This window comes from Emticicia sp. 17c (genome assembly GCF_037153985.1).
Lineage (GTDB): Bacteria > Bacteroidota > Bacteroidia > Cytophagales > Spirosomataceae > Emticicia.
Window position 1 is genome coordinate 115,344 of sequence record NZ_JBBAYI010000007.1, and the last position, 188,528, is coordinate 303,871.

Annotated in this window: 184 protein-coding genes, 1 tRNA gene and 1 pseudogene (1 of these 186 only partly in view); 105 read left to right on the plus strand and 81 right to left on the minus strand. The window is 38.5% G+C overall.

Annotated elements, in window-relative coordinates:
* Positions 1-302, minus strand: the 5' portion of a protein-coding gene (locus WAA15_RS14585; protein WP_337043524.1) for a patatin-like phospholipase family protein. Its footprint begins 457 nt before the window's first position; only the first 302 of its 759 coding nucleotides appear in the window; its start codon is at positions 300-302; the stop codon falls past the left edge of the window.
* 65 nt (positions 303-367) lie between these two features.
* Entirely contained in the window at positions 368-1,249 is an 882-nt protein-coding gene (locus tag WAA15_RS14590) for an MBL fold metallo-hydrolase (protein ID WP_337043525.1), read from the minus strand.
* 44 nt (positions 1,250-1,293) lie between these two features.
* On the opposite strand from WAA15_RS14590, the gene WAA15_RS14595 reads away from it, so the two are divergent.
* The 4 genes from WAA15_RS14595 to WAA15_RS14610 all read left to right on the plus strand — a co-directional run bounded on the left by WAA15_RS14595 (position 1,294) and on the right by WAA15_RS14610 (position 8,165).
* The gene (locus WAA15_RS14595; protein WP_337043526.1) at positions 1,294-2,670 is read left to right on the plus strand and encodes a HAMP domain-containing sensor histidine kinase; all 1,377 of its coding nucleotides are present in this window, start codon (positions 1,294-1,296) and stop codon (positions 2,668-2,670) included.
* Positions 2,671-2,727: 57 nt separating this feature from the next.
* Entirely contained in the window at positions 2,728-6,255 is a 3,528-nt protein-coding gene (locus WAA15_RS14600) for a DUF7948 domain-containing protein (RefSeq protein ID WP_337043527.1), read from the plus strand.
* Between the two features lie 30 nt (positions 6,256-6,285).
* Positions 6,286-6,741: a DUF4920 domain-containing protein gene (locus WAA15_RS14605; protein ID WP_337043528.1), complete on the plus strand. Its 456-nt coding sequence runs from the start codon at positions 6,286-6,288 to the stop codon at positions 6,739-6,741.
* Between the two features lie 143 nt (positions 6,742-6,884).
* Positions 6,885-8,165, plus strand: coding sequence for an amidohydrolase family protein (locus WAA15_RS14610; RefSeq protein ID WP_337043529.1), 1,281 nt, complete (start codon positions 6,885-6,887; stop codon positions 8,163-8,165).
* A gap of 101 nt (positions 8,166-8,266) precedes the next feature.
* Here the strand turns inward: WAA15_RS14610 and WAA15_RS14615 are convergent, their stop codons facing one another.
* The 10 genes from WAA15_RS14615 to WAA15_RS14660 form a co-directional block, all read right to left on the minus strand.
* Positions 8,267-8,989, minus strand: a complete 723-nt coding sequence (locus tag WAA15_RS14615) for an SDR family oxidoreductase (protein ID WP_337043530.1) — start codon at positions 8,987-8,989, stop codon at positions 8,267-8,269.
* Between the two features lie 151 nt (positions 8,990-9,140).
* The gene (locus tag WAA15_RS14620) at positions 9,141-9,368 is read right to left on the minus strand and encodes a DUF3820 family protein (protein ID WP_337043531.1); all 228 of its coding nucleotides are present in this window, start codon (positions 9,366-9,368) and stop codon (positions 9,141-9,143) included.
* 103 nt (positions 9,369-9,471) lie between these two features.
* Entirely contained in the window at positions 9,472-10,848 is a 1,377-nt protein-coding gene (locus WAA15_RS14625; protein WP_337043532.1) for a Gfo/Idh/MocA family protein, read from the minus strand.
* Positions 10,849-11,019: 171 nt separating this feature from the next.
* Entirely contained in the window at positions 11,020-11,403 is a 384-nt protein-coding gene (locus WAA15_RS14630; protein ID WP_337043533.1) for a DUF3037 domain-containing protein, read from the minus strand.
* Positions 11,381-12,178, minus strand: coding sequence for a HipA family kinase (locus tag WAA15_RS14635; RefSeq protein ID WP_337043534.1), 798 nt, complete (start codon positions 12,176-12,178; stop codon positions 11,381-11,383). Before WAA15_RS14635 ends, WAA15_RS14630 begins: the two co-directional genes overlap by 23 nt.
* A gap of 182 nt (positions 12,179-12,360) precedes the next feature.
* Positions 12,361-14,757, minus strand: coding sequence for a TonB-dependent receptor domain-containing protein (locus WAA15_RS14640; RefSeq protein ID WP_337043535.1), 2,397 nt, complete (start codon positions 14,755-14,757; stop codon positions 12,361-12,363).
* A gap of 117 nt (positions 14,758-14,874) precedes the next feature.
* Positions 14,875-15,777 (minus strand): LLM class flavin-dependent oxidoreductase, encoded by a 903-nt coding sequence (locus WAA15_RS14645; RefSeq protein WP_337043536.1) that lies wholly within the window; start codon positions 15,775-15,777, stop codon positions 14,875-14,877.
* 27 nt (positions 15,778-15,804) lie between these two features.
* Positions 15,805-16,722, minus strand: a complete 918-nt coding sequence (locus tag WAA15_RS14650; RefSeq protein ID WP_337043537.1) for an LLM class flavin-dependent oxidoreductase — start codon at positions 16,720-16,722, stop codon at positions 15,805-15,807.
* 33 nt (positions 16,723-16,755) lie between these two features.
* Positions 16,756-17,985, minus strand: a complete 1,230-nt coding sequence (locus WAA15_RS14655; protein ID WP_337043538.1) for a lanthionine synthetase LanC family protein — start codon at positions 17,983-17,985, stop codon at positions 16,756-16,758.
* Between the two features lie 12 nt (positions 17,986-17,997).
* On the minus strand, positions 17,998-19,203 hold the full coding sequence (locus WAA15_RS14660; protein WP_337043539.1) for a lanthionine synthetase LanC family protein: 1,206 nt from the start codon (positions 19,201-19,203) through the stop codon (positions 17,998-18,000).
* 326 nt (positions 19,204-19,529) lie between these two features.
* On the opposite strand from WAA15_RS14660, the gene WAA15_RS14665 reads away from it, so the two are divergent.
* From WAA15_RS14665 to WAA15_RS14730, 14 genes are all read left to right on the plus strand, one after another.
* Positions 19,530-19,712: a class I lanthipeptide gene (locus WAA15_RS14665; protein WP_337043540.1), complete on the plus strand. Its 183-nt coding sequence runs from the start codon at positions 19,530-19,532 to the stop codon at positions 19,710-19,712.
* A gap of 66 nt (positions 19,713-19,778) precedes the next feature.
* A complete protein-coding gene (locus tag WAA15_RS14670) occupies positions 19,779-19,955 on the plus strand; it encodes a class I lanthipeptide (protein WP_337043541.1) in 177 nt (58 codons plus the stop codon).
* 187 nt (positions 19,956-20,142) lie between these two features.
* Positions 20,143-20,316 carry a class I lanthipeptide gene (locus WAA15_RS14675; RefSeq protein ID WP_337043542.1) on the plus strand — a complete coding sequence of 58 codons (174 nt, stop codon included), beginning with the start codon at positions 20,143-20,145 and terminating at the stop codon, positions 20,314-20,316.
* Between the two features lie 179 nt (positions 20,317-20,495).
* Positions 20,496-20,678, plus strand: coding sequence for a class I lanthipeptide (locus WAA15_RS14680; RefSeq protein ID WP_337043543.1), 183 nt, complete (start codon positions 20,496-20,498; stop codon positions 20,676-20,678).
* A 231-nt stretch (positions 20,679-20,909) separates the two neighbouring features.
* Complete coding sequence (locus tag WAA15_RS14685; protein WP_337043544.1) at positions 20,910-24,047, plus strand: lantibiotic dehydratase; 3,138 nt, start codon at positions 20,910-20,912, stop codon at positions 24,045-24,047.
* Between the two features lie 127 nt (positions 24,048-24,174).
* On the plus strand, positions 24,175-24,996 hold the full coding sequence (locus WAA15_RS14690; protein ID WP_337043545.1) for a LytR/AlgR family response regulator transcription factor: 822 nt from the start codon (positions 24,175-24,177) through the stop codon (positions 24,994-24,996).
* Between the two features lie 2 nt (positions 24,997-24,998).
* Positions 24,999-26,213, plus strand: a complete 1,215-nt coding sequence (locus WAA15_RS14695; protein WP_337043546.1) for a sensor histidine kinase — start codon at positions 24,999-25,001, stop codon at positions 26,211-26,213.
* A gap of 80 nt (positions 26,214-26,293) precedes the next feature.
* On the plus strand, positions 26,294-26,425 hold the full coding sequence (locus tag WAA15_RS14700; protein WP_337043547.1) for a hypothetical protein: 132 nt from the start codon (positions 26,294-26,296) through the stop codon (positions 26,423-26,425).
* Positions 26,426-26,632: 207 nt separating this feature from the next.
* Positions 26,633-26,839, plus strand: coding sequence for a hypothetical protein (locus tag WAA15_RS14705; RefSeq protein WP_337043548.1), 207 nt, complete (start codon positions 26,633-26,635; stop codon positions 26,837-26,839).
* A gap of 27 nt (positions 26,840-26,866) precedes the next feature.
* Positions 26,867-27,061, plus strand: coding sequence for a hypothetical protein (locus WAA15_RS14710; protein WP_337043549.1), 195 nt, complete (start codon positions 26,867-26,869; stop codon positions 27,059-27,061).
* 9 nt (positions 27,062-27,070) lie between these two features.
* Positions 27,071-28,294, plus strand: a complete 1,224-nt coding sequence (locus WAA15_RS14715) for a radical SAM protein (protein ID WP_337043550.1) — start codon at positions 27,071-27,073, stop codon at positions 28,292-28,294.
* Between the two features lie 11 nt (positions 28,295-28,305).
* Positions 28,306-30,609 carry a peptidase domain-containing ABC transporter gene (locus WAA15_RS14720; protein ID WP_337043552.1) on the plus strand — a complete coding sequence of 768 codons (2,304 nt, stop codon included), beginning with the start codon at positions 28,306-28,308 and terminating at the stop codon, positions 30,607-30,609.
* A gap of 12 nt (positions 30,610-30,621) precedes the next feature.
* Complete coding sequence (locus WAA15_RS14725) at positions 30,622-31,341, plus strand: hypothetical protein (RefSeq protein WP_337043553.1); 720 nt, start codon at positions 30,622-30,624, stop codon at positions 31,339-31,341.
* A gap of 52 nt (positions 31,342-31,393) precedes the next feature.
* Positions 31,394-32,548, plus strand: a complete 1,155-nt coding sequence (locus WAA15_RS14730; RefSeq protein ID WP_337043554.1) for a DUF6625 family protein — start codon at positions 31,394-31,396, stop codon at positions 32,546-32,548.
* A 16-nt stretch (positions 32,549-32,564) separates the two neighbouring features.
* Here WAA15_RS14730 and WAA15_RS14735 read toward each other — a convergent pair whose 3' ends face one another.
* The 4 genes from WAA15_RS14735 to WAA15_RS14750 form a co-directional block, all read right to left on the minus strand.
* The gene (locus tag WAA15_RS14735; protein WP_337043555.1) at positions 32,565-34,070 is read right to left on the minus strand and encodes a DUF6734 family protein; all 1,506 of its coding nucleotides are present in this window, start codon (positions 34,068-34,070) and stop codon (positions 32,565-32,567) included.
* A 97-nt stretch (positions 34,071-34,167) separates the two neighbouring features.
* Entirely contained in the window at positions 34,168-34,848 is a 681-nt protein-coding gene (locus WAA15_RS14740; protein WP_337043556.1) for a hypothetical protein, read from the minus strand.
* Positions 34,849-34,909: 61 nt separating this feature from the next.
* Positions 34,910-35,419 carry an RNA polymerase sigma factor gene (locus WAA15_RS14745; protein WP_337043557.1) on the minus strand — a complete coding sequence of 170 codons (510 nt, stop codon included), beginning with the start codon at positions 35,417-35,419 and terminating at the stop codon, positions 34,910-34,912.
* A gap of 14 nt (positions 35,420-35,433) precedes the next feature.
* Positions 35,434-35,595, minus strand: a complete 162-nt coding sequence (locus WAA15_RS14750; protein WP_337043558.1) for a hypothetical protein — start codon at positions 35,593-35,595, stop codon at positions 35,434-35,436.
* 353 nt (positions 35,596-35,948) lie between these two features.
* On the opposite strand from WAA15_RS14750, the gene WAA15_RS14755 reads away from it, so the two are divergent.
* The 5 genes from WAA15_RS14755 to WAA15_RS14775 all read left to right on the plus strand — a co-directional run bounded on the left by WAA15_RS14755 (position 35,949) and on the right by WAA15_RS14775 (position 42,725).
* Complete coding sequence (locus tag WAA15_RS14755; RefSeq protein WP_337043559.1) at positions 35,949-37,049, plus strand: PQQ-dependent sugar dehydrogenase; 1,101 nt, start codon at positions 35,949-35,951, stop codon at positions 37,047-37,049.
* A 69-nt stretch (positions 37,050-37,118) separates the two neighbouring features.
* A complete protein-coding gene (locus WAA15_RS14760; protein WP_337043560.1) occupies positions 37,119-37,757 on the plus strand; it encodes a 3-keto-disaccharide hydrolase in 639 nt (212 codons plus the stop codon).
* A gap of 161 nt (positions 37,758-37,918) precedes the next feature.
* Positions 37,919-40,771: a PVC-type heme-binding CxxCH protein gene (locus WAA15_RS14765; protein ID WP_337043708.1), complete on the plus strand. Its 2,853-nt coding sequence runs from the start codon at positions 37,919-37,921 to the stop codon at positions 40,769-40,771.
* A 36-nt stretch (positions 40,772-40,807) separates the two neighbouring features.
* Entirely contained in the window at positions 40,808-41,995 is a 1,188-nt protein-coding gene (locus WAA15_RS14770) for an FG-GAP repeat domain-containing protein (RefSeq protein ID WP_337043561.1), read from the plus strand.
* A 40-nt stretch (positions 41,996-42,035) separates the two neighbouring features.
* On the plus strand, positions 42,036-42,725 hold the full coding sequence (locus WAA15_RS14775) for a 3-keto-disaccharide hydrolase (RefSeq protein WP_337043562.1): 690 nt from the start codon (positions 42,036-42,038) through the stop codon (positions 42,723-42,725).
* An 89-nt stretch (positions 42,726-42,814) separates the two neighbouring features.
* Here the strand turns inward: WAA15_RS14775 and WAA15_RS14780 are convergent, their stop codons facing one another.
* The 3 genes from WAA15_RS14780 to mnmE all read right to left on the minus strand — a co-directional run bounded on the left by WAA15_RS14780 (position 42,815) and on the right by mnmE (position 47,994).
* A complete protein-coding gene (locus tag WAA15_RS14780; RefSeq protein WP_337043564.1) occupies positions 42,815-45,373 on the minus strand; it encodes a TonB-dependent receptor in 2,559 nt (852 codons plus the stop codon).
* A gap of 501 nt (positions 45,374-45,874) precedes the next feature.
* Positions 45,875-46,303, minus strand: a complete 429-nt coding sequence (locus tag WAA15_RS14785; RefSeq protein ID WP_337043565.1) for a hypothetical protein — start codon at positions 46,301-46,303, stop codon at positions 45,875-45,877.
* 320 nt (positions 46,304-46,623) lie between these two features.
* Positions 46,624-47,994 (minus strand): tRNA uridine-5-carboxymethylaminomethyl(34) synthesis GTPase MnmE, encoded by a 1,371-nt coding sequence (mnmE, locus tag WAA15_RS14790; protein WP_337043566.1) that lies wholly within the window; start codon positions 47,992-47,994, stop codon positions 46,624-46,626.
* Positions 47,995-48,165: 171 nt separating this feature from the next.
* Here mnmE and WAA15_RS14795 point away from each other — a divergent pair, with 171 nt between their 5' ends.
* On the plus strand, positions 48,166-50,883 hold the full coding sequence (locus WAA15_RS14795) for a hypothetical protein (RefSeq protein WP_337043567.1): 2,718 nt from the start codon (positions 48,166-48,168) through the stop codon (positions 50,881-50,883).
* A 153-nt stretch (positions 50,884-51,036) separates the two neighbouring features.
* On the opposite strand, the gene WAA15_RS14800 is transcribed toward WAA15_RS14795, so the two are convergent.
* Positions 51,037-51,699: a response regulator transcription factor gene (locus WAA15_RS14800; RefSeq protein WP_337043568.1), complete on the minus strand. Its 663-nt coding sequence runs from the start codon at positions 51,697-51,699 to the stop codon at positions 51,037-51,039.
* A 35-nt stretch (positions 51,700-51,734) separates the two neighbouring features.
* On the minus strand, positions 51,735-53,573 hold the full coding sequence (locus tag WAA15_RS14805) for a sensor histidine kinase (protein WP_337043569.1): 1,839 nt from the start codon (positions 53,571-53,573) through the stop codon (positions 51,735-51,737).
* A 282-nt stretch (positions 53,574-53,855) separates the two neighbouring features.
* Here WAA15_RS14805 and WAA15_RS14810 point away from each other — a divergent pair, with 282 nt between their 5' ends.
* The 33 genes and pseudogenes from WAA15_RS14810 (at position 53,856) to WAA15_RS14970 (ending at position 76,980) form a co-directional block, all read left to right on the plus strand.
* The gene (locus WAA15_RS14810; protein ID WP_337043570.1) at positions 53,856-54,689 is read left to right on the plus strand and encodes an RHS repeat domain-containing protein; all 834 of its coding nucleotides are present in this window, start codon (positions 53,856-53,858) and stop codon (positions 54,687-54,689) included.
* Positions 54,690-54,707: 18 nt separating this feature from the next.
* Entirely contained in the window at positions 54,708-54,854 is a 147-nt protein-coding gene (locus WAA15_RS14815; RefSeq protein ID WP_337043572.1) for a hypothetical protein, read from the plus strand.
* A gap of 985 nt (positions 54,855-55,839) precedes the next feature.
* On the plus strand, positions 55,840-56,460 hold the full coding sequence (gene rplC / locus WAA15_RS14820) for a 50S ribosomal protein L3 (protein ID WP_337043573.1): 621 nt from the start codon (positions 55,840-55,842) through the stop codon (positions 56,458-56,460).
* Between the two features lie 100 nt (positions 56,461-56,560).
* Positions 56,561-57,187 carry a 50S ribosomal protein L4 gene (rplD, locus tag WAA15_RS14825; RefSeq protein WP_337043574.1) on the plus strand — a complete coding sequence of 209 codons (627 nt, stop codon included), beginning with the start codon at positions 56,561-56,563 and terminating at the stop codon, positions 57,185-57,187.
* Between the two features lie 33 nt (positions 57,188-57,220).
* Positions 57,221-57,508 (plus strand): 50S ribosomal protein L23, encoded by a 288-nt coding sequence (rplW, locus tag WAA15_RS14830; RefSeq protein ID WP_337043575.1) that lies wholly within the window; start codon positions 57,221-57,223, stop codon positions 57,506-57,508.
* Positions 57,509-57,584: 76 nt separating this feature from the next.
* Positions 57,585-58,409, plus strand: a complete 825-nt coding sequence (gene rplB / locus WAA15_RS14835; RefSeq protein ID WP_337043576.1) for a 50S ribosomal protein L2 — start codon at positions 57,585-57,587, stop codon at positions 58,407-58,409.
* Between the two features lie 28 nt (positions 58,410-58,437).
* Positions 58,438-58,716, plus strand: a complete 279-nt coding sequence (rpsS, locus tag WAA15_RS14840) for a 30S ribosomal protein S19 (RefSeq protein ID WP_116982338.1) — start codon at positions 58,438-58,440, stop codon at positions 58,714-58,716.
* Between the two features lie 20 nt (positions 58,717-58,736).
* Complete coding sequence (rplV, locus tag WAA15_RS14845) at positions 58,737-59,081, plus strand: 50S ribosomal protein L22 (protein WP_337043577.1); 345 nt, start codon at positions 58,737-58,739, stop codon at positions 59,079-59,081.
* A gap of 84 nt (positions 59,082-59,165) precedes the next feature.
* Positions 59,166-60,023: a 30S ribosomal protein S3 gene (rpsC, locus tag WAA15_RS14850; protein WP_337043578.1), complete on the plus strand. Its 858-nt coding sequence runs from the start codon at positions 59,166-59,168 to the stop codon at positions 60,021-60,023.
* 111 nt (positions 60,024-60,134) lie between these two features.
* On the plus strand, positions 60,135-60,563 hold the full coding sequence (gene rplP / locus WAA15_RS14855; RefSeq protein WP_337043579.1) for a 50S ribosomal protein L16: 429 nt from the start codon (positions 60,135-60,137) through the stop codon (positions 60,561-60,563).
* 76 nt (positions 60,564-60,639) lie between these two features.
* Complete coding sequence (gene rpmC, locus WAA15_RS14860; RefSeq protein ID WP_337043580.1) at positions 60,640-60,822, plus strand: 50S ribosomal protein L29; 183 nt, start codon at positions 60,640-60,642, stop codon at positions 60,820-60,822.
* Positions 60,823-60,862: 40 nt separating this feature from the next.
* Positions 60,863-61,117 carry a 30S ribosomal protein S17 gene (rpsQ, locus tag WAA15_RS14865; RefSeq protein ID WP_015027363.1) on the plus strand — a complete coding sequence of 85 codons (255 nt, stop codon included), beginning with the start codon at positions 60,863-60,865 and terminating at the stop codon, positions 61,115-61,117.
* Positions 61,118-61,169: 52 nt separating this feature from the next.
* On the plus strand, positions 61,170-61,538 hold the full coding sequence (rplN, locus tag WAA15_RS14870) for a 50S ribosomal protein L14 (protein WP_116982343.1): 369 nt from the start codon (positions 61,170-61,172) through the stop codon (positions 61,536-61,538).
* Positions 61,539-61,643: 105 nt separating this feature from the next.
* Positions 61,644-61,982, plus strand: a complete 339-nt coding sequence (rplX, locus tag WAA15_RS14875; protein ID WP_337043582.1) for a 50S ribosomal protein L24 — start codon at positions 61,644-61,646, stop codon at positions 61,980-61,982.
* Positions 61,983-62,055: 73 nt separating this feature from the next.
* A complete protein-coding gene (gene rplE / locus WAA15_RS14880) occupies positions 62,056-62,607 on the plus strand; it encodes a 50S ribosomal protein L5 (RefSeq protein WP_337043583.1) in 552 nt (183 codons plus the stop codon).
* A 47-nt stretch (positions 62,608-62,654) separates the two neighbouring features.
* Positions 62,655-62,924, plus strand: a complete 270-nt coding sequence (gene rpsN / locus WAA15_RS14885; RefSeq protein ID WP_337043584.1) for a 30S ribosomal protein S14 — start codon at positions 62,655-62,657, stop codon at positions 62,922-62,924.
* A gap of 194 nt (positions 62,925-63,118) precedes the next feature.
* Entirely contained in the window at positions 63,119-63,520 is a 402-nt protein-coding gene (rpsH, locus tag WAA15_RS14890; protein ID WP_337043585.1) for a 30S ribosomal protein S8, read from the plus strand.
* Positions 63,521-63,654: 134 nt separating this feature from the next.
* Positions 63,655-64,215, plus strand: a complete 561-nt coding sequence (gene rplF / locus WAA15_RS14895; RefSeq protein ID WP_337043586.1) for a 50S ribosomal protein L6 — start codon at positions 63,655-63,657, stop codon at positions 64,213-64,215.
* A gap of 55 nt (positions 64,216-64,270) precedes the next feature.
* Positions 64,271-64,618 (plus strand): 50S ribosomal protein L18, encoded by a 348-nt coding sequence (gene rplR / locus WAA15_RS14900; RefSeq protein WP_337043587.1) that lies wholly within the window; start codon positions 64,271-64,273, stop codon positions 64,616-64,618.
* Positions 64,619-64,636: 18 nt separating this feature from the next.
* Positions 64,637-65,140: a 30S ribosomal protein S5 gene (gene rpsE, locus WAA15_RS14905; RefSeq protein WP_101727426.1), complete on the plus strand. Its 504-nt coding sequence runs from the start codon at positions 64,637-64,639 to the stop codon at positions 65,138-65,140.
* Positions 65,141-65,224: 84 nt separating this feature from the next.
* A complete protein-coding gene (gene rpmD / locus WAA15_RS14910; RefSeq protein WP_337043588.1) occupies positions 65,225-65,404 on the plus strand; it encodes a 50S ribosomal protein L30 in 180 nt (59 codons plus the stop codon).
* Positions 65,405-65,502: 98 nt separating this feature from the next.
* Positions 65,503-65,940 (plus strand): annotated as a pseudogene (gene rplO / locus WAA15_RS14915) (50S ribosomal protein L15); the annotation flags it as partial.
* 401 nt (positions 65,941-66,341) lie between these two features.
* On the plus strand, positions 66,342-67,676 hold the full coding sequence (gene secY, locus WAA15_RS14920; RefSeq protein WP_337043589.1) for a preprotein translocase subunit SecY: 1,335 nt from the start codon (positions 66,342-66,344) through the stop codon (positions 67,674-67,676).
* A gap of 15 nt (positions 67,677-67,691) precedes the next feature.
* Complete coding sequence (map, locus tag WAA15_RS14925) at positions 67,692-68,513, plus strand: type I methionyl aminopeptidase (RefSeq protein WP_337043590.1); 822 nt, start codon at positions 67,692-67,694, stop codon at positions 68,511-68,513.
* 52 nt (positions 68,514-68,565) lie between these two features.
* A complete protein-coding gene (gene infA / locus WAA15_RS14930) occupies positions 68,566-68,784 on the plus strand; it encodes a translation initiation factor IF-1 (protein WP_181841307.1) in 219 nt (72 codons plus the stop codon).
* A gap of 146 nt (positions 68,785-68,930) precedes the next feature.
* Positions 68,931-69,047, plus strand: coding sequence for a 50S ribosomal protein L36 (gene rpmJ, locus WAA15_RS14935; protein WP_015027349.1), 117 nt, complete (start codon positions 68,931-68,933; stop codon positions 69,045-69,047).
* A gap of 6 nt (positions 69,048-69,053) precedes the next feature.
* On the plus strand, positions 69,054-69,428 hold the full coding sequence (gene rpsM / locus WAA15_RS14940) for a 30S ribosomal protein S13 (RefSeq protein WP_337043591.1): 375 nt from the start codon (positions 69,054-69,056) through the stop codon (positions 69,426-69,428).
* Between the two features lie 125 nt (positions 69,429-69,553).
* Positions 69,554-69,949, plus strand: a complete 396-nt coding sequence (gene rpsK / locus WAA15_RS14945; RefSeq protein WP_337043592.1) for a 30S ribosomal protein S11 — start codon at positions 69,554-69,556, stop codon at positions 69,947-69,949.
* Between the two features lie 227 nt (positions 69,950-70,176).
* Positions 70,177-70,782 carry a 30S ribosomal protein S4 gene (gene rpsD, locus WAA15_RS14950; RefSeq protein WP_337043593.1) on the plus strand — a complete coding sequence of 202 codons (606 nt, stop codon included), beginning with the start codon at positions 70,177-70,179 and terminating at the stop codon, positions 70,780-70,782.
* A 118-nt stretch (positions 70,783-70,900) separates the two neighbouring features.
* Complete coding sequence (locus tag WAA15_RS14955; protein WP_337043594.1) at positions 70,901-71,890, plus strand: DNA-directed RNA polymerase subunit alpha; 990 nt, start codon at positions 70,901-70,903, stop codon at positions 71,888-71,890.
* A 160-nt stretch (positions 71,891-72,050) separates the two neighbouring features.
* Positions 72,051-72,620 (plus strand): 50S ribosomal protein L17, encoded by a 570-nt coding sequence (gene rplQ / locus WAA15_RS14960; RefSeq protein ID WP_337043595.1) that lies wholly within the window; start codon positions 72,051-72,053, stop codon positions 72,618-72,620.
* Positions 72,621-72,789: 169 nt separating this feature from the next.
* A complete protein-coding gene (locus WAA15_RS14965) occupies positions 72,790-75,951 on the plus strand; it encodes a T9SS type A sorting domain-containing protein (protein ID WP_337043596.1) in 3,162 nt (1,053 codons plus the stop codon).
* 99 nt (positions 75,952-76,050) lie between these two features.
* The gene (locus WAA15_RS14970; protein ID WP_337043597.1) at positions 76,051-76,980 is read left to right on the plus strand and encodes a glycosyltransferase family 2 protein; all 930 of its coding nucleotides are present in this window, start codon (positions 76,051-76,053) and stop codon (positions 76,978-76,980) included.
* Here WAA15_RS14970 and WAA15_RS14975 read toward each other — a convergent pair.
* A complete protein-coding gene (locus WAA15_RS14975; protein WP_337043598.1) occupies positions 76,971-78,227 on the minus strand; it encodes a hypothetical protein in 1,257 nt (418 codons plus the stop codon). The two genes, WAA15_RS14970 and WAA15_RS14975, sit on opposite strands and share 10 nt — an antisense overlap.
* A 52-nt stretch (positions 78,228-78,279) precedes the next feature.
* Here WAA15_RS14975 and WAA15_RS14980 point away from each other — a divergent pair, with 52 nt between their 5' ends.
* From WAA15_RS14980 to WAA15_RS14995, 4 genes are all read left to right on the plus strand, one after another.
* Entirely contained in the window at positions 78,280-78,417 is a 138-nt protein-coding gene (locus tag WAA15_RS14980) for a hypothetical protein (protein WP_337043599.1), read from the plus strand.
* 64 nt (positions 78,418-78,481) lie between these two features.
* Positions 78,482-79,429: an Ig-like domain-containing protein gene (locus WAA15_RS14985; protein ID WP_337043600.1), complete on the plus strand. Its 948-nt coding sequence runs from the start codon at positions 78,482-78,484 to the stop codon at positions 79,427-79,429.
* Positions 79,430-79,564: 135 nt separating this feature from the next.
* Entirely contained in the window at positions 79,565-80,113 is a 549-nt protein-coding gene (locus WAA15_RS14990) for an RNA polymerase sigma factor (protein WP_337043601.1), read from the plus strand.
* A gap of 10 nt (positions 80,114-80,123) precedes the next feature.
* Positions 80,124-81,581 carry a hypothetical protein gene (locus WAA15_RS14995; RefSeq protein WP_337043602.1) on the plus strand — a complete coding sequence of 486 codons (1,458 nt, stop codon included), beginning with the start codon at positions 80,124-80,126 and terminating at the stop codon, positions 81,579-81,581.
* Between the two features lie 127 nt (positions 81,582-81,708).
* Here WAA15_RS14995 and WAA15_RS15000 read toward each other — a convergent pair whose 3' ends face one another.
* Entirely contained in the window at positions 81,709-83,058 is a 1,350-nt protein-coding gene (locus WAA15_RS15000) for a C1 family peptidase (protein WP_337043603.1), read from the minus strand.
* 283 nt (positions 83,059-83,341) lie between these two features.
* Positions 83,342-83,767, minus strand: a complete 426-nt coding sequence (locus WAA15_RS15005; protein ID WP_337043605.1) for a hypothetical protein — start codon at positions 83,765-83,767, stop codon at positions 83,342-83,344.
* Positions 83,768-84,014: 247 nt separating this feature from the next.
* Between WAA15_RS15005 and WAA15_RS15010 the strand changes: the two genes are divergently transcribed.
* Positions 84,015-84,959 (plus strand): 3-keto-disaccharide hydrolase, encoded by a 945-nt coding sequence (locus tag WAA15_RS15010; protein ID WP_337043606.1) that lies wholly within the window; start codon positions 84,015-84,017, stop codon positions 84,957-84,959.
* 146 nt (positions 84,960-85,105) lie between these two features.
* Here WAA15_RS15010 and WAA15_RS15015 read toward each other — a convergent pair whose 3' ends face one another.
* From WAA15_RS15015 to WAA15_RS15035, 5 genes are all read right to left on the minus strand, one after another.
* The gene (locus WAA15_RS15015; RefSeq protein ID WP_337043607.1) at positions 85,106-85,600 is read right to left on the minus strand and encodes an SRPBCC family protein; all 495 of its coding nucleotides are present in this window, start codon (positions 85,598-85,600) and stop codon (positions 85,106-85,108) included.
* 11 nt (positions 85,601-85,611) lie between these two features.
* Entirely contained in the window at positions 85,612-85,917 is a 306-nt protein-coding gene (locus tag WAA15_RS15020; protein WP_337043608.1) for an ArsR/SmtB family transcription factor, read from the minus strand.
* Positions 85,918-86,167: 250 nt separating this feature from the next.
* Positions 86,168-88,735 (minus strand): outer membrane beta-barrel protein, encoded by a 2,568-nt coding sequence (locus WAA15_RS15025; protein ID WP_337043609.1) that lies wholly within the window; start codon positions 88,733-88,735, stop codon positions 86,168-86,170.
* Positions 88,736-89,174: 439 nt separating this feature from the next.
* Positions 89,175-89,387, minus strand: coding sequence for a helix-turn-helix domain-containing protein (locus WAA15_RS15030; RefSeq protein WP_337043610.1), 213 nt, complete (start codon positions 89,385-89,387; stop codon positions 89,175-89,177).
* A 29-nt stretch (positions 89,388-89,416) separates the two neighbouring features.
* Positions 89,417-89,941 (minus strand): DUF2975 domain-containing protein, encoded by a 525-nt coding sequence (locus WAA15_RS15035; RefSeq protein WP_337043611.1) that lies wholly within the window; start codon positions 89,939-89,941, stop codon positions 89,417-89,419.
* Between the two features lie 229 nt (positions 89,942-90,170).
* On the opposite strand from WAA15_RS15035, the gene nadE reads away from it, so the two are divergent.
* A complete protein-coding gene (gene nadE, locus WAA15_RS15040) occupies positions 90,171-92,198 on the plus strand; it encodes an NAD(+) synthase (protein ID WP_337043612.1) in 2,028 nt (675 codons plus the stop codon).
* An 88-nt stretch (positions 92,199-92,286) separates the two neighbouring features.
* Here the strand turns inward: nadE and WAA15_RS15045 are convergent, their stop codons facing one another.
* The 4 genes from WAA15_RS15045 to WAA15_RS15060 form a co-directional block, all read right to left on the minus strand.
* A complete protein-coding gene (locus tag WAA15_RS15045) occupies positions 92,287-92,637 on the minus strand; it encodes a LytR/AlgR family response regulator transcription factor (RefSeq protein WP_337043613.1) in 351 nt (116 codons plus the stop codon).
* A 135-nt stretch (positions 92,638-92,772) separates the two neighbouring features.
* A complete protein-coding gene (locus tag WAA15_RS15050) occupies positions 92,773-94,707 on the minus strand; it encodes a histidine kinase (RefSeq protein ID WP_337043614.1) in 1,935 nt (644 codons plus the stop codon).
* 6 nt (positions 94,708-94,713) lie between these two features.
* Positions 94,714-96,588 (minus strand): histidine kinase, encoded by a 1,875-nt coding sequence (locus tag WAA15_RS15055; RefSeq protein ID WP_337043615.1) that lies wholly within the window; start codon positions 96,586-96,588, stop codon positions 94,714-94,716.
* An 87-nt stretch (positions 96,589-96,675) separates the two neighbouring features.
* Positions 96,676-97,419: a LytR/AlgR family response regulator transcription factor gene (locus WAA15_RS15060; RefSeq protein WP_337043616.1), complete on the minus strand. Its 744-nt coding sequence runs from the start codon at positions 97,417-97,419 to the stop codon at positions 96,676-96,678.
* Between the two features lie 281 nt (positions 97,420-97,700).
* Between WAA15_RS15060 and WAA15_RS15065 the strand changes: the two genes are divergently transcribed.
* The 3 genes from WAA15_RS15065 (at position 97,701) to WAA15_RS15075 (ending at position 100,657) form a co-directional block, all read left to right on the plus strand.
* A complete protein-coding gene (locus WAA15_RS15065; protein ID WP_337043617.1) occupies positions 97,701-98,984 on the plus strand; it encodes a citrate synthase in 1,284 nt (427 codons plus the stop codon).
* Between the two features lie 253 nt (positions 98,985-99,237).
* Entirely contained in the window at positions 99,238-99,786 is a 549-nt protein-coding gene (locus tag WAA15_RS15070; protein ID WP_337043618.1) for a cupin domain-containing protein, read from the plus strand.
* Positions 99,787-99,826: 40 nt separating this feature from the next.
* The gene (locus tag WAA15_RS15075; RefSeq protein WP_337043619.1) at positions 99,827-100,657 is read left to right on the plus strand and encodes a helix-turn-helix domain-containing protein; all 831 of its coding nucleotides are present in this window, start codon (positions 99,827-99,829) and stop codon (positions 100,655-100,657) included.
* A 200-nt stretch (positions 100,658-100,857) separates the two neighbouring features.
* Here the strand turns inward: WAA15_RS15075 and WAA15_RS15080 are convergent, their stop codons facing one another.
* Positions 100,858-101,490, minus strand: coding sequence for a riboflavin synthase (locus tag WAA15_RS15080; RefSeq protein WP_337043620.1), 633 nt, complete (start codon positions 101,488-101,490; stop codon positions 100,858-100,860).
* 113 nt (positions 101,491-101,603) lie between these two features.
* On the opposite strand from WAA15_RS15080, the gene WAA15_RS15085 reads away from it, so the two are divergent.
* Both WAA15_RS15085 and WAA15_RS15090 read left to right on the plus strand, forming a co-directional pair.
* The gene (locus WAA15_RS15085) at positions 101,604-102,194 is read left to right on the plus strand and encodes a DUF1684 domain-containing protein (protein ID WP_337043621.1); all 591 of its coding nucleotides are present in this window, start codon (positions 101,604-101,606) and stop codon (positions 102,192-102,194) included.
* A 75-nt stretch (positions 102,195-102,269) separates the two neighbouring features.
* Positions 102,270-104,744, plus strand: coding sequence for a zinc-dependent metalloprotease (locus WAA15_RS15090; RefSeq protein ID WP_337043623.1), 2,475 nt, complete (start codon positions 102,270-102,272; stop codon positions 104,742-104,744).
* Between the two features lie 102 nt (positions 104,745-104,846).
* Here WAA15_RS15090 and WAA15_RS15095 read toward each other — a convergent pair whose 3' ends face one another.
* The 9 genes from WAA15_RS15095 to WAA15_RS15135 all read right to left on the minus strand — a co-directional run bounded on the left by WAA15_RS15095 (position 104,847) and on the right by WAA15_RS15135 (position 116,052).
* The gene (locus WAA15_RS15095; RefSeq protein ID WP_337043624.1) at positions 104,847-106,172 is read right to left on the minus strand and encodes an alpha-L-fucosidase; all 1,326 of its coding nucleotides are present in this window, start codon (positions 106,170-106,172) and stop codon (positions 104,847-104,849) included.
* A gap of 163 nt (positions 106,173-106,335) precedes the next feature.
* Entirely contained in the window at positions 106,336-107,649 is a 1,314-nt protein-coding gene (locus WAA15_RS15100; protein WP_337043625.1) for a sensor histidine kinase, read from the minus strand.
* Positions 107,633-109,006: a sigma-54-dependent transcriptional regulator gene (locus WAA15_RS15105; protein WP_337043627.1), complete on the minus strand. Its 1,374-nt coding sequence runs from the start codon at positions 109,004-109,006 to the stop codon at positions 107,633-107,635. The genes WAA15_RS15100 and WAA15_RS15105 overlap by 17 nt, the downstream gene beginning before the upstream one ends.
* A gap of 102 nt (positions 109,007-109,108) precedes the next feature.
* Positions 109,109-110,266, minus strand: coding sequence for an ABC transporter permease (locus tag WAA15_RS15110; protein ID WP_337043628.1), 1,158 nt, complete (start codon positions 110,264-110,266; stop codon positions 109,109-109,111).
* A gap of 37 nt (positions 110,267-110,303) precedes the next feature.
* Positions 110,304-111,557 (minus strand): ABC transporter permease, encoded by a 1,254-nt coding sequence (locus tag WAA15_RS15115; RefSeq protein WP_337043629.1) that lies wholly within the window; start codon positions 111,555-111,557, stop codon positions 110,304-110,306.
* 62 nt (positions 111,558-111,619) lie between these two features.
* Entirely contained in the window at positions 111,620-112,285 is a 666-nt protein-coding gene (locus tag WAA15_RS15120) for an ABC transporter ATP-binding protein (protein ID WP_337043630.1), read from the minus strand.
* Positions 112,286-112,334: 49 nt separating this feature from the next.
* Positions 112,335-113,789: a TolC family protein gene (locus WAA15_RS15125; protein WP_337043631.1), complete on the minus strand. Its 1,455-nt coding sequence runs from the start codon at positions 113,787-113,789 to the stop codon at positions 112,335-112,337.
* A 33-nt stretch (positions 113,790-113,822) separates the two neighbouring features.
* A complete protein-coding gene (locus WAA15_RS15130; protein WP_337043632.1) occupies positions 113,823-115,070 on the minus strand; it encodes an efflux RND transporter periplasmic adaptor subunit in 1,248 nt (415 codons plus the stop codon).
* A gap of 208 nt (positions 115,071-115,278) precedes the next feature.
* A complete protein-coding gene (locus tag WAA15_RS15135; RefSeq protein WP_337043633.1) occupies positions 115,279-116,052 on the minus strand; it encodes an AMP nucleosidase in 774 nt (257 codons plus the stop codon).
* Positions 116,053-116,140: 88 nt separating this feature from the next.
* Here WAA15_RS15135 and WAA15_RS15140 point away from each other — a divergent pair, with 88 nt between their 5' ends.
* From WAA15_RS15140 to WAA15_RS15165, 6 genes are all read left to right on the plus strand, one after another.
* On the plus strand, positions 116,141-116,587 hold the full coding sequence (locus WAA15_RS15140; RefSeq protein WP_337043634.1) for a type I restriction enzyme HsdR N-terminal domain-containing protein: 447 nt from the start codon (positions 116,141-116,143) through the stop codon (positions 116,585-116,587).
* A 144-nt stretch (positions 116,588-116,731) separates the two neighbouring features.
* Positions 116,732-117,136, plus strand: coding sequence for a 30S ribosomal protein S6 (gene rpsF, locus WAA15_RS15145; RefSeq protein ID WP_337043635.1), 405 nt, complete (start codon positions 116,732-116,734; stop codon positions 117,134-117,136).
* 17 nt (positions 117,137-117,153) lie between these two features.
* Positions 117,154-117,408: a 30S ribosomal protein S18 gene (gene rpsR / locus WAA15_RS15150; protein WP_337043709.1), complete on the plus strand. Its 255-nt coding sequence runs from the start codon at positions 117,154-117,156 to the stop codon at positions 117,406-117,408.
* Positions 117,409-117,536: 128 nt separating this feature from the next.
* Positions 117,537-117,980: a 50S ribosomal protein L9 gene (rplI, locus tag WAA15_RS15155; RefSeq protein WP_337043636.1), complete on the plus strand. Its 444-nt coding sequence runs from the start codon at positions 117,537-117,539 to the stop codon at positions 117,978-117,980.
* A gap of 261 nt (positions 117,981-118,241) precedes the next feature.
* Positions 118,242-118,961, plus strand: coding sequence for an RNA ligase family protein (locus WAA15_RS15160; protein WP_337043637.1), 720 nt, complete (start codon positions 118,242-118,244; stop codon positions 118,959-118,961).
* On the plus strand, positions 118,939-120,051 hold the full coding sequence (locus WAA15_RS15165) for an AAA family ATPase (RefSeq protein WP_337043638.1): 1,113 nt from the start codon (positions 118,939-118,941) through the stop codon (positions 120,049-120,051). The genes WAA15_RS15160 and WAA15_RS15165 overlap by 23 nt, the downstream gene beginning before the upstream one ends.
* Positions 120,052-120,078: 27 nt before the next feature.
* Here WAA15_RS15165 and nspC read toward each other — a convergent pair whose 3' ends face one another.
* The 5 genes from nspC to WAA15_RS15190 form a co-directional block, all read right to left on the minus strand.
* A complete protein-coding gene (nspC, locus tag WAA15_RS15170) occupies positions 120,079-121,215 on the minus strand; it encodes a carboxynorspermidine decarboxylase (RefSeq protein WP_337043639.1) in 1,137 nt (378 codons plus the stop codon).
* A 247-nt stretch (positions 121,216-121,462) separates the two neighbouring features.
* The gene (locus WAA15_RS15175) at positions 121,463-122,281 is read right to left on the minus strand and encodes an energy transducer TonB (RefSeq protein WP_337043640.1); all 819 of its coding nucleotides are present in this window, start codon (positions 122,279-122,281) and stop codon (positions 121,463-121,465) included.
* Between the two features lie 307 nt (positions 122,282-122,588).
* Positions 122,589-123,326 (minus strand): hypothetical protein, encoded by a 738-nt coding sequence (locus tag WAA15_RS15180; protein ID WP_337043641.1) that lies wholly within the window; start codon positions 123,324-123,326, stop codon positions 122,589-122,591.
* 91 nt (positions 123,327-123,417) lie between these two features.
* Positions 123,418-124,629 (minus strand): saccharopine dehydrogenase family protein, encoded by a 1,212-nt coding sequence (locus tag WAA15_RS15185; RefSeq protein ID WP_337043642.1) that lies wholly within the window; start codon positions 124,627-124,629, stop codon positions 123,418-123,420.
* A 416-nt stretch (positions 124,630-125,045) separates the two neighbouring features.
* Positions 125,046-126,233 carry a phosphoglycerate kinase gene (locus WAA15_RS15190; protein WP_337043643.1) on the minus strand — a complete coding sequence of 396 codons (1,188 nt, stop codon included), beginning with the start codon at positions 126,231-126,233 and terminating at the stop codon, positions 125,046-125,048.
* 337 nt (positions 126,234-126,570) lie between these two features.
* Between WAA15_RS15190 and WAA15_RS15195 the strand changes: the two genes are divergently transcribed.
* On the plus strand, positions 126,571-127,422 hold the full coding sequence (locus WAA15_RS15195) for a hypothetical protein (RefSeq protein ID WP_337043644.1): 852 nt from the start codon (positions 126,571-126,573) through the stop codon (positions 127,420-127,422).
* Between the two features lie 77 nt (positions 127,423-127,499).
* Entirely contained in the window at positions 127,500-128,654 is a 1,155-nt protein-coding gene (locus WAA15_RS15200) for a hypothetical protein (RefSeq protein WP_337043645.1), read from the plus strand.
* Here the strand turns inward: WAA15_RS15200 and WAA15_RS15205 are convergent.
* On the minus strand, positions 128,651-129,928 hold the full coding sequence (locus WAA15_RS15205; protein WP_337043646.1) for a glycosyltransferase family 4 protein: 1,278 nt from the start codon (positions 129,926-129,928) through the stop codon (positions 128,651-128,653). The genes WAA15_RS15200 and WAA15_RS15205 overlap by 4 nt on opposite strands.
* Positions 129,929-130,084: 156 nt before the next feature.
* Here WAA15_RS15205 and WAA15_RS15210 point away from each other — a divergent pair, with 156 nt between their 5' ends.
* The 3 genes from WAA15_RS15210 to WAA15_RS15220 all read left to right on the plus strand — a co-directional run bounded on the left by WAA15_RS15210 (position 130,085) and on the right by WAA15_RS15220 (position 132,536).
* On the plus strand, positions 130,085-130,576 hold the full coding sequence (locus WAA15_RS15210) for an RNA polymerase sigma factor (RefSeq protein ID WP_337043647.1): 492 nt from the start codon (positions 130,085-130,087) through the stop codon (positions 130,574-130,576).
* Entirely contained in the window at positions 130,573-131,211 is a 639-nt protein-coding gene (locus WAA15_RS15215; RefSeq protein WP_337043648.1) for a hypothetical protein, read from the plus strand. Before WAA15_RS15210 ends, WAA15_RS15215 begins: the two co-directional genes overlap by 4 nt.
* 119 nt (positions 131,212-131,330) lie before the next feature.
* Positions 131,331-132,536, plus strand: coding sequence for a PQQ-dependent sugar dehydrogenase (locus WAA15_RS15220; RefSeq protein ID WP_337043649.1), 1,206 nt, complete (start codon positions 131,331-131,333; stop codon positions 132,534-132,536).
* A gap of 42 nt (positions 132,537-132,578) precedes the next feature.
* Here the strand turns inward: WAA15_RS15220 and WAA15_RS15225 are convergent, their stop codons facing one another.
* Both WAA15_RS15225 and WAA15_RS15230 read right to left on the minus strand, forming a co-directional pair.
* Positions 132,579-134,078, minus strand: a complete 1,500-nt coding sequence (locus tag WAA15_RS15225; protein ID WP_337043650.1) for a lipopolysaccharide biosynthesis protein — start codon at positions 134,076-134,078, stop codon at positions 132,579-132,581.
* 3 nt (positions 134,079-134,081) lie between these two features.
* Positions 134,082-135,638, minus strand: coding sequence for a glycoside hydrolase family 10 protein (locus WAA15_RS15230; RefSeq protein ID WP_337043651.1), 1,557 nt, complete (start codon positions 135,636-135,638; stop codon positions 134,082-134,084).
* 178 nt (positions 135,639-135,816) lie between these two features.
* Between WAA15_RS15230 and WAA15_RS15235 the strand changes: the two genes are divergently transcribed.
* From WAA15_RS15235 to WAA15_RS15255, 5 genes are all read left to right on the plus strand, one after another.
* On the plus strand, positions 135,817-136,515 hold the full coding sequence (locus tag WAA15_RS15235) for a DUF4290 domain-containing protein (protein ID WP_337043652.1): 699 nt from the start codon (positions 135,817-135,819) through the stop codon (positions 136,513-136,515).
* Positions 136,516-136,561: 46 nt separating this feature from the next.
* Positions 136,562-137,866 (plus strand): UDP-N-acetylglucosamine 1-carboxyvinyltransferase, encoded by a 1,305-nt coding sequence (gene murA, locus WAA15_RS15240; protein WP_337043653.1) that lies wholly within the window; start codon positions 136,562-136,564, stop codon positions 137,864-137,866.
* A gap of 84 nt (positions 137,867-137,950) precedes the next feature.
* Positions 137,951-138,034 (plus strand) — tRNA-Leu (locus tag WAA15_RS15245).
* A 194-nt stretch (positions 138,035-138,228) separates the two neighbouring features.
* Entirely contained in the window at positions 138,229-139,428 is a 1,200-nt protein-coding gene (locus WAA15_RS15250; RefSeq protein ID WP_337043654.1) for a tyrosine-type recombinase/integrase, read from the plus strand.
* 140 nt (positions 139,429-139,568) lie between these two features.
* A complete protein-coding gene (locus WAA15_RS15255) occupies positions 139,569-140,744 on the plus strand; it encodes a hypothetical protein (protein ID WP_337043655.1) in 1,176 nt (391 codons plus the stop codon).
* Between the two features lie 282 nt (positions 140,745-141,026).
* On the opposite strand, the gene WAA15_RS15260 is transcribed toward WAA15_RS15255, so the two are convergent.
* The 4 genes from WAA15_RS15260 to WAA15_RS15275 all read right to left on the minus strand — a co-directional run bounded on the left by WAA15_RS15260 (position 141,027) and on the right by WAA15_RS15275 (position 142,906).
* Positions 141,027-141,332, minus strand: a complete 306-nt coding sequence (locus tag WAA15_RS15260; protein ID WP_337043656.1) for a hypothetical protein — start codon at positions 141,330-141,332, stop codon at positions 141,027-141,029.
* Between the two features lie 128 nt (positions 141,333-141,460).
* Positions 141,461-141,889 carry a protein-export chaperone SecB gene (locus tag WAA15_RS15265; RefSeq protein ID WP_337043657.1) on the minus strand — a complete coding sequence of 143 codons (429 nt, stop codon included), beginning with the start codon at positions 141,887-141,889 and terminating at the stop codon, positions 141,461-141,463.
* Positions 141,890-141,902: 13 nt separating this feature from the next.
* Positions 141,903-142,493 carry a hypothetical protein gene (locus tag WAA15_RS15270; protein ID WP_337043658.1) on the minus strand — a complete coding sequence of 197 codons (591 nt, stop codon included), beginning with the start codon at positions 142,491-142,493 and terminating at the stop codon, positions 141,903-141,905.
* Positions 142,490-142,906 (minus strand): hypothetical protein, encoded by a 417-nt coding sequence (locus WAA15_RS15275; RefSeq protein ID WP_337043659.1) that lies wholly within the window; start codon positions 142,904-142,906, stop codon positions 142,490-142,492. Before WAA15_RS15275 ends, WAA15_RS15270 begins: the two co-directional genes overlap by 4 nt.
* Positions 142,907-143,402: 496 nt before the next feature.
* Between WAA15_RS15275 and WAA15_RS15280 the strand changes: the two genes are divergently transcribed.
* Entirely contained in the window at positions 143,403-144,122 is a 720-nt protein-coding gene (locus WAA15_RS15280; protein WP_337043660.1) for a hypothetical protein, read from the plus strand.
* 71 nt (positions 144,123-144,193) lie between these two features.
* Here the strand turns inward: WAA15_RS15280 and WAA15_RS15285 are convergent, their stop codons facing one another.
* Complete coding sequence (locus tag WAA15_RS15285) at positions 144,194-145,378, minus strand: PQQ-binding-like beta-propeller repeat protein (RefSeq protein WP_337043661.1); 1,185 nt, start codon at positions 145,376-145,378, stop codon at positions 144,194-144,196.
* Positions 145,379-145,671: 293 nt separating this feature from the next.
* Between WAA15_RS15285 and WAA15_RS15290 the strand changes: the two genes are divergently transcribed.
* Positions 145,672-145,941: a hypothetical protein gene (locus tag WAA15_RS15290; protein WP_337043662.1), complete on the plus strand. Its 270-nt coding sequence runs from the start codon at positions 145,672-145,674 to the stop codon at positions 145,939-145,941.
* 69 nt (positions 145,942-146,010) lie between these two features.
* On the opposite strand, the gene WAA15_RS15295 is transcribed toward WAA15_RS15290, so the two are convergent.
* The 9 genes from WAA15_RS15295 to WAA15_RS15335 form a co-directional block, all read right to left on the minus strand.
* Positions 146,011-146,448 carry a hypothetical protein gene (locus WAA15_RS15295; protein ID WP_337043663.1) on the minus strand — a complete coding sequence of 146 codons (438 nt, stop codon included), beginning with the start codon at positions 146,446-146,448 and terminating at the stop codon, positions 146,011-146,013.
* 71 nt (positions 146,449-146,519) lie between these two features.
* A complete protein-coding gene (locus WAA15_RS15300) occupies positions 146,520-147,485 on the minus strand; it encodes a toprim domain-containing protein (protein ID WP_337043664.1) in 966 nt (321 codons plus the stop codon).
* A gap of 247 nt (positions 147,486-147,732) precedes the next feature.
* Positions 147,733-149,001, minus strand: a complete 1,269-nt coding sequence (locus WAA15_RS15305; protein WP_337043665.1) for a primase-helicase family protein — start codon at positions 148,999-149,001, stop codon at positions 147,733-147,735.
* Between the two features lie 111 nt (positions 149,002-149,112).
* Entirely contained in the window at positions 149,113-149,343 is a 231-nt protein-coding gene (locus WAA15_RS15310) for a hypothetical protein (protein ID WP_337043666.1), read from the minus strand.
* The gene (locus WAA15_RS15315) at positions 149,340-149,516 is read right to left on the minus strand and encodes a hypothetical protein (RefSeq protein WP_337043667.1); all 177 of its coding nucleotides are present in this window, start codon (positions 149,514-149,516) and stop codon (positions 149,340-149,342) included. Before WAA15_RS15315 ends, WAA15_RS15310 begins: the two co-directional genes overlap by 4 nt.
* Positions 149,517-149,527: 11 nt before the next feature.
* Positions 149,528-149,779 (minus strand): hypothetical protein, encoded by a 252-nt coding sequence (locus WAA15_RS15320; protein ID WP_337043668.1) that lies wholly within the window; start codon positions 149,777-149,779, stop codon positions 149,528-149,530.
* Positions 149,776-150,039 carry a hypothetical protein gene (locus WAA15_RS15325; protein WP_337043669.1) on the minus strand — a complete coding sequence of 88 codons (264 nt, stop codon included), beginning with the start codon at positions 150,037-150,039 and terminating at the stop codon, positions 149,776-149,778. The genes WAA15_RS15320 and WAA15_RS15325 overlap by 4 nt, the downstream gene beginning before the upstream one ends.
* A gap of 352 nt (positions 150,040-150,391) precedes the next feature.
* Positions 150,392-150,568 carry a hypothetical protein gene (locus tag WAA15_RS15330; RefSeq protein ID WP_337043670.1) on the minus strand — a complete coding sequence of 59 codons (177 nt, stop codon included), beginning with the start codon at positions 150,566-150,568 and terminating at the stop codon, positions 150,392-150,394.
* Entirely contained in the window at positions 150,565-150,834 is a 270-nt protein-coding gene (locus WAA15_RS15335; protein ID WP_337043671.1) for a hypothetical protein, read from the minus strand. The genes WAA15_RS15330 and WAA15_RS15335 overlap by 4 nt, the downstream gene beginning before the upstream one ends.
* Before the next feature lie 139 nt (positions 150,835-150,973).
* On the opposite strand from WAA15_RS15335, the gene WAA15_RS15340 reads away from it, so the two are divergent.
* Entirely contained in the window at positions 150,974-151,309 is a 336-nt protein-coding gene (locus WAA15_RS15340) for a helix-turn-helix domain-containing protein (protein ID WP_337043672.1), read from the plus strand.
* Between the two features lie 271 nt (positions 151,310-151,580).
* Here WAA15_RS15340 and WAA15_RS15345 read toward each other — a convergent pair whose 3' ends face one another.
* From WAA15_RS15345 to WAA15_RS15365, 5 genes are all read right to left on the minus strand, one after another.
* Positions 151,581-152,840, minus strand: coding sequence for a Shedu immune nuclease family protein (locus tag WAA15_RS15345; protein ID WP_337043673.1), 1,260 nt, complete (start codon positions 152,838-152,840; stop codon positions 151,581-151,583).
* 83 nt (positions 152,841-152,923) lie between these two features.
* Positions 152,924-154,855 carry a DUF3732 domain-containing protein gene (locus tag WAA15_RS15350; RefSeq protein WP_337043674.1) on the minus strand — a complete coding sequence of 644 codons (1,932 nt, stop codon included), beginning with the start codon at positions 154,853-154,855 and terminating at the stop codon, positions 152,924-152,926.
* A gap of 2 nt (positions 154,856-154,857) precedes the next feature.
* On the minus strand, positions 154,858-155,352 hold the full coding sequence (locus WAA15_RS15355; RefSeq protein WP_337043675.1) for a three component ABC system middle component: 495 nt from the start codon (positions 155,350-155,352) through the stop codon (positions 154,858-154,860).
* Entirely contained in the window at positions 155,349-156,539 is a 1,191-nt protein-coding gene (locus WAA15_RS15360; RefSeq protein WP_337043677.1) for an ABC-three component system protein, read from the minus strand. The genes WAA15_RS15355 and WAA15_RS15360 overlap by 4 nt, the downstream gene beginning before the upstream one ends.
* A gap of 406 nt (positions 156,540-156,945) precedes the next feature.
* On the minus strand, positions 156,946-158,091 hold the full coding sequence (locus tag WAA15_RS15365; RefSeq protein ID WP_337043678.1) for a tyrosine-type recombinase/integrase: 1,146 nt from the start codon (positions 158,089-158,091) through the stop codon (positions 156,946-156,948).
* A gap of 275 nt (positions 158,092-158,366) precedes the next feature.
* Here WAA15_RS15365 and WAA15_RS15370 point away from each other — a divergent pair, with 275 nt between their 5' ends.
* The 4 genes from WAA15_RS15370 to WAA15_RS15385 all read left to right on the plus strand — a co-directional run bounded on the left by WAA15_RS15370 (position 158,367) and on the right by WAA15_RS15385 (position 160,803).
* Positions 158,367-159,098 carry an SDR family oxidoreductase gene (locus tag WAA15_RS15370; RefSeq protein ID WP_337043679.1) on the plus strand — a complete coding sequence of 244 codons (732 nt, stop codon included), beginning with the start codon at positions 158,367-158,369 and terminating at the stop codon, positions 159,096-159,098.
* Between the two features lie 29 nt (positions 159,099-159,127).
* Positions 159,128-159,481: a hypothetical protein gene (locus tag WAA15_RS15375; protein WP_337043680.1), complete on the plus strand. Its 354-nt coding sequence runs from the start codon at positions 159,128-159,130 to the stop codon at positions 159,479-159,481.
* 5 nt (positions 159,482-159,486) lie between these two features.
* Positions 159,487-160,404, plus strand: a complete 918-nt coding sequence (locus tag WAA15_RS15380; RefSeq protein ID WP_337043681.1) for a helix-turn-helix domain-containing protein — start codon at positions 159,487-159,489, stop codon at positions 160,402-160,404.
* Between the two features lie 135 nt (positions 160,405-160,539).
* Positions 160,540-160,803: a hypothetical protein gene (locus WAA15_RS15385; protein WP_337043682.1), complete on the plus strand. Its 264-nt coding sequence runs from the start codon at positions 160,540-160,542 to the stop codon at positions 160,801-160,803.
* A 60-nt stretch (positions 160,804-160,863) separates the two neighbouring features.
* On the opposite strand, the gene WAA15_RS15390 is transcribed toward WAA15_RS15385, so the two are convergent.
* Positions 160,864-161,019 carry a hypothetical protein gene (locus WAA15_RS15390; RefSeq protein ID WP_337043683.1) on the minus strand — a complete coding sequence of 52 codons (156 nt, stop codon included), beginning with the start codon at positions 161,017-161,019 and terminating at the stop codon, positions 160,864-160,866.
* Between the two features lie 222 nt (positions 161,020-161,241).
* Here WAA15_RS15390 and WAA15_RS15395 point away from each other — a divergent pair, with 222 nt between their 5' ends.
* On the plus strand, positions 161,242-162,111 hold the full coding sequence (locus WAA15_RS15395) for a sugar phosphate isomerase/epimerase family protein (RefSeq protein ID WP_337043684.1): 870 nt from the start codon (positions 161,242-161,244) through the stop codon (positions 162,109-162,111).
* Positions 162,112-162,291: 180 nt separating this feature from the next.
* On the opposite strand, the gene WAA15_RS15400 is transcribed toward WAA15_RS15395, so the two are convergent.
* Positions 162,292-162,834: a DinB family protein gene (locus WAA15_RS15400; RefSeq protein WP_337043685.1), complete on the minus strand. Its 543-nt coding sequence runs from the start codon at positions 162,832-162,834 to the stop codon at positions 162,292-162,294.
* 295 nt (positions 162,835-163,129) lie between these two features.
* On the opposite strand from WAA15_RS15400, the gene WAA15_RS15405 reads away from it, so the two are divergent.
* Positions 163,130-165,142, plus strand: a complete 2,013-nt coding sequence (locus tag WAA15_RS15405) for a M13 family metallopeptidase (RefSeq protein WP_337043686.1) — start codon at positions 163,130-163,132, stop codon at positions 165,140-165,142.
* A 192-nt stretch (positions 165,143-165,334) separates the two neighbouring features.
* Here the strand turns inward: WAA15_RS15405 and WAA15_RS15410 are convergent, their stop codons facing one another.
* Positions 165,335-165,970, minus strand: a complete 636-nt coding sequence (locus WAA15_RS15410; protein ID WP_337043687.1) for a M23 family metallopeptidase — start codon at positions 165,968-165,970, stop codon at positions 165,335-165,337.
* Between the two features lie 225 nt (positions 165,971-166,195).
* Here WAA15_RS15410 and WAA15_RS15415 point away from each other — a divergent pair, with 225 nt between their 5' ends.
* Positions 166,196-166,558 (plus strand): DUF4180 domain-containing protein, encoded by a 363-nt coding sequence (locus WAA15_RS15415; protein WP_337043688.1) that lies wholly within the window; start codon positions 166,196-166,198, stop codon positions 166,556-166,558.
* A gap of 5 nt (positions 166,559-166,563) precedes the next feature.
* Here WAA15_RS15415 and WAA15_RS15420 read toward each other — a convergent pair whose 3' ends face one another.
* The 4 genes from WAA15_RS15420 to WAA15_RS15435 all read right to left on the minus strand — a co-directional run bounded on the left by WAA15_RS15420 (position 166,564) and on the right by WAA15_RS15435 (position 170,703).
* Positions 166,564-167,319, minus strand: coding sequence for a hypothetical protein (locus WAA15_RS15420; RefSeq protein WP_337043689.1), 756 nt, complete (start codon positions 167,317-167,319; stop codon positions 166,564-166,566).
* Between the two features lie 121 nt (positions 167,320-167,440).
* Positions 167,441-168,145, minus strand: a complete 705-nt coding sequence (locus WAA15_RS15425) for a 3-keto-disaccharide hydrolase (protein ID WP_337043690.1) — start codon at positions 168,143-168,145, stop codon at positions 167,441-167,443.
* 141 nt (positions 168,146-168,286) lie between these two features.
* The gene (locus WAA15_RS15430; RefSeq protein ID WP_337043691.1) at positions 168,287-169,339 is read right to left on the minus strand and encodes a sugar phosphate isomerase/epimerase family protein; all 1,053 of its coding nucleotides are present in this window, start codon (positions 169,337-169,339) and stop codon (positions 168,287-168,289) included.
* A gap of 215 nt (positions 169,340-169,554) precedes the next feature.
* Positions 169,555-170,703, minus strand: coding sequence for a Gfo/Idh/MocA family protein (locus WAA15_RS15435; RefSeq protein WP_337043692.1), 1,149 nt, complete (start codon positions 170,701-170,703; stop codon positions 169,555-169,557).
* A gap of 702 nt (positions 170,704-171,405) precedes the next feature.
* On the opposite strand from WAA15_RS15435, the gene WAA15_RS15440 reads away from it, so the two are divergent.
* The 10 genes from WAA15_RS15440 (at position 171,406) to WAA15_RS15485 (ending at position 182,234) form a co-directional block, all read left to right on the plus strand.
* Positions 171,406-172,770 carry an MFS transporter gene (locus tag WAA15_RS15440; protein WP_337043693.1) on the plus strand — a complete coding sequence of 455 codons (1,365 nt, stop codon included), beginning with the start codon at positions 171,406-171,408 and terminating at the stop codon, positions 172,768-172,770.
* A gap of 99 nt (positions 172,771-172,869) precedes the next feature.
* Complete coding sequence (locus WAA15_RS15445; protein ID WP_337043694.1) at positions 172,870-173,937, plus strand: GHMP family kinase ATP-binding protein; 1,068 nt, start codon at positions 172,870-172,872, stop codon at positions 173,935-173,937.
* 220 nt (positions 173,938-174,157) lie between these two features.
* Complete coding sequence (locus WAA15_RS15450; protein ID WP_337043695.1) at positions 174,158-175,297, plus strand: FIST signal transduction protein; 1,140 nt, start codon at positions 174,158-174,160, stop codon at positions 175,295-175,297.
* 4 nt (positions 175,298-175,301) lie between these two features.
* A complete protein-coding gene (locus tag WAA15_RS15455) occupies positions 175,302-176,825 on the plus strand; it encodes an ATP-binding protein (RefSeq protein ID WP_337043696.1) in 1,524 nt (507 codons plus the stop codon).
* Positions 176,826-176,993: 168 nt separating this feature from the next.
* Entirely contained in the window at positions 176,994-178,268 is a 1,275-nt protein-coding gene (locus tag WAA15_RS15460; RefSeq protein WP_337043697.1) for an McrC family protein, read from the plus strand.
* A gap of 69 nt (positions 178,269-178,337) precedes the next feature.
* Entirely contained in the window at positions 178,338-179,711 is a 1,374-nt protein-coding gene (locus WAA15_RS15465; RefSeq protein ID WP_337043698.1) for a gluconate:H+ symporter, read from the plus strand.
* 16 nt (positions 179,712-179,727) lie between these two features.
* Complete coding sequence (locus WAA15_RS15470) at positions 179,728-180,198, plus strand: RidA family protein (protein ID WP_337043699.1); 471 nt, start codon at positions 179,728-179,730, stop codon at positions 180,196-180,198.
* A gap of 2 nt (positions 180,199-180,200) precedes the next feature.
* Positions 180,201-180,590, plus strand: coding sequence for an SMU1112c/YaeR family gloxylase I-like metalloprotein (gene gloA2, locus WAA15_RS15475; protein ID WP_337043700.1), 390 nt, complete (start codon positions 180,201-180,203; stop codon positions 180,588-180,590).
* A 41-nt stretch (positions 180,591-180,631) separates the two neighbouring features.
* Positions 180,632-181,738 carry a D-TA family PLP-dependent enzyme gene (locus WAA15_RS15480; RefSeq protein ID WP_337043701.1) on the plus strand — a complete coding sequence of 369 codons (1,107 nt, stop codon included), beginning with the start codon at positions 180,632-180,634 and terminating at the stop codon, positions 181,736-181,738.
* A 157-nt stretch (positions 181,739-181,895) separates the two neighbouring features.
* On the plus strand, positions 181,896-182,234 hold the full coding sequence (locus tag WAA15_RS15485; protein WP_337043702.1) for a DUF2853 family protein: 339 nt from the start codon (positions 181,896-181,898) through the stop codon (positions 182,232-182,234).
* A gap of 85 nt (positions 182,235-182,319) precedes the next feature.
* Here the strand turns inward: WAA15_RS15485 and metF are convergent, their stop codons facing one another.
* Positions 182,320-183,279 (minus strand): methylenetetrahydrofolate reductase [NAD(P)H], encoded by a 960-nt coding sequence (gene metF / locus WAA15_RS15490; RefSeq protein ID WP_337043703.1) that lies wholly within the window; start codon positions 183,277-183,279, stop codon positions 182,320-182,322.
* A 256-nt stretch (positions 183,280-183,535) separates the two neighbouring features.
* On the opposite strand from metF, the gene WAA15_RS15495 reads away from it, so the two are divergent.
* Entirely contained in the window at positions 183,536-183,901 is a 366-nt protein-coding gene (locus tag WAA15_RS15495) for a hypothetical protein (RefSeq protein WP_337043704.1), read from the plus strand.
* A gap of 82 nt (positions 183,902-183,983) precedes the next feature.
* On the opposite strand, the gene WAA15_RS15500 is transcribed toward WAA15_RS15495, so the two are convergent.
* The 3 genes from WAA15_RS15500 to WAA15_RS15510 form a co-directional block, all read right to left on the minus strand.
* Positions 183,984-185,066: an alkaline phosphatase gene (locus WAA15_RS15500; protein ID WP_337043705.1), complete on the minus strand. Its 1,083-nt coding sequence runs from the start codon at positions 185,064-185,066 to the stop codon at positions 183,984-183,986.
* A 240-nt stretch (positions 185,067-185,306) separates the two neighbouring features.
* Positions 185,307-185,618 (minus strand): LytR/AlgR family response regulator transcription factor, encoded by a 312-nt coding sequence (locus tag WAA15_RS15505; protein ID WP_337043706.1) that lies wholly within the window; start codon positions 185,616-185,618, stop codon positions 185,307-185,309.
* 81 nt (positions 185,619-185,699) lie between these two features.
* Positions 185,700-188,444, minus strand: a complete 2,745-nt coding sequence (locus tag WAA15_RS15510) for a CHAT domain-containing protein (RefSeq protein WP_337043707.1) — start codon at positions 188,442-188,444, stop codon at positions 185,700-185,702.
* Positions 188,445-188,528: the final 84 nt, after the last annotated feature.

The window sequence follows — 188,528 nt, forward strand, 5'->3', positions numbered from 1 at the left end:
TTCAGCTGCTCGAATGAATTATGAGGAAGATATTTGTAAAACAACTCTTCGGCTCTTTCCAGTTTAAATAAACCAAAGCGGTTAAACGCGAATTTCAGATGGCTGAAAATATCGAGCGAGGCAATGGTATCAAAAACATAGTCGGGCGTGTAGCCGGCACCTATCATTGCACCCACAATTGAACCTGCGCTGGTTCCGGTAATCATGGTAGGTTTAAGGCCATATTCGTCAAGGGCTTTAATCACACCCAGATGTGCAAACCCTCTGCTTCCACCGCCCGAAAGAGCTAATCCTATTTTCATACTACTTTACTTTACAAAACTTGAATAATGTGGTATATAACTATTCTGTTGTTGAGGCCAGAAACTTACAAATTAAATAACTCGGATACCCGATACCCCTTCTCGGTCAGATGAATGCGCGCAGCGTCATACATAGGGTCATGGTCAAATATGATTGTCCAGTTGTTATCAGCCACCATTTTTAATAGTTGTTCTTTTTCCTGCATGGTTTCCAGCGGACGAACATCATACCCCATTATATACGGAACAGGCACATGAGCGTGAGACGGAATAGTGTCGGCAATATATAAATACGTATTTTCTCCGTGTTTTATTTTAGGCATAATCATTTTTTCGGTATGCCCGTTTGCATATAATAACTCAATCGAATCGTCAAAAGTTTTTATTTCTTTGTCAGTAAAATGCAATGCACCAGTTTCTTGCATCGGTAAGATATTTTCTTTCAGAAAAGTAGCTCTTTCTCTCGGATTCGGCTTCATGGCTGACTCCCAATGCGCCGAGTGAGTCCAGTATCTGGCATTCGGGAACGTCAATTCCAGTCGGTCTTTGGTTGAGTTCCATTTTACACTTCCGCCGCAATGGTCAAAATGCAGATGCGTACAAAGCACATCTGTAATTTCATTGGGCGAGTAACCCGCTTTTTTTATCGATTCAATCAAATCTCCCTCACCATGCCTGTAATAATAAGCCTGCCACTTAGCCTCTTGTTTGTTGCCCATACCACTGTCAATCAAAATCAGTTGCTTACCCGTATTAACCAGAAGGCAACGCATTTTCCAGCTACATAAATTATTGTCATCGGCAGGTATTTGTTTTTGCCAGATGGTCTTGGGTACTACGCCAAACATAGCTCCACCATCCAACTTGAAATACCCAGCATCTATTACATGAATTTGCATAAATTTTAAATATTGTTTATTAAATTTCGGATAGATTTCATGTGTCATAAGATTGTCAGGCTTATGGCAATACCCTAAATAATAACCCAAATATGCAAATACGTACCAAGATAGCAATACAATTTACGATAATAATCGCCTTTATCTTGATGATTTTCTCGCTGGCTGTGTATTATACCTCTGAAAATTTCAGAAAGAAAGAGTTTTATAATCGCCTGCACGATAGAGGAATACTGACTGCACAATTACTGAAAGAACTTAAAGTGACCGAGAAAGATAAAAAGAAACTACGCGATGCTAACAAGACGATTCTCAGTAAATTGAATGTAGAAAAAGTATTAATGTTTAATGATAAAGACGAACTCGTATATGCCAGCTACGAGGCAGAATCTTTTTTGTATAGTCCGGCTTTTCTTAAACAGGTGCGTCAGAATAAATACGTAGAAACCAGCGACTGGGATAACCAGTTAACAGGCTCTGTTTATACCGACGAAAACAATAAATCGTATGTAGTAATTGCCGAAGCAACCGACATCTACGGAAAAGAAAAGCTACAAAATATTCGGAATACCCTTATCACGAGCTTTATAATAGGCATTACGCTAACCATTATTCTGGGAATTATTTTTGCAGGGCAATCGCTGAAACCTATTACCGAAATTAATAAAGAAATTACAAATATTACGGCATATAACCTGAAACAAAAACTCACAGTAGGAGATAATAAAGACGAAATAGCACAACTGGCCAATAATTTTAATCAGATGCTTGAGCGGCTGGAAACCTCGTTCGAACTCCAGAAAAGTTTTGTGTCTAATGCCTCACATGAACTTCGCACACCTTTGGCGGCCATTAAATCAGAAATACAGATTGCGCTGGAAAACGAACGAACCAACTCAGAGTATAAGTCAACGCTGAAATCTTTACTGACCGATACCCAAAGACTGATACAACTTACCAATGGGTTGCTGCAACTGGCAAAATCAGAAAACCGTGAAAACAGTATGGCTATGAAGCCAACCCGTATTGACGAACTGCTTTTTAAAGCACAGGAGGAAGTGCAAAGCCTGAATAATGATTATAAAGTAACGGTTGACTTTGACGAAATACCTGACGACGATGAGTGGGTAACTGTTAACGGAAACGAAACCTTGTTGCTTACGGTATTTACTAACCTGATTGATAACGCCTGTAAATACTCGCCAGAACACCAAGCCGATGTAAAAATACGTTTTAACCAAAAGCAATGTATTGTAGCTGTAAAAGATAACGGTATCGGGATTCCCGAGAGTGAATTAAGCAAGATTTTTGAGCCTTTTTACCGTACACAAAATGCCTCGACCTACCGCGGGCATGGAATAGGGTTATCGGTTTGTCGTAGAATAGTTGATATGCACCAGGGCAAAATTGAAGCGCAAAGCGAAGAAGGGAAAGGAAGTATGTTTGAGGTTACATTGCCTCATTTATAGGCAATGGTTTATAAAGGTGTTTAGCATAACTTATCCAATTTCTTAAAGAGAACAGGAATGAAATATTTATACTTTTTTTGTTTCATTGTTTTTACATTTTTTGAATCAAATGCTGCCCCAAACCCGTCAGTCAGATTTATACGTAATGAAGGCCAGTGGGAAACGTCCGTGCTTTTCCGTGCCGAAATTCCGGGGGGGTATCTGTTAGTTAAACGCACAGGCATACAGTATGTTTTTTTTGATACAAAAGCATTAGCAACTTTGCATGGGGGCAGAGTAGGGGCCGATAGTTCAGCCAGAAAACAGATAAGCCCTATTAAAGGCCATGCTTTTGAAATGACTTTTCAGGAGGCCAATACATCGCCTGTTGTCGAAACCTCAGCCCGTAGCACAGCCACATATAATTATTTTATCGGAAACGACCCCACCCGATGGCGTGCAAATGTAGCGGCTTATGACGAAGTTTATCTGAAAGATATTTACCCCAATGTAGATTTTAAATTATATAGTTTCGACCAGTCACTCAAGTATGAGTACATTGTAAAAGCAAAAGCCGATGTTTCAGCAATCAGGATGAAATATACAGGTCTTGAAAACCTGAGTATCAATGAAAAAAAACTGAACTACAAAACCTCTGTTAATACTATCACCGAATTTCAACCGTATTCTTTTCAGGTAATAGGTGGTAAAACAGTCGATGTAAAGTCGAATTTCAGGTTGCAGAATAACGAAGTCCGGTTTGAATTCCCCGAACAATATAATGCTTCAGAGTCGCTTATTATTGACCCTGAACTGGTTTTTTCAACCTATTCTGGTTCAAGGTCTGACAACTGGGCGCAAACGGCTACTTATGATTCAGAAGGGAATTTATATGCCGGAGGCTCGGTTTTTGGTGGTGATTTTCCGGTTACTAACGGGGCGTTTCAGGTAACAGCCGATAAAAACAACACAACCAGTACCATACTTACCTATGCTATTACCGACGTGGTTATTATGAAGTTCAGTGCCGATGGCTCCAAACTCTTGTATGCCACTTATCTGGGGGGCGATGCTTCCGAAGTACCGCATAGTTTAATCAGTAACTCAAAAGGCGAGCTGGTAGTTTTTGGTACTACATCTTCTAGCAATTTTCCAACAAATTCGTCCTCTTTTCAGAAAAAACACGCTGGTGGGAGCCTCTTTGGTACGTTTGATACAGACCCCAATTTTACGGGCATAGGTTTTGGTCGTGGTAGCGACATCTTTCTGGCAGTACTCAGTGCCGATGGGAAAAAGCTCGTAGGAAGTACCTATCTGGGAGGCAAAGGCAACGACGGCTTTAACGATACCCGCGGTTTGAATATTAAAAATTATGGAGATGAGTTCAGAGGCGAAGTCATGGTTGATAAAAATGATAACATTTACTTTGCTTCGGTGTCAGAATCGGCCGATTTTCCCCTTATGAACCCTTTTCAGAAAACAAAGAGCGAAGGCTACGATGCTGTGGTTGGCAAATTGGCACCCGATTGCTCAAAACTTTTATGGAGTACCTATCTGGGCGGAAACAAGTTTGATAGTGCCTATGGCATAAAGGTCGACGACGCAGGCAATGTGTATGTTTGTGGGCAAACGTTTAGTTCTAATCTGCCCACAACCACAGGTGCATACAAACAGAGTTATCTGGGCAATGGAGATGGCTTTATTGCCAGATTTGAGGCTGACGGCAGCATACAGAAATTAACTTATACAGGTACCGACGAGGCCGATATTAATTTCTTTCTGGAGCTTGACAACGAAAATAAGGTATATGTTTTTGGCCTTACTAAAGGAGACTATCCCGTTTCGAGCGGGGTATACCGCAACGAAAACAGCGGGCAGTTTATTCATTGTTTCGATAACGATTTAAGCAAAACTGTTTTTTCGACCATTATTGGCACAGGTCGGAGAAGAGGGCGAATAGATATTGTACCTACTGCTTTTTTAGTGAACGATTGTGGTAATATTTATCTGGCTGGTTGGGGGGGTATTGTAAATTCAACGCCCGATAAAGACCTTAACAGGTTTAGTACAACTACGGGGCTGCCCGTAACTTCAGACGCTTATCAGCCTACCACTACCGGAAGTAATTTTTATTTCATGATTTTAGAGAAAGATGCCAAATCGCTTCTTTATGCTACTTTCTTTGGGTCTTCTCCACCGCCTAGAGGCGCAACAGAGGTAGGAGACCACCTTGACGGCGGAACCTGCCGTTTCGATAAACACGGCTACATTTACCATACGGCCTGTGCGTGTTTACCCCGCGAACTTAACACAACCCATCCACCTACTTTTCCGATAAAGAATGCGTATCAGCCCAATCACATGAGCGATAACTGTAATATGGCTGCCTTTAAGTTTGCTATTGATGTATTAAAGGCCGACTTTGAGTTGAAAGACGAGGCAAATCGCCCTGTGAAAGAAGTATGTGCGCCTGCTAAAATTAACTTTTCAAACCTGAGTGTAGGGGCTAAAACCTACGAATGGGAAGTGAATGGCACGGTAGTAACCCGAACAAAAGATGTTGCATATAATTTCACTACGGCAGGGGAGTATACCATTAAACTCAGAATTTTTAATAAAATTACTTGTCGCACTACCGATTCGACGGTTAAGATACTGCTTGTAAAAAGTTTTGAAGCCAAAGTAAGTGGCGACACACTGGTTTGCCCTGAGTCAGCTGTTCAATTACTAGCGCAAGGGGGTGAAAAATATACGTGGTCTCCGGCTGAGAATTTAACAAGTGCATCTTTACCAAACCCTGTGGCAAAGCCAAAAACTACCACTAAATATACAGTGACTATCGAGAAAGGGGGCTGTACGGTAAAAAAAGAAGTAACGGTAAAAGTAGATAACTCGAAAACCGATTTTGTTACCAGCAATGATCTTGAAATCTGTAAAGGGCAAAATACTACCCTAACCGCCAGTGGCAAAGCCATTAAATTTGTGTGGTCAGGGCCTGATATACAGAATACAGAAAGCCCCGATATTACAGTTGAACCCACTAAAACAAGCGTTTATACCGTTAAAGGTATGTATGCCGATGGTTGTAGCCCTTCAAAGAGTATAACTGTTAAAATTGATGAGTCGTTTAAACCAGATTTTGAGTATCAGCTCATTCAGAACTGTGATAAACCCTATCAATTGATTTTTACCAACAATACTGCTAACGCTGCCAGTTACAAATGGAGCATGGGCAATGCCGATACCTTAAAAAGTTTAGTTCCAGACAATTACCGATATGCGAAAGGTGGTGTTTTCAGCGTTACGCTCAAAGCCTACAATAAAATTGGCTGTGAACAAGAAATAACTAAAAATATCGAAATTCCTGAAAATGATGGTAAAGTTCCTAATGTAATAACACCAAATAATGATGGAAAAAATGATACCTTTGTAACAGGATTTAAAAACGCTTCCATTGAAATTTATAACCGATATGGAAAACTGATTTTTGAATCGAAAGATTACCAGAACGACTGGGGAAAAGATGTTCCGTCAAGTACTTATTATTATATTTTTACTGTGCCGGCGGGGTCTACCTGCAAAGGTTGGGTAACAGTCGTAGATTAACTTTATAATTACATTTTAACATAATCAACAATGAAAAAACTAGTTTCAATTCTCGCACTTTTAATGGTTGTAAATTTCGCTTTTGCTCAGAAATTTGATAGCTTCGGAGATAAAATTAATGCCGATGGAGCTATTGCAGCCACAGAATTAAATAAAAAAGCACAAGAAACTCCAAGTTTCGACGCTAAAGTAACAGGTACGGTAGAGTCGGTATGTCAGGTGAAAGGATGCTGGATGAAAGTGAAATTAAGCGACGGACAAACCATGCGTGTTACGTTCAAAGATTATGGCTTTTTTGTTCCGAAAGATATTTCAGGTAAAACCGTAGTATTTGAGGGCAACGCCAAAACCAAAACTACTTCTGTTGACGAGCTTCGCCATTACGCAGAGGATGCAGGTAAAAGTAAAGAAGAAGTAGCCAAAATTACAGAGCCTAAAAAAGAGCTTACTTTTGTAGCAAATGGCGTTTTAGTTTCTAAAAACTAAGCGCGCCTACTCACAGGTATTGTTATTTATATTAATGTTTTCATGGGCTTTATCCTGATTATCCAAAGCAGGGTATAGCTCATGAAATTGTTTGATACAGTTCCTGTGGTTTTCATCTAAACATCTCTAAACTATACTCCTCAATGAAAAAACACTACCTGTTGGCCCTTTCTCTGGGGTTATCTGTTGCATCATTTGCTCAACGTACACTTATTCATTGCGGCACCCTTATTGATGGGGTTAGCAATACGCCCAAGTCGCAAGTAACTATCATTGTAGAAAAAAATCGTATTTCAGACGTACAAAACGGCTATGCGGCGGCGCAGGCTTCGGATAAAGTTGTTGACCTGAAAAACAAAACCGTTATGCCCGGTTGGATAGATATGCACGTGCATATTGAAAGCGAAACCAGTAAAGACCAATACCTGAAACGAATGAGCAGTAATATGGCTGATATAGCCTTTGAAGCTCAGAAATATGCAGCTACTACTTTAATGGCTGGCTTTACAACTGTAAGAGACCTCGGCGGCACAGGAGTGAATATTTCTATTCGTAATGCTATTAACAAAGGCTTGTTAATAGGACCAAGAATTTTTACAGCAGGCCGTACTATTGCAACCACAGGTGGCCACGGTGACCCCACCAATGGTATCAGCAATATGTATTCGGTACCTGACTACGTAACCAATGGCGTAGTCGACAGCCCGGAAGCAGGGCGGCAGGCCGTACGCCAACGTTATAAAGATGGCTCTGACTGTATCAAGATTACAGCTACCGGAGGAGTACTGAGTATTGCCAAAAATGGAAAAGGACCACAGTTTACCGAGGATGAAATCTCGGCTATTGTATCAACTGCCAAAGATTACGGTTTTCATGTAGCTGCTCATGCGCATGGTGCCGAAGGAATGAAACGGGCTATTAGGGCAGGGGTAACAACTATTGAGCATGCTACCTTTATGGACGATGAAGCCATTGAGCTATTTAAAAAATATGGTGCTTATTATGTGCCAACAATTATTGCCGGAAAAACCGTAGGCGACTCCGCAAAAGTACCGGGCTATTATCATCCACTAGTGGTTCCTAAGGCCGTAGAAACCTCAAAGCAAATAGCCGAAACCTTTGCTAAAGCCTATAAAGCAGGAGTAAAAGTGGCATTCGGAACCGATGCAGGTGTTTTTCCGCACGGTTATAACGCTAAAGAATTTATGTACATGGTTGAAGGAGGAATGCCTATGATGGAAGCCATTAAATCGGCTACTATTGTAAATGCCGAGATTCTAGGAATGAAAACAGAATTAGGGTCGGTAGAAAAAGGTAAACTGGCCGATATCGTAGCCGTAGAAGGTGACCCTCTGAAAGATGCCAAAGTTATGATGAACGTAGCTTTTGTTATGAAAGAAGGAAAAATCTACAAACAAAAATAAACCTATACATCACTAGATTACACTATTGAACAACACAAACTAAAACCTCAAAAACCCGACCGACAGTCGGGTTTTTGTTTGATAGCTTTACGTTTATCATCTTATTTGCCCGGAATAGAAGGGCGCACTTCAATCTTACTTGGGAGTGTTCGGGCTGGCATTTTAATCAGGTCTGAAACAATCTGACCGATGTCTTCAGGCTGAATTTTCCAAGCATCTTTTTCACTAGGCTGATGGTTGTTAAAATACGTAGCTACCGAACCCGGCATAATAGTAGAAACCTTAATGCCTTCATTGCGGAGGTCAAGCATAAGAGCTTGCGTAAAACCCACCAAGCCAAACTTGCTGGCATTATAGGCTGTTCCTTTTTCAAAGAAATTGGCACCTGCAAGGCTGGCAATGGTTATAAAATACCCTTTAGAAGTTTTTAGTGCATCAAGCGCGGCTTTAGCTCCATAAAATACGCCTGTGAGGTTAGTATCGATGGTTTCGTGCCACTGCTCAAGACTTAAATCCTGAAACGGAACCAGATGCCCCACGCCCGCATTGGCTATGAAATAATCGAGCCTGCCCCATGTTTGTAGCACTTGTGCTACTGCTTGTTGTTGTGAGTCAAAATCTCTTACATCTGAAACAATAGCAAGCGCATAGCCGTCTTTAATTTTATTCAGTTCCTGAACGGCCTGTTGGGCTGCTTCTTCTGAACGGCTTGTAATAGCTACCCTGATACCTTCTTTAATTAATACTGTGGCTACACCATAGCCAATTCCTTTTGAACCACCTGTAATCAAGGCGGTTCTGATAATTGTTGTGTTTGCTGACATACCGGAGTAATAAATTTTATGAACTGTAATTATTGCCTGAAAATACTACTGAATGAAAGGGTGATTTTGGCCAGATAAGCAACCTTTCATTGAGGAGTTTCTTTTCTTTAACAGCCTGTAAGTGAAGATAGTTTTAAGAATAGCCGAGATTTTATCTCTTTCTTTCCCTGAGTGGTTTTAGCAGATACTCTAATCCGTTGAGTTTAATCTCATACATAGTAGCCAACAAAACCCCAATTTTCCCTTCTGGAAAGCCTTGTTTATGAAACCAAACCAGATAAGGCTCGGGTAAATCACAAATGAGGGTATCTTTATATTTGCCAAAAGGCATTCTGAATGTAACCAGTTCTTTAATTATTGTGGCGTTCGCTTCGTTCATTTTTTATGTTGTAATTAAATAAGCAAATGGTGAAACAATGTAAAACGGCATTATTGGCCGCCTTTTGTTTATTTCACCATTTACATATTTTGGGCGTAAGCTATCAGGCTTTTTTCTTCAATTTCATCTCGATAGGGTCCCAATAAACAATTTTGTTTTCAAAATAGCTCAGATTACAAGCCAACGCCGGAGCCGCCGCACGGAAACCAAAAACTGGGTCTTCGATAGTTTGCTGGCTGTTAGCACGCATATTATCAAAGAAATTCTTGAAGTGTTTGGCGTGTGCATCGTCCGTTTTAGGCGTGTCGAATTTCGTTTCCATTACAGGTGGTGCGGTTCTGTCGGCTTCTGCGTATTTTGCATTATATTCTTTCAAAAACTCCTGTTGAGTAGCTTCTGTGAAAGTCGGGAAACTTTCGCCATTGCCATAACCCGGAGCTTTAGGTAGTTTTCTTTTAGTAAGTGTAAGCCCGCTGGCATTCCATGTAATTTCGCCTTCGGTTCCTACAATACGAGTTACATTCTTGATAGCGCCTGCATTAGCAAAGTTTACGCGTAAAACTGCCTGAAACTTCGTATGTTTTTCGGTAGCAGGGTAGTCGAGTACGGTAACCATTACATCGGGTACGTCGCGGCCATCTTTCCAGAAACTTAATTCTCCTGACGAGAAAATTCTGGTTGGTCCTATGGCGCCAGTTGCATAGTGCATACCTGTAATAAGATGCACAAATAAATCGCCGGCTACGCCTGTGCCGTAGTCACGGTAGTTTCTCCAACGAAAAAAGCGTGTTGCGTCAAAAGGGCGTTTAGGGGCATCGCCCAAGAATTTATCCCAATCAATTGTTTGTGGAGAAGCATCTGGCGGAATAGAGTACGTCCAAGCACCCAAAGCACTAAAGCGGTCGTAGGTGGCTTCAATAAAATTCAGTTCGCCAATTTCGCCTGCTTGTAACAGTCGTTGAGCTTCGGCGTAGGCTGCTCCACTAATAGGCTGGCTACCTACTTGCATGGTTTTGCCGGTTTTTCTCCACGTTTCAATTACTTCTCTACCTTCTTCAATATGTTGCACCATTGGTTTTTCGCAGTAAACGGCTTTTCCGGCTTTCAGGGCAGCAATTGAAATGTGGTCGTGCCAGTGGTCTGGTGTAGCAATAATAACGGCATCAATGTCTTTGCGGGCTAATATCTCGCGGTAATCGCGTGTAGTGAAAAGGTCTTTATTATATACCTCTTTGCCTCTTGCCAGACGGCCATCGTATAGGTCGGCAGCTGCTACAAACTCAGCTTCGGGGTTTCTGAGGGCCGCTTTGGTATCGGAGTTTCCCTGAATACCAAGCCCGATAGTTGCGATACGGATTTTGTCGTTCGGACTTACTTTCAGGCTTTTAATAATATTGAAAGGTTTAGCAAATGATTCGGTTGCCATCAGAACCGAGGCTGCACCCATGCCTTTGATAAACTTCCTGCGTGAAGGAGTCATAATAGATGATGTTGGGGTTAAATACGTGAAGCTATAAATTTAGTTGTATCTGTGTTTCGATGCAAGTAAATAGGGTTGCGATAGCAACCAAAACCGAAAAAATATGTATTGTGTAAAAACAATCATGAGTATTTGGAGTAAAAGCAACTGATGAGAATTTAGTTTCAGGTACTAAAGTACAAGTTGCGTGTAAAGACGCATAAGGGTCTGGTAGGGGTCAGTACAAAAACCAGGGTGTATACGTGAAGTTTGAATGATAGTACTGCGCGTTGCTGTGAGCCACCTAAAGCGCGAAGCAATAGGTAAACCTCCGATGGGGCCACCGTTTTTGCCACCTTTGCAGATGCGCTCGAGTGTATGTAAATACTGTTCCAGTTGTGTTACTTCCAGATTGCACGAAAAGGCTTTCAGGCGGGTAGGGTCCAGACAATATTTTACATCCAGAAATCCTTTTTGTGGGCAATAAAGAATAACACCCACATTCAGGAATTCTTCGCGTTCAACTCTCGGAACAATCCGAATAACGGCATACTCATATAAGTAGTTTTCTTGCATTCTGTGCTTCTTTTACAAAAATGTCTGAGTTTTGAACTCTTGTTGTTAAAAATTGTGCATATACTTCTCTTCGTTCCTCGGCCGACTCCGTTAGCGAAGGGTCTTGTAGCCATTCATCGGGTACTAGCCCTACTATTGAACCGATTAACTCCGGTGTTAGTAGTTGGCTAAAGGTTTCGTTCACGGCTTCAAGCTCGGTTGCATAAGGTAGCAATACGTGTTCTTTTACCTGTACAAATGGTCTTTGTGCCTGCTCTTTCCAGTTATCCCACGAATGATGGAAATACAAAGAAGCTCCGTGGTCGATGAGCCATAGTTCTTTGTGCCACATAAGCATATTAGTGTTGCGTGCTGTGCGGTCTACATTGGTCAAGAGGCAGTCGAGCCAAACAATCTGCGAAGCCAGCAAAGGGTTTACAACGTTCAGCACGGGGTCAAATGTAATAGCGCCTGACAAATAATGTACGGCCAGATTCAACCCTACACTTGCCTGTAACAAATCCTGAATTTCTTCGTCGGGTTCGGTTCTGCCAAAAGCGGCATCAAGATTCGCAAATACAATTTCTGGTATGCGTAAACCTAGTTTTCGGGCTATTTCTCCACCTATTAATTCGGCTATCAGGGCTTTTACTCCCTGCCCAGCTCCACGGAATTTCAGCACATACAAGAAATCGTCGTCGGCTTCAACTATGGCCGGCAACGACCCGCCTTCCCGCAGGGGAGTAACGTAGCGGCTTATATTTACGGTTCTTAGTTGAGCTTGTTGCTGATTCATGTTTTTTCTGTTTGAAGTGAACACCCTCCGAAACCATCGGGGTATCGTGCGGCAAAAATAAGCAAAATACTGATTGTGTTTCGCGTTAAATGTATTTTCGTGGCTTGGATACAAAAGAAAAACCGACAGAGATAACCCCGCCGGTATTCATTGTTTACGTAAACCCACTTTTTACAGCAATATTATTTTCCGCCGCCTATCCGGCCTTTTTCGGTTTCGTTTCCGAGGGCCTTGTATCGGGCCTGTTTAACTGTTCTTTTCCCAAAGCCATACGAAAACGATACTTTAAAACGCTGTGTATCATTATATCCGCGGCTTGTGAGGTCAATTACACCATAAGAAACATAGAGGCGGTTAATTTGTGAGCGGAAGATGTCTTCGGCTGAAATTCTGATATTACCATATTTGAAAATGTCTCGGGTTACACTGGCCGATACCCAGTAAATTGAGCGCATTCGCCAGATGGTCCAGCGGTTAGGTGAATTATAACTGAGCGATAGCTCACCTCTCCACGATTTCGGAAGCGTAAAGATGTTTGTGCTACTAACCATTGCACCAAGCCCGTTAAATTTCAGGTCAGATACATCGGCAATAGGGCTTTTGGTGTAAGTACCTGATACCGACAGGTTTGAGTTGGTTTGCCACCATTTAGTAAGGTTATGTGACCAGTTCAGACCGATGTAAGCGTCATGAACGTTTTTCAGGTTACCCGTAAATTGCGTGTAAATTTTGGTTTCAGCATCGCCTCTTAGCAGGTCGGTGATATAATCTTGTGTATATGTATAATTAGCAAAAAGTGTAATGCTACCTTTATTAAAATAAGTGTCAAACGAATGCGAAAACTGCGGTTTGAGGCCCGGATTACCTTCCATAATTGAGTAAGGGTCAACAATCATACGGTAAGGAACCAGACTGTTCAGCCCGGGGCGAGATACTTTCCGGCTGAAAGATATCCCCAAGCCTGCTCCGTTTTTTAGTTCTTTACTTAGGTTTAGGCTAGGAAAAAGACCGAAATAGTCTCGTTTGATATTGGTGTTGGTTAATTCCTGACTGGTTTTCTCGGCACGTAGCCCTAACTGCATATTCCAGCTTTTCATGATTTTACCCCCATAGTTAACATAAGCAGCATAGGTGTTTTCGCGGTAAAAGCCTGAGTTGCTAAACTGTGGGTCTAGCTGGTAATTACCATTAAAGAGGTCTTCCTGACGCAGAACATTGTCATTGCCAATGTAAAAATATTTAGCACCTAAATCCCAGCGGGCTTTTGAAGTCGGAATGGCGTAGTCAATCTGAGCAATAAAGTTTTTCTGATTGCTCGGATTCAATATTCTGATGGTTCTTGGCGGGCCTGATGGCTCGTTGTTAAGCCCGAAACGATAATAAACAATATCTTGTCGGGAATCTTTGCTATAAAGCGTTTGGGTAACATTAATGTTTAGTTCTTTGCCTGTACTATCTAGCTTACCTGTATAACTCAGGTTAATATCATAGGTTTCATTCGTGTTTCTGCCCAGATTTCGCGTGTTTAAAAGAGAATCCAGCGTATTGCTGTTTATTCTCTTAAAAGGCGTTTGGGTGTCGGTTTCGTTGTTTACTCTATTCAGGCTACTATTTAGCCTTAACCCAAAAGTATGATTCTTGTTAGGGCTAAAATCGGCACCCGTAAACAATGAAAGATACTTGTAGGAGTCGACCGATGTAAAATAGTTGCCTATGGTAGTTTCAGGAAAGAAACGGTCTATTTTCTGGTCAACGTAGTAGTCGGCCACGCCACCGCTGGCATTTCCGAAAATATTCCATTTTGCTGTGCGGTAGTTTAACGATAGGTCGGGCGTAAAGCGGCCGTACTGGCCTTGTGAATGTGCCACCGAGAAACGCCCGTTCAACCCAAGTTCAAGGCTTTTTCTGGTAACAATATTAATAACAGCCCCAAAACTGGCATCATATTTTGCCGGAGGGTTAGTAATTACCTCTACTCTCAGGATTTCTTCGGCAGAATAATTTTTAAGAAAGTTATCCAGCGAAGCCGCCCCTGTTTGTTTGCCATCGACCAGAATCAGCACACTACTTTTGTTGGCTACTTTAATGCTGCCATCGCCTCGTACTTGTACCATTGGCGTGTATTTTAGCAAATCGTTAACTTTGTTTCCTTTGGCAATGACACTATTCTCAACGTTCAGAATCATTCTGTCGGCTTTCTGTTCAATCAGTTTTCGTTGCGTTTTCACAGTAACTTCATCCAGTACCTTGCTATCTTCCACCAATTGAATAAGCGGGAGTTCCAGAGAGGGCTGGGCTGCATTCAGCGTAAGAACGGCCGAGTTATATTTCTGAAAACCAATGTAGGATACAGAAACAAAATAACTGCCGGTATCAATGCTGGCAATTTCAAATTCACCATTCTCATTAGCAAGAGCACCTTTTACAACAGAAGAGTCTTTCGACAAATGCAAAGAGACTGTCGAAAACGAGGCGGCTTGTGTGTTTTTTTCCACAACCTTTCCCTTAATGCTAAACTGAGCCATCAATGTATCTGTAAGAAACATGAATATGGCAACGGATACAACTAGCTTATTCATAGTACACATGATTTGTTTTGATGAATCGAAATAATAAAGGGAGCGATAAAACACGAAAAATATTAGACTAAGCCTCTGATAATTTCGGCAGAAAACATTTGGCGTTCTATTGGAGATTTAAGCAATATTGAGCTTGTAGCATAGTTGTTCAATCCCTTTCAGCCTTTCTTTGGGGTTCAGAATGGTATTGAAAAACATAAAATCATCAACCTGAAAGAAATCCTGATATTTCAGAATAAAGTCATGATATTTGCTGACACTGCCGTAAGGAACTTTGTCTTCATCGTTTTGTTGAATAGTGATTTCTTTAGCCTTTTTAGCTGACGGATGACAAACCCCTACTACCACGGCCCTGATTTTAGGCATACGTTGGTGTACGTCATAGTATTTCTGCCGGAAGGTATCGAGCGTTTCTTTATCGGCCGGATTAAAATAGTAATTAGTCCAGATACACAGATTAGTGCCTAACTTTATTGCACGATTCATACTGCTTTCTGAATTGCCGAGGGTCCATAGTTCAGGAATTTTTCCTTTAAACGGTGGTAAAATAATACCGTCTGAATGATAATATTCATCTTCGTCTTTCAGCAACGAAACGGTGTAGGTTACTTTGGCATCAAATTCTTTGATAGCTACTTCGTTGGGCTTGCCTGTGGCCTGCATTGATACCCCATTATAGGGCATACCATTGGCAAAACCCAATTCGATTCGGCCAGTATATATATTATTGTAAAACTTAAACGACGAAGCAATATGGTAGGGGTTATGAATACACATAAGTGTTCCGGCTGTTCCGATACTCATTTTTCTGGTGTGTGAGGCCAGAATCGGAACAAGGTTAGCGGGGTTATTCCATGTGAGCGACCGCTTGGGCATGTGATGCTCGCCCAGCCAGAATTTATCAAACCCCATTTCTTCACCCACCACGCAGTAATTAATAACATCTTCTAGCTTCAAGAGGCTGTTCAGGTTATCAGACCGATACCCGAAATCTATTAAACCAATACGAATGGGTTTCATGGTTTCAGAATTTTAAAAATGAGAGAATTAAAGGTTAAATTCTTTGCTTATCAGGCGCATCGACAAGGCACGCTCTTGTGTATTTACCGAGTAGTTATATAAAATAAACTCGTCTACACCGTAGCTTTCGCGTAGTTCAAATATCTTTTCTTTGAAATAACTAGGGCAGCCAACTATATTCAGGTAGTCGCCGGCAGCCTTGTAATTTTCGGCCATTTGTTGCGCCTTTTTCATGGTTTTATGGCAAATAATACCTACCACCAGATTCACCTTCGGGTAAACACCATGCTTTTGGCGGTAGTCTTCTTTTAGTTTTTGTAGTTTTTCTTTGGCGAAATCTTTTTCTGACATTTCGTGGCAGATAGAACGAGACAAATTTAACTGGAGGTTTATTACCCGCTCGGCGGTGCGGTAGGCCGATGTGGAGAGTGTCCAGACCTCGGGGGCATAACCTTTATAGGGTGGTACTACTACTCCCTTGCCTTCTTCGTAGAGGTCGTCATCGTCGCGCAGGTAATGAATTAGTTTTGAGAACTTATCTTCAAAACTTTCTTTCATATCGGCTTTGTCATACTCCATGGCATAACTTACCGCCCTGCTGCTAGGCGAGCCATTGGCAATGCCGAGGTCGATGCGTCGTTGAAAAACGTTGTTCAGCATCTTGAAAAACGTAGCCACATGATACGGCGAATACATACCTAACAAAACACCTGCAACGCCTATCTTTATACGATTGGTTGACGAAGCCAGAATGGGAACTACTGCCTGTGGATTTGACCACGCCAGACTTTTCTGCGAAAAATGGTGTTCGCTTATCCAATACCTTGAATAACCCAGATGTTCGGCATCAATAGCCGACTTCACTACGTCATCTAGTTTCATCAGGCTGTTTAGCCCTTGCTGGCGCATCCCAAAGTCTAATATTCCGAATGATAATTTTTCCATAGTAGTTTACGGTTAATGGTTTACAGCAATGTGTCAGGCTAACAGCCAGACTTTCTCCCAATAAGGTTCGTCGTCTGTCAGAGACTCCATCAAAACCAGACTTGACCCCACAAAACCTTCCAGAAAATAGCCTGATATTTCAGTAAAGAGCGATTGCTCCACTTCTTCATCAAACAAGCTGAAAGCAAGGTTAAGCCAATAATGATAGGCTTCCATGTAGAACTGTTGTCCTGAAATTCTGGCCAGATATTTATAATAATACGCAATGCCTGTGGCCCCGTGACAAAACAATGAGCCATGGCAGTGTGCTTGCTTAATATCGCGCACGGGTAAGGTTGATACGCCGATTTCATCGGCTAGTAGTTTAAAATAAGGCTGATTTAAGGCAATACCCGCTTTGTAGAGTAAGTGCATGATGTTCATGTCGCCATAGCACCACCTTAAACCACCGCTATAATTTTTGAGGTTATCAGGGCTATATTGGTGTTGATTCAGAATAATTGAGTTTGGGAAATTGTAATATTCGCCTGTTTCAAAATGCTCGGTATTTCTGAAACTCAGCATAAAAGTTATTCCTTTATTGATGAGTTGCTCGGCTTTTTGTGGAGAAATGCCCGCTTCGTAAAAATTAATGAGCATGAGTAATGTTGAGACCATGCCATGCGATAAGCCAAGATTCACCTCCGACTCCCGACTTAAATCTTTCATATAAATATTCGGGAAATATATTCCTTCGCCCCACGGAACGGCAATTTCTTCTAGTGCTTCAACAAAGGTTTCCAGATAAGCTTTTATTGCAGGATTTTTATCAATCCGGTAATACAGGTAATGAAAAGCTCCGCCACCTCCATGTAGGTAGTCGATATTGCCCTTCCGAATTTTTGTAATAGCATTTTCAAAGACATACTTGTCAATATTGTACAGGAAATCTTGCAGGTCATCTTCAATAAAACCTTCATTTACCAGAATTTCAATGGTTAACCCCAAGCCAGCTAATCCATTCGAGAGCGACGAGTTAAATAACTGGTTATTTTTTTTATGGATAACAATATCCAGAATTGTGCTTAAAAGATTACCTCCCTTTGCCAGAAACTCTTCTCTTTTTTCTGGAATACTTCTGGACGCATAGAAATAGTAAAGAATCTTCCCGATTTCGCCGCGGGTCAGGTTCAGATACTCTGTCGGGTTATTTTCAATATAAGCCGATAACGCTAGTATTGTATCGACTGTCTTGTTTGCTGTTTGTACTTCATGGAGTATCATAGCCTAGTTGGTTTATAAAAGCCATACAAAATCATCGATGTTAATCAGGTGTGGCCTGATGTACATCATGTAAGCAATACCAATTCCGATAATTCCTTCTGAAAAACATACATTCGTGTGGGCGTTCCATGGGTTATAAGCAGCTTTAAAGCCTGCGTAGGGAGTTTCCTGTTTTTCGCCATATTCTACGCTTCGGGCCAGCCAGTAGTTAGTGGCCTCTTGAAAAATAGCCAGATTGGTTAACCGATAAACCTTATGGAAAATAAGCATAAGCCCTGTTGCACCAAACAGAATACTGGCATCTTCAACACGATTAGTTTCCTGTGTTTTGCGTTGTATGGCATGAGTGAGAATATCAATTCCTTTCTGATACCATGCTTTTGTATCAAATACTTGTCCGGCGCGTAGTAGCATATAGCCCACGCCCATGTCGCCATAGCATAAGGCCAGTCGGCTTGGTTCAGGTTTATCAAGTTGGTCTGCAAAAAGGAAGTGTCTGTCTTTTACTTCCTGGCTCAGAATTTTAGTAATTCCCTGTTTAACTAATGGGAGCGTTTGTGTTTTAAAACTTTCATCTATTTCAGAAAGACGTGTAAGAAGCAGAATAACTGCCGCTGACCCATGCGGTAAAGTCAGATAGACACGGCCATCCTCACGGAATTTGGTAGGCCAGTGTATACCCTCAGGCGTTTCAATAGCCTGTTGGGTAAGCTCGTTCACGAGTTTCTGCATAATTGGCTTAAACTTGCTTACGTTGGTAGTGTAACGTCTCAGAAAATAAAGTGCCATCGAAATAGCTCCATTCACAAAACCACCAATGTCGCCGTCGGCCAGATACTCGTTCATTTTTTCTTCCAACGTGTTATCTATATCCTCCAGAAATTCGTTTGGATCAATTTCCAATGAGCCTTTTCTTGAGTAATAGTCTGCCAGCATACCGAGTTCAGAAATATCCAGATAAAAACTCGGGAACGCCTTTTTTCCGATGCTGTCGCAGGCTTCCTCAAAGGCTTCTTTGGCTTTCTTATGATACTCCGAGAGCCCATAATAAAGGCCATAAGCATGATATAGAAAAGATAAACCCAGCGCACCTCTCGACAGCCCGAAGGTGTGCAAATCATGCTGGTGCTTAGGAGCAACTTCCACTATATCCTCTATCTTATAAGCAGCCGTTGTGATATATTGATCGATTGTATATTTTTCGCTCTCCTCTATCATTTGAGTATAGATGATTTTTTGTGTCCAAAATTGGCTATTGCCTGTGTCAACAAAAAAAAAATTATAGAGAGCTATAATTATTATCGACCAAACGAAGTCTTTTTTATATCAAGCAATGTGTGGTACATACGGATTCTGATTTATAGACCACTTTCATGACACTTACCCTAAACTTATTTTCATCTAAACTTTCAGTTATTCTGTATAAAAATCTTTCTTCATTTTATTAAATATCAAAATTTTGTATCGCTTGTTTATCAAGTTTGTGCACAGGCTGGGTAAGCGAGTTATGTTTTGTATGGTTTAACATTAATCTTTATTAAAAAATGAAAAAGAAAACAAATGCTTCGAAATTGTCTTTGGACAAAGAAACAATTGCTCGCCTTAACGAGGAACAACTAAACGCCGACCAAACACAACAAGTAGAAGGTGGTGCTACTGCCTTTACTGCTGGTGGTTCGTGTTGTGGTATTGGTAACACAGGTACTTATACCTCATGCGGCAAATAATCACTGAATAGGGGTTAATCGCCGCTTTTGTTTTTTTAGTTTATTAACTTTTAAAGTTTATTAATCATGAAAAAGAAAAAAGTATCTACCAAGCTGTCGCTCGATAAAGAGACAATCGCTCGTTTGAACGAAGACCAATTATCGGCAGATCAAACTCAACAAGTTGAGGGCGGAGCAACAGTGTTTACCGCAGGTGCCTCTTGTTGTGGTGTTACCAAAACAGGAACTTACACTTCATGCTAATAGATGCCTGAAAGGGCGGCTTTATATAAGTAGCCCTTTTAATAAGCGGCGGCCGTTGGAGCCGTTTCAGAAACCCTTCAGACGGCCGCCTGCTTAGCAATGAAGTAACAAACAACAACACAATGCCACCCGAAAGCTGGTGCATGCAGAATTTCACTCATTTTTTAACTTTTTACTATTAAGAATCATGAAAAAGAAAATCACTTCGAATAGATTAACTCTTGACAAAGAAACTATTGCACAATTGAATGCAGAACAACTTTCGGCAGAACAAGGACAGGAAGTAGTAGGTGGGGCTACCAAATTTACAGGTGGTGCTTCGTGCTGTGGCCCAGATACTTACACCTCTTGCTCAAGATAATCAGGCAGATTTCTGGAAATATGAAAAGGGACATTTACTGAGCGATTGTAGCAAAACAGAATACAATCGCTCGTTTAAATCCCGAAAATTTCCTCAGAAACTATCTTAATCAACTTTTGCAATAACCATTTACTCCAAAAAATATATTTAACTATTAATTAACTTAATCTCGTAAAATCATGAAAAAGAAAAATAACGACGGAAGATTATCTTTAGACAAAGAAACTATTGCACGCCTTAATGCAGAGCAATTATCTGACGAACAAGCCGACCAAGTAGTGGGTGGTGCAACAGGTTTTACGGCTGGGCCATCTTGCTGCAGCGACCAACCTACCGGAACTTACACTTCGTGTGGTAAATAAAATAAACTCCGAAATAACGGATACGCTACCAGAATCTACACCTCATTATCTATAAGAAACATAAGCCGTGGGAATCCCTCGGCTTAGTTTTCCAAACCAATGTGTATGGTTTAACATTGTTTTAGACAATCAAAATTATAAATTTTTCTGGATAACAACAACTACCTGTGCTATTTATACGGTACTGGCAGGTTGGCAATCATGATAATTGTCTTTAACACTTTTAAAACCATGAACTTTAAATCTCAGAATTTCTTCCTTCTTCGTCGCTCAGCATTCCCTGTCAATACATTACTTGACTTGCAAAATAAAGCAGGTAACGACCCCACCACGTTTGAAAAACAACTGATTGAGTTCTTCGTACAGCCTCAGATGTTAGAAGTACTCTATGTGGCTTCGCCAGAGTTATACGAAGCCTTCATCGGAGTACTGGCGGGTACGTATCAGACGGGTATTGATAAACTACTACGGACACTGCATAAATACCTAATCCGAATGACCACCCGCAGCACGCCTTATGGGCTTTTTGCTGGCTGTACTATGGGCAGCCAGGGCTCAGAAACTCGGATAGTTTTTAACGAGCAGAATCCGTGTCGGTTTCATTCACGGCTTGATATGAACTACGTTGCCGAAATGACAACCGATATTATCAGTAACGAAACCATAAAAAAACAACTGAAATTCTTCCCTAATACAAGTTTATACCTGATAGGTGAGGGGTATCGTTACATTGAAAGTACTGTTAAAAATAAAAAACGCAATTATTTACTGGCTTCGGTAGAAAACAGCCCGTATCTGCAAAAAATACTGACAAAAGCCGCACAAGGCAGCACCTTTCAGGAACTCGTAGAAGAACTAATTTCAGATGAATTCAGTCTGGAAGAAATTGAAAACTACGTTAATTCAATTATTGATTCGCAAATACTCGTAAGCGAACTTGAACCTACCACCACCGGAGACGAATTTTTTGATGTACTGATTGAACGTTTGAAAAAACTACAACATACCGACGAAATCAATCAGAATCTGCTGAAAATTAAAGAGCTGCTCCGAACCAACGACAGAGGCATTAAAAAATATCAGGAAATACAGGAGATTATCAGCAAAAACTTTACAACCACTAACAGTAAAGACCTAGTACAGACCGATATGTTCTTTGAGACGGAAGCCTGCTCATTGAGCGACGCTTTCGTGAATACATTAAGTAAAGACCTGAAAAATATTATGCCTTTGGGTTTATCATATTATAATGCCGACATGGCAACTTTCAAAACTAAGTTTTATGAACGATACGAAGAGCAGGAGATGCCTTTACTCTCGGTTATCGACAATGAAACGGGTATCGGCTATGGCAATGTTACTTCAAACAAGGCTGATAACCTGCCTATGCTCGAAAATCTGGCTCTGCCAGCTAATTTCAGGGCAGATAGCACCGAGTGGACAGCCCTTGCCAGATTAAAATATAAGCTATATCAGGAGGCCATCGCGAAAGGCCAGTCGGTTATTCAACTTACCGACCAGCTTATAAACTCTTTTAAAGAAAGCAATGCCATAGAGCCTTCACTAACTAAGGGCTTTTATATATTCGGTAGCCTGATTGCTTCTTCTGTGGAAGAGGTCGATAAAGGCAATTTTAAGTTTAACCTTTATACCATGACGGGCTCGTCGGGTATAAAACTACTGGGTCGGTTTGGGCATGGGAATCAGGAACTAACCGAGAAAATGAGAGAAGCCGCCAAACTGGAAGACAGCCAGTACTCCGACACCATTTATGCAGAAATAGCCCACCTACCCGAAGCTCGTGTGGGTAATATTCTGATGCGCCCGCATTTACGCCCTTATGAAATACCTTATCTGGCTGGATCGGATGTACCGCAAGAATACCAGATTACTCCCGATGACTTGATGGTTTCAATTCGTGGAGAAGAAGTAGTTTTGCGGTCGAAACGCCTGAACAAACGCGTTTTTCCGCGCAGAAGCAATGCCCATAACACAGTTAATGGGTTGCCTGTTTATAAATTTCTATGTGATTTGGAAAATCAGGAGCTTCAGCATTTGTATGGGTGGTCGTGGGGTTTTCTGAACGACCACCCTTTTCTGCCCAGAGTTGAATACCGCCACCTCATTCTTGGCAGAGCAACATGGAATATCAAAAAAGATAATTATCCGGCCCTTCAACAAAAAAACTGCGACTTAAAAGAAGAACTAAGGAAAATCAGAGAACAACTACAACTGCCACGTTATGTACAATTATCAGAAGGAGATAACGAGCTATTGATTGACTTTGAGTGTGATTTTTCGGTACAGATTCTGGCCGATGCCCTCAAAAAATATGATAGAATCAAACTCGTCGAATTTATTGGGCTGGAAGATGAATGTTTTGTGAAAACCTCGGAAGGTTATTTTACTAACGAAATCCTGATTCCGATGCTAAAAGAAACCGAAGCTACCAGTAAGGCTGTGCCATTGGCCCCCAAACCAAGCCCCGTTAAACGGAATTTTATTACCGGTAGCGAGTGGCTATATATTAAGATTTATACCGGTACCAAAACAGCCGATAAAATTCTTACCGGTGTAATTAAACCTTTTGCCGAAGAAATGTTACAGAAGGGTATTATTGAGCAATGGTTTTTTATCAGATACGGCGACCCCGACGAGCATATTCGTGTCAGGTTTAACCATAATACAAAGCCTGATTTCTGGTATATTGTGCTTCAGGAGTTAAATACTCTAATGCAACCTTATATTGATAAAGGCATTGTAACAAAATTCCAGACAGATACCTATAAACGCGAAATTGAACGTTACGGAGACTCTACCATCGAGTTGGTTGAGCGCGTATTTTGTGCTGATAGTAAAGCTATTGTAGGGTTTCTTGATTTGCTCGAAGGGGATGAAGGCGAGCGGTATCGCTGGCTTGTGGCACTTCGTGGCGTAGATATGCTATTGAATGATTTTGGCTACAACCTTGCCGACAAGAAAAACATCATGGAATTAATGCGCGAAAACTTCTTTAAAGAATTTAACGGAAACACCAGCCTGAATAAACAACTTAACGATAAGTATCGCACGCATACGGCCGATATTGAAAGTTTCCTGAAACCGGAAGATGACGAGAAAAATCAACTTTCGGAAACCATCGCGCTATTTGAAGAGAGGTCGGTGCTGATAGGCCAAATAAAAGACGAAATATTAGCCAGACTCCAAGTTGATAAAAACAGGCTTCTGAGTAGCCTTGTACACATGTTTCTGAACAGAATGTTCATTTCAAAGCAACGCGTACATGAATTAGTAGTATATCATTATCTGAAAAAATACTATGAATCTGCATTGGCAAGGGCAAAAAATACAAATAAAATGCCTGTCTGAGAGGGTCTTAATTGTAGCCGCTTGTTAATATTTACAGGTAAAAATACCTGTTCTGATACTATTTTTAACAGATAAAATTGTTTAAACAACTAAGTTTATCGAATATTACTATTCAAAAAAAACAGCTATGAAAAATAAGCTAACATGCTTTATTGTTGATGACGAAAAACCCGCTCATGTTGTTCTGGAAACGCTGATAGCTAAAATTCCGTGGCTTGAACTAACCGGAAAATTTTTTAATGCCATTGATGCCATGGAGGCGTTCGAACGCCAGCAACCCGGCCTTATATTTCTGGATATAAATATGCCTGAACTTACAGGTACCGAATTGCTCGATATTCTGAAATTAAATAAAACACAGGTAATCATGACTACCGCGTATCCACAATACGCGGTAGATGGTTTCAAGTTCGATGTTACGGGCTTTTTATTAAAGCCTATTGGGTTTGATAAGTTCCTGAAAGCTACCTCTAAAGTAAAAATGTTGGCCGAAGCACTCGAAAAACGCCATAATAAACCCGAAGTAGCCGAAGTAGAAATTGACGACCTGCCCTCGTTGTCTGACGAACCCATCAAAGCAGTCATTGAAACCAATCCGCCCGAAGGCATGGGTGGGGGTATCAACGATGATTTCTTATGGGTAAGGGCCGACAGAAAACTTTTCAGGGTGTTTTATAATGAAATTTTTCATGTTGAAGGCCTAAAAGACTACGTAAAGGTATATCATAAAGACGGAATGCTCATTATGCACGGGTCGGTGTCTACAATGGAGGCACAATTACCTCCCAAACAATTTATTCGTGTGCATCGGTCATATATTGTCAACAGAATGATGATAAAAATCATTGATGGCAATACACTTGTGCTGGAAAACAACGAAAAAATACCCATGACAGCCAATAACCGTGATGAACTCATTGGAAAAATAACCGGAGGCAAATTTAGGTAACCATGGATTTACTCACCTATTACAAAAAGCATTATTTGGATGCACCTGCCCATAAAAGGCAAAAAGTCAGAATCGCCTACCATTTGGCTTTCTGGTTGTTTTTTATTGTAAATAACCTTACTTATATTTTTATCTCGACCGATGTGCTATCGAGGGTATCTGACCCCCGCGCTACCATTATATTGACTTTTGTATATTATTTCAGATATGTGCTTATCTATTACCTCATTATAGCAACACACAATTTCTTTAATGATAAACTGCAACTGGCAAGGCTTATTGTGCTAGATATTTTTGCTTCGATGTTTTATTTCCATACCATTACTTACCTGATGTATTATATTTTCGATATAGAAATCGGGATTCAGGGTATTCCGGGTGGATATAAAGTTCTGGGGCTTTTATATTTATCGATAAACACGGCAAATTTCACCTTTCAGGATTTAATAGCCATTATTTTCACAGGCTTTAAAGAGTTCGATTATATGCTCATAGCCATTGTGTTGAAACTGGTTAAGACAATTTTTGAAAAAGAACTGCTGCTTAATAAACTTCAGGTAAATTCGCTCAAAATGGAATTAAGAGTACTTCGGGCGCAGATTAATCCTCATTTTGTGTTTAATGTAATTAATGCGGCTTACGCAAAAATTTTGCCTGTTGACGAAAAATCGTCGGAATACCTCCTCAAAACCAGTGATATTCTGCGTTTTACTTTATACGAAACCGAAGAAGATTTCATTGAGCTTCAGAAAGAACTTGACTGTATTGAAAAATACATTGAACTCGAACACATCAGGCATGAAGAAAGGCTCAAACTGCATTTCAATATCAAAGGAAGCCCCAAAGAAGGGCAACAAATACCCACCTTACTGCTGTTAACACTTGTTGAAAATGCTTTTAAGCATGGCACTCATAGTTCACGGCAGGAGTCATGGATTGATATTCAGATTAAAATTACCGATAATAAGCTATCCATTAATATAAAAAACAGTAAACCGCCACATCCCAAGTTTAAAAACAAAAAAGACACAAACGAAGGAGGTTTGGGGTTAGTAAATCTGCGTAAGCGGCTGGAAGTCTTTTATAAAAAGAACCATCAGTTTATAATAGAAGAAAAAGATAGAGAATTTGCCGTTTTCGTCGAAATTCCGCTCTCTGAAATTAAAGAAAGAAAACCTAAAAGCATATTCATCGAAGAACTAGACAGATTAGTATAATACCTTTGGTTCCCGTTCAAAAGTGTATGAAATTTGAATCAAATATTAATAATCTAAACTATAAATAACCGTTATTCGCTATGAAAAAGAACTTTAACAATCGCCCTCTTGCAATTAAAAAAACAACTATCAGCGAGTTTTCAAACAATAAAAGTCTGGCGGATGTTTTCACGAATGTTACCAGCCGCGTTTGTTCACTGCAAAATCTTTAATTTATCTGATTAATATACGAAGCCCGAGGGAATGCCCCTCGGGCTTCGTGCTTTTTTAACGCTGTTAACACTTCCGTTAAGCCTATTTTTTTATATACTTGCGCAACTGCGTTTTAATCTAAATTCTGCTGCCTCCTGTCTAAATAATTTCATAAACAAGCCTTTCGGGGCTTACTTCGGTACATCAAACTTAAATCGCAGAAACAAATGAGAAAAAGTGTTGACCAGCTTTTGCACGAAACATTCGATGAAGAGCAAAACTCCCCTAAAAGTGGTTGGTTAGAGATACTCTCAACCGACGGCGGCGAAGAAATCAGAGGCGGTGACCGCCCCTATGAGCCTATCATTTATGAAAGCCATACAAGGCGTTCACGGTTTAAATCGTTGATTTTTCTTGAAAAACTCGGACTATAACTATTACATAATTAACCCTTAAAAACTATGGCAAAGAAACGATTCTCGATTAGCCTTTTCGACAAGAAAAACGCGCGTAAATCGCTTGATTCGCTAATGAACGAAGAAGAAACCAAAGTCATTGGCGACGACATCAACGGTGGGTGGAACCAATACAAAGAACCTCCTTACGACGATGAAGAAAAAAAGAAAATGTTGAGAAATAAACCCAGTAAATCTTAAACCTGCTACATGAAAAAAAAGGCGAATATAAAAGGTTTGGTTCTTAAAATCGCCAGCAGGTGCAATCTGAACTGTTCTTATTGCTATATGTACAATCTGGGTGACACCTCTTATCTCAACCAGCCCAAGCATATGCAAAACGAAGTTGTAGATGCCATCATTAATCAGGTTAAAACATATAGTAAGCAGTATAAGGTCGAAGCCTTTGAGTTTATTTTTCATGGTGGCGAGCCATTACTTGCCCCCAAAGCGTTCTTCCGGGGTTTTGTAGCCAAAGCACGTAAAGAATTAGCAGGGATAAGTTTAAGTTTTGGAGTACAAACAAACGGAACACTTCTGGATGCCCATTGGTGTAAATTATTTAAAGAACTCGAAATAGGTATAGGCATTAGCCTTGATGGCCCCGAATCAATAAACGATATATATCGGCTCAATAAAAACGGTAAAGGGTCTTACGAAACAGTACTAAAAGGTATTGAAATTGCCCGAATGCATCAGGTGAATTTCGGCATCCTGTCGGTGGTTAATCCTGAAACAGAAGCAGCACAGCTCTATGATTTTTTTAAATCGTTGCAGATAAAAGCCATTGATTTTCTGTTTCCTGACCACCATTATGACTTCCTTCCGAAGGTATATCGGCAAAAAAATATGTCGCCTCAATATACGCCTTTCGGCGACTGGTGGATAAAACTGTTCGACCGTTGGTTTACAGATACGGAAGATAAACCGGGTATCAGGTTTCTGAGCCAGATTATACTGATGATTATCGGGATAGATAATGGGTTTGAAACCATAGGCCAACAGGAAAACAATTATCTGATTATTGAAACTGACGGAAGCATTGAGGCATCTGACTATCTGAAGGCTTGTGGCGACGGATTTACAAAAGAAGGTAAAAATGTGCTTTTTGATGGATTCGACAAGGCCATTTATGCCAACCTGATAGCACTTCACAGGCAAAGCCATAAGCAATTACCAAAGCGGTGCAGCCAATGCTTTATTAAAAAAGTTTGTGGAGGCGGGCATCTGGCACACAGGTTCAGTCGTTTGCAGGGCTTTGACAACCCATCGGTTTACTGTTTCGACCTCATGAAACTTATTACGCATATTCAGAATGTCATCGTGAAGCGGTTACCCACCGACATCATCAATGCCACCGGCTTATCTCCGATTACTTACGCCGAGGCACTCAAGGCATTGCCGCTTACAAAAGTAGAAACTCATACGCTATAAAAATTAAGGTTATGTTAGGCAATAAATACAAATTTTTCAGCCAGTTAGATTTCATGGATTGTGGGCCAACCTGTCTAAGAATGATTAGCTCGTATTTTGGCAAAGATTACACCATCGATTTTTTACGTGCCAATGCCTACATCTCGCGTTCAGGAGCAAGCATGGTTAACCTGAGTCTGGCTGCCGAGAAAGTCGGCTTCCGAACGCTCATGGTTAAAATAAATTACGATAAACTCACACAGGAAGCTCCGCTGCCGTGTATTCTGCACTGGAATCAGGAACACTACGTGGTTTTATATGATTACGTACGGAAATTTTCATGGTCAAGGTTAAAATTCGAGGAAAGACTCATTGTGGCAGACCCCGGTCATGGTCTGGTATCGCTCGACAAAGAAGTATTTCTCAAATGCTGGACAGCCGATAACCCACAGCAAACAGGCGTGGCACTACTCATGGAGCCTTCGCCAGAATTTTATCAGATAGATGCCGAAGAAAAAGAAAAAAAGACCAACGGGTTTAAATTCTTGCTCCAATACCTGATGCCGTATAAGAAATATCTCTTTCAGATTTTTCTGGGAATGCTCTTTGGGAGCCTTGTAAGCCTTATTTTCCCGTTTCTTACGCAGTCTCTGGTTGACTACGGTATCCACCAACACAACCTCGGCCTCATACACCTTATTTTAATTGCACAACTATTGCTGTTTCTGGGCGGGGTAGGGGTTGATGTTATCCGAAACTGGATATTGCTGCATATCAATACCCGTATTAGTGTGAGTATTATTTCAAACTTTCTGATTAAACTCATGAAGTTGCCTATCAGTTTTTTCGAGAGCAAAAACGTAGGCGATATTACCCAGCGTATCAACGACCACCACCGTATAGAAGAATTCCTGACAGGGCATACCATTAATACCCTCTTTTCAATTCTGAATATCATTATTTTCTCGGCAGTGTTAGGCGTATACAGCGGAAAACTACTACTGGTTTTTGTAATAGGTAGTATTTTGTCACTCTCGTGGGTGTTTTTGTTTCTGAAACAACGCAAAAACCTTGATTATAAACGCTTTCAGCGTATGCGCGAAAACCAGAGTAGCATTTTTGAGCTTATTACCGGAATGCAGGAAATAAAACTCAATAACTGCGAAAGAGCCAGACGCTGGGAGTGGGAACGCATTCAGGCCAAACTCTTTAAAGTAAATATAAAGGGGCTAAGTCTTGAGCAATATCAGGAAGTAGGCTCTACATTCTTTACGCAATCGAAAAATATTATTGTTACCTACATAGCTGCCACGCAGGTAATCAACAACGAAATATCGTTGGGTGTGATGCTTAGTATTTCGTACATCATTGGGCAGTTGAATGGCCCTCTTGGGCAAATCATCGAATTTATTAAAAGTGTGCAGGATTCAAAAATGAGCCTTGATAGGCTAAGTGAAATCCATAATAAATCAGATGAAGAACTGAACGAAGAATTTATTATGAATAAACGAGGCAGCATTGAAAGTTATAGCGAAGCAAACCTCGACGATGCCAGTAGTTCGTTGCGTTACAATAATTTGTTGCTTGATACCGAAAAAGGTATTCAGATTAACAACTTGTCTTTCCGGTATGGCGGGCCACATTCTCCATTGGTACTCAAGAACCTTAACTTATATATTCCGAAAGGAAAAATTACAGCCATTGTGGGGTCGAGCGGGAGTGGTAAAACTACCTTGTTAAAGCTATTGCTAAAGTTTTATCCACCACAAGAGGGCGAAATCAAGATTGATGGCATTGACATGAGCGATTTATCGGCCAGTAACTGGCGGGGTGTCTGTGGCACTGTAATGCAGGACGGCTACATTTTTTCAGATACCATTGTTAAAAATATTGCCGTTGATGGCCAGAAAGTAAATGAAAAACGACTAATGGATGCCGTGCATACGGCCAATATTCAGGATTACATCAAGAAATTGCCCTTGGGTTTTTCAACTAAAATTGGCAGTTCGGGAGCCGGATTAAGTGGTGGGCAACGCCAACGAATCTTTATTGCCCGTGCTGTATATAAAAATCCGCAATATATATTCTTTGATGAAGCCACCAGTGCCCTTGATGCCAATAATGAAACCGTTATTATGGAAAACCTCGAGCGTTTCTTTAAGGGGCGTACGGTTGTAATTATTGCCCACCGTTTAAGCACCGTAAAAAATGCCGACCAGATTATTGTGATGGACAACGGAGAAATCAAAGAAATAGGTAGCCACAAGCAGCTATCAAAACAGAAAGGTTACTATTACCAGTTGGTTAAAAATCAGTTAGAACTCGACGCCGCATAAACCCTTATAGCCATGCCTACTCAGATACCTAATCATGTTGACCGCACTGACGAAATTCAGGAGATTATCGGGCAGGTTCCCGGCTGGATAACCCGTTGGGGTATTACAGTGCTATTTCTTATGCTGTTGCTGGTTGTTTTTATTTCGCGTTATCTTACTTTGCCCGTTACCATACAGGCCGAAGTAAATTTTCATGCCAAAGAACAGCCGTTCAGGTTTGTCTGGATGAAAACCGAAACCAACGTTGATTATACCCCCGTAGTAAAAGACGGGCAGTTTGTTAGCAAAGAAGACACCGTAGTTCTGGAAATAAACCGCAGTACCGGAGCCAAAACCTATCATACAACAAGTATTGGCGGTAAAGTAATGTTTTTCAGAGGAACCGAAGAAATGCCGCGGGCTTCGGGTCTGATTGTAACGCCCCAGTTTACTAACTACGATATAGAAATAAAAGTGCCTATTGATGGCTCAGGGCAAATAAGAAAAGGACAAAAAACCCTTATCAGGCTTGATGAGTTTCCTGAACATAAATATGGATTCCTGATAGGCGAAGTAGCAGAGTTATCTTATGTGCCTATCGACCGGTTTTATCGTGGGCGTTTGTACCTTTCAAACGGTATGCTTACAAATGTGCATCAGAATATACCGCTGATGGCAAACCTGCACGGAAAAGCACAGATAATTACCGAAAATATCTCGGTTTTTGATAAAATCTTCGGAGGACTATTCTAATACCTAACTTATAGAAGTAAAAATAATCAGCACCTAATTTCACAGAACAACAATGAAGAAAATCTGTTTAATTATACCTTATTTCGGAAAAAAATTCCCTTCTTATTTTCCGTATTTCATTAAGTCGGCCGCTTGGAACGATACCATCGATTTCGTTTTTTTTACAGATATTCGTTTTCCGCATTATAGTCAGTCATATAAAAATATAAAGTTTATTAACTTTAATCTGGATGATTTTAATGCCCTTGCTTCTGAAAAAATAGGAATCCCGATTGAGGTAAAAGAACCCTACAAACTTTGTGATTTCAAGCCGTCTTACGGTAACATATTTGAAGATTATCTGAAAGAATATGATTTCTGGGGGCATTGTGATATTGATGTGATTTTTGGGAATATCCGAAATTTCATCACAGACGAAATCCTGACCGAATACGACATCGTCTCTGTCAGAAAAGAATACCTTTCGGGCTTTTTTACGCTTTACAAAAACAATTATACCATAACTAGGCTCTATAAACGAAGCAAAGACTGGCAGAAAATATATTCTACCAACAAACATTTTGCTTTCGATGAGATGAATTTTCTGGTGATAGAACGCTTCAGAGGTTTCAGAATGGACGAGCTGTCGCCTGAAATAGAGTGTATGACAGCCATTGTCGAAAAAAACACAGATAATGTTAAAGTACGCTTTGAAACCGTTTGTCATGAGTTTCTGTACTCAATTATCGATGAAACAGGTGAAGAACGCCGCGATAGCCTGATAATATCTAAAGCTGGAGCTTTTAGCCCTAAACGAGATAAAGAGTTCTGTCTGGTGCATCTGATTAATCTCAAGTCGAACAGTTATTTTAAAATATCAAAAATTAACTGGAATGTGTCAGAAATTCTCATCGACCGTACAGGTATTTACCTTTCAGAATCAGGCAAGAAAAAAGAGGTGCATCGTACCTTAAAACGCCCGTTGACATTGAACCCTACCTTAGTGATAGAGCCTAATCATACCTTGATTCTGCCCAATTCGGGGCATCGGATAAATATGATTAACTGGTTGCTTTTTCTGCCTTATTTCAGGGGTAAAGTTGTTTCAGGGAAAGATATTATGCACGCTTGCCTGCATAATAACGTAACCATGAAAGACCTCAGAGAAAATGTTATTGACCTTGTTACGGATGGCGTTGACCAGAATTTACTCATTGAGGCCCGCTAAGGTTTTAGCAAACAGCTTAGTAACCTTGTATGGCCTCAGCAATATCAGCGCAACTGGCAGGAACTTCGTTATGCGTATAATGAAGTAAACCTGCCATATAAAGCTCTTTTATTTTAATATCAAATCTTTGCAGAAGTTCGTCGGGTTGTTGATTAGTTTTTTGTTGTAGCAATGCTAGTAGATGTTCGAGAGGTTGGGGTTCTTCCGAACAATTATATAAAATAAACATCGCGAAGGTATCCCATATTTTATCATCATAGTGTGCTTGCCCATACCCGAAATCATATATCAGACTTGAAAAAATACTCTTGCCGTCATCCCAGATTCTTTCAGAAACCCTCATGCTACTATCATAGCTAATAGTGTCGTTCAGCCGTTGGCCAATAGGTAATTTTTCAAGGTATTCATACAGAAACCGTATTCTTGCCTGTTCTGATTCCTGAAAACCAGCCAGCTTGTTTTTTACTTTTCTGAAATCTTTATTGCGTTGGTGTTCAAATACAATCGCATGGCTGAGGGTTTCGTCATTAGCCCATGTTTGTAACATGGTCTTTACATTTTTTGGAGTTACTACCTCATTACTGCCTTTTTGTTGTATCCGGTAATTACTTTCGGCATAATAATCTACTTTTTGCGGCACTTGTATAAAAAACTCTGAGATAAAGGCCGTAATATGTTTATATACAGCCGGAAAATGAAACTTTAAAGCCTGCTCTACCTGCTTGCAATAGAACAAGTCAAGTTTGTTTTCTCCAATTAAATGATGATACCCATATTTTTTATCAAGTAAATTGGCGATTTTGGTGTATCGGCTGTCGAGTTTATCTTCAATTAGTACGTGTATAGGTTTGTTGTAGTACAACTCAACAAAATGTACAAAAAAACATTCTTCTAACAACGTATTTACAAAACCTAACGATAGTTGGGTTTTGTTAGCTTGGATTTTCGGCAGATGAAGCCCAACAAACGATTCAAGAAACTGGTAGTACTCTTTAAAAAGAGCTTTGTCCTGACCGCCAATAATGCCCATGTTAACCGCATTGTGGGTGGTTTCGCTGGCAAGTATAGATGGCATTTGTATGCCAATATCGGCTAGTTCTTTTCGGGCAATATTATAGCAACTAAAATCTTTCTGGTAATTCTGAGCAAAAATAGTGCTGTTATAAAAAGTATCTGGTAGAGGTTTCCACAAAAAGGCATCGCTATCGATATGCACAAAAGGCTCCTCAAGTTGTTGGTAACTATTAATTTTTCGCATTACCCATACTTCTCTCGGATATTTCAATTCCAAGCCAGTTTGTGAGAGTATTACTTCATCGTAAGGTAATTGCAGGGTATCAACCAACAGTTTTTTTCCGAAGGTATCAGTACAGAGAATAACTTTACTGAAATGCTTTTTTAGTAACGATACACTTAAAGCCCAACTCATCAGATGGAAGCGGGCATCAAGCCAGCCCCCGTTTAATTCTCCTGCTGCACGCAGCGTTGTTTTATCAGACCAGAAAGTTTGGATAGCTACCATGTTTGGCTAATTTTAAAATATACAAATCTTTGAAGGATTCAGTAAATTTCATTTTTTTTTATACCATGATAGCTATTTTTTATACATAAGACCTTATTCAAAACTCAGACTCATGTCCTGCTACCTGAGTAGAAGAGGTCTTATACCCTTCTATCTGATTAAGTAAGGCTATCGACTGCATCACAGGTTCCCATTCTATGCCATTAAAAATCAGTTTAAACCATTTTTTATCGCGGTGTTCATACCTGATATTAAAAAATAACCAGATAGCCGCATAAACAAAAGCACCTGTAACCGGTAGTTGAATGGCATAAAACAACCAGCCGTTTTGCGTTATCATGGCTGATGTCCAGTAAAATGTTGTCCAGACGGGTAATTGCAGAAACAGCAGCCGTGCTACCCAGATAGTTGACGATTTCAGTCTGGCTATTTTCTCCTGAGTAACCAATACTGCATCATTGATATTAGCCTGATGAATCAACACCAGTTGATAAACATACACACCAATGGCTAACTTGGTAAGCACGGTTTGAACAAGGGCAGAACCAAATAAGAAATAATTTCCGGCCTGATACGAAGCCAATACCACCATATCGATAAAACCTACCCACACAATACCAATAATAATGGCAAAAATTTTAATTGGCTGCATAGATTTCAGAAACGACCTCACCTTTATTTGTGTAATGTCTTCGGCATTTTTTCTGTTAAGCCGTAGGTTCTCGCCCAGTTTTTTATCGTAATTTTTCCAGAGGGCTATTAATTCTGTATCTTCCATTATAGTAATTTTTAAGTCTGATAATTAATTGAATAATGTACTTTGTTTGCTGATAGCAACATTAATTGCTGGCAGAAGAAAACTTTTGTTTAAGTATTAGTTTAATTCTGCTGATACGGGTAGCTACATTTGTTTCGGTCATACCCATAATTCCGGCTATTTCTTTATAGCTTTTTTCTTCCAGATACAACAGCATAAGAGCTTTGTCGAGGTCTTTTAACTCGGCAATAAACTGTTGTAGTGCCTGTATGCGTTCTTCTGTTTCATGATTGTTATAAGTTTCTGTATAATTCAAAAGACCTTCATGAATAGGGTTTGCTATGTGTTTTCTGCGGGTTTCTTTGTGGTAGAACGAAATAGCTACATTCAGAGAAATCCGATAAATCCAAGTCGAATGTTTATAGGTATCATCATAATTATCGAAAGATTTCCATAGCTGAATCATGATTTCCTGAATTAAATCATTCCGGTCGTCGGGGTCTTTGCAATAGGCCAGTGCAACTTTATAGATAATACCTTTATGCGTATTAACCAGATTGACAAACGAAGTCGATTTTTCATCTGATGCCATAAATGTTTTTAGTTTTATCTCTCAAAAGCTATACTGGTTTCCTGTTTTTGTAACTCGTGGGTAGCAGGGTTATAATAATAATTTCGGGTAATGGTAATATTGAACCCTCCAGTAATAATGATGATAACCAGCAAAACAGCCATCAATAACTTTAATTGTTTATAAATTTTTCGCATAAATGATTATGTTTTATTTGCTCAATTATTCGGGCGGCATGCTATAAAATCACAGTAATATGTTAATTTTTTTATTCTGAATTTTATAGCCTTTTAAAACAGTCGGCACAGCACTCAAAAAAAACCTGTTTTTTAGCTAAATAAACGGGTGCTTTGGTATTCTTATAAGGTTCGGGTTCGTGCCATGTGGCTGTTTTTGAGCCGATTACAGTCAATAAATTCTTAGAAAAATAAAAATTTTGTACTGAAAATTCATAGAAGAATTAATAACTTTGGGAGAACGGAGTATTGATAACCCTGCTTCGTACTAATTTTTAATACTTAAACCAATCTCCCTTATTGATTCATTTACAATGAAAAAAAAATCTTTATTAATTCTTTCCTTTTTTCTTACAATTGCAAGTTTCTCGTTTGCACAAAATAGTAGCGAAAACTTTACCACAGAGAAACTGTATGATGGCTTGGTGAATCCGTGGGGTATGGCATGGCTGCCTGACGGCCGATTGTTGGTTACTGAACGTGCCGGACAAATACTTGTTTTCAAGAACGATAAGTTTACAGGCGAAAAACTGTCAGGTGTACCCGAAGTATTTAACCGTGGGCAAGGTGGCTTGCTTGATATTCAGCTTGACCCCGACTATAAAAAGAACGGCTGGATTTACATTTCGTATGCCAAACCAATGGAAGGAGGAGCCTCAACAGCGGTAACCCGTTTTAAACTGAAAGGTAACCAGCTAATTGAAAAAAAGGATATATTTGTTGCTATGCCAGCATTAAAGGCTGATTTCCACTTCGGAAGCCGTATTGCATTTGATAAAGCAGGCTATATGTATATCAGCGTTGGTGAAAGAGGTACACAACCTAAAGTGCAGGAGTTAGACAACGACCACGGTAAAATTCACCGTATTTACCCCGATGGACGTATTCCGAAAGATAATCCTTTTGTGAATCAGGCGGGTGCGCATGGGTCTATCTGGACCTACGGCCACCGCAACCCGCAAGGAATGGTATACGATGCGGCTCATGACCGCGTTTGGGCAGTAGAACATGGCCCTAAAGGTGGCGATGAATTAAACCTGATTCAGAAAGGTAAAAACTATGGCTGGCCTAAAACTTCTTACGGAATCAATTATGATGGCACAATTCTGACAGAGTTTAAGGAAATGGAAGGAGTAGAGAATCCGGTGCGTTACTGGGTGCCATCTATCGGGCCATGCGGAATGACCATCGTTACCAGCAGCCGTTATCCTGAATGGAAAGGAAACCTGATGGTAGGAGCATTGGCGTTTCGTCATCTGGCACGTGTTGAACTGGCCGATGCTACCTATGTAAAAGAAGAAAAACTATTGCAAGATATTGGCCGTGTACGTTATGTAGCACAAAGCCCTGAAGGCTATTTATATGTAGTTACCGAAAGCCCCGGCTTATTGCTTAAGTTAGTTCCTAAAAAATAATATAGGATACATTCAATCGGGGAGCCTCTTCTTGCAGGAGGTTTCCCGATTGATTAAAACAGGATTCTCATGAAATCTCTTTTCTTCTTTGCTATGCTCATCGGTCTTATTATGATGAGTTTTGTTCCCCAGTCTCCCCCTGACACAGTTCGGCTTTTTGATGGAAAAACTTTTAAAGGGTGGGAGGGCGACACCCTTCATACGTGGCGTATTGCAAACGGTATGCTCATTGGTGGCTCAACCGAGAAAGTAGTGCCTCATAATGATTTCCTTTGTACTACACGAACTTATGCCAATTTTATTATGAAACTGAAAGTTAAACTAACCGGAACCGAGGGATTCATTAATTCGGGTATTCAGTTTCGTAGTAAACGCCTTGTAAATCCGCCTTATGAGATGGAGGGCTATCAGGCCGACTGGGGCGAAGGCTTCTGGGGTGGCCTTTATGATGAATCGCGGCGTAATAAAACACTTATTCGCCCCGATTCAATACAGGTATTAAGCTGGATTAAAAAGAATGACTGGAACGATTATGAAATCAGAGCCGAAAAACGGCATATCCGCTTGTATGTAAACGGCAAACAAACCGTTGATTACACCGAACCTGACACAAGTATTCCGCAGGTTGGCTTAATTGGTTTTCAGATTCATGGCGGCGGAGCCGCACAAGTAGCGTTCAAAGACGTTACCTTACAGGAACTCCCCTGAAAACTTTCGCCACCTTGTTTTACCCTTTCCTGACAAATACGCAATACCCTAAAAAACTGCTTCTGACTAAACCGTAAACTGTAACTCTTTATTCAACTATATTCAACCTATTACCTATGAAAAAATCCCATGTAAGTCTGGTTTTACTCTTTTTTACGTTTATGGTGTCTGATACCTTCGGGAAGTTCAGAACCAAGCCTTTGCAGGATACTACCAAAATAGACCATGAATATGTACTTGAAACAAGTATGCTAGGCTATTTTGCCAAAGACGGTACCCGAAACCCAACATTGAAAGCAACCCGTGGCAGCCGTGTACGTATAACCATCGTTAATACGGAATTAATGACCCACGACATTGCCCTTGAGAAAGCTGGTATTAAAAGTAAAGCAGTAGCCGAAAAAGGCATGACTGCCAGCATTATTTTTAAAGCCGAAAAAAGTGATACCTATTATTGTACTGTGCCCGGGCATAGAGCAGCCGGAATGGTTGGCAAGTTTGAGGTAGTTGACGGGCCGATTTCAGAAGTAACAGTGGCCGGAAAACTGCCCGTAAAAGATGGACAGCCGCTTAATCTGGACTTTGAAACGGGTACTTTAAAAGACTGGACAGCCACAGGCAATGCTTTTGCTAACCCGATTTTTAGGTCAGACCCATCGCCGGTGCATGAAAAAGATATGCGCATTGGCTTTGACGGCAAGCATTTTCTGAGTAGTGGTGGCACAAGTAATTATCAGTTAATTGGTACTTTAACCTCAGCTTCGTTTAAAGTAACCCAACCGTATGCAGCCTTTAAAGTATCGGGCGGAGCCTTACAGGATACCCGCGTAGAAATTGTATTGGCCGATACCAAAAAAGTAATATTTCATTCAACAGGGCAGGGGCGAGCTACCCTTCAGCCAGTTGTGGTCGATTTAAGACCTTATCTGAACAAAAACATTTTTATTCGTATTGTTGATAACGAAACAGGTATTTCGCAAATACCTTATATTCCGAACGATAAATGGGCGCACATTAACTTTGATGATTTCAGGTTTTACCCAACTCGCCCTAATTTCCCGAACGAACTCAAACAAAAAGATATTATTATTCTGCCACCGCTCGACCCCGTGCTTAATGCCGGGCTATCGGGCATTGAGGCAGCCAAAGCCATGACAGTACCTAAAGGCTTTAAAATAACTTTGGCTGCTGCTGAACCTGACATCGTTCGCCCCATTTGCTTTACTATCGACTGGCGTGGCAGGCTATGGGTAGTTGAGGGGCATACGTATCCTGTGCCTGCACCCGAAGGGCAGGGCCGTGACCGTATCCTGATTTTTGAAGATACCAATGGCGATGGTACACTCGACAGCCGAAAAGTATTTATGGAGGGGCTGAATCTGGTGAGTGGAATTGAACTAGGCATGGGGGGAGTCTGGATTGGCGCAGCACCTTATTTTATGTATATCCCGCTGGATGCTGCCAACGATAAACCCGCTGGCCCACCACAAATATTGCTCGATGGCTGGGGAACACAAGATACCCACGAGGTACTGAATAGTTTCCGTTGGGGCCCTGACGGCTGGCTTTATGGTACGCATGGGGTATTTACGCATTCAAAAGTAGGTAAACCCGGTACTCCTGACGACCAACGCATTAAACTCAATGCGGGTGTGTGGAGGTATCACCCTACAACACATGAGTTTGAAGTATTTGCCGAAGGGTCAAGTAACCCGTGGGGGCTCGATTTTAATGATTACGGGCATCCTTTCATTACGGCCTGTGTAATTCCACACATGTATCATATCATTCAGGGAGCGCGTTATTTTCGTCAGGCGGGCAAACATTTTAACCCTTACATCTATGACGACATCACAACCATTGCCGACCACCGCCATTGGCTGGGCGACAGAGGCCCCCACGCAGGTAATTTCAGGTCTGGTGCAGCAGGTGGGGGGCACGCGCATGCCGGTGCTATGTTGTATCTGGGCGGTAGCTGGCCTGCCGAATACCGCAATAAAATATTCATGAACAATATCAACGGAGCAAGGATGAACGTCGACCAACTGACGCGCTCAGGCTCGGGTTATGTGGCTTCTCATAATAAGGATTTTATTATCATGAACGATTCGTGGTCGCAATGGCTCAACTTCCGGTATGACCCTAGCGGTTCGGTATTTGCTATTGACTGGTACGACAAAAACCAGTGCCATAGCTCTAACCCCGATGTGCATGATAAAACTATGGGGCGTATTTTTAAAATCAGTCATGAAAATGATAAATGGGTGCAGGTAGATTTATCGAAAGCTACCAACGCCGAACTGGTAAATTATCAGCTAAACTCAAACGAATGGTATGTGCGGCAAGCAAGAAATATCTTGCAAGAACGTGGGCCGAATCAGCAGGTGCATGAAGCATTAAAAGAAATTCTTTACAAAAATCCTGATGTAACCCGAAAACTAAGGGCTTTGTGGGCGCTTCATGTTACAAAAGGCTTAACCGAGAAAGAACTGGTAGCATTGCTGGCGAATCCTAATGAGTATGTAAGAAGCTGGAGTATTCAGTTATTGGCCGAGAACAAAATGGTTTCGTCCGAAACCATGAAGCAATTCGGCATAATGGCTAAAACCGATAACTCGGCTTTGGTAAGGTTATATCTGGCTTCGGCCATGCAGCGTCTTGCCCCATCTCAAAGATGGGAAGTTGTAGAGGCCTTAACTCAGAAAGCCATTGATAAAACAGACCATAATCTGCCATTAATTGTATGGTATGCGGCCGAACCTCTGGCAACAATTGATGCGAAGCGTTTTTTGCAGATGGCAGAAAAATCAAAACTACCTAAGTTCTTGAATTATGCAATTCAGCGTACAGGTTCGTTGAATACCTCGGAGGCTAAAGGTTTATTAAAAGATTTGGACGGCCGTCTGGGCAAGGTAAAGTCAGCGCAGAATCATGAAAGTCAGATGCTTATCAGTAAGATACTTGAGCCTGGCCACGACCACAATATGCATAATAACGAGGAAGCCAGCCATTAATTCAGGAAATTATCAGGAACCGAAAACAAGAAAGAAATGAATAAAATACTTAATAAAAAGCAGCGGAGGATAGCCTCAACCATATTGCTGAGTTGCGGTCTTGCCAGTGTTGCTTTCAGTCAGACTTCATCGGATTTCAAGAAAACGAAAATTACAGGTGATTTTATTTCGGAAGGGGTAGCCGTAGCCGATTTAAACAAAGATGGCAAACTGGATATTGTGGCAGGTTACTATTGGTTTGAAGCCCCTACATGGAAACGCCACGAAATGTCTCCCTCGCGTTCGTTTGACCCACGTAAAGAATATAGCGAATCTTTTCTGAATCTGGGTATGGATGTTAATTTGGATGGGTGGGACGACGTAGTGATTATCGATTTTCCGGGAAAAGCAGGTTTCTGGTTCGAAAACCCTAAAAACAAGCCTGGTTACTGGGCTAAGCATATTATTGCAGACTCGGTAGGGATTTCAAACGAATCGCCGGGGTTTATTGATATTGATAATGACGGCAGGCTAGATATTCTTTGCGGAGATAAGGCAAAAAAACAGATTATATGGCTACAAGCACCAACCAAAAAAGGTGAAACCGAATGGAAACGCCACGCGCTTAGTGAGGAGAATGTGCCGGGTACCGAGATTTTTTCGCATGGCATAGGCTATGGCGATATTGATAAAGACGGCATTAAAGATGTGGTTGTGCGTGAAGGCTGGTTTAAAGGCACCAAAAATAACAAGGCGGGTAACTGGGTGTTTCATCCGGCTAATATAAGCGAGCCTTGTTCTCACATGCAGATTCTGGATGTAAACGGTGATGGTAAAAACGATGTTGTAAGTGCTTCAGCACATGCGTTGGGTATCTGGTTTCATGAGCAGGTAGAAAAAGACGGTAAAATAGATTTCGTTACACACGTAATGAGTAATACGACTGCGCAAACGCATTCATCTATCATGGCTGATTTAAACGGCGATGGTAAAAAAGAGTACATCACCGGAAAAAGATTTCTGGCGCATCATGGCCGTGACCCCGGCGATGCCGATGCCCCTTATCTACTATATTTTGAGTTTACACCCGGTAAAGCCCCTTACTGGAAAGAATATGTAATTGATAACGATTCGGGTGCAGGGCTTAATATAGTAGCACAGGATATGAACAAAGATAAAAAAATCGACATTGTTGTTTCAAATAAAAATGGCGTATTTCTGTTTGAAAACATAATGAAAAGATAAAAAACTCTAATCTAAAATGATGATCTTGAATAGCAGTTCAATGAAAAAAATTATTCTTTTAATGGTGGTGCTGTGTTACGGCATGGTATCTTTTGCACAGACCCCTAGTAAATGGATAAGCCTTTTTGATGGTAAAAATGCAGATGGTCTGAGGGGGTATAAAATGGATAAATTTCCCGAGGGAATCTGGATTATAAAAGATGGTAGTCTGCAAACAGTAACAAAAACACAAAATGTTGACCTTGTTACGAAAGAACAGTTCGGGAATTTTGAGCTAGAACTGGAATGGGCTGTTGACACAGCGGCAAACTCTGGTATATTTTTCCATTTACAAGAAGATAAAGCCATGGTTTCTAATCATGGTAACAGCCCTAACTGGCTTGATAACTTTGAGATTCAGATACTGGATGATAAATATTTTAATGATACGGCTGCCGTACGTTCAGCGGGGTCATTATATGACCTGATAAGGCCTATGAACAAAAAACTGATGCCTATCGGGCAATTTAATAAAGCCAGATTGATTCATAAGAATGGTCATGTAGAACATTGGCTGAATGGAATTAAAGTACTTGATTTTGAAATAGGAAGTCAGGCGGTAAAAGAGTTAATTATCAGAAGTAAATATGGCAAAAACCCACGTTTTCAGGCATATAAAGAAGGGCATATTATGTTGCAACATCACGGACAAAAAGTTTATTTTCGTAATGTAAGAGTAAGGAGGCTTTAAAAATCTTTAGCCATTAGCAATAAACACCTGAAACATAACAAGAGCCAGAGACAACTCCGGCTCTTGTTTATTTTAAATGTGAGTGTGTATTAATAAGTATATCTTAGGGTTACACCGTAAGTACGGGGGTCACCCAGAATACCCGCATAATTACCCGCACTACCCGGAGCCGCTAACAATTGTTCAAAATAGTTTTTATTAAATAGGTTTCTGCCCCATACAAAGAATGTAATACCATTTGAGGCCCTGAAACCAAGACGTGCATTGAACAGGGCGTAACCATCAATGTTCAGGTATTTAGATGGAGATGGGCTTGACGAAAATTTAGAACGGAAGAAGCCGTCAACACCTAAAAAGTAATTTCCTTTTAAGCCTATAAACTCACCTTTGGTAGTTAGTTCGCCACCTAACGAACCAGCCCATTTCGAAATACCCGGTAACGCTCCGCCCGAAACGTCTTTGAAGGCTTGCGCACCACCTACTTCTTCTAACGGTACGGGTGCATTTTTGAATGATACATATTTGCCATCGGTATAAGCAAGGGCGGCATTAAGTGTCAGGTGATTGTTTAATCGGATGTTTCCATCTAACTCAACCCCAATTACTCTTACTTTTTCAGCATTGGCCAGATAACCTCTGTTTACACCCGGTTCAGGTGTCTGTACCTGAGTCTGATAATCTTTAATATCTGTATTATGGAACGTAATATTCAGGATAGAATTAGCCGAGGGCTTGGTTTTAATCCCGATTTCTTTATGAGTAACAAACTCTGGTTTTACTTTAGCCAAATCGATCAATACCTGTCCGCTAGCAGTTGGTAATCCACCAATGTTTACCCCAACAGGCTTGTAGCTAACCGAGTAAGTGGCAAAGGCATTTAGTTTGTCATTGGCTTTATACTGTAAAGTTAACTGGCCCGAAAAGTTACCTTCCGATACAGTAGTGTTAAAGGCCTGATTGGTATAAACGCCGTTTTTAAGGGCAATCAGGGCAGGGTCTGTTGTTTGTAAGCCTCCGTATGTTTCACGTTTATAGTCGGCTATTTTTTTATCGTAATTATATCTGATACCCGGTAGCAAATGTATTTTGTCAGAAACTGCCCAGTCAATCTGGCTAAATAAGGCTAGCCCAGTACTCTGGATACGATTGGTTGTTCTGATACCGAAATTATCAAACAAACCCGGGGTTTTCCATAAAGCACTGGTTGAACTTTGTGCAAAACGCCATTGGGCTGAACCTGCCTCTTCTGTCTGTACAGGGTCAGATTTCAGGTCTTGCCAAAGACCGAATGCTCCAATAACACCGCTGACTTTTGATGAAATATTGCCGGAATATCTGATTTCCTGCGACCATTGCTCGTGTACTGAATTACCCGACGAAATTGTAAAGATTGGTAAGCCGGTATAATCACGGTCATTTAGAGGAACCCATCTCCAAAAACGGTAAGCAGTGGTTGAAGTGAGTGTTCCGTTACCAATTTTAATATCTGCATTAGCCGAAAGACCACTAAAATAGTTATCTGCTTTAGATTGAGTATCTAAATCAACTTTTCTTTCAAAAGGGTCTGAATAAGGTAGTTTATAGTTCAGGTCTGCTATTATTGCATTAAACTGGCGGTAAGCAGCCCGTTGAGTTGTAACAACACCAGCTACTGGCCATCCATATCCATTAGGTTTCTGGTCTGTTACATCGCCTATAAAAGTAATCTTGATTTTGTCGGTTGGAGTATATAAAAGTTGTCCTCTTAAACCTAAATTGTTTATATCATTGATATATTGCTGGGTGTGTACATTAAATAGCAGCCCATTACGTTGCGTACCTGTAAAAGAAATACGGGCAGCCAGTTTTTTACTCAAAGGCCCTGTTAATGAGCCTTTAGCCTGAATATACCCATAATTTCCATAGCTCAACTCAAAACTTGCACTCGGTGTAAAACTCGCCTGACGAGTAGTAATATTGAAAGCTCCGGCAGTAGTGTTCTTTCCGAAGAGCGTTCCTTGTGGCCCTCTTAAAACTTCAACTTGGTCAATATCAATAAAATCAAGGGCCGTAGCTGCCGGACGTGCATAATAAACACCATCTACATAAAAACCAACACCCGGGTCGATACCGTCGTTAGTTAAACCAAATGTAGAGCCTAAACCACGAATATTCAGGGTAGTATTTCTGGCATTTGAAGCATACAATTGTACAGTAGGTATTAATTCTTTCAGGCGGTTTACATTAAATGCCCCTGCATCTTCTACGGTAACTCCTCTGATGATAGAAATAGGAATGGGTACGTTCTGGGCAGATTCCTGACGGCGACGAGACGTAATAACTACATCAGAAAGCTGATTCTGCGAAGGCTCAAGTTTAATTTCAACAGTAGCTTCATTAATGATAACTTCTTTTTTCTGATAACCAATATAGCTCACTACAAGGGTAAATGGTAGTTTCTGGCCTGTGATGAGTTTAAACTCACCGTTGGCATCGGTCTGTGCGCCATTGGTAGTTCCTTTGATCGAAACAGTAGCGCCTATCAGATTTTCGTTAGTAATAGCATCCACAACTTTACCCGAAATGGTAGCGTTAATAGTGGGTTTGTCTTGGGCAATTATTTGAGACGAATAAATAATTGCGAGGATAAATAATAAAGTTTTCTGCATAATAGAATTGTTATTTTGTTATAACGGATGCTTATTTATTGATTCTAAGGTTTGCAAATATAAAATAATCATATTTAATCTACCAAATAAGTAGACTAATAAATAGATATTTTATTGATATAATTATATAGATTATTTAAATAAGAATATTAAATATATAGATATACTAGTTTATAAGAAAAAAAATGTGCCTATGAAGCCAAAAAGTTTTTAGTTATCAAGTTGGTAAAAGGCTAAATTATCGCCCTATCGCAATAATTTAATCATAATAACTGCCTTATTGAGTGATGGTAATTTATTAAGGTAACCCGTTGGGTATTACCTTAAGACAGAAGCCAGTTTTGCCTTAACTGCTCTGAAAACTCAAATAATTGACTCTCCTTTGTGGGGCGGTTTCTTGATAATCAACATAGTTGATTATTAATAAATTATAAAGTTGAGGTACAAATAAGGTACAATTAATATGAAGATTTAAGTTTCATGCCTGTTTTTAAGAAAACATTATGGTCTAACTTTATTTTGAACCTGTTCTGTTTGCTTTTCTAGCGAGTCTAGTTTTACTTGTTGCTTATTATTAGATATGTAATTGGCAATGCTTAGTAGTAGGCTTAATAAGCTTAAAATTATGGGTACTAACTTGAATGCATCTGTTTTGAAATTCTCCCAACCTTGATTCAAATAATATTCTTGAAAATATGCGTTAGCACCTTCTGGCGCGCACAAAATGCGAGGTGGATTTGTATAAGTTTGTACATGAACATGCCCGTTTGATTGTAGTTCATGCCCTATCATTAAAATGATCTTCTCATCAGTTTTTAGAAGAATTTTTAATTCATCAATTGTTGGGAAACTGTTGTTATCTTTAGAATTATAACAACGAGCTAATAATTGGTGTTTTGCTTTATATTTCTTTGATACAAATAATCTCATAGTTAATGTTTATTATCGAGAATTCATGCCTAGTTTTTGATATACATCTTTTTCAAAATTTGAACAGCATGGGTGAAATTTTCAGTCAACGCTTCCAGAACTAGCATAGCCAGTATGTTGATGAAAAGTAAATTCTAAATCTCCACCGCTTCTAATCAATTAGTGAGAAGATTATATTAGAAAATAAAGTAAATGAAGTTTTTTTAGTATGAATCAAATAAAGTTATTTTATGGTACTTAATTATATTTTATTTTGTAAATACATCAATAATAGAGTTAAAATAGAAACAATACAAAGTAAGCTATTTAATAAAACGTAATTACTTTCCAATACAAAACTTGCTAAAAATATTTGCTAGTAAGTCGTCTGTTGTGATTTGTCCGGTAATTTCGCCTAAATGGTAGAGAGATAAGCGAATATCCTGTGCAAGAAAATCTCCGGTGATACCTATACTTAAACCTTTTAATACTTCTGCAAGCGCATCATGGGCTTTTACGAGGTGTTCATAATGGCGCAGATTGGTAAGCATGGTGTCCGATTGTTTCTTTATCTTGGCTTTAGCTACTAAAACCTGCTCCAACTCTTCGATACCAATATTATTTTTGGCTGAAATATGAATGGTGCCAATGGGGGTGGCGGCAGTTTCTGATGAATTGAAAGCACCTGCCAAATCAATCTTATTCCTTACCCAGATTACTTCTTTTTGTTGAATTGTCTCGGCAAAGCTATTAGATAAAAATTGCTGATCGATAGCATTTTCAAATAGCAAAATAATAATTTCTGCCTTTTCCATTGCTTGTTTTGAGCGTTCAATGCCAATGGTTTCTACCACATCTCTGGTTTCGCGGATACCTGCCGTATCAATGATACGGAATTTGATGCCACCAATAAAAAGAACATCCTCAATTACATCACGTGTAGTTCCGGCAATATCTGTTACAATGGCTTTGTCTTCATTGAGCAAGATGTTGAGCAGCGTAGATTTTCCGGCATTGGGTGGGCCAATAATGGCTACCGGAATACCTTCTTTTATTACATTTCCTGCATCAAAAGAGTTGATTAATTTTTTCAGAAAATTCTGAATTTTCAATATTAATTGCTTTAAATCGTCGCGTCCAGCAAATTCGACATCTTCTTCGCCAAAGTCCAGTTCGAGTTCTACTAGTGAGGCAAAATGTACTAATTCTTCCCGCAAGGCTTTTAGTTGTGTCGAGAATCCTCCGCGCATTTGGTTTAATGCTGTTTTATGTGCAGCCTCCGAGTCGGCCGCAATCAGGTCGGCAACAGCTTCGGCTTGTACAAGGTCGAATTGTCCGTTCAGGAATGCCCTTTGGGTAAACTCGCCAGGCTTTGCCATCCGGCAACCATTCTGAATAAGGAGTTTCAGAATGTACTTTATAATATAGTCGCTGCCATGGCACGATATTTCGATTACATCTTCTTTAGTAAAACTGCGTGGAGTTTTAAAAACCGACAGCAATACTTCATCAATGACCTTGCCTTTGGGGTCATCAGTGTAGTCTCTGATAGTGCCAAAATGAATCGTATGTGATTCAACATTGGTTAAATCTTTTCCTTTGAAAATCTTGTTGACAATTTCCAGCGTACGTTCGCCCGAAATCCTGATTACTCCTATAGCCCCAACACCTTGTGGTGTGGCCAAGGCACATATAGTATCTAACTGAACCATTATTTCTGATTGAAAACAGGCCTTTTAATCATTAAAATCTTACGAATTGGGCTGATTTCAAGGAATTTTGATGAAAATTTGTTTACTTTTGCAAATCTACTTCTAAACTTTTGGTCTTAAAAGTAGTTCAAGCTGTTGACGCCGTCTATAACTGAATTACGTTGCTTTCTTATGATAAAATCTAGGTACCTATGGTATATCAATGCTCTGTTAGCACTGGTAGCGCTATACATAGCTTATCGCATCTGGTTTGCTCCCCGTAAAGATGCCTGGAATTACATTCCAGATAACGCCTTTTTAGTGGTTGAAAGTTCGCAGATTCAACACTCACTATTTAATAAAAAAGGCATAGATTCAACACAACTGGCCGACATACCGTTTTTTTATGATGCCCTCCAGCCACTTAAAATCGTTGCGCAAAGCATTGATAATGACGAAACTGCTAAAAAATTTCTTGAGAAAAAACTTATTACTTATTCATTACACAGGGAAACTAAAAAAAATCTTGAATATATTCTTTACATTCCGGCAGGAGCTTTTGGCGATAGTGATTTCCTGAATCGTTTATCTAAACCTGACCCCGAAAAAAGAAAAGCCTATGTACGTACTTACAAGGGCTTTAGAATTGAAGAATTGTATACCGTTAATAACCAATTGCTGTTTAACTTTTTTTTGCATGACGACTTCCTGATTTGTAGTGGCTCAAAAGTCCTGATTGAAGAAGTAGCGAACCGCATTAAGTCGGGGGTTTCTATCGAGAGTGTTCCTTTTAAGCAAAGCCGAAGAGGTACTGCCCATATTTACTTTAAAAGCCGTAACCTGCAAGATGTGGCTGATATTCTGCCGTCGCAACTTTCACCCAATCTCATCGAATTTTTTGGTAATATTACCCCCAGAAACCCTGATATTGTTTTTGAAAAACAAAAGATTCCAAATACGGTTTCGGCTTATATTTATTCACAGGGAACAAGCACAATTCCGTTTCTTGGTATTTTTAGTCAACAGGTACCACAGCCTTTCACTTGTACTAATCTGATACCCGAAAATACAGCCATTACGTTTCGTATCAGTTTCAGAAACAAAAATAAACTTATTCAGGGCTTTAATAATTACTTCAAAGGAAATGAACAGGCTTTGCTGGCTGAACGAGATAGCCTGAACCGCTTTTTAAATGTTAACCTCACAGACCTTTATTCAATTTTGAAAAACGAAGTGGTGTTGTGCGAAATGGAAACAACAGCCGACGAGCCTTCTAAAAAAATATTACTCATTAAAACCGAAGACCCCGCCGAGGCCCTGAACTCATTTGATGACTTGGCCGATAATGCCGAAAAACTATCGTCTTACTTTAAGCCTGTGCCTTTTAGTTATCTCAACAACTACGTTCGGAAAATACAAATAAGCCAGTTGCCAGCCTTATTGTTCGGTTCTGTTTTCAGGGGGTTTGCTGATTGTTATTATACCCAGATTGGTGACTACATGATTCTGGCTAGTGACGATGACGCCATGAGGGAATACCTTAATAACCTGAATTTTGGGCAAACGTGGGCTAAGTCAAATATCTATACCGATTTTATCAAGAAATTACGCCCACAGGCACAAGTTACAGCTATTATTAGCCCGCAAAGAATCTGGAATAATATTTATTACTCACTGCCTCAGAAGTGGCAGAACACTACCATTAAACATGAACAACGAGCAAAGGCTTTACGGTTTGTGGCTGTCGAAAACTTTGTGGTGAATAATACTTTCGGGACGAAGTTCCTGATTGAAAAAATACCCCAGACTCAAAAAGAAGTCTTAATTAACCGTTTCTTTCTGCAAGATAGCCTTAGTATAAGCTCGGCGTTTGTGGGTAAACCTTTTATTATAAAAAATGCTTACAATACATCTGAAGAAATTTTGTTGCAAAATACAGATACTCAGGCCGTATTGTTGAGCAATGGCGCGAAAGAAATCAATAAAATACCTCTGGGGCAGCCACTTACCAGTGCGTACCTCTTACCGACAGATTATTTTCAGAATGGTACGCTGCATTATCTGGCTACAACTGCCGACAAACTTCTGTTTTTTACAAGAGAAAACAAAACAGGGCTGATAGCCAATTATGCTGATATTGATTTTAATGGTTCAATAAAAGCCGTAGCCGCTAGCGAAACCAAGATATACGTAGCAGATGCCGGTGGTAACATTTATATGATAAACGAAGAAACCCAGAAAATTAATCGTATAAAAACACCTGTAAGTTTTGCTGATATTATGCGTATTCATCCGGTTAAGTTTAAGAATAATACTTATCTGGCCATCTTACAAAAAGATGGTACGCTAAACGTAATTTATGAGCAGGGGCCTTTTCTGCATGGTTTTCCGAAGGTTCCGCTAAATACTAGGCCCTCTGAGATGGTTATTGAAGAAGGGCAGGGCAAAAACTCAATTATTACGCTTATATCGGAAACCGGCGAAATAAAGAAAGTAGATATGAACGGAAATTCGCTGGAAAATGCCAGTATTCAGCTTGAACGACCTGATAAAGCTACCATTTTTGAAGTGATTTTCGACCAAAACCACAAAGATTGGCTAATTGTTCGTCGTACACCTACTTCGCTCATTATCATGAACAAACAAGGGAATTCTATTCTGGAAATAGGCAGTACCAATTTTATGAAATCACAGTTGCGCTATTTTGATTTAGGTAACGATTTGCGTTTTGTTGGCATTTTTGATGGAAAAAACAACACTTTGTTCGACCTGAAGGGTAGAATGCTAGGCGACAAGCCTCTTCCTGCTACGGCTTTGCCTGCGCTCTCGTACTCTGAGGCTTTTAACAAGTTATTTATCTATAACACTAACAAGACCCGATTTGAGGTATGGTCGGTAAAATTGAAATAGAAAATATTACTTGCCAAGTGCTTCTTTAATCTGTTGAATCAAGAGAACCCTATCCATAAAACGTTCCGTCTTTGAAGGCTAGTTGGTCTAAGTGATATTTCGTGGTATTTTAATTGAATGGGTTGTGCCGACACATGGATTTGACAAGCCGAATTATATCCATTTATTTTTCTGAGCCATTTGTATGGCTTCTAGTTTGGAATGTACGTGTAGTTTACGATAGATATTTTCTGTGTGCTTACGGGTAGTTCTGGCCGAGATAAAAAGACGGTCGGCTATTTGCGTGTAGCTTAAACCACTGGCAATTTTTTCCAGAATTTCAATTTCTCTTTTAGATAAATTAAACGATTGTGGCGATAAATACTGAGCTTCTGTTTCCTTAATGGCATCTTGTTTACGGAGTATATCAAGCATCTTGGCTGCTATAATCGGCGACATCGGTGCGCCACCGTCCATTAGTTCTTCAATACTTTTTAGAATTTTACTTGGCTTTTCGTCTTTCAGTAAATACCCCGAAGCTCCAGCTTTAATGGCTTCAAAAATTTTGTCGTCACGGTCAAGCACCGTAAGCATTATTATTTTCTGTAACGGGTTCTTGTGCTTTATTTCGCGGGTTGCCTCAATGCCATCCATTACAGGCATTTCAATATCCATCAGAATAACATCGGGCTGATATACCATGAGTTTATCCAGTGCATCGCGGCCGTTTATAGCCTTAAAGTCAATGTGCAACTCTTCAAAAACCGAAAGGTTTTCGCTGATATTATTTAATAATACAGGGTTGTCGTCTACAAGACCGATGCTGATAATATTCATACGAATAATATTTTTACAAATTAATGCCTTATTTGCTAGTTGTTCAATACGGCATTTGTCGTATAAATGGGCAATTCTATGCTAATAGTAGTACCACAACCTGCTGCTGATTGTATACTTAGTTGGCCGCCAATTTCTTGTATCCGGTTACGCATATTCCTTATTCCGTAAGATTCGTTCGATTGGGTTTGAGTTTCAGACATACCTATGCCATTATCCTGAATAGCTAGACTTATTTTTCCTTCGGTTTGTTGGCAATTAATAGTAAGCTGTGTGGCTTGTGCGTGTTTCAATACATTTTGGATAGCCTCCTGAATAACCCTGAAAAGGTTAATGGCTTGCATTGAGCTAATGGTGGTGTTGGGGGAGTCTAATGAAAAACGAATGGCTGTGTCAAGCCTGTCATCAATGGCATTTAATACATAATTACGTAAGCGTTTGTCGAAATCATCCAGACTAATAGCCGACTGGTGCGTTGCCCAGATAGTGTCACGTAGACTCTGTACCGCCATACGTACATTTTCATTGATTTTTTCGAGTTTCTGAGGCTCCAGTTTTTGTTTATGCGCCAGATAAGTAGCTGTGTCGAGGCTGGTGGCAACAATCGTAAGCTGAGACCCTACACTATCGTGGAGGTCACGGCTGATACGTTCTTTTTCGTATTGCAGCGTTAATTCATTTTCAAGAGCGCGTCGGGCTTGTTGTTCTTTTTCTTCCCGCAGTGTTTTGTAACGAATACTTAAGCCAAACATCAACACAACAATGTCAAACACCACACAAGCTACCTGTACTTTCTGGTCGAGCAGCCAGCTATGTTCAATAAATTCAAACGTACGGAAGTAGGATAAAACACCAAAAGCAAAGAAAGGTGTAATACCAATGAGGTAATTTTTGGCTAGCAAGGTGTTAATCTTTCGGACATAGCTATACACAACAAAATAAAAACTAAACACGATGGTAAGTAAAAAACAACATATCATAACAACCAGCAAGGCGTAGGGCTGGCTACCAGTGGTTTCCTGAAAATAGGTAAGGGCTGCTCTTTGCGGAATCAGTAGAAGTAATAAGCCAAGTGTTATTCGCCAGATGATGCGATTGGTTCGGCTGAATGTATGCCCACCCATGACATAATTTTTAATAAAAAGTACCAGAAACACTAGCGAGAACCAAAGCATCCAGTTGCGGAGTTCAGCACCTGAAATAAATCCGATACCCTGCTGATAAAAAGGCAGGAAAAAACCCGCCCCTGTAAGTGTATAACCCAGCCCGAACAGGATGTATAGTGCATAATACAGATAAACCCTGTCTTTGTTTGTAAAGAAGATAACTATCGAAAACAAAAAAACAATGCCCACAATGCCTGTAAAGAAACTATAATAGCTGGTGTCAAAAATATTATACGCAAAAAAATCGGCTTCGTTTCTTACGCTCACCTCACCTTTTATGAGCATCCTTTTTTTGTAAAATCGGGCATAAACGGTGGTATCGGTATATGGCTTTAGTAGAACAGGCAGGATGAAATTCCGGTGCGGATACAGCCTTTCAGTAAAAGGTGTCTGCCAGTTAAGGGCTTTTATAAGTGTTAAATCCTGCTTGTAGAAAAACACAGAGTCGAACCACACAAAGCCAATTTCTATATAGTATTTTTTGTAGGTATTACTATGGTTGCTGATAGATACCCTCAGCCAATGATTAGCACTGTCTTGTCCGAAATTAATAAGATTATCGGGTAATGACCCGAACGCCTGCTTTGCAATGGCTTGGCCCGATAACGCTTTGCTTTCATCTCTGAAATAATCAATACGATGCTGAGCTAAAGCACTACACGAAAAAAACACACTATATATAAACAAATAAAGTAAGGGTAGCTTCATTTATGGCTATTTATAGATTAAAAATAGGGCAATTGCCTTATTGAACGGGGTAGTATTTCTTTAGAATTTTGTCCCATTCAATTTTGAAGTTTTCTGAAAGGCTGGCATAGCTCAGAATTCAGCGGAAATTAATACATCTGGGTGAATTTTCTGAAAAAAAACTAAAAAATTGATACCATAACCCTAGTACTCCCCAACTAAACAATAAAATACCCGTAAAGTAAATAGCTTATTTATCAATATTACCCTTAAAATTTCATTCATTAAACAGTCTTCATGACCATGAAAAAACTCATCTACGCTTTTATTATTTTATTCGCCATTGCTTGTAAGCCCGAAACAGCCACCCCCGAAGACCCCGTAAGTAAAGATTGTATGATTCAAAGGCTTGCTTATGACGACGGCAGCACTTATGACTACAAGTTTAGTGCAAATAATCAACTGACCGAAATAAAATATATGTGGAAAGACGACAACGGCCAGCCACAAAATATAACAATGAAGTTTGACTACAATACCGCAGGTAATTTGCTGAAAGTTACCAATACAGAAGGCTACATTGATAATTATTTGTATGATAGTAACGGGTTATTAACCCGAATTGACTTTAAAGACCCAGACGGAAAAATGTATGAACAATTTACTGTTAAAATGGATGCTCAAAAACGTATTACAAGTTATACTACTCTTCAGGATGGTTTAAATGTAAATTACGAATATAATGGGCCAAATGGGGCATTTTCAAGGTCTGTTGTGCGCAGCGGGAACACTATTCTTGATGAGTTCATGATAAAAAGCTATGAAACAGATAAAAGCAAAAAAAGCTATGATATGGTAATTAAGGGGCATCCGTTTGACCCCAAGTTATTTACTAGTGATTTGATATATTCAGTTCCGCTTAACCTCAGCCCTTCTGGTGCAATAATTACGTCTGGCCAAGCCTATACGCAATATGACGAAAACTGGGATAAACTTACATCTAAGTCTCGTCTTTACTGGGATGTAAATATAAAACATACCTATAACTCAAATGGCTTCATTACTAAAAGAGAATCTGAAGAAAAAATCTCTGGTCAGAAATTCGTAGACCTCTTTACTTATACTAATTGCAATTAATTTTAAACAGACTCACGCATGAAAAAGATACTTACCATAATTGTTTTATTAAGCTGTGCCATTGCTACGCTAGCAACACCAGACCCCAAAAAGAAAAACTTGAAAAAAGTTAGGGTTGATGGCAAAACCATTTCAGTGCCGACGCCACCTAAAAAGAGAATATAATGCTCGCCGATACACTCAAAACATAGTTTGCAATAAACAGAAGCCCGTTTAACCACGGGCTTTGTTGTGGGTAATGTGCCAATCATGTCAATGAATGAAGGGCAGAAGTGCCAGAGTTTTGTGTAAAATCTACATAACTAAGGCACTACATGAACAAACTGTAATGCTTTTTCATAAATGTATTATTTGTAAATAAGTAAGTTTCAAAACTAGTATAAGTATCTACGAGATAGTGTTAAGATTTTCCTAATGATTTGTGAATGTTTGTTAACGCCAGAAAACCCAACAGAAAAACCGGAAATATGAGTAGGTGGCTCAAGAAATGGTACGTTTATATACCCCAAAACTGACAGATAATCATCTCAGATTTGCCTCTGCTGAAACAACTTTTAGGTGTATTGTGTATTATACCGCAAAACAGCATTTTTATAAAACTTTCTGTTGGGTTAACAGCAAGTTTCTTTTATAACAAAACGGGGGCCGATGATTTTCCTAACCAATTGATAACGAGAAAAATAATTGAAAAATATTTTAGTATTATTTTGCAGGCAAAAAAAAGAATTGTATCTTTGCACCTCAATTAAAAAACGGAGCACTTCTCATTTGGTTAAATGAAGTCTCGAATCATTCGGGAAACCAATTTAACTTTGACTGTAACCACACTTGCGAACTAGTTTCGTAAAATAATTCAGAAACAGTCTCCGAAAGCTATAAATTTTACAGGAATCACTGCAAGGCAACAAGGAATCATCCTGCACCTTTTAGTTTTGCGACCTTACCCACGTGGCTCTGGCCAGAGGGTTTGCAGTGTAATGAACAAGTTGGCAGTAGCCAACCTCTGGAAATAGTAAATAATTTTTTGACCGAAGTTTGTAATAGTGCATTTTTTTTGGGAATTTTGCACCCCCGTTCGGACGCCGAATGACAATTTGGCAGAAGAAGATTCAAAATTAGGTTATAATAGCAAAATAAAGCGTAAAATACCATGTCTGGAATTATCGGAAAGAAAGTTGGAATGACAACTATCTTCAACGCAGAAGGTCAAGCAGTACCATGTACTTTAATCGAAGCAGGCCCATGTGTTGTAACTCAGGTTCGTACTGAAGAAAAAGATGGCTACAAAGCTATTCAATTAGGTTACGGCGAGAAAAAAGAAAAAAACACTAGCCGCCCGTTAGTAGGTCATTTCAAAAAAGCTGGCACAACGCCTAAACGCAAATTAGTAGAGTTCAAAGAATTTGAAAAAGAATACAGCCTTGGCGATACCATCCGTATTGAAGATGTATTTGCAGTAGGTGATTTCCTAGATGCAAGTGGCAACTCAAAAGGTCGTGGTTTTCAAGGGGTAGTAAAACGTCACGGATTTGGTGGTGTTGGTGGTCAAACCCACGGTCAGCACAACCGCGGTCGTCACCCTGGTTCAATCGGTGCTTGTTCATTCCCATCAAGAGTATTCAAAGGTCTTCGTATGGCTGGCCGCATGGGTAACACCCGTACAACCGTACAAAACCTTAAAGTTTTAAAAGTATTGGCCGACCAGAACTTAATCGTTATTAGTGGTTCAGTACCGGGTGCGAAAAACACTTTTATTACTTTACATAAATAAGAAATGATTGAGTGAGACTCATCATAGTAGAGTAGCTCAATCAATATTTATTAATCAGATAGGTCGATACCGAACGACATCGAAAAAAACGGTAGCAAAAATGGAATTATCAGTATTAAGCAAAGACGGAAAAGACTTAGGTCGTAAGGCAGTATTGTCAGACGATATTTTCGGAATTGAGCCAAACACACACGTGGTTTACTTAGATGTAAAACACTATTTGGCTAATCAGCGTCAAGGCACGCACAAAGCAAAACAAAGAGCAGAAATTGCACGTTCAACCAAGAAAATTGTTCGTCAAAAAGGTTCAGGCGGTGCACGTCACGGTTCAACCAAAGCTCCAACCTTCGTAGGTGGTGGTCGTGTATTCGGGCCAGTTCCACGTGATTACGATTTCAAATTGAACAAAAAAGTTAAAGTATTGGCTCGTAAATCAGTTCTTTCAGCCAGAGCCAAAGAGAATAACATCTCAGTTATTGAAGACTTTACTTTTGACTCTCCAAAGACAAAATCTTATTTAACATTTTTGGGTGCATTGTCATTAACAGGAAGCAAGACACTTTTCATTTTGCCTGCTTACGATAGCAATGTGTATTTATCAGCTCGTAACATTCCTAAAACTAAAGTTTTGAGTGCTGACGAAGTAAGTACTTATGACTTAATCAATGCTGATAAGTTAATCATTAGCGAAGGTGCTTTGTCAAAAATTGAATCAATATTGAATTAAAAGCTGCAATAGCTTTGCTAATAAAATAAAAAAATGAGCGTACTTAAAAGACCAATCATCACCGAAAAAACACAAAAAAGCACTGCTAAAGGCAAGTTTGTGTTTGAAGTGGCAATGGATGCGAATAAAATCGAAATCGCAAAGGCTGTCGAAAAGATGTACGGTGTATCAGTTACTGACGTAAACACCATTCGTCAAATCGGTAAAAAGAAATCAAGAATGACTCGTAGCAGAGCATCTTCAGGTGTTACATCTACTTTCAAAAAAGCAATTGTAACGCTTAAAGAAGGAGAAATGATTGATTTCTACGAAAATTTATAAGAACCGATTCGCTGAGAGTCGTTCCATCATTAAATTTCAGGTATAGCCTTCAAAGGCTGCAAAAGATTAAGTAAAAATGGGTATCAAGAAATTAAAACCAATCACCCCGGGCCAACGTCATCGTGTAGCTCCTGATTTCTCTGAAATTACGGCAAGTAAACCAGAGAAAAGCCTGACAATCACGATTAAGAAAACCGGTGGTCGTAATAACGAAGGACACCGCACCGCACGTTACATCGGTGGTGGCCACAAACGCAGATATCGTATCATAGACTTCAAAAGAAGCAAAGTAGATGTTTCGGCTGAAGTAAAAACTATCGAGTACGATCCAAACCGCTCGGCACGTATCGCTTTAGTGCAATACACTGACGGCGAAAAGGCTTATATCATTGCCCCACAAGGCTTGAAAGTAGGTCAGACAATCATCGCAGGTAAAACAGTTGCTCCTGAAATTGGTAACGCGCTTCCACTAGGTAGCATGCCACTAGGTACAATTGTTCACAATATCGAGCTTCACCCTGGCAAAGGTGCACAAATGGCACGTAGCGCAGGAACCTACGCTCAGGTATTGGCGAAAGATGGCAAATATGTAACATTGAAAATGCCTTCAGGTGAAATGAGAATGGTACTTGCTACTTGTATTGCAACAGTAGGAACAGTATCAAACGCTGACCACATGAACGTAACTTACGGAAAAGCTGGTCGTAAACGCTGGTTAGGTGTACGTCCGAGAGTAAGAGGTGTTGCTATGAACCCAGTTGATCACCCAATGGGTGGTGGTGAAGGCCGTGCATCGGGAGGACACCCTCGTTCACGTAATGGCTTACTAGCTAAAGGTAAGAAAACCCGTGATAAAACGAAGCCATCAACCAAGCTAATCGTTTCTAGAAGAAGTAAATAATCAAAATAAAGAATATAGATAAGTATTTATGGCACGCTCATTAAAAAAAGGACCATATATTGATTACCGCCTCGACAAAAAAGTTGTTGACATGAACAACTCAGGCAAAAAGTCAGTCATCAAAACATGGTCGCGTCGCTCAATGATTTCTCCTGATTTCATTGGACATACTTTCGCAGTACATAACGGAAATAAATTTATTCCGGTATATGTAACTGATAACATGGTAGGACACAAATTGGGTGAGTTCTCCCCAACCCGTAACTTCCGTGGACACATCGCAAAGAAAGATAAAGGAAAAAGATAATAATTGTACATTTGTAAAAAATGGAAGCAGTAGCAAAATTAAGTGATTATCCTACCTCGCCACGTAAGGCAAGACTGGTAGCAGACCTGATCAGAGGTAAAAAGGTAAGCCAAGCGCTAGGTATATTGAGCTTTCAGCCTCAACATGCTTCACCTGTTATCAAGAAGGTCTTGTTATCAGCAGTAGCTAACTGGCAACAAAAAAACGAAGACCAGAAAATTGAAGACGCAGAATTAGTTGTGAAATCAATTTTTGTAGATGGTGGACGTATGATTAAACGTTTAAGACCTGCGCCACAAGGCCGTGCGTACAGAGTCCGTAAACGTTCACATCACCTTACTATTGTAGTTGATAGTGCAGTTTAATTATTAATAAGCGAACGATATACTACTCGTATCGCATCACTTACTACGACGATGAAGTCGTAAAACCTAAGAAAATAATAAGTAATGGGACAAAAAGTAAATCCTGTCAGTCTTAGACTTGGTTATATCAGAGGTTGGGAATCTAACTGGTATGGTGGCAAAACATTTGCCGAAAAACTTGTCGAAGACCAAGAAATTCGTAAGTACGTGGCAGCACGTATTCCAAAAGGCGCGATTTCGAAAGTAGTTATCGAGCGTACCTTAAAGCGTATCACGCTTACCATCCATACAGCACGCCCAGGTGTTGTAATCGGAAAAGGTGGTAATGAAGTAGATAAGATTAAAGAAGAGTTGAAAAAACTGACCGGCAAAGACGTTCAGATCAACATCTACGAAATCAAACGCCCTGAGTTGGATGCTAAATTGATTGGTGAATCAATCGCTCAACAACTTGAAGCCCGTATCTCTTACCGCCGTGCCATGAAACAAGCAATTCAAGCCGCTGTTCGTGTTGGTGCGCAAGGTATCAAAGTGAAATTGGGTGGTCGTTTGGCAGGTGCCGAAATGGCCCGTAACGAGATGTACAAAGAAGGACGTATCCCGCTTCATACACTTCGTGCTGATATTGATTATGCAGTATCAGAAGCCCTTACAGTATACGGTAAAATCGGTATTAAAGTATGGGTGTTCAAAGGCGAAGTATTTGGTAAACGTGATTTGACTCCAGCAGGTGGTGCTCAATCTCCGGCTAATGAAAGAGGTGGCGAAGGTGGTGCATCAGCATCTGATAGACGTGGCGGACGCGATGACCGTAGAGGTGGCGGACGTGATGATAGAAGAGGTGGTGGTAGAGGCGATGACAACAGAGGCGGCGACAGAGACCGTAACCGTAACAACCGTGGCGGAAATCGCAACAATAATAAAGGTAATAATAAGAGATAAATTTTTTAAGTTTCAGGTAGCCAGATTTCAACTACCGAAATTTTACTCCTGAAACTTAAAATATTTGAAACTTGAAACGAAGCACAGCAGTGCTGAAAATATAATAGCGTCATGTTACAACCAAGAAGAACCAAATTCCGTAAACAGCAAAAAGGCAGGATTAAAGGCCTTGCTACTCGTGGACACGAGATTGCTTTCGGAACATTCGCTATCAAATCTTTAGAGCCGGGTCGAATCACTGCTCGTCAGATTGAGGCAGCTCGTATCGGGGTTACCCGTGCAATGAAACGTGAAGGTCAGGTCTGGATTCGTATTTTCCCTGATAAACCTATCACTAAAAAGCCACTCGAAGTACGTATGGGTAAAGGTAAAGGTGCCCCAGAGTATTGGGTAGCTAGCGTAAAACCAGGTACTATTCTTTTCGAAGCAACAGGTGTACCTTTAGAAGTTGCTACTGAGGCTCTTCGTTTGGCAGCTCAGAAATTGCCAGTACAAACAAAATTTGTTGTACGCAGAGATTATCAGGAAAACGCAGAATAATCTGAAGGGTAAAACCTTAGGATAGTAACCTGAATGAGACCTTTATTTTTTACTCATTCATTCATTCAATAATAAAATGAAAAAGTCAGAAATCCAAGCATTGTCAGTTGAGCAGTTGAAGCAAAACATCGCTGTCGAAAAAGACAGAATCAACAAATTGAAGTTTGCTCATGCTATCACGCCTATCGAGAATCCGATGCGTATTCGTCAATCTCGTAGATTGATTGCTCAAATGTTGACAGAATTGAATGCCCGTTAATAATTAAATACCCTGAACATCAGGAATTAAGTAAAGAACAATGGAAAGAAATCTTAGAAAAGAGCGTATCGGAACGGTTGTTAGCAACAAGATGGATAAATCTGGCGTTGTAGCGGTAGTTCGTAAATTGAAACATCCGAAATACGGAAAGTTCATGCTCAAAACCAAGAAATTCATGTTCCATGACGAGAACAATGAAGCTGGTATCGGTGATACCGTTAAGATTCAGGAAACTCGCCCATTGAGCAAGAATAAGAATTGGAGACTAGTAGAAATCGTAGAAAAAGCGAAGTAATTTAAAGCTAATAGCTGTTAGCCTGATAGCTAATAGCCAACAAATTAAGACAATGTTACAGCAAGAATCAAGAGCAGGTGTTGCCGATAATAGTGGAGCAAAAGAAGTGCTTGTGATCCGTGTATTAGGCGGAACAGGCAAACGTTATGCTTCTATTGGTGACAAAGTTGTCGTATCAGTAAAATCGGCCTTATCTTCTTCAAACATGAAGAAAGGTACAGTATCGAAAGCTGTCGTAGTAAGAACCACCAAAGAGGTTCGTCGCAAAGATGGTTCATACATACGTTTTGAAGACAACGCAGTAGTATTATTAAACAACCAAGACGAGCCACGCGGTACTCGTATTTTCGGACCTGTTGCACGTGAATTACGTGAGAAACAATTCATGAAAATCGTTTCTTTGGCTCCTGAAGTTCTTTAATTTGAAAGCGGTACGTTAGGCAGAAACCTAGCCCGCCATTGAAACAAAGATGCACCAGCAACTTTGTTCAATGCTCAACTATTCAAATTTTCAAATTTAAAAGTAATGGAAAGAAAATTCAATAAGCAACAGAAACAACACGTACGCACTGGCGACACAGTTGAGGTGATTGCAGGTAATTCTAAAGGTAAACGTGGTAAAATAACTGAGGTTAACGCAGAAAAACAACGTGTAGTTGTAGAAGGCGTAAACATTCAGAAAAAACACGTGAAACCTTCAGCACAAAACCCTCAGGGTGAAATCCGTGAATTTGCTGGTTCAATTCATATCAGTAACGTAATGTTGGTTGACCCTGCAACAGGAAAACCTACACGTACTGGTCGTAAAGAAAACGACAAAGGCAAATTACAACGTTTCTCTAAAGAAACAGGTAAGTTTATATAAGGTATCCATGTCTGGTTGTGAAACCGGATTAATACGTGAGGGTCGGAAATCCTCATAAAAGCGATTCAAAAAAATGGCACGTTTAAGAGACAAATATACAACAGAAGTAGTACCAGCTTTGAAAGAAAAGTTTGGGTACAAATCAGTAATGCAGGTTCCTGTGTTGCAAAAAATCGTAGTAAACCGTGGTGTAGGTGCTGCAACAGGCGATAAAAAACTAATCGACAGCAGCTTAGAAGAAATTACAAATATCACAGGTCAGAAAGCAGTAGCAACCCTATCAAAAAAGGCGGTTTCTAACTTCAAACTTCGTGAAAATATGCCAATCGGTGTAAAAGTAACCCTTCGCGGAGATAAAATGTTCGAATTCCTTGACCGCCTGTGTGCAATTGCGCTTCCACGTGTGAGAGACTTCCAAGGTATCAGCGATAAAGGTTTTGACGGACGCGGAAACTATACCTTTGGTATTAAAGAGCAAATTATTTTCCCTGAGATTTCAATTGATAAAATCTCTAAAATTCAGGGGATGGATATAACCTTCGTAACATCGGCTCCAACCGACGCCGAGGCTTACGAATTATTAAAAGCAATGGGTCTTCCATTTGCAAGCAGCAAAAAGAAATAATCACAAAGAATTAAGTTTCTGAAAACAGCTTAATCAATAGTCAGACAATGGCAAAAGAATCAATAAAAGCAAGAGATAGAAAAAAAGAGGCAACAGTAGCAAGATATGCAGCTAAACGTGCCGCTTTGAAAGAAGCTAACGATTATCTTGGCTTGGATAAATTACCTCGCAATGCTTCTCCGGTTAGATTACATAACCGTTGTAAATTGACGGGTCGTCCAAGAGGGTATATGCGTAAGTTCGGTATCAACCGTGTTACCTTCCGCGAAATGGCAGGTAAAGGCTTGATTCCGGGTGTTACTAAAGCATCTTGGTAAGATAAGTAAAATTGTTTAGGAGAATTTCTTGAATAAATAGTCTTTATTCAAGAAATCTAAAATTCTGCTAAATAATAATTGCTTATTTATATACTATTTATTAAAAATATTTTCTAATTTTGCAGCCCAATTGAGAAAGTCGCGCTCGCGATACTACTCAATGTTGGCTTAGGTATCCAAAATTAAACAGCAAAATGATTACAACGGATCCAATAGCAGACTTCCTTACCAGAATCAGAAATGCCATCAAGGCACGTCACAGAGTGGTAGAAATTCCTGCTTCAAACATCAAAAAAGCGATTACACAAGTACTGTACGATAAAGGTTTTATTCAAAGCTATAAATTCGAAGAAACAGCTCCACAAGGTGTTATCAAAATTGCGTTAAAATACAATCCGGTTACGAAACAATCTGCAATCGTAGAATTGAAACGTGTTTCAAAACCAGGTTTACGTAAATACGCAGGTACAACTGAAATTCCACGTGTATTGAATGGATTAGGTATCGCTATCGTTTCTACCTCTAAAGGTGTAATGACAGACAAAGAAGCCCGTTCATTGAAAGTAGGTGGTGAAGTATTGTGCTATGTGTATTAATAGGTTAATAACCTGTTAATACCCTTAAATCTCTCGTTGCGGCATCTCTGCAACATAATTAAATGAATTGTTGACCGCTCTTGATAACTCGCCTCTCAGCGAAAGTGTCATGAAGCCTTAAACTCAAACAAAAAATGTCAAGAATTGGTAAAAAGCCAGTTGTTCTTCCAAGTGGAGTTACTATCACAGTTGATGAATCAAACGTTGTTACTGTAACAGGCCCTAAAGGAACCCTTACTCAGAAAGTTGATGCTGATATCAAAGTAGGTGTTGAAAACAACGAATTAAAAGTTGAAAGACCAACCGAACAAAAACGCCACAAAGCATTGCACGGTTTGTATCGCTCTTTAATCAATAACATGGTTATTGGTGTAAGTACAGGTTACAAAACTTCAATGGAAATTGTTGGGGTAGGTTACAAAGCCTCTAATAACGGAAACGTATTAGACCTTAGCTTAGGTTTTTCTCATAACGTGTACTTTGTTGTACCTTCAGAATTGAAAGTAACAACAGCCATGGAGAAAGGTAAAAACCCGCTTGTAACACTTGAAGGTACAGACAAACAACTGATTGGCCTTGTAGCTTCAAAAATCAGAGGTCTACGTAAAGTTGAGCCTTATAAAGGAAAAGGTATTCGTTTTGTTGGTGAAGTTGTTCGTCGCAAGGCTGGTAAAACCTCAGGTAAGAAGAAATAATCATTAGATATACAGGCAGCGAAATTCATTTCAAAGTCTTAAAATATTTACAACAATGTCAAGTGTAAAAACTGATAGAAGACAAAAAATTAAGTGGAGCATCCGTAGCAAGGTTTCAGGAACACCTGAAAGACCACGTTTAACGGTGTTTCGCTCAAATACAGCCATATACGCTCAGTTAATCGACGACACCCAAGGCGTTACTTTAGCAGCAGCATCAACATCAACTCTAGGATTGAAAGGTGTGAAAGTTGACAACTCAAAAGAAGTTGGTAAAAAACTTGCTGAAATCGCTACTGAAAAAGGTATCGGCTCTTGTGTGTTTGACCGTAACGGTTATTTGTATCATGGTAACATTAAAGCCTTGGCCGACGGTGCCAGAGAAGGCGGTTTGAAATTCTAATCTTGCAATTCTCAATCAATGAATAAAGCAAAAGTAAACGAGGCAGAACTTAAAGAAAGAGTTGTAGCCATTAACCGTGTAGCCAAAGTGGTGAAAGGTGGTCGTCGTTTTAGTTTCTCGGCAATCGTTGTCTTAGGCGACGGTAAAGGTGTGGTAGGCCAAGGTTTAGGTAAAGCAAATGAGGTAACTGACGCTATTGCAAAAGCTATCGAAGATGCTAAGAAAAACCTTGTATCTGTACCTGTAATTAACGATACTGTACCTCACGAAATTCACGGTAAATTCTCAGGTGGTTTTGTATTTGTTAAACCTGCAGCTCCTGGTACTGGTATTATTGCCGGTGGTGCGATGCGTGCCGTATTAGAGGCAGCCGGTATCCATAACGTCTTGGCGAAATCGAAAGGTTCGTCAAACCCACATAACGTGGTAAAAGCTACAATCGATGCGCTTAGCCAAATGCGTGCGCCTCATGCAGTAGCGTTCCAACGTAGTGTTAAAATGACTAAAGTATTCAACGGATAATAGCGTCAAGCTTTTAGCCGTAAGCCAGAAGCCCAAATGCTTATGCTTGCAGCTTGAAGCCAATGGCTCGCAGCAAATAAAAAAATGGCAAAGGTAAAAATTACTCAGGTAAGAAGTACAATTGGCCGACCAGAAGTACAAAAGCGCATCATCGCTGCTCTAGGTCTTGGCAAACTTAATCGTACTGTAGAAAAAGAAAATAACCCAGCTATGCAAGGCATGATTAACAAGGTAAAACACTTGTTAGTGATTGAAGAAGCATAATTATTTCTCCCCGCGTAAGGGGTTGGGGTAGGCAAAGCCGAGTGATTCCGAAAGTCGGAATTGCGTATGTTTAACCGATTAAAATAATCGAAATTACAATGAAATTAAGTGCATTAAGACCTGCAAAAGGTTCAGTTAAAGCAAATGATAGAGTAGGCCGTGGGCATGGTTCTGGTGGTGGTGGTACCGCAAAACGTGGTCATAAAGGTGCAAAATCTCGTGCTGGTTATAGCCAAAAACGTGGTTTTGAAGGTGGTCAGATGCCATTACAACGTCGTGTACCTAAGTTTGGTTTCAAAAATATTAACAGAGTAGAGTTCAAAGCCATCAATCTTGATACTATTCAGGCATTGTTTGATAAAACAGGTGTGAAAAATATTGATTTAGGCTTCTTATATAACAATGGTTTGACTTCGAAATCAGACCTTGTGAAAATCTTAGGACGTGGCGAGCTAACTGCAGCCATTGAGTTAAAAGCTAACGCTTTCTCAGCATCGGCTATTGCCGCTATTGAAAAAGCAGGTGGCTCGGCAACAGTTGACGCAACATTTGACCCAGCAGCTTCTGCATCTGTAATTGCAGCAACCCCAGCTGTACAAACAGAAGTTGTAGCTGAAGCTAAACCTAAGAAAGCTAAAAAAACAGCTGAAGGAGATGATTTAAAATTAATTGAAGGTATTGGTCCGAAAATAGCAGACTTGCTTATTAAAGATGGAATCGTTACCTTTGCAGATTTAGCAGCAACACCAGCGGAAAAAGTGAAAGAAATCCTGGATGCAGCAGGTTCAAAATTTGCGATGCATGACCCAACTACATGGGCTGAACAAGCTGAATTAGCTCGTGATGGCAAGTGGGACGAGTTAAAAGCATTGCAGGATAAACTTAACGCCGGTAGAGCTGAATAATTTCATCTAAAAGCCTTGTTTTTCCTAACAAAATGAACAAATTTATTACAACACTCAAGAACATTTGGTCAATCGAGGAATTGAGGAAACGTATTCTTCAAACTCTATTGATAATAGTTATTTTCCGTATCGGATCACATGTGGTTTTACCGGGTGTTGATATAGATAAACTGAAAAATTTAACAGCAGGTAACGGCTTGTTAGGGCTGTTAGATACGTTGGTTGGTGGTGCTTTTAACAAAGCCTCAATTATGGCTCTGGGTATTATGCCCTATATCTCAGCATCAATTGCGATTCAGTTATTAACACTAGCTTTACCCTATTTCAGTAAATTACAGAAAGAAGGAGAGTCAGGACGCAGAAAATTAAACCAAATTACACGCTGGCTAACTATTGCAGTTGCAGCCGCACAAGGTTTTACCTATGTTCAGACTACCATTCCTACTGATGCAATCATGGTGAGCCAAGGTCTGTTCTATTTTAGTTCTGTATTATTAATTGTTGCCGGAACTATTATGTGTATGTGGCTTGGTGAGCGTATGACTGAAAAAGGAATCGGAAACGGAATTTCAATGATGATTATGATTGGAATTGTGTCAAGGCTTCCAGGTGCTATTATCGGAGAGGCTAAAACAAGAGCAGGAAGTGGCCAGATTTTATTCTTTATTATTGAAATCGTAGGTTTGTTCTTGGTAGTACTTTTTGCAGTAGCCATTACACAAGCTACACGCCGGATTCCAGTACAATATGCCAAACAAATTGTAGGAAATAAAGTAGTGTCAGGTCAACGTCAATATTTGCCTCTAAAGCTGAATATTGCAGGGGTTATGCCAATCATTTTCGGACAAGCATTGATGTTTATTCCGGGGTTGGTTCTGAACTATCTGGCTGAAAGTACAAAAAGTGATACTTTCCAGAATTGGTCAATTATCATGAATAGCCCAACTTCATGGCAGTATTGTTTAATTTATGCGATATTAATCATAGGCTTCACATTCTTCTATACAGCTATTTCGATTAACCCTAATCAGATTGCTGATGATATGAGACGTGGCGGTGGATTTATTCCAGGAATAAAACCCGGACAACCTACTTCTGATTACATTGCCAATATTTTAGACAGAATTACTTTACCAGGGGGTGTTTTGCTAGCAGTAATTGCAATTCTACCAGCATTGGCAGGTCTATTAGGAATGACACAAAGCTTTGCATCATTCTTTGGTGGTACTTCACTTTTGATTCTGGTAGGTGTGGTACTTGATACCTTGCAGCAAATTGAAAGCTACCTGCTCATGAAACGTTATGAAGGCTTGATGCAATCAGGTCGTATTCAGGGACGTCAGACGGTATCAACAGTATCTATGTAATCAGGAGGTAAAGTTATGAGTAAACGCGATAGAATCATATATCTGAAATCGGAAGAAGAGTTAGAAATTATCCGAAACAACGGACAGATTCTAGGAAAAGCTCATGCAGAAGTAGCCAAGTTAATAGAACCAGGCATTTCGACCAAAGAATTAGATAAAGTAGCGGAAGAATATATTAAAGACCACAAAGCGCACCCATCATTTCTTGGATATGACGTTGGTGGTCTTAAATTCCCAAGTTCGCTTTGTATCTCTGTAAATGACGTAGTTGTGCACGGAATACCAAGCAACCGTGTGTTGAAGGAAGGAGACATAGTTTCGATTGACTGTGGTGTTTATAAAGATGGGTATCATGCCGACAGTGCTTATACTTATCCCGTAGGCCCAATAGCAAAAGAAGTTGCCGATTTACTAAAACGCACGTATGAGTCTCTATATAAAGGCATTGAACAAGCCAAAGCCGGCAATCGGGTAGGAGACATCAGTTTTGCCGTTCAAGAACATGCTGAGAAATTCAGATATGGTGTTGTACGCGAGTTAGTAGGGCATGGGGTAGGTAAATTTCTACACGAAGCTCCAGAAGTTCCTAATTTCGGTAAACGCGGAAATGGGCCAAAGTTACAGGAAGGAATGGTTCTGGCCATTGAACCCATGATTACCTTAGGCCGTAGAAGTGTAGTACAGGAAAATGATAACTGGACAATACGCACCGAAGACCGTAAGCAAGCCGCCCATTTCGAGCATACAATAGTAGTAAGAAAAGGAGCCGGCGAGGCACTCACCACATTTGAGTACATTGAAGCAGTACTGGCAAAGAAAAATTTAACAGTTGCATAGGAGAGTTAGCGCTTAAGAAGTAACGAAACATTTTTTGCGCAATTTAAAATATATGGCAAAACAAGCAAATATCGAAGTTGATGGCATCATAACTGAAGCTCTTTCAAACGCCATGTTTCGTGTGCGTCTGGAGAACAAGCATGAGTTAATTGCTCATATCTCAGGCAAGATGAGAATGAACTACATTCGTATCCTGCCCGGCGATAAAGTAAGGCTCGAGATGTCTCCTTACGATTTAACTAAAGCAAGAATTACATATCGTTATAAATAGTTTTTTGTGCTTCGGCTGAAGCCTCAAAGGGCTAATCTATAATGAAGTGAATTATTTTATAGAAAATTCATGTTTATTTATAACCCCAAAACATGAAAACTTTCGTACACAATTCCCTTGCGGGGTTAGGGGTAATTCATTAGATTATGAAAGTTAAAGCGTCAGTAAAGAAGCGTAGTGCTGAATGTAAAGTTATCCGTCGTAAGGGTAAAATTTACGTTATTAACAAAAAAAATCCGAAGTTTAAACAAAGACAAGGTTAATTATCTATGAGGATTGCAGGTGTTGACATCCCAGACAAAAAAAGAGGCGAAATCGCCCTTACGTACATCTACGGTATTGGTCGTAGCTCATCGCAGAAAATTTTGGAAAAAGCTAACATTAGCTTAGACAAAAAAGCCGGAGAGTGGAACGACGCAGAAGCTAATGCTATTCGTAGTATTATTAGTGAAGAAATGACTGTAGAAGGTCAGTTGCGTTCTGAAGTGCAGCTTGCCATTAAACGTTTAATGGATATTGGTTGCTACCGTGGCGTTCGCCATCGTAAAGGTTTACCACTACGTGGTCAACGTACCAAAAACAATTCACGTACACGCAAAGGTAAGCGTAAGACTGTAGCAAACAAGAAAAAAGCTACTAAGTAATCCCGAACGGGAGTACCCCTGTATCTTTGTTAAGATACTAAACAGGATTTTACAATTGCGGGCGTAAAATCGAACAGAATACAGGTGTTTCTGTATTGCCTATCATTTAACACTGTTTTGTCAAAATGGCACAAGCTAAAAGAAAAGATAAAGCTAAAAAAAGAGTTGTAGTTGTTGAGCCAGTAGGCCAAGTACATATCAAAGCTTCATTTAATAATATCATTATCTCAGTTACCAATAGCCAAGGTCAAGTAATTTCTTGGGGTTCGGCTGGTAAAATGGGATTCAAAGGGTCGAAGAAAAATACCCCTTATGCCGCTCAAATGGCTTCGCAAAACTGTGCGCAAGTTGCTTATGATGCAGGTATGCGTAAGGCTGAAGTATTTGTAAAAGGCCCGGGTGCTGGTCGTGAATCAGCCATTCGTACTATCCAAAGTACAGGTATTGAAGTAACGTCAATCACTGACGTAACTCCTCTTCCTCACAATGGTTGCCGCCCTCCAAAACGCAGAAGAGTATAGTAAAAGCAGAAGAGTGAAAAAAAATTAAAATAATGCCGAAAATTTTTCGTTTATTTAGGCAATAAGTTTTAAGTTTTCATTCTTCTGTTTCTTAATTTAATAATAAAACCAAAGCCTCATTCGTGTAATGAAGGCATCAGAAGTAAAAATAGCTGTGATTAGCTATATGGATTGATAGTTTGGACATTGGGGCTAATCAATCTTTACTTCTATTAACTCAAACAAAAATGGCAAGATACACAGGTCCGAAAGTAAGAATTTCAAGAAAGTTTGGTGAACCAGTAATGGGCCCAAGCAAAGCACTTAGCAAAAAAAATTATGCTCCTGGCCAACACGGTAAAGGACGTAAAGGTAAAAAATCAGAGTACGGTCAACAATTGATCGAAAAACAAAAAGTAAAATATACTTACGGTATATTGGAGCGCCAGTTTGCTCGCTTTTTCCATTTGGCCTCAGTAAAACAAGGCCGTACAGGTGAAAACCTTCTTAAATTATGTGAAGCTCGCCTTGATAACACCGTTTATCGCTTAGGTATTGCTCCAACACGTCGTGCAGCCCGCCAATTGGTTACACATCGTCATATTACTGTTGATGGTGAAGTGTTAAACGTTCCATCATTAGTATTAAAACCGGGCCAGCTAGTAGGTGTTCGTGAAAAATCGAAAGCACTTGTAGCTATTACCGATAGTTTAAAAGCTCGTAATGCAAAACGCTATAACTGGTTAGAGTGGGATAACGCTGAACTAGTTGGTAAATTTATCAACTTCCCTGAGCGTGACCAAATTCCTGAAAACTTCAACGAGCAAGCAATCGTCGAGTTATATAACAAATAATATTTGTCGTATAGTTGTGCCATTGCCGCAATTTGCGGTAGTGGCACAGCTACGTTTTTTTATTGGTAGGTTAGCTAACTACCTTTTTCGTTAACGAAAACAAACACACTGCATACGTATGTCAATATTAGCATTTCAAATGCCTGACAAGGTCGTCATGGAAAAAGCAGACGACTTCCATGGCTTTTTCGAGTTTAAACCACTTGAAAGAGGGTATGGTGTGACCATCGGAAACGCCCTACGCCGTATTTTGTTGTCTTCTCTGGAAGGTTATGCAATCACGGCTGTGAGATTTCCGGGGGTACTACACGAATTTTCGAGCATTGAAGGGGTTGTGGATGATGTGACGGAAATCATCTTGAATCTCAAAATGGTTCGTTTCAAAAAAGTATCTGATTATGTAGATAATAAATTTACCGTCAGAATTAAAAATCAAAGTGTCTTAACTGCGGGTGACCTCGGGAAATTCACACAAAGCTTTCAAATTTTAAATCCTGACTTGGTAATTGCTCGTTTAGACGACCAAAGGGACATCGAAATTGATATTATAGTTGATAAAGGACGTGGCTATGTTTCTGCTGAAGAGCATAAACAAAACGACTTGCCTATTGGTTTTATTTCAGTTGACTCTATCTATACTCCTATTAAAAATGTGAAGTATAGTATCGAAAATACCCGCGTAGAACAACGTACTGACTACGAAAAATTATTGCTTGAAATCAAAACTGATGGGTCAATCCACCCTGAAAGAGCACTGCAAGAAGCTGCTCATATTTTGATTCAACACTTCTTGAAATTCACCGACGAAAACATGGTATTCGATACCAAGAAGGATGACGAAGATAATATTGTTGATGAAGAATTCCTACACATGCGTAAGCTGTTGAAAACTTCACTTCAAGACCTTGACTTGTCAGTTCGTGCGTATAACTGTTTGAAATCGGCGGATATTCGTACACTAGGCGACCTTGCAAGATTAGAAGTAGCAGACATGATGAAATTCCGTAACTTCGGTAAAAAATCATTGACTGAGCTTGAGCAACTAGTAGCCGACAAAGGTTTACACTTTGGCATGGATGTAACAAAGTATAAATTAGACGAAGATTGATACTAATTTCTTTCCCCTCCTTGTATCTCTGATATTCAGGAGGGGAATTTTTTGTATAATCGAAACCGCAGTATTCGAATAAAACAATTATTAATCGTAATAGGTGGAATAACCAAGACTGCGTAGGTTGCTCTGACCGTTACTTACGAAAATTATTACAATGAGACACGGTAACAAAACCAATCACTTAGGTAGAACTCACTCGCACAGAGATGCGTTATTGAAAAATTTGGCGATTTCGTTAATCAAACACAAACGTATTGAAACAACTTTGGCAAAAGCTAAAGAATTGCGTAAATATGTTGAGCCATTAATTACAAAATCAAAAAACGATACTACGCACTCTCGTCGTACAGTTTTTGCTTATTTGCAAGATAAAGAATCAATTAAAACTCTATTCGGAGAAATCGCTGAGAAAGTAGCTAGCCGTAATGGTGGATACACGCGTATCATTAAATTAGGTACTCGTTTTGGTGATAATGCGGAAGTAGCGTTAATTGAATTGGTTGATTACAACGAAGCATTATTGACAGCAGTTGAAGAAAAAACTACGAAAACTCGTCGTAGCCGTCGTGGCGGTAAAAAAGCTGAAGCTACTGCAACAGATGGTGAGTCATCTGCAGAAGTAGTAGAAGCCGCTCCAGTAGCTGAAACAGCAACAGAAGTAGCCGACGCAGCACCTGCTCAGGATGAAACTCCTGCTTCAGAAGAAGACAAAAAAGAAGCATAAGAACTTCTTACGTATACTAAAAGCCTCAGGTAGTTTGCCTGAGGCTTTTTTTATTGTTTTTATTCCAACTTTTTATTCGTATATACAGTCAATACAAGTGTTGTAAGGCAATAATTTTTTTTATCCTGCATTTAAAGTATAGTATATGTTTACAAATAAAAACTTTTACATGAGCAAAATACTCCGATATTGCTTTTTCTCATTCGTGTTTTTTCAAACATGCTGGGCGCAACAAGATATTCAGTTCAGGGTAGATGGTGCTAATTCTGGTTGTTACGTTACAAGCATGGCTATCGACCAAGAATCAAATATCCTCGTAACAGGGTATTATCATAAAGAAAAAACAGCAAGCGACACATTGGGTTTACTGGTAATTAATCAGAAACAATATACTATGTCAGGAGTAAACGGGGCTTTTACTGCTAAAATAAACGAAAGAAAAGAAGTACTGTGGTTAAAAATTAAACCCTTAAATATAAAGAATATTAACACAGAAGCACATGTGGTAATTGATGCTACCAATAACATATATGTGACAGGTCGGTTTCAGAAAAACTCATTAATCAGTAACGATTCACCAACAGGAGAAATGTTTATTACAAAATATGCGCCGGATGGTACTTTACTCTGGGAAAAAACAAGTGAAGGCATTAGCGATAACGGTGAGTTTAAACCTGAAATTGACAAAACAGGTAATTTGTATATTTTAGGGAGGTATCAGGCCGATTTTAAGATAGATAGCAATCCATTACTGACAAATACCAATGGCGAATCATTGTCATATTTATTAAAATTAAGTACTGCGGGTAAGGTAGTCTGGGTAAAAATGTTTCCATCAAATACTAATTTAAATGCAATAAGTGTTAACACTGCCAATGAACTTTTGCTTGCTGGTGAATTTCAGGATAATGTGCAATTCGGTAACGGGGTTGCCTTACAGTCGGCAGGTATGAAAGATATATTTTATGCTAAATATGATTTAAATGGTGAGGTATTGTGGGCAAAAACAATTGGGGGTAGTCAGGACGATGAATGCCATAATATCAGAGTCGATAATGATGGGAATATATTTCTGGCAGGGCTAGCCTCGAATGAAGCGTATTTTGGAAGTTTACAGGTAAAATCAGCTCCTGCCGATAGTCGGAATATTTTTCTTACGAAAGTAAAAAGTACAAACGGGCAGGTAGAATGGGTAAAAAATATGCCTTTTGGCGGGGCGTCAACCGCTACGCCAAAACATCAACTGATGGATGCCCTGCAAGTGAATGCCTCAGGCGATGTATACCTGTATGGCGTTATAAGCGGTTTCCTGAATGTTGATACTGAAACCAAGCTAGTTCCTGAGTTTTTTCCGATTTATTACCTCTTGAAGTATAAAGCTGATGGCAGTTTAAGCTATGCCAGAAAATACTCCGTGTCAGATGGGGGAGGGGTAGCTTATTGGAACGAAATGGTTATTGATACAAAAGGGTTATTACGAATTGTAGGAGGAGCGCAAAACTATACCCGCATTAATGGGTCTCGTAATGACACAGGTTTTATGATTGAAAAAACAGAGATAAATGCGTGTAATAGCCAGCCCCTTCTGATAAAGAAATTTGGTGAAAGCCTGATAATCGACAGAGTAGTTGAAACAGCTTATCAAGGAACCGAAAATATTATTGCTGATAAAGAACTTATTTACCAATGGTATAAAAATGGTGAAAAAATAAGTAAAGCCAATGAAAAACAGTTTGTTCCAAAAGAAGAAGGGTATTATTCGTTACAATTGGTCAGCAATACTACTCAAGGTTGTACAAAAAAATCGAACAGTATAGGCATTTATTCGCCTTCTTCTGGGCCTGCTTTGATACTTGCCGTTAATTATACCACACAAAGGCTTACCACAAAAACAACGATGGCGGGTAGCCAGTTAGAGTGGTATCGAAATGAGCAACAGATAACTAACGATGGCACGAGCATCGCTTACAATCAGGAAGGCGTTTATAAAGTAAAAGAACGGCTAGGCAACATAGTAAAAGAATCAAATGAAATAACAGTCCGAAATGCTGTTGCGGTTGGCATTACACAATTGATTTATAATCAGGACGGTGACCCATGTAAACCAGGGCCTTTACTAAAATGTACCCTCGAACCAAACAAACCGGTATTGTATCAATGGTTTTTAAATGGTGTTCTCGTAAACGATTCCACCAGAAATCATTTCAGCCCAGTTACAACCGGAGAATATCAGGTGAGTGTCTATTTCCCGAACGAAAATCAGGTTTATATTTCGGGTAAATACAAACTTACCCCACAAGACTTCCCAAAATCATTACCTATTGAAAAAACTGAAGATGTATGCAATGGTAAGGCTTTATTAAAAGTAAGTGACGCATTTATGCAAAAATATGAGTTCCAAAGCATTGTATGGCGTCTGGACGGTACAGACATACCCGAAGCAACAGAACCTTATTATGTCGCAACCAAAGGAGGTTATTATACATTCTCGGTGAAATACCTGTTAGAAGATAAAACCACCGTTTGTAATTACAATTCATTTATCGAATATAATAAAAAGCCCGAAGTAAATCTTAATCTGGGATATGCTTATGCAGGTTCTGGTTGTGTAGTCGATTCATTCAAGATATTTGTGGGCTATAATGCAAAGTATACTTACACTTGGATGAGAAACGACACAATTTTAAAAAATGCTAATACCAACGAATTATTCATTAAAGATAAAGGTAAATATAAAGGCTATATTGTGAGAGACGATGGCTGTATTAAGATAACCGACGAGGTTTCGTTAAAAGGCTGCACCCCAGAAAACTCAAACAAATTTTTATTGCTTAATCCACCTGCTATTACGGCCGATAAAAGTATTGTTTATGTCAATGAAAAGAGTCTTATTAAGTCCACAGGCTGCACCGATGTCAATTTTCAATGGCTTAAAGATACCATGCCTATTGCTGGAGCTACACAGGCGAATCTGGAGGTAAGCCAGAGCGGGAGTTATAGCTTGAAAATAGAGAAATTCGGTTGTGAGGCAGTTTCAAATCCGGTAAAAATTATTGTTGAAAACATTTTGTCTTCCGAAGAAAAGCCCCCGTTAAACATCTTGGTATATCCTAATCCTGTCACAGAAGTATTATCGGTTCAATTACCGGTGTCAATACATACAAAAGTGCCTGTTACTTTGAACGATAGCCGAGGTATTATAATCCATACATGGCTGATAGACAAACAGGCAAACCTGACTTTGAAAGATTTACCTGAGGGCGTGTATTTGCTCACTTTTGAAATAGACCAGCAAAGAATCGTGAAAAAAATTATCAAAAAATCTGACTGATAAATGCTAGCATAAGCTAACAAATAAACAACTACCAAGATTTATTTCAGGCTTGTAGAAATAGCAAAATGATATTTCGCTATTTTTACAGGCTTTTTTATGGCTAACCTAAAAGCAATTTATTCTGGTTCGACTATCGGTTTATTTAATTATCTCATCATGAGCGACCTCTCTATTATTATTCTGACTTTCAATGAATCTGTACATATTAAAAGGCTTTTATCAAAAATTTCAGGTCTGGGAGTTCCGGTTTTTATAGTGGACTCGGGTAGTACGGATGATACCGTGCAGATTGCAGAAGCGCATGGAGCTATTGTAAAAACCAATCCTTTCGAAAATCACCCGAAACAATGGGACTTTGCCTTAAAGAACTGCCCTATTACTACGCCGTGGATAGTAGGTTTAGATGCCGACCAGTACCCTTCAGACGAACTTTATCAGAAGCTCAAATCTTTTTCAGATGCCACAATTCCGGCAGATGTAAACGGAATATATTTTAACAGGCATAATTATTTTCAGGGAGAAAGATTAAAATTCGGAGGATATAGAAATTTCTATATGTTGAAAATGTTCCGTAGAACAGAAGGGTGGTCAGACCTGAACGAAAACATGGACCATCGGTTCATAGTGAACGGAAAAACTATTCTCTGGAAAGAGGTCCTGATTGAAGACAACCTAAAAGAACATGACATTGATTTCTGGTTACACAAGCAAATCAGATATAGTAACTTAACGGCACAGGAAGAATTCCAGCGGAAAAGGGGCTTGCGTGGGCAAACCCTCAAACCCAATTTGCTTGGAAACCCCGACGAACGAAAAGCATTTTTAAAAAAAATCTGGTGGAATCTGCCTTTATATATTCGCCCGATGATTTATTTCTTCTATCGCTTTATTATCCGTCTGGGTTTTTTAGATACCGCCTCAGGCAGAACTTTCCATTTCCTGCAAGGTTTCTGGTTCCGGTTTCTGGTCGATTTCAAAATCAAAGAGTTAGAGAAAAAAGAAAAACTCAAACAAAATCAATCCTGAGTATCAGCTAAAATATTGTTTGCCTCTATTTCTCCTGAGCCTATCATGGTCAGGAAACGAACAAAGTAAACGCACAGAGCAAGATAAACGAGTTGCAGGGTGTATTCAACCCAATGTAAGGGTGTTAAAGTACTGAACGAATCGTAGTATTCTCCTCCAAGCGTGTACCACAACGAAGGCTGCACCGCACCGATAATATTCAGCAGAAGCATGAGTACCCACTCACGGGTTTTGAAATGCTCTCCAAAAAAGAAAATTACAGGCAGCAGAATTGTATATAAATAATTAGGAAGTGAATTTTTATGTACAATAATAGTAATCATGTTGGTAAGAATAAAAGAAAAAAGAAGCAGGTTAGTTTCATTACCAGACTTCAGTTTTCTTAAATAATAACCCGCACCTAGTAGAATTATCAACAAACCGCCCCAGTTTAGTAGCTTGCTTTGCGGGTTTATTCCGCCAATGACCGGGCTGATAACACTCACCAGATTTGGCGCAAAAGGTAAGTCGCCTAATTGCAAAGGAGCCAGAATTTTATCACCAACCAGATAAAGCATACAGGCTAATGAAGGAACTCCTATGATGAGCAATCCGGCCAGAATTTTGATTCTGGCTTTTGAAAAAATTAATAATAAAGCTATGGGTATAATAAGCAGTATTTTAGTGCATAAAATCCCAACAGCTAAAACCAGCCCTATATATAACGGATTCTTGGATTTCTGATAGACACTAATAGCTAAAGCAATAAATAGCCATAAAAAGATATCTTCCTGCCCGCCAAAAATGAGGAAAATAAACGGAGCCGAAAGTGTGAGGTACAATACGAGATAGAAAACTGACTTTCCTTGCTTGTTTCCGAGACTTCGGGTAATAAAAATGGCAATTAGCTCATAAACCATCATCAGAAAGATAATAGACTTCGGCGAGTCAATAATAGCGAGTGTTAAGGCATTAAAGTAAGGAAACAGCGGTGAGTAAGGCTGCCAGAAATCTCGATACACAACAAAGCCTTCGAGGGCAAGCTTGGCTGTATTATAGAAAAAGATAACATCCGACTTTACCGCTAGATGAAGCCCTACATACACAACAAAAAAGGGAATGAGCCTTAAACCAGCCCACGCCACCCACAAAGTTGCAGAACTGTTTTTGGCGAAGAAATGGCTTAATTTTTCTTTTCTAAAAAGCAGAACAAAAGTAATAACACTTAGAAAAATGGAAATGACTAGTTTCCCTAAAACTACCGACATTGATTAAAAATTTAATATATTTGATTTTCGAGAGTAAGGCCCAAAAAAATAAATGTATAGAAAAGAACCTGAATACTACAACGAGGAAATATCAGGCAAAGGTACAATCGAAATATTAAATTTGCCAGTAGTTAGCCAGCCAACTTCACAGGAAATTGCCTGCCAGAAAATCTTAATAAATAATTATTAAAAAAAATATATTCATTACAACCTTTCGGGTCGGGAATCAGTCAAGTACATAATTAACCAGAAAGATGCTTCGGAAATTATTTATATTCATTGTATTAAGCATGGTTTTATCCTGTGATATAGCCAAGGAAGATGCGCTGGCTCCCAGCACTGGAGACGAAAACCCAGCTAATACTTTTTATACCTTGCAGGAAAACAACCTAACAATTGACCCTACGGCTTTTGTAGGTTTAAGAAATGCAACTGCCCTGAGCATTAGCCAGATGCCACTGCATGGCGAAGCTAGATTTATTGAAAATGGTTTTATTTTTTATAGGTCTACCGATAAAAACGCCCTGACAGATGCTTTTGCAATTGAAGGTAAAACCACAACAGGCACAAGTGTTAAAGAGGAGGTAAAAATAAGTTTTGTGACGAATCCGGCTGATTTACCCTGTTACTCAGGTACACTTGGCGATAATTCCAAAACCGAACCCGAAAAAAGTATCGAACTAAATGTGTTAATTAATGACCGTACTTGTAGTAAAATAGATAATAATTCGTTAAAAATAGAAATAGCTCCCAAACATGGAAAAGCCGAGGTAATAAACCAGAAAATTGTTTATACTCCTGAAAAAGACTATGTAGGCGATGACCTCTTTTTTTACAGAGTAAATATTAATACCAAGAGGAATCCGGTAGCACCCGTTGAACTGAAAATAGCGGAGTCGGCAGAATGTGTAAATGGTATTACTGATGATATTATTAATATTATTAGCTATGTGCCTGATTCGGAGCTAATGCTTGATGTATTGCAGAACGATAAAGTTTGTGCTTTATACAAAGATGCTGAACTAAGAATTATAAGTAATCCAATTGTAGGAACCTTACGGATTGATAAAACAACTGGAAGCAGACCAGTAATTATGTATAAATTACCAACGTTAATGAAAGGGCAACAGACTTTTCAGTATGGTTTGTTTCGCTCAGATAAACTTTACATAAAAGCTCAGGTAACTATAAATTTCAACTAACATCGTAAGCCACTTTTGTCAGGAAAACAAGTTTAACAAGTGTTAGCATATCATTGGGCTTGAATCAAGTACAAATATGTTTAACTATTCACTAAATCTATTTTTCATTATTAGCTTAGACCTATACCGACTTTTGTGGAGTCAAAAAGTGACCGAGAATTACTAGAGGGGTGCCTTAGAAAAGATTCTAAAGCACAAGCGGCTCTTTACCATCAGTATAAGGGTCGCTTTTTTGGCATTTGTCGGAGGTATGCACAAAGCAGAGAAGATGCTGAGGATATTTTTCAGGATGCTTTTGTGAAAATATTTCTGAATCTGAATGAATTACGTAGTGCCGAGCAGTTAAGTGCCTGGATTCGTCGGGTAGTGGTAAATGTTTGTATAGATTATTATCATAAGAAAGTCAATTTTGTAGATGTAAGCGAAGCCCCCGAAATTACTTCAAACGACTGGCAGAGTGATTCTGTCATTGCACAGCTAAGCAATCAGGAATTACTCCAGTTAGTAAATGAATTACCCGATGGGGCCAGAATGGTATTTAACCTCTATGTGATAGATGGATACACACATCAGGAGATAGCCGAAATGCTGAAAATATCAGAGGGAACTTCAAAGTCACAACTATTCTTTGCCAAGAAAGTACTTAAAAAAAAATTACAACTCATTGGGATAACCATTGATTAGCTATAAAAAAATGGAAAATTTTGATGAAAATATAGAGAACGAATATCGGAAGCGTTTTCAGGATTTTGAGGAAATACCTGATGATTTGCTATGGAAAAATATACAGGCACGTATTAGTCCTGAGAAGCAACGCCCCATTATTATCTGGTGGAATACCATGCGTAAACCCGCTGGAATAGCGGCAGGTATCTTGCTAGGGCTGCTGGTAGGGGCTTATGTTTTCGTGTCGAACCTTGATAGTAAAAATGATACCCTTACGCATAATGTGGGTGGCCAAGTTACTGCTTCATCCAGTAACAATAGCACAAACGTAAAAGAGCATTCAAAAGAAGTAGGCATAGCAAATGGAAAAACGAAAACCCCTGATAATACTTCGGCACAAGGGCAAGGGGATGAGCCAAAAAATGTACCTGATGCACACTCTTCCAGCAATAAAGCCCTACATTTTAATGATACGAAAACCCCAAAAGGCATTGCCGATGACTTAGTATCTGATAAACTTAAACCAGAAAAAACATCTATAAATATTGTAGCAGTAACTCCTGCGGCATCAGGTAGCCAGCAGCAGGCATCTGATTCTGGTATTGCAAATAATGCAGCAAAGCAAGAAAATAGTAAACAAATCCCTGAACTCCCAACAGCTAATGCCGAACAGTTGGCTATTAACACCATTGAGGCAGATAATATCAATAATATAAAGGGACTTAGTCAGGAAAACACATCGGTAATCTTAAAAAAAGATACCTTAGGGCAGAATATAGCTTTTTTAAAAATTAAAGAGATAGGATTGCCAATTAATGAAAAAACGTTGGAAGCCCCAACGCTTGCCCTAACAGAAGAGCCACAAGTACCAGAAAGAGAAAAACTTGTATTTATTCCACCTACCGAAATATTTGTAAATGTTACCTCAACCCTGAGTTATTATATGTTTTCGCCTAATAAGGGCGATGCGGTGCTAGTGAATAATTTTAGTGGGGCATCTCAGCGTTTGGGCTTTGCAGGGCAATTGGGTTTTGTATATCCGCTTGGTAAAAAACTAGATTTACGAACAGGATTCAGCTATTTTACAGGTAAATCCCGAATCAGCTATGGGGTAATAGATGAACAGCAAAAGAGCGTTACACTCATAAATAGTAATTCTATACAAGTTACACCAAACGAACAAAAACAAACTGAGAATCAGAACTGGCAATATATCGAACTCCAAAGTGATGTACTTTATAAAACATACGCCATGCAGGCAATATCATTAGGCATGAAAGCTGGTTTTCAGATGTCGGATGTAAAAACGCCCCTTTTACAGGCTCGTCTAGGGTACCGACTCAGCAAAGCCATTGCCAATCATTGGGCTTTATGGCTAGAACCCACTGTATCGGTATCTTTATCATCACACCATTCTCTGGGCGATTTATTTATGTATCGTACCACAGGTTTTGGTTTAAATATGGGGGTTAGCTTGTTAAGATAACCTTTCAAGCGTAGCATACTTGCTCGTTGATATGCCGTGGGTTATTGTTAATATAACAGCAATCATTTAAAGTAAAATTCAATATTAAAATAAGAGACTGCCCGAAAAGAACAGTCTCTTATTTATTTTACTCTTCTTCTTCCTCTCCTTCGGCGTCGTCTCCTCCCTCTTCGGCTTCCTCCTCACCCTCTTCTTCGCCTTCTTCTTCCCCTTCTTCTTCATATTCTTCTTCACCTTCTTCTTCGTACTCTTCCTCTTCTTCTTCACCGCCTTCTTCCTCCTCCTCTTCGTATTCTTCCTCTTCTTCTTCACCGCCTTCTTCCTCCTCCTCTTCGTATTCTTCCTCCTCTTCTTCATATTCTTCCTCCTCCTCTTCGTATTCTTCCTCTTCTTCTTCGTATTCTTCCTCCTCCTCTTCGTATTCTTCCTCCTCCTCTTCGTATTCTTCCTCTTCTTCTTCGCCGCCTTCTTCCTCGTCATAAAGGCCAGCATCTTCATATTCTAGCTCTTCATATTCTTCGGGGCCTTCTTCTTCATACTCAACCATTTCAATAGAGTCAAATACGTCAAAGTCTTCATAATCGTCTTCGGTATATACTACAAATTTGTTGCGGTCATAACCTTTGCCATTATCTATCACCGAACGCTTATCGTCTTTCCATGTATCTTCAAAATCAGGAATAGGGGCAGTTCTGGCAATCATCCAACTATCACCCATATTTAGTTTAGAATTAATTACATATTCATAGGGCATATAGCAATATCCTTTGTCGCCCCATTGTTCACCCCACGAATTACGCACAATAAACATCTGGTCAACTTCTGAGTAACCTACGCATAGCATAGCATGTAAGCCGTGCGACTGACGCGAAGCTTCGTCTGGTGAGGGCATTGGGACAATACCTTTATTTTGCGAACAAGAATCGAAACCTTTGAAAAGAGCAATACCAAAAATAATCGGGTAGCCTTCTGCAAGGCATTGTTTCCAAGCATTTAAATCAGTCGGAACCGATTTTGACTCCTGAACTTTGAAGTTGGCCGCTTCTTCATAATTGGCCGTATTAGGTTTCTCATTTACTTTCTTAGTATCGTAAGGCCAGCTTTCTTCGGTACAAGCACCTAGTTTATGTAAACTTTCGATAGCATACTGAATATAACTGCCGTTGTCTTTTATCTGGCTACTGGCTCTTAGCCTTGCATTATAATAAACAAATAGTCGGCTTACTTCAAAAGCTCTGTTTTTCAAGTGTTTTTTTGCCAGATATTCATAGGCTCCGGCAGTAGCATTGGCAGTACAACTACTTAATGTTTTTTGATTTTCAACCTTTGTCATGTACGGACGAAGGTCAACTTTTTCAGGTAGGTCATTTTTTTTCAGTTTTGACGAGGGCTTATAGTTTTCGGCATTAGGGCTTGCAGCCATATAGGAATACCCTTTCATGACACTAACAGTGCCATCTTTTTCTTTAAATTCCATACTCATAGATGTTTAGGTGTAATTTTAATCAACGCTTTTGAAAAATTTCGGGAAGATATGGAGAATAATCTAGGTGTAAAAATGTTTTTAAGCAGGACTATAAATTTTAATTTCTGACAAGAAATTTTTATCTGTTACAGCCACAAAGCTGTTATACAGTAACAGGTTAAGCGAAGCCATTACCAGCACTTGGGTACAACCTTATGGTTTTTTATTTGTATGGGTGCATTAATAGGGGTTTTCAGACACGATTAAAACCTGATTTCAGGCCAATACTTTACAGTTAAGTACTTTGGTCAATCGTTGTAGTTAAAAACCATTGCCCATTTATTAACTCAAAAATGTAATCTACATATATACCTGTGCCATCTATCTGGATATTCAGTATACATTTCTTAGGATTCTCTTTAGTTACTTTTTTTATAAATTCTTTCTTGTTCAGGTCCGAAAACTCATCTTCTTCTTTCTGGAAAACTTTAATTGTAGGCTCTTCGGCATCAACATCATAATACTTACTAACTAATGGAAATCTGGTTCGGTTATGCTGAAAATCTTTCTCTGAACAAAATCTTTTCAGAAATGAATCAAAGTCTTCATTTTTAAGTTGTTCAACACCCGTTTGTTTATTTGTTTCAATTTGTTGTGTCTTGTTTGAAGTACAGGCGGTAAGAAAATAAAGAAATACTAACAGAAATTTTTTATTATTCATATTATTGCCAATTGAATATTATTTAAGAGTAAATTTGTGATTTTGGTATATAACTGAGGGTAGATTCCAGATGCCTGAACTCAATAACGCGGCGATATAGTATTGATTATACCTTTGGCCGTGCTTACCTTTAAAGTAGTAGTAAAAAAAGACTTTTTTACTACTGAAATTTTAATTTTTCAAAAAGAGCATTTTCAACTAATAAATATATTACTTTAACTTTTTATTCAACCAAAAAATATCTGAAATGACTACTCGATTTAAAAAGATTGCCAGCATTTTTAGCTTTTTTTTAATTATTGGCCAAAGTGTATCGGCTCAGTTAGCCCCCATTAAAAGCATTGAAGGCCGTTGGGATATTACCATTACCAGAGGCGATAAAAAAGTGCCTTCGTGGTTAGAAGTTAATCATTCGGGTGTAAAATACCTGAATGGCTATTTTGTTGGTGACGGCGGAAGTGCCAGACCGATTTCGCGTATTAACTTTGCTGATGATAAAATATCTTTTTCGGTTCCGCCACAATGGGATAATATAGATAAAGACATCATAGTGGAAGGAGTTTTGAAAGATGATAAACTCAGTGGAACGATGATTACAACTAAAGGTGAAACTTTGAACTGGACGGCCGTTCGTGCGCCGAAATTAAACAGTACAAGAACACCTGTTTGGGGAGCACCCATTAAACTTTTTAACGGTAAAAATCTTGACGGATGGGAAGCCACAGGCCCTACCAACCAATGGATTGTTGAAAATGGTGTATTGAAAAGCCCGAAATCAGGCTCTAATATTCGGACTACCCGTACATTTAACGATTTTAAACTACACGTAGAGTTCAGGTATCCGAAAGAAAGTAATAGCGGGGTATACTTAAGAGGCCGCTATGAAGTGCAGGTAACTGACAGCGAAGGAAGAGACCCGCTAAAAGACCAACTGGGTGCGGTATATGGTTTTATAGCTCCGTTAGAAATGCCAGCTAAACCTGCCGGAGAATGGCAAAGTTTTGATATAACACTTGTTGGCAGAGTAGTAACAGTGGTATTAAATGGTAAAACCATTATCTACAAAAACGAAATTCCGGGTATAACCGGAGGTGCTTTGGATAGCAATGAAGGCGAACCCGGCCCGATTTTCTTTCAGGGAGACCACGGCCCAATCGAATACCGTAATATTGTAATTACTCCTGCTAAATAAGTAGCATAATTAATAACTAGTATCTGGTTCTGGAATGGGTTATAATAACCCTCTCAGAACCAGATTTTTTTGATATTACACAGGAGAAGTCAGAAACGAATACTACTAAACGTATTGCGTATCTGAAAAAACAAAACTTCCGATATTTACTCTGAAGCAAGTAGTTCATCTAATAGTGTAAGAGTCATAGAAATACCTTCTTTAAAGCCTCCTTCAACAAACATTTGAAGAGTAGATTCTTCCTCAAAAGTAATTGTCATATCTACTTGTGTTTTATTGCCCTCAATCACCGAGAATCTTGTATCCCGATACGATTTTGGTCCATCAAGGAGCGGATTCCCTTCTCCATCACAAAATGCGCCCATTGACGAAATAAGACTTCCGTTGTCTATTGCAGTAAACTGAGCCCAAACCCAGTGCTTCTGCCCATCTGGACTAACCATGGCATATAGCCATACACCACCAACCGTAAAATCCATAATTTGGGTTATGGCTGACCAATGTTTCAGTACTACCCATTTCTCGAGTAGGGCAGGTTCTGTCCAAGCTCTCCATACTTTTTCAATTGGAGCGTTAAATTCGCGGGTTACATGAATTTTCTTTGCAGCAAGGTCTGTTTTGAACACAAAATTGTTTGTCATGCGTTTGTTGTTTATAAGTCGTTTAATAAGTCATCCAATTGTTCAAATCGTTCTTCCCACATCTTGCGGAAGCGTTCCAGCCAAACATCAACTTCTTTCATTTTTTCGGGGTTAAAATGGTAGTATATCTCTCTGCCCGTTTTTTTCTGTGTAAGTACCTCACATTCCGTTAAAATCTGAATGTGTTTCGATATGGTTTGTCGGGCACTATCAAAATGCTCTGCTACGGCATTTGGAGTCATTGGTCCTAATGCCAGTAAGCCTAAAATAGCTCTACGTGTCGGGTCGGCAATTGCCTGAAAAATATCTCGTCTCATTATTAATATGCAGTTACTTGGCTGCAAATATATGTGCAGTTATTCGACTGCGCAATATTTTTTGCGTTTTTATTTTTAAGAAGCTTATATAAGATGTTATGATGTGTGAGAGCGAGCGAGTTTCATAAATATCTTTAGGTGAGTCGTGAGTAGAATATTTCCGACGAACCAAATCTAAATATGGAATATAAATATCAAAAAAACGCCTCAGACCATTAATCTGAGGCGTTCTGGTATTTTTTATCAATAATTAGTTTCCACCTGCTCTGCGTTGTTCGCTTTCAGTAGCAGTGCTACGCCCGCGAGCGGCTTTAACATTTTGGTTTCCGAATTTATAGGAGAACGACAAACGAACCATGCGGCTATCCCAGCGGTTGTTTAATAGCATTTTTACACCTGCAAAATCGGTTTGGCCTCTCCAGAAACTTGTCAGGAAAATATCGTTGATATTTAACCTTAAAGTAGCTTTTTTATTCCATAAACTTTTTTGCAAACCAGCATTTACGGCATATTGTGCTTTACCTTGCATGATACCATACACGTTTGGCGAGTTGTACCACATCGAGATTTCGGCCGATAGGTCTTTAGGTAACTTGATGCTTTGGCTTGTATAGAAATTGTATGCCCACTGGCCAACATTCAGATTCTGGTCTGACACCTGTCCGGTAAATTTGTTGTAATAAACCGAGATATTGTTCTGTGAATTCCACCATTTGGTAACCGGAATCGGTACACTGAAATTGATGTTGATATTCTCGAATCTTGCTATGTTTTCAGTGGTAGCAAAGGTGATTTTTTCAGGGTCAATACCTTGTATGTTGTTGTATTTTTTCAGTTTCTCTAACACTTCCGGTACGTTTACTGCGTTTTTGATTACTTCTGCCATGTAATCGTTGGTGATGCTATACCCTACACTTGTTACGAATGCTTGTTTAAAGCTATGTGTCAGTTCAAACGAGTTGGTGTATTGTGGCATCAGGTATTCATTTCCTAACTGATATGTATATGGGTCAAGGAAATAAATAAACGGATTTAAAGAGTTATAACCAGGGCGGTCGATACGGCGGCTGTATGAATACGTCAGCTGGTTATCTTTATTAATAGTTTGAGTCAGGAACACGCTCGGAAATAACTTCACGTAATCACGCTTGCGAGACTCGTTCAGGGTAACTGATTTACCTTCTGAGTGTGTATGTTCCATACGTAAACCAGCCTGTAAATTAAACTTCTTGCTTAGTTCTTTGCTAAAGTTGGCATAAGCCGCGTTAATATTTTCGGTATAGATAAAATGGTTGGTACGTCCTTTATCTACTTGTCCGTTCTGATAAAATCTGATGTCATTATCTGACTTCACCCAGCTACTTTTTACACCAAATTCAAGTTTTGCTTTTGCCTTCGCCAACGGATGAACGTAATCAGATTTTACCGCAAAAATATTGTATATGTTTGGTGTGTTACTTGTAATGTTTAGTGGGGTGCCATATTCGGTTTCAACTTTATCAACGTATTTGTAGAATCTCGAAATCATCCCTCTTTCCATACCCTGATTATTATAAATCGAATAATCAATATCAGCCGTAATTTCTTTGCCTGTCGAATCGAAAGTATGTTTCAGGTTCGCATTAAAAGTAGTGTTTGTCCATGTTCTGAGGTTGCTTGAAGTTGTTACCAGACTTGAGTCAGGTGTAGCAGCACCCACGCGTTTCATGTAAGTAATATTACGGTTAGGGTTTGAGCTTTCCCATGCACCTACGTTTCCGGTTATCAGAACCCCCAGTGTGGTTTTTTTAGTGGCGTAATAGTCGGTACCTAATTTGTAACTAAAGTTCTGATTCGACTGATAACGATAAGCATATTGCTCAAAAGTCTGCCCGCCAATTTCTCTTTCAAAAGCATTATTGTTAAAACGTTGGTTGTCAGAAAATGTCAGATTCGCGAATGTATTGAATTTGCCCTGACGATTGTTTAAGTTCAGGCTTGTAGTGAACTTGGGCATTATTCCCGGTTTTAAAAGCTCTACTTTTGTAAGGTCTTTGTTAAGGCCAGTTTTTAAGTAAGGAGGTAAACTTGCTGAGCCACCTACCGAAATACTTCCGTTTGTACCGTAATTTTTGTTTTTCTTGGTAACAATATTGATAACGGCTTTACCGGCGGCATCATAGCGTGACGATGGATTCGAGATAATCTCAATCTTTTCAATCTGGTCGCTATTCATGTTTTTAAGTTGGTTGGCCAAATCGCTCTGCGACATATACGTAGGTTTGCCGTCCATCAAAATCAGTACACCTTGTTTGCCTTTAACGCTGATGTTATCGTTGTTATCAACAGTTACACCGGGCGACTTCTGTAATACCTCAAGCGCTGTGTTGCCGTTGGCTACAATACTACCTTCTACGTTTACCACCATTTTGTCGGCTTGTTGTTCCACAAAAGGTTTTTTGGCCGTAACGGTTACTTCTTTCAGGTTTTTGGTATCTAATTCAAGCTGGATATTAGCTAAATTCACTTCAGGGTTTTCGTTACTGATAATGATTTTAGGCGAATAGTATTTTTTGTATCCAACCATCGAAACCGATATGATATATTGGTGCTGAGCTTCGTTGCCACTCACAAACTGTTCAAATAAAAATTTACCTTCAATGTCGCTCACGCCACCTTTAACCAAAGTAGAATCCTGTGCTTTTAGTAACAAAACGCTGGCAAAAGGAAGTGCTTGTTTTTTTTCATCAAATAGGCTTCCCGAAATTTTTCCTTTGCTTTGGGCAAAAGAGATGATGCTCGCTCCTGCGAGTAGGAGTGTTAGTAATAGCTTTTTCATTGTAAGAGATTGTTATATGTAATAGCTTCGTATTTAGTGAGTACCTTGTTGAATGTGCTTGCTGATAAACACTTTACTTGGTTACTACTTCATTAAATGAGTAAATTATTGTTGCTTTTTCGATGTTAAACTGGTTTAATTGCTTTTCATAAATTTCTTTGATGTTTTTCTTTTAACATGTTATTAGATGTAAAAGAAAGGTGTCAGGTTACATTTTTCTTTAAAAAACTGCCTCCAAAAGCTGAGACAGTTTTAACGATTAACCTAAACTAAACTAAATTATGCCGTAATGCTTTTTCTTAATTTTGATGTTGTAAAATTATAGTACTTTGTAATGCAAGGTAATTGATATTACATAAGTGGTTCTAATTTTAGGATGAATGGTGTTACATCCTTTTTAACTAGATGCAACTACTAAAGGCATGGTTGCACCTTATTATTATTTTTTTTCAGAAACATATTCAAGTATATCTCCGGGTTGGCACTCGAGTGCTTCACATATAGCCTCGAGCGTTGAAAAACGAATAGCTTTTGCTTTTCCGGTCTTTAAAATAGATAAATTTGGAAGGGTTATATCTACTTTTTCGGCTAATTCAGAAAGTGGCATTTTTCTTCTGGCCAGCATTACATCTAGGTTTACAATAATTGGCATTATCAGATAATTTTAATGGGTAAGTGTTTTTAAACTGTTAATTCGTTTTCTTCTTGTAATTCTACCCCCCGTTTAAATATTTGTGCTACTACATATACAATACCAGCCGAGAAAAAATACTGATAGTCAGTTTTAAAAAAATGTTTATCAATAATAGAAATGCTCTTCGATACATTATTGGCATAAATATCAGCCATGAAGTAAATGGCTCCAATAGCCAGAATGATATAACTCATGTTTTCGAGCATAGAAGCTACTTTGCCTGAAAATGGCGAACTAAGGTTGATTTCCTCCAGTATTTCTCTGAGTTTCTCCCAGACCTGTACTTTCATAATGGCTAGTACAATAACAAACGACATCATGAAAACATACGTTAGCAAGTGAGTACTTCTGAGGGTATCCAGCCCTGTGCCTGTATCTATCGAAAACTTATCGGTAATAAAACCTATGATAAAAGGAATAATGATTCGTAGCCCCGCCACAATGGCACCTATATAACCTATCAGCGCAATAATACGTACAACACTTAATATCGTTTGAGTTCTTGTTTTCATAACAGTTTTTGTTTATGATTGATTTAATGATACAAATTTAAGAGGAAAATTTATTGATAAACAATAAATATATAATAATTATTGATAAATAATTTATGAATATCGGTTTTTTAGGGATGAGTGGAAAATTGATAAACCTTGCATGAGTAGATTTTGTTATCTTTGTGATTATGTAATTATGCCACGTTTTTACATAAGTGCTTTAGAATAGTAATGAAACCGTTTTATAATGAAATTAATAAAAGTAGCAGCAGGAACACTCAACCAGACACCTCTGGCTTGGGAGCAGAACCGTAAAAATATCATAGATTGTATCAGAGAAGCAGATAAACAAAATGTAAGCCTGTTGTGTTTGCCTGAGTTGTGTATTACAGGCTATGGTTGTGAAGATGCCTTCTATTCTTATGACGTAACCGAGCAGGCCATAGAAAGCCTGATGGAAATTGTGCAACACACTTCAGGAATGATAGTGTCGGTAGGTTTGCCGTTGCGATACAACAATAAAATTTATAATACTTCGTGCCTGATTGCCGGTAAGCGCATTTTAGGCTTTGTTTGTAAGCAACACCTGCCTAACTATGGCGTATTTTATGAAGACCGCTGGTTTCATCGCTGGCAAACCGGCGTACGTGACGAAATTCAGATTGATGAGTTTAAATACCCCATCGGTGACCTTGTGTTTGACCTCAACGGTGTACGCATAGGCTTTGAAATCTGCGAAGATGCTTGGGTTGCCAACAGGCCGGGCCGTGTGTTGTTCGATAGGGCAGTAGATATTATTCTGAACCCTAGTGCAAGCCCGTTTTCTTTCTCGAAGTTTATCACCCGCGAACGTTTCGTGATTGATGGTAGCCGCTCGTTTGCTTGTAGCTATATTTATACCAATTTGTTAGGAAATGAATCAGGGCGACTCATTTTTGACGGTGACGCCATGATAGCCTCCGATGGCAACTTATTGGTTTCGTCGCCCCGATTTGGGTACCACGATTACTATGTTACCAGCGCAGTAATTGACATTGAAGCCCCTAAGGTGAATCATTCGCAGATAAAATCGCCTTTAATTCAGGGTAATTGGAAAGTAAATGCTCTCTTTGATTTCCCAACTATAAAGCCCGTGCCACCACAAGTAGCCGAGCTTGAAAAATTTGAACGTGGCGGATACCTCAAAGAAGAAGAATTTGCACGGGCGGTTTCGTTGGCTTTGTTCGACTACCTCCGTAAATCACGGTCGCAAGGCTTTACTGTATCGTTGTCGGGTGGGGCTGACTCCTGTGCCTGCGTTGCGCTTTGTGGCCTGATGATTCGACTGGCTGACGAAAGCATTGGCCTTACGGCATTTAAAGAAAAGCTCTCATATATTAAAAAAATACAGGGCTGTAATACTGTTGAAGAACTTACCCGCGAACTTATCCATAGTATTTATCAGGGAACCGAAAATAGCTCGAAAGATACCTATGAGTCGGCCGAAAGTCTGGCTGAGTCAATTGGGGCTACATTTTATAATGTCAATATTAACGGCCTTGTTGAAACCTATAAAGGTTTGATTGAAACCCAAATTGGCCGGAATCTGACATGGGAAACAGACGACTTGCCATTGCAGAATATTCAGGCGCGTGTGCGCGCCCCAAGTGTATGGTTATTAACAAACCTATATAATCATTTGTTGTTGGCCACTTCTAACCGCTCGGAAGTAGCGGTGGGTTACTGTACAATGGATGGCGACACCGCCGGCAGCATTAACCCCATAGCAGGCATTGATAAATACTGGCTGCGTAGCTGGCTTGTATGGCTGGAAACCGTCGGGTGTGATGTAAAAGGAAAGCATATCAGAATTGAAGGCCTACATAAAGTAAATACTTTACAGCCCACTGCCGAGTTACGCCCACTTAATAAAAAACAGACTGATGAAAAAGACCTGATGCCTTATGAAGTCTTGAATGAAATCGAAAAAGTAGCCGTAAGAGATAAAAAGCCACCATTGGAGTGTTTGCTATTTATGGAAGCACAATTTGCCGAAAGGTACGATTTGCCAACGCTTGCCGCATGGGTGGAGCGATTTTTCAGGCTATGGAGCCGTAACCAATGGAAACGTGAACGCTATGCACCAAGTTTCCATCTGGATAGCCATAATCTTGACCCACGTAGCTGGTGCCGTTTTCCGATTTTAAGCGGAGGTTTTGAAAAAGAAATAGCCGACATGAAAGAGTATCTCGACAAAGGTAGCCGACGCAACCCTAAAGGGAAAATCGGTTTCTGAAAATAGCAAAAGCTCTGGCGTGCCAGAGCTTTTGCTATAAATGTATCTTGTTCTATATAATAATAAACATTCAACAAACAGGATAACATTATGGCTGAACCAATGTTCTGGCTTTTCTTCTGGAAACTGTAATTTTATCACCCGTAGTAAGGTGGGCAAAATGCTCTTCACCTATCGATTCAATGTGTTTCAGATACTGAAGATTAAGCATAAACTTGCGATGAATACGGGCGAAATGTCCTTTGTTGACTAGTTGTCGTTCGTGAACCCCTAAGGTGCGTGAAGAAATAACCTTTTTGCCACAACGAAGATGAAACTCCGTGTAATTTTCAAGGCTACTTAAATACACAACTTCCTCTGGCTGAACACAGGTTTTGCCGTGGTCGAACCAAATCATTTGGGGGTCACAATAGGTTGGCTTAATAAAAAATTTTCTCATGGCTTTTAAATAGTAATGATTATATGGACTTTCAAAATTGAAAAGAAAAAAAGAATATGTGTATAAAGATTTAGTATTTGGCGGTTATAGCAGATATTTGGTAGGTTTGATTTAGTATTTGGAAAATATGTGGCACTATTCAAACGGAATGCAGAGTGTTACTTTAGTTCCTGAGGCTAATCCTGTGCTTGTTTTTTTGTCTTCAATCACAATAGTAATATGTAAATCGTTGGCTTGTCCTAGCAGCTTTATACGTTCGTCATTAATGTTCATGCCCATCGACTGGTACTTCGGAAGGTTTTTTCTCAATAATGAAGCCTGTTCTCTTCCAATGCCATTATCCTCAACTATTATCTCAATAAAATTGTTTAAATGTTTGATTTTTAATTCCAGTATTCTTTTGCCTTCTTTGTTCATTAGCCCATGTTTAATGGCATTCTCAATATACGGTTGCAAAAGCATGGGCGGAATAAGCACCTCGTCGGTATCAATGCTTTCGTCTAGTTCGTAAATAAATTCAAAATTATCTTCAAAGCGCAGTTTTTCAAGTTTGATGTATAGCAGTACGGTTTCCAGTTCGTTGGTGAGCGAAATAAGTTGCTCTTTAGAATGTTGCAGAATTGAGCGCATTAATACCGAAAAATCGGTCAGGTATTCGGCTGCTTCAATCGGGCGATGTGTCAGAATATAGCTTTTAATAGAGTTCAGGCTATTAAATACAAAATGCGGATTTATCTGTGAGCGAAGTGTACGAAGCTCTGATTCTTTCATGGCTTTAAACAGCGAATTTTGCTCCTTCTGGATATTGTAACTTCGGGTTCCTATGGCAATAGAAAAGAAAAATATTTCGGTAAGGGTTCCAATAGTAAAAACAATACTTGGTTCGATACGCAATAAAACGAAGGTGTCATGGCTGAACCACTGGGTCATGAAACCCACAAATCCACCAAACATTAAAAATGTACTACCAATTTTTATATTGCGCGCAATACGGCCTTTTATCTTGAAAATCATGGCTAAAAGCACAATGTTCAGTACTGGAAAAACGGCCTGAAAAAACCAATATAGGTTTTCGCTCCAGTCGAGCCGTTTAAAGGCAAACAGAACAATAAAATCGAGTGCCAGAAACCCCAAAAGAATACGGATAACCCATTGGAAAATTATGGCCGTAGACGGAAACCGTTGCTTCAATTCAAGAAATTCATACACAAACTTATAATACGATAACTGTGTGAGCAAGATATAAACATTACTGTTACCAGTAAATTTCAAAAATGGCAAATAACTGAAAAACACATGAAAATACGGAGAATGCTCATACTCCCAAAGGTTAAAAAGTGCAATAGAAATGGTATAAAAACCATAGTATAAATAATATTTTTGGCGGTCGAGTATATAAAAAGTAAAAACAAACAGGGCAACAAACAACAGAATAGATATTACAAACCCATTGTTGATGAGGTAAACGTATTCATCAAAAAAAGCCTTTACCTTATGATGATTCTCCCAGAAATAGCTGGCTAGCCTCGGCTGAATGATGAAGTCTTTTTTAGGGTAGTCGTTAACTTTTACAAAAAACTCATAAGTGGCCTTAGGTAAAAATCTGACCGGAATATACTGATCATCATACCGGAAAAGCCGTTTATGGGGTAATAGTTGTTCGTCTGTGCGATACAGTTCTATTAATTGATGATAAACGTTTCTGTACAAAACCATTGAGCGGTGTTGCCCACTTGTAAAAAGTAAGTCGAGGGTGTCGTTGGTAGGGTTGTGTACCGAAAGTTTCAGCCAGAAATCATATCGATATTCTTTGGAAAATGCCTCAGATAACCGAACGCTTTTCAGTGGCACAAAATGTTTTTTCGGAATCAGATGCAGCGGTGTTTTACCCTTAGAATCAATAAACAGTAAGGTATTTGGCGAGCAGTCGAGCATACCTTGTTGTGCCAAGTTGGTAGACAATTGTATTTGGGCATAACTTTGCTGGCTTGGGCAAAGGCAACAAAGTAGCAACAGCCCCCATAAAGTATGCCGCAAGCAACCCCTTGCTATGTTACCAGTATTTTTCAAGTGCTATTAGTCAATAATCGGAAGGCTAATCAGTACTTTCGTACCTGCTGCTTGGCCGTCCTTGTTTTTTTTATCAATAATTTGTATTTCAATGTGCCAGTCGTTAGTTATGGCTAATAGTTTAACCCTTTCATCGTTAATATCCATGCCCATTGACTGATGCTTAAATGTGTTTTTCCTGAGTAAAGCTGCTTGTTCGCGGCCTATGCCGTTGTCGTCAATGGTAATAATAATGTTATTTTCGGCCCTGTTTATGCTGATAGATAACTCCCGCTCGGTAGCTTTATTCATCAGCCCGTGTTTAATGGCATTTTCAATATAGGGTTGCAAAAGCATGGGTGGAATAAAAATTTCCTGTGTATCAATTCCTTCATCAATCTGATAAACAAAGTCAAAACTATTATCGAACCTGAGTTTTTCAAGTTTTATATACAAAAAAGCAGTTTCCAGTTCATCGGCCAATGAAATAAGTTTTTCCTTTGAATGTTGCAGAATAGACCTCATCAGGGTTGAGAAATCGGTCAGGTACTCTGATGCCTCTACCGAACGATGATTCAGAATGTAGCTTTTAATAGAATTAAGGCTGTTAAATATAAAATGCGGGTTGATTTGAGACCGAAGTGTTCGTAGGTCAGACTCCTTTACCGACTTCATCAATAAGTTTCTGTTTCGTTGGCGTAGCCATGTTTTATAGCCTAAGGCCGTAGAAAAACACAGTATTTCGACCAGTACCCCAACGTTAAACGGAATACTGAGCGAAAGGCGCATGAGTACGTTTTCGAGAGGTTTCATCATAAGTATCTGTTCCAGAAAACCCAGAATAACACCTAATAGCAAAGCTATTGACCCCCATTTGATATATTTTACAAACGAGCCTTTGAGTGTAAGAATCCTGAATGTAGAATAAAGCCCAAAAAATGAAATAACAGGCTGTGATAATACCCATATATAACCACCTAACTGGTATTTGTGTAAAACAAAATTGAGCAAGGTGTCAAGTACAAGTAACGTAGTTAAAACATAAAAAACATAAATTTTAATAACCCTGTCGAACTTGGGAGCAATTTTAGCCAGTTCCAGAAAATCGCTGATAAACAGGAAATAAAACATATTGGCTATAAGCCCGTAGGTGTTATTGTTGGCCGAAAATTTTAGGTATGGAATAAAACTAAAAAATATCCGCATATAGGGCGAGTGTTCGATGCCCCACAAAGCAAATAATGAAATAAAAACTAAATAGCCTGCATAGTAAATATAGTAGCGTCTGCGTTCAACAAAATAAAGAATGAACATATAGACCGATACAAAAAACAAAATAGAGATAAAGAAACCATCGGCAGCCAGATAACTGTATTCATCAAAAAAAGCCCGCATTTTATCGTTATACTCCCAGCCATAGCTAACCAGTTTAGGCTTTATACTGAGAAATAACTGCGGATGTTCTGTAAGCCTGATATACAGTTCATAGGTTTGCTTGGGAGCAATTTTTAAGGGTATATAACGTTCATCGTACCGAAAGGGGCGTTCGTGCGGGAGTAAATCCTGTCGTGTAAACCCCAAACGCTGAAATGACCCATTAATTTTCCTGAAAACCTCGGTTTGTTTATGGAGGCCAGCCGTAAAAAGAACTGGTAAAGTATTATTAGTAGAATTATGAACAACAATTTTTAGCCAGAAAATGTAATCGAAATAATCGAAGGCAAGGTCTTGAAAATGAAAATTCCTGAGCGGAATAAACAGTTGTTTGTCTATCCTCCCCACAGGGATAGTATTGCTCGAATCAACAAACAAGAGGGCTTGCTCAGTGCAGCTAATGTACTGGTTATCAATACGTTTTTGCGAAAGCGTTACTGTGTCTGTCTTTTGAGAAAAACAGACCACACTACTAAATAATAAAAGAAAAAAGAGCCAGAAAAGCCTCAAGATAAAAAGTTGATTTTAACGTATAATTATCGTCGGTTAAGCATATTATCTTACTAAGTCCATTAATTTCATGCGGTTTGCCCTCGATACCTGTAAGCTAATGCCGTTGTTCATGACCACATAGCCACCTTCGCCTTTGATATACTTTTTAATGTGTGCCAGATTAACCAGATAAGACTGATGAATACGCACAAACGGATGATTGGAAAGCAATGTTTCCAAGTCTTTGAGTGTGCGCGAAATAAGTATTTTTTCCTTATTAGCCATCATGATTCTTGAATAGTTGCCATCGGCCTCGGCATAAATAATATCGTTAATTGAAATAAACTCAAGCCCCTCAGGAGTTGGCACCGCTACATTAGGTTTATGGTGGATTCCCCCACGCATATTAGCCAGTAGCAATTCAAGATTTTGTAAATCAACCTGTTTACTTTGTTTTTGCCGTACTTTGTCGACGGCTCTTACAAGTTTTTCTTTTGAAATTGGCTTTAACAGGTAATCAATTGCACAAAAATCGAATGCTGTAAGGGCGTAGGCATCGTAGGCAGTACAGAAAATGACTTCAAAACTGATTTTCGGAATTTTTAGCAGAAAATCAAAGCCATTCATCTGAGGCATACTTATATCCAGAAAAATCATGTCTGGTCTTATATTCTGCAAAATTTCCAGAGCTTTTTCTGCCGATTGAAATTTTGCAAGCACTTTTACATCAGGGCAATAGGTTTGTAATTCTATTTCAAGTGTATCGAGGCAACCTTTCTCATCATCAATTAAAATAGCTGTCAACATCGTAATAATAATTTTCTAGAGAGTGAAAATACAAATATTTAATGAAAAAACGAGTATCTTTTCGTTAAAACACAAACTTTTTTAAAGCCATAGGGGTTATCAAGTAAAGGAATTATTATGTTGCCTCCCAAAAAGGGCAAGGTAATATTAAATTTTAGTTGCTTTAACAAATATTTTTCTGTAATTGGATATTTTTACGCTTTTTTTGTTATTATTGCAACTGAATTTGCGAAATAATTCATCAATAAAATTGATAACCACAAAATAATCTTAATGTTTTTATGGCTGGTACAGCAGAAATAATACTTGACGGTAAATCTTACCAATACCCTACCATAGAAGGTTCGGAAGGAGAAAAGGCAATTGACATTGCAAAACTCCGGGATGAAACAGGTTACATAACAATCGATAGCGGCTATAAAAATACAGGAGCTACCAAAAGTGCCATTACTTTTTTAGATGGCGAAGAAGGCATATTGCGCTACCGTGGCTATGCCATAGAAGACTTGGCTGAGAAAGCTAATTTTCTGGGTGTGGCTTATTTGCTTATCTATGGCGAATTGCCAAACAAAGAGCAGTACGATAAGTTTGATAACGATATTCGCAGACACACGCTGGTAAACGAAGATATGCGTCGTATTTTCGAAGGATTTCCAGTAAATGCCCATCCGATGGGCGTGATGTCGGCTTTGGTAAGTGCCATGAGTGGATTTTATCCTGATTCGTATGATGATAAAGCACCTGACCGTACCGATACGCATATTATTCGTTTGTTGGCCAAGTTCCCTACTTTAGCTACATGGTGCTACAAGAAATCGAACGGACACCCAATAAACTATCCTAAAAACTCATTAGATTATTGCTCTAATTTTCTACACATGATGTTTTCGCTGCCAGTTGAAGAATACACCGTTGATCCGGTAGTTTCGGCAGCATTAAATAAATTATTGATTCTACACGCCGACCACGAGCAAAACTGTTCAACTTCAACAGTTCGTCTGGTAGGTTCATCAAAAGCTAATATATATTCTTCTATCTCGGCTGGTATTTCAGCCCTTTGGGGGCCACTACATGGTGGTGCAAACCAAGAGGTAATCGAAATGTTGGAAGATATTAAAGCTGACGGAGGCGATGTAACGAAGTTTGTTAACAAAGCAAAAGATAAAAATTCAGGTTTCCGCCTGATGGGCTTCGGACACAGAGTTTACAAAAACTTCGACCCTCGTGCCAAAATTATCAAAAAAGCGGCAGACGATATTTTAGGTAAACTAGGTGTTAATGACCCAGTACTTGAAATTGCAAAAGGATTGGAAGAAGCTGCTTTACATGATGATTACTTCATTTCAAGAAAACTGTATCCGAACGTTGACTTCTATTCGGGTATTATCTATCGTGCATTGGGTATTCCAACCAACATGTTTACCGTGATGTTTGCGCTGGGTCGTCTTCCTGGCTGGATTGCTCAATGGAAAGAAATGAGAGCCAACAAAGAGCCAATTGGTCGCCCTCGCCAAATCTATACTGGTGCAACTTTGCGCCCTTTTGTAGAGCTTGAAAACAGATAATTATCTGGTTATTATATACTCAGGAAGCCTCGGAGATATTCTCTGAGGCTTTTGTTTTTTAAGGGGCTTTCTGATTTATTTATTGGCAAAACCTACATATATAAACTATCATAGACTTGCCTGCCTTCTGAAAAACGTCTATAACTTTAAGTCTGCTAAAACAATAGAATGTCTATTTTTTACCACTAAAATACTGGCTAAAACACCAAACTTTGTCTTAGAAAAGTATTGAACCTAAAAAATATACAAAACTATGCAACGAAGAAACTTCATTCAGTCTACGCTGGTAGCATTTCCGCTTGTAGCTACCTCGGCTAAAACAGATGCTAAAACCCGCACTAAAAAAGGTTTTAAAGTAGAGTCAGGCAAAGACCGGTTCAATCAACCCATCAAGTATAGAGGTGTCAATCCGAATGATGTGAAAATTTCGGCCAAAGATACCGACGGCCAATTGGCCATATTCGAGTATGTAGGGTATCAGAAAATAGGCCCGCAGTTACACGTGCATTTCGATCAGGACGAGATTTTCTATGTTGTAGAGGGTGAGTTTTTATTTCAACTCGATACCGAACGCATGACATTGAAAGCAGGAGACACTATTTTTTTACCCAGAGAAGTACCACATACATGGCTGCAATTATCTGACAAAGGAAAACTGATTTATTTTTTGCAGCCATCAGGCAAGATGGAAGAGTTTTTTAAAAGGATGAACGAATTGCAAGGCCCACCGAGCGAGGCACTAATTCAGGAAATACATCAGGCACATGGAATGAAAGTGCTTGGCCCGCCAATTTCTTTGTAAAAAAGTTTAAATTAGCAATCAAATTAAAATTGTGGGAGCCATGCCATTCTTTTATGATTTGCAGCCTGATTTAGCTTTACGCCATTATGTTCGTCTGTACAGGTGTATGTATCTTTCATTTACTGAAAATACATTACCTCCGGCAAAAGCATACCCGCCTCGGCCAGAGATAACCCTGAGCTTTTATCCGAGAGACCCCGAGAAAGTACATTATAGCGATGGCCGTGTAATGCCCTCAGTAAAATCGGCATTAATCGGGCAACAAAATATAGTAAGTTACAGGCATATAGGAAAAGAGTTTTTGTTGATACAGGTGGTATTTCAGCCCGGTGGGTTGTATCGGATGACGGGTATTCCGACTATTGAGTTGAATAACCAATATTTTGATGCAGCAACGGTCTTGGGTAATGAAATAAAGATGGTAAACGAGCATCTGGCTAATATTGAAGATTTCCCGAAGATGATACCCGTTGTTGAGGCATTCTTGCTCAGGTTAATCAAAAAATCTACTTACGAGATTCGTCCGGTTGATAAAGTTGGTATGGTGATGCTCGAAAATGTTAATCAATATTCGCTCGACTGGCTGGCAAGAGAGGCATGTTTAAGCAGCAAACAACTGGAGCGTAATTTTAACGAGCGCATCGGTATTAATCCGAAATATTTTTCCCGTATTATTAAGTTCGATAGGGCTTTCAGAATGAAAAATGCTTTCCCTGATAAAGACTGGTTAAGTATTGCCCTTGACTGCGGCTATTATGATTACCAACATCTGGTAAGAGACTATAAAGAATTTACAGGTATGACCCCCGTAAACTTTTACAGGCAGGAGATGCAGTCGCCAGAGCGCAAGTTTGGTATAGCAGAGGTTTAGCTAGTATACAATCAGAATTATATACACGTGTGACACCTCAACCCATCGACAAATCAATGGGTTTCTATATTCATCAAAACAGGTTGCATTGCCTTATTAACCTTGCAGAGCGAAAAAGGTATCGGAAGAAAATACCCCCTCGCGTACTAAAAAAACGCGTTTGTCATATTTCCTGATTGTGTCACTTGCTTCCATCGTACCTAGCGGCTTTTCTGCAATATACGTTGCATATATTTCCCCAGAATATCAAATTCAAGGTTAACCACGCTTCCTGCCTTTAGCTGATGGAAATTGGTGTGTTCCCAAGTGTAGGGTATAATAGCCACGCTAAAGCCGTTATCTTTTGAATTGACTACCGTAAGGCTAACACCATTAACACAAATTGAGCCTTTTTCAACAGTTATATTCTGTGTTGAGGCATCATATTCAAACGAAATCAACCAGCTTCCGTTCTGGTCTTCAATACTACTACAAATGCCAGTCTGGTCAACGTGCCCCTGCACAATATGCCCGTCAAATCGGCCATTGGCAGGCATACAGCGTTCAAGGTTAACTTTGTCGCCGATACTTAATTGCCCAAGATTCGTTTTTTTTAGGGTTTCATCAATCGCTGTTACCTTATACATAGTAGGGGTATCGCCGTTGGCACTTAGCACAGGCTGAAAAGCTGCGTTCAGTAAATCGACTACGGTTAAGCAAACACCGTTGTGCGATAAACTCTGGTCTATTTTTAATTCGCTGGCTATGTCTGACTCAAAAGTGAAAGTTAAATTAGTGCCATCAGGCTGAACATCCACCAGATGCCCCATCGATTCTACAATTCCGGTAAACATATAATAAGTTAATATGATTTTGTCTGCAAATTTCGATATTTCGACCAAGAATTACGAATAAAATTTCTTATTTAAGTATATTAGCGGAGATTTAGTTTTATACCCCAACAGATATGCTTAAAAACAGAATCCTACTCTTTATTATCATTACAGCCGTTATAGGCATTTTATTCTATTCACTCAGAGGTTCAGAAGATTACATTGTTACTATTAGCAAGCAAAGAAACCAGTATGAAGAGAACCTGAAAAACGAAAAAGATTCTCCGGTTGCTTCACTGAGCAATTTTACTGGCTTTAAATATTTTGAGCCTGACGAAAAATTTAAAATAGAGGCTACTTTTAAAGCTGTTTCAGACAACGGGCAATCGCTTATTCTGATGACTGATAGCACACAGAGCGAAATTAAAAAGGCTGGTGAAGCTACCTTTACATTAGACGGAAAAACCTTTACCGTAAGTTTGTTTGATGAAGAGAAGATTTATCTTTTACCTTTCCGTGACCTAACCAATAATAAAGAAACCTACGGCGGGGGGCGTTACATTAACGTTCCGAAAGATAATCTGGTGGGTAATAAGATAGAAATAGACTTCAATAACGCCCATAATTTCTATTGTGCCTATAACGAGAATTTTGTTTGCCCGATTCCGCCCCGAGAAAACCTGATTAGTGTCGAGATAAAAGCCGGAGAAAAAAAATACAAATAAGAAGGTTTGCCAACCGGCTATTGCTTACTCTTTAACCCGAATCTGTTATCACCAACACAAATTATAATACCCTGCATGAAAAAATACTTCATCAAATTACTTACCCTGTTGGCCGTGAGTTATTATTCAATGGCACAGGAAGCAAAAACCATTGAGGCATTTACAGCCGGAATGGAAAAAAAAGAAGGTTATCTGAATTACTACTGGAGTGCCAAGGATGGTAAAATATGGCTTGAAATTGATAAGTTTAATACCGAGCTTTTGTATTATCCGTCATTAGCACAAGGCATTGGCTCGAACGACATAGGGCTTGACCGCGGTCGTTTAGGGCAAGAACACGTCATTAAATTTCAGCGAAGTGGCAATAAAATATTAATGGTTGAACCTAACTACGCTTACAGGGCTATTTCAAACGACCCACTCGAAAGAAAAGCCGTTGAGGAGTCGTTTGCGAGGTCGGTTCATTACGGTTTTGAAATCAGGGCCGAAAGTAACGGAAAAGTTTTAGTTGATTTAACCCCTTTTCTGTTGCAGGATGCCGTCGGAGCTATTCAGGATATTGCCCGTACGCGTCAGGGAAATTTTCGGATAGATGTTTCTCGTTGTGCGTTATACCTGCCCAATACCAGAAACTTTCCGAAAAATTCGGAGTTTGAAATGATAATTACACTCGTAGGCGACAACGCAGGCCAATACCTGCGTGAAGTAGTACCAACGCCTTCTATTATAACCATGAACCAGCATCATTCGTTTGTAGAATTGCCTGATTTGGAAGCCGATAGGAAAAACCGTGATTTTCTTCCCAGAGAATTCGACCCACGCATTGGCTACGGTGGTATTGAGTTCTTCGACTATGCAACGCCTATCAGTGAGCCTATTGTTAAACGTTACATTTCGCGCCATCGCCTTAAAAAGAAAGACCCGACCTCTATTTTAAGCGAACCTGTAAAACCAATTATCTATTACATGGACCCGGGTGCGCCTGAGCCTATCCGCTCGGCACTGATGGAAGGGGCTGCTTGGTGGAATCAGGCTTATGAAGCTGCCGGATATAAAGATGCTTTTCAGGTAAAACTGTTACCACCCGACGCAGACCCTATGGATGTGCGGTATAACCTCATTCAATGGGTGCATCGTAGCACCAGAGGGTGGTCGTATGGGGCGAGTATTATTGACCCCCGCACAGGCGAGATTTTAAAAGGTAAAGTTACATTGGGTTCGTTACGTGTACGTCAGGATTTCCTGATTGCACAAGGATTGTTAGGAAATTACGAGACCGATTCATCGAAAGTAAAAGAAATTACCCAGATGTCTCTTGACCGCCTGAAACAACTAGCAGCCCATGAGGTAGGGCATACGCTGGGTTTACCTCATAATTATATTGCCAGTACTAACGGTAGAGCGTCTGTAATGGATTACCCGCACCCGCTCGTAAGTTATGCCAACGGAAAGTTTGACCTTTCGAGAGCCTATGCCATGGGAATAGGGGAATATGATAAAGCCTCGATTATCTGGGGGTATCAGGATTTTCCTGTTACCTTGAATGAGAAAACTGAACTTGATAAAATAGTACAGAATGCAATACGTAAAAATCTGCGTTTTCTGACCGACCAAGATGCCCGCCCCGAAGGGTCTGTAAGCCCATTAACACACTTATGGGATAACGGCGGCGACCCCGTGGCCGAATTAAGAAGAGTAATTGAAATGCGGAAAATTGCGCTGAGAGATTTTACCGAGAATAAAATTACCAAAAGTACGCCAATGGCTAATCTGGAAGAGGTGCTGGTACCCATGTATATGTTTCATCGGTATCAGACAGAGGCCACGGCCAAAGTTTTAGGGGGAGCTGATTATAACTTTGCCCTGAGAGGCGATGGCCAATTGGTATATGAGCCAGTTTCGGCGGCAAAACAGCGCGAGGCTTTTAACGCACTCATGACAACGCTCACACCTGAGTTTCTGGCAGTGCCTGACCATATTCTGAAAATGATTCCGCCGCGTGCGTTCCGTTATGGGGCTAATTCGAGAGAGACATTTAAACGCCATACAGGATTAAGTTTTGACCCACTGGCTCCGGCTGAAGCCTCGGCCGGATTAACACTGCGCCTTATCTTTAATCCTGAGCGCACAGCCCGACTGGTAAGCCAGAAAGTGCTTAAAAACGATTTGCCTACACTGGCCGAAGTTACTAGCATTATGGTGCAAAAACTCTGGAAAAAGCCTGAAATGTTTAAAAATAATAGTTATTACGCACAAATTGACCGTATGGTAGCTATGCAGTTTTTAGACCAACTAATGAAACTTGCCAATAACAAAGAGGCATCAATGGAAGCCAGAGCTAACGCCTATGGTGCTATTGATAACATACAGGATTGGTTGCGAAATAACTCAGTTGATGGCGCAGGGTTTGCACGTTTGGCTTTGTTAAAAATCAGACAATTTGAAGATAACCCAGAAGCAACTATTTCGACAAATGCTTTAGTACCACCCGACGGGCAACCAATTGAGTCGGGCTATGAGTGGCTGGACGAAGATTGTGAGTGGAAGTAACAGGCTTATACAATAATTGGTTTTGTTCAAATATTATAAAAATGCCCCTCTATCATTTCATGAGGGGCATTTTTGTAGTAAGATTTTTAATATTTCTTTAGCTTAATTTTCCGGTGTGTTGTAAAGCGACACATTGGCAATTAATGGTTTAGCTAAAGTTCCCTGAATAGCTATTCTTACGCCGTTGCTGTTTACTTTCGGAAAATACACAATGCGTTTATTACCAATGGTAGTAGCCGTAGCCACAGTTTTCCACTCGTTGTTTTCTTTTACCTGTACAGCAAACTTACTCACACGTTGTCCGTAGCGGATGTCTTCTTCTACTACAAGGCAGTTAAAAGGCTGTGCCTTATTGAGGGTAATGTCGAAACTGTTATCGGTAGCTGTTTTTGAAAATGTACCTTTCTGTAATAGATTTTTGCTGAAATACTCGTCGCGTAGTTTCTTGAACTCCATCAGAGATTTTTCGTCGTTTTCATGAACCAGCCCACGGTTATCAACCGGAATATTCAATAACAGGTTTGCGCCTCTTCCTACCGACTTATTCCAGATATCCATCAAAGCAGCCGGAGTTTTTACTTTATCGTCTTCATTTTTATGATAGAACCAACCCGGGCGTATCGAAACATCACATTCGGCCGGAATCCAGTTTGTGCCGTTTTCATCTCCTACATTCAGGTGTTTAGGTTTATCATAAGCCGGAAACAACTGCGCTCCGTTAATAGTACTCCAGCAGGTTTCGCCAGCAAAGCCGTTTTCATTACCTACCCAACGGATATCAGGGCCTGCATCGCTGAATATCAGCGCATGAGGCTGATACGTTTTTACAGTCTTGTTAAAAAGCGGAAAATCATATACCTGTTTTTTACCGTTAGGGCCTTCGCCGTTTGCACCATCAAACCAAACTTCAAATAAATCGCCGTATTGTGTGGTAATTTCTTTCAGCATTTTTACATATACCTCGTTATATTCGGGTGTGCCATAGGTAGGGTGGTTTCTATCCCACGGAGAAATATAAATACCCATTTTCAGGCCATATTCCTTACACGCAGCCGAAAGCTCTTTCAGAATATCACCTTTGCCATCTTTCCATTTTGATTCCCGCACAGTATGTGTAGAATATTTGCTTGGATACAACGCAAAACCATCATGGTGTTTGGCTGTAATAATAATACCTTTCATGCCTGCGGCCTTACAAATTCGGGCCCATTGGCGGCAATCTAATTGTGTAGGATTAAAAACTTCTTCTTTTTCGGTGCCGTCGCCCCATTCTTTATCGGTAAAGGCATTTGGGCCAAAATGAATAAAAGCATAATATTCCATTTTATGCCATTTCAGTTGGTCGGCACTAGGTACTGCGCCGTAGGGTTTAGGAGCTTGGGCGAAAGCCATGCTTGCAAACAAGCATAATAAAAAGACTTTTCTCATGAATTTAAGTGTTGTAGACAGAATCAGATTGTTTTATATAATACATCAATGGCTCAAAATTAGTAATTTTCTAATACAATGAACCGGTAAAGGCCAAATCTGGGGCACATAAATGGCATTGACTATTACCTTAAAACAGGTAGCTGTTTAAATAAACTGTTCTTCAAAAACGAATCTGGAAAGTGGTTAATTGCGCTTCATTGGTTTTAAGCGAATAGGAGAAACCATGATTCACCATAATTTCCCGAATAAGGGTAAGGCCAATTCCTTGCCCGTTTTCTTTTGTAGTAAAAAAAGGTGAGAAAATCTGTTGTGCAACGGCTGGCGAAATGCCTATACCGTTATCTTCAATCAATAGCTGCTTAGGATGCTGCGTGGTAATGATTTTTATATGACCTTTTACTGGTGTTTCAGGGTTTTTAAGATTACGCTGTTCAATAGACTCAATGGCATTTTTAAGTACATTTATTACTACTTGCTCAAGCTGGTGTAAGTCGGCTGAAATAATAAAGGGTAGTTCGCTGAGTTCTATATCAATGTCAATACCCGACCTTAACGCTCTGAACTCCATTAATCGGGCAGTATTTCTTGCCAGTTCGTTCAAATCAATTCTTTCGGGGTGTGGTAAAGGCAAACGAACCATGTCGGCGAAGTTCTTCATGAAATGATTCAGGTGGTCGTTTCGTTGAATGGCTATCTGAAGGGCATATTTTATATCAGAATCATGCTCTTGTAGCTGACTGGTAGTGTCGAGAATAGAATTAACCGAGCCAATAGAGTTATTAACTTCATGAGCCATCATTCTGATTACCTTACCATAAGCTTTCTTTTCGGCACTTAAAATTTCGGCAGTTAATTCTTCTATCATCACAAAATATCTTGGAAAACCCCTGTCAATAAAATGTGATTTCTGGCATTTATAGGTTTGTACGCCATTTAGCGAAATGGTTTTTGCTTCACCTGTTTTTAGCGAACCAATGGCCTGCATGAGAGGGTTGTCAATGCTTCTGGCAGGTATTCCAATGAGTTCCTTGCTTTCTTTGCCTAAAATTTCACACACTTTAGGGTTGATATTAGCAATGTTATCATCAAAATCAAGAATCAGAATGCCGGTAGGGGAGGTCTGAACCAGTTTTTCAAGAAAATAATGTTGTTGTTCTTGTTGGGTGCGTTCATGACGAAGCTCATCAACCATACCATTGTATACATCTATCAAGAGGTCCATTTCGTATTTTCCAACCTTTAAAAACTTTACGTTAAAGTCTTTGTCCCGCATGGCATCAATGCCCGTCATGAGCAGGCGCAGGGGCGCAATCAGGTCACGATACAGTTGCCAAGAAATAAACAGAGAAAGCAGAATGAAGACTTCTGATATAATAAAAAAGAGCTTGTTGCTTTTGAATATATAGAACGACAAAGCAATCACCAGCAGGTGAATCACCCCAATAAATAAAAAAAACTTAGTCCGTACCTTCATCATGCGGTATATTATATTTCTCTAATCTACGATACAAAGCACTGCGTGTCAAGCCGAGCGCCTTGGCTACCGTCATTACTTTTCCCTTATGAAACTCCAACGCTCTTTTAATCATCTGTACTTCCATTTCTTCGAGCGTCATACTGCCAACTTCGGGCAGGTTGGTTGAACTAGCCTTTTTGCTACCCGGTTGCCATTGTGCCTGAAAATCGGCTACTTCGAGCGTATCGTGGTTACTTACCAGAATTGTTCGCTCAACCAGATTTTTCAATTGCCTGATGTTGCCGGGCAAAGGTAGTTGTTTGAGCCACTTAATGGCTTCCTGAGTTACCTTTAATGCAGGTCTGTTATAGATTTCCCGTAGGTTCTGTACAAAAAAATTAACAAGCAGTGGTATGTCGTTAGGTCTTTTACGAAGAGGGGGTAAATGAATGGTTATCAGGTTGATACGGTAGAGCAAATCTTCTCTGAATGCACCCTCCTGCACAGCTTCTTCCAGATTTTTGTTTGTGGCACACACCACCCGTACATCAAGGGTTTTGGTTCGGCTGCTGCCTAGTACTTCATAGGTGCGGTCTTGCAACACACGTAAAAGTTTTACCTGACTGCTTAAATCCAAATCGCCGATTTCATCCAGAAAAATGGTTCCTTTATTGGCCATTTCAAAGCGTCCTGTTCGGTCATATCGGGCATCGGTAAAAGCACCACGAACGTGGCCAAACATCTCGGACTCAAAAAGGCTGGTTGAGATACCTCCCAGATTCACCTTGATAAAGGGCCTACGGTTACGTTGGCTATTTTGGTGAATAGCTTCTGCAATAAGTTCCTTGCCTGTACCGCTTTCGCCCATAATTAACACCGAGGCATCAGTAGGAGCCACCCGACCGATAGTTTCCAGTATTTTTAAAAACTCGGCATCTTCACCTATTAACTGACTGAAATTATACTGAGTATCAAGTTTTTTGCGGGTTAGGGTAAGCGTTTTTTTCTCCGAAAGGTCCAGAATAGTTCTGATTGACTGCATCAGGTGGGCATTCTGCCACGGTTTGTTAATAAAATCGCTGGCACCTAATTTCATTCCTTTAACGGCTAGGTCAATCGTAGCCCAGCCTGTAATAAGAATAACCGGAACACTATTGTTGATTTTCTTTATTTTTTCTAACAGATTCAAACCATCATTGCCTGAAGTATCATTCGAGAAATTCATGTCCAGAATAATCAGGTCAGGGGTTTCTTCCTGCAAAAAAGCTAATGCTTCGCTTTGCGAACTAACCGCAAAGAAATTAAACCCTTCCTTTTTCATGAGCAGAGAAAGAGAGGTGCGCACGGCTATGTCATCGTCAATGATTAGAATCATGTATTGTTGTTTTTACATGGAGGGCTTTTTAGGCACCTCCATGTAAATAGTTGAATTGTAAGCTATTATTTTTACAAATATAAGCCAATAAACTATTGATGCTTATTCTTCATGTAAAGCAACTGCCGGATAAATCTCCGATGCTTGTTTGCTTGGCAATAAAGCACAGCCAATAACAAGCAAATAAATAGAAACAACAGCCAGCAGAATACCCGCTACATAAGTTGAGGCATCAATGTCAAAAACATTAAGTAACGGAAACTGAAAGGCAAAAAACAAACCCAATATAACCCCGAATGTGGTAATAACGGCGGTTTCGCCTACAAAATGCCATAAAATACTACTTTTAGTAGCTCCGATGGCTCTACGCACGCCTATTTCCTGTTTGCGGCGGCTGATAGTCTGGAATAATACACCAAATAACCCCAACGCTACATTGAAAATAAGAAAACTGCACACAATAAGTAGAACCAGAATAGGTATCCAGATGATACGGTTTTTGTTGGCTTTCATGTTTTCAAGGTGTTGTATTTCAACCGACCAATCTTTGCCAAGTTGTACCAATGCCTTTGATATTTTCATTTCACTATCTACGGTAGTTCCGGGTTTTATACGTATTAGCATATCAGACGGCCATGATTCTAGTGGTTGTATCATACACGCAGCCTCAGGCTGAAAGTCGTTTTCAAACTTGAAGTTACTCAGGATACCCACAACTTGTCGTCTGCCGTCATTTTCGCCGATAATTTTTCCAAGTGCATTTTCATTACCAAACAATTTGTCTTTCAGATACTTGGTAATTACCACAGGCTTGATTTTGTTCACTTCATCACCTTTGGTAAACCAACGCCCTTCTGCCAACGTCATTTTCAGCACAGCAGGGTAGGAGGGGTCTGCACTCATGGTTTCTGTCATGGACTGATTCTTTTTGTAAGAATACATGTTGTTCGACGAACTGAAACTGTAAGGCATATTACTTGAGGTAAACGAAAAGGATTCTATTTCTGGAAAAGTTTTGAGTTTTTGCCTTACTAAATCCCGATAGATATTTCTGAGGCTATCAGATTGGGTATTGAAGTCAATAAAAACGGCCCATACATTTTCGTGGTCTATTCCCGATGGCTTTGAATAATTACGGTAATTGTAAAAACTTAGGCTCCAGACGGCAAATAATATCATAAAGGACACGAAGATTTCGAGCATCATCAGAAAATTGCTCTTTTTCTTCTTCCATATCAGTTTAAAAAGATGTTTTAACATAATTGTAATGATTTGAATGTGATTGATTGAATAGCGTTTATTCGCCGCCTTTTAACGCTTTAACTACCTGTAAACGAGACATCCGCCAGGCAGGATAAACGCCCGATAACAACCCGAATATTAAGCTCACCAAAATGGCTACCAAGAAAACCTTCCAGTTAATAGTTAAATCGGCGTAGTTAATCATGCCACTGTTATTAATAAAATAAATAACACCTACCGACAAAATAAGCGCAATAAAGCCCCCAATCAGGGTAAGAATAATGTTTTCGGTAATGAACTGATAGGTGAGTACTTTTGAAGATGCTCCGAATGCCTTACGGATACCAATTTCGGAGGCCCGCTCCATGATACGGCTAATATTTATATTCACCAGATTAATAGCTGGTAATGACATAAATAGTAAGGCGAAGCCTATTAAAGCCATGTATAGGTATTGTTTTTTTGTATCGCCGTCAGAGTGAGTAAACTGGCTTAAAAACGACCCTACGTAAGTGTCGGCCGTAGATGATGCCTTGTTAGGCTTAAACCATTTATCATTACTGATAAGCGGTACTTTTTTCATGATTTCCTGATACTCTGCCTTTATTACAGGGAAATCTTTTTTATCTTTAGCCAACAGAAAAACCAAATAGCTGCCATTCAGGCTTTGTTTGGTTTGGTCTACTTTAGCCGTATTATAAGGCAGATATACGTCTGAAGCTACACAAATGCGGGTAACAGGGCAACCTCGTACAACTCCTATGATTTGGTAATTAACGTTATCAATTTCCATTGTTTTACCTACTACCGATACGCCTTTCCCGAAATATTTATCGCGGGTGTCGTCGTTAATAACAATTACAAAATCGTTGTTCTGAATATTTTGTTTGGTGTAAGGCTTACCTTCCAAGAAATCGAAGTTGGTAATGTTCCAGAAATTCTCGTCGGTATATTTATACATCAGTTTTAGTTTATTCTGATTGTTATAGGCGTTTATCGTATTCGGATAAGTGGCGTAGCCTATCATTTCAGGCGTTTTCATTTTTAAAACATAATTATGAATAAAATACAAACTCACAGGAGAACTTTGCATTCCCTGCTGAGTAGTATCCTGTTGCATCATTTTTTCGATGTATAACGACCTGTCACGATTAATTTCGGGATACCCCGCTGAAATCAGGTGGTCAATAAAAGCCGTAATAACTACCAGAATTAAGAGGGTGAAACTGATACCGAAAAGACTGATAAACGTAAAGAACTTACGGCGTTTCAGTACGGCAAATGTTATTTTTAAATAATTCTTTAGCATATCTGTATGGGCAGCTGGCAAATAGATTGCTTCTGCTGGTTTTAATGACTGAATAGTTTTAATTATAATACCTGAGTACCATCGAATAACCTAACCAGACGGTTGGTCTTTTTAGCCATGTTTTCGTCGTGCGTTACCATTACAATAGTGGTGCCGTCGTTTTTATTAAGGCCAATCAGAATATCCATGATTTCGTTACCCATAGCACTGTCGAGGTTACCGGTAGGCTCATCGGCCAGAATAATTTCAGGGCGGCCTACAATAGCCCGCGCAATGGCTACTCTTTGTTTTTGCCCGCCCGATAACTGGCTGGGATAATGTTTCATGCGGTTGCTCAGACCTACTTTTTGCAGGGCTTCGGTAGCTAGTTGTGTACGCTCACTGGCAGAAGCCGACCGATACAGTAGAGGAAGCTCGACGTTATCTAGTACAGGTAAATCGTTGATGAGGTGATAACTCTGGAAGATAAAGCCTAGTTTCTGATTACGGAAATGTGCCAGCCTTTTGTCGGAAAAATCCTGAATGGTTTCATTATTAATAATGATTTCTCCTTTTGAGGGTTCGTCTAACAAACCCATAATGTTAAGAAGCGTACTTTTGCCACAGCCCGACGGCCCCATAATAGATAGAAATTCGCCTTTACCAACCTCGAGGTTAATGGCATTCAGGGCAAGCGTTTCGATAGTGCTGGTACGATAAACTTTTTCGATGTTTTTGAGCTTAATCATAATAAATATGGTTTAAATTTTTGTGAGTTTATAAGATTACGGCTGGTAATCAAGGTTGTATTTTTCTTTGTTTTTCAAAATCATATAAAGTCAGGTAGCGCAATTCGTAGTAGGTTTTCCAGTAATCCTGCAAGGCATTAATGTAATCGCGCTTGGCTTGGTCTTTTTCCTGAAAAGCAATACTTAAATCGGTTATACTCAGGTTGCCTAATACGTAGCGGTCTTGTGCTATCTGGTATTTCTCAGAGGCAATGCTATCTGCCTGTGCAGTTAAAGCTAGCTGATTCCGAAGCATTTCGAAGAGCGTTACCTTCGTGTAAATTTCCTGACGAAAAGTCTGTTTGGCTTGTTCTACTGTATACTCTGTAAGTTTCTTTTGTGCTTCGGCGGTCTTGGTTCTTGATTTTGAACGACCCCAGTCCAGAATCGGAATATCAAGTTGTAGTTGTACCGACTCCTGACTTTGAGGTTTATTGTATAGTTCAGGAATTGTTATACCACGGTTCGAAAACCCTAAAGTAGCCGTAAGAGTCATGTTCAGGCCATTATCGCCAATAGCTTTGGCTACTGCCCGTTCAGCCTCCAGAATTAAACGGCGGAACGAAATGGCGTCAGAACGGTTATCGAAGGCTTCGCTCAAAGCCGTCTGATTCGAAATAGTAATTGAGGGTAAAAGGGCCGGAATCACCAGTTCTATTTTGTTATCGCTCTGTAAACCTATATAAGCCTTTAAGTTAAGCGTCGAAATCTCGAGGTCACGTTTGGCTGTGGCAATAGCTTTCTGTGCCTTCAGCGACTCTAATTGCAGTTGTAGAATTTCGTTACGGGTAGTTTTACCAATTTCATATTTTTCGTTGGCAATTTTAACAATGGTTTGCGTATTGCTAAGATTTGTTTCTGCAATTTGCAGATTTACCTGTGCCAATAATAGATTAAAAAAATACTCGGTCGATTTTGAAGCTATTTTCTCCAACGATTCAATATAAACCTGTCGGCTTTCGTCATATTTTAAAGGTTCAATTTTTTTATCCCACTTCAAACCATTAAACCTGAAAATAGGTTGCGAGTAACCAATGGCAAACGGCGTGCTGTTATAAAGTGTGTTTTTTCTGGCAAAGTCATCAAACCTTTGTAATTGTGTGGTGGCGTAAATTTGCCCGCCTGTCTGCATAACCGATTGGCTCAACGATAAATTCAACGATGAGTTATTGTATCTGACAGGTTGAAACTGGATAGTTCCGTCGGGTTGTATTACTTCCGTAAAAGAGCGGGTAAAGGCTGGCAGGTTTCCGTTTAAGGTAAGCTGAGGCTTATAGTTCGACTGAAACGTGCGCCACTCCCAATATTTGGTTTCTTTAGTGGTTGATGCCTGCCGGGCAGCAATTGATTGGCTTTTTGCCATATCAACCACATCAGACAACGTCAGTCGGTTAAGCTCCTGCGCTTGGGTTTCGTAAGCATATCCGAGCCAGCAAAAAGTAAATATGTGTATTAGATATTTCATAATTTTGAGTATTGTCGGGTGGGTGGTGTCTGGTTATTTGATGTCTAGTTCTTTGGTGTTTTTATATTCGCTCATGTCTGAAATAATCACGGTTTCACCAACCTTGATACCTTCTTTAATTTCGACATAATCAAAATTAGACAGCCCAATTTTAACCGTACGTTTTTCGGCCTTGCCATCTTTTCTTAAGACGAATAAATCCTGTACTGATGCTCCCTTGAATGCTGGCCCGTTAGCCACCCGTATTACATTTTGTTGGGCAGCTGTAACCAGAAATACCTCAACTTTGAGCTTAGGGCGTAGCAAATTACTGTTTTTGGTATCGAGCGATACATCAAAACTCAGAATGTTGTTCTGCACCGAAGGCTGAATATTTGTAAGGCTCCCACGTAGTTGGGTGTCGTTGATGCGGATAATAACAGGCATTCCGATTTTCACCTGATCGGCATAATTGTCAGAGATAGCCCCTATAATCTTGAAACTTCCCAAATCGGCCAGACGCGCAAGAATTTCACCTTCTGATACCTTCGAGCCCAAATTTTTATTAACATACGTTAGCACACCCGGGCGTGTAGCAACAATATTGGCCTTTTGTAGTTTTGTCTGGTACTCCATCAATTGTTTTTCTTGAATCTTAGCCGATAATTCTGACTCCCGAATATCAGCCTGCATGGTTTGTTGTTTAATTTTGATGTCGTTTTCCAGTTGCTTTTTTTCCAGTTCGGCAATGCGTAAATTCATTTCGGCTGTTTCAATGGCTTCACGAGTGCCGCCTCCGGCTTTTTGCAGACGTTTGGCATTTTCTACATCTGCTTTCAGGCTTGCTATCTTCATGGCCTTGATTGAGTCGTCGATTTTTAAATCATAGAAACTTTTGTCCAAATCAAGGCGAAGTTTTACAACTTTGTTTTTCTTAAGGTCTACTTCATCTTTCTCTTTGTCGAAAGTGAGTTGAGTAGCTTCTTTGTCTAGCTCAAGTATTTTCTCGCCGGCTTTTACGTTACTTCCTGCATCCAGAAAAGTTTGTTGAATAACAGCCGTAATCGGGCTAGTGATAACTTGCTCAAATTCGGGTTGTACTTCACCCGAAGCAGTTAAAGTATTTTCGATAGTTCCGACCTCGGCCACCGCCATTCTGATTTCTGATTTGTTGACAGAAGAATGTAGAGCCATTCGGACCCACCACACAACCAGAAAAACACCAACTAGTATAGCCAGACCAATTAACCAGTTTTTACTTTTCTGCTTTCGAACTTCTTTGATAGAAATTTCTTTATCCATAGCTTTAAACAATTTTGTATGAGTGTTGTTGGTTATTATACTTGTTTCAAAATCGTTCGTTTTTAAAACAAATACATAATAGGTCTTTCAATCTGTGTGCCAATTGATAAATTACTGATAGTGAGGTGTTTGTGTGGTTTGTAAAAACAAAAAAGTGTCCGATAATGGGACACTTTGTTCGATAATGGGATTTCTATTTCAGTTGGTTTTACTCAAACCTTAAATGTTTTACAGACTCGCCTGAGTTGGCTAACTCTTCCAGAGAATCGATACCAATCTGTAAATGATTTTTCACATAGTTAGTAGTTACCTTCTTGTCGCTTTCTTCGGTTTTTACGCCGTCTGGTGTCATTGGGTTGTCTGATACTAATAGCAATGCTCCGTGTGGGATTGAATTAACAAAGCCTACAATAAAGATAGTGGCTGTTTCCATATCAATAGCCATTGCTCTGATTTCGCGCAGGTACTCTTTAAAAACGGTGTCGTGCTCCCATACTCGGCGGTTAGTTGTGTAAACGGTGCCAGTCATGTAGTCTAACTCATGTTTTTTAATCATAGAACTGACAGCCCGCTGTAAGCGGAACGAAGGCAAGGCCGGAATTTCAGGGCGAGCGTAATCATTGCTGGTTCCTTCTCCACGAATAGCCGCAATGGGCAAAATGAGGTCGCCTAATTGTGTTGTTTTTTTCAAGCCTCCGCATTTACCAAGAAATAAAACTGCCTTAGGCTGAATTGCCGATAACAAGTCCATTACAGTTGCAGCCATGGCACTTCCCATACCGAAATTGATAATAGTAATATGGCCAGCCGATGCCGTTTGCATGGGTTTGTCTTTGCCTTTTACTTCAACATTGAACATTTCGGCAAACATATCAACATAGTTATGAAAGTTCGTTAACAGAATATAGGGCTTAAATTCAGATAGCGGAGTGCCTGTATACCTCGGTAGCCAGTTGGCTACAATCTCTTCTTTTTTTTCCATAAATAAATAGTAGTTTTGTTTTAAAAATAAGCGTAATTATTAGCAACCAATAGGCGGTTGTAATAATTTAATAGTTTGTTAATTAAAGATGATAACACTAAACTTACCACCTTTCGAACACAAAATTAAGGAAATTGAGGGGAAAATCTGTATTTTTGATGTTATACGTAGAAAATATTTGGTTCTGACGCCCGAAGAATGGGTCAGGCAGCACTTTGTACATTTGTTGATGAATCATTATCAATACTCCAGAAGCCTGATTCGTCTGGAAGGAGGGCTAAAATATAATCAACTACAAAAACGCTCTGATATCGTTATTTTCGACCAGTCGGGCCTGCCATCTTTACTCATCGAGTGTAAGGCCCCCGAAGTGGCTATTAATCAGGCTGTTATTGAGCAGGCTTCACGCTATAATCATACCTTACGCTGCCCCTATCTGGCTGTTACAAATGGCCTTAAAACCTTCTGTTTTGAGATTGATTTTGAAAATCAGGGCTTTCGCCAATTGCCAGACATCCCCAAAAGGCTGTTCTGAAACTACTTTCTTGGGTTTATTTACTGGAAATCAGGGTTTTCGCCAAAAAAAACCTAACAGATTTTTCATTGTTCTGTAATTTTTCTTACCTTTGCACCCTCATTTTTAAGAAATAAATTTTTATTAATTAAACACTGTTTTAGTATGTTTCAAAACCAGTATGAGACAGTTTTCATCTTAACTCCCGTTTTATCTGATGCCCAGATAAAGGAAGCTGTCGAAAAATTCAAAAAAACATTAACTGATAATGGTGCTGAGTTAGTTCATGAAGAACATTGGGGTCTTCGTAAATTGGCGTATACCATTCAGCACAAAAATACGGGCTATTATCAGTTATTCCAGTTCAAAGCTACTCCTGCTATTGTAGCAACTTTGGAAACCGATTACAAACGTGACGAACGTGTAATGCGTTATTTGACTACAAAATTAGACAAATATGCCATTGATTATAGCGAACGCCGTAGCAAAGGCTTAATTGGTAAGAAAAATGTAGAATCTGCTCCTGCTGGCTCTAAAGCTGAGAAAGTAGAAGCCACAACCGAAGAATAACAATGAAAAATAACACAATGTCACTTGTAAACGACCCAGTAGATAGAAAAGATACGGCTCGTAAAAAATATTGCCGCTTCAAAAAAGCCGGTATTAAATATGTAGATTACAAAGACCCGAATTTCTTATTGAAATTTGTGAATGAGCAAGGTAAAATCCTTCCTCGCCGTCTGACGGGCAATAGCCTTAAATTCCAACGCAAAGTTTCGGTTGCTATCAAACGTGCAAGACACTTAGCTTTAATGCCATTCGTAGCTGACGGACTTAAATAATTTAGTGATTCAGTGAATGAGTGGAGTCATGATTTGTAGGTTTTTATGTAAATCGCTCAATCATCCAGTCACCGCAGCAGCGGCCGCTCAATCACTCAATTGTAATACCTCATTCACAATTAAGAAAGATGGAAATAATATTAAAAACTGATATAGTAGGATTAGGCTACAAAAATGACGTGGTTGTTGTAAAACCAGGTTATGCGCGTAACTATCTTATTCCGCAAGGCTTTGCTCAACTAGCCACTGCGTCGAATCGTAAGGTTTTAGCAGAAAACCTTAAACAAGCTGCCCATAAAGCTGAAAAAATCAAAAACGAAGCATTAGCTATTGCTGAAGCTATCGGTGATATGGTTATCACTATTGCCATGAAAACTGGCGAAAGTGGTCGTATCTTCGGTCGTGTAACAAACACTCAGGTTTCTGATGCCTTGAAAGAAAAAGGCTTCGAAATCGACCGTAAGAAAATCGCTTTGGAAGACATCAAAAATATCGGTGATTACACCGCTACCGTTGACCTTCATAAAGAAGTGAAACATAAAGTGGCTATCAAAGTAGTTGCTGAAGAATAGTAGCGTATCACGGATTGGTAATCCGTGGCACCATATACAACCAAAAAAGCCTTTCTCTCTTAGGGGAAAGGCTTTTTTGGTTGCACTCTAAATGAGTTTTTGGTAATAATTCAAAAAAATAGCTAGATTTGCAGGAAAATTAATTATAAACCTTCTAATTCTTGAAGAACCATGTAATACTTAGTCAGAATAATTGAATATAGCCTGCTGAAAACCAGCAGGGCGGTATTGTATTGTTTATGACTTAAATATGATTACAAAATGGGTATTTCAAGAAAATACGGAAGAACGTACCATTATCCTTTTTCTCCTGGTGCAACTTCCGACGATAAAATCAATTTTAATTACTGGAATAATTTCCAACAAATAAAGCGCATTGTTCATACTGAGAAGTTCGACGGTGAAAACAATTGCCTGAACCGCTATGGCGTATTTGCCCGCTCTCACGCAACGCCTACGGTATCTCCGTGGTCACTTAGGATTCGACAACAATGGGATTTGCTCAAAAATGATTTGGGTAATTACGAAATCTTCGGAGAAAATCTCTATGCCATTCATTCAATTGAATATAAGAAACTACCAGCTTATTTCTTTGTATTTGCAGTTAGGCAGCAGGATTACTGGCTTTCATGGGAAGAAACAAAGTTTATTGCCCAATTATTTGATTTAGCTGTGGTAAATGTGTTAGCAGAAGTTAGTATGCCCGTATCTCAGCATATTTTTGAGGCAGATATACAACAGAAGGCCAGCCAGCCAAGTATTTATGAATCGGTTGATATACTTACACAGAAAACCTGCACAATTGAAGGTGTTGTAAGCCGGAATACCAACGAATATCCGGTTGAGGCTTTTGCTTCTAATGTTTTAAAATATGTAAGAAAAGGACATATCAAAACGGATGAGCATTGGACAAAAAATTGGAAACGTGCGCAACTTTTATACGAAAAGGAGGTGGATTATGTGGCAATTAAGCGAAAATAAAGATTGGAAGTTTTTACGAGAAAAATTTTCATGGGTACATGATATGGAAGGTATACCACAAGATGCCCGCTTCCATGCTGAGGGTGACGTTGCGGTGCATACCAGAATGGTACTAAATGAGTTAGATAAATTGCCCGAATTTCAGGCTTTACCAAAACAAGCGCAGGGAATCATGTGGGCTGCGGCTTTAATGCATGATATCGAAAAACGCTCAACAACCATGTTGGAGCCTGATGGCAGTGTTACCTCTAAAGGACATGCCAAAGCAGGTGAAAAAGCAGTAAGGCAAATACTATATAAGCATATAGTAACCCCCTTTGCCATACGGGAAACCATAGCAAAACTGGTAAGATATCATGGGCTACCTTTATGGATTTTTGAAAAAGAAAATCCTGAAAAATCCTTAATAAAAGCAAATATGACAGTTAATCTGCAATGGCTTACTTTATTAACCAAAGCTGATGTGCTAGGAAGAGAATGTAAAGATAAAAATGAATTACTCTATCGCATTGAATTATTTGAGGAGTTCTGCAGAGATAAAAATTGTTGGGGTAACATTCGTACTTTTCCGTCTGACCTAGCAAAATTTGAATATTTTATGAAAGAGGGTCGTAGTCTTGATTATGAACCTTACCTGAAAGAAACAAAAGCATTTGAAGTGATTCTGTTATCGGCTTTACCGGGAACCGGAAAAGATACTTACATTCACAGATTTTTAACAGACTGGCCAGTTATTAGTCTGGATAATATCCGTAGAAATATGAATATAAGCCCAGCTGATAAAGAAAACAATGGTAAAGTAATACAAATAGCGAAAGAACAAGCACGTAGTTTTTTAAGAAAAAAGCAAGGGTTTGTCTGGAATGCTACAAATATTACCCGTCAGAATCGGGAGCAACTTATTGATTTATTTGTAACCTATGGTGCAAGTGTAAAAATTATCTATCTGGAAGTACCTTATCAACAACTACTCAGGCAGAATAAAAACCGTGCTTATGTAGTACCCGAAAATGTTATGGACCGTATGATAAAAAAGCTAGAAGTGCCAGATTTATACGAAGCTCATCAGGTTGTTTATGAGATAAGATAGGCAATTTTGCCTATCTTATCTCATTCCTTATATTCTATCTTTATAAGTTCTGTAACCAAACTTTTTCAGGAGTTCAAACTCATCGTTTTCTTTCCAGATACCTATTGATGGTAAACCTACCCCGTTAAAAGTAGTTGTTTTTACCATAGTATAGTGAATCATGTCATCAAAAACGATTTTATCTCCAATACTCAAAGGCTTGTCAAACGAATAATCGCCCATGAAATCGCCAGCCAGACAGGTCATGCCGCCCATGCGGTAGGTTGGTTTTCCTGCCACAGCATCAGTAGCACCCCAGATACGCGGTTTATAGGGCATTTCGAGGGTATCAGGCATGTGTGCTGCAAACGATACATCTAAAATGGCTACATCAATGCCTTGTGCATCAACTATATCCAGAACCGTTGAAACCAGATACCCCGTTTGCCAGCCAATGGCTGACCCTGGCTCAAGAATCACTTCAATCTGATAGGTTTCTTTCAAGCGTTTAATTTGTTTAATCAGGTGAGCATGGTCGTAGCCCTCTCGCGTCATTAAATGCCCACCCCCCAAATTAAGCCATTTAATCTGGTGTAATAAATCGCCGAATTTTTCTTCTATATGCACCAGTGTGCGTTCAAGTGTATAAGAATCGTTTTCACACAGCGTATGCGAATGTAAGCCTTCTATTCCTTCGGGTAATTTCTCTCCTAATAAATCTCTGGTAATACCCAAACGCGAACCCGGAATACAAGGGTTATACATCTCGGTTGATACCTCGGCATATTGTGGGTTAATTCTGAGGCCACAAGAAATTTTTCTGCGCGATTTTTCCACCTGAGGTTTAAATTGTTGCCATTGATTCAGCGAGTTGAAAGTTATATGGCTGCTGTATCGCATAATTTCCGAAAACTCCTCCGGCTTATAGGCTGGGGCGTAGGTATGTGCCAAGCACCCCATTTCTTCTACAATCAGGCGGGCTTCGTTTAGCGAGCTGGCAGTTGCTCCTGATAAGTACTGCGCCACCATCGGAAACGTAGTATACATGGCAAAGCCTTTCAAGGCTAGAATAATATTTGCGCCCGATTCGGTCTGAACACGGTTTAATAATTCAAGATTTCGGCGTAATAGTTTTTCTTCTAAAACATAACACGGCGAAGGAATTTTAGCTATATCTATCGACATTTTGAACGGATAAATGAAAAAAGCGTTGCTTACGCTACCAACAAATCATACACAAAATTAAGCAATTTCCGGCACATTAAAGGGGTTTAAATAATTTACTCAGAAATATAACAGAGACTTAAAACAAACAGTCCGAATGAAAATCACTCGGACTGTCCAAATTACCTCAAATAAAAAAAATTTTGACGAAATCGTAACTTACATTTACTAAGGGGGGCTACGGGGCATTAATTTTCTGTTCATATTATTACTCTAATTTAAATGTTACGGGTATAGTAAACTTCACTCTCACGTTTCTGCCGTTTTGTTTTCCAGGGTTCCACTTAGGCATTAGCTTTACGGTTCTTGTAGCTTCTTCGTCCAGACCAAAACCAACACTTTTTACTACTTGTATATCGGTAATACTACCGTCTTTTTCAACAATAAAACTCATATACACACGCCCCTCAATGTTAGCTCTTTGAGCCACTGGTGGGTATTTCAGCGTTTTTGAAAGAAATTTGTACAGTTCACTTGTGCCTCCTACAAAAGTGGGTTGTACTTCTACATGTAAAAACGCTTCATTACTTTCTTCTACTTCCGCAATTTTTTTCTCAACAGGCGGAGCTTCAGCTGGTGGAACATCCGTGATACCCTCTGGTGGTAGCCCCGCCTTTGTTACAGTGCTTATGGCAGCAACTTCTATTTCTTGTAATGTTGGCGGTGCTTCTTCTTTTTCGGTGGTTTCTACTACTTTCGGTGGTACATACTTCACTGATTGTATCGGTTCAATAGGCTTGGGTGGCTCCGGCTCAGGCAGCGGCTGAACCGGTGGTATTTCCGGCTCTTTAATAGTTGTAACAGTAAGGTCAACTAAAGTTGCTTTTTCATCTGCCTCTTCTTGGTGGGCAAAAATGTAAGAAGTAATAAAAAGACCTGAGAAAATTGCGATACCAATCCACATAGAACGATTCATGGTGGCAGTATAGGTCTTACGAAGATTGTAAGCACCATAATCTTTGTTTCGATGCTCGAATACAATATCATCGAGCGTCACAGGCATTGTTGACGGAACGTTGGTTTCCATTTTTGTAAAGTTTAAGTTGAACATTTTGTAGCTTCTTGAACTACGATACAACGTTAAGAAAGAAAATTGATTCATGCAAGGAAAATCTATAAATATTTAGATAATTATCTAAATATTTATTTTTTATATATCTGTTTACCTATGCACTAATAGATAAAAGTATTTTTAGCATGATAATATTGTGAGTTAAAGCAGCTACTTTGCTTGAATATACTATTGTTAGATGGTTGTCTAAATTAAAACAAAAATCGCTTTATTCATGATTGTTAACGCATGAATAAAGCGATTCCGACGAGCTAGACTTACTTTATAACGTATTGTAATAATCTACCACTCTGGCTAAATCATATTCATTTTTGAACGTAAGATTTTCTTTTTTGATGTAGGCTTCCAACTGTTCTTTTTTGTCATTCAGCGCATTGAGAATAGCGTTTTTCTTTAGCTTGGTTCTACTCAGTGAGCCATCTGGCTTCTGAATAAAATACTCCGAATTATCAATATAAGCATCATAGCGGCGGTCAACGTTAGAAACGGCTGAATAATTAGCTTTTTGCATCATTTTACTAACATATTTCAGTAAAGAGGTTTTATTTTTATACAAAACCATTAAATAACATACAGGCACTACGCCGCCTTCGGTTTTCAAACCTTCAAACTTTACAAACGGATAACTAATATTATGAGCAGCATCGTTAATGATAAAGCCTGTAATCTGATCAGGATTTACAATAATTGAATCTCCGATTGAGCGTTTAAATAATAATTCCTTGTTGTGCGTATCATACTTGAGAGGTACAATCTTGGGGGCTTTGGTATTTTCTTTCACAAATACAAGTTGCCCGGTAAGCCACTCATCTATAAAATATCTGGAGCCTTTTACTCCTTCATAGCGTAAATCGTAGGCGGCCATAGTATTCTGGTTTTTACTAGGAGTGCCATCAACGGTTTGTAGGGAATTAAAAACCATAGCATCATGCACTTTATTTTCTTGTGCCATGAGCGTACAACTAAATAAAAGAGCGGCTGCAAAAGAGATAGCTTTCATTGATTAATATGATTATGTATTGCAATATAACCCTAGAACGAAAAAAATCCACTAATTGCTTAGTGGATTTGGTAGTTTGGTGCAAATATTTTTAATATTCGTGAGGTAATGGAATATTTACCTGCTCGTGCCATGGCAACCCTTGCGTATTTAGAAGTTCCATGAATGGGTCAGGGTTCAGCTCTTCACAATTCCATACACCTGGTTTTTGCCATTCAGGGTTAGTCAGCATCAGCATGGCCCCAATCATGGCAGGTACGCCAGTGGTATAAGAAACAGCCTGCGCCCTTACCTCGCGGTAGCATTCGGCGTGGTCGCAGTTATTCCATACATAATAAGTTTTATCTTTACCGCCTTCAATGCCTTTAATCTGGCAGCCAATAGAGGTCTGGCCTGTATAGTTTTCACCTAAGGTATCAGGGGCAGGTAAAACGGCTTTCAGAAACTCTAACGGTACAATATCCATACCATTGAATTTCACAGGGTCAATGCGGGTCATGCCTACATTCTGAAGAACTTCAAGGTGCGTAAGGTATGCCTGCCCGAATGTCATCCAGAAACGCGCACGTTTCAGCGTCGGAAAATTCTTAACTAATGATTCTAATTCCTCATGGTATAGTACATAAGATTCTTTAGGCCCGATTTCAGGGTAATCAATTGGTTTATGAATCGACATTGGCGGGATTTCGACCCATTCGCCATTTTCCCAGTAACGACCATTCTGTGTAATCTCGCGGATATTGATTTCAGGATTAAAATTGGTTGCAAAAGCCTTTCCATGATTACCGGCGTTGCAATCAATAATATCCAGATAGTGCATTTCATCGAAATGATGCTTATTGGCATAAGCACAGAATACCTGTGTAACGCCCGGGTCAAAACCACAACCAAGTAAAGCCATCAAGCCTGCTTCCTTGAAGCGGTCCTGATACGCCCATTGCCAGCTATATTCAAATTTGGCTACATCTTTTGGTTCGTAATTGGCTGTATCAAGATAATGCACACCTGTTTCCAGACAAGCATCCATAATGGTTAAATCCTGATACGGAAGTGCTACGTTGATAACCATTTTAGGGCCGAAACTTTTAATCAGTGTTACTAGTTCGGGTACATTATCGGCATCAACTTTAGCAGTTTTTATGCTTACACCGTGCATTTCCTGAATATCGGCTGCAATTTTATCGCATTTTGATTGAGTGCGGCTTGCTAATAAAATTTCCGTAAAAATGTGGGAGTTCATTGCACATTTATGGGCAACTACGCTGCCGACTCCACCGGCACCAATGATAAGTACTTTTGACATTTTATGAATGGAAAATGAATGAATTTTTTAATTTAGTAAACAAAGTTATACTAAGGTTTAAAAATAAGTCGCAAAGATAATGGTTTGAGAAGAAAGAATCAGAAATTCTATGTTGTTTTTGAGTAAAGATAGCCGTTCAATAAAAATATAGGCAAATCTGTATCCTTTTTACCTGAAAATACGTTATGTAGATAATATTAGATCCCAAAACCTTTATTTCTTATGCAAAAAACTACGAAAACTGAATCGCCGGTGAAGTACGCAGAACTGTTATTAGTAGCTATACTCACCCTTGTGGTAGCTGTTGGCATCTATTTTACGAACATCAAGCTCTGGTAAAATAGTTTTTTGAAACGCATTATACCGAAAAACCCCTGACGGCTAAATCAGGGGTTTTTCATTTATTTTTCTTGTTACTATTCAAGGGCAGCTACACCGGGTAGGGTTTTGCCTTCCATGTATTCTAGTAAAGCTCCTCCACCTGTCGAAACATACGATACGCGGTCACCATAACCGGCATTGTTTACTGCCGAGGCCGAATCGCCACCGCCAATAAGCGAGAATGCGCCGTTTTCTTCGGTAGCTTTTACAACTGATTCTGCAATGGCATTGGTACCGATAGCAAAATTAGGGAACTCAAAAACACCCATAGGGCCATTCCAGAGAATAGTTTTTGATTTTTCGATAATATCGGTAAATGTTTTGATGGTATCAGGGCCTATGTCGAGACCTTCCCAGTCGGCCGGAATTTGTCCGGTTTGTACTACTTGTCTGTTAGCATCGTTCGAGAAACCATCGGCACAAACGTTGTCAGACGGCAACACAAGGTTTACACCTTTAGCCTTTGCTTTTTCGATAAGCTCTAAAGCCAACGGTTGTTTATCGGCTTCTAGAAGAGATTTGCCTATTTCGCCTCCCTGAGCTTTAGTGAAGGTGTAAGTCATACCGCCGCCAATAATCAGGTTATCAACTTTGTCTAATAAACGCTCAATGATAAGAATCTTGTCTGAAATTTTAGCACCACCCATAATTGCTGTAAACGGGCGTTCAGCGTGTTCCAGAATTTTTTGTGCGTTGTCAATCTCTGCTTGCATTACGTATCCGCAAACGCGGTCTTCAAAGAATTGACCAATAACTGCTGTTGAAGCGTGCGCTCTGTGGGCAGTACCAAAAGCATCATTTACCCAAACATTACCTAGCTTTGAAAGTTTTTCAGCAAAAGCTACATCACCTTTTTCTTCTTCTTTGTAGAACCTGAGGTTTTCGAGCAATAGCACTTCGCCTGGTTTCAGGTTTTCAGCTTGTTCGTAAGCCGAAGCACCAATACAATCGTCAGCAAATTTAACTTGCAAACCTAATATTACAGAAAGTGGATTCACCAGATGTTTCAATGAGTATTTTTCTGTTGGGCCATCTTTCGGACGCCCTAAGTGTGACATCAGAATGCACGAGCCTCCATCATTTAATATTTTCTTGATGGTTGGTATGGTTGCAGTAATCCGAGTGTCGTCAGTGATTTCGTATTTTTCGTTAAGAGGTACGTTAAAGTCAACTCTAATGAGGGCTTTTTTGCCCGAGAAATCAAAAGTATCTAATGTTTTCATCCTTTGTAGATAATGAGTGAGTAATAAACGCAAGCAAAATGAGTAAATTTACTCATTCTTTCTTAGTTCAATTATTTATTGGGCTAGACGGTTTTCTTACGACAAATATAAATTTTCTTTTCGCTTTAATCACGAAAATTTACTACGATTCTTTTACTAAATACTAAAATATCTTTATATAGTTATATTTTTTCTTTGGTTATGAAAAATATTATTTCGCTTAACAACTATTTCAGGGTTTTAAGCGTCTTTCAGTTTGAATCTGGCATGATATGTCTTTGAAATTACGAATAGGAATCTCAGTTTTTTTGTAAATTTGAAATCATTTCCACTTATTATGAAATCAGTTATACCTTTCTTATGTTTTGTGTGTTGTTCATTTCTGACTTTCGGACAGGAGGAAGACGAGTATTATAAAAAGCCAAGCCAAAGAAGCGATGTGAAGAATAACATCTATCCTAATCTTGACCGTAAGTCAATTAACCTTTATCTAGGAGTAGAAGGTGGCATGGAACTAAACCAGTCAACCTTAATAAGCAACCTTGATGGGTTAATTGGTAAACAGAAAGGAAACGATTTATACTGGGGTATTGTGTTAGGATACAACATGAACGATAAGTGGTCGGTTGAGATGGGCTATTACAAAAATCCTACTTATATTATTCAGACAGTTAGCTCTGGCAGGTCAATACCTTATATTTATCGTTATGGAACAGGTTTACAAACCATTCCTATTCGTTACAAGCGTAAAGTGTTAACCATTGACCCTATCACAAAAAATGCAACCATTCATATTGGGGCAGGTATTCTGTTTTCGCCGGAAGCTGCTAATAAAAAAATAGGTGAGCGTATTTTTACGGCAACGACCCTTAATCCTCAACAGCCACGAGACACCCTTCGTCATGTGCTGAAAAGTGAGGGTTTTCTCAATAAAAATGCCATAGCACAAGCAGAAGTACAGGTCGAACTCCACGGGCGAATCTCAAATACATTATCAATCGTTGTTTTTGCCAGAGGTAATGTTACTCCAAAGGGTAATATTCGTTCAGATGTAGACTACTCTATTAATTCCGTTACAGTAGATAAAGCTCATCAGATATCAAACGGTATCAGTTTTAATTTTGGGTTGGTGTTCCGATACAATATCCTACGGGGCTATAAATATATTGATCAGGAACATACCGAATAAGCCTTTGCACTGGCAAGCTGTTTCATTTATAGTATTATTGCTCTACCTTTGCATGATTTAAGTGATGCCTTTACTCAATGCCAGATAAATCTGAAAAAACAACACCCGTTGTTACCATTATTAACCGTCATTACCCGCCAAACCCTGGCATTACAGGAGAGTCGGCATGGGACATGGCGAAATATCTCATAGAAAAATATCAGGCCGAAGTACATATTGTACATATTGACCGCACTTATGAGGGCGGTGGGCAAATCAGGCAGCCTATTGGAGTGCTGCATCCTGTAAAAACAATTTATGAAGGCAAAAACAAAATTCTTAAACTTATTTCTGGCACACTCGATGGCCTTTTTCTTGTACTAAAGGCCAGAAGGATAAAAAGAGGTAAGGTAATTGTCATGACAAGCCCGCCTCTGCTTCCTTTTTGGGCGGCATGGTTTTTAAAAGATTGGGTGTTGTGGTCGATGGATTTATTCCCTGAAGGCTTTGCTGCCGCCGGAACTGTAAAACCGTCGAACCGCATGTATCAATGGGTGTTAAAGAAAACCTACCAACGCCCGCCTGCACATTTAATTGCGCTAGGGCCTAATCAGGCCGCGTTTGTACAAGCCAGTTACAAACATTCAATAGACACCACTATTTTGCCTTGCGGAGTGCTTTTTCATCAGGAAAATGACACCAACATACCTGACTGGAAAAAGCAGGATGGAAAAATATATTTTGGCTACTGTGGTAATCTGGGTCAACCACATTCTGACGAATTCCTGCTAAGATTCATCGATAATCTGGATACAGAAAAACACCACCTCATTCTGGCCGTTTATGGAGAAAAATCAGCCGCAGTATTGACCTACGCTCAAGATAAAAAAGGAATTACTATTTTAAAAGGAGTACCGAGAAGCCAACTACATTTTATTGACGTGCATTTGGTGAGTTTGTTACAACAATGGACACACATTGCTGTGCCGTCGAAAGCAGTAAGTTCGATTTGTGCAGAGGCTACTATTTTGTTCTGTGGTAGCAAGGAGGCCGACACATGGGCTTTACTGAATGAAGCAGGATGGCTTATTGAAGAAAACCAGCACATGGACGCACAGATAAAAACTTTTCTGGCACAGTTGACTTATCAGGGAATGCTCCAAAAACGAACAAATGCCCGACATCTGTTTCAGAATTTACAAAAAATGGTGGTAGCAGCCTATGAAGACGTAAAGGAATTAGGGGCAAACTAATTTTGTACAAGGCTTCGGTATATTTTCAGATAGGCTTCTTTAACTACTTCCTGAGAATAGTTTTCTAATACTTTTTTTCTTGCCTGAGCAGATAAATCGGTAGCGTTGGCTTCAAAAAGTACCCATCTGATTCCCTCAGCCAGACTCTCGGCCGATTTGTATCTTGCCAGAAACCCCGTTTGTTTGTGGGTAATCATTTCGGGGATACCACCAACCTCAAAACCCACTGCGGGCGTACCGCAAGCCATTGCTTCCATAATAGTATTAGGCAGGTTTTCCTGGATGGACGGAATCGTAAAAACATCAGCAGCAGCATATATCTGCGCTATGGTAGCCATATCAGTAATGCGCCCCAAAGCATGAGTTTTAAAAGGCAAGGTTTGGTTTATGGCTTCATCGCTTTCGCCTAAAATAACCAGTTCTATGGTTGAGCTATCGGCTAGCTGTGTTTTTAATAAATGCAGGGCCTCCTGAAAATAGCTGAATCCTTTCCAGATAACCGTAACTTTTGCAGCCGCAAACAAAATTAATTTTTTATCAGCGGGTAGGTCTAGTTTTTTTCTGGCTTCTTTTTTATCAAAAGGTTTGAACAAACCTACATCTAACGGGTTGGGGATTGCACCCACAGGCAGGTTCTTGAAAAGGCTGCTTTTTTTTGCACGGTTGGCAAGCCATTGGCTACACGCAACAATCTGAATGTGGGCATCGGCCAAACCAGCGAATGCTTCCTGTTTTTGCTGCCATACCTGAGCCGATAAATCGTCAGGAGCAGGTGAACGAAGATACGGCAGGCAATTACCACAACCCGATTGATAATTTTCACAATCGCCGCTATGATGGCACCCTCCCGTAAAAGCCCACATATCATGTAAAGTCCAGACAACAGGTTTGCCAAGTTTAAAAAGTTTGCCAAGCGATTGAATAGAAAGAAAACCGAAATTAACCCAATGCAGATGTATCACATCGGCTTGTTGTACCAAAGGATGTTGGGTTATATCAATGCCAGTATTGGCTGGCGAAAAAGCAAAACGTACTTCTTTATTTTTTTCAAACAAACGAAAATATAAACGCTCGGTTATAAAACGACCCAAAGCCATTTTTTTTTGCCACCAGTTTTGTGCGATGGCCTCAACAGCGGTGTGATTCCGTTTTTTTTCCTGCACCAGCATTTGTGCTGTAACACCGCCGGTTTCTTCCAGAACCGATAACAAACGCAAGCAGGCAATGGCTGCGCCACCCATACTATCGTCGGTATTTATCAGGAGAATTTTCAAGAAATTAGTACTTTACTAGATGGATAACAGGTGCGAAATAAGCAAAATTTTGCCATATCTTTAACAAGCGTATACTGCAAGTCATAAAAAATAATGCTTGTGGTGTAAGTTTTCTCATTGTCTCTCGACTAATTGTTTAAAATCAAGCAGATAATCATGGAAAAAGAATTCGTCAATCTAATCAATACAAATCGGGGCCTCATTTACAAAGTATGTAATTTGTATTGCCATGATACCGACGATAAAAAAGACCTTTTTCAGGAAATTGTCTTACAACTATGGGCTTCTTATCCACGTTTCAGAGGCGAAGCACTTAGTACCTCATGGATGTACAGAGTAGCTTTGAATACAGCTATTTCGTGTTTCAGAAAAGAAAGCCGAAAGCCTGAAAGAAAAGCGATTTCGGCCGATGAACTGGAAATTCCTGATATGGCACTCTTTAGCGCAGAACAAGACAAAATCAGTTTATTGCAGCAGGCTATTGAGCAATTATCAGAAATAGAAAAAGCCATTATTATGCTATATCTGGAAAACAAAAGTTATGAAGAAATAGCCGAAATTATGGGTATCAGCCTCTCAAACGTGGGTGTACGGCTCAACAGAATAAAAACAAAATTAGAGAAAATAATTAAAGCGAACGAACAATGAACTTGGAAGAACTAAAATCGGTATGGAACGCCTACGACAAACAATTGCAGTCGTCAAAGGTATTGAACGAGAAACTCGTTAGAAGCATGATTAAAGAGCGGTCACAGACAAGAATGACAAAAGTCCGGCAGGAAAACAAGCTACTCTTTATTGTTATGATAATCGAGTTATTATTTATTGGAGCTATTTTGGTAGGCAACCCCTTCGACTTTGTTTATACTTCACAATACATTCCGTTTATTTTATTGAGTGTTGGCATTGTGTTGGCATTAATAAATATCTACAAAAATACTAGTGTGTTATCGGTTAATCTGAGCTACGTAACTCTGGATAGTTTTCTTAAAAATGTAATCAACGAATACGAAAAAAACAGAAAACTGCAACAATGGTTCGGAGGTATCATGTTGGCCTCTGCCTGTTTGGTAATCGTTGCCTTTTTGCCAAATAAGCTAGAAAATAAAGAACTCATACCCGCCCTTACAGAAACCGCTGTTATGATTGCTATTACGTTGGCAGTGTACTTTCTAATGCTTAAATCGGGCATATTTAAAACCCATACAAAGGAAGAATTTCAGAACGATTTAAAAGAACTTGAAGACCTGAAGGCACTGGTCGATGATTTGCATCAGGTTTAATGCCTGCCTGAAAACCATTCAAAAAAACGGCTTATATTATTTTTTCATACGTTTTGTCAGATTTTCAAATCATTTGTGGGGCTTTATGCGTTACATTCATATAAAAATCCAAAACTTCTATGAAAAAAGTAAGCATTTTAATTTTTATGGTCTGCTTTGTTATATTGTTGGGGTTTAATTGCAAACCCGCCGACAATGACCCAACCGGAACATCAAAAGATTCTACCTCGACGAACCCCGTTGCAGAAGAGTATCAGGCAGTGAACGCCTTCCCGAATCTGACTTTTGATGACCCCGTCGAATTTACTTATGCCCCTGACGGAACAAACAAAGTATTTGTAGTTGAACAAAGGGGTGTCATACGTGTATTTGAGAATGTGTCTTCTGCCGATAAATCATCGGTTTTTCTGGATATTGACGCGCGGGTAACTTCTGGAGGAGAAATGGGGCTTTTAGGTCTGGCTTTTCATCCTGACTTTAAAACGAACGGATTCTTTTATGTAAATTATAATCGTGATTCACCCACACGCCAGACGGTTATTTCACGGTTTAAAGTTTCGGCAGGCTCACAGGTAGCCGATGCGGGCAGCGAAAAAATTCTGTTGGTATTTGACCAACCCTATACCAACCACAAAGGTGGAAAATTGGCTTTCGGAGCAGATGGGTATTTATATATTGCCACGGGTGACGGTGGAAGTGGGGGAGACCCACAGAACAACGCCCAGAATCGGAAAAACCTACTAGGAAAAATATTGAGGATTGACGTAAACGTAGCCGAGACAACCCCCTACGGGATTCCTAAAGATAACCCGTATATAGGCAATACTGAGGGCTTCCGTGAAGAAATATATGCGTATGGCTTGCGGAACCCGTGGCGTTTTAGTTTCGATAAAACTACCAATAATTTATGGGTAGGAGATGTAGGGCAAAATAAAGTTGAAGAAATAGACATAGTAACCAAAGGAGGAAACTATGGCTGGCGTATAAAAGAAGCCAATGATTGTTATGATGCCAATGCTAATTGCAATCAGGCTAATCTGGTGGCCCCTGTCTGGAGTTATCAGCAAGGTAATGATGGGCGTTCGGTAACAGGTGGGGTAGTATACAGAGGTAGTAAATTAACAGGGCTTGCAGGTAAATACATATTTGGCGATTACGTAAGCGGAAAAATATGGGCATTAAATTATGATGGCTCAAAAGCTACTAATAGTAATGCCAAAATAAGCAATGTAAGTGCCATTTCGGCCTTTGGCGAAGACGCTAATCATGAGTTGTATATACTTGATTACAGCGCAGGAAAAATTTATACTCTGGCAAAAAAATAAGTATCAAAGTCCCACAAGAGCATATCCCTCTGTGGGACTTTTTTATTTTTTTCCAAAACTTGTAATATTTTGCCAAAGACTACGCATGGCTGTATTCAGTTCAGGAGATACTTTACTCCAGTAGATAATTACACCATATAAAGCCGTAATGGCCGTAGACCTATACGCAATATCAATAACCGTTTTGAACTTTGTTCCGCCTGTAACTGGTATGAGGCTAACAGCTAAGCCACTTAAAACCATTATTAATAAAACCTTCGGAATATCAATCGTAAAAGGCTGCATATCTAGTTTCCACCACAAGAGGGCGTATCTGATACCATTATAATAAATAGTGGCTACTGCTAAGGCAATGGCCGCCCCATTGATTCCGTAAATAGGTATTAGTATTTGATTCAGCAGAATAGTTAAGCCTATCAGGCTTACCATAATATAGGTATCATAACGATAATAGGGTGAAAGTGCCAGAATGGTACCATTCAGCCCTGTGGCGAGGTCGAACAACTTACCAATACTAAGAATAATTATTACCCATTTGCCACTTTCAAAATCTGGCGGAAGAAACTCGAAAAGATTATCGATATTGAGGTAAATTCCCAGAAAAATCCAGCAGCCTACAATCAGGGAGGTAGTACAGCTTTTTTTATAAATAGTTTTAATTTTATCTAAATCATTTGAAGCGAAAGAGTCAACGATAATAGGAGTAGAGGCTTTATTAAGTGCTATTAACGACATACCCATTACACTTCCGAAAAATGCAGCCGTACTGTAAACACCTGTGTCGCCCAGAGACGATAATTTTGAAAGCATGATTTTATCGATGTAAAGAATAATCATCGACGAAAAGCCTGTCAGAATGGTCAGAAAGCTATAAGTGGTAAACTGGCGGGTAAAATGAGGTGTCATAACCGAAAAATCGGGCTTTAATGAAAAGCCTTCGAGCTTAGTGGCTTTCCATATCATGGGTAGCACATAAAACGAAACCGCTAGTACCCAGAACCAGATATATTGCGAAAAATCGAGAATATTAAAAACAACCAGCAACAACGATAACAGAATCAGGAATCTCTGCACAAACTGCCCCAGAAACGTACCTGTAATGGTGTCGTACAGGTTCTTGGCATAGTTATCAAACATATTAAATAATACGGTGGCTAATGTAATTGGCAGCAGAAAATAAAAATTATCTGCAAAAAGTCTGGATTTGTCGTTGCTGGCAATAATCCAGTCTTTTAGAACAATTACCCCGATACTGCAAAGCAAAAAACCACTCAAGCAAACCATAAGCCCCAGAAACAGAAAACCTCTATGACCATGCTTGGCATCACGAAAGTTTACAAAAAAGCGGCTTCCGGCGGCGTTGAATCCCAGAGAGGAGATTTGTACCAGAATGTACATGTAAGACAATAATACATTGAGCAAACCTATTTCCTCTTTATCGAAAAAAGTAGGAAACAAAAAAAACTGAGAAATAAACCCTACTACCACACCCCCATAAGAGAAAATTGTGCTCAGGAAAGCCTGTCTTTTAATTACATTCATCTACTACAATTTTATTTTAACAGTATTGCTCATGGTACTTTCATTACTAAGGCGGTCAAGAGCAGTAACAACGTATACATAACTACGGCCCGAATCGTATGTCTTGTCGGTATAGTTTAGCATACCTTCGTTTCTGACAATTCCTATAATTCTGGCCGGATTCTCCAGATTAATTTTTTCATTTTCATCAAATCTATACACTACAAAAGCATTTACTTCATCGCCATCTTTAGGGGGGGAGCTAGGTAAGTCCCAGCTGATAAATATGCCTCCGTCGCTTACCTTTTTAACTTTGAGGTTTTCTGGCGCATTGGGTGGAATATTGTCTTTCCAGGGCATGGTAGGCGGAAGTGCCGGATAAAAATACAAGTTCCGTAAAGAATCGGTCACCGATAATTCGTTTTTAGTAAGTGGCTTGGCACTAAAGTAAATACTCCCCGAAATCTGAGTTTTGCTACGGTTATAACGCACTTGCCGTGGAATCTGATTAGGGCGTTCCCAGCCTATCTCGTTGCTTCCGGCTTTAACCCGATACGCGGCATGGCCTATATATAAATGGCGTTCATAAGTATGGTTTGTCCACCAGTCGGCTAGGGTTTTATACGGAACCTTGTTAAATTCAAAACTAAAGTAAATCTGCGGAGCTATGTAGTCAATCCAACCCTTCTGAATCCATTTTTTTGTATCGGCATATAAATTATCATAAGAAGTTTGTCCGCCTGCTGTCTGAGAGCCGCTAGGGTCAACCGAAGCATTACGCCAGACACCCACAGGACTAACGCCGAATTTTACTTTAGGTTTTTCGCGGCGAATGGCATCGCTTATGTCCTTTACAATTAAATCTACGTTATTTCTTCGCCAATCTTCTATATTAGTGAAATTGCCTTTGTATTTCCGAAAGGTGTCTTCATCACGTAGTTTTTCATTAGCGATGGTATAAGGATAAAAATAATCGTCGAAATGAATACCGTCAATGTCATAATACCGAACAATATTCACCACAACATCGGTAATATAAGTTCTCACTTCAGGAATACCCAGATTAAACAACTTATAGCCCCCATAACTTAAAAACCATTCGGGTTTAGTAAGTGTGAGGTGGTCAGGTGTAATACTTTTTGATGCTTTGTGCGTGCCGCGGTTCATGTTTAGCCACGCATGGAACTCCATGCCACGTTGGTGAGCTTCATGAATCATGAAGGTCATGGGGTCATAAAAAGGGGTGGGAGCTTTGCCTTGTTCGCCTGTCAGCCATTCTGACCACGGCTCTTTGCTACGTGCATAGAAAGCATCAGATGCCGCCCTGACCTGCACCAGCACGGCATTCATGCCGTAGCTTTTTTGTCGGTCGAGTAAAGTTCTGAACTCTTGTTGTTGAATATCGGCAGAAAGCCCCTTGCGTGAAGGCCAGTCAATATTATCGATAGTAGCTACCCAAACCGCCCTGAACTCACGTTTAGGGCCAACAGGTTTTGATACAAACTGTTGGGCAACCTTTTTACTACAACCACTCAGGAAAGCATAAATTATCAGGTAAAAAGCCGCACTTTTAAAATACATCTCAATTTGAAGTTTGAAATTTCATTCAAAATTAGACAAAAATTTAACCTAAAAGCTATTTTTTGTTACTTTTGCTGTGTTTAGCAATAATGCTGTATATTTAGCATTATTAATTATAAAAAAGGCAGTAACGTAATTGGCTTTTTTACATTATCACTCAATTAGACACTAATATATTGTGAAAGAATACGGAAGTAATATTCAGAAATTGACCGAATACATTGTTAGCCTGCCTGACAAAGAACAGCGTACAAAATATGCCCATATTCTGATAGAGTTAATGCGCCAGATTCACCCAAATATGCGTGAAGGCATTGACTACTCTAAAAAACTCTGGGATGACCTCTACATTATTGCCAATTTCGACCTCGATGTCGATAGCCCTTTTCCTCCACCTCCAAAAGAGATTCTTGGGAAACGCCCGATGCTTGTGCCTTATAACCAGCATCACCTAAAGCACCGTTTTTATGGCCGTAATCTTGAATTGCTTGTCTTGAAAGCCATGATTACCGAAGACCTCGACGACCGTAAAGCCTTTGTTTCTTATATGGTGCGCCTGATGAAAAACTTTTACCAGACGTGGAACAAAGACACCATCGAAACGGAAGATTGTCTGCAACAAATTCTGGAGTTATCAGGTTTTAGATTACAGGCCGAAATTGACGCGCTTCGTCGGGATGGTTTGATGGAGTCTTCGCCTAAAGATGGTAACGGAAGCCGCCAGCGGATACCTCAGCCACAACAGGCACAAGGCCGCGACAACCGTAATAACAACAATAATCGTGACCGTGACCGCGACCGCAATAAGAATTTTAACGGAGGGTATAAAAACGATAGAAACAACAACAACAATAATAACAACAAAAGAAGACGTTAACAAAAGGGTATACCCACTAAAAACATAGTTTGATATTACGACCTATATGGCATCATTTAAAATTACAGGAGGAAAAAAATTACAGGGAGAGATAATTCCACAGGGAGCTAAGAACGAAGCACTGCAAATTGTGTGTGCTGTTCTGATGACAAAAGAACCTGTGACTATTCATAACATCCCCGACATCAGAGATGTAAATAAACTCATGGAGTTGCTGGAAGATATGGGGGTACGCCGTAAAAAAGTCGGTGAAGGCTCATATTGGTTTCAAGCCGACAATGTGAATTTCGATTACTTTGAAACTTCCGAATATAAAGATAAAGCCTCAGCCTTACGTGGCTCAATTATGTTACTAGGCCCCATGCTTGCCCGTTTTGGCAAAGGTAAGGCCCCAAGACCCGGAGGAGATAAAATTGGTCGCCGTCCGTTAGATACCCACTTTACGGGTTTTCAGAAACTGGGTGCCGAGTTTATCTACGACCCTAACGATGCTTTCTATACCGTTGAAGGGGCAAAAATGAAAGGAGCTTATGTGTGGATGGACGAAATTTCGGTAACCGGAACTGCCAACGTACTGATGGCGTCGGTCATGACAGAAGGCACCACCACCATCTATAATGCCGCCTGTGAGCCATACCTGCAACAATTATGTAAGATGCTCAACAGCATGGGCGCAAAGATTTCGGGCGTAGGTTCTAACCTCCTAACCATCGAAGGTGTGAAAGAGCTACATGGTTGCGAACACACCATGTTGCCTGATATGATAGAAATAGGTAGTTTTATTGGAATGGCGGCCATGACGCAGTCAGAAATAACGATTAAAAACTGCCAGATTCCACAGTTAGGAATTATTCCTGATGTATTCAGAAAATTAGGGATACAGATGGAGTTCAGAGGAGACGACATTCACATTCCGGCACAAAGCCATTACCAAATCAGTTCATTGATTGACGGCTCCATTCTGACGGTTTATGATGCTCCGTGGCCAGGTTTTACGCCAGACCTTATATCGATTGTGCTTGTAACAGCCATACAAGCTAAAGGAACGGTATTAATTCATCAGAAAATGTTTGAAAGCCGTTTGTTTTTTGTAGATAAACTGATTGACATGGGCGCACAGATAATTTTATGCGACCCACACCGTGCCAACGTAATTGGACTAAACCGTGAACACACGTTGAGAGGTATTCGTATGACCTCGCCAGATATACGTGCGGGGGTATCGTTACTGATTGCTGCGATGTCGGCCGAAGGTGTGAGCATTATTGATAATATTGAGCAGATTGACAGGGGGTATCAGTTCATCGATAAGCGATTAAATGCCATAGGAGCAGAAATTGTCAGAATATAAAATGATTTTTTTCGGATTAAGTTTTGAATTGTAAAGCATAAGCTATACCTTTGCAATCCCAATTCGATTAATACCGAAACAAATGCCCAGATGGCGGAATCGGTAGACGCGTTGGTCTCAAACACCAATGCCTTCACGGGCATGCCGGTTCGACTCCGGCTCTGGGTACTATTAATTTTCAGCACTACAAAAAAGCCCTTTTTAGGGCTTTTTTTATGCCCTACTACTAAAGAAATAGGTAAAAATACCTGTTTTTGTGCTAAAAATACCTAGCTAACATATATCGGCACTAACATTGTTTAGCGATAGACTTTTTCACCATTAAATTTTATCGTTATGCAAAAAATTATGAGTTCTACGAAATGGATTTATGCTTCTACATTCGTCGAAATGATGCTGTAAACAAATCGGGTCAAACTTCTATTTATTGTACAATTACTATTAACGGTTCTTCCTGCGTGCCTTTTTCTACGGGAATTAAAGTAATTGCTAAAAATTGGCTACCTAAAAAGAAAACTACCAATGATGAATTTGCCGACGTTGTACGGAGAGAAATTAACAGGGTCGAAAACCTGTTAAGAAAAATTAAAAGTGATTTAGAAGACGCTTCAAAAGTCTGTACGGCCAATGTTGTAAAGTCAATTTTCTGTGAGATTAGAAGTAAAGCAATCAAAAGTAAGCCAGATAGCCCCAAAGAGAAAACTACTTTTCTGGAATTAGCTAAAAACTATCTGCACAAGAAAATACGTATGGGTGCATCAGTTAACACCAAAAAAAACAATAATACCTATATCAATAATTTAACTACCTACTTAGCTTCCATCAAGCAAAAGAACATTGTACCTTCAAAGATTGACTATGATTTTATAGAAGAATTTCAAATGTATTTTCAATATGATAAAGGTAACTCAAAGAACTATACCAATTGTCATATCGGGTTCATTTCGTCGGTGTTAGATTATGCCGTTTTGAAAAAGCATATCAAGCATAATCCTTTATTGAGTTTGAAGCTAAATTATTCGGAAAAGCACGATAACAAAGGAGTAACCGAAAGCGAATTATTGCTACTGCAAAATGCTACCGACCTGACAGAAAAGGAACAAAAGGCTATTGATATATTTTTGTTTTTATGTGGTAGTGCAATTGATTACTGCGATTATTTGAACCTTAGAAATGATAATCTTATAGAGCGAAACGGTAAACTGATAATCAAGCATGAGAGAGACAAAACCGATAAATACACCTCTGAAAATATTAATGTAGCAAGCCCAATTTTAAAAGAATCAGCTTTAAGGATTTTGCAAAAATATGGAAGTATTGAGAATTTACCCCGATACAAAAATTCTCAGAATGTGAATAGGAATATTCAAGCAGTAGCAAAGAGACTAAATATAAAAACCCACCTGACAACCAAAAGGGGGCGTAAAACCTTCACAAATATGTCTGTAAACAAAGAACTTCATACAGACGAGCAAACGGCTTATCAATTAGGGCATAGCTCTACAAAGCAGTTAAAACATTATAGGGCTTATGCTGATGAGATTTTGGAGAGTTTGTTGTAAAGTAGTGATATATTTCAACCATAAATAGGATTCATGTATTAGTATAATAAGAATTTTATAAATGAATTACTTCTACGCAAATAGAGTTCGTAGAAGTAATTTATTTTTGGATAAATTATTGAAGTTTTAATGTTTATCTTATGAAAGCACATAAACAAAAATTTTCTGCCATTGCAAATATTTGGCGCAATCACATATATGGATGTCAATTTTTTGAGTCAAAGTTTAATTTATCCGAAGTAAAAGGCAATAACTATTTTGGAGACTTGGTAACTTACTTTAATGATTTAGAAAGTATAATTACTACAGAAGATGACGGTAATTTAAGTGAGAATTTTTCTCATGATTTTAAAAACACAATTAGTTTTTTGCAAGCAATTTTTATTCAGCAAGATTTTGTAATAGAAATGTTAAGCATTTTTAAATGTAGTAAAGCCTTAAAAAGAATCAGAAAGGATTCAAACTTTAAAAGTAATAGAGATATTAGAAATGAACTTGTAGGGCATCCAATAAAAAGAAATCGCTCAACAAATGCTTTTTTGTCATCTGCTATCTTTAGTAGTGAGCTTAAGATAAATAAAATTGCCTACATGATTTATAGTAAGGACAATAACTTTAAGTCAAAGCATATCATCATTGAGAGAGAGGTCATTATAAATAGACATCAAAATCTTCTAAACTATTACTTTGATTTAATTCTTGAAAAACTAAAAGATGTGTTAAAGGAATATAAGAATAAATTAACACTAATTAAAAATTCTTTAAGTGATTCCTCTTTTGAAAATCTTCTTGCAGAATTACACTTTAATTATGATTTAATTTTTGATTCAGAAAGTTTATTTCATCCAAAGATATTAATGAAATTAAAAGAAAAAATGAATCTTCACCCAAGATATAAATCTTCTATTGAACACTTTTATAATACCTTAAATAATTACTTAGAAGAAACTATTTCACTTTTAGAAGATTGGATAAACTGGAAAGTTAAAGATGAAGAAATTAAAGACAAAATAGTGAATGTGGCTCTAGTAGAATATCCTCTTTTCAATGATATAAATGAAGAGTTATTTGATTTAGGAGATGTGCAATACGTTGATTCTTCTAACCAAATACCAACAATTAGTAATGACCATGATGACTATATAATTTCAAAGTTTCATGGCAGGGATATGTTTTTTGCTAATTATTTTAAGAAAAAGTATAAAAATAGTAAAAATGTGATTTATGAATTGGAATATATGAAAGCAAACATCAATGATGATTTAGAGTATCATTCTTCTTTACATTATTTATGTAAATTATTAGGGAAAGAATAAGTTTTTGAAATTTGCAGAAATATGGAAGTATAGAGAATCTACCCAGATACAAAAATTCTCAGAATGTGAATAGGAGTATTCAAGCAGTAGCAAAGAGACTAAATATAAAAATCCACCTGACAACGAAAAGGGGACGTTAAACTTTCACAAATATGTCTGTAAGCAAAGAACTCAATATAGACGAAAACGGCTTATCAATTAGGGCATAGCTCTTCAAAGCAGTTAAAGCATTATAGGGTTTATGATGATGAGATTTTGGAAAGTTTGTTAAAGATTTAATACTCATAAATACTTTTGTTGAAGAGCTTCAAAGCAATAGGCTACTAATAAACATAATCCATTTTTGTAAATACCCATTTTTCTCCCTTCATCAACTGCAACAGATAGACCTTCAAAGAACTCTTCTATTTCAATTGAGTCAGGATACGAGCCAAAGTCTAGCACCTTACCATATTTTTTATCTAACCAAGCAAATAATGTTTTTTCTCTAATATGTTTATGAGTTTCTTTAAGGCTAAGAGTTTCTCCTTTGTCAATAAGCGAATTTATTCTAAATCCGAGTAATGTGTATTTAACTGGGTAAGTCATATTTTAATATTTATAGTTTATATATTGGGATAAATATATGGATAAATGCCGATTAACAAAAATATTGAATAGTCAGGCAGGTAATATAAACAAAAAGCCCATCATTTGATGGGCTTTTTGTTTAACTCTTATTTTGTTACTAATTCTTGTTTTTCACTATCTTCTACTATTTTAACAAAATTCAATGGCGGTAATAATAATAATGGTAACCTTGCTTTTGAAGATAAAGAAGCAATATGCTCCCTAATAAATGGAAAAATAATTGCAGGTGCGTTAATTTTTGCAAATGATTCTAATCCAATATTATTGATTTCTGGGTTTTTTCTAAAAATACCAAGCATATGTACATTAAATGTAGCTTCATCTTCACCTCCAACACCTGAATTAATTCCAATTTTTAAGGTTACATATAAGTTAGGAGTATCAAAATGATGTTCTCTGTCTATAGATATATTATTCTGATACTCAGGAGAAGCAAAACTAACTTCTCCCTTTCTGCTAAAAGTACTTTCAATTAATATTAACTCTAGTAATTCAAACTCTTGATTGTTTTCCATTTGAAGATTTAGTTTATGCAGCCATTACATTATTTGTGCTTCCCATCAAAGTATCTTCAACACGTTCAAAATATAAATTACTTTTAAGAGCTACTTGCAAGTCTATTTCATAATCATTTTTATAAGTATACCCCCAACTTTTAGATTTGCTAACGATTCCAGTACCTTCAACCATAGGCGCAAATTTAATATGAAGTTTATTAGGCTCTGAAACAGGAATAACCTCTACCATTCTTACCTGTTGATTATTAGCTACCTTTTCATTAGAAAATATTAAAACATCGTTACTATAATGTGATTGTACAAAACTATAATCAACTCCATATAATAAGCCTTGAGCTTCAAATGTCACGTGTTTAATCGAATAAAGACTTCCTTCCGTAACAAAGCAAATAGCTTCATCAGGAAAAGTGTCTTCAAAATTCTTGGTTATTTCTATCTCCCTGTCAATATAGCCTTTATTAGAATTATAATAAACGGCTGGTAATACTTCTAAAAAATGTTCTTTTTCGGAAGCAATATGCTCATATCTAATTTTAATAAAAGGAAAGAGAGATACCAAATAATTGATTTGGGTTAAAATATAGTTTTTAGACTGCATCATAAATTAAAAATTCGTTTTAGGCTGCTGTTAATGTTATTCGCTTGTTGCAAGGCTCTTTGAGCAGTACTTTGAGTGATTTCTACGTTTTCATAATCGCTCGTACCTCTTGTTTTCTTTAGTTGGTGAAGCTTTTGTTTTAACTCCCTAGCGTCATATTTGTTTGTAGAAACTTCATATTCGGCTGCTATTTTTTTTATCAACCATAGATGTAACCCACCTTTAGCTGACTCAGATTCAGCCGATACTTCACTATCTGTTTGTCCAAAATGTGAACGAAGAATATGAAGCATCAATTGTACACATGAATAATATGAGCAATGAATACTTGAAGCATAACAACCATTGTTTGTTGATAAAATAGAGTGAGCAATTTGAATATTCTGGTCTGATTTCGTTTTTAGAAAACTTGACATTTTTAATAGTTAGCAATCATTGTTTTGAATTATTCACTTTTAATTTATCAGAATTTAATCTTTACAAAATCAGTAATATAGATAATATCCATGTATTATATAACACCAAAAAAGCAAATATTATTCCATAAGAGACGGATATTTATCCGATAAGACATCGGTTCTTTAGTAAAAGTGGTTGCATACTAGGTATTAAATTTTAGATTTGTGTTCAAAATCAAAGAAATAGTCATACAAAACGAGGTTCTAGCACAAAATAGTATAATAAAAAAATCATATCCAAAGACATCAACATTTTTATTACACAGATTCGAGTCAAATTTGACACTCTTTTGTGTAGAAAATGCACTACAAATGTATAAATCATTTATAAAAATTGAAATAATGCTGATATTTTTTTTTTAACGGTATTTTGCTAATGATGATAAAACTCTTAAATAACTCTTTTTGCTACATATTTACTAACTTTAACTGTTCACTTTAAACTTAAAACAATATGCAAGATTACATTTATTGCCGTGAATACGGCTTACAGCTCGTAATGTTTAATGTTAACTTCGGACGAAGCGAAGCCCGCGACAACCCGTTGGTAATCATCAACCAATCAGTACCCCAAGGCACACCGCTATGGACTGGCTCTATTGAATATAAGCCAGAAAATGAAATAATCGCGCTAAACAGGGTCTTATATAGTAAACTTATTACTCTTAGTGATTTTAACGGGTACGACCACATTTATGTAGGCAAGAAAAGTAATTTTTATTTTCAGAATGTACCTTTCGACTTCGTAAACGACAAGTGGAAAATAAGAGATTTAAACCACCCGCTTAACAATTATAAATTTAACGTTTGGGATAGGGAACATATCAAGAATATCCTTAACAACTTTCTAACCAAGCAAAAAGAAGAAGTCTTTAACCTGTTTTATGCCGAGATTTACAAGTCAGACGGTTTAAATAAGTCTTTAAGAATTTTAGAGGCTGTAATTGAGTTAAAAGACGATTTTTTGCCATTATTAACCCCTGCCGAGCTAGTTTTTTTACCTGCTTCGGATGACCTTCTTAATAAAGACAAGCAAAAAGGAAGCCCGCCCGAATCAGGTATGGGTACAGGTAAAGGCACTACCACTAACAATAGTTCTACTACAAAAACTATTTTCGGTCTTTCCTTGATAGGTTTGGGGCTTTATGCCATGAAAAAGAAGAAGATTATTTAACTAAACAAAGCCCGATTAGTTTCGGGCTTTGTTTTAGATGTTTATTAATACACTTTAAGTTGAAGCAATAATTAGTTTACACTTCCTGAAACACCTGAATAATGCACTTTATTATCTGAATCAATTACGGTTGCGCTGGTAAAAATATAATCATCTGCTTCAAATTCCCATTTCTTTGTACCTGTGATAGCATCAATAGCATATAATCTTCTTTGCTGTCCCCCTATATAAACCACTCCATTAGCTATTGTAGGACTAGCAATTGTGCCAAAAACTCCAATGTTAAATTTCCATTTCATTTGGAACGTTTTTGCGTCATAGGCATAGAGATACCCATCTTTATTTCCAAAATATAGTAGGCCATTACTTACTATGGGACTAGATTCTATTTCTCCACCTGTAACAATTTCTTTCTGCATAAGTCCAGTAGTAGCATCTAATACATATAATATATGGTCAGAACTACCGAAATATAATAAATTGTCTTTAACGGTTGGACTTGAACGTATTTTATCTCCAGTCTTAAACTCCCATTTTTTTACTCCCGAATTCGCATCAATAGCATATAACTTTTTATCATCAGAACCAAAATATATAATGCCATTATTAAAACATATTCCTGAATATATGGCATTGGACTTATCCGTAGAAAACTTCCATTTTAAAGTTCCATCTTTTACATCTAAAGCAAATATTTTTCCATTAGAATTAGTGAAATAGATTATATTATTGGCTATTGTAGGGCTAGATTCAATACTACCCCTACTTGAATACGGATTATTTGGGTCATCACTAGGACAAAGAAATTCCCATTTCTTTATACCAGTTTTGGCATCATATGCAAATAGGGAAGAGCGGCATCCAAAATAAATAATATCATTAAGTATTATAGGTGTATCCCCTTTATCTGACCTATCTAAATATGGAAAATTCCAAATTAAATCTTCTGTACTTATATCATAAACAAAAATTCCTCCATAACTAGGGCTAAATATTTTCCCGTCAAAATAGGCTGGACATTCCAAACTACCTGCAATGTTCCCCCCTTTCCATTGAATGGTGCCTGTACTAGCCTTTATTACATATAAATCATATCCCCAATCCCCAATAATAACTGCTGTATTACTCGCTGTAGGGGGAGAAGGTATTACAGGATTATTATTTGTGCTATTATTATTTGAGGGGGTAGTTATATTATCTTTTGAGCAAGAAATATATATAAATGATACAGTAAAAATTGTAAGTAAATTCTTCATAATATTGATTAGATTTATAACTTGGAAAAGAATAGTACAATAAAAAATTTAATTAAAATTTTAAATAATTATAGTAAACCCTATTTCTTTAGGAAGATTTCTAAAATACTACTTTTAGCCATATTGGTTAGGATTATAGTCAAAAATATGCAATGTTATGATATTATTTTTATAGAGTAACGAGTAATAAAGAATTTTTTATTTATGGGAGTTAAAATGTTGCAGTATTTTGCTTTGTATTGTCATAAATATTGCTTATATTGGTTAAATAATATTAATATACTATCATTTATATGACTGCATTTATTACACCTAAAGACTTGCAAAGAATCAAGGGTTATGCTTATATAACTGCTCAAAGAAAAATTCAAAAAGTAAAGCTGAAATATAATTGTAAGAATGTTACCGTTCAGCAATTTTGTGAATATTTCAATGAAAATTACTTAGAAATATTTGCTATGCTTAATGCCAAAAATGAATTAGAATATCTTCGCCTAATGAAAGAAGGAGCCAAAGAAGGCTATGCAGTAGGATTCAAAGGGGTATTGATGGGATTAGCTTAAATATTATTAAGCCATTAAAAAAGCCTTGAAATTAACTTTCAAGGCTTTTTAAGTAGATAGACATTCTACTTACTGTACTGCTTCTAATACCTCCGTTCCATAAATATCTTTCCCATCAACAAACCTGTTGGGTAATACTTTGAACTCCTGAGCAAGAAACCTTTCGTTAAACTCTCTGAATGCTTTGGTCGGTGCAACAAACTCCATGAAATGTTCATTCATCATGTGCATTGAGGATATATACTTTTCAATGGTTTGCAATGTGGCATCTTTGGGTAAATGCCTTCTGAAAAAACAGTACCTAACAAAATAAATACTCCAATCTATCTTGGCGTATTCGTCCAGATAAAAGACCTCTGTTTGCCCTTCTTCTTCGGTGCTTTCCTGATTGTCTGCCAATCTTTTGTAATGTGCCTTCTGCTTGCATGATTCCGAGCAATATTTGGCGGTAGCTCTCTTGCTGTCAAACTTCTTTTGACAAACTTCGCATTTCAATTTGTGTTCCATTATCGTATGATTTAAAGTATAAAAAAAGATGTATTAGCGTATGATTAAGCGTTAGTTATAGTCAAATAGCGTTAAACGCTACTTTTACGCTTTCCTAACAGATAATCGTTAAAATCCTTACTGTTAGGGTAGATTATTTCCGACTGATTAATTACTTGATATTGTTTATTAATTAGTTGATTTACAGCATTTTGACCGCCTTTGTCATTGTCTAAAAAACTGTTAATAATTGTATTAGCGTTAAAATAAGCGTAAGAAAGTGTAATATTGTTGGTTGTGTTTAGCACTATGCTAGTATTCTTAAAGGACGTAGTATTATAGTACTGTAAGGCTGAAAGAAAATCAAAGAAACCCTCGAATAAATTAACGGTATCGGTTTGTTTATCGAATACCGTAATGCCGTTAGCGGTCTTGCCTTTATAATCCAAAGGGTTTCTTAGTTCATAACCCCCGCCATTATTGGCGAAGCCTAAAGCAAAATAGGCTTTATCCTGATTGATAAAATGGACTTCTTTCAGATAGATGTTTGCCAGTTCAATACTGATACCTCTTTGCTGAATGTATCTAATGAGTGCCGAATGTGTCACGGGTTTTACGCTGACTATTTGAATCTTGCTTTCTTTGGTTAGAGAATCTTTGCCGGAGAGGCGCACTCCGCTAAAAGAAAAAGAGAAACCTGTATTGCCACTTTTTAGGCTCTCTAAGCGACTGACGGCATCTGAGAAAGGTATTTGCTCAATTAATCGGATTAAACGAATGATGTCGCCTTTTTGACCACTTGCGAAGTCATGGAATACATTTTTCTTGGGTTCTACAAAGAATGAAGGGGTCTTTTCTTCTGTTAATGGTGAGAAGTAAACCAACTGATGCTGTATGGTGCTGTGTGGCTCTTTACCAATGGTCTGTAAATAACTAACTATCGGTAATTGCTTTAAGCTATTGATATACGATTTGCTGTAAAACATCTCTTTTTCTTTTAGCGGTGAAATTGTACTGCCAATGCGTTTTGGGAGAATACCCCCTATTTTTTGGAACATTTGGAACAAATCCTATTTGAGCGTTTTTTTTGGAACTTTGGAACACTTTTGGAACATTTTTGGAACAAGCTATTTTTCTTACTATTAGTTACTTATCTACCTTTGTTCCAATGTTCCAAGATTTTAAGAAAAATAGAAACCACTTGTTTTGAGCTTCTTTTTGTTCCATTTGCTGTTCTAAACCTGTTCCAAACTGTTCCAAAAAAGCCCTTTTGGGGCTATTTCTCGAAAGGTCGTTTGTACTTTTCTAAGATTGAAATTGTTGTCTTTTGAATTGAAAATGGTAGTTGTTCTCATTGGTCGGGTGATAACTGCCAATGGCGGCACGTTCTGCCAGCTTCAAACTATGGTAGGTGTACCTATTCTTTTTTTGCTCTGTTAGGTTGAGTTCTTCAATAAGGGCTTTCTTGATTTTGGAGCGGTCTAAGAATCGCATACGTCCTTCTAATTCTTCATACAGGTTTGAGACCGAAAAGCTCAATTCGGCTTCTTCTTCAAAGTAGTTGAAGGAATCCATAATGAGTTCTTTAATGGCTTTGGCTGTCGGGGATAGGCTGTTTTGATAGTAGCATTCTAATTGCGGGGTGTAGTAGCTCTCTAATGCAAAATACATACGGCTTTCTTCCGTATGGACTAAGGTACGTTTGCTAAGAAAATGTAAGAAGTTGGGTATCTCTTTAGCTATGTCGCTTTCAATATTGGGATTCTCTTTTCTGCCTGTCTCTGTGAATGTCGGTACTTTGAACACAGCAAAGCGGTTTTCTCCTTTCTCTATCGGTAGGGCTTTGCCTTCATCGTTACTCAGAAAAACAAACTTGCCAAAGAAATCCAATTGCCTTTGGGCTTTGTTCTTTTCATTCGATGTTACTTTGCCTGTCTCTGTACTAAACCTTTTGAGCATCTGCATGATGCTGTTTTTCTCTAAGGATGTTTCATCCACAATAATGACTAAACGTTTAATCCATATCGAATTAAACTGACTGTCTAATTCAGCGTTACCCAGTTTAGCCGAATTATCCTGAAAGATAAGTTTTAACAAATTGCCAAAGGTGCTTTTACCTGTACCCCTTGCTCTGGATTCCAGAAGTAAAATAGGCAGCCTTTGCGTAGGTTTGGTATAAAGTAGCTGTAAATAGTCTAAAGCAAAATCAAGTTTATCACCAAAGATATGTTTGAGTAAGTCTAAGATAGTCGGGAATTGCCCTTCCTGTGGTTGATGTGATAACTGGTAATATTCATTAAAAAAGCCTTGTACTACCTGTTGGTAGTGGGTATGGGATGGCACTAAACAAAAGCCTTCGTACTTTTTGATTGAGCGGTAGAAATCACTATTCTTGCCTAAATCGTCCTGTACCGTTCCTTTGTCTCTTCTGACGTATGTACGGAAGAGTTTACCGTCTTTGTCAGGAATAAAGACTTCTTTCATGTATTCATCACCGACACGGATAAACTTTTTCGCTAGGGCTTCTTTATCTGAATAGCTAAATTTTTCTTGATTATCTTGCTGATTGGTCATAACTTTAGGGTGAAAGTTTGATTTACGATTGGTCTTTATCGGTAAGCAGTTCTATGGCGGTAGGACTGCTTTTTTATTGGCTTTTGGGAAAAATGAAGCACGAAAAAAAGGCTATTGTTTAGCCTTTCTATCAAGGATGTTCCGAACGTCTTTGAGTTGGTCTTTGAGCTTGCCACGTGCTGAGAAGATGCAGGGGGTCAGAAACAAGACTGCTTCATCAATGGTTTTCTTATAAGCGGTATAATCCTTGTCTTTTTGCTGTTCTTCTGCCAACTGTTTTTCTAAGCGTTCTACTTTTTCGATTAACTGCCGTCTGATGGCTAATTCAGGGTTAAGGCTCATAGTTTAAGTTTGTTTAATGCGTTTGACAAAGTATATCTTTCTTTGGCTGATAGCGTGAAGGTGATAGAACAAGCGTGTAGGTGTGTTTCTTGCCTTTGGGCTTTTAAAAAGCCTGTCAGGGCTGCAAGCATTTGACTGACTAATTTTTGTTCTTCTTGGTTGAGTGATTCCATGATAGAGCGATTTAACAGGGTTGGAAAATGTCTAATCGGGTGAAACCGTTGTAATGTCCACTAATGACCATTTGCAAGCCTTCACGGGTGATATATGCCATGATAGCGGCTAATTCATCGAAGTTGATAGACGTAACAACAAGGTAGATTCTTTGCCCTTTGTGTTTAAACTGTTTTATTTCGCTTGACTGGATTTTGTCAGGCTTTTGGATGAAAACAGCAAGGGCGTTGAGCGTGTCGGTGTTGATTTTATGGGTGTTCATAAGGAAAAATCAAAAGGTTGGAAAATACGTAAAAGCAAGCAATGAGAAAGGCTAATGAAACTGATACGTAAGCCTTGTTTGTCAAGCGTGGAAAGAATCCTTTGTAAATCAGCAGAACTAACGATAGTTACCATGATATGGGCTTCTTTGGGTCTTTTGGTGTTTCGTTGGATAAGTGCCGAAGAAATGATTCTTTCTTTTTTATGGAAGCAATCAAGGACGTTATCAATGGTTTGTTGATTGATTTTGCTCTCTCTCATGGTAACAAGTGGTTTTGTTTGTAAGCGAGATACTAATTTTATTTAAGTGGTAATTCAGATAAAAGAACAAATGATGTTTGATACAGAAATCAATCAGAGCCATACAATGAGCCATATCAAAGGAGATGTATTTAAGTTCTAATGAATCGGGCAATTGTTGGCAGTCGTGGAAATTGCAAAGCTGATTATCTTGTAAAAGTGCATCAATTAAGGTATCGGTTTGTGTTTGTGTCATGGAATGAATGCAGTTTTTAGGCTACTGCCAGTGAGCAAAAGAATGATTGGTATGAGTAGACAAATAGGCAATAGGCAAATGATTATTGCTATGGTTTTGCAAGTGTCTTTCATAAGGCTATTGGGTTTTAAAGGTTTCTGTAATGGCATACACCCAATAGGCAGTTATCAAGGCAATAGGCAGATATAAAACACACCACTCATTTGCACCTTTACATACTACGATTGCCATAAAAGGCAAAAGCCACAAACAAAAAACAAGGATAGAGATTAGCGTAATTATGTACGTTTTCATAGTGTGGAAATTGATAATTGTTGTTTATTCTCTTGTGTTTGTCTCACAAGTCTTGCATGGTTTGCAATCATTTCACGCAAGATGTTTATTTTGGTAATAAACTTCATGGGAACTTCTTCTACTGGTAGAAAAGAATAAGTTCTTAGAAATGCTTGATAGTCAGCATTAGAAATGAAGTCTTTTTTCCAAGTGGTGACAATTCCACCGTAGAACTGTTTAGCGTTATCATAGACCGCTCTAAGCTCATTTTTTTGTTTAGTAACCATAGTAGTTTTAAAATAAATTTGTATCAGTAATGAAATAAATTAATATATAATGTGTTATAATTGCATATTAATTCTAACACAAATCTATGTGTGTATTATATAAATTCCAAATAAATTCCAAAATAAAATAAATTTGGCTATGATTCACCACGGTAAAAATTTACAAAGGATTGCCAACGAAAAGGGTTTGAATAAAACCCAAATAGCAAAGATGCTTGGTAAAACGTCACAATCAGTTGATTATGACTTTAAAAGGGAAGTCTTAAATATTGAGACTTTAAAGAAGTATTCACAAGTATTAGAAATATCATTAGATAAGATTCAAATGGATTCAAAAGAAAATCCAAATGATTATATGGCAAAGTACTATAAAGCGATTGAAGAATTAAATTATTTAAAAGGAGTACTTTTAAAGAATGGTATTAGAGTAGATATGCCAAATTTTAATCGTGTTAGTAGCTATGCGACTGTGTAAAATACATATATTTTTTGTCTGTACTAACACAGTTACTAACATAGTGCAAGCAGGGTGCTTGTAAGTCGCTGAAAATAAATAGTTTAAGTCTTAAAGTCCGTTCTCGGCTCTGGGTACGCAGTAAACAAATAAATGGCCGTAATTAATTGATTTTCAGTTAGTTACGGTTTTTTGTTTTGTTGGGGTGGTGGGTTTGTTAGCACTGGTGTTAGCAACTGGTTTTTTGAACCAAGATTTTAGATTTTATGAAGTTATTCTACGATTTTCTTACTCAAGTTGTCATTAATGTTTGAAGACTTTCAATTTTTCTTTGAAGTTCGTCAAAAGTCAAAATTTCAACATCTTTACAGTTACTTCTAAAAAGTTCAAACGAGTATTTTTGACTATCGTCAAGGTCTTTATTAGAGCCAATTAATACAACACATTTAGAATTGAATGTTTCAAAATTTTCTTTGCTTTTGACTTTATGTCCATAAAATTCCTTCTGAAAATTGTCTCTTTGATTAAGAACTTGAACTATGCAGCCTGTTAATTCTTTTGTTGCGCTATAAACATCTTCACCTCTATAAGGTGTATTTTCAAGTAATTTAGTTTTGTGGGTTTTTAATTCAACAAATGAGACGTTATTGCTTAAACTATTTTTAATAAGAAAATCATTAAACTTGCCGTTTTGATTATCAATAGTTTTACCACCTACGTATGCTTCTCTTTTAAAAAGTATTACTGGTTGAGCAAAAATCGATGAAAAAATCCAACTATTATTTCTTAAAAACTCTTGCCATTGTTTTTCTAAACTTTCACCATCTGTTTTTAATGCCATTAGTTCTTTATATTTTTTTAGGGTTTCTTGAATATATTTAGTGTCAACAATCTCTTTCGTTTTAGAAAGGGCTGTTTTAGTCAAGAAGTTTGTACTAATGGAAAGTTTATCAAATAGTTCTTTTATTGCATTTTTATCAGCGTCAGAAAATTCATCAATACTATTACCCCAAGCAGCTAAAGAATTTGCAAGTGCATCGGGTAAATAAGTATTAGTTGGTTTAGAAATTAATTTCGGGAAAGTATTATGTAAGTTAATTTGAAGTATAAATTCTACTTCAGCTTTATTTTTTTTAAAAACACTTCTAAATGCTGAATGAAGTTGTTCTAATGATTTTTCATCTAAATAGAGTTTTTTATTTGGAATGTCTAAATCTACTTTACCACCCTTTTCAATTATAATATTTTCAATATCATATTTATCATTTATAAAGTCTGCAAAAGGGTTCATAGTTTTAATAAATCCCCAACCATGACTTTCGGTTTTGAAAACACCTATTGGAAGTTTCCCTTTAAAACCTTTGTATACAAAAGTTTTAATTGTTCTATATTTGTCTCCTCCCTCAAAACCTCTTGGATAGTGAATAATTGTATCTTTATTTTTAAAAACTTCTCTTGAAATCTGATTTATTTTTTTTTCACTATCGATATAATAATAAACCTTCTTAGTTTTTGAATCAGTTACAAGCTTCTCACCTTTAAATTTAACCATGACTTTAAAATATTAGATAAGGGTGAAATGATAAATGATTTTGCGACCACTATCAGTAGATAAATTTTATTTTAAATTCAAATTTATTTTTGCATCTTTTCCCAATCATTTGGAATTAACTTCAAGCCGTCTCTCCAAACTTCTGTAACTGATTCTTTAAAGTTTTCAGTTTGTAAATATGCATGGTCGGTTATAATAACTTGTAAGTTTGGCGTTAAAGACGATACCACTTTGAATATAAAATCAAACATTTTATAAACAGCGATTTCATCCGAACTAACCTCTACAAGGTTATCCGTTTTCTCAGGTGGGTAGTAAACTTGTGTAGGCTGGTCAATAAGTACAAATCTTGGAACTGGTCTGTTATTCTGAATAAAATGTTGGTGTAAAGCAAAAATTATAAGTAAATGATAAGCTACCCAGTTAGCTCCACTTCCTATTTGTGGTAGAGCTATAGGCTTATTAGCATCAACAAACAAAGTGAGTTTATTAATATCAAACCTTATGGGGTCATTTTCATATTCCACATCCAAATTTTGAACCCACTTACTCATTTGAAGATTAATTTTATTTAAGATTGATAAGAGTCTGTCTTTCTCATTCTCATCATCAATTAATTTTTCAAGTTCTGAGATTTTACCTTTAATATCTGCAATTTTAATATCTATGTTTTCTTTCCCCTCATCTTTTTCTATGCTTTCAAGAAATAAACTTACCCTTCCTATTATTTTTCCACGTCTAATATTTAAATCTCTAAGTGTCCTTGCTTTTTCATTTTCTACGTATAAAGCAGTAATGTTTTTTTCTACTTGTTGTAGTTCAGATTCCAAAATATTATAATCAGAATCTAAAGTATCTATATAAGCTTGCACTCTTGGACTTTCTGCGCTTGTCGACTCTAAATCATTCCTTATACTTATTAAAGATTCATTGATATTCTGAATTGTTGGGATTGGAACTTCAAGATGATTGTTACACAGGGGACATTGTGTTGAATTAATTTCTAGACTTGAATTATAAAGCCTTATAGACTCTAATCTTATTTCTTGCTGCTTGGCTTCTTTAGAATATCCAAATGAATTTTTAAGATAATCAGTAACAGCCTTTTTATTATCTAGGATTTTTCCAAGTTCAATTTTTAATTCTTTTCTTTTATCAATTAAATCTTTTAACCCACTATTTTCAGCTTTAACTTCTAGTGGTTGGTACTCCCATTTAGAAACTTCTTCTAATAATTTATAAGCTTCTGATTGAGTTATAGGATTAGTTTTTTTATTTAAAATCCCTATTTCTTTTGCTTCCTCAATTAGTGAAAATGCTTGACTTATTCCTTCTGCCTTTATTTTCTCTGCTTCTCTTTTTTCTCTAATAAGTCTATTAAGCTGTTTTTTTAATTGATTTAGTTCACTTTCAATCAATAACGCATCTTCATTAACAGCTCCCAAAAAATAGGGTAGAGTATCTCTTATTGATTGAGGAACGAATTCTTTATTTTGATTATAAAATAGCTGATGGGGGTCAGCAACTAAATATTGAGGCTGATAACAGTAAAATCTAGAATGTTTAAAATTTGCTTTAAGAGGTTCTCTCGTTAAAGAATCTGGGATATGTAAATTTTCTGAAATCCCGATTTTACGAGTTAAAAAATCTTTTAATGTTTCAATATTAATATTGGAATTTATATCCACTAGGTTAGGAATTTCCGTATCAAGGTTTCTTATCAAACAGGCTGTTGACGAAGCTTGTATATCTTTTATGTTAGGATTTTCCCTAGCAATAAATGCTTTTTCTCCATCATTAAATATCACGATTAATGAAAAAAATGACACCGAATCACGTATTATGCCTTCTGGTATATCGCAATTACTAGAAGCTAGGCAATAATTGACAATTTCAATAATTGCAGATTTACCAGACTTAGACTCCCCTGTTATAATATTTACTTTCCCTTGCTCAAAAGGAAGAATTCTTTTTTCTCCCTTTAGACTAAATAAAATTATCTTATCAATTTGCATATTTAAGGTAGTATTCTAAAAAAAGAATAAATTGATTTTACATTTTTTGTTACAGCTAACCATTTACCAAGCATTTCTGCTTTTTTTAATATATTATTATATTCTGCATAATCTTCACTAACAATTGGGGTATTTCTCTTATCATTTGCTATTATTTCTCCATCTTCATTAATATTAATCTTTTCATACATTAACAAAAAAGATATAGCTTCCTTTGTGTATTTTACCATACTCCTTGCCCTTATAGCGAAATCAAAGAAAAGATTGTCATTTTCTTCTACCCAAACAAATAAATATGTCTTTGTAGTTTTTGGCATTTTATTCCGAGTTTCTTCATGTAGTAAAATTGGAAGTATAATGAATGAAAATGCAAAAGGAAAATTAGTTGATGAATTCTTATTATAATTGCTAATTGCAACTCTTAATACTTCTCCACAAAAAGCCGGATTAAAAAGATTAGCTACTATTGGATTTCTTTCTTCCCAAATTGATTTCATAATTCTTCGTTATATTTTGGATGCCACCCTACTTTTTTCATATCCGATAACATTTGGTAACTTCCACGAGTTAAATAGTCTTCATTAAATTTTTCTCTAATTTTAATCTGTGGACAAGTTTTTGCAAATTGTTCTAAGTAGAAATCTTTTCCGAGAGCTTGTAATTCTTCACTTTTTTTTCCATCAGCTAAATCACACATAATATCAAAAATGTTACGCCAATGGTCTTGTAACCGTCTATCATATTCTTCTTCTTCATCAGGATTCAACAATTGTAGTCTCATCCATTTTGACCTTTGTTCAAAAGCCCTTCTAAAATCACTAATTGCTCTTTTTACAGTTCCTGACTTAATTTTAAGCTGGATTAATTCTAGCTGTTTTAAGAATTTTTTATCTTTTAATGAGTCAATGTCTTCTTCTGAAACTTCAATTTGGTCAGGAAAATGATTTGGTAGATTATCTGCAGTAAAAGATTCACTAATATTTGCTATTTTTAATTGAAGTTCTTGTGAATCAATATAATCAATTTTTGAGCTTAAATTTTCAATTGATTTTTTTAACCACCATCCTTCCAGAATTTCTAAAAAAGCATCTAAACGTTCGGGATATGTAGAAAAAATCAACTCCTTTTTAATTTTTGAATTCACTTCCTCCATTCCAACTGATTTATCAATAATGGTTATTTTTTTTAATAATTTCTTTTTATTTTCTATACTTAGTTTTTGAAAAGCTTCATAAGCTTTTTTATTGGTGACATTTGTTGAATTAATCGCTACATCATCTAATCTATTAACTAAGTCTGTAATATCATCATCAGATAAATCGGTTTTTTTGAATTTTATAAGAAAGCTACTCTCTGGAATTTCTTCAGTCGTAATTAAATTAAAAGAAGTGTTTTCAAGGTCGATTATGTTTTGTAATATATGCTCCGACCAAATTCTTATAGTTTTCCAAAAATCGACACTAGAATCCGTTAAATTTGCTTTACTCTTAATATGTAGTTTTGTTTGATATAAAATCATAGTCTTTAAATCTTCGATTTCTACATCATCAAGATTCTCAATTCTAACTTTTGGATTATTTAATTCTTTTGACTGGTTTAATAGGAGTAATAATGCATATTTAATTTGGTAGAAATACCCTAATGAGGGCTCCTTTGCCGAAAATTCCGTATCTATTGTACTCATTATTAAACTCAATTATACATAGTTTTTACACTATATAGTTTTTATATTGATAGTAAGTAGTATTAAAGAAATGTACATATAATGATATAAATACAACTTAGAGCTTTTTATAGTTAATAATTAGCCCAAGGCATTTATTTATAGAAATATGAACATTACTTGTGTTAATATTAACAATTAATAGGCTTAATGTCAATAATTAGCAATAGTAATATTATATTTTTATTAAGTCAAATAAACTTATTATACGGATATCTTTTAGGAATAATACATAAAAAAAGCCTTAAAGCTCAACTTTAAGGCTTATATACAAAAGGATTACTTTAAGATTTATTCAGTCAAAATTTCTACCCCATAAATTTCTTTATTATCAACAAAGCGATTAGGGAAAACTTAGGGTATTCATTTAATAACAAAAATCAAAAATAGCCCTATCTAAAAACAAGCCTATCTTTTTTAAGTAAATCTCTGTTGTGGCTAGGCTTTTATGTCGGTTAATTCGCTGAATCATTTTAATGTCCATACCAGCCAGATAAGCATGGATATTACCCGTATGTTTCCAAGCGTACAACGTAGTGATTCTTTCTTTATATATCTCCAATTCTTTCAAAACCTGTTTATGCTCAGTTGTGGCATAGTTAGCTGATAATTTATCAGTCGATGGTGTTAGATTCTTTCCAAAAAGATAAAATGAAGCCGGATAATTGAGTAGTTTATTTTCTTCGATTAAATCATATAATGGCTTAAGAATCGGGATAACATCAAGCGTATTAGTTTTTGATACTTCACCTTTTACTTTGATGGTTCTTAACCTCAGGTCAATATCTCCCACTTTGAGATGAATTAATTCTTTAGGTCTCAGAAAAGCATAAAATATAAATCTTGTAAAGAGGTATAATCTGTAATTATGCTTTTTCAAGTAGTTTTCAATGGCTTGTTTTTCGTAGTCATTGAAGGGGGGGTTGAAATCACCATCGGCTTTATTAATATTTAATCTGATGCCAGTAAACGGATTAGAAGCTATTATTTTTTTTCTATTAGCTTCTGAAAAAGTGGCTTTCAGATGGTTGAGCGTATTCTTTACAGTGTTCGGATTGTAAGCAGTGGCAAAAGACTCAAAAAAGGTATTAACCAAGTCTTGATTAATTTCATTCATTTGATTGATTCTGACTTGCTTGAGGAACTTGCATAAATGGTACACAGAAGTTTTGTAAGTACTTTTTGATTTGTCACGTAATCTCATACCCTGAATTAATTGCACTAAGGTTGTTTGTATTTGAGCGGTTACAATAGGGAGTTGCTGAGCTTGTTTTTGAGCTTTATTGAATTGTTCAATAATTTTAACAATTTTCTTTTCGGCTACTTTGTAACGTTGTTTGTGATTTAATTTAGATGAAATCCATTGTATTTTACGGCTTTTAGTGTTCAGTACGGAGTCTTTTATATAATACTCAATATACCATCTTTTGGAATGGTCACCAGCATAATCTTTGAGAATAGGCTTAGTAATAGATAAAAAAAGAGTTGTCTTATTTTTTGTAAATGTGTTCATCTAATGCAATATTGGATTCTTGAACAGCCTTAAATTATCTTAAGGCTGTCAAGGATGCTGATTAAAAATTATTGACCGATATTTTCCACTCCCTAAATATCTTTCCCATCGATAAACCTATTAGGCAGAACTTTAAATTATCTATTCAATAACAACAGCCAAAGCAATTTAAGCGGTGTTTATGGCAACGCATTTTCGGCTAAAACAAAACGCGTTTCGGCTAAATCTGTTTTTAAAAGCTGTTGCAACTTTGCATCAACAAAAAACAGAAGAAAATGGACTTAAAAAATAGTACTATCCTGATTACCGGCGGAACCAGCGGAATCGGTTTAGAGTTTGTCAGACAACTCACTGCCCACGGGGCAAATATTATCGTAACGGGGCGTAACCCTGAGGCCTTGAACGATACAAAAAAGATGTTTCCGGCTGTTAAAACATTTCAGAGCGATGTAAGTAACCCGCAAGACATTGAACAACTTTGTGAGCGTGTTACGGCACAATTCCCTGAGTTGAATATCATTATTAATAATGCGGGTATCATGCGGGAAATAAACCTGCTTGACTCCTCAAAAGATTTACAGAATATAACCCGCGAAATTGACACCAATTTATCAGGAACCATCCAGATGGTGCATCAGTTTTTACCTCATCTGCAAAAGCAAAAATCATCGGCAGTTGTCAATGTTTCATCGGCTATTGCGTTTATGGGTTATGCCATTGCACCAATATATAGTGCCTCAAAAGCTGGCGTTCATACCTATACGAAAGTTCTACGGGCGCAACTCAAGAAAACAAATGTAAAGGTTTTTGAAGTAATACCACCGGGCGTTACAACACCTCTGCAAAAGGATTTTGAACATCAGCCCAACCCCAGCCAGATGATGAACGTTGAGAAAATGGTAGCGGTAGCTATAAAAGGAATTTTAAACGACAAGCCGGAAATAAAACCCGGATTAAGCAAAGTGGTAAAATTCATGAGCAGATTTATGCCTGATTTCGTATATTAACAGCAAACAACTATAAAACTACATTAAACATGGTAAAGAATATCATTTCCTTAGTGCTATTGTTGGTTTCAGTGGCACTAAGTTTTAAACACGGTTGGGATACGTTCAATTATAAAAATAATCCTGACGCATCCAGAATGATGGCTGAATTAGGAATTAACGAATCGTTTGTGCCTTATTTCGGTGCTTTAACCGTTATAATCGGTATCTTGTTGCTCATTCCTCAGACTTTTTTTCTGGGTAACCTTCTCAATGCAATATCTATTCTTCTTATTATGGCTTTGTCGTTGCAAGGCGGTAATTATAAAACGGCATTAATAGAAATTCCGTTTTTGGTTATACCGCTGGTCATGATTTGGTTGAAATATCCGTTTAAAAACTAATAGAAATGGCAACCCCCAAACCATTAAGAATTAAAACCATTACCGAAGGACACCGGATATTGGGTTTACCAAAGCCCGAGCATCCACTCATTAGTGTCTTGAATTATGCGGCCCTGCAAATGCCTGAAAATACCGAAGAACTAAGCGTAATGTTTGATTTTTATTATATTTCGCTGAAAAGAGGCTTTCGGAATAAACTGTTTTACGGCCAACAAACGTATGATTTTGATGAAGGAATGATGTATTTTGTTGCTCCTGCCCAGCTATTGAGAGGGGCGGGGCCAAGCCCTGAAGATGACCTCTCAGGCTGGATTCTACTCATTCATCCTGACCTTTTATGGGGTACTTCGCTGGCTAAAAAAATAAAACAGTATGAGTTCTTTAGCTATGCCGTAAACGAAGCCCTGTTTTTGTCGGATAAAGAAGAGACTCTTATCAATGGTATTATCGAAAATATCAGGACAGAATACCATAGCAATATCGACAGGTTCAGTCAGGATATTCTTGTGTCACACCTGGAAACGCTACTGAATTATGCCGAACGTTTTTACCAGCGGCAGTTCATTACCCGTAAGAAAAGTAATCATCAGGTGCTTGAACGATTGGAAAAACTCCTTTCCGATTACTTTAACAGCGAAGATTTAGTGACCAAAGGTTTACCAACCGTACAGTATATCTCAGATAATTTAAACGTTTCGGCGGGTTATCTGAGAGGTTTGCTTAAAACCCTGACCGGACAAAGTACCCAGCAACACATTCATGAAAAACTGATTGAAAAAGCCAAAGAAAAACTATCAACCACCGATTTAACAGTCAGCGAAATAGCCTATGATTTGGGTTTTGAACATTTGCAGTCGTTCAGTAAGTTGTTTAAATCAAAAACTAATGTTTCTCCTTTAGAATTTCGGCAGGCGTTTAACTGAGGCTTCTTTCATAGTTTTCTTAAAATAGCCTCTGTTTTTCTAAGGCAGTATCAGTCAGTAAACCTCAATAATTGCTTCTTTGTATTTATATGAGTTACTTTGCCTGTGCAAATAACAATAATTCATAACAACGCTATGGAAAAAATGCCCAATACTCAGGATTACGCTAAAATGACTCTTGAAGAATTAATGGAAGAAGAGAAGAAAATGAAATCGCAACGAATCATAACTGCCCTATTCATAGGTTTTCTGATTGGCATTGCAGTTTATTCTGCTGTATACAAAGGATTTGTACTTACTGTTATTTTACTAGTAGTAGTTTTTTTAATTGGCCGCAGGCATTCACAATCATTGAAAAATATTCAGGCAGAAATAAACCGCAGGAATAATGCGCAGTAGGTCTTTGGGCAATTTTCTGTTAGCTTTAGTACCATAGATTTACTTATCCATGAATGCTAGTCATTGTTTTAGCATTCTTTCAAAACTATCTTTGTGCTTCTCTACTGCTTCTATCAAATGAAACTTTACGTAGGTTTTGCCTTTAGGGTAAGGCTCAGGAAGCCCCGTTTCATCTTTGATTAATTCGTTTTTATAAAAAACTATTGCTACAATCATGCTAATTTGAGGGCGTTTTTATAACATTAGCACGTAAGACAAATGAAACTGTTATATACTGAAACAGATTTCCATACAGCTATTTCAGTATAAGACAATTCAAAGAAAAAACTATATATTTCTTTATTGTCTTTTTTTTAGATATTGAGAATAGTTTCCTACTTTTGCTTTCGGAATGAGATAAATGCTCATAATTACGTACCCTCTAAAAACTCTTATCAAATGAAAAATGTACTTTTTTTTAGGCTTTTAGGTCTAACCATTTTGATGTCGGTGAGCTTATCTGTTTTCTCTCAGAAGAAATCAGGAGGTATGACCCTCTATACGGTTCGCAATGAAATGGGCAAAGACCCTAAAGCTACCTTGAAGCAAGTGGCAGACCTCGGTTATAAATATATAGAAGCAGTAGATTATAAAGATGGCAAATTTTATGGAATGGCTCCTGACGAATTTAAATCTTACCTGAAAAGTTTGGGCCTTAAGCCTATTTCGGTTCACATGGGGTCTATGACGCTAGATAACGCCGACAAACTTGTAGCAGACGTAAAAGCTGCCGGTTTTAAATATTTTGTAGCACCGGTGCCACCAATGGGCATGTTTAAATTTGATGCCAAAGCCAGAAGTCTGACAATGGACCCTGATGTTGAAAAACTAGCCAATATCCTGAACACAATAGCACACAAAGCAAAAGATGCCGGATTGGAATTTCTGTACCACAACCATAATTTTGAGTTTGAAAAGAATAAAGACGGAATAGTACCGATAGATTATCTACTTGAGCACCTTGACCCTAAATACGTAAATTTTCAGATGGATTTGTATTGGGTAACTAAAGCGGGCGTTGACCCTGTGGATTATTTCAAGAAATATCCGGGTCGTTTTAAAATGTGGCATGTAAAAGATATGGATTCCCAAGAGCGTTTTGCACCAGTTGGGCAAGGAAAAATAGATTTCAAACGGATTCTGGCTAATAAGAAACTATCAGGTATGAAATACTACATAGTAGAACAAGACCAGACTTTCGACGGCATGAAACCATTCGAAGCTCTTAAACTCAGCAAAGAAGGTTTAAAGAAATTTGGGTTTAACTGATAAATATACAATGCAGATTTGCATTAAATACTTGGTCCTGAAACTGGTATCTTTAAACCAATTTCAGGACCAAACTTTTTAATTGGAAAATGGCTTTTGAAACTAAGCTCTTATGCCGATTAATGTGCCTATTTTTATATTAATCTCTACCAAAACACTCAAAAAACTGTTGATTTGACTTTAATCCTTTGTAAAGTCAACGTTAGATATATCTCCAGCCCTAAATGACCATTCCATGTGTTTATTTAAATCTTGTCGTAAAAACATATTTAATTGCGCTGTATGATGTTGCGTGTGTCTTAGGTTATAAAGTAGAATTTCCAAAATCGGATAATCCATATCATTAGGGTCGTCGCCTTCTTTAAACCTTTCATTTAGTTTTTCGTCAGTCAAAGACTCAATAAGTTGCTTACATTTATTACGGCTTTGGTTAAGATATCCCACAATTTCTTGTTTACTGTAATCTCTGTCAGGTATTAAATTATCAATAGCGTCTTTGGGTCTTGCTTCCGGTTCCTTATCTGTAAAAGAAAGGAGCGGTAAAAAATCTTTGGGTGGAAGTGTCAAATAGTAGTCTAAAAAAATTGTACTATGAAACGCAATATAGTAAAACCGTCGATTGGTCGAAAAATAGTTTTCAGGACAATTGGAAATTACATTTATGAGCATATCAATACTCGCTCCCAACTGATTCCATAATACTTGTCTTAGGTTTTTGTCCATCTATTAATAATTTGATTTTTGTTTATGGTTATTTTCTGAAAACCAACCCAGCAGTAAGGTTTTATTTTTATTCAGAAAAGGTTTCCAAACAGATAACCCATGAAATTACCTGCTATTGCATCCTTTTTGAATTTATATATTTTCTCTCCTATTTGAAATGATTTTGCCATTTTTGTTATTTCATTAATATTTTTGAATAGTTTGGATATATAATTTATCTTGCGTTGAGTATTCAAAAATACCTAATAACTTGTTAAAACAAAAACACTCTAATCAACAACCCGACAAACAAAACATGAAAAAAATCTTTCCTCTTTCTTTCATTCTCTTATTGGCTTTAGTTAGTGCGCAACCTGCATTGGCGCAGAAAGTGCATATTACTGATATTGACCCAAGCGTCAAACCCGGTGATGATTTCTTTATGTATGTAAATGGCAAATGGTACAATTCAGTCGAGATTCCGTCTACTCAGACAGGAGTAGGCTCATATTCATTCATGAATTTTCCGCAACGTATCCGTATGCAGGGTATTCTTGATAGCGTTTCGGCTACTAAAAGTCCGGCGGGTAGCATTGGCCAGAAAGTAGGAGATTTTTATGCGTCGGGGCTAGATGTTGCCACCATCAACAAACGAGGCTATGAACCCATAAAGCCCTTGCTTAAAAGCATTGACGGTATCAAAGATGTGTCATCGCTGATGAAATTTGTTACAGGGCAACAGAAGATGAACAATTACTCAATTATCGGGTTTCGTGTTGGTCCTGATATTAAAAATAGTGCCATCAATATCGTGAATCTGAGCCAGACAGGCATCGGGCTGCCCGAAAGAGATTATTATTTCAGAACCGACTCTTCTACTCTCGGCATTCAGAAAGCATATACAGCCTACCTGACTAAATTATTCGTACTATCTGGCACCGAGCCATCAGCAGCGGCTAAAATGGCATCAGCCGCTTATGCAATTGAGAAAGAACTGGCGGCCTCACACAAAACCAACATTGAACGCAGAAATGTACAGGCCAATTACAATAAATTGAAATTGTCGGAAATTGTTGCCAAGCAACCTAACATCGGTTGGGATGCTTATTTCAAAGGGTTAGGCTTAAAGGTAGACACCCTGAATATGCAACAACCAGCCTATTATGACCGTCTGAACGCCTTACTCGCTTCGGCATCTATCGAAGACTGGAAAGCCTATTTAAAAGCAAAATCGCTAACGGCCTACGCCGATTTACTTAGCGAACCATTTAGCAAGGCATCTTTCGAATACTCGAAAATTCTGACAGGGCAGGCTACACAAAAACCACGTGGCGAAGAAATAACCGAGGCCGTTGACCGTTCGCTTGGGCATTTGCTAGCACAATTATATGTAAAAAAATATTTTCCTGAAGAAGCCAAAAAACGGATGCGTATATTGGTAGATAACCTCAAAACCGCTTTTGAAGCCCGTATTACCCGCCTCGATTGGATGAGCGACTCCACCAAAGCTAAAGCTAAAGAAAAACTTTATGCCTTTACCGAAAAAATCGGGTATCCTGATAAGTGGAGAGATTACTCGGCTGTAAAAATTAATCGTGGCACCTACTTCGAAAACCGTCTGGCTACCAGTCAGAACGATTTCAATTATATGGTATCCAAATTAGGTAAAGCCGTTGACCGCACCGAATGGGGTACTACGCCACCAACCGTAACGGCCTATAATAATCCACCGCTAAATGAAATTGTGTTTCCGGCGGGTATTTTGCAACCACCATATTTTGATTTAAACGCCGACGATGCCCTTAATTATGGAGGCATAGGCATGGTGATTGGTCATGAAATTACACACTCATTCGACGACCAGGGCGCACAATACGACAAAGTTGGTAATGTTAAAAACTGGTGGAAAGCAGATGACTTTAAGAAGTTCAAAGCCCGAACCCAACAGGTTATAGACCAGTATAATCAGTTTACGGTACTTGATTCGGTACATGTAAAAGGAGCATTAACCGTCGGAGAAAATACGGCCGATATTGCAGGAATCGCTATTGCATTTGATGCCTTTAAACTTACTGACCAATACAAGAATGGCGAAAAAATTGATGGATTTACACCTGAGCAGCGTTTCTTTATTTCAATTGCCAGAATATGGCGTGTTAAAACCAAAGATGCCTTTATGCGGATGTATGTAAACACTAATCCACACTCGCCAGCCAAATGGCGTGTAAACGGTCCTCTCATGAATTTTACGCCGTTCTATAAGGCATTTAATGTGCAACCCGGCGATAAAATGTATAAACCCGAAACTGAACGTATTACGGTTTGGTAAACATAAGCTACTACTGAAACAGATTGATAAAATCTGTTTCAGTAGTATATATTACCATTACTATATGCTTTAGTAACTACTACCATAACTTTACCTATTTAATAATTATCCTGTGGTTTTCAGGTAGTTAGCAGCCATAAAAAAGCCCATAAAGGGCTTTAAATAATGCTTTTATTCTCAAATAATTGGTAATCAGGCTAATTTGCCTTTCTGCGCCCAAAGCATACTTACACCCTCCGACTCGAAATCAAGAAACAAAAAATCGAAAGGGTCAATGTAGCTATTGTTTTTCTTGAGTGTATAATGCAAATGTGGGCCTGTTACGGTTCCGGTAGCACCCACCTTACCAATCAACTGATGCCGTGTGATATTCTGCCCTTTCTTGACAGATATTTTGCTCAAATGCCCATAAATAGACTCGAAACCGTAAGAATGTTTAATTTTTACATAGTTACCTATATCGCTCTTATAACCCGCCTCAATTACCTGCCCATCTCCTGTGGCATACACTTTTTCACCAACATCGCCTTTCAAATCAATTCCTCTATGAAATTTTGTTACATTATGAACAGGATGGTTCCGCGAACCATAAAAGGAGTTGATATGAATGTCTTTATCTAAAGGGTAACCTGCGGGTATGGTATGTATGTAGTTTTCTTTGAGAGGGTCGCTATAAATATAGCGTAAGATGTCGTTTACTTCGAGCAGAGGTGTTAATCCTTTCCAGTTGTCTTCTTTTGTTGTTAAATTGTTGAGAGCGATGTTTTGAGAAAATCCTACACTACTAATTCCTGAAATTAATAATAAACTAAACGCTAATTTCTTCATTCCTGACCTTTTTTGTTAAAAAATATTTGCAAAAGTAACCAATTTAATCTGAACGGCTAAATTTTATAATTATTGCCCCATAGCTTTATTTGACAATTATATCCTTGAAAAGTTTAATCAAATGCCACTTATTTGCTGAATTAGCAATAAATATCCTCGAATAATGGGCTTTAAAAAGAATATCATATCTTTGATGTTTCTGAAATATATGCTTATCTGAATTAAATGAATATTGAAATTACCACAGAAGATAACGTTTCTATTGCTGAACTAAAAGCAGACAGTATAGTAATAAACGATGTACAAGATGCACTCGATATACTGGCTAATGCAGCGTATTCAGGAGCTAGTAGCCTGATTATACATCAGCACAACCTAACGCCTGATTTCTTTGATTTAAAAACAAAAGTTGCCGGAGAAATTCTTCAGAAGTTTTCGACCTATAATATGCCGTTGGCTATTGTAGGAGATTTCTCAAATTTTACCAGCAAAAGCCTGCATGACTTTATTTACGAAAGTAATAAAGGCGGAAAAGTGAACTTTGTTAATACACTGGAAGAAGCAAAGCAAAGACTAAAACGGTGTTGAGGATATTATTTGGCAATAAAACCAAAATCAACAAACCCATAGATAGATGTTTTATTATTTTCGATGTCAGGAAACTTTGCAACTGCCGAAAACGACGGCTGGCTTGTATAAGCAAAAGCCATAATTTTGAAATTGTCTTTTACTAAAGGGTAGGCTATCAACGACCCAGATTTAAGGTAAGCATCGTTCCAGTTATCAGAAATAATAGAAATGAAATAATCTTTATTTGCTTCAAGAGCTAGCTCAGGGACATCGGCCCATGCTTGCACATTGGGCAGGTATTGTACGACATATTTTTGGGCTAAAACAGTTTTACTGGCGGCATCCCAGACAGATACACGATAAACACCAGCATTGGGCAATTTTGAGCCTACTTTTACAATAATACCATTCTGAGTTACTTGAAATCTGAGTCCATATTCATAAATAGTAGTATTATGAGTGTTTGTGACCTCTGTACGCATGGTGCTATCAGCTAAAAAACTGGAAAACATCTCTTTTGATTGAACCAGCGTTTTTGACTTATTAATAGAAAAAGGAGTACAAATGGTGGCCTGACAGGTAGAATTAATACGTGCTGAATTAGTGGTTGTGTCAGTCATGAAACGCATAACACCCTCCCTAGGGCTTGATACCATTAAACCTTGCTTTAAAAGAAAAGAATTTAAAGTGTTACCGGCAAACGCATAAGAATTGCCAATAAATATAAGCATGTTTGCGGCAAAAGAGAAAGTAAAAAAACAGCTATTTAAACTTTTCATAGGTAATATCTTGATTAGTCACTCAAATAAAAGTCTTGATTAACTAATTTCAAGAATCGTACCAAAAAATAAAGCCTACATATTTTAGATGTAGGCTTTGAAAGAAATTGAAGATAACTTATTAAAGCTCTTTTATTTTAATGTTTTTAAACCACACTTTATCGCCGTGGTCTTGTAATGCTATTTTACCTTTAGCATATTTGCCAAAACCTTCCCAAGTTTTAAATTTACTGTTAGCTACCATATTATCCCAGCCCGGGCCGCTCAAATCAAACTCAACGGTTTGTTTGCCATTTAGCCAGAAAGTACCTTTGTTGGCTTTGCGGTCGATTCTCATTTTAGCGGTGTTCCACTCGCCTGCTGGTTTTACGGCTTCAAAAGTAGCCGGCGGAATCATGTCATACAACGAGCCAGCTTTATGGTTGCCAGTTTTACCTGCTTTAGCGTCAGGGTGGCGTTGGTCGTCTAGTACCTGCATTTCAGGGCCTGTTGAGTAAGGGCAGCAATATTTTTTATCTTCTACAACTCCCCACATTACGCCACTATTGCCACCTTCAGCAATTTTCCAGTCAAGCTCTAGTTCAAAACTTTCATATTCTTTATCTGTTACAATATCACCACCACCTTTGCCAGTCAGTACGATGGCACCATCTTCAACTTGCCATTTGTCACCAACAGGGCCGGTTTTATTGTAATTATGCCAACCGGTAAGGTCTTTGCCATTAAAAATTGATACCCATTTCCCTTTTTTCTGGGCAAATGTTGTAGTAGCACAAGCCATAACCAGCGCCAATAGTGCAATACTACCTAATTGAATTTTTTTCATGTAAATGTTAAGATTGAGTTTAAATTAAAAAGTATGCTATAAATTAAAATCTCACCAAACGTAATTACATACTTTATACGGGTGAGTCCACAATAAAAGGGCAGAGGTGCCCTTTTATTACGAATATCTATTTTTCAGAAATTAAATACCTAATGCTTTACGGTTTACTTTCTCGTCGGCACCAGTTGCAGCAAAGTCATCAAATGCGCGGGTAGCTACCTGAATAATGTGGTCTGCAATGAAAGGTGCGCCCTCGGCTGCTCCTTGCTCCGACGACTTAATGCAGCATTCCCATTCTAATACTGCCCAACTACCGTAGTCATATTGTGATAATTTACTGAAAATGGCCGAGAAATCAACTTGTCCGTCACCTAATGAGCGGAAACGTCCGGCACGATTAGCCCAGCCAGAGTAGCCACTATACACGCCTTGTTTACCTGTTGGGTTGAACTCTGCATCTTTTACATGGAAAGCCTTAATGCGGTCATGATATAAGTCTATAAAGGCCAGATAATCTAGTTGTTGTAACACAAAGTGGCTTGGGTCATAATTAATACAAGCACGTTTATGACCTTTAAGATAATCAACAAACATTTCGAAAGTAGCACCATCGAACAAATCTTCACCCGGGTGTAGCTCATAGCAATAGTCAACACCATTTTCGTCAAACACATTCAGAATTGGTTTCCAACGACGAGCTAGTTCCTTGAATGCTGTTTCAATCAAACCAGCGGGGCGTTGAGGCCACGGGTATAAAAAAGGCCATGCTAATGCTCCTGAAAAACCCACATGTGAGCTTAAGCCTAAGTTTTTAGAGGCTTGTGCCGCCCAGATAAGTTGTTGCTCTGCCCATTTACGGCGCGCTTTCTCATTGCCATGCACCGAAGCAGGAGCAAAAGCATCATACATAGCATTATAAGCCGGATGTGAAGCAATTAACTGGCCTTGAAGGTGAGTTGATAATTCTGTAATTTCAAGACCTTTATCTGCCAGTTTACCTTTCAGCTCATCGGTGTATGTTTTTGACTCTGCCGCTTTCTGTAAATCAATCATGCGGCTGTCCCATGTCGGAATCTGGATACCTTTATATCCTAAGCCTGCCATATAATCGGCAATAGTATCCAAAGAATTAAAAGGGGCTTCATCGCCCAGAAATTGTGCTAAAAATATTGCTGGTCCTTTAATTGTTTTCATAATCTAATAAAAAATTATTGAATGACTCATTTGCTAATAATAGATAATTCGGTCATTCTGATACGTGTTTTCTTGATTTTTTGCCTTGCCGAGTTAATCTGGCAAGAGTAATAGTTAATAGCAAATAAAGAGGTTTATGGATGCTTCATGAAACCACAAATTTATTTCATTCACCTCCTTTTACGAATTATCTGCTTTAAGCTATACGTTAAAATTTAAGATTTAAACTTAACCCATTTTGAGTTACTTTTACCTGAAGCAATTACTGTTTCAACAAACAGCATTCCTCTGATACCATCTTCAATTGTCGGGAAATCCAAATCAATTGAACTTGGGGTTTCGCCATTCATTCTTTTACGGACAGTACGGGCAAAATTACGATAGATATTAGCAAAGGCTTCGAGGTATCCTTCTGGGTGGCCCGATGGAAGACGGATATTAGCTTTGGCCTCAGGACAAAGATTGCCTACTGATGGGCGGTAAATATGATGAAACTCCTGTGATTTATGAGCTAATGTATTAGGCTCCTGTTGATTCCACGTTACGCTACCAAGCTCGCCATATACCTTGATAGTCAGGTTGTTTTCCTCACCATTCGAAATCTGGCTGCAATGCAGAATACCTTTCGCGCCATTATCGAAGTGCAATAATACGTTGGCGTCGTCGTCTAGTAAACGACCTTCTACAAAAGTGCTTACATCAGCGCACATTTCAGTTATTTTTAAACCCGTAATATATTCGGCCAGATTCTCGGCATGGGTTCCGATATCGCCCACGGCACCTGCAATACCCGAGCGTTTAGGGTCGGTACGCCATTCGGCTTGTTTATAGCCACGTTTTTCTTCAAGAAACGCCAGCCAGCCTTGTGGATACTCAACCACAACTTTACGAATTTTGCCCAAAGCTCCACTTTGTACCAGATGGCGGGCCTGTTTTACCATCGGATACCCAGTGTAATTATGGGTAAGGGCAAAAGTAAGTCCGGTTTTTTCAACAAGGTCTTTAAGTTTTCTGGCTTCCGATAAGGTGAAAGTAACGGGTTTGTCACAAATCACATGAAAGCCGTTCTCCAATGCCATCTTAGCGGGGGCAAAGTGCATGTGGTTAGGAGTAACAATAGAAACCGCATCCATACGGTCTTTGCGTCGTTTTTCCTTTTGAATCATTTCTTTGAAATCGCCGTAGCAGCGTTCAGGAGAAAGCATTAAATCTTCGCCCGATGCTTTTGATTTCTCAGCAGTAGAACTAAAAGCTCCACAAACTAATTCGATTTCGCCATCGATGGCTGCAGCTGTTCGGTGGACAGCTCCAATAAACGCACCACGACCGCCACCGACCATTCCCATTCGGATTTTTCGTTGCATATTGTAGACTAAAGGGTTGAAATTTTAATTAAATTATTTACTGATAACCGCCTTTCGTTAAATAAATTTTAATGAAAAACGATGTTGTTTTAATGCTTTATACGTTTGATGCTAATTAAATTGCCTGTATCACTTTAATAGCTGCGTGCTAGTGTTGTATGGCTCTGTGGGTGAAGCTCTCTGCAATCAGAAATACCACCAAAAAGGCTTCAGAAGCCACTCATAAACTCGGATTTACAAACGCACGACAAAATTATAACTTTGTGTAAAATAAAAAGGTTTAATCTGATTTTACAATCAAGAAACCCATTATTTATAGAAATATTGCCTGTTTTTAATGGAAATCGGCCTTCATTTTTATAAGTAATTTTAATGTTTTTATGATTTTTGCCCGACTTGTAGGCAAAAACCAAGCGTTCATCGCATAAATAGGCGTTTTCTGTTTTACTGCCTGATTGATACTTTTGTAAGTACCAGCTCAGAAATTTAATTTGCACAAAGTGTGGGCATATTAGCTAGTTACTTTTCTTAAAACCTCTGGGTGTAACTTTTACTTGTTTTATGTTATTTTGGAAATCGACTTTAAATATCAAGATAATTGTACTTTTTACAATTATAAATATCATTTTCTTTTGAAAGATTATAAAAAAAACTACTTTTACGCTTGCAAAAATTATTGAACCCTAAAAAACTTCGAACACTATGAACATTAACAAGTCGCGCCTATTTCTTGGGAGTTGTTTTGCTTTAATTACTACTGCTTTTTCATTTAGTATCCGTGCCGGAATACTCGACCAACTAGGAGACCAGTACGGTTTTTCTGCCGAACAATTAGGTACTATTAATCAGATGTGGTTTTTAGGTTTTCCGATTTCGATGATTGTTGGTGGCTTAATTTACAACTCATTAGGTGGTAAAAGAATTATGCAATTTGCTTTTCTTTCACACACCATAGGTATCTTGCTTACTATCTTTTCAGGTGGTAGCTACGAATTACTTTTAGTTTCAACATTATTTATTGGTTTAGGTAATGGCTGTACTGAGGCCGCTTGTAACCCAATGATTGCCGATGCTTATGAAGGAAACAAAATGAGCCAGATGCTGAACCGTTTTCACATGTGGTTCCCGGGTGGAATTGTAATCGGTTCGTTACTTTCAGAGGCAATGACAAGGACGGGGTTATCGTGGCAGGCACAAATATGGGCTATCATGATACCGACCGTTATTTATGTAATATTGTTCTGGGGGCAGGAGTTTCCTAAACCTAAAGTACAAGCTGCGTCATCAATCAGCGAGAATCTAAAGGCTATGTTCTCGCCACTTTTCATATTTATTTTCTTGTGTATGGCGCTTACCTCTATTTCAGAGTTCGGCCCGCAACAATGGGTTAAATTGATTCTTGGAAAAAGTGGAGCTAACCCAATGGTATTATTGGCCTTAACTACTGGAACTATGGCAGTAGCCCGATTCTTTGCAGGGCCAATTATTCATAAAATAGACCAGACAGGTGTATTGTTGGGTTCAGCCATATTAACTGCTATTGGTTTGTATATGTATAGTACCATGACAGGCCCAATATTATATCTTGTAGCCATTGTTTATGCTTGTGGTATTGCTTATTTCTGGCCTAATATGGTAGGTTTTGTAGCCGATAAGATACCCGCCAGTGGTGCATTGGGTATGTCGGTCATTGGTGGTGTAGGTATGTTTTCGAGTTCAATTTTTCAGCCGATTATCGGCCGTTGGATTGACTCTAACAACGCCAGTGCATCGGCTGCTCAAGGTGTTACTGTTGACACCTACAAAGAGATGGAATCGCTTTCAAAATTACTGGACAAAAAAGGAGTTTCTTTAGCTGATTTGCAAAAAATGCTAGATAGCGGTGTGCAGGAATTTGAGAAAATGAACATCACCGATATTATTAGTAAAATCACTGCCTACGATAAAATTACACTAGCCTCAGGTCAGGCTACACTTTATACAATGGTATTGTTTCCGGTTATACTGATAGTTGCCTTCACAGGTTTGTATTTCTACATGAAAAACAGAAAAGCTGCTAAAGCCTGAGTATAAGTACTGATATTTTTTAAAAAAGCCTTGTTAAGTTACTTAGCAAGGCTTTTTTGTATAATTTTAGGGCTGTAAACAATTTATTCAATCCTTTCAATGCTAACTATTTCTACTCCGGGCAGAATATGCCTTTTCGGAGAACATCAGGATTATCTCGGCTTGCCCGTTATTGCATCAGCAATTTCTCGCAGAGTTCAGATAACAGGTGAACACCGAGCCGATAAACAAATTATTATTCATTTACCCGATATTGAATCGGAGCTTCGTATGGAAGTTTCTGATACCAGAATGCCCTACATACAAAAAAGAGACTATTTTAGAAGCGGCTATAATCTGATGCTCGATAAAGGGCTTACTTTTTCTAAGGGTATTGAATGTACAGTTACGGGCAATATCCCTATCAATTCAGGTACTTCAAGTTCATCGGCACTATTGGTTACTTGGATTCATTTTTTATCAAAAATGGCCGATATACCCCAAAACTTTACTCCCGAACAGCTTGGAGAAATGGCCTTTCAGGCAGAAGTAGTCGAATTTGGCGAGCCGGGTGGAATGATGGACCAACTCTCAACAGCTATCGGAAATGCTGTTTATCTTGAATTTAGCCCTAAAGTAATAACAGAGCCTTTACAACCTTCGCTCGGAGCGTTTGTATTAGCCGATTCAAAAGAGCCTAAAGATACCATTGGTGTATTGAAACGTGCAAAATTTGCACGGCTGGACCTCATTGAAAAAATCAAAACAAAGTATCCTGATTTTTCGTTACATACTTTTGAAACCGCGACTTCTGAACAATTAAAACCCTACCTCACAACCGATGAATATGTATTGCTTATAGGTACGCTTCGGAACAGAGATATTTTGAGAGAAGCCTTGCAATTGTTCAGAGAAAACAAAATGACAGATAAACAACTGGGTGATTTGTTATCAGAACACCACAGTATTCTCAGAGATGTACTGCATATATCAACCCCCAAAATTGAGCGTATGTTAAAGGCCGCTATGGCAGCCGGCGCACTCGGTGGCAAAATTAATGGTTCTGGCGGCGGTGGGTGTATGTTCGTATATGCACCTGAGAGTCCCGAAGAAGTAGCAAGAGCAATTGAAGAGGCCGGCGGTAAAAGTTATGTTATCCGAATTGATGAGGGAACGGTTGTATTATAAACCATTAAAAATAAAAGAGATAAGAATTAAAATTGGCACGAATTTTTTTTGAAAAATGATTAAACCTCCACTTAATCATTTTTCAAAAAAAAGATATTTCGGTATATTAACAGAACGATATTTGGGTATAATTAACTTTTTCTTAATTTTTAATCATCGTTTATACTAAATTTTAGAAAATAGTATGATTTTTGTTGTAAAAAACGAAAAATAATATTGTATGAAAATCAGCCAGATTAAATTTGAAAATAACTGCTGGAAAGAATTATCAAAAGAAGAAAATTTTTCGGAAAAAAAAGCCCAACTAGTACTTGCTTTTGGTGAAAGAACGCTCCTCGAAAAAAATAATCCTTATCCTTATTTGCGTGAGTTATTTCCCTCAGCGGAAATTGTTATCAACTCAACCTCAGGAGAAATATATGGTGATAGCGTAAACGACGACTCTATTATTGTTACAGCCATTGAGTTTGAAAAAACTGAAGTAAAAACAACCAAAATAGATATTACAAACCATACCGAAAGTTTTCAGGCAGGTGAAGTAATCGCCAAAAATCTGCAAGCCGATAACCTGGCGGCTATCCTGATAATTTCAGATGGCGGTAGGGTAAATGGTAGTAAACTAATTGAAGCATTAAATATTACAACAAACCATCAGATTCCGATTTCGGGAGGTTTAGCTGGTGATGCCGGCCGTTTTGAAAAAACACTTGTAGGGCTGAACGAACAACCACAAGAAGGCCGTATTATAGGCATTGGCCTATATGGTAAAGATTTAAAAATAGGCCACGGTACAATGGGCGGTTGGGATGTGTTCGGGCCAGAAAGAGAAGTAACTGAATCAGAATATAACGTTTTATATAAAATAGGCGACAAAGCCGCCCTTGATTTATATAAAGAATACTTAGGCAAATACGCCAAAGATTTACCCGGAGCCGCCTTGCTTTTTCCGCTTTCAATGCGTGAAAAACCCGACTCTGAACCACTTGTGAGAACAATCCTTGCTATTGATGAAGAACAAAAAACCATGACCTTTGCTGGCGAAATGCCTAAAGGAGCTATGGTAAGGTTTATGAAAGCTAATTTTGACCATCTGGTTGATGCCTCTTCAACAGCAGCACAAACGTCTATTAAAAACATGGAAAAAGCCCCCGAACTTGCACTTTTAATTAGTTGCGTAGGGCGCAAACTGGTTTTGGGGCAACGCACTGAAGAAGAAGTTGAGGCTGCCAGAGATGTTTTTGGAAAAGGAACTGTTATTACAGGGTTTTATTCGTACGGAGAAATATCACCCCTCCGCCCGGATGCGCAATGCGGATTGCACAACCAAACCATGACAATCACGACCCTTTCTGAAAACTGATACCATGAATCTTGATAACATACACAAACTACTGGCCAAACAATTAAAAAAGCATTTATCAGAAGAGTGTTTGCAAAACGAAGCCTTTCAGAGCTTCGTCAAAGCTGTAAATGATTCTTATTTTAGCTTTGACCGTGATAAAGAGCTTTCAGAGCATTCGGCATCTTTAAATGAAGTAGAATATTACGAAATTAATCAGAAGCTGAAAAACGAAATAGCCGAACGTAAACACTCAGTAGAAAAACTGATTGAAGCTATTTATCTGCTCGAAACCCCAGAAAGTAACAATTTATCTGAACTTGACGATAATAATCTTTCGTCGTTGGTTGACCTGCTTCAACGCCAGATTCAAACCAGAAAACAGATTGAGCTTGAACTCATTCATGCAAAAGAAACAGCCGAGAATGCCACACAGGCAAAATCGGAGTTTTTATCCATGATGAGCCACGAAATCAGGACTCCCCTGAATGCCATTATCGGGCTAACTTACCTGATGCAACAGGAAGAACAAACCCCGTCGGTTATGGAAAATCTAAAGACCTTGCAATTCTCGGCCGAAAACCTGCATTTGTTAATCAATGATATTCTTGATTTCAGTAAGATTGAAGCCGGAAAAGTAGAACTGGAAGAAATGCCATTCGACCTCAAGCTACTAGTCTCAAACATCAAGAAAGCCAATCAGGTAAAGGCAGAAGAAAAAGGGAATAAAATAAAGCTGATGCTCGATGATGATATTCCTAATACCCTGATAGGTGACTCGCTGAGAATCGGGCAGGTATTGGCAAATCTGGTATCGAATGCCGTGAAGTTCACCATCAACGGTAGTGTAACAATAGAAGTATCGGTTGTGAAAAAAAATACCGAGAAAGCAACTATTTTCTTCTCGGTTACTGATACGGGTATTGGTATTCCACCTGAAAAGCAAAAACTGATTTTTGAAAGATTTACACAGGCTAACTCAGAAACAACCCGAAAATTTGGTGGTACAGGATTAGGGCTGGTCATCAGCAAAAAACTTGTTCAGTTATATAACAGCGATATTATTCTGGAAAGCGAAGCAGGCAAAGGCTCAACCTTCCATTTTACACTTGATTTAAGAATAGGTACTTCAATTAAGCAGCAATTGGCTTCTATGGCTGAAGATGTAAACGAGGTAAGTCTGGAAGGTGTAAAGCTGTTACTCGTTGATGACTACTTTGTTAATATAAAAGTAGCTTCAAAATTCCTAGAAAAATGGAAAGTTGAATTTGATACGGCAGAAAATGGCTTGATAGCCATTGATAAATTCAAAAACAACTCGTACGACCTGATTCTGATGGATTTACTTATGCCCGAAATGGATGGTTATACGGCTGCCGAAAAAATAAAAGAAACCGGAACAGATATACCTATTATTGCCCTAACAGCATCGGCGACACTTAATAACCAAGACAGGGCCTTTAAAGTAGGTATGGACGACTACGTAACAAAGCCTTTTAACCCGAAAGAGCTGTATCAGAAAATAGCTAAGTACAGTGGCCGTTTGTAGGGGCGTAGGTGTTTAAAAGTTTGTGTCTGCCATTATTCTGGAGTAAATGCCCGAATATGGGTAATAATATAATTGCCTAGGTATAATAGAACGCCAATAAATAGCTAAATTCGTAACAGATTTAACGATTAAACAAAAGTTACACAACTTTGGCGGCTATTTATATCAATGAAAAACATTATTATTTCAGAATTTGGAGTGATTAAAAAAGTAGGTGATTATGAATCACCTGTTGACTCATTTTCTGAGGTTTTTGTGTCAGATAACATATTTGCCCGAATTAAAGACTTCGTTTTTACACATACCAACGATTTACTTTTTACTTATGCCGTACAGCGGGCAAAAGAACAGGTAAAAGTAAAGAACTATGTAGGTCTTTTGCAGATAAGCGACAACCTTCAGATAGAAATTCTGCCTAAATCGACGGCTGGTTCTGCAAAAGAAGCACGGCAGATGCTGCTAAAAATGCTTCAAACTTTTTCAACGTATCAGTCACTAACAAAAGCGCATCTGGCAATAAGTAAATTACCCTTACTGGAGGTTTACGTTACTGTGTTTCTGGATGAACTCGAAAAACTTCTGAATCTGGGTTTAGGAAGAAACTATGAACCCAGAGAATCGAACGAGCAATATATAAAAGGTAAAATACTGATTGCCGAAAATATTCATCAGAATTTGCTAAACCAACAAGCTATATTTGTTGCTTACGATGACTTTATTTATGACATACCCCAAAACAGGATTCTGAAAACATGCCTTGCAAAGCTAAAAACCTTCGTGTTTAGTAATGCTACAAGGCAACGTATATGGCAGTATTTATCAGTACTTGAAGAAATCCCGCTCTCTGATAATCTTCAGCAGGACTTTACAAAAAGCCAAGTCGTAAGCCCACATTCAGAACGTTATAAACATATTTTACAATGGGCATGGGTGTTTTTGAGCGAACATTCTTTTCTGCCGTTTTCAGGCAATAGTTTTCAGATGTCACTACTGTTTCCGATGGAGATACTGTTTGAAAACTACGTAGGGCAGCTATTTCGCAAATATTTACCCGACAACTACGAAGTAAAACTACAAGACCGTCGTAAACATTTGGTAGTAAGTCATAAAGCGCAGGCTAGGTTCAGGCTGATTCCTGATATTGTGATTGAAAAACAGCAAAATGAAAATAAAGAGGTGTTAATTTTTGATACCAAATGGAAACTCATTGATGCTTCAAAACCCAAACAGAATTACGGTATTGAGCAACAAGATTTATATCAGCTATACGCCTACGGAAAAAAGTATAACGCCCGCCATTTATTTCTGATTTACCCTGCTAATGAAAATTTTACACAACCTTTGGAAGTATTTGATTACGAAGAAGATATGGTGCTGCATGTCTTACCCTTCAACCTGCTGAATGAGGGTTCAGTGGAGGTCAGGAAAATAATGTTATCCTGACGGGTGCTTTCAAACTTGACATTTTTGATTAACTTGCATTTAAAACAAAACCTTCAACCTATCTGAACAATGCCTATAATACTTACTTTGATTGCTATCATAGCCCTGATAGTGCTGGTAGCTTTTGTAAAACTAGATACCTTCATTTCTTTTATATTAATTGCTATTGGTTTAGGGTTAGCTAGCGGAATGGAAGTTGAGAGTATTGGCAAATCAATTCAAAAAGGTATTGGTGGAACCCTCGGAGAACTAATTTTGATTATCGGATTTGGTGCAATGCTAGGCAAACTGGTGGCAGAAAGCGGAGCCGCCCAACGAATTACAGACACGCTGATTCGGGTTTTCGGAAAAAAATATCTGCAATGGGGCTTAGCTCTGGCAGGCTTTATTATTGGTATTCCGCTGTTTTATAATGCAGGCTTTATTATTGTTGTTCCACTTATTTTTTCCATTTCTATTTCAACTAATATGCCCATATTGTATGTGGGTATTCCTATGTTATCGGCTTTGTCAGTAGCGCATGGGTACTTGCCTCCACATCCGTCGCCGGCTGCTATTGCCAAAGAACTACACGCCAATGTAGGGCAAACCCTGATGTACGGTATCATTATTGCTATTCCGGCTATTGCTATTGCCGGGCCAATTTTCGGGCGCACATTGAAAAAATATAAACCTCAGATAGACACCACTCTATTTAATGTTAAGCCTATACCTAAAGAAAAACAGCCAAGTTTATTCGAGAGTCTTTTGGTTGCCTTAATGCCAGTAATTTTACTGATGTTTACATCATTTTTTAAAAAATATTATCCTGTCCCATTTATTTTTAAAGCTCTCAGTAAAGTCTTTTTTACTGATACAGCCACAATAACAAAATATTATACCAAACTAGTTACCCTTATTGCCGAACCTTATGTGGGTATGCTGCTATCTTTACTATTAGCCATTTATTTGTTGGGTATCAAGCAAGGGCATAGCATTAAAACGGTTAGTAAGCAATTAGAAGAAGCATTTAAAAGCTGTTCGGTTATTTTGTTGATTATTGCGGGGGCAGGTGCTTTGAAGCAGATTTTAAGTGATAGCCAAATCAGCTTATATATTGGAGAGCAGCTACAAGGGTTTCCGATGAATCCTCTCGTATTGGGTTGGACAATCGCAGCCGTTTTGCGTTTATGTGTGGGTTCGGCTACTGTGGCTGGCCTAACCGCAGTAGGCATTGTGGCACCACTCGTTAGCGGCCAAACAGGCGTAAAACCTGAGCTAATGGTGTTATCTATCGGAGCCGGTAGTTTGTTGTTTTCACACCTGAACGATGGCGGATTCTGGCTATTTAAAGAATATTTTAACCTTTCTATCAAAGATACTATCAAGACTTGGTCAGTCATGGAAACCATTGTTTCGGTGGTTGGGCTGCTCGGTGTTTTGGTTCTGAATATGTTTATTTAAAAATGATTAATTGTGTATGACACCCGAAGAAAAACTTTCAAAACTTAATTTAGAATTACCTCCTGCGCCCGAACCTAAAGGTATTTATAAGCCTTGTCTGATTGTCGATAATTTTATTTATGTATCAGGGCATGGGCCAGTTCAGTCAGACGGCGAGCTAATGGTTGGCCGCGTTGGTTCAGAAGTTGACATTGAGGCGGGCAAACTGGCTGCGCGTCAGGTTGGTTTAACCATGTTGTCTTCGCTGAAAGTTCATCTGGGGAGCCTGAGCAGAATCAAGCGCGTAGTAAAAGTATTAGGCATGGTTAATTGCACGCCAGATTTCGGAAGCCATCCGTATGTAATTAATGGTTGTAGCGAGCTATTTGCCGAACTATGGGGTATCGAAAATGGCATAGGTGTGCGGTCTGCCGTAGGCATGGGTTCATTACCCGGTAATATTTCTGTCGAAATCGAAGCCATGTTTGAATTAAATCCTGAAAACTGAGTATGGTTAAAATTAATAAAGTTCATCATATTGCTATTATTGGTTCTGATTATGAGCAATCTAAATACTTTTATACAGAGGTTTTAGGCTTGAAAGTAATAAGAGAGGTTTACAGAGAGGCTCGTCAATCGTATAAACTTGATTTGGCTATTGATGATAATTACATTATAGAATTGTTCTCTTTTCCAAGCCCACCACCGCGCCCGTCCAGACCTGAGGCATGCGGTTTACGCCATCTGGCTTTTGAAGTAGCTAATGTTGAAGAAGCCAAAATCAGTATTGAAGCCAAAGGCGTAGTGGTTGAGCCTATCAGAATTGATGAGTTTACAGGAAAGAAATTTACTTTCTTTGCTGACCCCGATGACCTCCCGATTGAGATTTACGAACAATAGCAACTCAGTATGCCTGAGCTTGTTAAACAGACTATTATTTTATGGATTGGTACAGAATCAGCAATGAAAATGAGTTAGATTCTCCGTCGCTTCTTATTTATAAAGAACGGATAGGGGAGAATATTAACAAAATGATTGAGATTGCCGGAAGTGTTGAGCGTCTTTTTACACACGTGAAAACCAACAAAATGCCCGAAGTAGTAAAAATGATGCTGGCTGCGGGTATTACAAAGTTTAAATGTGCCACCATTGCTGAGGCCGAAATGGTAGCCATTGCCGGAGGTAAATATGCCTTGATTGCTCACCAGTTGGTTGGGCCTAAAATCAATCGTCTGGTTGCGTTGTGCAAACAGTATCCCGACGTATTATTTGCTTCATTGCTTGATTCACGCGAGGTAGCACAGGCTCATCAGGAGATTTTTGCTGAAAATAACCTTGTAGCTAACGTTTTTCTGGATGTAAATAATGGAATGGATAGGTCGGGGCATCCGCTCGATGATAAAATTCTGGAATTATACCGATACATATCAACCCAGCCAGCTTTACACTTATACGGTTTACACGTGTATGACGGGCATATAAGGGCAACCAATTTTGAAGAACGTAAAAATGAAATCGATAAGGGTTTTGTTGATGTACAACATTTTTTAGAAGCTATTGCCGCAGAAGGATTGCCTGACCCTATGGTTATTGCTGGCGGAACTCCCGCTTTTACTTCTCATGCTTTAAGGGTTCAAACTTTTTGTAGCCCGGGTACTTGTGTTTTGTGGGACTGGGGCTATGGTGATAAACTAACCGAACAACCCTTTGATTACGCCGCGCTGATAATGACACGTGTAATATCGAAACCGCAGCAGGGTATTGTAACCGTTGATATGGGGCATAAAGCCGTAGCGGCTGAAAATCCTATCGATAAAAGGATACGCTTTCTGAACCTGACCGATTATGAATTAATCGGACAAAGCGAAGAGCATGGTGTATTAAAAGTGAAAGATTGGGAGGGCGTTAAAGTTGGAGACGTATTATACGGAGTACCTTTTCATGTATGCCCTACCGTGAATTTGTATGACGAGGCTTATGTGGTTGAAAACCAGCAGGTTAATACTACATGGCAAGTACTGGCAAGGCGTAGAAAAATTAATTTCTGATAGTTTTTTTCTCAAACTTTTTACTTTTTCAGGCCGTACTAATATCAATAAAGCCCTGCAAATAACACCAGTTTAGAAAAATAACCTAAATGTTTGCAAAAAACAAGTTTTTATTGAATATTTACAAAAAAACGCTCACCCTTAATTTTAAAACCAAATGAGTAAACTAGCAGAAGCTATTGAAACCTATATGGACCAAGTAAACAGTCTTGGTCTGGGGCTAAGTGAAGAACTAATAACAGCCGTTGCTAAAGGCTTAGGCCCATCTATTTACAATGCAGATGCTTCAAAAGTATCAGCAAGTGACCCTGAGGAAGTAGCCAGAGTCAAGAAAAATTTCCTTATCGATAAACTTGGCTTAGCCGATAGCCCTGCGCTTGATGCTGCCATTGATGAAGTAATGGAAAAACTAGGCTCATCGAACAGAAATAAATATCGTGCAGTAGTATATGCGCTTCTGGCTGTTAAATTTGGTAAAGAGTCCTTATATCTATAAGAGCCATATTTATCAACCCGAAGGTAAAGAATTAATAGGCGGTACTAAGTTATTAGTACCGTTTTTTATTGTCCTATTGTTATGCCTAGAATATCTGTTTGGCAACAGCCATTGTGGTATCAGACTTACTCATGGTATAAAAATGTAGGGCAGGTACGCCAAAATCTGCCAGTTCGCGGCATTGTTGCACACACCATTCAATGCCTATTTGCTTGGCTTGTTTATCATTCTCACAGGCGGCAATTTCTTTTCTGAATGCTTCGGGCATATCCAGATAAAACAATTTAGGCAGCACATCCAGTTGTTTTTTTGTTGAAAGTACCTTTAACCCAGGAATAATCGGAATTGTGATACCTTCAGCGCGGCATCTTTTTACAAAATCAAAATACTTCTGGTTATCAAAAAACATCTGGGTAACAACGTAGTCGGCACCTGCGGCAATTTTTCGTTTCAGATTTTCAATATCTTGCTCAAGGTCAGGAGCTTCAAAGTGTTTTTCAGGATACGCCGCCACACCTATACAAAAATCGCTGGCACTTAAATAGGCGGCTTCTTCGTGTAGGTATTTTCCGGCATTCATGTCTTTGATTTGGGCTACCAACTCATTGGCATAAAAATGCCCATCTTTTTTGGCTTTAAAATAGTTGTAAGGCTTGGCAAAGTCACCGCGAAGTGCCAGTACATTTTCTATACCTAAATAATTGAGGTCAATGAGCAGGTCTTCGGTTTCTTCTTTAGTAAAGCCGCCACACAACACATGCGGAACGGGGTCTATCTTGAATTTATGTAAAATAGAAGCACAGATACCTACTGTGCCGGGGCGTTTACGGATTTTAATTTCTTTGGTTGCACCGTCGGGCATCGATTTTACGATATATTCTTCCCGATGAAATGTTACATCAATAAAAGGCGGATTCAATTCCATCATGGGTTCAATCGAGGCTAGTAAGTCATTAATATTACTTCCTTTTACTGGAGGAATAATTTCGATTGAAAAAACGGGCTTCCCTTGCGTGTTATTGAGGTGCTCTGTTACTTTTGCCATTGTATTGAAATTGAGAATATATCTTTTATTTTTGGCAAAAATAGATATATTATTTATTAATACAAATTTTATTAGTTAAATTATCTAAATATTTTTATGCTAGTAGTGTTTGTATCGCTTTTAATGCGTTTGTGTAGAAAATTATTGTTTTTTAATTAAAAGCTAACGATTTTTTTGTTTTTGATATAACTAAAATAATTATCTTGCATTTGTATTAACAGCATTGTCGTATTTTACCTAAAAACATTTTAAACAAATGAAAAGACTATTGCCACTATTATTTATTGGCTTTTTTGCCCTTACTTTTGAAGTATCAGCACAGACGCAGGCTTCAACTACTATTGCCCTTGATACCGTTGCTGCTAAAAGCTATGTTGGCAAATATAAAATGAAAGACTCGCCTTTTGAAGAAATCATTGTTACCATACAAGGTGGTAAACTTATGGGAGAAGCCGTAGGACAAGGTTCTGCTGAATTAGCCCCTACTAAAGAGATTGATGTTTTTTTGGTAACAGGCTATGATGGTAAAGTAGAGTTTGTAAGAGACGATACAACAAAAGCCGTATCAAAAATTAAACTAAGTATGCAAGGTGCAGTTATGGAAGGTGACAAGCAGCCTTAAAACTTACTATAATAGTAAATCAAAAGCCTGAATGTGTGTAACTTTCAGGCTTTTCTGTTTTTTCAAAATTTATTACCTATCATCAGAACTTAAAGGCTGTTTTTATTTTAAAGAAAATGTCATTATTGAAGTAAAAACCCGAAAACAGGCTAGCACCTTTGCCATAAGCAAAAACCGGAATCATTACACCAGTATGGCCTTTGGTAGTAAACTTGCCTTCAATGTGGCCATCTTTATCGGCGTCGTTAATCGAGAACCCTCCGGTTTCATGGTCGGCTGTAATAATAACCAGCGTATTACCGTCTTTATCGGCAAAGTCAAAAGCTGCACCAATGGCTTGGTCAAAATCAAGCATTTCATTAACAATATATTGTGTATCATTGGCGTGGCCACCCCAGTCAATCTGAGAGCCTTCTACCATCAGGAAGAACCCTTTTTTATTTTGTTTCAGTATGTTTAAGGCCGTTTCGGTCGATTTTAGCAATTGATTACCACGCCCTTCCGACATCTTAACTTGCTCCACATCGGCCAGAAAACCTGCCAGTTTGCCACTTTTTATCTTTTCAACTTCTTCAATAGAATTGGCAATCTGATAGTTTTTGCTTTTTAAGTCATCAATCAGGTTTTTACCATCCTTACGTTGGGCAAAGTGGTTGCGGCCACCACCTATAAACACGTCTATATCAGTATTCAGAAAATCGGCGGCTATTTCTTCAACCATTGCACGTGAGGGTTGGTGTGCAATAAATGCAGCCGGAGTAGCCTGTGTAATCGAACAAGTGGCTACCAAGCCTGTGGCTAAGCCTTTTTGCTCGGCAATTTCCAGAATAGTCGGCAGGCTTCGTTTGGCACTATCAACGCCAATGGCACCATTATAGGTTTTTTTGCCAGTAGCAAACGCAGTAGCACCCGCTGCCGAATCGGTGATAAAATTGTCGGTAGCCTGATTTTTATGGAATCCAATTACCTGACTTCTTTCAATATTTAGCTTTGTTTTACTGGCAACTATGCCGGCATAAATCTGGGCAGTACCCATGCCATCGCCAATTAATAAAATAATGTTTTTGGGGTGTTGTGTTTCTTTTTGTGCAAAACTGTTAGTAAATGTGAGGAACAAAAAACAAAGAGTGCAGGCAATAATTACTGTTTTTTTGGTTTGTAACATAATTGGTAAGCAATTTAAGTTTCAGAGAATACTGTTTTCTAGCAAATCACTTTAAACAAGTGCATTTGCCTAGAATTAATCAGTAAAACACGCAAACTAAAACTTAATTACGCAGCATGGCTTGTTATTTTTTCATTAAGAAAGAGCCAAAGAGAAAATTTCAGAAGAGTAATAGCTATTTCGATACTATATTGCACAGAAAGATTTCAGAAAAGGAAAGCACATAAGTTGCTAGTAATGCTAAACAATACTAACAGGTATTTGCTTTTTCAGATGTTTGACCAATGGTTTTCTTCTTCTCGAAACCTCCAGTTCGGTGCCATCTGTCATTTGTACGCTTATTTTTTTGCCATTTCTGCGCAAGCCAATAATGTGGAATGGATTTAGTAGAAACGAGCGATGTATTCTTAAAAAATGCTGCAAATTTTCTTTATCTGCGTTTTTTTTGAGTGTAGTGGGCGAAATGCTTTTTTTTCCATTATAAAAATGGAAAATAGTATAGTTTATGTCGGCCTCTAAATACACTATTTCGGAGTAGTCAAAAGGTACCATGGGACTTCATTTTAGGTTAATGTCAGATACTGACATTAGTCGTAAAATGTTGATTTTCGTAAACTACTCTGGTAAAAAAAATTAATGGTTAATTCTGCGTCGTTTATAATTGAAATAAGCTAAGGCTCCGGTCATAAGCATAACGGCACATGCTGCTAGTAAAAACCAGCCATTAACGATTGAATTACTAACAGGTGTGGTGTCGCCGATTAAAATAGAAGAACCCCATAAAGTAGGAAACGCATATCGGCCTCCGCGTTCAATAATACTTTGTTTGGCTTTTTGCAGGGCTACATCTTTGGTTAAACCTTCGTTCAGGTATTGGTAAAAGAGTTCTGTTAATTCGCAGGTAGCTTTTTCATCAACGCTCCATAATGTAGTAATAAGTGAAGGAATACCCAATGCCGAAAACCCACGTGACAAACTGAAAATGCCTTCGCCTTTAATATTTTTCCCTAAACCTGTTTTACAAGCGGAAAGAACTATCAATTCGGTGTTAATGGCCGGATTCTGATTAATTTCGGATACACGTATAGGGGCATTTTGCAGGTAGAAAACAGGGCCTTGCTGGGTGGTGTCGGCGTGGGTATAGAGTTGTACTAAACGATACTCAGGAAACTGTTTGATGAAAGCCTCTTTGGTTGCTTCGGTTTTAATGAGCAGTTTGCCATTAAAAATTTGTTCGATTTTCTGGATAGATTGCCCTGACAAAGCAAGGTTATTAACAGAGAGCGATTGCGCAAAATTGACAGGAGCAACGCCCAAAAAAGATTTACCTCCTGCCAGAAAGAAGGGTTTATTTCTGTTTTCAATGCTTTTCAGAAGAAAATTAGCCGAATAAGCATAGCTAATAGCATGATGTGCTACAAGAAAGTCGGCTTTTTGTGAAGAACGGCTCAGCGCCTCAAATGGCAAGAAGTTATCATCATACGAAATAATGATACGGCCTTCAGGTAAAGCGAGTGGCGCAACCAGATAAGTATATAGTTGATTGGCACTTTGCAAAAAGCCAGCATAGTTCTTATTGATGCCACTTTCGTCGGCACAATAATTAATGAACTGACTCGTCAGGTTATATTTATCACGCGGTAATTTATAAAGTAGTGTAGTAGAATTAGTTATTTTCATGGCATAGGTTGCGCTATCGCCAACAAAGTAACTAACAAATGCTTGTAACTGATTTTTATTGAGCCATTGCTGAATATCAGATAAACTCTTGAAATCTTCGTTATACTTGGCTGCATAGTAATCAGGATACCGTTTTTCTAAGTCTTTCTTGAATACCGAGAAGGCATCTTTCATATAAACCAGTTTTTTAGAAACCTGCTGGTATTCGACTGATTTTTCAGGCTTGTTTTCAAGCTGTATCTGTAAGGCAAGTATTTGTTGCTGGAATGATTTTTCCTTTTCCTTGTCGGTAGCTGATAGCAACTGCCGGGCTGTGTTTTCTTTGAGGTCGTCGAGTAGTAGCATAGCCCTTGATTTCTCAAGAAAGTAAAAAGCCTTTGTGGCATTATTACTTATGTGGCACGCTTCAATAGCAGACTCATATAAGGTACGCGAATGTTCGCGCCAGAAACTTTTCGATTCTTGGCCTTGATGCTCTTGCCGCATCAGGTTCAGTACAAGGTCTGCATACGAAAAATATCGTAACGAACCATTAAGCAATTCGGGTTTGTGGTTTTTCTGATAGGCTTGCAGAAGATTTCTTGCGTAGTCTCTGAAAATATAGAATAAAGTCCTTTTGCTGCGTATGGCATTAAAATTCTGATTCTTCAACACCAGTAAAGGAAATGCCTCAATGGCTTTTTCTAAAGCTGTTATTGACGAATCAAGTTTGTTTTCTGCTTTCAGATTGATTGCATAATTTAAATACATTCGACTGAGTTCTACACTTTTCTGGCCTTTTAGGCCCTCTAGCCCTTTTCTGAAAATTGTATTTGCTTCTTTGTATCTATGGAAATCAGTGTATAAAATTCCTAAATTATTATAGATGTTTCTAGGCAGCAAAGCAGCCATATTATTTTGAACAAGAATACGCTCGGCAGTTTTAAAATAGTTTTCAGATTTCTTTAAATCTTTCAGGTTTGAGTAACTCAACCCCAAATTGATAAGTATATTTGTTTTAAGTTCTATGTCTTCGGTATGTGTGGCATTAAAATATTTCTGATATAAAATTTGCGCCAAATCAAGGTTTTCTATGGCTTTTTTTTCGTTGTGCAGCATCATGAAAGCAATTCCTTTACTATTATAAATATTACTGGCTAGTAAAAGAAGCTGTTGGTCGGTGGGGTTTTCAACAAAACTCAGGGCTTTGTCAAGGCTGCTGAGCATACCGTCATAATCTCCAAGTTCTAACTGCAAATCTGAAATCAGTTTAAGACAGTAGCCTTTCCAGTAGTTTTCTTTGGTGTAAGCAATAGTTAGCTGATAGTACTTAATAGCATCGAGATAGTTGAGCAATACATGATGATATACTGCGGTACCGTAAGTAGCATACATGAGGCCATTAGGCTTTTTGCTGGCGTAGGTTTCCCAGTATTTGACAGCCAACTGGCTGTATTTAATTGTTTTTTGCTCATCTTTCTTCTGATATGCATTGAACGAAAGGCTATTACAGATTTTACCACGTATCGAATCCTGAATATTGGCACATTTTTGTGAAAGAGAAAGCAGGTTTTCAAGCCTCGTAATTTTATCGGGGGTAGTAATGGTTTTGATTATCTTGAGCGAATCGAGCAGTACAGCATCAGTAGGACATTGGGCGAATAATCCGTTAGAAACAAATAAAATAAATGTAATAATTAGTAGCTGTTGCTTCTTCATAAGGATTGATATAAAAAACTAGGTAATCCTAATAATGTAATGCTTTTATTTCAAGATTGTAATTGCAAATAAAATACTTTATTG

What these genes read in the sequence shown, in the direction of transcription:
- WAA15_RS14590 (WP_337043525.1), bottom strand. Translation starts at nt 1,249, where the DNA reads ATGACACATGAAATCTATCCGAAATTTAATAAACAATATTTAAAATTT.
- WAA15_RS14595 (WP_337043526.1), top strand. Translation starts at nt 1,294, where the DNA reads ATGCAAATACGTACCAAGATAGCAATACAATTTACGATAATAATCGCC.
- WAA15_RS14600 (WP_337043527.1), top strand. Translation starts at nt 2,728, where the DNA reads ATGAAATATTTATACTTTTTTTGTTTCATTGTTTTTACATTTTTTGAA.
- WAA15_RS14605 (WP_337043528.1), top strand. Translation starts at nt 6,286, where the DNA reads ATGAAAAAACTAGTTTCAATTCTCGCACTTTTAATGGTTGTAAATTTC.
- WAA15_RS14610 (WP_337043529.1), top strand. Translation starts at nt 6,885, where the DNA reads ATGAAAAAACACTACCTGTTGGCCCTTTCTCTGGGGTTATCTGTTGCA.
- WAA15_RS14615 (WP_337043530.1), bottom strand. Translation starts at nt 8,989, where the DNA reads ATGTCAGCAAACACAACAATTATCAGAACCGCCTTGATTACAGGTGGT.
- WAA15_RS14620 (WP_337043531.1), bottom strand. Translation starts at nt 9,368, where the DNA reads ATGAACGAAGCGAACGCCACAATAATTAAAGAACTGGTTACATTCAGA.
- WAA15_RS14625 (WP_337043532.1), bottom strand. Translation starts at nt 10,848, where the DNA reads ATGACTCCTTCACGCAGGAAGTTTATCAAAGGCATGGGTGCAGCCTCG.
- WAA15_RS14630 (WP_337043533.1), bottom strand. Translation starts at nt 11,403, where the DNA reads ATGCAAGAAAACTACTTATATGAGTATGCCGTTATTCGGATTGTTCCG.
- WAA15_RS14635 (WP_337043534.1), bottom strand. Translation starts at nt 12,178, where the DNA reads ATGAATCAGCAACAAGCTCAACTAAGAACCGTAAATATAAGCCGCTAC.
- WAA15_RS14640 (WP_337043535.1), bottom strand. Translation starts at nt 14,757, where the DNA reads ATGAATAAGCTAGTTGTATCCGTTGCCATATTCATGTTTCTTACAGAT.
- WAA15_RS14645 (WP_337043536.1), bottom strand. Translation starts at nt 15,777, where the DNA reads ATGAAACCCATTCGTATTGGTTTAATAGATTTCGGGTATCGGTCTGAT.
- WAA15_RS14650 (WP_337043537.1), bottom strand. Translation starts at nt 16,722, where the DNA reads ATGGAAAAATTATCATTCGGAATATTAGACTTTGGGATGCGCCAGCAA.
- WAA15_RS14655 (WP_337043538.1), bottom strand. Translation starts at nt 17,985, where the DNA reads ATGATACTCCATGAAGTACAAACAGCAAACAAGACAGTCGATACAATA.
- WAA15_RS14660 (WP_337043539.1), bottom strand. Translation starts at nt 19,203, where the DNA reads ATGATAGAGGAGAGCGAAAAATATACAATCGATCAATATATCACAACG.
- WAA15_RS14665 (WP_337043540.1), top strand. Translation starts at nt 19,530, where the DNA reads ATGAAAAAGAAAACAAATGCTTCGAAATTGTCTTTGGACAAAGAAACA.
- WAA15_RS14670 (WP_337043541.1), top strand. Translation starts at nt 19,779, where the DNA reads ATGAAAAAGAAAAAAGTATCTACCAAGCTGTCGCTCGATAAAGAGACA.
- WAA15_RS14675 (WP_337043542.1), top strand. Translation starts at nt 20,143, where the DNA reads ATGAAAAAGAAAATCACTTCGAATAGATTAACTCTTGACAAAGAAACT.
- WAA15_RS14680 (WP_337043543.1), top strand. Translation starts at nt 20,496, where the DNA reads ATGAAAAAGAAAAATAACGACGGAAGATTATCTTTAGACAAAGAAACT.
- WAA15_RS14685 (WP_337043544.1), top strand. Translation starts at nt 20,910, where the DNA reads ATGAACTTTAAATCTCAGAATTTCTTCCTTCTTCGTCGCTCAGCATTC.
- WAA15_RS14690 (WP_337043545.1), top strand. Translation starts at nt 24,175, where the DNA reads ATGAAAAATAAGCTAACATGCTTTATTGTTGATGACGAAAAACCCGCT.
- WAA15_RS14695 (WP_337043546.1), top strand. Translation starts at nt 24,999, where the DNA reads ATGGATTTACTCACCTATTACAAAAAGCATTATTTGGATGCACCTGCC.
- WAA15_RS14700 (WP_337043547.1), top strand. Translation starts at nt 26,294, where the DNA reads ATGAAAAAGAACTTTAACAATCGCCCTCTTGCAATTAAAAAAACAACT.
- WAA15_RS14705 (WP_337043548.1), top strand. Translation starts at nt 26,633, where the DNA reads ATGAGAAAAAGTGTTGACCAGCTTTTGCACGAAACATTCGATGAAGAG.
- WAA15_RS14710 (WP_337043549.1), top strand. Translation starts at nt 26,867, where the DNA reads ATGGCAAAGAAACGATTCTCGATTAGCCTTTTCGACAAGAAAAACGCG.
- WAA15_RS14715 (WP_337043550.1), top strand. Translation starts at nt 27,071, where the DNA reads ATGAAAAAAAAGGCGAATATAAAAGGTTTGGTTCTTAAAATCGCCAGC.
- WAA15_RS14720 (WP_337043552.1), top strand. Translation starts at nt 28,306, where the DNA reads ATGTTAGGCAATAAATACAAATTTTTCAGCCAGTTAGATTTCATGGAT.
- WAA15_RS14725 (WP_337043553.1), top strand. Translation starts at nt 30,622, where the DNA reads ATGCCTACTCAGATACCTAATCATGTTGACCGCACTGACGAAATTCAG.
- WAA15_RS14730 (WP_337043554.1), top strand. Translation starts at nt 31,394, where the DNA reads ATGAAGAAAATCTGTTTAATTATACCTTATTTCGGAAAAAAATTCCCT.
- WAA15_RS14735 (WP_337043555.1), bottom strand. Translation starts at nt 34,070, where the DNA reads ATGGTAGCTATCCAAACTTTCTGGTCTGATAAAACAACGCTGCGTGCA.
- WAA15_RS14740 (WP_337043556.1), bottom strand. Translation starts at nt 34,848, where the DNA reads ATGGAAGATACAGAATTAATAGCCCTCTGGAAAAATTACGATAAAAAA.
- WAA15_RS14745 (WP_337043557.1), bottom strand. Translation starts at nt 35,419, where the DNA reads ATGGCATCAGATGAAAAATCGACTTCGTTTGTCAATCTGGTTAATACG.
- WAA15_RS14750 (WP_337043558.1), bottom strand. Translation starts at nt 35,595, where the DNA reads ATGCGAAAAATTTATAAACAATTAAAGTTATTGATGGCTGTTTTGCTG.
- WAA15_RS14755 (WP_337043559.1), top strand. Translation starts at nt 35,949, where the DNA reads ATGAAAAAAAAATCTTTATTAATTCTTTCCTTTTTTCTTACAATTGCA.
- WAA15_RS14760 (WP_337043560.1), top strand. Translation starts at nt 37,119, where the DNA reads ATGAAATCTCTTTTCTTCTTTGCTATGCTCATCGGTCTTATTATGATG.
- WAA15_RS14765 (WP_337043708.1), top strand. Translation starts at nt 37,919, where the DNA reads ATGGTGTCTGATACCTTCGGGAAGTTCAGAACCAAGCCTTTGCAGGAT.
- WAA15_RS14770 (WP_337043561.1), top strand. Translation starts at nt 40,808, where the DNA reads ATGAATAAAATACTTAATAAAAAGCAGCGGAGGATAGCCTCAACCATA.
- WAA15_RS14775 (WP_337043562.1), top strand. Translation starts at nt 42,036, where the DNA reads ATGAAAAAAATTATTCTTTTAATGGTGGTGCTGTGTTACGGCATGGTA.
- WAA15_RS14780 (WP_337043564.1), bottom strand. Translation starts at nt 45,373, where the DNA reads ATGCAGAAAACTTTATTATTTATCCTCGCAATTATTTATTCGTCTCAA.
- WAA15_RS14785 (WP_337043565.1), bottom strand. Translation starts at nt 46,303, where the DNA reads ATGAGATTATTTGTATCAAAGAAATATAAAGCAAAACACCAATTATTA.
- mnmE (WP_337043566.1), bottom strand. Translation starts at nt 47,994, where the DNA reads ATGGTTCAGTTAGATACTATATGTGCCTTGGCCACACCACAAGGTGTT.
- WAA15_RS14795 (WP_337043567.1), top strand. Translation starts at nt 48,166, where the DNA reads ATGATAAAATCTAGGTACCTATGGTATATCAATGCTCTGTTAGCACTG.
- WAA15_RS14800 (WP_337043568.1), bottom strand. Translation starts at nt 51,699, where the DNA reads ATGAATATTATCAGCATCGGTCTTGTAGACGACAACCCTGTATTATTA.
- WAA15_RS14805 (WP_337043569.1), bottom strand. Translation starts at nt 53,573, where the DNA reads ATGAAGCTACCCTTACTTTATTTGTTTATATATAGTGTGTTTTTTTCG.
- WAA15_RS14810 (WP_337043570.1), top strand. Translation starts at nt 53,856, where the DNA reads ATGAAAAAACTCATCTACGCTTTTATTATTTTATTCGCCATTGCTTGT.
- WAA15_RS14815 (WP_337043572.1), top strand. Translation starts at nt 54,708, where the DNA reads ATGAAAAAGATACTTACCATAATTGTTTTATTAAGCTGTGCCATTGCT.
- rplC (WP_337043573.1), top strand. Translation starts at nt 55,840, where the DNA reads ATGTCTGGAATTATCGGAAAGAAAGTTGGAATGACAACTATCTTCAAC.
- rplD (WP_337043574.1), top strand. Translation starts at nt 56,561, where the DNA reads ATGGAATTATCAGTATTAAGCAAAGACGGAAAAGACTTAGGTCGTAAG.
- rplW (WP_337043575.1), top strand. Translation starts at nt 57,221, where the DNA reads ATGAGCGTACTTAAAAGACCAATCATCACCGAAAAAACACAAAAAAGC.
- rplB (WP_337043576.1), top strand. Translation starts at nt 57,585, where the DNA reads ATGGGTATCAAGAAATTAAAACCAATCACCCCGGGCCAACGTCATCGT.
- rpsS (WP_116982338.1), top strand. Translation starts at nt 58,438, where the DNA reads ATGGCACGCTCATTAAAAAAAGGACCATATATTGATTACCGCCTCGAC.
- rplV (WP_337043577.1), top strand. Translation starts at nt 58,737, where the DNA reads ATGGAAGCAGTAGCAAAATTAAGTGATTATCCTACCTCGCCACGTAAG.
- rpsC (WP_337043578.1), top strand. Translation starts at nt 59,166, where the DNA reads ATGGGACAAAAAGTAAATCCTGTCAGTCTTAGACTTGGTTATATCAGA.
- rplP (WP_337043579.1), top strand. Translation starts at nt 60,135, where the DNA reads ATGTTACAACCAAGAAGAACCAAATTCCGTAAACAGCAAAAAGGCAGG.
- rpmC (WP_337043580.1), top strand. Translation starts at nt 60,640, where the DNA reads ATGAAAAAGTCAGAAATCCAAGCATTGTCAGTTGAGCAGTTGAAGCAA.
- rpsQ (WP_015027363.1), top strand. Translation starts at nt 60,863, where the DNA reads ATGGAAAGAAATCTTAGAAAAGAGCGTATCGGAACGGTTGTTAGCAAC.
- rplN (WP_116982343.1), top strand. Translation starts at nt 61,170, where the DNA reads ATGTTACAGCAAGAATCAAGAGCAGGTGTTGCCGATAATAGTGGAGCA.
- rplX (WP_337043582.1), top strand. Translation starts at nt 61,644, where the DNA reads ATGGAAAGAAAATTCAATAAGCAACAGAAACAACACGTACGCACTGGC.
- rplE (WP_337043583.1), top strand. Translation starts at nt 62,056, where the DNA reads ATGGCACGTTTAAGAGACAAATATACAACAGAAGTAGTACCAGCTTTG.
- rpsN (WP_337043584.1), top strand. Translation starts at nt 62,655, where the DNA reads ATGGCAAAAGAATCAATAAAAGCAAGAGATAGAAAAAAAGAGGCAACA.
- rpsH (WP_337043585.1), top strand. Translation starts at nt 63,119, where the DNA reads ATGATTACAACGGATCCAATAGCAGACTTCCTTACCAGAATCAGAAAT.
- rplF (WP_337043586.1), top strand. Translation starts at nt 63,655, where the DNA reads ATGTCAAGAATTGGTAAAAAGCCAGTTGTTCTTCCAAGTGGAGTTACT.
- rplR (WP_337043587.1), top strand. Translation starts at nt 64,271, where the DNA reads ATGTCAAGTGTAAAAACTGATAGAAGACAAAAAATTAAGTGGAGCATC.
- rpsE (WP_101727426.1), top strand. Translation starts at nt 64,637, where the DNA reads ATGAATAAAGCAAAAGTAAACGAGGCAGAACTTAAAGAAAGAGTTGTA.
- rpmD (WP_337043588.1), top strand. Translation starts at nt 65,225, where the DNA reads ATGGCAAAGGTAAAAATTACTCAGGTAAGAAGTACAATTGGCCGACCA.
- secY (WP_337043589.1), top strand. Translation starts at nt 66,342, where the DNA reads ATGAACAAATTTATTACAACACTCAAGAACATTTGGTCAATCGAGGAA.
- map (WP_337043590.1), top strand. Translation starts at nt 67,692, where the DNA reads ATGAGTAAACGCGATAGAATCATATATCTGAAATCGGAAGAAGAGTTA.
- infA (WP_181841307.1), top strand. Translation starts at nt 68,566, where the DNA reads ATGGCAAAACAAGCAAATATCGAAGTTGATGGCATCATAACTGAAGCT.
- rpmJ (WP_015027349.1), top strand. Translation starts at nt 68,931, where the DNA reads ATGAAAGTTAAAGCGTCAGTAAAGAAGCGTAGTGCTGAATGTAAAGTT.
- rpsM (WP_337043591.1), top strand. Translation starts at nt 69,054, where the DNA reads ATGAGGATTGCAGGTGTTGACATCCCAGACAAAAAAAGAGGCGAAATC.
- rpsK (WP_337043592.1), top strand. Translation starts at nt 69,554, where the DNA reads ATGGCACAAGCTAAAAGAAAAGATAAAGCTAAAAAAAGAGTTGTAGTT.
- rpsD (WP_337043593.1), top strand. Translation starts at nt 70,177, where the DNA reads ATGGCAAGATACACAGGTCCGAAAGTAAGAATTTCAAGAAAGTTTGGT.
- WAA15_RS14955 (WP_337043594.1), top strand. Translation starts at nt 70,901, where the DNA reads ATGTCAATATTAGCATTTCAAATGCCTGACAAGGTCGTCATGGAAAAA.
- rplQ (WP_337043595.1), top strand. Translation starts at nt 72,051, where the DNA reads ATGAGACACGGTAACAAAACCAATCACTTAGGTAGAACTCACTCGCAC.
- WAA15_RS14965 (WP_337043596.1), top strand. Translation starts at nt 72,790, where the DNA reads ATGAGCAAAATACTCCGATATTGCTTTTTCTCATTCGTGTTTTTTCAA.
- WAA15_RS14970 (WP_337043597.1), top strand. Translation starts at nt 76,051, where the DNA reads ATGGCTAACCTAAAAGCAATTTATTCTGGTTCGACTATCGGTTTATTT.
- WAA15_RS14975 (WP_337043598.1), bottom strand. Translation starts at nt 78,227, where the DNA reads ATGTCGGTAGTTTTAGGGAAACTAGTCATTTCCATTTTTCTAAGTGTT.
- WAA15_RS14980 (WP_337043599.1), top strand. Translation starts at nt 78,280, where the DNA reads ATGTATAGAAAAGAACCTGAATACTACAACGAGGAAATATCAGGCAAA.
- WAA15_RS14985 (WP_337043600.1), top strand. Translation starts at nt 78,482, where the DNA reads ATGCTTCGGAAATTATTTATATTCATTGTATTAAGCATGGTTTTATCC.
- WAA15_RS14995 (WP_337043602.1), top strand. Translation starts at nt 80,124, where the DNA reads ATGGAAAATTTTGATGAAAATATAGAGAACGAATATCGGAAGCGTTTT.
- WAA15_RS15000 (WP_337043603.1), bottom strand. Translation starts at nt 83,058, where the DNA reads ATGGAATTTAAAGAAAAAGATGGCACTGTTAGTGTCATGAAAGGGTAT.
- WAA15_RS15005 (WP_337043605.1), bottom strand. Translation starts at nt 83,767, where the DNA reads ATGAATAATAAAAAATTTCTGTTAGTATTTCTTTATTTTCTTACCGCC.
- WAA15_RS15010 (WP_337043606.1), top strand. Translation starts at nt 84,015, where the DNA reads ATGACTACTCGATTTAAAAAGATTGCCAGCATTTTTAGCTTTTTTTTA.
- WAA15_RS15015 (WP_337043607.1), bottom strand. Translation starts at nt 85,600, where the DNA reads ATGACAAACAATTTTGTGTTCAAAACAGACCTTGCTGCAAAGAAAATT.
- WAA15_RS15020 (WP_337043608.1), bottom strand. Translation starts at nt 85,917, where the DNA reads ATGAGACGAGATATTTTTCAGGCAATTGCCGACCCGACACGTAGAGCT.
- WAA15_RS15025 (WP_337043609.1), bottom strand. Translation starts at nt 88,735, where the DNA reads ATGAAAAAGCTATTACTAACACTCCTACTCGCAGGAGCGAGCATCATC.
- WAA15_RS15030 (WP_337043610.1), bottom strand. Translation starts at nt 89,387, where the DNA reads ATGCCAATTATTGTAAACCTAGATGTAATGCTGGCCAGAAGAAAAATG.
- WAA15_RS15035 (WP_337043611.1), bottom strand. Translation starts at nt 89,941, where the DNA reads ATGAAAACAAGAACTCAAACGATATTAAGTGTTGTACGTATTATTGCG.
- nadE (WP_337043612.1), top strand. Translation starts at nt 90,171, where the DNA reads ATGAAATTAATAAAAGTAGCAGCAGGAACACTCAACCAGACACCTCTG.
- WAA15_RS15045 (WP_337043613.1), bottom strand. Translation starts at nt 92,637, where the DNA reads ATGAGAAAATTTTTTATTAAGCCAACCTATTGTGACCCCCAAATGATT.
- WAA15_RS15060 (WP_337043616.1), bottom strand. Translation starts at nt 97,419, where the DNA reads ATGTTGACAGCTATTTTAATTGATGATGAGAAAGGTTGCCTCGATACA.
- WAA15_RS15065 (WP_337043617.1), top strand. Translation starts at nt 97,701, where the DNA reads ATGGCTGGTACAGCAGAAATAATACTTGACGGTAAATCTTACCAATAC.
- WAA15_RS15070 (WP_337043618.1), top strand. Translation starts at nt 99,238, where the DNA reads ATGCAACGAAGAAACTTCATTCAGTCTACGCTGGTAGCATTTCCGCTT.
- WAA15_RS15075 (WP_337043619.1), top strand. Translation starts at nt 99,827, where the DNA reads ATGCCATTCTTTTATGATTTGCAGCCTGATTTAGCTTTACGCCATTAT.
- WAA15_RS15080 (WP_337043620.1), bottom strand. Translation starts at nt 101,490, where the DNA reads ATGTTTACCGGAATTGTAGAATCGATGGGGCATCTGGTGGATGTTCAG.
- WAA15_RS15085 (WP_337043621.1), top strand. Translation starts at nt 101,604, where the DNA reads ATGCTTAAAAACAGAATCCTACTCTTTATTATCATTACAGCCGTTATA.
- WAA15_RS15090 (WP_337043623.1), top strand. Translation starts at nt 102,270, where the DNA reads ATGAAAAAATACTTCATCAAATTACTTACCCTGTTGGCCGTGAGTTAT.
- WAA15_RS15095 (WP_337043624.1), bottom strand. Translation starts at nt 106,172, where the DNA reads ATGAGAAAAGTCTTTTTATTATGCTTGTTTGCAAGCATGGCTTTCGCC.
- WAA15_RS15100 (WP_337043625.1), bottom strand. Translation starts at nt 107,649, where the DNA reads ATGAAGGTACGGACTAAGTTTTTTTTATTTATTGGGGTGATTCACCTG.
- WAA15_RS15105 (WP_337043627.1), bottom strand. Translation starts at nt 109,006, where the DNA reads ATGATTCTAATCATTGACGATGACATAGCCGTGCGCACCTCTCTTTCT.
- WAA15_RS15110 (WP_337043628.1), bottom strand. Translation starts at nt 110,266, where the DNA reads ATGTTAAAACATCTTTTTAAACTGATATGGAAGAAGAAAAAGAGCAAT.
- WAA15_RS15115 (WP_337043629.1), bottom strand. Translation starts at nt 111,557, where the DNA reads ATGCTAAAGAATTATTTAAAAATAACATTTGCCGTACTGAAACGCCGT.
- WAA15_RS15120 (WP_337043630.1), bottom strand. Translation starts at nt 112,285, where the DNA reads ATGATTAAGCTCAAAAACATCGAAAAAGTTTATCGTACCAGCACTATC.
- WAA15_RS15125 (WP_337043631.1), bottom strand. Translation starts at nt 113,789, where the DNA reads ATGAAATATCTAATACACATATTTACTTTTTGCTGGCTCGGATATGCT.
- WAA15_RS15130 (WP_337043632.1), bottom strand. Translation starts at nt 115,070, where the DNA reads ATGGATAAAGAAATTTCTATCAAAGAAGTTCGAAAGCAGAAAAGTAAA.
- WAA15_RS15135 (WP_337043633.1), bottom strand. Translation starts at nt 116,052, where the DNA reads ATGGAAAAAAAAGAAGAGATTGTAGCCAACTGGCTACCGAGGTATACA.
- WAA15_RS15140 (WP_337043634.1), top strand. Translation starts at nt 116,141, where the DNA reads ATGATAACACTAAACTTACCACCTTTCGAACACAAAATTAAGGAAATT.
- rpsF (WP_337043635.1), top strand. Translation starts at nt 116,732, where the DNA reads ATGTTTCAAAACCAGTATGAGACAGTTTTCATCTTAACTCCCGTTTTA.
- rpsR (WP_337043709.1), top strand. Translation starts at nt 117,154, where the DNA reads ATGTCACTTGTAAACGACCCAGTAGATAGAAAAGATACGGCTCGTAAA.
- rplI (WP_337043636.1), top strand. Translation starts at nt 117,537, where the DNA reads ATGGAAATAATATTAAAAACTGATATAGTAGGATTAGGCTACAAAAAT.
- WAA15_RS15160 (WP_337043637.1), top strand. Translation starts at nt 118,242, where the DNA reads ATGGGTATTTCAAGAAAATACGGAAGAACGTACCATTATCCTTTTTCT.
- WAA15_RS15165 (WP_337043638.1), top strand. Translation starts at nt 118,939, where the DNA reads ATGTGGCAATTAAGCGAAAATAAAGATTGGAAGTTTTTACGAGAAAAA.
- nspC (WP_337043639.1), bottom strand. Translation starts at nt 121,215, where the DNA reads ATGTCGATAGATATAGCTAAAATTCCTTCGCCGTGTTATGTTTTAGAA.
- WAA15_RS15175 (WP_337043640.1), bottom strand. Translation starts at nt 122,281, where the DNA reads ATGGAAACCAACGTTCCGTCAACAATGCCTGTGACGCTCGATGATATT.
- WAA15_RS15180 (WP_337043641.1), bottom strand. Translation starts at nt 123,326, where the DNA reads ATGAAAGCTATCTCTTTTGCAGCCGCTCTTTTATTTAGTTGTACGCTC.
- WAA15_RS15185 (WP_337043642.1), bottom strand. Translation starts at nt 124,629, where the DNA reads ATGTCAAAAGTACTTATCATTGGTGCCGGTGGAGTCGGCAGCGTAGTT.
- WAA15_RS15190 (WP_337043643.1), bottom strand. Translation starts at nt 126,233, where the DNA reads ATGAAAACATTAGATACTTTTGATTTCTCGGGCAAAAAAGCCCTCATT.
- WAA15_RS15195 (WP_337043644.1), top strand. Translation starts at nt 126,571, where the DNA reads ATGAAATCAGTTATACCTTTCTTATGTTTTGTGTGTTGTTCATTTCTG.
- WAA15_RS15200 (WP_337043645.1), top strand. Translation starts at nt 127,500, where the DNA reads ATGCCAGATAAATCTGAAAAAACAACACCCGTTGTTACCATTATTAAC.
- WAA15_RS15210 (WP_337043647.1), top strand. Translation starts at nt 130,085, where the DNA reads ATGGAAAAAGAATTCGTCAATCTAATCAATACAAATCGGGGCCTCATT.
- WAA15_RS15215 (WP_337043648.1), top strand. Translation starts at nt 130,573, where the DNA reads ATGAACTTGGAAGAACTAAAATCGGTATGGAACGCCTACGACAAACAA.
- WAA15_RS15220 (WP_337043649.1), top strand. Translation starts at nt 131,331, where the DNA reads ATGAAAAAAGTAAGCATTTTAATTTTTATGGTCTGCTTTGTTATATTG.
- WAA15_RS15225 (WP_337043650.1), bottom strand. Translation starts at nt 134,078, where the DNA reads ATGAATGTAATTAAAAGACAGGCTTTCCTGAGCACAATTTTCTCTTAT.
- WAA15_RS15230 (WP_337043651.1), bottom strand. Translation starts at nt 135,638, where the DNA reads ATGTATTTTAAAAGTGCGGCTTTTTACCTGATAATTTATGCTTTCCTG.
- murA (WP_337043653.1), top strand. Translation starts at nt 136,562, where the DNA reads ATGGCATCATTTAAAATTACAGGAGGAAAAAAATTACAGGGAGAGATA.
- WAA15_RS15250 (WP_337043654.1), top strand. Translation starts at nt 138,229, where the DNA reads ATGGATTTATGCTTCTACATTCGTCGAAATGATGCTGTAAACAAATCG.
- WAA15_RS15255 (WP_337043655.1), top strand. Translation starts at nt 139,569, where the DNA reads ATGAAAGCACATAAACAAAAATTTTCTGCCATTGCAAATATTTGGCGC.
- WAA15_RS15260 (WP_337043656.1), bottom strand. Translation starts at nt 141,332, where the DNA reads ATGACTTACCCAGTTAAATACACATTACTCGGATTTAGAATAAATTCG.
- WAA15_RS15265 (WP_337043657.1), bottom strand. Translation starts at nt 141,889, where the DNA reads ATGGAAAACAATCAAGAGTTTGAATTACTAGAGTTAATATTAATTGAA.
- WAA15_RS15270 (WP_337043658.1), bottom strand. Translation starts at nt 142,493, where the DNA reads ATGATGCAGTCTAAAAACTATATTTTAACCCAAATCAATTATTTGGTA.
- WAA15_RS15275 (WP_337043659.1), bottom strand. Translation starts at nt 142,906, where the DNA reads ATGTCAAGTTTTCTAAAAACGAAATCAGACCAGAATATTCAAATTGCT.
- WAA15_RS15280 (WP_337043660.1), top strand. Translation starts at nt 143,403, where the DNA reads ATGCAAGATTACATTTATTGCCGTGAATACGGCTTACAGCTCGTAATG.
- WAA15_RS15285 (WP_337043661.1), bottom strand. Translation starts at nt 145,378, where the DNA reads ATGAAGAATTTACTTACAATTTTTACTGTATCATTTATATATATTTCT.
- WAA15_RS15290 (WP_337043662.1), top strand. Translation starts at nt 145,672, where the DNA reads ATGACTGCATTTATTACACCTAAAGACTTGCAAAGAATCAAGGGTTAT.
- WAA15_RS15295 (WP_337043663.1), bottom strand. Translation starts at nt 146,448, where the DNA reads ATGGAACACAAATTGAAATGCGAAGTTTGTCAAAAGAAGTTTGACAGC.
- WAA15_RS15300 (WP_337043664.1), bottom strand. Translation starts at nt 147,485, where the DNA reads ATGTTCCAAAAAATAGGGGGTATTCTCCCAAAACGCATTGGCAGTACA.
- WAA15_RS15305 (WP_337043665.1), bottom strand. Translation starts at nt 149,001, where the DNA reads ATGACCAATCAGCAAGATAATCAAGAAAAATTTAGCTATTCAGATAAA.
- WAA15_RS15310 (WP_337043666.1), bottom strand. Translation starts at nt 149,343, where the DNA reads ATGAGCCTTAACCCTGAATTAGCCATCAGACGGCAGTTAATCGAAAAA.
- WAA15_RS15315 (WP_337043667.1), bottom strand. Translation starts at nt 149,516, where the DNA reads ATGGAATCACTCAACCAAGAAGAACAAAAATTAGTCAGTCAAATGCTT.
- WAA15_RS15320 (WP_337043668.1), bottom strand. Translation starts at nt 149,779, where the DNA reads ATGAACACCCATAAAATCAACACCGACACGCTCAACGCCCTTGCTGTT.
- WAA15_RS15325 (WP_337043669.1), bottom strand. Translation starts at nt 150,039, where the DNA reads ATGAGAGAGAGCAAAATCAATCAACAAACCATTGATAACGTCCTTGAT.
- WAA15_RS15330 (WP_337043670.1), bottom strand. Translation starts at nt 150,568, where the DNA reads ATGAAAACGTACATAATTACGCTAATCTCTATCCTTGTTTTTTGTTTG.
- WAA15_RS15335 (WP_337043671.1), bottom strand. Translation starts at nt 150,834, where the DNA reads ATGGTTACTAAACAAAAAAATGAGCTTAGAGCGGTCTATGATAACGCT.
- WAA15_RS15340 (WP_337043672.1), top strand. Translation starts at nt 150,974, where the DNA reads ATGATTCACCACGGTAAAAATTTACAAAGGATTGCCAACGAAAAGGGT.
- WAA15_RS15345 (WP_337043673.1), bottom strand. Translation starts at nt 152,840, where the DNA reads ATGGTTAAATTTAAAGGTGAGAAGCTTGTAACTGATTCAAAAACTAAG.
- WAA15_RS15350 (WP_337043674.1), bottom strand. Translation starts at nt 154,855, where the DNA reads ATGCAAATTGATAAGATAATTTTATTTAGTCTAAAGGGAGAAAAAAGA.
- WAA15_RS15355 (WP_337043675.1), bottom strand. Translation starts at nt 155,352, where the DNA reads ATGAAATCAATTTGGGAAGAAAGAAATCCAATAGTAGCTAATCTTTTT.
- WAA15_RS15360 (WP_337043677.1), bottom strand. Translation starts at nt 156,539, where the DNA reads ATGAGTACAATAGATACGGAATTTTCGGCAAAGGAGCCCTCATTAGGG.
- WAA15_RS15365 (WP_337043678.1), bottom strand. Translation starts at nt 158,091, where the DNA reads ATGAACACATTTACAAAAAATAAGACAACTCTTTTTTTATCTATTACT.
- WAA15_RS15370 (WP_337043679.1), top strand. Translation starts at nt 158,367, where the DNA reads ATGGACTTAAAAAATAGTACTATCCTGATTACCGGCGGAACCAGCGGA.
- WAA15_RS15375 (WP_337043680.1), top strand. Translation starts at nt 159,128, where the DNA reads ATGGTAAAGAATATCATTTCCTTAGTGCTATTGTTGGTTTCAGTGGCA.
- WAA15_RS15380 (WP_337043681.1), top strand. Translation starts at nt 159,487, where the DNA reads ATGGCAACCCCCAAACCATTAAGAATTAAAACCATTACCGAAGGACAC.
- WAA15_RS15385 (WP_337043682.1), top strand. Translation starts at nt 160,540, where the DNA reads ATGGAAAAAATGCCCAATACTCAGGATTACGCTAAAATGACTCTTGAA.
- WAA15_RS15390 (WP_337043683.1), bottom strand. Translation starts at nt 161,019, where the DNA reads ATGATTGTAGCAATAGTTTTTTATAAAAACGAATTAATCAAAGATGAA.
- WAA15_RS15395 (WP_337043684.1), top strand. Translation starts at nt 161,242, where the DNA reads ATGAAAAATGTACTTTTTTTTAGGCTTTTAGGTCTAACCATTTTGATG.
- WAA15_RS15400 (WP_337043685.1), bottom strand. Translation starts at nt 162,834, where the DNA reads ATGGACAAAAACCTAAGACAAGTATTATGGAATCAGTTGGGAGCGAGT.
- WAA15_RS15405 (WP_337043686.1), top strand. Translation starts at nt 163,130, where the DNA reads ATGAAAAAAATCTTTCCTCTTTCTTTCATTCTCTTATTGGCTTTAGTT.
- WAA15_RS15410 (WP_337043687.1), bottom strand. Translation starts at nt 165,970, where the DNA reads ATGAAGAAATTAGCGTTTAGTTTATTATTAATTTCAGGAATTAGTAGT.
- WAA15_RS15415 (WP_337043688.1), top strand. Translation starts at nt 166,196, where the DNA reads ATGAATATTGAAATTACCACAGAAGATAACGTTTCTATTGCTGAACTA.
- WAA15_RS15420 (WP_337043689.1), bottom strand. Translation starts at nt 167,319, where the DNA reads ATGAAAAGTTTAAATAGCTGTTTTTTTACTTTCTCTTTTGCCGCAAAC.
- WAA15_RS15425 (WP_337043690.1), bottom strand. Translation starts at nt 168,145, where the DNA reads ATGAAAAAAATTCAATTAGGTAGTATTGCACTATTGGCGCTGGTTATG.
- WAA15_RS15430 (WP_337043691.1), bottom strand. Translation starts at nt 169,339, where the DNA reads ATGAAAACAATTAAAGGACCAGCAATATTTTTAGCACAATTTCTGGGC.
- WAA15_RS15435 (WP_337043692.1), bottom strand. Translation starts at nt 170,703, where the DNA reads ATGCAACGAAAAATCCGAATGGGAATGGTCGGTGGCGGTCGTGGTGCG.
- WAA15_RS15440 (WP_337043693.1), top strand. Translation starts at nt 171,406, where the DNA reads ATGAACATTAACAAGTCGCGCCTATTTCTTGGGAGTTGTTTTGCTTTA.
- WAA15_RS15445 (WP_337043694.1), top strand. Translation starts at nt 172,870, where the DNA reads ATGCTAACTATTTCTACTCCGGGCAGAATATGCCTTTTCGGAGAACAT.
- WAA15_RS15450 (WP_337043695.1), top strand. Translation starts at nt 174,158, where the DNA reads ATGAAAATCAGCCAGATTAAATTTGAAAATAACTGCTGGAAAGAATTA.
- WAA15_RS15455 (WP_337043696.1), top strand. Translation starts at nt 175,302, where the DNA reads ATGAATCTTGATAACATACACAAACTACTGGCCAAACAATTAAAAAAG.
- WAA15_RS15460 (WP_337043697.1), top strand. Translation starts at nt 176,994, where the DNA reads ATGAAAAACATTATTATTTCAGAATTTGGAGTGATTAAAAAAGTAGGT.
- WAA15_RS15465 (WP_337043698.1), top strand. Translation starts at nt 178,338, where the DNA reads ATGCCTATAATACTTACTTTGATTGCTATCATAGCCCTGATAGTGCTG.
- WAA15_RS15470 (WP_337043699.1), top strand. Translation starts at nt 179,728, where the DNA reads ATGACACCCGAAGAAAAACTTTCAAAACTTAATTTAGAATTACCTCCT.
- gloA2 (WP_337043700.1), top strand. Translation starts at nt 180,201, where the DNA reads ATGGTTAAAATTAATAAAGTTCATCATATTGCTATTATTGGTTCTGAT.
- WAA15_RS15480 (WP_337043701.1), top strand. Translation starts at nt 180,632, where the DNA reads ATGGATTGGTACAGAATCAGCAATGAAAATGAGTTAGATTCTCCGTCG.
- WAA15_RS15485 (WP_337043702.1), top strand. Translation starts at nt 181,896, where the DNA reads ATGAGTAAACTAGCAGAAGCTATTGAAACCTATATGGACCAAGTAAAC.
- metF (WP_337043703.1), bottom strand. Translation starts at nt 183,279, where the DNA reads ATGGCAAAAGTAACAGAGCACCTCAATAACACGCAAGGGAAGCCCGTT.
- WAA15_RS15495 (WP_337043704.1), top strand. Translation starts at nt 183,536, where the DNA reads ATGAAAAGACTATTGCCACTATTATTTATTGGCTTTTTTGCCCTTACT.
- WAA15_RS15500 (WP_337043705.1), bottom strand. Translation starts at nt 185,066, where the DNA reads ATGTTACAAACCAAAAAAACAGTAATTATTGCCTGCACTCTTTGTTTT.
- WAA15_RS15505 (WP_337043706.1), bottom strand. Translation starts at nt 185,618, where the DNA reads ATGGTACCTTTTGACTACTCCGAAATAGTGTATTTAGAGGCCGACATA.
- WAA15_RS15510 (WP_337043707.1), bottom strand. Translation starts at nt 188,444, where the DNA reads ATGAAGAAGCAACAGCTACTAATTATTACATTTATTTTATTTGTTTCT.